This window comes from Cedecea davisae DSM 4568, from assembly GCF_000412335.2.
Classification (GTDB): Bacteria; Pseudomonadota; Gammaproteobacteria; order Enterobacterales; family Enterobacteriaceae; genus Cedecea; species Cedecea davisae.
Map to the genome: position 1 here is coordinate 4,052,795 of NZ_KE161030.1, position 185,700 is coordinate 4,238,494.

The following is a 185,700-nucleotide window of genomic DNA, read 5'->3' on the forward strand; positions in this document are numbered from 1 at the left end:
TTGTGACCATTAAATGGTCTACACCATAAAAAACCAGATAACATAAACACATTAATCATTTACCATCAATTAGTTAGCCATGTAAAAAGAAACGATAACTTAAGAACCCAAGACTTTTTTGCCAATTTAACTCTCATAACTATAAAGCTACGTTCTTCGTAGTATCCAGCCACTTTTATTTATTTTAAGTTAGATCACGAACTAAGAAATAACCGTTAAATAATTAAGTGGAGGGAGTTATGAATGAGAATTGGCATTCGGCAGATATTATTGCGGGTTTACGTAAAAAAGGAACGTCACTGGCAGCCGTTTCGCGAGCAGCCGGGCTGGCTTCTTCAACATTAGCGAACGCGCTTACACGCCCCTGGCCTAAAGGCGAGTTTTTAATTGCCGGTGCGCTTGGTGTGCATCCGAGTGAAATCTGGCCGGGTAGATACGCTGCCCAGGGCGATAACCGCCAGCCACGAGAAGCTTTGACACAAACATGCAGCCCCGGGATTAAAGATGGGGCGACGGAAAGCCATTAAAGATTCACCCTTTACGGCTGGTTTACCCTGACCAGCCATATCCATTCATCCTTTATAAGATCGCGAAGGAATGCCGTTTATGAAATCTAAATTGCTACGAACAATCGCTACATCAGGAACAACAAAAACGCCGAACCCGAAAAGCGCCAGCCGCTATTTACTGGCTGCCGGGAAAATTATCCTCAGCCTGGTAATCATCAGCTCTATTCCGGCCAGCTACGCCGCTGAACAAACTGCGGCCAAAGAAAGTGAATTGGTGGTGCTCACCCCCGGAAAAGTCGGAACTCCAAATAAAATCTACCCATCCGCAAAAGCACCAGAACTTACCGTTGCCACCTACAACATAGCGGCGGTACGAGTTGGCACAATCGACGCCGTAGCCAGGGCGATTAAAGCTTTAAATGCCGACATCATCGCCCTGAGCGAAGTGGATAAAAACACTCGACGCAGCGGCGACGTTAACCAGCTTGAGCAGTTAAAAAAGCTGACTGGCATGTACGGTGTGTTTGGGAAAACAATTGATTTTGAGGGCGGGGAATACGGCATAGCCGTGCTTTCACGTTACCCAATCACCCGCCACGAAGCGCTCCCGCTACCATCGCCAAAAGTAGAACAGCGCATAATGCTGGCAACCGAAGTACAAAAACCCGGTTTCAGCAGCCCGATAGTATTCATCGCCAGCCACCTCGACTGGCAGGAAGACCCGGCCATACGCATGCAGCAGATGTACGCTATCAACGACTTTGCAGCCGGGAATATCACTTCCAGCTTCCCCAACATAGAAACGTCGATAAAAATACTCGCTGGCGATTTCAACGATGTTTCCGGAAGCCCGGTAATGCAGGGATTCCAGCGCTACTGGCAAAGCCTGATGCCGTCTGAGTTTGACGCCAGAACCTGGCCTGCCATAAACCCGGCAGCAGCCATCGACCATATCCTGACATTTAAAGGCCAACGCTGGGAAACCACCGAGATCCTTCTGCCTACAGGCAAGCAGCAGCAATTAAAAGGCATTAACTGGCCTGCGGTCAGCGATCATTTGCCTTTGGTTATGCGTTTGAAATTGCTGGAGCAGTAATTTTTTCTGATGTTGATGTTCACCAAAGGGGCTTAGCGCCCCTTTTTGCTGTTGGGTGTAGGAAACTCTATGGCATGGCGGTGAAAGATTGAGTGCCTGGAGAGCTTGAGGTATATCCTTCTGAGATATGGCCAGAGCAGTATATTGGGAATAATGGGGAGATCGTTGATCGTGAACGATCTATTCGAAGTAATCGAGAGTCATCTGCCTAACCACTTCGTGGTGAATTACATTGGAACAGGCCGCTTATGTGCGGCTTGTTCTATTTGGAGGGTGCGAAGGCCGGACTCGCCAAATCAACCTAATGCACTGAATTACATAAATATAAACCCATACAATGTTGCTTTGTATACTCACTTGTATACTCAATCAATTTTAGTTAGCCACCATGTAAAATCAATGAGTTATAACAATGCATATACTCCCATTTTTAAGCCATTTTCTCCAGCAGGAACCAATTGAAACCCTCCGCTTCAACGGGGCTTAGCTAACATGTCCGGATAATGCTTGGCGATGATGTCGTTCATCCTCTCTATCAGCTCCAAACGCTTGAACGTCAAATGCGCTGTTCCCTTCTGAAAGTAACGAATAATGAAGAATTCATCCTCGTAAGCATCCTTCGCCGGATTATCGCGAATATGTTCCATCAATCGGGTAGAAATATCACCCCGGTTGCCGGGAATCGGTTTGCCATCCAGTAGAAACAACATTCGCTCTAAGTCTGCCAGCTGATCCCGCCGCCAGCCCCAGTTCAGGCTGAACCCCCACCGGTTATGCGTCACCAAATTGTTGATGATGATCTTCTTACCAAAGCTACATGGGCTATTGGTTTTGTAATCCCACGACAGGCCTTTGAAGACATTGATGACACCACGTTCAAAAACATCCATTTTGTTGAGATGTAACTGTTCAAAGGTGCTGAGAATATTCTCCTCACTAATAGCCGGTAGCTCGCCTTCCTCAAGATTTTTATGCCACTGGTCACGCGCCTGTGCATCCATCAAGGCCATCATGCCGGACTTCAACATCAAATCACGCCAGATACTGCGATCGATATTACGGGTGATGGCAGGCATTGCTTTATCCGTCTTTTCTGTCAGCCAACTATCGTAACAGTGCCCGGACTTCATGGCCCAGTCTTGCGCAGTTCCCCCGCCGATCTCGGCCGTTAGCCCTGATATAGCGTCAAGTTGCTGGATGAGTTGCTCAATTTGCACCAGCGCGGTATCGCGGCCAGTGACTACACGTTCAATATTTGTCGAAAGGATAAGGTCATTGTGATCCGTTAATACATCGGGTTCTGTTTGCATAGTTAATCGTCCATAAAAGCAAACACGCCTGCAGGAAGTGGCAGGCGCATTATGCGGTGAATAAAAAAGGAGAGAAGTCTGGAGGTATAAATCAGGAGTGAAGCTCGAAGAATTTAAGTATTTATTAATCCCGTCGCTCGCCTGGCTCTGAGAATATCGACAGCCGTCAGAAAGGGTGTTTGCTCCTGCCAGGTAAACCCTTTGCGGTCAGTGCGTACCAGTTCATAACGTTCAACCAGGAAGTTCACCGCGTCAGCAAGCGTTATTCCTGCCTCGATATGCTCCTGGATGACGGAATCCTCATGGAATGGCGTATCGTTGAGTGTAAGACCGTAATGGTGTTCCAGTAGATATGTTAACAGTTGCTGCCAGACCTGGACGGGTGGCAGGCGTGATGGAACCGGCACCGTGGCCGGTACAAATGAGATGTGCATAAGTTGAGTCCTGAGAGAAGAATAACTAAAACGATATTATTGGACGCCAGAAGGCCTCCTTTTAAAGCAAACCCAGCTCAGCAAAAGAAACCACATCATTCCCAACCACAAGGTGATCCAGCACCCGCACGTCTACCAGTGCCATCGCTTTCACTATCCGCTGAGTGATGTGTTTATCCTGCTGGCTGATTTCTGCCGAACCCGAGGGATGGTTATGGGCCAGGATGACCGCAGCAGCGTTATGCCTCAGGGCCGATTTAACCACTTCTCGGGGATGGACTTCGATATGGCTGAGCGTGCCGGTAAACAGTATTTCCCGCTCAAGCAAACGATGCTGGTTGTCGAGATACATCACGATAAAAACTTCACGCTCCTGATGAGCGAGCTGTAGCTGAAGCCAGGTTTTGGTGAAGCAGGTGGAGAGAAACTGTTCACCCGGTTGCCGTTGGTATTTCTCCAGTAATCGCAACGCACGCCGGATCACCCGCTGTTCGTTTGCGGGAAATACAGAGGGCAGATTTAATACAAACATAATTGTTCCTTAAGATAAAAAGTCCCTTTGGTTTCCTGACAAGGCCTGAAGGATGACAAAAAGAACCATAAAACAAGCTGTGGCATGTTCTAAGCCATTCCCCAAAGGACACGACTGAGCTTCACACTGCCATCGATACCTTTCACTGTGGTACATGGGCACATTTACCTTCAATCGTTGGGAAAACGCCTTATCGGACAGAAAAGAAAAAGGGCTGTTCCTCCCTCAGGAGGAACAGCCCTTTCAGTACAGTGAAATATGGCAGATAAATATGAGAATTTGCTTTTAGTTAAGATTTTAATGCACGTTTTATTCCAGCTAACTTTCGCAGATATATTCAGTCAGCCCACACACTTAAAATGCCCGATACACAAAAACAAGCATCATGATCCAGAGATCAGCGGAATAAATTATCAAAGGCTGTCTGACTCTTTAACCCCTTCCTCTGCAAGCGAATGACTAATATTGTTCGCCACCGTAGCAGGGTCCAATTTAATTTCGGCCAGAAGCTTGCCAGTCTCCGGTGTACCTTTATACACGTAGAGCGATGCCAGTGGCTCACCGGAGTCATTCGTTCCTGCCGAAATCTGGTAACTGGTATCACCATTTTTGACCGTAAAATCCTGAATACTTATCGCCTGATTGCTCTGATAGGCATATGAAGTATTTGCAACCGGCACGGTGATATCCATCTCTTTGCTTTTCGCACCCGTTTTTCCGAAGGAATATGAAACCGATGGAGCAATAATGCAAATTTCGACTTCTTTTTTATGGTTTGCTGTCTGAGCGTAAAATACAGGTTTTGCACAACGCTGGCGGAGTGCATCCGATGTGACCGCATGTGTAGCTGATGTAGTAATGCATAAAGCTACAGCACTCAATGCCAGGCTGCGGGTAATTGTATTAACTGTACTCATTTTTTTCACTCCCCTGTTTCCGGTAATACGACATAAATCTTTCTGCCCCTGACCTCAATGGTCACTGGCTCCTTAACACCCGTATTCATTAGCGCCTGTGCCTGCCAAAAACGCCCCTGAACCTCTTCTTTCATATCAGTGATTCGAATACAGCGTTCATCAATCCCCTCGTCCTGCATGATTTTGGTCACAACCGTACAGGCACTTTGAGCCAGATGTTCAGTCCCCGACTGCCGGTTGAACTGGTATATCACCACTAAAGACAGAACGGTACATAACAACCAGACCTGCATCAGTCGCCAGGGTTTATCCTGCATCTGATCGCGCTGGCGTAGATATACTGCCGGAAACCAGAACCAGAGAAATGAGGGCGGCACAATCCCCTGTTTCATCTGATTAACCCGGTCAAACAAAACCCAGACCAGAGCCAGAACCATATAAATAATAAGAGCCACATTCTGAGGGAAATTCAGGTACAACACGACCCAGAGCGCCGGAAGTACAATTGCCAGACACCACGCGAAAAGATCCTGGCGTAATAATGGATACGATTTCATTGATGAGTCTCCTGACGAAAGTAAATGTCAGGCAGCCAGAGTATAAAACGAAACATAGAATATTCCTTTATAAACAGTGAATAATTGAAGCTAACAACAGAGAAAAAACAGATATGCAGCGCAGATCGTACTGGCTAATCGGAGAGTGGGATAATTGTTAATTCAGATCGATACACGGAAATTGATCGCTCACATCTATCAATAAAATCGATCGATATTTAATTTTTGATAGTTACAGACTATTTAATGCTGTGATTTTGATCGTTAAAACAGATCAAACAGGCAGTAAAAAAAACACTTTAGAAGAAGAAATGCCAGACTGCGCGGATAGCTGACAGGACATGCCTGCGAAGCTGTCGCAGATGTCGTGCCAGTTTTCCTGGTATCTGCGCTACCGCCACAGCCTCATCAAACACCTCACCCGTGGCACGGACGAAGCTATCCCTTGCTGTCTCCCGAACACATTCTGTGCGTAACTCCGGGGCAAGATGTCGGGATACTGCACTACTGCTGTTCACCGGTAATGCATGAATCAGTGCTTCCACCCACAGTTCAAGATTGTAGTTTTCCATTGCTGATACGGCGATAACAGGATGGACTACCGCAAACAGAGTTTCAGCCAGCTCAACTTTGGCACAGAGATTGGCAACCTGGTGGGAAGAAGGGTGATGCTTTATACCGTCCCATTCGCGGCATGGCTCCATTTTATCTGCCTGGGTAAGGACAAACAGAAAGCGCTCGGGGGCGGCTCCTGAGTTAATTAATTCGCGATAACACCGCAAGTCATCTTTCCAGGCCCGCTCGTCTGCTTTAAGCGCCCATACAATCAGGTCGAGCTTCGGGGCCCACGTCTGGTAGAGACGCCGGTATACGCTGTCGAGTTCTGGAGTTTCAGAAATACCAGGAAAATCGGCAAGATGGAGGGTGTGTGAGCCACGACAAACCTGGTAGCGCTGGACATGTCGTGTTCCTCCTCCAACGGCACTAACAGGAGCTGGCGGTGGGCTGAACAGGGTATTACACAAGCTGGATTTACCTGCGCCTGATTTTCCTATAATGCCAACGAGGGGTTCGTAATGAACACAGCTGAGTATGCGCTCAATCATTACTTCCGAAAGAATACCTGGGAGACAGGAAAGGGAGTGTTTCAGGGCATCAGGAATTTGCCCGGTAAGAATACGGTTTGACACCTTTACCTCCGTGAGTTAAACAACAGTGCGGCAGTTATACTGGCTGCCGTGCTCACTCTGATGATGTCGGGTTGTCTTTTTTTGGAAGTGAAAGCGGCATTGTATTTTTGAATTTTATATCTCGGTCGTTCATATGAACTCTGCAATATATGGTTTTCGGTTCTTCTGCACTGCCTATTTTAAACATCTCATAGCCTTCATAAATTTCATCTATATTCCCCATCTTATTCCAGGCCAGTCCAGTAAAATACCCTCCCGACTTCGTTTCTGAAGCATTCTCGATAAAGACCATTTTTTCATATTTATTTTTATCCCAGCCTTTAACTGCCAGAGCTTTGAACTGTCGGAATCTGACCCCGGGAAAATCAAGTCTGCTATTCCTGACATCATTCAAAAAAAGAGGTAACACATGCAATATGGTCTGAATTTTGACATTACAGCATGAGTCATTATCCTCATAATATTTAACCATTGTTTTTTTGACGAACATATGAAGAAAATCAGGGATTCCACCAAGTTGACAGGTAATCACAGGTACCTTACTCAAAATATATTTTTTCAATGCCTTCCGCACTTCTTCTCTGGCTGCATCATTCATTATCCTTTTAGCGTTAGAGTGGAACTCGCTTTGACTGCTTATTTCAGGCATTGTGAATTCATAATCAGGAAGGCGACATCCAACAGCTTTCAGTACAATCTGCTCACAAGTATCGCCGTTATCCTTTTTCGGTACCACTATGGTTGTGCGATGTAAAATTTTCGCCTCATTTCCGTTAAAGCGCTCTTCACCTGAATTCCCTTCTTTTAAGTCATGACGTAACTCTTCCAAAAAGCGGGCTGATGAAGTATCAAACCTCAGGCATGCAATGACAATGTCCAGGATAAGTCTGGACATCGTCAACTCTCGCTTCTGTGCCAGTCCCTTCAGGGAACTGCAGAGCTCTCGGGTTGGCAGGTTGACAGTGATTCGATGATGGCTGGGCATTTTTGTCTCCATAAGTGTGGCACTTTATATAACAAAAAAGTGCAGCACTTTTTTTACTTAATTTTAATTTCAGTAAGATAACATACTCAGGTGCTTTGAATACATCAGGAGTAACCTTTTCCTTGGACAGGATAAAAATGCCTGCCCTACAGCATGCGACATATTTTTTTACACGACCTTCCAATCCTCTGAGGAAGGCTGCAACACAACCCGGAGCACAGTCATTCCTCCTTCACTTTTAACGTAAAGGAGATATCCCCATGAACACATCCCCCGCATTGCTGAACGACCAGCTTGTCGATATGGCATTCATCACCACCTATACCGAAATGACAGACAAGTGGTTTTATAAACTCATTAGTCAGGGGAAATTCCCAAAGCCAATTAAACTGGGACGAAGTTCCCGCTGGCTTAAGAGCGAAGTAGAAGCATGGATGCACCAGATTATTGCAGACTCACGTAATAGTTCAGAATGTATGTAAAAAAATCATATTCATCAGTGATAACCCTGGAGTAAAAAATACACACTCTAATAACGACAAGCCATGTCCCACAAGGTTTTTAATATGACGTTAATTAATTTTGGCACAGTATATATATTAAATGTACATGTACTAAGTACATTAACAAAGCAAGTCAATTTAATAAATAATCAGACTAAGCATACTGAGCACATTGAAAGAAACATAGTTGTTATAGGGTAACAGATTAGTAGGCAGTTAAATTCATAAAAGACAAAAATTATATCTAACCATCAGGATATTGTTATTACCAACAGACAAGTATGGTTCCAATAAGCTGTGCATTTACAGCTGAAACTAATATCAAAGATATACAATATTGCCATTTATTTTCATCACCTTAAAGCTGACTCATCGTTTCCATTTGTTCTTAGAAAAAATCATCCCACAACTGAAATATACCAACAGGAGAAATTCCCATGACCAGTAGTCATTTCGGAGAGCTTAATACTGATTATATGAAAAGTATTAGCAAAATCATTAGCAACGCGACCGGGGAACATAGCAGAATATCGGTTTTCACCTTCGTACTCAGACTTCCCAATTACTACGATAAAGGCGACAGTATTGCCTGTATCCCTGACCTGAAGACAGGGTTAATGGAACGTTTTCAGGGGGCTCTCAGAGCTCGTATAGCAGCCCATCAGCAAAGACGTAAGCGAAAGGAATTGCAAGTGTGTCCGACGAATATAAGACACGTCTGGGTGCGAGAGGTGGGGACCAGTGGTAAATCTCATTATCATGCTGCCATTTTTGTTAATAAAGACACCTTTAATAGCTTAGGGAACTATTCAAAAGAGGACCATAATTTAGGAAGTTACATTAGTGAGGCTTGGTTAAGTGCTTTAGGCCTACTCGATTTTCCTGAGTACAGAACGCTGGTTGCCTTCAACAACACGCCACACTATCTGGAGCGTCTACGATATGATCGCTATGCACAACAGCATTTGGGATTACGGAACCACCTGAGCTATTTCGCCAAAGAACACACCAAAGTTTACAGCAAAGAAGAGCGTTCATTCGGGTGTAGTGTCAAATAAGTCAAATGATTCAGGGGGAGTGACACCCCCTACTTTGCTAAATAAACACAAGGCAGCTTTTGGTTATACGTTTAGATTATAATTTCTCGACATTGAATATATTCAAGTCATCCCAGCTCACATAACTGCTTCAACGTTTGTGTTCAGTACATCTGTAGTGGTCACCTAAAACCGACCATTAATTTTCAACTACGCGCCTATCCTTAGCTGGTTACTGATATTACCGGCGCGTGTAGCACATATAGTGCAGTTAGACTGGCGCCATAGATCACCAGACACTTCGCCTCTCTTAAGATAAGAAATAGTCTTAGACCTATACTTTACACCCGTAAGAATAATAAGATGGTTGAAGTGTTATCAGGACCTGAGCGGCGTCACCGCCGTACACCGCAGGAAAAAATAGCCATTATTCAGCAGACTATGGAACCCGGTATGACCGTGTCTCATGTCGCGCACCTGCACAGTATCAATGCCAACCAGATTTTCAAATGGCGCAGGCAATATGAAGATGGCTCGCTAACTGCCGTGGCCTCGGGCGAAGAAGTTGTGCCTGCTTCTGAACTTGATGCCGCCAATAAGCAAATCCGTGAGCTACAGCGCCTTCTAGGCAAAAAGACGATGGAAGCTCAAATACTGAAAGAAGCTGTGGAGTACGGCCGGGCAAAAAAATGGATTGCGCATGCGCCCTTATTGTCCAGGGACGACGAATAGCCGACGTTTGCCGGAGCATTGGTGTGTCGCATGCGCACCTCAGTATCAGGATTCACCGACAGTCTGACTGGCAGAACCGCAGACGACAATCCAGTTTTAACGATACTACTGTGTTATCCCGGATAAATACCGCCGTGGCCGACCTGCCCACGTACGGTTATCGACGGATATGGGCGCTGTTGCGACGGGAGTCTGAGAAGGACGGACTGTCTGTTGTTAACGCAAAACGAGTGTACCGCATTATGCGCACCCACCATCTGCTTCTCGAGCATAAGTCTGCTGATAACCACCGGAAGCGGGCTCATAAAAGACGCGTGGCGGTGGCTGAGAGCAACCGTAAGAGAGAAAAAGCGTCTGGATATATAGGGTCAAATCCACCCTGTACACTAAAGATCCTTCCCCTCAAGAGGCAGTGCCAGCATACAGTATGTGCAAACGATTATTACCTTTGAAAACAATAGATCTAATTAAGTGACCACTCCTCCAAAAACAGACCCATGGGCAAATGACAGGAACAATCGTACTCATCAAATAGATGATCAATTACCAACCTAGAAACGCTAGGAAATCTTCCTGCTTATTGTTACTGTATAACAAATAGATGAGGCTGCCATGAAAACAACGTTATACAAAGATTTCACTTTTGAAGCCGCACACCGCCTTCCTAACGTACCGGAAGGTCATAAATGCGGTCGCTTACACGGACACTCTTTTGTTGTACGCCTTGAAATCACAGGGGAGGTAGATAAGCATACCGGTTGGATTATTGATTTCGCCGAACTAAAAGCGATTTTCAAACCGACGCTGGATCGTTTAGATCATAATTATCTCAACGACATCTTGGGTCTTGAGAACCCTACCAGCGAAGTCCTTGCAGCGTGGATTTGGGATCAAATTAAACCACAACTACCAATCCTAAGCGCAGTTGTCGTAAAAGAGACTTGCACTGCAGGATGTGTTTATCGGGGAGAATAACTTCTTACTGAGATAACTTTTTGTACCAGTTATCTCAGTAATTTCAATAACTGATTATTATACAACAAGTTATACGAAAACATTGGACATGTAACACTAACCTAATTTAACTTCATTCTTATATTGCAGGCTATTTGTACTAAAATTAGTAGTTGAACATAATAGTTCATTTATAAGATATTAATTCTGAGCAATGAACTAACTACTTCTCTTTATTATCTGTGAAATCACTTAAAACTTTAACTTTCTTCACTTGAAAATATAATATAACTCAGTAGTCTATTCATTATAGGCATCAATCTTGCCTCGCTGAGTTTAACGTTCATACTTGGAAAATATATCCCCCCGCCCATAATTGAGCGTTTTTTATACTAAAAATACATAAAAAAGCACATTTCAAGGATTGTGAGGATGAGTATATTACCCATAGGGTCGCTGGTTACTTCTGAAAGCTTTGACGGTATTGGCAAAATTATCAGCGTTAATTATGACTTAATGCATGCTACTGTTGCTTTTTTTGAGTCACCTGCACACCCCTATACACGTCAGGTTGCAATTAGCCTTGAGAACCTGACACCGACGATTCCCCATGAAGAAACTGTTGTCTACTGTCTTGAACCACAAAGTCAACGCTGGGCGCGCGCTCGATTTGGTGGATCGCGACCTAATGGTGATTTTTTGGTCATTTTTCGCGAAGATGACGCAGCGACGTTACCTATCGATAAGATCTTCATACTGAACAAAGCACCCGATAAACCTATCAATCCTGCACATTTTCTGGCTTACCAAGCCAATGACGCTCCCTTCTTCTTTCCTCGCAGACACTCCTTCATCAAGACCTACATCCAGCAACGCGCTTCCTGCAGGGGTCTAGCATCCATTTCCAGCAGCGCTGTTGAACTGGAACCGCATCAACTGGCCGTTGTACGCCGAGTATTACAAGATAAAACACCAAAATATATTCTGGCGGATGAAGTGGGCCTTGGGAAAACCATTGAGGCAGGTATGGTTATCCGTGAACATGCTCTGGAAGAAGCGGGGCATGTCAATATGCTTATCGCCGTGCCAAGCCAACTCGTCACCCAGTGGCGGGAAGAATTAGGCGAACGTTTTCAGCTAAAACAGTTGCTCGTGAGTGTCTCGACGATGCTCTCCTTGTTAAAGCAAGGTTCTGCTGCACAAGGGATTGTTATCTGTAGTTATTCTGAGGCCTGCCTTCTGCTGAGTAGAGGGTTCTCACCTTCCCTGATGACCATCGATGAAGTCCACCAAATTGCCCACTGGCCGTGGTCTACGGACGAAGACCAGCGTGATGATTTCAAACTAATGTCACAAGCATGCCAGAAAGCACATTACGCACTGCTTCTTACCGGTACGCCACTACATGGCCATGAGCGCAACTTCCTGTCGATGCTGCACTGTATCAACCCGGAAGCTTTCCAGATTGATGAAAACCACCTGCATGCATTCACTGAACTAGTGAAAAATCGTGAGAGCCTTGGCGGTGTTTTCTCCTCTCTAGTTCCATCTGTGTCTAATATTAGTCTTCGCCGTAACCTTGAAGAGGTTCTGGTGCAATTCCCCGACGACCATCAGTTGGCAACGCTATGCCAAGGACTGTTTCCACTGATCGGAAGATTTTCTCAGCCAACACCTGAACGTGAAGCGGGTATTAAAGCGATACGACTACATCTTGGCGAGCATTACCGCATCCACCACCGTCTGCTGAGAAATCGACGTCAGGTTGCACTGAGTCAGGATGAAAGCAAAAACCTGAATCTTGATCTTCTCTTCCCTGGTCTGAACGGCGTGAGGGAATCTCACTGGCAGACCGAAGGACTAACCCTGGATGAGTTGCTGGAAGAGTATCGCGCTATGGCCGTACTACCGCAAAACCAGCATTGGTCGTTAAAAGAAGCGAACTACATCGCCTGGATTGACGATCTCTTTTCCAGTCCGATTTGTGTTCTGCAGCGGGCAAAAGCCATTCTCACAGAGTCAACGGGACTGCCCAAGGATGAACAAGCCTTACTGGAACATATCGTCTCGACGGCTAAAAATGAGCAACAAGCTATCGACAATATGCTTGCCGCATCGCTTAATGATTGGCTAAATCAATTTCCAGATGGCAAAGCGATTGTCTTCTGCGATCGTCCTGAACTAGCGCAGCACCTGTCAGTCAAGATGAGCATTCTGCTGGACTACCCGATAGAACGCTATCAGTCAGGCCAACCACTACAGTTCACTCAGGCACAAACCCCCGTTCGGGTTCTATTGTGCGATAGAAGCGGCGAGGATGGACTGAATCTCCACGGAGGACGTCGTCTGGCCGTTCATTATGGTTTGCCGCGATCCTGCAGTCGGATTGAGCAACGTCTGGGCCGTCTCAACCGCTACAGCGCCAACCTGCGTGGTATCAAACCGGTTCAAAGCCTGATACTAAAAAACCATGTGACCGATAGCTTACGCAATCAGTGGGCCGACATTCTGGTGAACAGCATTGGCGTGTTTAACAACACCATCGCCAGCCTGCAGTTTGTGCTGGATGACTATATCGGTGATGCCTGGAATAGACTGTTCCTCGAAGGCCCACAAGTGCTGGAAAACCTTGCTGCAGAATTCCCCGGTGAAAATGGCGTCTTGGTCAGAGAGACTAACAAAATCAACATGCAGGAAAAATTGCTGGCGATGGATGAAGAAGTCTCGCAAGCGGCACTTTTCGCTCAGCAGCTTAGTAATGGCGATCTCATTGCAGTAGAACAGTGTAAAGCACTTACGCCATGGATCTCTCAAGGGTTGCGTTTCCGTTCATCAGGAAATGCTGAAGAAGGGATGCGCTTTAGTTTTGAACTAGCTGAACGCAGTTCTGGGACGCTGGTAGATTTCAAAACATTCCTGACAACCTGCATGCTCAGCTTCGACAAAGAGGGAGGCAATCCGCCTTCTACCCATCTGATGAGTGCAGAACGTATCCCTGCCATTGACGGGACAACGGTTTATCCTTTGCGTTACGGTCAACCTTTCGTCGATGCGATCTGGCAGTTACTTAATCAGGACGCACGGGGCAGTTCGGTGGCGATGCTACGTATGATTAACGCAGAACTGAATGAACCTCGCTATTTCTTCCAGATGAGTTGGCTCATTACTGGCTGCGATCCGCTAAGCCCTTACGCCACTCTTCGTCAATGCGATGAACAGGAGCCACCACGCATTGTTGAGGAGTGGGTAGCTGCAGACGGTTCTCAGGTGACAAATCCACAACTGCTTGGAATGCTGAACAGCGAGTACAGCAAGACCCCTTCTGCCGCAAAAAGTTATGTGGACCTCAATCTGCGAGCCACTAGATGGCAAGAAATTGAAGAGCTGATTTCCGCTGATGCGTGGAAAGAACAGGTTGAGCAGGTATATGATAAAGCTCTGATAAAACAGCGAGATTTGGCTCAAGCTAACGCTTATATCCAGTTGATGTCGGTTAAAGCGATCATTCTCTGCAGCAGCAATATTTTATCTGGAGTCGCCTGATGACTGAACAATGGTCACGTCTGCAGCTTGCGTTAACCACCTATTTTACCGATGACGTTACCTTCAAAGAGGGAATTGAAAACCCCTTCTACCTGCGGTTAATGAATATAATCATCGACCCTTCTGCGGGCCTGAATGATATTTTTGCAGGCTATGCCGATGCCCTTCGCACTGCACAGGTGAGCGGCATAGAAGATCCCTGGCTGCCTTCTCCACCGGCGCTGACGGAGACCCCAGACCCACTTTGGGGGCTGGAAAAATCCGTCGCGGGACAGACTCTGTCACTCTCTGTGGAAGCGGACCTGACGAGAAACCAAGCCACTTATCAACGCAGAACCCGACGTAACTTATTGCAGCCGGAAATGGATCCGGCGCTAAAAAACCTGCTGGTCGACACACCTCATACGCACTATCGTGGCTTCGGACAGCAGGCGGCAATCCGCACGCTGCTCACTTCCGACGTCAATAGCACCCTGGTGGTGAATCTCCCCACCAGTTGCGGTAAGAGTCTTATCACGCAAATCCAGGCTATCAGTGCACCATTCGGTTCGTTAACGCTGGTAATTGTCCCAACAGTCGCTCTCGCAATTGAACAAGCGGATTTTATGCGGGATATGTTGCGTCAGGCTGAGCAGGATCACGGAGGAGCCTACGCCTGGGTTGGCGGCCAGGATCAAACAACACGCCAGTCGCTGAAAGAACGGTTGAAAAACGGCTCACAGCGTGTCCTGTTTTGTTCGCCGGAGGCGGCAAAATCATCGCTGGTTCCGGTACTGTTTGACCTAGCGAAAAATAAACTGATTGGTGCCGTCGTTATCGACGAAGCACACCTTATTGACCAATGGGGTGCTGAATTCCGTCCTGATTTTCAGCTGATTGCGCCACTAATTCGTTCATTAAAAGCACAGCCAGGATGCCGTTTTCGCACCCTGCTGCTCTCCGCCACCTGGAGCCAGAACACCCGTGATGTGATTGTTGAGCAGTTCCGCTCAGATGACAGCGAACTGATTGAGATTACAGCGAACTTCCTGCGCCCCGAACCCGAATACTTCGTACATGCTGAGCCCACCCCTAGTGCACACCAGCAGCGCGTGGAACTGTTGCTAATGACGCTCCCACGCCCGCTCATCCTCTATTGCACCACGCAGGAAGAAGCGGAAAACTGGCATCTCCGACTTCAGCAACAGCATTACCAGCGTGTTGGCCTGTTCCATGGCGACACGGAAACCCTAGCTCGCAAAAAACTGATTTCACAATGGGCAAGCGACCAATTGGACATCATGGTTGCCACCTCGGCGTTTGGTGTAGGAATGAATAAAAGCAACGTCCGTTCGGTCATTCATGCCGCCATTCCGGAAAATATCGATCGCTATTATCAGGAATGTGGACGCGCCGGGCGTGATGGCAAAGCCTGCCAGGCTCATCTGGTCTGGCATAGTGCGCAAATGGAGACGGCAGAAAGCCTTTCGGTTGAAAAACTTATCAGCGTCGAAAAAGGCTACCAGCGTTGGATGGCCATGTTTAAGCGGTACCAGCCCAGCGACATCGCCAGTTACAGCATCTCGCTGGATACTAAACCCGATCATATCGACTATCAGGGCGATCGAAATCAAGCCTGGAACCGCAGAACCTTACTATTGATGCAGCGCACCGGGTTGATTGAGCTGGTGTTCGCAGCCCCTGAACTGCCAGAAAACCTTCGAAAAGATGAAGAAGGAAACGCTCAGGCAGTTCACGACTGGTTTGCCCAGTACTACAACAAAGTGCATATTCGCCACTGCAACGACTCGCACCACTCTGAAGAGTATTGGAACACCTTTGTTGATAAGGCCCGCCAAGAAGAACTAGCTAAGCGCCGCGCGGCATTTACCTTGTTGAAAGCGTGGATCCTCGACCCTCGACCGCCTCTGTGCCAGATACTGAGAAAATTTTATATTTATCAGCACCATGCGCCAGAAATCACTTGCGGCGGATGCCCGGGGTGTCGGGCTCAGGGTAAAGGCGCGTTCTCCCCAACAGTTGGGGCCGATGTGGAAATTATACGAGCGACGCCGAAGAAACGAGCGCGCTTCGCTGGTGCCGTCAGGAAAGTGTATTACACCGATGAACTGGAAATGAGGGCTCTTCTATCAGAACTCCGCGTACCGCTTCGTCAGTTGATCGGCTCTGGCGATTACGAGACCATCCGAGCAGATAAGGCCGATTTCAGGCATCTGGAACGCGCCCTGGATTCCATCTCTCGCTTCTGGTGCGTGCAAAAACTTGCTGCACCCACTTCGGACAGTGCGGAAATTGTGATTGTGTCTAACACTGCCACTGCGCTACCGGACCTACCGGCCTCGCGATATGAACGCATCATCATCGCCCCGCAGCACCTGGCCGATCCGCAGCATCCTTACAGAAAATGGTGGGAAAGCGCAGGCAACGCGCAACCCCTGGACACTTTTATCAGGCAACTACAGCATGTCAATCATCAATAACGCAAACCCAGGAAGCAGCCTGGTGCTGATCCCCTTGTTTGATCGCATTGTACAAAATGCCCAGGCACCGCTTTCCCCAGAAGCGGTTGTGGCTCGCTATCGGCCCAATAACCTGCCCGCTAACGATAACGCTTGGGGAAAAATCAGAGAGAACCTCGCCTTTTGGTGCCGTCTGGGACTCTGGCCGATGGAAGAAGAGAGGATCCTGCCGCAGCCCAATGAGACTCGTCCGCTCTATCAGCGCGTGCTGCAATGCACCATTGACGCCTGCAAAGAGAAAGACATTAGCGAAGGAAATGAATGCGAGCCGCTATGGCGGGTGCTGGCTTGCTTGTTGAGTTTGCAACAACATTGCTTAATGGGGACAGAGCCCCTTTCCATTTCTGACGTAGCTAAAAATGTACATAAATGGCTGCCAACAGGAACTGTCAACTCTAACAGTGAAAAATCCCCAATTGAGTATGGACGTTACTTGGGCTTTCTTGAACTGGCACCGGACCAGAACTATTACACCGACCCGACCCGGGCGATTCAATGCTTTTTACCATTGATTTTTGGCGAACAAAAAATCCTCCCCATAAAAACCTTTATGGCCAATATGGCCGAAGTAATGCCAATGATGGATGGTGGCGAGTTCAGAGTGAAAGTGCAGGAGATGATGGCTGAAAAGGGCTGGTCTGCCTCGGAAGGGTCAAACATCAGCACTAGCACATCGCTGGCACTGCGTCGTCTGGAAGTCAGTCAGCAAATCCAGTTGATCGTAGGAAGTGATGACGCTGCATCATTATCACTACAACTTCCTGGCGGTGAAACGCGCCCAATTAGCCATATAAAACTTAGGGAGGACGCGCAATGAGCATCATGAATTACTGGCCGACCTTCGAGAACATAGAGCAGTGCATCCGTAACGAAGCCGAGGAACTACAAGATGATGTGCTGCTGGCGGTGCATGAGTCGATGATCCTTACCCGTCGCGATGTTAATAATAATCGGACATTCCTTCGAGATGAGGATCTGTTTACCAAGTTGCTGAGCACCGAGCGCGCAATTCCACTGATTGGGCGTTCAGGGATGGGGAAATCTCACTTAGTGCGCTGGCTGGGCTGTCGTCTCAAAAGCCACCTGCAAGCTAAAGACGAGCTTAAACAGTGGGAAATTATTCGTATTCCGAAAAATGCCAGCCTGCGTCAGGTACTTCTGCTGATCCTGACCAACTTACACGGCGGCATTTTTGATGACGCGCGTAAACGCGTTGACGATGTGGCTCAAAAGCACTCAGCGAAAGATCTCGCCGATCTACTACTGACAATGATGTCACACCAGTTACAGAACATGTACGACGAGGCGATGGAGCAGGGAAAAGAATATGAATCACAAGGGAAAAAGATCCCTGAAGATATAGACAACCATATTTCTGCAGTCATCGAAGAAGTGGAAAACGGGATCGGCAACCTGATCACCGATCCTAACTTTAAGCAGAACCTGCTCAAACCAGAGCATTGTATCTATAAACGTGCAAGTCGTATGAGCGATGGGCTTAAAGGAGGTGACGAGGCACACGATCATTACGAATTGGTGCCTGCGGATCTCTTCTTCCAAGACAACATCGATGATCTGTCGTCGCTCGCGCGCGAGTACATTCGCCATTCTCGTATCGATGAACATGATAACGAAAAAGCCCGTATACAGGCAGTTCATGTCCTGAATGAAGCGATGCATGCAGCGTTAAAGTCGCTGTTTGCCAAACTCTTTACCTTCAACGGAGGTAACTTTCAGGAGTTGTTCCGGGAGATCCGCCGCGAACTACTCGCGCAGGATCGCCGACTGGTTATTTTAGTGGAAGATATGGCGGCTATTTCGGCAATTGAAGATGTGCTGATTGACAGCCTAATCGAGGAAGGTATTCGCGACGGGGTAAAAACGCTCTGCCCGGTGCATTCTATCATTGCTGTCACCGACAACTATCCGGGTTATAAGCGTCGTCAGGAAACGCTGATGACGCGCGCAGGCTATGAGTGGATCATAGAAAGCACCGGCCGAGAGAATAACGAAGAGCGCATTGTGTCGTTGTGTGGTCGCTACCTGAATGCGGCACGCCATGGCGCAGCGTCACTAAAGCAAACGCGGGCACAAGGTTTGAACGACTGGCCACCAATCTGGCAGGATGAGCCAACGCCAAACTGGCTGGAGGATTTTAGCAGTACAGCTAAGCTGGGCATTCCCCTATTCCCATTTAACCGTAACGCAATCCAAGCGCTGGCAAATAAAAACTGTCGCGACAGCAACGGTCAGCTTACTTTTAACCCACGAATTGTGATTAACCGTATCCTTCTGGATGTTCTGCGTGATTGTCGTGCCGAAGCGGAACGCGGCGCGTTCCCGCCACCAAATCTTGCAGGCATTACCACAGATGCGGAAATTCAATGGAATATCAGTCAGTCAACTACAAACAGAGCCGCCAGTGCGTCGTCACTTGCAGCGATCTGGGGCTACGGTAGCTACTCATGGGATGAAGTCTGCAAGCAACTGCCGCCGGGAATCGCGAGAGCTTTTGGCCTTAATGAATTAGCTGAAAGCCTTAGCGGTAAAGCTCCACACCCATCCAATGTTACTGGCACTGGCACTGGCACTGGCACTGGCACTGGCACTGGCACTGGCACTGGCACTGGCACTGGCACTGGCACTGGCACTGATATTGAACCACCAGAACAAGCGGTGACAAATCTGGCGCTACCTTTTGTCAAATATCTTAAAGCCTGGGTAGACGAAAAAACCGTTTTACCTCAGGAGGTTGCCCGTGATCTGCGTGCCGGGCTTAACCGCTGTTATGAGCTATATGCTCAGGTTGAGTTTTTCGGCATGGTAGACCGGCCTTCGCTTATCGAACGCAATCCATTGATTAGTATCCCATTATCAGTTTCTGATCCTTCAAACGCCATTGTGAAATTCTACGACCGCAAAGACCTTGACGATCCGTTACGCAGAATTGAGATCTACAACATATCTTTGGCAATACTACGCATTCAGCATTATGCCAGTCTTGAAAAAGGGCTCAGCTACCCGGAAGCGTTGGAAGACTACGCACACTATGAAAACTTTGTCAGTTGGTGGGTGCCGCAGACCGCGGAGATTGCAATCAACCATGCCCGAGCGCGGAAACTGAAGCCTGCGCTGCGTAATCATTATCAAAAAGCGCTGCTGCTAGGCCTGTTGACTGGCAAAGAAAATCCGGCGGGGCTCATTGATGCACTTTGCCTGACGCAGAAAGGCGTCGGTCGAACTGAGGGTAAGAATCAAGGACGAACAATCAAAACAAGCCCATCCGATCTCTGTTTCTACGGACTCGAGGCCAACCAGAAAACACATTCCAGCATAAAAGTGGCTGAAGCCCGGCAGGCAGCACTTCAGGGGTGGGACGACGCCCGCGACGCATGGCTTTCTCAGGTTGCCGTCCCTGAATTAAGTTCCGGGCTCACCTCAGCCCGAGCACTTGAAGCCGAAGTGGTAACCTCCGCGTTGCGAGAGATCCAGAAAGAACCGCTTGGAGCGGATGTGCAGCGTGCGGCAGAGACAGCCCGCAAAGAGATCGCATCAACTATCGAAAATGCACAACTCTTTGAAAATATAAAAAATCAGGATGACTTCATTGCCCTTCTCGATGAGTGGCAGATGTTTATCGAAGCGGTACGCACCCAATATTACCCTTCGGAATCCGAGCAGATCAGAAACTCATCATGGTTGCTGGGTGAAATTGAAGCATTAAGAGTAGACGCAGAGGCCAGCCTGAACACGCTGCTCACGCTTAATTCCCTCGTCAGACAGAAAGATGCCTTCATTCTGTGGCATGACATTTCCCATCTGGATGGTGATTACGTCAGCCGTATCGGTAACCTTCTTGCGCAATGGCAGAATATTCAATCGAAAATCAGCTTTACGCTACAGCAGGTAAACAGTAAGGGTGACGCGCCGAAACTCGAAAGTGCCCGCAGGCAGGTTGAAGATAGACTGAAAAATCTGGCAGCTGATATCAGTGCCTCTGGGGTGAATGAATGAGTACGTTAAGCCAACAGCTTGCAGAGATGCAGAAGCAACTGGACTTAAGCGTCCAGGCGAGTAAAGCCACGCAAATTATTGAGAAATGCGGCATCGTTATCTCAAAAACCGACACCGTCGCCGGGCATTATGGCCGCCTTAAATACCAATACCCGGCCCTGCAAATTCTGCCGTCTGACTTGAGGGTCAATTGGAGAGAAGATCAGCGAAATGAACTCAAAAATGCGGCTAACAGCGTCAATAACCTGCTGTCGCAGTGGAGCCGCTGGCTGAATAATCAGACCCAGGTAGCAGCCGCTGCCAATACGCAAGCCTCTGATGAACCGTTGGATGAAACGCTTACAATGCAGGAACCCACGGCCTATGACATTATTCAAAATGACTCCCTGACCAACTGCGTGAGCCAAGCACTCAGCCTGCACCGCACGCTGAGCGACCAGTTGAAAAATGCATGGGAAGAGTGGCAGCAGATCCTGTATCAGCAAATTCAGGTAGACAGCAAAACCCTCGATGCTCAGCAGAAACTCGAGAAACTGAAAGAGATTGCTGACGAATACCTAAGCCTGCGCGACCAGTTTGACACCTTGATCCAGCCTTTACCTGAGAACGGCGAGAGCGTGACAAAGATCCGGGCAATGGCGGAGCACCTGAACACCCTGCGCGGTATGATGAAAACTGACTGGCCAGAAGCGGTGCAGAACTTCCTTGATCGCATCAATGGCCCGCAGCGAAACAAACCAACGCTGAGCGCATTGACGACAGAAGTGTTTGAGTGGCTGCGGGATGAAGACATGCTGGAAGAATTTGTGATTACAAGGAAATAGTGACATGACTCCTGAGGATATAAGTCGTCTGCATGCGGCGCTGGATGTACTCGAAGGGCGCGAAGCTGAGTTGCTGGTCTGGGGAGACACGGAAGGCGCCTTTACGGATGTGGATATTCTGTCCCTGTTTGCCCACCATTTTCCTGATGATAATGGCAAAGTGCTGATGCAGGATCTTCAAGAAGCCGCGATGTTATTTAGCATCCCCAATACTCAGGGAATGAGGCTATATCGCACTCGTATGGCGGAATCTGTTCATCTCTTTCGCCATCAGCGCCAGTGGTTTCGCGGCCAGCAGTTGAATCGCACGCGGTCGCTGGTGGCTGACTATCGCTTTATCCGCCGCCCGCGCAGTTACCCGGCAAGGATATATCCGGCTGAAAAGGTGCTGAATCAATGGTCCGACGTGGAGTGGATGAACGACATTAAACGTCAGGCCCTGCTAACGCTTATCGGTGATTTCTCCATAGCCGGTTTTCAGTCTAAGGCTACGGCGCGCATCCTGAGGGCATGGGATTTTCACAGCAGCCACCCACACGCCAAAGAAGCAACCGCCACCATCGTATGTGCCGGCACCGGCAGCGGTAAAACCCTGGCGTTTTATCTGCCTGCTCTAACATCACTTATCAACGATCTACAACGCGATTGCTCGGCGCGGGTTCGCTCACTGGCTCTTTATCCTCGTAAAGAGTTGCTTAAAGATCAGTTTATGGAGACTTGGGGAAAATGCCGTGAAGTGGACACCCAGGCACAGAAACTTTCAGGGCGAAAAATCCGCATTGGCTCATTCTTTGGCGATACGCCGTACAGCATCCAGTACGTTGATAAAGACAAAGATCTTCCTTTTGATCTGCTACGCTGCAGCACTCCAAAATGCCAAGGCGAAATGCGCTGGAAAGCGGAAGATATCCGTCAGGGCAAAGAGATCTTGCGCTGTACGCACTGCACGCACAGCGTGGGTGAAGATGAAGTGGTGCTCACCCGCGTCTCATTGATGAATAGCCCACCGGATATTTTGTTTACCACCACTGAAATGCTCAACCAGCATCTAGGCAACAATAAGGCCAGCCACCTGTTCGGTGTCGGCATGAACGTAATTGCGCCGCCGGTAGTTTTGCTCGATGAGGTCCATACCTATTCAGGCAACAGCGGCGCGCAAACTGCCTATCTACTTCGTCGCTGGATGCAACTGGCGCGCTGCCGCCCGCATTTTGTGGGCCTCTCGGCAACGTTGAGCGATGCTGAGCGGTTCTTCGCAGACTTGGTAGGAGCCAACAAAAAACATGTCATGCTCATTGAGCCCGCTTTTCAGGAGATGGTAGACGAAGGGGCTGAATATCTGTTGGCACTGCGAGGCGACCCCGTTTCGCAAACGGCGCTGCTCTCAACCACCATCCAAACCAGTATGCTGGCACGCCGGATTATGGATACCCGAAAAGCCACGTCGCACGGCACCTGGGGTCGCAAAACCTTCGTCTTTACCGACGATCTTGATATCAATAACCGCCTCTACCACCAGCTTTGCGATGCCGAAGGGTGGCGTACGCGCGGACAACAACTTCTGCCTAACGAAACTCCGCTGGCAGCTCAGCGTAACGAAAACAATGGTGCTTCCGACGCATTGACCCTTGCCGGTCAAAATTGGCGAATGGTGATCGATATTGGGCATCCTCTTGATGGTCACGATCGTGCCATCGTGGCGCGGACATCCAGCCAGGACGCTGGAGTCAATCCTAAAGCCGACGTTGTCGTGGCAACCGCCTCGCTGGAAGTCGGCTTTAACGATCCTTCAGTCGGGGTAGTGATTCAGCATAAAGCACCGCGTAATGTCGCTTCTTATCTGCAACGCAAAGGCCGTGCCGGGCGCTCAAGAACCATGCGCCCCTGGATGGTGGTCGTGCTGTCAGAATTCGGTCGCGATCGCGTGGTGTACCAACGTTATGAGGAACTGGTGACACCGGAAATCAAGGGCCAGTCTCTCCCTCTAGGCAATATCCATATCCAGAAAATGCAGGCAGCAATGGCAACTCTGGACTGGCTAAGCATGAAGATCCCTGGCAGTAACATCTGGTCATTGCTGAACAATCCGCCCAAAAGCAAAGAGCAGCAAGGGCATCTGGAGCGCATGCTCACTTTGATTTCCGCCGGGCTGGAAAAGAATGTCTCTCAGCAGGAACTCGAACAATACTTATTCTACGCGCTGAAAATAACCGAGCTGCAACTTCAGCGCGTTATGTGGTCTCCGCCACGCTCTATAATGATGGAGTTGCTCCCGACCTTGAAGCGCCAATTGACCACCCGGTGGTCGCTGATGGGTACTCCCGGCGCAGACAGATCGACGGGGCGTTCACCACTGCCTTCGTTTATTCCAGCAGCCCTCTTCAGCGAGCTGAACTTGCCTGAACTGAGCATCCAGCTCGAACGCCGCTTTACGAAATATGAAAATCTGCCATTTATTCAGGGCCTGAAGGAGTTTGCACCGGGTCGTATCTCCAAGCGCTACGCCATTTATTCCGATCTGGAAGCCGATTGGCTGGTGCCAAACAATTTTGTGCCGCAACTGAACCAGGTTTCAGACATCGATTTCGAGATCAACGAGGCATTTGGTGATACCTGGCAGCCGGAGTGTCTGATAACCCTTGCGGATGCATCGCAGCTAAAAGTCATTCGTCCTCTGCAAATTATTACCCGATCTCTTGATTTCAAACAGAATCTGACTGAGAAGAGTAATTCTCAGCTAACCTGGCACACTTACTTTTCCACAGATGCCCATGCCGAAGCGATGGCGATCCCCGCTGGGCCATGGAGCACAGTGTTGCGGTCCGCCACGTTTTATACACATCAACATATGACACCCCTTGAGCTGACGCGTTATGCCACCGCCGCCAGCGCTTCGCTGCGCAGTAAAAGCAAACAGCAGGCCTGGGTGAATTTTAGATGGGTCGAAAACGGTCACCCAGTCGCAGTTGGTGCCCGCCAGTGGGTGGATGGCATGAAGCTGAGTTTTACGCTGCCTCCCGCACTGCATCAGCAGGTCATGAATGATACAAAGTTAGCCGGGTCTCTCAGAACGCTCTATTTCCGCCACTGTATTAGCAGTGAAGCTCGTTTTGAATATGACAGTTTCACCGCTGACTGGATCTACGAGTGCTATATGGCGGCGCTGACCAAAGAAGTTGTCAGCAGCACAGCCCTCACTGATGCAATTCACGCTCTACGCACGCCGGAGGGCAGAGAGTCGCTGGCGACAATTGCCGACTCGCTGTTCCAGGCCGAAAATATTTTTGAAAACAAAGAAGATGGAGATGGCTCAGCGGAGCGCCAGGAGCTACAGCAGCAGTTGAGGAGTCTGTTCAACGAGCCGGAACTGCTTGCAATGCTTGATACGCATAGCGCCGTGTTGACTGACGACCTCAGCCAGAATGCCTCTTTTTGCCAGTGGCTCCAGACGTTGTTGATCAGCACCTTCTCAGGTGCCGTAAAACAGACCAGCCATATGTTGCTGCCTGAGGTGGACGACAGAGGACTGCTCGTTGACGCCGTTCTTAATGGGGAGCAACTCGATATCTGGCTCACCGAATCAGAGCCTGGGGGCTGCGGGATTATCACCCGCCTCGAAGAAGCGTTCCACGGCGATCCGGTCGCCCTGCTGAATCTGTTTATTCGTAGCTTTGCCGCCAGCGACTACGAGCAGATCGATGACGATCTCTTCGAACTGCTCTCGCGACTCCCTTCAAACACCACATTGCAGCAGACGCTGAACGATTTACGCTTAGCGGGGAGTCATCATGATCGCCGGATTGCGAATGGAAACCTACGCACTGAGCTAAAAAAACAAGGATTTGCGCTTTCTCACAGCTTTATGTCTGTGTTGCATACCCGCATCCTTCGCCCTGGCAGCCAGCTTTCTCACGATCGGCGCTTGCTGGACTATCTGCGCGAATGGCGGGCGCTAGAGGCCAAAGCTGGTTATGAGATTAACCTGAATATTTTTGCCCATACTCAGGCAATTCAGGAACTTCCCGGAGCGAACGTCACAAAAATTTTCGACCGTTTTTGCCAGATTCAGGGCATGCTGTGGCAGCGTGGCAATACTATCCGCCAGTCGATACTCAGCTACTACAACCCCTTTGATAACGGGCCAAAACTCACGGAAAGGCTGCTGCTCAGCACCTTGTTCTGGCAACCTGCGACGCAGATTGATGTGACAGACAGCGACTGGCTTTCGCAGATCCACACGGCGATCTCTCGCGAAGGGTTTGCTGAATTACTGATCCCCCGGGAAGCCCGCCAACAGGTGGTACAGACCATATCCGCGTTACAACTGGTACCTATCGATTATTTCGGCCTGCACCTCTACCCGAGAATTGGGGCTGTCGACTATCGAGGCGGCAACATCGTGTTGCGAGTCGAACTGGCTGAAGCCCTGCAGTAAGGAGAACGATGAATGGAAGAGCAACGACAAATATTTCTCCATGGACCTCTCGGACAGCGACAACTGAGGGAAGTACTGAGTGCGCAGTTCAGTGGGCTTATCCTGTACCCTGAACTCATCTGGCTGATCTCGCCATGGATGAGCGATTTTGACGTCATTGATAATCGCGGGGGGCAATGGAGTTTTCTTGATCCGTCGTGGGGTGCCAGAATGGTCAGTTTCCAGGAACTTCTGGCGACGGCGGTGAATAACGGCTGTCCACTCAGGATAGTCACTCGCCCGGACACGCTTAACAAAGTGTTCGTTGAGCGACTGCAGGCAAGACTTTCGCCGAATCATGATATGCAATGCTCCTATTATGAGAACCTACATGCCAAAGGCATGTTAACAAAGCACTTCTTTCTGAAAGGTTCGATGAACTACACCTGGAGCGGTGCGAACCTTAACGATGAGCATTTGCTGTTCTCCAGCAACAAAACCCTCATTTCTGACGCACTGATTGAATTCGGTGGGCAATATACCTTCGGTGACAGTGATGAATAATATCCCCTCTTGGATTAGGGCCTTCTTTGGCGAAAGCAATTTGCTCAGCCTTGATAAACTGCTAAGCGACTCCCTCGGTGCTTACGCGCCTGAGCAGAAAAATGCGCTGTTGCCTCTTGTGGAGAGCGCGCTAGACGGTGAATGGCCCATTATTCTGCCTTGGTGCGACCGCCAACACTGGGTTTTCTTCGCGATGGCAGAAGATGAGCGCACCCTGCAGGAACTCACCAAAGTTATCAATGCCCGGCTTGGTTCAGCTGACGTAGAGCCCGACCGCCGAATTTACTTGAGCCCGACTTCTGGCCCGACTTTTACGGCAGAAACCGCATTGCTCGAACATAGCCCAGCAGGGTTTATTCGTATTGAGTTGCTGGAAGGTAAACGTGAGGATAAGCAGGCAAAAACGCGGGTTTTTGCCGCCCTGAAAGAGTTGATTGACCTGTTCCGACTGCGTCCACCTCTCGTTCGCACCCGCAAGCGCCCGTTTGGTCGTATCCTTAGCGATTTCATGCTGGCAACAAATCAAAAAGAGGTGGAGGCCAGCAATGACTTTCTGCAAGAACTGCGTGATAACGGTCTGCTCTCCAAACGCAATCTACTGCTACTTGAGCTTCAGCAGGCAGGGAAATGGCAAAATTGGGATGCCTTGCTAAACCACCAAGACCTGCCAGAGCTGATCAGAGGGCGCATTCCCTCGTCGCTGACCAGAATGCTGCTTGCCGCTTATCAGCACCGCTATCTGGGCCATGATGCCCTTAGCTACACTCAGGAGACGCCATCGGCTTTGCGCCCAGTCTTCCTTGCCCTCCAACCGCTTTTTACGCAGGTTCCACTGCTAGGAAGCGAGGAAGGGGAAATTAACTCTTGGAGAAGTTGGGCGATTGGCGTGGCGCTGGTGGGTGAACAAAACCTGCTCAGCATGATACCTGACACGCTGAAATCAGGATGGCTTCAGGAATTACAGCACTGGGCCGAACTCAAGAGCACCGCGTACGATACTCCAGCCTCTTCTCCTGTCTCGTTGTCGCTGCCGCCAACTACACTTGAATCTCTGGCCAGTTATCTACAAACGTCGTTGACAGCCACAGCCGAAACGCTGGGGAGCTATGCTGAGATGCTCAGCAAGATAGATCCACAGCTGCTTGAACAAGCTCAGAAAACCCCTCTTCTAAAAACGCTGATTGAGAGCATCCACCGGCTTACTGCCGCGAGCATCACCGGCTGGGACAACTGGTTCTCGTGCCTGCGCGAACCCGATGCCGATAGAAACGCTCTGATGCAAATTGTCGCGCTGGAGAGCGAACACTGGCCAGCCACCTCCTTCCAAGAATCGGCTTTTGTTCACCTGCTGGCGCAGGATTTTCCGCCGCATGCCTTTTCAACACTACGCAACGCCATGCCCGCCTTTATCGAGTGGCTGGGGAAAAACCAACTGCAATTGCAGAGTACAACATGGCTGAAATGGATGGATGTTCTGGCGATGGAACAAAGCGTCAGTCCGGCGGACATCAAACTGGCGACCCTAGCAACCGAATATTTCCTGCAAGGTCCTCTCACCCTGGCTGAATACCAGAATTTTGTTGCTACATTGCAACTCATTATTGAGCGCTGCAGTTCACTTAAAAATCTGACCTCGCTTGAAGAGATGGTCGAACTGTTTCTTGATGCACCGGAGCACGATAACGCCACACGAAACGCGCTATGGATGGATATTCAGACTTTTGCTGTTGGTGTATGGCCGCGCCTCGATCACTCAACCCGAGCCATCATGCGTAGTCTGGCCATCAACGTATTGGGCAATGGTGCTGATTCAGCGTTTCCTCCGGAACCGGCACGAAGCGATGATAGCGAGCCTGAAACACTTCCGGATCTCTCGGGCAAACGTGTCGCTATTTATACCCTGACAGAAGGAGCAGCCCGCCGGGCTAGGGGGATGATTGAAGTGTTGTTTCAGGGGATCAGAGTAGATGTGAATCATGACCATAACGCAACGGATAAGCTGGTCAATTTAGCAAAACAGGCTGATTACTTTATTTTTGCCGCCGCGAGCGCAAAACATCAGGCACTGTATGCGATAACGCCTCATCGTCGCGATCTCATTTATCCTGAAGGTAAAGGTGCTGGTTCGATTCTCAATGCCTTTGTTGCACGTCTTCAACAACCCATGAGTATTGACGTATAAAAAATAAGGGGCATTCGCCCCTTATTTTTTTTAGATGTTTGCGTTTGCCGTCTTTATATAGCTGGTTACAAGATAATCAGTAACCAAAGATATATCTTTTGAAAGATTTTGCAGTTCATTCCATTTACGAACAATAGGCTGACCATCAACATCTGTGCCGAAGTTCCACACGCCACTACTCCATGCACAAAGCGGCTTAATACGGTTTAACTCTTCGACAAAACGAGTATAGGAAGGGATATCAGTCCAGCCTGGTTCACCTTTATAGTCCTGATGAACCTGATCGATTTCATCCATCAAGCTGCCAAGCGCAAGAATACCAACGCCATGTAGCAAGCGGGAATAACGAGGCTTTTTATCCCAGTCATCAGTAAACACAGTTTCCACAGCCGACCAGAAGTTATTCAGCAGTTTCACCATCTTCCCTTCATCCCCCAACCCTGTCGCGGGGTCACGAAAGCGATACAATGCTCCCTCACGAAGACTGGCATCGATCATTTTGATCATCGAGTTGTCAGCAATAACCCCATCAGGGTTGGTCGCCGTTTTGATGCGCCCTGCAAGTGGACCTTCGCCGAAGTTCAGTCGTTGAGTTAGCAGTGAAGGAAACTTACGCATTTGCAGATCGGATGGCAAACGACCGTGGGTATGCGGTGCCAGTTCGTATAACAACGTTTTGGGCAACGGTTTTGTGGAGTTAACCAGCATGAACTGCTCACGCTGCTCTTCGGCATCATTGGCTATAAATGCCGAGACCGGCATCATAAATGAATCAATTTCTGCGTCTCGCAGAGCAGCCGTACGTTGCTGCCCGTCAACAATAAAGCCAGGTTTCTCAAAGTCCTGTTCTTCAGAAAATGGAATCACTAGATATCCCATATCCCCTTGACCTGACAGCGGCTCAAAGCGTACACGTTTATCAAAAGCGATAATCACCGGATTAGGGATCATCGGATTCGCACTCTCAATATAACGCTGAATTTCACGAATATGGTTACGTACTTCTGGGCGTTGATAGCCAATCAGATTCTCCTCGCCGCGACGGATACGAGAAATTGCGGCGATTTTACTGATCTGTTTACCTTCTATCGCGAGGCTGTAAAGTTGCCTCTCTTCCCCTTGTCTAATTCGCAAGGCAGGAACACGATATTCACTCATGACAATTCCTCTGAGCGTTGTGACAAAGTCCGCTGTAAGCGACTGTACAGCACCTGAATATTGTGGAAACCACGACGACGGTTACGTTCTGCGCCGCGGAAAATGATGACGTTGATGCCAATGGCCTTGCAGATATTGCACTTACATTGCTTCCATGGACGATCACCCAGCGTACGTTCGTAGTCAGCACGGATTTTTTCGGCTTCTTTCTCGCCCGAATGAAGACGTTCATATGCCAGTACTGTTTCCAGCGCCTTATCAAGGGACAAAGCCCCTTTATCGTATTCGAACAGGGCATTCATGGCATTCTTTTCAAGATGCCGTGCAATATCCTGATCAATCACGCCAGATTTAATTTTGCGACTCAAACTTGGATTCGCATCAAACTGAGGGACACGCACAGCGGTATAGGCCGGGCCATCAGGCGTATGATAGTTGTTTTTCCGATCTTTGAAGGCCTGCTGCAGAGGTGTAGTCGAGTCAATACTGGTCACACCAAACTTGATAAAGTCGGCGAAACTTTCTGGACGGGCAATGCCAAGCAAGTGGACACGCGTATCACTTTTCAGCAACGGCTTAATCTCTTCGAGAGTCTCAAGGATCTGCGTCGTTTTCAACGGCACCATCCCCCCCATGGTGATATTTTTATATCCCATGGCCAGCAGAGCCTCTACAGACTGACGGTAAGAGGTTTTGCTCCATCCATGTGCGACACCAAAGGGAGTGAAACAGGACTTTTGAGACTTGTTTAAAAACTCTTGAGCCAAGGTCAGCGTGATATCCTGGCGTCGGCGACACTCAGCCAATACTTCGCCACTGAATACCTCACCAGGTTTTTCATAGCCAAACACGATATGATCGAGAGAAACACCATGGTTGAATCGGGAAGTTTCGTAGAACTCAATCACCTCTTCCACACGGTATGGCGGGACATCTTGGTTAACATAGGTGAAGGCTCCGCAATCACCCATAGTTTCCATATTTTCCGGCAGGCGGAAAAAATGCTTCATTCCATTACGGAAGTAACGCAAACGCTGGGCACGGGTATATTTGCTCTCGCCACCGCCAAGACCATCGACTACAGCTTTAGAAACCAGCATACCATCGTAAGGATGAGGAAAAACCTCATGCGGATAATGATCGTCACGTTGGCGCACGCGATGTTCGTTACGTGTTTCGCGGAGGAAGTCGAAACTGGGATCGATAAAATCCTGACTATCAGGGAAAAAATACTTTAGCTTCAAAAACTTACTCTCCTGTGACGCCACTGCAAAGCCTCAAAAAGCTGGGGATTCTACCATGAAACCCAGGCAAGTAGCATTAAGGTTTAGCCTCTCTCAGGGCCTTAAACTCAGCCCGAAAACGTTTTTCCTCAAATGAATTTCCCGAGTCACGAAATTCACGCAATGCATGTGTTGCACTGATACCAGGATTTTGTTCCATAAGTTTTAAAATGAAAGACTTAACTTCCTCCGGGCTACGACGAATTCCTTTTTTCACTTCACGCTCAGGTAACGCCTTGAATTCTTCTATTAACTTCTGAGATAACTCATTTAAATCATTAAGTTGTTTTGACGTAAATTCTTTCACAATGTATTTTGCCACGCTGATATTAAGCATAAGCATATTACATCTCAACCACTGAGCTATATTTTGATTGGTTTTGAAAAGGTATGCATTCAGCCTACTATTGATTTTTTTGGAAGTTATAACAATCAGTTGTTTTTTTGCATCAACCAGATATTCAAGACCATTAATGATATCCAGTTCAATTGCATTAATATAATCTGGAGAACCACAAATGATATAATAGTCTTTTTTTCTTTTTTTCATTAACTCTACAATTGATGTAGGATGCTTAGATTTAAAAATAGATCTATTGGTTATTTCTTTCCACCATGTTCTATGAAAACTTTTCCCTACATATTCTTGAGAATACAATGGTATTGATTCGTCATATCCAACAGCAAAGGTCGCTTTATAAGGTACAACATTGTCTTTATGGTGAAGGAGACCTAAACCAGCAGAAAGAATCCATAAATCAATAGGATAATTATCTAAAATAGCTTTAGCCGTCGCCCAGTGCCCACCTTTATAAAGATCCTCTGTACATACAGTTACAGATGTAGAAATGGCTTCATTCAGAGCATTGCACCAAGAATTCACGAGCACATCTGAAGGGGTTCGGCCTGATGAAAATTGACTCAGACTCAATATATCCCTACTACCGTAGTGTTTGCCGTTTGTACATGTTGTTATTAAGTTGATATTGTTCACAATCGCCCCCCAGAATCGTGTTACACAAGCTACAGGAGAAAAAAGGGGATGACAAGAACGGAGTCATCAGTCCCTGAAAAAATTTTCAGGGACTGATGTTAGTGAGAAATATACTCGAAATACTCATCTTGAGAATGAGTACATCTGTGGCATCGTCTCAAAATGCCTTTTTCTTCAAGAGATAAACAAAAGCTTCGACATGACTCAAGAAGGATGTCAGGATTTTCATTTTTATTTTTAGAAATCAAGGCTCTAGCAAGAGTATCGTAACTAAAACCTCCAGTTGAGTGCGATACAATGCTCATCGCAAGTTGGGCATCGAAAGTTTTCATAGTTCACCTTAGAGTCGCTTGAATAATACAGTTATAAAAAAGTATTGATTATAGTTCAAGCCGGCTTACCAAATTTGAACATAGCAAGCATCAGGAACTAGACTACTTGCCAAAGTCATAAGGACTAACAGTCTTCTCCCGATTCACATCAAGAAAATCAGCCCACCACTGCAGCATCAGTCTGCGCTCATCCAGATGCTCGGCCTTATGAATATAAGCCGCACGTACAGAGTTACGCTCCATATGGCTCATCTGCCGTTCAACCGCATCCCTCGACCACAATCCAGATTCTATCAATGAACTACATGCCATCGTCCTGAAACCATGCCCACAAACCTCTACCTTGGTATCATAACCCATAACGCGCAGAGCCTTGTTCACCGTGTTCTCACTCATCGGTTTGCGATGGTCGTGATCGCCAATGAAAACAAAATCGCGATCGCCACTAAGTTTGTGTACCTGTTTAAGGATTGCTAACGCCTGACGAGATAACGGCACCAAATGGGGTGTACGCATTTTTGAGCCGCGCTGGGAGTGCTTTATCCCTTCAATAGCCTCGCGCTCTGCGGGTATGGTCCACATTGATGTTTCAAAATCGATCTCAGACCAACGAGCAAAACGCAGTTCACTGGAACGAATGAAGACCAAGAGGGTTAGCTCAACGGCAAGACGAGTCAAAGGCCTACCGGTATAACTGTCAATGCGCTGAAGGAGTTCAGGAGTACGCTTCAACTCTAATGCTGGTCGATGCTGCCGGTTACTTGAAGCAATGGCACCAACCATCTCCTGCGCGGGATTGTAATCGAGCAAACCGCTCTGTACGGCATAACGCATAATTGCTGTAGTTCGCTGTTGCAACCGTGAAGCCACCTCAAGACGTCCAGACATCTCTACGGCTTTGATTGGCGCTAACAGATCTCTCGTTTTAAGTTCAGCAATGTTACGTTTGCCAATGGCGGGAAAGAGGTTGTCCTCCAGACTTTTCAGCACCCGCCGACTATGTTCTTCCGACCACTTTTTATTTGTGGCATGCCACTCAACGGCGAGCTGTTCAAAAGTGCGCGCTTCTTCCAGCTCAACTTTGTCATTTTTCTTTTTGTCTCCCGGATCAATGCTGTTTGCCAAAAGCTTACGTGCTTCATCGCGACGAGCTCTGGCATCTGCAAGAGACACTTCAGGATAAACACCTAAAGCCAGCATCTTTTGCTTCCCGCCAAAGCGGTACTGCAGACGCCAGTATCTTGAACCATTTGGGTGGACGAGAAGATGCATACCGTTGCCATCGGTCAGCTTATATTGCTTATCCATTGGCTTGGCTGTTCTGACTTTGATATCTGTTAGAGCCATGCTTATCCCCTCCCTGTTGGTACAAGCATTATCGAACCGGAAATACCATCATCTGTACCAACATGTGTTGGTAGATGTACGTTGAAGTCGGTTGACCTTGAGAGAGTCAATATAGCGGGAATGATGGGTAAATACTGGATTTCAGGCATAAAAAAAGACCTCAGTTGAGGTCCATTTACATGCTTTTGGTGCCGAAGGCCGGACTCGAACCGGCACGTATCTCTACGGTTGATTTTGAATCAACTGCGTCTACCGATTTCGCCACTTCGGCACTGAAGGGGTATGCGGAAACGTTGTGGATTATACCTGTCGCTGGCCGCCATGCAAGCGGCGCGGCGCGTAACTGGCGTTAAGTGCTGCATTTTTCAGCGCTGCTGTGCGCCACAGCCTGCTCCGCCTGATTCGCGCTTCCTTCGCCTCACACATTCAGCAAATCTATCGTTCTGCGGTTTACATCGGCTTTCATTTGTTATGTGATCCTGTTACGTCTTCTCAAACCCACTCCCTTGCACCGCCAAACCGTAACAGGACACGTATGGATTTCATCCAGCACGATCGTGCGCTCGAAAACTACTGGCGCGGCGTTATCCTTTTTGGGAAGAACGTCGCATCTTACAAATTCGCCCTCGCGCACGCCCTGTATGAGATAGATAAATCCGGCAGCGACCTGGTTACTCTGGAGGCCCTGGCGCTCCCGTTCAGCCAGCACCTGTGCAGGCACCTGCTCAATGCCCCAAAGCAAATCACCTCCGCCAGCAGCAAGTATCTGGCCGTCTGCGAGCAATTTAACCGGGGCGAAGTCACTCTAAGCACGCTCCAGGAAGCCACAGTGCGAGACGGCTTCAATAACGTGATCGATGCCTTCCACAACGTGAATTTCGCGGGGCTGGATAAACGCTTCTTCCTGGACGAGCGCAAAACCCATAAAGGCATTCGGCTAACGGATAACTTCTACCGGCTTACCGAACGCCACCAGTACCAGAACCTGATTATCGAGACGGAAGCGCGCTGGCGTCTTGTTGAACACGCCTGGGCGGCGGGCATTTCCACCAACCTCGTTGCCGTCGAATACAGCGCAGAAGACAACCTGTTATTCAGCAAAGTGAACGAGCGCCGGGTCAATATCACCAGTTGCCGGGACAGTATCAACGGCTACCAGAAAGGCTCCTGTTTCTATTGCTACAGGCCGATAAGCATCAAACCGGGCGATAGCCAGCTCGCAGACGTGGACCACTTCATCCCGTGGGCGGGCCGGAATTACGTGCCGAATATCAACGGCGTGTGGAACCTGGTTCTGGCCTGCAAAAGCTGTAACAGCCACAAATCTTCGCGCCTGGCAGAAATAAATTATCTGGAGCGGCTGAACACCAGGAACGAATTTTTCATTCAGAGTAAGCTTCCGCTGCACCAGACCATTGTGCAGCAAACCGGTAAAAGCCCCGCACAGCGCCTCGCCTTCCTCAAAGTAAACTGGGAGACGGTTAAAAACGAGCGGGCGTTTCATACCTGGAAACCCGAAACGGAAGCAGAGGCAACATTCTGATGAGCCAAAACTACTACCAGACCCACGCTCAGACCTTCTTCGACGGCACGGTCAATGTCGATATGTCTCCCCTGCATAAAGCCTTTACCCGCCACCTGCCTGCCCGCGCAAAAGTGCTGGACGCCGGGTGCGGTTCAGGCCGGGATGCGCTGGCCTTTAAACAGTTGGGTTACCGGGTTGAAGCCTTCGACGCCTCTTCCGAGCTGGTCGCCCTGGCGCAGGAGCACAGCGGCCTGCCGGTAAAGCAGATGACCTTTGCCGGAGTAAACGAGCAGGAAGAGTTCGACGGCATCTGGTGCTGTGCCTCGCTGCTGCATGTGCCTTTTGCGGAGCTGCCCGGCGTAATGCATAAGCTGGCGGCGGCCTTAAAGCCGGGCGGTATCTGGTACTTCTCATTTAAATATGGCGAAGGCGAGCGTGAGCAGGAAGGCCGCACGTTTACGGACATCAACGAGACAAGGCTGGCTGCACTGCTGGCAGGCCAGCCCACCGTTGCCGTCATCGAACAATGGATAACCCAGGACGTTCGCCCCGGCAGGGATGAAAAGTGGCTGAATTGTCTGGTTATGAAGCAATAACCACCCCACAGCACTTCACGCCAACAGGTCCCACCCGCCAGATGTTCTAAACTGGTTGCAGTGCCAACACAGAGGATGAGCGAATGTCTGTTATCAAAAGTTATGCCGCGCCAAAGGCCGGTGCGGAGCTGGAGCTTCAGGATTTCGACGCAGGCGATCTGCTGCCGGAGGATGTAGAAGTTAAGGTCGATTATTGCGGCATCTGCCATTCGGACTTGTCGATGATCGACAACGAATGGGGCTTTTCGCAGTACCCGCTGGTCGCCGGGCATGAGGTGATTGGTCGCGTACACGCCCTGGGTTCAGCGGCGCAGAATAAAGGCCTGAAGGTTGGCCAACGCGTGGGCATCGGCTGGACGGCCCGCAGCTGCGGCCACTGCGACGCCTGTATCAGCGGCAGCCAGATCAACTGCCAGCAAGGCAGCACCGCCACCATTATGAACCGCGGCGGCTTCGCCGATAAAATTCGCGCAGACTGGCAATGGGTCATTCCGCTGCCGGACTCCATCGACATCGAATCCGCAGGGCCGCTGCTGTGCGGCGGCATCACGGTGTTCAAACCGCTGCTGATGCACCACATCACCGCCACCAGCCGAGTGGGCGTTATCGGCATCGGCGGCCTGGGGCACATCGCCATTAAGCTGCTGCACGCCATGGGCTGCGAGGTGACGGCGTTTAGTTCTAACCCGTCCAAAAAAGAAGAAGTGCTGGCGATGGGCGCGGATAAAGTCGTCAACAGCCGTGACCCGGAGGCGTTAACCGCTCTGGCAGGCCAGTTCGACCTGATTATCAACACCGTAAACGTCGATCTCGACTGGATGCCGTACTTCAAAGCGCTGGCCTACGGCGGCAACTTCCATACCGTTGGCGCGGTAATGAAGCCGTTCGAGGTCCCGGCCTTCACCCTGATTGCCGGAGACCGCAGCATCTCCGGGTCGGCAACCGGCTCCCCGCACGAACTGCGCTCCCTGATGAAGCTGGCAGGCCGGGCGAAGGTTCAGCCGCAAATCGAGCTGTACCCGATGTCAAAAATCAACGAAGCCATACAGCATGTGCGCGACGGCAAAGCCCGCTACCGCGTGGTACTCAAGTCAGATTTCTGATGTAAAAAAGGCTCCCGAGGGAGCCTTTTCAGTTATTTAACCAGGTCGGCAAATACCGCCGCTACGGCGACTGCTCCGGGGTCTTTCACCCCTTCGAGGTTGCCGCTGTTCACGTAGGACGAGCGCCCGGCGTTGGCTTTTTGCATCTTCGCCGTGTCGTCCGCGCCCTTCTCTGCTGCCTTCGCGGCGGCCTTCAGATCTTTGTCCCTCAGGGCTTCCAGCGCCGGTTGCAGGGCGTCTATCAGCGTTCTGTCACCCAGGTCCGCGCCGCCGTAGCGTTTCATCTGCTCCAGGCCAAACAGCAGCGACTCTGCCAGCGGTTTTTTCTCGCCCACTTTTTGCCCGGCTGCGGTGAAGAATATCGACATCAGCACGCCGCTGGAGCCGCCCATTACGGTTGCCAGCCGCTCGCCCACCAGCCCCAGCAGCGCGGCGGCGTCGTTAAGCGGCAGTTTGCCTTTTTCGTTCAGGTTCGCGATGTCGCGCGCGCCTTCGGCAAAGGTCGAGCCGGTATCGCCGTCGCCCACTTTGGCGTCCAGCGCGTTAAGGTGGCTTTCCTGGTCGATAAGCGTTCTGGTTACGCTCGCCACCAGAGCTTTGACTTCATCATTGGCAGAAGCTTTTACTTCGCTACCTTCGCGAATGGCGCTCTGCTTCTGCTCCGGCATCTTGTGGTATTTCACCATCGGCTGCCAGCCGGCGGTTTCAACATCGGACTCCAGCGCCTTAATAAATTCCGGGTTGAGTTTAATGGCGGAAAGCGAGAATCCTTTCATATCCAGGGCGCTGACCAACGGCGCGGGGCCAATCAGGTATTTAATTTGTGAGCCAAGGTCGGAGTGCATCAGCTCTTTGGTCAGGAGTGCCATCTCGAGGGAAGAAACACCGCCGAGGTTGTTGATCAGCACCGCAAGGTCGCTCTCCTGGCCGGTGGCTTTGCGCAGGTGCTTAGCCAGAGTGGCAATCACCTGTTTGCTGTTCTGCGTCTCCACGGTGCTGGCGCCCGGTTCCCCGTGAATGCCCAGCCCAAGTTCGACGTGGCCGCCTTTAATGCGTCCTTCTTCTTCGTCGCTGCCCGGCAGGTTACAGGTCTGCATCGCCACGCCCATGCTGGCAAGGCTGTCGCAGGCTTGTTGGGCGATGTCGCGCACGTCGCTCAGCGCTTTGCCCTGCTCGGCGGCAAAGCCCGCAATTTTGTGGACCAAGGCCGTTCCGGCAATGCCGCGCGGCTGCTTGTTGTCCGGCAGCGAGATGTCGTCCCCGACGATGACCATCTCCACCTTCAGGCCGTGTTTTTTGGCTTTCTCTGCGGCCAGGCCAAAGTTGAGCCTGTCTCCGGTGTAGTTTTTCACAATCAGCAGGCAGCCGCGGTCGCCGGTTACGCCCACAATCGCGTTCAGTACCGCGTCCACGCTCGGCGAGGCGAACAGGTCCCCGCACACTGCGGCGGTCAGCATTCCACGGCCAACAAAGCCAACGTGGGCCGGTTCATGGCCGGAGCCGCCGCCGGAGATAATCGCCACTTTGCTTTTATCCCAGTCGTTACGCGCCACTACGCGGATGGCCGGGTCAATGTCCAGCCGGGTCAGGTTGCGGTAGCGGGAACTGATAATCACGCCTTCGATGGCGTCGTTGACCAGCTGTTTGCGGTCGTCATAAAAGAATCTGGACATAGCACTCCCTGTATTTTTTAAGAGGTTTGCATAGCATAGCCCTTTGCCGGGCCGGTGAGGTAAACATGAGAAGATCCCGATGCTCTATTCGTGCGGAAGGCTATGCTTTAAGAAGAAATGTTGCCCCAGGGAAAAGCTCATGACTGAACCACTGTTGATTGCCAGAACCAAAGAAACAGAACTGCACATCCTGCCGAATATGGCCAACCGCCACGGGCTGATAACCGGCGCAACGGGCACCGGCAAAACCGTCACCTTACAGAAGCTTGCCGAGTCGTTCTCAGAGATAGGCGTGCCGGTGTTTATGGCCGACGTGAAGGGCGATTTAACCGGCGTAGCTAAAGAAGGCGCGGAGTCAGAAAAGCTGCTCGCAAGGCTTGCCAATATAGGCGCTACCGACTGGTCGCCGCACGGCAACCCGGTAGTGCTGTGGGACATTTTCGGGGAAAAAGGCCACCCGGTGCGCGCCACAATCTGCGACCTTGGCCCGCTGCTGCTGGCGCGCCTGCTTGATCTCAACGAGGTACAAAGCGGCGTGCTGCAAATCATCTTCCGCGTTGCGGACGACCAGGGTCTGCCGCTGCTGGACTTTAAAGATCTGCGGGCACTCACCCAGTACGTGGGCGACAACGCCAAAACCTTCCAGACGCAGTACGGCAACATCAACAGCGCGTCCGTCGGGGCCATCCAGCGCGGGCTGCTGTCGCTTGAGCAGCAAGGTGCGGAGTATTTCTTCGGCGAGCCGATGCTGGAGATTAAAGACTGGATGCGCACCGACGAAAACGGCAAAGGCGTCATCAATATTCTCTCAGCGGAAAAGCTCTACCAGATGCCGAAGCTCTACGCCGCCAGCCTGCTGTGGATGCTGTCGGAGCTTTACGAGCAGTTGCCGGAAGCGGGCGACCTGGATAAACCAAAACTGGTGTTCTTCTTCGACGAAGCGCACCTGCTGTTTAACGACGCCCCGCAGGTGCTGCTGGATAAAATCGAGCAAGTGATCCGCCTGATCCGCTCCAAAGGAGTGGGCGTTTACTTCGTGACGCAAAACCCGGCAGACATTCCCGACATGGTGCTCGGACAGCTCGGCAACCGCGTTCAGCACGCGCTGCGAGCATTTACCCCAAAAGACCAGAAGGCGGTGAAAGCGGCGGCGCAGACTATGCGAGCCAACCCGGCGTTCGACACGGAAAAAGCGATTCAGGAGCTGGGCACCGGCGAGGCGCTGATTTCGTTTCTGGATGCAAAAGGCACCCCGACGGTAGTTGAACGAGCGATGGTCATCGCTCCTTGCTCGCGAATGGGGCCGGTCACCGACGACGAACGCAACGGCCTGCTGAACCACTCCCCGCTCTACGGCAAATACGATGAAGTGATAGACAGAGATTCCGCCTACGAAATGCTGCTGAGAGGCGTGCAGGCCGCCGGAGACAAGCAAGGTGCGCCTCCGGTGCAGGGCCAGCCCGCAGAGGCGGACGGCGGCGTTTTTGGCGGGCTGAAAGATATTCTGTTCGGCACCACCGGCCCGCGCGGCGGCAAGCACGACGGCGTGGTGCAGACCATGGCGAAGAGCGCGGCGCGACAGGTGACTAACCAGATTATTCGCGGAGTGCTCGGGAGTATTATGGGCGGCCGCAAACGGTAGAGTTCGCAATTTCCCCCCTCACCCTGACCCTCTCCCTCAAGGGAGAGGGGATTTTCTCTTTCTACCCAATCCATTGAGCAGCCTCAGCTTTATTTCCCCCTCTCCCTTCCAGGGAGAGGGCCGGGGTGAGGGTAATAAACCCTGCAATAACAGCCACATGCCTCACAGGGGCAATTTTGTGCTAGATTACGCCCGTTTTTGGAAATCAGTCAGAAGAAATAATTAGATAATGCGTAAATTCTGGACAAAAGAAGAAACTTTGTGGAGTTTCGCCTTATATGGTACTGCCGTTGGCGCAGGCACCCTTTTCCTCCCCATTCAGCTCGGCTCTGCCGGGGCAATTGTTCTCCTGCTCACCGCGCTAATTGCCTACCCGCTGACCTATTGGCCACACCGGGCGCTATGCCAGTTTATCCTGTCGGCTAAAACCTCGGGCAGCGGAGGCATTACCAGCGCCGTCACCCATTATTACGGCAAAACCATCGGCAACCTGATAACCGGGCTGTATTTCCTGGCGTTCTTTGTCGTTATCCTGATTTATGCGGTGGCGATAACCAACTCCCTTACGGAGCAGTTGGCCAAGCATATGGCGATTACCACCGGCACAAGGGTGATGGTCAGTCTTGGCGTGGTCGCCGCGCTGAACCTTATCTTCCTGATGGGCCGCCAAATCACCATCAAGGTGATGGGCTTCCTGGTGTTCCCGCTGATTGCCTACTTCCTGTTTCTCTCGGTTTATCTCTCCGGCAGCTGGCATATGTCATTGCTCACCGAAGGGCTGACCCTCGACCGGCACGCGCTGGGTGAGATCTGGATGTCGATTCCGGTCATGGTGTTCGCCTTCAGCCATACGCCAATTATCTCCACCTTTGCCATCGCCCAGCGTGAAAGCCACGGCGAAGGCGCGATGCATAACAGCAAGAAGATCATGCGCGTGGCCTATTTTGTGATTTGTGCCAGCGTGCTGTTCTTTGTCTTCAGTTGCTTCCTGTCTATTCCTGCTCAGGAAATTGCGGCGGCCAAAGCTCAGGGCGTGACGATTTTGTCCGCGCTGTCGATGGTGCCGGGCACGCCTGCGTGGCTGGGTATTTCGGGCTTTGTGGTCGCCGTGGTGGCGATGTCCAAGTCTTTCCTTGGCACCTATTTTGGGGTTATTGAGGGTGCGGCTGCGATTGTTAAGTCAACGCTGGGGGCTGCGGGAGTAAGCAAAAGCCGGGCTTTCTGCCGGGCGCTTTCTATCGCGCTGATTTCTACCGTGACCTTCGTGGTGTGCTACATCAATCCGAACGCGCTGGCGATGATTTACGCCATCAGCGGGCCGCTTATCGCCCTGATCCTGTTTATTATGCCCACCCTTTCAACTTATCTGGTTCCCGCGCTTAAGCCGTGGCGTTCGCTGGCTAATCTGCTGACGCTTATTGTTGGGGTGCTGTGCGTGTCGGTGATGTTTATTCACTGATTCCCCTCACCCCGGCCCTCTCCCCAAAGGGGCGAGGGAGGAAAGAAAAACAGCGTGTTATCAGCAAGATCCCCTCTCCATTTTTAAGTGGAGGGGGAAAAGAAAGAACAGGTATTATCAGGAAGATCCCCTCTCCCTTTTAGGGAGAGGGTTAGAGTGAGGGTAAAAACTTAGCCCGAGCGCTTCATCAACATCCACAGGCTTATCAGCAGGAACGACACGCTAGGCAGCAATGCACCGATAATAGGCGGGATGTTGTACACCAGGCTCAGCGGGCCAAACACCTGATCCAGCACGTAGAAAATAAAGCCGAAGCTAATCCCCGTCACCACCCTCACGCCCATCGGCACGCTACGCAGCGGGCCAAAGATGAACGAAAGCGCCATCAGCATCATCACCGCCACCGATACGGGGGCAAAAATCTTGCTCCACATATTCAACTGGTAACGCCTTGAATCCTGGCCGCTGGTCTTCAGATATTTCATGTAATCATACAGGCCGCTTATCGACAGCGAGTCCGGGTCGAGCGCCACTACGCCAAGCTTGTCCGGCGTCAGGTTGGTCTTCCACTCGCCGCTCACGGTTTGCGAGCCGGTGATTTGTTTCGGGTCGGTCAGGTTTGATTCTTCAACCTGCGACAGCCGCCAGACTTTATGTTCGGCGTCGTACTTCGCGGCCGCAGCATTGCGCACGGAAAGCAGGCGGCGCTCGCCGTTGAAGTGGTAAATCATGATCCCCGCAATTTCTGTATCGCTGTTCACATGGTCGATATACACGAAGTCATGGCCGTCTTTCGCCCAAATCGCATTCGTGGTGGAGAGCAACGATCCGCCAAGCAGCATCTGTGCGCGGTAATTACGCGCCATCTGCTCGCCCTGAGGCGCAACCCATTCACCAATCGCCATGGTCAACAACACCAGCGGGATAGCAGTTTTCATCACCGAAGAGGCGATTTGCATGCGGGTAAAGCCCGAAGCCTGCATCACCACCAGCTCACTACGCTGAGCCAGCATCCCCAGCCCCAGCAGCGCGCCAAGCAGCGCCGCCATCGGGAAGAAGATTTGAATATCTTTCGGCACGCTGAGCAGGGTGTACATCCCCGCGCCAGCCGCAGAATAAGAGCCCTGCCCGGTTTTCTTTAACTGGTCAACGAACTTAATAATCCCCGACAGCGACACCAGCATAAACAGCGTCATCAGGATGGTGTTTAAGATGGTTTTACCGATATAACGGTCAAGTACGCCAAACATTTAAGCCGCTCCTTTGTTGCTAAAGCGGGCGCGCAGTTTACGCATCGCTACCGTATCCCAGAGGTTCAGCACGACGGCCAGCGCCAGGTAAACCACATTAACCGTCCAGAGCCAAATCATCGGATCAAGCTTCTCTTTTGCCCCACTGGAGCGCAGCGAGCTTTGCAGCAGGAAGAACACCAGGTAAAGCAGCATCGCCGGCAGCATAGACAACACGCGGCCCTGGCGCGGGTTTACCACGCTGAGCGGCACCACCATCAGCGCCATAATAAAGACCGACATGATAAGCGTCAGGCGCCAGTGCAGCTCCGCGCGGGCCGCGGGCTCCGGGCTCTTCCACAGATCCAGCGTGCTCATCTGGCTGGTGTCGGACGGGTCAAGCATCACCGCCTGGTGGCCCACCACGGCCTGGTAATCTTTAAAGTCGGTAATACGGAAATCGCGCAGCGCCGAAGTGCCTTCGAAGCGGGTCCCGCTGTTTAATTTAACTATTTGCGTGCCGTCCGGGCGCTGGAAGATTTGGCCGGAGTCCGCCACCACAACCGAAGGACGAGTGCTCCCTTTCGGGCGGGTCTGAGCCAGGAAGACGTCTTTGAACTCTTTGCCCTGAACGCTTTCGATAAACAGCACCGCGCCGCCGTTGGTCGCCGTCTGGAACTGGCCCTGTGCCAGCGCCGCCATACCCGGGTTAGCCCTGGCTTCGGCCAGCACTTCATCCTGGTGGCGTGCCGACCACGGGCTGAGCCACGCCACGTTGACCGTGGCCACAATGCCGGTAAAGAGTGCGAGTACCATCGCTGCTTTTACCAGTACTGCTTTACTCAGACCACAGGCATGCATTACCGTGATTTCGCTCTCGGTATACAAACGCCCAAGCGTCATGAGCAGGCCGAGGAACAGGCTCAGGGGAAGAATTAGCTGCGCCATCTCAGGCACGCCTAATCCAAGCAGAGAAAGTACGAGGTTTGTCGGAATTTCGCCGTCAGCCGCGGCGCCCAGGATCCTGACCAGCTTCTGAGCAAAGAAAATCAGCAGCAGGATAAAAAGGATCGCCAGTTGGCTCTTCAGCGTCTCCCGAACCAGATATCTTATGATAATCACATTAAATACGCCTGTGGAAACGAGTCTTTTTGCAGGAAAATCGCTTGTTTCATCGCTTATACGTCATTTATTCTCTTTAGTCGTCGAAAACATCGCTAAGATTAGATAGCCTGGCGAAGTCGCCTGACAGGGCGATGTTTAGACCTAATAGAAAACGTAAATCCATTCGTTAAGATTAACACGAAGTCATCGCAACAGCGGAGATGAGTTACGAAAGCTTGCAATTCTAGCCTGTAGCCCCCGCCGTTGTCTTTAAGATTCAGGAGCGTAGTGCATGGAGTTCAGTGTAAAAAGCGGTAGCCCCGAGAAACAGCGTAGTGCCTGCATCGTTGTGGGAGTCTTTGAACCGCGTCGCCTGTCCCCGATCGCAGAACAACTCGATAAAATCAGCGATGGCTACATCAGCGCGCTTCTTCGTCGTGGTGAGCTGGAAGGCAAACCGGGGCAAACCTTGTTGCTTCATCACGTACCTAACGTGCTGTCTGAACGTATTCTGCTGATCGGCTGCGGCAAAGAGCGCGAGCTCGACGAGCGCCAGTACAAGCAGGTGATTCAGAAAACAATCAACACGCTTAACGATACCGGTTCGATGGAAGCCGTCTGCTTCCTGACCGAACTGCACGTTAAAGGCCGCAACACTTACTGGAAAGTACGCCAGGCGGTTGAAACGGCTAAAGAGTCGCTGTACAGCTTCGACCAGCTGAAAACCAATAAAACCGAGCCACGCCGCCCGCTGCGTAAAATGGTGTTCAACGTGCCAACCCGCCGCGAACTGACCAGCGGCGAACGTGCGATTCAGCACGGCCTGGCGATTGCTTCCGGCATTAAGGCAGCGAAAGATCTCGGCAACATGCCGCCAAACATCTGTAACGCCGGTTACCTCGCCTCCCAGGCGCGCCAGCTGGCGGACTCGTTCAGCAAAAACGTGGTGACCCGCGTGATTGGTGAGCAGCAGATGAAAGAGCTGGGCATGCACTCTTACCTCGCGGTAGGGGCCGGTTCTCAGAACGAATCGCTGATGTCGGTTATCGAATATAAAGGCAATGCTTCTGAAGACGCTCGTCCGATTGTGCTGGTGGGTAAAGGCCTGACCTTCGACTCCGGCGGTATCTCCATCAAGCCTGCCGAAGGCATGGACGAAATGAAGTACGACATGTGCGGCGCGGCTTCGGTCTACGGCGTGATGCGTATGGTTGCCGAACTGAACCTGCCGATTAACGTGATTGGCGTGCTGGCGGGCTGTGAAAACATGCCTGGCGGCCGCGCTTATCGCCCGGGCGACGTACTGACCACCATGTCCGGCCAGACCGTTGAGGTGTTAAACACCGACGCCGAAGGCCGCCTGGTTCTGTGTGACGTACTGACCTACGTTGAGCGCTTCGAACCAGAAGTGGTTATCGACGTGGCTACGCTAACCGGCGCGTGTGTGATTGCTCTCGGCCACCATATCACCGGCCTGATGTCCAACCACAACCCGCTGGCTCACGAGCTGATTAGCGCCTCCGAGCAGGCTGGTGACCGCGCGTGGCGTCTGCCAATTGGCGACGAATACCAGGATCAGCTGGACTCTAACTTCGCAGACATGGCAAACATCGGTGGCCGCCCTGGCGGCGCGATTACCGCAGCTTGCTTCTTGTCCCGCTTTACCCGCAAGTACAACTGGGCGCACCTGGACATCGCCGGTACCGCATGGCGTTCCGGCAAGGCAAAAGGCGCAACTGGCCGCCCTGTCGCCCTGCTGTCTCAGTTCCTGCTGAACCGCTCCGGGTTTAACGGCGAAGAATAATTTGTAAGACTTACCCTCACCCCGGCCCTCTCCCTGGAAGGGAGAGGGTTAGGGTGAGGGGCAACAACATTCAACTTAAAAAGCTGGTCTCATGAAAAACGCGACGTTTTACCTGCTGGACAACGACACGCACGCCGAAGGGCTGAGCGCCGTTGAACAGCTGGTGTGCGAGCTGGCTGCAGATGGATTTCGGGCCGGTAAACGGGTGCTGATTGCCTGTGAGGACGAGCAACAGGCGATTCGCCTCGATGAAGCGCTCTGGCAGCGCGATGCGCATGCCTTCGTGCCGCATAACCTTGCCGGTGAAGGCCCGCGCTACGGCGCGCCGGTTGAACTGGCATGGCCCCAGCGCCGCGGCAGCGCCCCGAGGGATATTCTGATTAGCCTGCTGCCGCAGTTCGCAGATTTTGCCACCGCTTTCCTGGAAGTGATAGACTTCGTACCTTACGAAGACACTCAGAAACAACTGGCCCGTGAACGCTATAAAGCGTATCGCGTTGCTGGTTTCCACTTGACTACGGCGACTTACACCCCGCCGGGAACGACATAGCAGACAATGGAAAAGACATATAACCCGCAAGATATCGAACAGCCGCTTTACGAGCACTGGGAACAGCAGGGCTACTTCAAACCGAATGGCGACACCAGCCAGGAAAGCTTCTGCATCATGATCCCACCGCCGAACGTCACCGGCAGTTTGCATATGGGTCACGCCTTCCAGCAAACCATCATGGACACCATGATCCGTTACCAGCGCATGCAGGGCAAAAATACCCTGTGGCAGGCGGGCACCGACCACGCCGGTATCGCGACCCAGATGGTTGTTGAGCGTAAAATTGCCGCCGAAGAGGGGAAAACCCGTCACGATTACGGCCGCGATGCGTTCATCGAAAAAATCTGGCAGTGGAAGGCGGAGTCCGGCGGCACCATTACCCGTCAGATGCGTCGTCTCGGTAACTCCGTAGACTGGGAGCGTGAGCGCTTCACCATGGACGAAGGCCTGTCCAACGCGGTGAAAGAAGTGTTCGTTCGCCTGTACAAAGAAGACCTGATCTACCGCGGCAAACGCCTGGTAAACTGGGACCCGAAACTGCGCACCGCAATTTCCGACCTGGAAGTTGAAAACCGCGAGTCCAAAGGGTCCATGTGGCACCTGCGCTACCCGCTGGCCGACGGCGCAAAAACCGCCGACGGTAAAGATTACCTGGTTGTCGCCACCACCCGCCCGGAAACCGTACTCGGTGACACCGGCGTGGCCGTTAACCCGGAAGATCCGCGCTACAAAGACCTGATTGGCAAATTCATCGTCCTGCCGCTGGTTAACCGCCGCATCCCAATCGTTGGTGACGAACACGCCGACATGGAAAAAGGCACCGGCTGCGTGAAGATTACGCCTGCGCACGACTTCAACGACTACGAAGTTGGCCGCCGCCACCAGTTACCAATGATCAACGTTCTGACCTTCGACGGCGATATCCGCGAAGCGGCAGAAGTGTTTGATACCAACGGCGAAGAATCCGACGTTTACGCGTCCGACATCCCGGCAGAGTTCCAGAAGCTGGAACGTTTTGCCGCGCGTAAAGCCGTGGTGGCTAAGTTCGATGAACTGGGTCTGCTGGATGAAATCAAACCTCACGACCTGACCGTACCTTACGGCGACCGTGGCGGCGTGGTTATCGAACCTATGCTGACCGACCAGTGGTACGTGCGCACCGCTCCGCTGGCAAAAGTAGCTGTAGAAGCCGTTGAGCAGGGCGACATTCAGTTCGTGCCTAAGCAGTACGAAAACATGTACTTCTCCTGGATGCGCGACATTCAGGACTGGTGTATCTCCCGCCAGCTGTGGTGGGGCCACCGTATCCCGGCCTGGTACGACGCAGAAGGCAACGTTTACGTTGGCCGTAACGAAGCGGAAGTTCGCGCCGAGAACAACCTGGGCGACGACGTAGCGTTGAACCAGGACGAAGACGTGCTGGACACCTGGTTCTCCTCCGGACTGTGGACCTTCTCCACCCTGGGCTGGCCGGAAAACACCGAAGCGCTGCGCACCTTCCACCCGACAAGCGTGATGGTCAGCGGCTTCGACATTATCTTCTTCTGGATTGCCCGCATGATCATGCTGACCATGCACTTCATCAAAGATGAAGACGGCAAGCCGCAGGTTCCGTTTAAGACCGTCTACATGACCGGCCTTATCCGAGACGACGAAGGCCAGAAGATGTCCAAGTCCAAGGGCAACGTTATCGACCCGCTGGACATGGTTGACGGCATTTCGCTGGAAGACCTGCTGGAAAAACGTACCGGCAACATGATGCAGCCGCAGCTGGCGGAGAAAATCCGCAAGCGCACCGAGAAGCAATTCCCGAACGGCATCGAGCCGCACGGCACCGACGCCCTGCGCTTTACCCTGGCGGCGCTGGCCTCTACCGGCCGCGACATCAACTGGGATATGAAGCGCCTGGAAGGCTATCGTAACTTCTGTAACAAGCTCTGGAACGCCAGCCGCTTTGTGCTGATGAACACCGAAGAGCAGGACTGCGGCTTCAACGGCGGCGAGCTGGTGCTCTCCCTGGCGGACCGGTGGATCCTGGCCGAGTTCAACCGCACCGTTAAAGCGTACCGCGAAGCGCTGGACAGCTACCGCTTCGATATCGCCGCTAACATCCTGTATGAGTTCACCTGGAACCAGTTCTGCGACTGGTATCTGGAACTGACCAAGCCGGTCATGAACGGCGGTACTGAAGCCGAGCTGCGCGGCACCCGCAATACGCTGGTGAACGTGCTGGAAGGCCTGCTGCGTCTCGCGCACCCGATCATTCCATTCATCACGGAAACCATCTGGCAGCGCGTGAAAGTGCTGAAAGGCATCACCGCCGATACCATCATGCTGCAAGAGTTCCCGGCTTATGATGCTTCTCAGGTTGATGAAGCGGCATTTGCCGATACCGAATGGCTGAAGGATGTCATCACCGCCGTGCGTAACATTCGTGCCGAAATGAACATCGCGCCGAGTAAACGCCTGGAAGTGCTGCTGCGCGGCTGCAACGACGAAGCGATTCGTCGCGTAACCGACAACCGTACCTTCCTGCAGAACCTGGCTCGCCTGGAAAGCATCACTATTCTGCCTGTTGACGATAAAGGCCCGGTTTCCGTGACCAAAATTATCGACGGCGCAGAACTGCTGATCCCGATGGCAGGCCTGGTAGACAAAGCCGCTGAGATTGAGCGTCTGGCTAAAGAAGTGGCCAAAATCGAAATCGAAATTGGCAAAATCGAAGGCAAGCTCTCTAACGAAGGCTTTGTGGCCCGCGCCCCGGCTGACGTAGTAGCCAAAGAGCGCGAGCGTCTCGAAGGTTTTGCAGACGCCAAAGCTAAGCTGATTGAACAGCAGGCCGTTATCGCCGCGCTGTAATCGTTAAGCTGCTCTATCCGCCCCGCGTCTCCGTGCGGGGCGTTTTTTTTGCGCAACTTGCACCCTCCTTCATGAAGTGCTATTAACTCCCTTTATCCTTCCTAAGCTTATGAGTCACATGATGAACACCACTGCTCCGGTTGACGTGAAGCTCCAGCTGCGCCGGATTACCGCCGAAGATAATTCGGCCATCGCCCGGGTTATTCGTCAGGTTTCTGCCGAATACGGCCTGACCGCCGACAAAGGCTATACCGTTGCCGACCCTAACCTTGATGAGCTGTACCAGCTGTATAGCAAGCCTCAGCATGCTTATTGGGTCGTTGAGATTGATGGCGAAGTGGTGGGAGGCGGCGGCGTCGCCCCGCTGTCATGTAGCGAGCCGGATATCTGCGAGCTGCAAAAAATGTATTTCTTGCCGGTGGTTCGCGGTAAAGGGCTGGCGAAAAAGCTCGCGTTACAGGCGCTGGAGTTTGCCCGCGCCGAAGGGTTTACCCGCTGCTATCTGGAAACTACGGCATTTTTGAAAGAAGCCGTTGGCCTGTACGAGCATCTGGGGTTCGAGCATATTCCTGCTCCGCTCGGCTGTACCGGGCATGTGGACTGCGAAGTAACTATGCTCAAGGCGCTGTAATCACAGCGCTTTCAATAGAAAACAACGTTCTGCCGGGCTGCTGGCATCAATGCAGCCAGTGCACGCCGTCTTCCGGCTGGAAATAACCGTTATAGCGCATCTGGAAGGCGTTAATCTCCGGCCAGTCTGGCTCTATTTCGCGCAGAAACCCCAACGCAAGGCGCACCTGAGCATCGGTCACCGGGGCCGCCAGCCTGGCCTTTTGCAGCCTACGGTGCCACTGCTGTAAATTTTGATCGCTGCCGTCCACAATCACGATTTGCCAGATAAGCAGGACCTGAGCCGCATTTTGCAGATGAGACTCATCGGGGCGATGCAAATACTGCAAAAACGCGTCGCCTTGCGCTTTCCCCATCTGATCGATCATCGACTCAACCGGCACCACATCGATCCCCAGCCGCTCACTTAGCCGACGAATTGCCCGCCGGGAATGAGACGTAAGCACCCGAAACCCTACAACAAACACCACACACAGCGTAGCCAACATTAACCAAATCATGAAGTAAGATTCCCGACTGCCTAAGCTTATTTTGCCGTCAGCAACCGGCAATATTTTTTCATGGACTTCATGCAGTATACCGCAATCACTTTCCTCAGTAATACGCCAGACCTGCGCGCAATCTGGCGGGCAGCGGGCATAAAAAAGCCCGGCGTTATGCCGGGCAGTAAGTCACCAACAACACACTTAAGCGATTTTAAGCTGCTGGATCTTTTTCTCACGGCGAATTTTGCGCTCTTCAAATACCGCGACTATTGCCATCAGCACGATACAGCCGATCGCTGCCGCATCCAGAGCGGCAAAGGTACCAGCCCAGCCGGTGAGGCCGAAGACCGGCGTGCCGTCGGCAATCATGCCCAGGCCAAGCTTGGCGAAGCTGTCGCCAATCAGGTAGGCGAAGGTGCCTTTGATGCCGTCCGCCGCGCCGATAGCTTTCTTCGGCACGAAGCCAACCGCCGCCACGCCAATCAGCAGCTGCGGGCCAAAGACCAGGAAGCCAAGAGCAAACAGCGAAGCCAGGTAAACGTACTGGTTGCTGGCATGTTGGTACACGCCCAGGGTGGCGATAATCAGCGCCAGCGCAACGCAGGCAACCAGCGCACGGCGCCCGTTAGCCAGGTCCGACAGCCAGCCCCACAGCAGCGTGCCCACCAGCGCGCCTACTTCAAACAGGGTGAAGCCCTGAATCGCCACTTCTTTGGAGAGCTTCAGCTCCTGGAAAGCGTACACGGTGGACCACTGGTCGATGCCGATGCGCACCACGTAAAGGAAGATGTTGGAGAAGCACAGCAGCCAGATAACTTTGTTCTTCAGCACGTACTCAACGAAGATCTGCCATTTGGTCATGGAATTATCTTCGGCTTCTTTGTCTTCTTCGCTCACCTCTTCGCCAAACAGCTCTTCGGCGGTGCCGAGGCCATAAGACTCAGGGGAGTCGCTGCCGTAACGCAGGGCAACAAAGCCGACGACCAGGGCGATAATGGACGGGAAGATAAACATCCCGATAACGTGGCCGTCAAACAGGTAGTTAGCGCCAAACAGGGCTACACCAGCCGCGCCCGCGCCGCCGAGGTTGTGGGAGATGTTCCACATGCCCAGATAGCTGCCGCGTTTACGGCGAGGCGTCCATTTGGTAATGGTTGAATAGCTGCACGACCCGCCGGTGCTCTGGAAGAAACCGCTCAGCGCGTAGAAGGCAATCATCAGGAACAGGCTAACCGAGCCAGCGCCCATGCTGGCGCTGAAGCCGAGCATACAGATGGCGGAGAGGATCAGCATAAACGGCAGGAACTGCTTGGTGTTTTTGCCGTCCGCATAATAAGAAACCAGCGTTTTGCCCACGCCGTAGGTGATGGAGAATCCGAGGCCGATCATCCCCAGCTGCGTCATGCTCAGCCCGTAGGTTGAGATCATGTCGTTCTGCGCGATGTTGAAGTTTTTGCGGATCAGATACATCGTCAGGTAGCCGATGAAGACCACCAGGTACGACTGCATAAACGGTTTGAACCACATCTTGCGCCGCACTTCGAGCGGCAGATCCAGGGTTGGCTTACGCACCTGGTTTAAAAAGGCCAGCATGGATGACTCCTGATTTGAATACCTGCTTGATGGCAGGCATTGTAGAAATCAGCGCGTCAACTGGCCTGAGACAGCGTCCAGGCGCAACCAGGAATATTTCTTAGTTTTGCCCTGTTTGGCACAAAAAGGTGAGATGCATCACGCTTCACTGGCAGCACGCGGTGCCTGAGCGTTTAAGAACGGCAGCAGCAGCAGCGCCGAAATCCCGGCGGCGGTGGCGATAACCGCGAAAAACCCGCTCCAGTGCCAGATGTCGATAACCCTCGCCAGCGGCCAGCCGGAGAGCGATGCCCCAAGGTAAGCAAACAGCCCGACAAAGCCGGTTGCCGCGCCCGCAGCCTCTTTATGCGAACACTCCGCCGCCGCCATGCCGATAAGCATCTGCGGGCCAAACACGAAGAAGCCGGTGGTAAAGAAGCAGGCGGCCTGCATCACGTAGCTGGCAAAAGGCATCAGCCACAGCGAGCCAACCGAGAGCAGAATACCGGCGGCAAAAATAAGGTTCATCGGCCCGCGGTTACCGTTAAACAACTTGTCCGACCCCCAGCCCGCCACCAGCGCGCCGATAAACCCGCCAAGTTCGAACATCGTCACCGCCGAGTTAGCCTTGACCAGCCCCACGCCGAGCGTCTCCGACATATAGAGATTGCCCCAGTCGTTTATCGCCGCCCTCACCACGTACACCAGCACGTAGCACAGCGACAGCAGCCAGATGTACGGGTTCGCCAGCACATATTTATAGAGGATCTCTTTGCGCGTTAGCCCCGCGCCTTCCTGCTGCTGAGCCATTTCCAGCTCGTCGTGCTGCCAGTCGCCCACGGCGGGCAGGCCAACGGTTTGGGGCCGGTCGCGCAGCCGCCAGCAGAGAAACAGCCCGGCAATAATCGCCAGGCAGCCGGCAATCATCATCCCAACGCGCCAGCCATAATTCATCGCCGCCGCACCGATAATAATCGGAATAAGCGCCCCGCCCACGTTATGCGCCGTATTCCACACCGCCCACCAGCCGCCGCGCTCGCTGCGGGAGTACCAGGCCGTGAGCAATCTGGCGCAAACGGGCGAGCCCCAGCCCTGGAAGAACGCGTTAAGCGCCCACAGCAGGGCGAACGCCCATAGCGAAGTCGAGAAGCCGAACAGGATGTTGACGATGCCGGTGGCAATCAGCCCCAGCCCCATAAAGTAGCGTGCGTTGGAGAAGTCGCTGACTATCCCTGAAAGAAACTTCGACAGGCCATAGGTCACGTAAAACAGCGTCGCCAGCAGGCCGATGTCGGTGCGCTCCATTACGCCGGTGGCGAGGATCTCCGGCGCTGCGGCGTTAAAGCTTTTGCGGGTGAAGTAAAACAGCGCGTAACCCAGCCAGATGGTTATCAGGATATGCCGCCGCCAGTAGCGATAGCGGGCGTCGATTTCATTTTTATCGCCCAGCAAAGGCGCGCTGGCCGGTACTTTCAGGAAACTCAACATCATCGCCCCTCAGACGTATCGCAACGGCAGGCTGACGCTGACGCGCGTGCCGTGAGTGCAGGAAATAGCCAGGGTGCCGCCCAGCGCCGTCACGCGTTCGCGCATCCCGAGAAGCCCAAAGCCCTGCTGCCCCGAGCCGGGCGGCAGGCCGCTGCCGTCATCTTCAATCACCAGCATCAGCCACTCTTCCTGACGCCAGCCCTGGAGCGTGACCGCGCTGGCGCTGGCGTGTTTGACGATGTTGTTCAGCCCTTCCTGGCAAACCCGGAACAACGTAACGCGCTGCCCCTCGCTGAGCATCTGCTCGTCAATTTGCCAGTCGAGATGGCTGACTATGCCCCGGCTTTCCAGCTCCATTTCGCGCAGCAGGGAGCGCACCGCCTGTTCGAGGGAGAGATCGTCCAGCTGGCGCGGTCGCAGCCGCCCGAGCAGGCGGCGTACCGAGTCATAAACGCCCAGCGAGAGCTGTTCGATATGTGCCCCGCTGCGTTTCACGCCATCGTTTTCCGGGGCCTGGCGCTGCATTATTCCGGCCTGGGTGCGGATAGCCGTGATCGTCTGACCAATATCGTCGTGCAGCTCGCGAGCCACTTCCCGGCGCACGCTCTCTTCGGTTTCCAGCAGCCGCTCGGCAAGGCGGCGGTTGCGGGCAAGCTCGGTTTGCAGCGACTGGTTCAGCTCGCGCAGGCGCTGGATCCCCGCCCCCAGCAGCAGCCCGGTGAGGCTTTGCGCCAGCAGCGACAGCAGAAGATCGACCGGGTGATCGTGCCAGGTCTGGCTGGCGATTAAAGCAATGGCGTTCATCAGGGTGGCAATAAGCGCCCCCTGCCAGCCGTAGTGCCAGGCCAGGGCGATAATCGGCAGCGCAAGGCAGAACGGCGTAAAGCGAGAAAGCTCGGCTGGCAGCCCCAGCTGAAGCCAGAGGCTGACGGCGAATAACAGCAGATACCAAATCAGATGGCGACCGCGCCAGTTCACCGGCTGGGAAACCAGCGCCGGGCCAAGCGGCTGCCAGACGGTGCTGGTGAGGTAGTGCCAGATAACCAGGCAGGTCGGGGCCAGCGTCAGGCCGCCGGTCAGGGTTAACAGCAGGGCGTTCAGGGATTCATGCCCCCGCCCAATCCACGGCAAAGATTGCAGCAGCGCGGCGGCGATAAGCGCTCCGCCCTGGCGCAGCAAAGTCCGCCAGTCTCGCTGGTGGCGATAGCGGGAGATAAGCGCCACGGGCAGCAGGGTCAGCACGCCTCCGGCCATCAGCAGCGGCAGGTGCGCCAGCGCCACTTCCTGAGCCAGCCAGCCCAGCATCAGCCATTCCGCACCGAGCAGTACCGGCCAGTAGCCACGCGGGCATTGCAGCATCAGGCCCAGACGCAGGCCAAAGGGAAACAGCAGCACCGCCAGTTCGGGTCTTACCACTAAATGCAGGCTGATGCTCCACAGGCAGAACCACGCGGCGGAGAAGATAAAAAAGCTGGCGATAACGGCTATCAGCCGCGAGAAGAAAGACTGCATCACCAGCCGTCGAACAGGCGGCGAGCCAGCGCTACGTCGTTGCTGACGTCGAGTTTTTCCATCAGATTTGCGCGGTGAACGTGTACCGTTTTCGGCGACAGTCCGAGCTCGGTGGCTATTTCTTTCACCGCCATGCCCTGGGCCAGTTTTTCTGCCACCTGGCGTTCGCGCTTAGTCAGCGGGTCCTGCCGTCCGGCGGCCAGCTTCATGGCAATGTCCGGCGTCAGGTAGCAGCCGCCGGTCGCTACGGTGTGCACCGCCGCAATCAATTCGTCCGGGCTACAGCGTTTGGATAAAAAGCCGCGCGCCCCGGCGTTAAGCGCCTGTTCCACCAGCGCCGGGCTGTCGTGAACCGACAACATAATAGTCGCCATGCCCTTCGGCAGTTGGGCGAGAAGCTCAAGCCCGGAAACATCCGGCATCGAAATATCGCAGATGCAGACCTGAACGCCCTGCCCCGGCAGCCCGGCCAGCGCCTCGCGGCCCGAGCCAAACTCGGCCACAACCTGAAAATCCGCCTCCAGCCCAAGCAGTTGGGCAAAGCCGGAGCGGACGATAAGGTGATCGTCGATAAGGGCGATGGTAATCATGGCGCGTTCCAGGAAGGTAAAAAAACGCGCTTACCTTAGCGATAAGCGCGTTGCTGTTCAAGCCTTAAGCGATTTGTGCTGCGCCCGAAGGCTATTCCCCGGCTACGGACAGGCGAATAATGCCTGCCGCTCTGGCCGGTGGCAGTTGCAGAACGTTGCGCCACAGTTCCTGAACCTGATCGCAGACGATGCCCTCCTGGCCCACCGCTTTGTGCGGGTCAGACATCAGATGCAAATCGCCGCCGTAGCGCTTCATCAGCTGCTGGACTATCGGCTGGATATCCTGCCTGGCCTGCTGGCGCTCGGCGTCGGTTACAGTGTGTTTTTCAGGACCGTAGGCGGAGCGCATCATGGCGGCATCTACTTCCATACGGCGCATCGTGACCTCGCGCGGCAGAAGCCTCATCGAGTTGATACCGCCCTTCACATCCGGGAACAGGAAGCGGAAGCAGGCCTCGTTGCTGCTCTTTTGCACCATCGCCGTTTGCTGCATATTGATTTGCATAAACGCCACCACGTTTTCATCGGCGGCATTTTGCAGACGCTTCATCTCCACGGCGAGGATTTGCGGCTGGATAGTGTCAATCACCTGCTGCTCGGTTTTCCCCTGCTTATGCATCTCAATCGCCTGCTGGCGAATAGACATCCACAGCGCCGGTTCCTGCTCCTTCAGCACCTGGTAGACCGGCATCTGGTTCATCGCGGCATCAAGCCCGGCCAGCTCGCTCTGCGAAGATCCGGCCTTTTCACGCGGGATCAGGTATTTAACGTCGAAAATATTCCACGCCATAATAGCGACCAGCGCAATCGCGACGGCACCGGCCTTCCCCACCCAGCCTTTCTTGCGAAAAACGCCGACCACTACGGCAATTGTCGCGCCGACATAGCCTGCAATAATGACGTGGGTCCAGTTCATACAACATCCTTCTTAGTCTGCGGGCACCCCGCTGTGGAAGCGAAACTCTTCGTCGCGGCTCTGGATAAGCCGGGCTTCTACTTCGCCAAAAAAACCAATACGTTCGCTGATGTCGTTTCCGGCAATGTGCTCCGCCAGGCTTAAATAATCCTGATAGTGACGGGCCTCAGAACGCAGCAGCGACAGGTAAAAACGCTGTAGCTCATCGTCAAGGTGCGGCGCCAGGGCGGCAAATCGCTCGCACGATCGCGCTTCGATATAGGCTCCGCAGATAAGCTTGTCCACCAGCATCAGCGGTTCGTGGGTGCGGGTTTCGCTCAACAAACCTTTAGCATAGCGACTGGCGGTAATTTTCACGTACGGAATGTTACGGGCAATCATGATTTCCCGCACCTGCCAGAAATGGTGCAGCTCTTCTTTAATCAGCAGTACCATGCTGTCGATAAGCTGCTGCCCCCAGGGGCTTTGCGTTTTTGGCATCACGCTTTTGCCAATCCCTTTGTGGATAGACAGAAAGTCCGGCTCGTCGCCGTCGCGGAAGGTAAAGGCTTCGTAGGGCTGTAGCCAGGCCAGCAGCGCCTGCGAGCTTTCTTTATCGGCAACATATTTGCGGATCAGCAGCATCGCGGTTTGCGCGGCTTTGAGTTCGCAGACCATGTGGTCGGTCAGCAGCAGCGGCAAATTTTCGGGCTGGCGGGCTTTTTCAGTCCACGCATCGGGAGTCGGACAGTGCAGGAATTGCTTAACGGGGGAGAGGAGTTGCTGGTAGTTCATGGCGATATCCTGAAGCGCAGCGGCTGAATGCCGCTGCACCGCTTACTTTTAGTGGCGCACGCCGTCGTCGTCTTCGTCCAGAAGATCTTCGTCGTCGCCTTCTTCGCCGTCTTCACCGTTCGGATCTTCGAAGTAAGTGCCCCAGCCGTCGTAATCCACGCCGAATTTTTCCGCCAGGTTCATCAGTTGCTCAACCTGAGCATCAATCAGCTCGCGGTTCAGCGCACATTCGCTAAGGATATCGCAGCAGATGACGGTATCGCCCTCTTCCACTTCCAGCTCTTCAGGATCGGTGACTTCGTAGCCCAGCTTGAAAGCTTCAACGGCCGCTTTCTCCAGGGTTTCAAAATCATCTGCAGAAAGGTGATGCTCGATGGTGTACAGCGCGTCAGGATCGCTGCCGTCATCCAGCAGTTCTTCAATGATTAAGCGAGTTTCTTCGCGTTGTTCTTCCAGCTGTTCTGGATTTGCCATGGCCCTTTCCTCAAATAAGTCGGCAGATACTCTCATTTTCACACACGCCGGGGTTTGCCTCCACCTTTCATCGCAAAGTTTTAACGCCCGGGGTTGCAATTGAATATTCATACATATAAATTGAATTTTAATTCAATAAAGGCTTCTGCCATGCGAGGAAAAAATGAGTCACTTTTATCAGAAAAATTTTCTTAAGCTGCTCGATTTTACGCCTGCCCAGCTCCATGAACTGTTGGCCCTGGCCGCTAAGCTGAAAAACGACAAGAAAAAAGGAACTGAAACTCAGAAGCTTACTGGGAAAAACATCGCGCTCATCTTCGAAAAAGATTCGACCCGAACTCGCTGCTCTTTCGAAGTTGCCGCTTTTGACCAGGGCGCTCGCGTCACTTATCTCGGCCCAAGCGGCAGCCAAATTGGGCATAAAGAATCAATTAAGGATACCGCACGGGTGCTGGGGCGCATGTATGACGGCATTCAGTATCGCGGCTATGGTCAGGAAATAGTTGAAACCCTGGCGAGCTACGCCGGTGTACCGGTGTGGAACGGCCTGACCAATGAATATCATCCCACCCAGCTGCTGGCGGATTTATTGACCATGCAGGAGCATCTGCCGGGGAAAAGCTTTAACCAGATGACGCTGGTTTACGCCGGGGATGCACGTAACAACATGGGTAACTCGATGCTGGAAGCCGCCGCGTTGACAGGGCTGGACTTGCGCCTTGTGGCCCCTGAAGCCTGCTGGCCCGACGCAAATCTGGTGGCAGAGTGCAAAGCGCTGGCCGCCCAAACCGGCGGTAAAATCACCCTCACGGAAGATATTGCCGCAGGCGTAAAAGGTGCCGACTTTATCTATACCGACGTTTGGGTGTCGATGGGTGAAGCCAAAGAGAAGTGGGCCGAACGTATCGCCCTGCTTCGCCCTTACCAGGTCAACGGCGAAATGCTGGCGCTCACCGGCAACCCGCAGGTGAAGTTCCTGCACTGCCTGCCTGCCTTCCATGACGACCAGACCACGCTCGGCAAGCAAATGGCCCAGGAGTACGACCTGCACGGCGGTATGGAAGTTACCGACAAAGTATTCGAATCCTCCCACAGCGTGGTGTTTGACCAGGCAGAAAACCGCATGCACACCATCAAGGCGGTGATGGTCGCCACGCTGGCTGAATAATTTATTCGCTCTAAGGGTTATTCCCTGGCCCCTCCGACGTCACCTCGTCTGAGGGGCTTTTTTTCTTAGCGCATGTTTATTGCAAAAGATGTTGCATAACTGCTGCGCTGGCCGGATTTTTTATGCAGTAAAAAGACATAACCTCAATTGAACACGGCTGAGCCTCTTCGCTAATCCGTTGTTTCCCGTTAAGTAAAAAGAAAAAAACCTGCTCGCTCACAGTTTCCAAACCGGGTATCCACGAAAAATTCACAATAACTATTTCTTGTTTCCCCCATCTTTCAGGATTAAATAAACCACCACGTGCATAACCATGCACATAAAAATAAAAAACACAATAAAATCAGATACATACCCTTAAGTTAAATTGGTAATCAATTACAAACCATTAACAACAGAGATATTATCAGGCTGTTTATTGAGTAGTTATGCAGTAAGCAAAATAAATATAAAAGCTATTTCCTGACGCTCATCAAATAATAAAAAGAGAAATAAAACCCACCGTCATCGCGTGATGAAGATCACATTAAACGGCTTAATAAAATCTAATATACGCCCCGAAGACAACCAACCGAATTATTTAAGTTGCGACGCAATATTAATTGCGCCATGGGAAAACTCATCCTCAAATAATGTAAGGGAATAGTCATGGATAAGCATTATGTCGGTTCCGAAATAGGCCACCTGCGCAGCGTTATGCTGCATCGCCCAAACCTCAGTCTGAAAAGACTTACCCCTTCAAATTGTCAGGAATTACTTTTTGACGACGTTCTTTCGGTAGAGCGGGCGGGCGAAGAACATGATGTTTTCGCCAACACCTTGCGCCGCGAAGGCGTGGAGGTATTGCTGCTAACCGACCTGCTAACACAAACGCTGGACATCACAGAGGCCAGGGACTGGCTGCTGAATACTCAGGTTTCAGACTACCGTCTTGGGCCAGCCTTCGCCGCCGACGTGCGCGGCTGGCTGGCGGATATGCCGCACCGCGAGTTAGCCCGTCGCCTTTCCGGCGGGCTGACTTACGAAGAAATTCCAGCCCAGATTAAAAATATGGTGGTGGATACTCATGCGGCAACCGACTTTATTATGAAGCCGCTGCCAAATCATTTATTCACCCGCGATACATCGTGCTGGATTTATAACGGCGTTTCAATTAACCCAATGGCTAAAGCAGCTCGCCAACGCGAGACAAATAATTTAAGGGCAATTTATCGCTGGCACCCGGCATTTACCGACGGCAATTTCATTAAATATTACGGCGACGAAAACATTAATTACGACCACGCCACGCTGGAAGGCGGCGATGTATTAGTGATTGGCCGCGGCTCGGTATTAATTGGCATGTCTGAGCGCACCACGCCTCAGGGCGTTGAGTTCCTCGCTGCATCGTTATTCAAACATCAACAGGCGACCCGCGTGATTGCGGTTGAGCTGCCAAAACACCGCTCCTGCATGCACCTCGATACCGTCATGACCCATCTCGATGTCGACACCTTCTCCGTCTATCCGGAAGTGGTGCGCAAAGACGTGCAGTGCTGGACGCTCACCCCGGACGGCAAGGGCGGTATTAAACGCCATCAGGAAGTCAGCCTCGTACACGCCATCGAGCAGGCGCTGGGCATCAGCGAGGTCAAGCTTATCACCACCGGCGGAGACGCCTTCGAAGCCGAGCGCGAGCAGTGGAATGACGCCAACAACGTGCTGACCATCCGCCCGGGCGTGGTAATTGGCTACGAGCGCAACATCTGGACCAACGAAAAATACGACAAAGCCGGGATCACCGTGTTGCCAATTCCTGGCGACGAATTAGGCCGCGGGCGCGGCGGCGCACGCTGCATGAGCTGCCCGCTGGAACGTGACGGAATTTAAGTGGAGAGCCGTATATGACACTGAAACCGACCCTGGTGGTCGCCCTCGGCGGCAACGCTTTGCTAAAACGCGGCGAGCCGCTGGAAGCCGACCTGCAGCGTAAAAATATCGAGCGGGCCAGCAAAACCATCGCCCAACTGACCGAAAACTGGCGCGTGGTGCTGGTGCACGGCAACGGCCCGCAGGTTGGCCTCCTGGCCCTGCAAAACAGCGCTTATCAAAACGTTAGTCCTTATCCGCTGGATGTTCTCGGCGCGGAAAGTCAGGGAATGATTGGCTACATGCTTCAGCAATCGCTGAAAAATCATCTGCCGGACCGCGAAGTTAGCGTGCTGCTGACTCAGGTAGAGGTCGACCCGCAGGATCCGGCCTTCAGCAACCCGACCAAGTATATCGGCCCGGTCTACAGCAAAGAGCAGGCGGATGCCCTGGTGCGCGATAAGGGCTGGTCGGTTAAAGCCGATGGCCAGTATTTCCGCCGCGTAGTGCCTTCCCCGCGGCCGAAACGCATCGTGGAAAGCGATGCCATTACGGCGCTGATTCAGCGCGATCACCTGGTTATTTGTAACGGCGGCGGCGGCGTGCCTGTGGTGGAAAAACCCGACGGCTACCACGGCATCGAGGCGGTGATTGATAAAGATCTTTCCGCCGCGCTACTGGCTCGCCAGATAGAGGCCAACGCCCTGCTGATCCTGACCGACGCCGATGCGGTGTACCTGAACTGGGGTGCGCCTGACCAGCGCCCGCTGATGCAGGTAACGCCCGCCGAGTTGGACAAGATGACCTTCGACGCCGGTTCGATGGGGCCGAAGGTTGCCGCCTGTAGCGACTTTGTTACCCGCTGCCACGGTATTGCCGGCATTGGTTTGCTGGAGGACGGGGCGGCGATTCTGGCGGGCGAGAAAGGCACGCTGATTCGCGAATAGTGATTGCCCCTCACCCTGACCCTCTCCCCTGAGGGGAGAGGGAATAAAACAAGAGAACAAAACAGAGTCGCCCGCATTTCCCCCTCTCCCTTTTAGGGAGAGGGCCGGGGTGAGGGTCAACAAACTCTTTTTTCAAAGGATAACAAAAATGACTATCAACTTAAAAAATCGCAATTTCCTGAAATTACTCGACTTTAAACCTGCAGAAATTCAGTACCTCATCGATCTCGCCCGCGACCTTAAAGCCGCCAAAAAAGCGGGTACTGAGAAAAAAACGCTATGCGGTAAAAACATTGCGCTTATCTTCGAAAAAACCTCCACCCGCACCCGCTGCGCGTTTGAGGTAGGCGCTTTTGACCAGGGCGCGCTGGTGACTTATCTCGGCCCAAGCGGCTCGCAAATCGGCCATAAAGAGTCGATGAAAGACACCGCCCGCGTGCTGGGCCGGATGTATGACGGCATCGAGTATCGCGGCTACGGCCAGGATATCGTCGAAGAGCTGGGCGAGTACGCCGGTGTGCCGGTGTGGAACGGGCTGACCAACGAGTTCCACCCAACCCAGATCCTCGCCGACCTGATGACCATGCTGGAGCATGCGCCGGGCAAAAAACTCAATGAATTGTCCTTCGCCTATCTCGGCGACGCCCGCAACAACATGGGGAATTCACTGATGGTCGGCGCGGCCAAAATGGGGATGGATATTCGCCTCGTCGCGCCAAAAGCATTCTGGCCTGAGGCTGGCCTGGTAGAGCAATGCCGCGCCATCGCCAAAGAGACCGGCGGCCGCATCACGCTGACCGACAGCGTGGCGGAAGGCGTAGCGGGTACTGATTTCCTCTACACCGACGTCTGGGTCTCAATGGGCGAGCCAAAAGAAGCCTGGGCCGAGCGCGTCAGCCTGATGACGCCATACCAGATTAATCAAAGCGTCCTCGATGCAACCGGCAATCCCAATGTGAAGTTCATGCACTGCCTGCCTGCATTCCATAACGAACACACCAAAGTCGGGAAAGAGATCGAAGAAGCCTATGGCCTGAAAGGGCTGGAAGTGACCGAGGAAGTCTTCGAGTCCGGGCATTCCATCGTCTTCGACGAAGCGGAAAACCGCATGCACACCATCAAAGCCGTCATGGTCGCCACGCTCGGAGAGTAACGCCGTCGGGCGGTGGGAATCTTCTTGCCGCCCGCTGTACCCAGGTGCTGCCCAGCGCAGCGGGAGAATAGGAAAATGGCAGATGTTACCCATGCTGGCGCCACAGACGCGCCCGCAACTAGTGAGAAGAAGCTCGGACTCAGCGCGCTGGTAGCGCTGGTTATTGGCTCGATGATCGGCGGCGGGGTCTTTAGCCTGCCGCAAAACTTTGCCTCGGTTGCCTCACCCGGCGCACTGCTGATCGGCTGGGCAATCACCGGCGTAGGCATGCTCTGTCTCGCCTTTATTTATCAGAATCTCAGCGCCCGCTGCCCGGATCTCGACGGCGGGGTTTATAGCTACGCCAGAGCAGGATTTGGGGATTTTATCGGCTTCCAGTCAGCCTGGGGCTACTGGTTCTCGGCCTGGCTCGGCAACGTCTCCTACGCGGTGCTGCTGTTTAGCGCCCTGAGCTTCTTCATTCCGGTGTTCGGCGACGGTAACAACCTGCCGTCATTCATCGGGGCGTCAATTGTACTGTGGCTGGTTCACGCTCTGGTACTGCGCGGCGTGCGCGAAGCTGCCTATATCAATACCATCCTCACCGTGGTGAAAGTTGCCGTCCTGCTGCTGTTTATCGTCGCGGTGCTGATTGCCTTCCGCATCGGCGTGTTCACCGCCGATTTTTGGGGCCGCATGATGGTGATTGACGGCACACGGCCGGAAATTTTCCAGCAGGTTAAAAGCATTATGCTGGTCACGACCTGGGTGTTTATCGGTATTGAAGGAGCGACCGTGGTTTCCGCCCGCGCGGCAAAACGAGCCGATATCGGCAAGGCAACGGTGATTGGCCTGCTCGGCGTATTGGTGATTTATATTCTGGTTAGCGTGCTGTCGATGGGCGTGCTTGACCAGGCGGCGCTGGCCGGGTTGAAAAACCCATCAATGGCGGGCGTGCTGGAAAGCGTGGTCGGGGTCTGGGGCGCTAAATTCGTCGCTGGCGGCGTGATTTTATCCCTCGCCGGTGCATTACTGGCCTGGACGCTTTTCGCGGCAGAACTGCCCAGGGTTGCGGCAATTGACGGAATATTTCCGAAGATTTTCGCCAAAGAGAATGCTCGCCACTCGCCGTCATTTTCACTGTGGATAACCAACGGCCTGATCCAGCTGTTCCTGATCCTCACCTTGTTCTATGCCGCGGGCTACCAGGCGCTGTTTTCCATCGCTACGGCCGCCATTTTGCCGCCTTATCTGTTCAGCGCGGCCTACGGCCTGAAACTGGCCTGGACCGGCGAGCGCTACGGAAAGGGAGAGTCACGTACCGGCGGCATTATTCTCGGCGTGGTGGCTACACTCTATGGCTTCTGGCTTTGCTACGCAGCCGGCGACTCAATGCTGCTCAGCTCATTGCTGTTCACTCCGGGAATACTGGTGTTCTTGTGGCAGAAAAAAACCCAGGGTCAGGCTTTGCTGAAAAGTTACGAATTCGCAATAGCTATCGTTATCCTGGCCGTCGCCGCCTGGACGCTAAAACTGATACTGAGTGGCGCATTACAGATAGCCTGAACCGCTTAAACGCCACAAATGTGGCGTTTAACTCTGCATTTTCATTCGGCGCAGTCAGAAAACAAAGCTCTATCAAAAGGTTAAATCTATTTATGCGGTAAACATAACGCGCCTGTAATTAGAGAAATGGTGAATGAGATGAGGATCTCCCGCGTATCGTCAGAAAAGGAACAGCGGCAGCTTGAGCTGTGCCAGCAGTTAATCGTCCACAAAAGCTACCGCTCCCAGGAGCAGTTGCGCTGCGATTTAAAACAGCACGGCTTTGAAGCTATCAGCCAGTCAACGGTTTCCCGGCTACTCAAGCTGCTGGGCGTGATTAAAAGGAGTAATGCGAAGGGAGAAAAGATCTATGCCCTGAACCCCATGGCCCAGCCTCAGCCAAGCGCGGCGCGATCGGTGGCCGAGATGGTCATCAGCGTTGAGCATAATAGCGAGTTTATTATGATCCATACCGTCTCCGGCTACGGCAGAGCGGTGGCAAAAATACTCGATCATCACGCAATAACGGAGATCCTGGGCGTGGTGTCGGGCAGCAGCGTGGTGTGGATTGCGCCGCGGGATGTGCGCAAAACGCCGCTGGTTCATCGCCGTATTATGCAAACCCTCGGACTGAATTAACCCGGCAGCAACCGATTGCAATGCTGCGAAAAAGTGTGATTTTGCCTCTTGCAGAGTGCGCGGACGCGCGTATAATGCGCCACAATTTGCCGGGAGGAAGCATGGTCCACTGTGTACAAAAAAATGCCGCACCAGGTCGTCTGAAAGCAGACGCCGTTGGGCGTTTTTCTTCCCGTTGCAGCATCGAATTTCTACATTCCCAAATTGCTAAGGCCCCTCATTGAGGGGCTTTTTTTTGCCCGTCGCCCGAGAACAGGAGAGAAGCATGACTAACCCGTTATTTAAAAAACACATCATTTCCATCAATGATCTCAGTCGTGAAGAACTTGAACTGGTGCTGGCAACAGCCGCGAAGCTGAAAGCTAACCCGCAGCCGGAGCTGCTGAAGCATAAAGTTATCGCCAGCTGCTTCTTTGAAGCTTCCACCCGTACCCGTCTCTCCTTCGAAACCTCGATTCACCGTCTCGGCGCGTCGGTCGTCGGTTTTTCCGACAGCAGCAATACCTCCCTGGGTAAGAAAGGTGAAACGCTGGCCGACACGATTTCGGTCATCAGCACCTATGTGGACGCCATTGTTATGCGCCACCCGCAGGAAGGCGCGGCGCGCCTGGCAACCGAGTTCTCCGGCGATATCCCGGTGCTTAACGCGGGCGACGGCGCCAACCAGCACCCGACGCAAACCCTGCTCGACCTGTTTACCATTCAGGAAACTCAGGGCCGCCTGGAAAACCTGAACATCGCCATGGTTGGTGACCTGAAATACGGCCGCACCGTGCACTCTTTAGCCCAGGCGCTGGCGAAGTTCAACGGCAACCGCTTCTACTTTATCGCCCCTAACGCGCTGGCAATGCCGCAGTACATCCTGGATATGCTGGATGAAAAAGGGATCGCCTGGAGCCGCCACGAGTCAATTGATGACGTGGTTGGCGAGCTGGATATTCTCTATATGACCCGGGTGCAGAAAGAGCGTCTTGATCCGTCCGAATACGCCAACGTGAAAGCGCAGTTCATCCTGCGGGCCGCCGATCTGGAAGGCGCGCGCGCCAATATGAAGGTGCTGCACCCGCTGCCGCGCGTGGATGAGATAACCACCGACGTAGACGCCACGCCGCATGCCTGGTATTTCCAGCAGGCCGGTAACGGTATTTTTGCCCGCCAGGCTCTGCTGGCGCTGGTTTTGAATCGCGAACTGGTTTAAGTGAGAGGAGAATAAGATGACGCACGATAATAAATTACAGGTTGAAGCCATCAAGCGCGGCACCGTTATCGACCATATTCCGGCGCAGGTGGGCTTTAAGCTGCTGACGCTGTTCAAACTGACTGAAACCGACCAGCGTATCACCATCGGCCTGAACCTGCCGTCCCGCGAGCTGGGCCGTAAAGATTTGATCAAGATAGAGAATACCTTCCTGACCGACGAGCAGGTTAACCAGTTAGCGCTGTATGCGCCCCACGCGACGGTGAACCGCATCGACGAGTACGAAGTGGTTGGCAAAAGCAATCCGAGCCTGCCGGACCGCATTGAGAAAGTGCTGCTGTGCCCGAACAGTAATTGCATCAGCCATAACGAGCCGGTTGCCTCTTCGTTTGCGGTTAAACAACGTGCCGACGATATCAGTCTGAAGTGCAAATATTGCGAAAAAGAGTTCGCCCGTCACGTTGTGCTGGTTGATTGATGTTCGTCTGATGACAAGCTCGCGGCCATCCCTATAATGGTCGCGAGCTTTGTATCTAATACTGAGGAGAAAGAATGTCACGCACTCTTAGCACGGAAAACGCACCGGCCGCTATCGGCCCTTATGTCCAGGGCGTCGATCTTGGCAGCATGATTATCACTTCCGGTCAGATCCCGGTTGATCCAAAATCCGGCAACGTGCCGGAAGACGTAGCCGCTCAGGCGCGCCAGTCTCTGGAAAACGTAAAAGCGATCGTTGAGTCCGCAGGCCTGAAAGTGGGCGATATCGTGAAAACCACGGTGTTTGTTAAAGACCTGAACGACTTCGCTACCGTAAACGCCGCGTATGAAGCCTTCTTCACCGAGCATAAAGCCACTTTCCCGGCACGCTCATGTGTAGAAGTCGCTCGTCTGCCAAAAGACGTGAAAATCGAAATCGAAGCCATCGCCGTTCGCCGCTAATTCGCCGCAGCGCTTTTGCTTCTGGCCCCGCCTTTGCGGGGCTTTTTTTGCCCTTACTTCACGACGGCACGCAGCAGTTTTTCCAGCGGATAAACCGCCGCAATAACCACTTCATCACGCGTTTGCGCCGCACCGTCCAGCTGAGTCTGGATAGCCTTCAGTTCGTCATCGTTTAGCGACCCCTGCTTCGCCACCAGATCCGTCAGCCTTAAGCCTAACCCGGCCAGCTTATCTACGTCCTCGGCCACCGGTTTGAGCGGTTTTAGCACATAGTTGCCTTCAATAAGCGCCAGCACGTCCGGGGTATTGCTTTGCCAGCGGGTAAAGATATGGCGCAAGGCTTCGGCGCTGTTGCTGTCTTCCGGGTCGGCAATCAGCTTGTCTACCCAGCCGTTAATCGCCCGAACCTGCCCGCTTTCCGGCCCCAGCGTATCGGCAAAGCGGTTTAGCGGCTCGAAATGGTTGTAATTCCCGGCCTGGAATTTGAGGTGCTGGCGCGTGTAATACTGCGCGGGTTCAACTGCCTGAGCGAGAATTTGCAGCGGCATAATATCCGGCGTACCGGCCAGGCGAGTCATCTGAACCACCGACTCGGTATGCTGGCGTAGCCCGACGGAAACCGTGGACCAGGCGTCAATCGCCTGCATACGCTGGTACATGTTCTCTACGTCAGTAACGTCTTTAGCTGACCATAAGCGCTCGGCCACCGCAAAAGTGCGCGGCCAAAGTTTGATGTCCAGCAGCGGAGAAATAACGTTTTCCGCCCACAGCGCGGCTTCGCCGCCGAGAATGTTGCTCATCTGCGCGTCCGTTGGCACCGCCGGCTGTTTACCGTCCGGCACGCCCTCAAGCTTTTGCCCGGTTGCCGGATAACGCACATTGCCGACCAGGAAGTAGCCGCCAAGCTTATCGCCTTCAAGCGTGACGACCGGGCGCGTCTCACCCATCCAGGTATCAACCGTAAAGGTCGCCTGAGTCGGGGTGAGCCATTTTATTTCATGTACCTCGCGGCGAGACTTGCCTTTGAAGTCGATAAATCCGCGCCAGCCGCTGTCGCTTTTCACCAGCGTAAAGCTGCCTTCTACCGGGCTGCCTTTCAGGCGCGGCATGCTGAAGAACCAGCTCTGGGCGCTGTCGGATTCGCTTAACTTATCGACCCCGTTCAGCCCCTTCGGCAGAACTTCGTTGCGGTAGTGATACGCCGTAGACTGCGGCTGGTCGAGGTAGAAGCCGGTGGACAAAATGCCCTTGTAGCCGTTGGCCGCAATCGCGCCCAGGGAGTCCTGCCCCTGCCACGACTGGATCAAAATATTTTTCGGCAGATCGGGATGATAAATCTCATCCCAGCCCATCATCTGCCGTTTATGTTTTTCGAGGATCTTCTCCAGCCGCTGGTTGAAATAAGTCTGTAGCGCGTGGGAGTCCGCCAGCTGGTGCTGTTTCATAAACTGCTGAATAGAAGCGGAAGCTTTCCACTGGCTGTCGTCCACTTCATCCCCGCCGATATGCAAGTAAGCGTCGGGGAAAATGGCGGTAACTTCGCCTATCAGGGTATCAACGAACTTATAGGCAGCTTCGTTAGCCGGGTTAAGCAACGGCTTTAATACGCCCCAGTTGCGCTCCATCTGGTACGGCCCCGGAGCGCTCATCAGCTCCGGGTAAGCAACGGCCAGCGCCGAGCCGTGGCCCGGCAGGTCAATTTCCGGCACCACGCGGATCCCCAGCGAAGTTGCGTAGCGCACAACCTGCTTCATCTGCTCCTGGGTGTAAAACTGCCCGTCGCTCGCCAGCTGTTGTAGCTTCGGATAATGGCTGGAGGCGAAGCGCCAGCCCTGGTCGTCCGTCAGGTGCCAGTGGAAGACGTTGAGCTTAGCCGCGGCCATGCCGTCCAGCTGGCGCAAAATATCTTCCAGCGGCATAAAGTGGCGCGCCGAATCCAGCAGCAGCCCGCGCCACGGGAAGCGCGGCACGTCTTTTATCTCCACATAAGGGATCGAGGTATTTTGCGGGCCGTTTTGGATCAGCTGTAAAACGGTTTCCATCCCGCGCATTGCGCCGAAGCGAGTGTTCGCGGTGAGTTTCACTCCGTCCGCCGTCACGCTCAGCTCATAGCTTTCGTCGCTGTCCGCCTTTGGCAACGGGTCAACCACTTTTTGGATTTGAATAGCGATAGTCGGTTTTGCCGGGTGAGCTTCCGCGGGCTGAAGCTGCCAGCCGGTTTGCAGGCTAATACGCTGACGCCAGCGCTCAGCTGCGCCGGGCAGCTTATCGCCGCTGATATTGATTGAGAGAGCGTTGGTGAGCGCGAGGCTGCCCTGGGTTGCCGGAAGCTCGACCTGCTGCGGCCAGGGCATCAGCGGTAACTCTCCGGCAGGTGCGGCCTGAGCCTGACAGGCAACGGCGATACCTGCGGCCAGCAGGCTAAAACGGAGCGATTTAAACATGGACTTTCCTTTCACATGACGGGCCAGAAAACAGCAAAAACAATCTGTTACCATGTGAAGGATTTTTCAGCAACATTATGGCGAGACGTGGATCACATCTCGCCATTTTTTGAGATTATTGCCAGCCGTAGCGGCGGCTATAGAAGCCCTTAACGGCCTGGGTAAGCATCACATACCCCCCGAGGATCAGCACCAGCAGCGGGAAGTAGCTCAGCGGCAGCGCCTGCAAGTGGAGATACTCGGCCAGCGGTGAGAACGGCAGCGCGATACCCAGCGCCATCACCAGCAGCGTCATCACCATCAGCGGCCACGCCGGGCGGCTTTGCAGGAACGGAATGCGGCGGGTACGGATCATATGCACAATCAGGGTTTGTGACAGCAGGCCTTCAACAAACCAGCCGGACTGGAACAGGGTCTGAGCTTCCGGCGTATTGGCGTTGAAAATCCACCACATCACGCCAAAAGTTACGATATCGAAGATGGAGCTGAGCGGCCCGAAGAACACCATAAAGCGGCCAAGGTCGGACGGGTTCCAGCGCTGCGGCTGCTGAATTTGCTCATCGTCCACGTTGTCGAACGGGATAGCTACCTGAGAGACGTCGTACATCAGGTTCTGGATCAGCAGATGGATAGGCAACATAGGCAGGAACGGCAGGAAGGCGCTCGCCACCAGCACGCTGAACACGTTGCCGAAATTGGAGCTGGCAGTCATTTTGATGTACTTCAGCATGTTGGCAAAAGTACGACGCCCTTCGATAACGCCCTCTTCCAGCACCATCAGGCTTTTTTCCAGCAGGATGATATCGGCCGCCTCGCGGGCAATATCTACCGCACCGTCAACGGAAATGCCGATATCCGCCGCGCGCAGGGCCGGAGCATCGTTAATGCCGTCGCCCATAAAGCCAACCACGTGGCCTTCACCTCGCAGCAGACGGACGATGCGCTCTTTGTGCATCGGGGTCAGGCGGGCAAACAGCGTAGTTTGCAGCGCAACGCGCGCCAGCTCTTCGTCGCTCATCTCTTCGATGTCGCTGCCGATTATCAGGTCGCCCACTTCCAGACCCACTTCACGGCATACTTTCGCCGCCACCAGTTCGCTGTCGCCGGTGAGGATTTTTACCGCAATACCGCTGGCTTTCAGCGCCTTCAGCGCCGGAGCCGTGGTCTCTTTCGGCGGATCGAGGAAGGCAATATAGCCTTCGAGGATAAGGTCAGACTCATCCACGCGGCTGTAATCTTCGCTGCGTGCAGGCTGTAATTTAGTAGCAACAGCTACCACGCGCAGGCCCTGGCTGTTAAGGGAATCGGTCACGCTGCGAATACGTTTCAGCATCCCTTCGCTAAGCGGCACAATTTCGTCGCCGTGGCGGACGTGGGTACAAACGTTGAGAATTTCCTGGAGCGCGCCTTTGCAGATCAGCTGATGGACGTCCGGCTGCTCGCAAACCACTACCGACATACGGCGGCGGTCAAAATCAAACGGAATTTCGTCCACTTTGTGCCAGCGGGCAACGGCCGTGCGGGCGTGATCGGCGTCAACGCCTTCCAGCACAGCCACGTCCAGCAGGTTTTTCAGGCCGGTCTGATAATGGCTGTTCAGCCAGGCGGTGTGCAGAACGCGGTCGCTCTCCTCACCGAAGATATCGGTGTGGTTTTCCAGCACGATACGGTCCTGCGTGAGGGTGCCGGTTTTATCGGTGCAGAGAATGTCCATCGCGCCGAAGTTCTGGATAGCGTCGAGGTGCTTAACGATAACTTTCTGTTTAGACAGTTTTACCGCCCCGCGAGCGAGCGTGGAGGTGACTATCATCGGCAGCATTTCCGGCGTCAAACCAACCGCAACGGAGAGCGAAAACAGGGCCGCTTCCCACCAGTCGCCTTTGGTAAAGCCGTTAATCAGCAGCACGACAGGCACCATCACCAGCATAAAGCGGATCAGCAGCCAGCTAACCCGGCTGATACCGCGCTGGAAGGCGTTTGGCTCGCTTTCCTGCTGGGTGACGCGCCCGGCAAGCTGGCCGAACCAGGTATTGCCCCCGGTGGCGATAATCATAGCCAGCGCGGTGCCGCTGACCACGTTAGTGCCCATAAAGCAGAGGTTGTCGCACTCCAGCGGGTTATGCTGGTCGTGCTGACGGCTGACGGCCACTTTTTCTACCGGCAGAGATTCGCCGGTCAGCGAAGCCTGGGCAACGAACAGGTCACGAGCCTGGATCACACGCAGGTCGGCGGGGATCATATCTCCGGCGGCGAGTTTGACGATATCACCCGGCACCAGTTGATCCAGCGGCACTTCTACGTAGCCATACTCGCCCTGCTCATTGATGACCCGCAGCACGGTCGCCGTGTTGCTTACCATCGCCTTGAGCGCGTCCGCCGCACGGGTGGAGCGGGTTTCCTGAATGAAGTTCAGCAGCGTGGAGATAACCACCATCAGCGCGATAACGCTGGCGCCAAACAAGTCGTCTTCCGTCGCGTAGGAAAAAATTCCCAGCGCCGTCAGCAGCAGGTTGAACGGGTTGCGGTAGCAAATCCACAGATGAATGAACCACGGTGAAGGCTTCTGGGCCGGGATCTGGTTCATGCCAAACGTTTCGCGCGCCTTTTCGACTTCGCGTTCGTTAAGCCCTTCCGGGTGGCTGCCAAACTCAAGGTAAAGCTGCTCTTCGCTGGCCGCAGCGTATTTCAGGCAGGATTGGGTCAGCGTGGCCGGAATGTCAGCGGCTTTAGCCACAACGTTGCCGTCGGGCATCGGGTCACGCTGCACCAGGCGGCGAGGCAAATGGCGGCTCAACTGGGACATCAGCTGGCGAGTAAGATTTTTTAATTGCATAGAACGTCCTTAGCGCCGTCTGGAGCGGCACCCCTTCTTCTGCAAGCGCGGCAAGGCCTCACCCGGCAGGAGATTATCAAATAGCAGGGACGTCAAAAGAGAGAATGCGTCGCTGCCTTACAAAATCGGTAAGGCAGCGGCTGTTAACCTGGGGCTTACCGGAAAATTCCTGTTACTTCAGGGTGAGGACTGGGATCGGGTTCCATGTCGTCTCCGGTAGCGTTGAAAGAGAAATAGCATTATGCCTTCTGGCATAATCAGAATGCCGCTTATACTACGCCGGTAAAACTAAACCGTCTGTAAACCAGATTTTGCCCATGGCGGGTTCGGAATACTGGGTTAAAGTTTTACGCTTCCTAAGTATAATTCTGATTACAGCCCGAAGGCGAAAACGTGACAATATTTGCCCTCGTAAACCGGTTGTCACCCGGTTTGCTCCGTGACTACCAGGAAAAAGAGTAACAATGCAAAGCCGCCTGACCATTAAAGACATTGCCCGCTTAAGCGGAGTCGGGAAATCAACCGTCTCTCGCGTATTGAATAATGAAAGCGGCGTCAGCGCCCGCACGCGTGAGCGGGTGGAAGCGGTTATGCAGCAGCATGAGTTCTCTCCTTCCCGCTCCGCCCGTGCCATGCGCGGCCAGAGCGATAAAGTGGTGGCGATTATCGTCTCGCGCCTCGACTCCCTGTCGGAAAATCTCGCGGTTCAAACCATGCTGCCTTGCCTCTACGAGCAAGGTTACGACCCCATCATGATGGAAAGCCAGTTTTCGCCGGAGATGGTAGAAGAGCACCTGGGCATGCTGCGCCGCCGCAATATCGACGGCGTTATCCTGTTTGGCTTTACCGGCATTAGCGAAAAAATGTTGCAGCCGTGGCGCTCAACGCTGGTGCTGATGGCGAGGGATGCCAACGGCTTCGCTTCCGTCTGTTATGACGATGACGGCGCGATTCAGATTCTGATGTCCACTCTTTACCAACAGGGGCATCGCCACATCAGTTTTCTGGGCGTGCCGCATGCCGACGTTACCACAGGCTACCGCCGCCACCAGGCTTACCTCGATTTTTGTAGCCGACACGACATCACGCCGAATGCCGCCCTTCCGGGGCTGGCAATGAAGCAGGGCTATGAGCACGTTGTGGATGTGTTAACCCCACAAACTACCGCCCTGCTGTGCGCCACCGACACCCTGGCGCTGGGTGCCAGCAAATATCTTCAGCAGCAAAACCGCAGCAGCCTGCAGCTCGCGAGCGTGGGCAATACGCCGCTGATGAAATTCTTGCACCCGGAGATTATCACCGTCGATCCAGGTTACGCCGAAGCCGGGCGAGCCGCGGCGTTGCAGCTGATCGGCCAGATCTCACAGCAGCAACAACTGCGGCAAATCGTTATTCCCAGCCACCTTCAATAAGCCCTGAGGATCGGGATTATTGTGATCCCGGCCTGATTTCGGGAACGTTCCCATTTTCGCAAAATGGATTACTGGCTACCCTTATAGTCAGGTCATTACCTCCATACCCCAGGGTGTCAATATGAGTAAAGTCAAACAGCAGGACATAGATAAGCTGATTGAGTTGGTCGGCGGGCGCGAAAACATCGCCACCGTTAGCCACTGTATTACCCGGCTGCGTTTTGTTCTGAATAATCCCGAGAATGCCAGTCCTAAAGAGATCGAAAACCTGCCGATGGTGAAAGGCTGCTTTACCAATGCCGGACAGTTTCAGGTGGTTATCGGCACCGACGTTGACGACTATTACAAAGCGCTGATTGCCACCACCGGGCTAAGCTCCGCTGACAAAGAGCAGGCCAAAACGGCCGCCCGTCAAAATATGAAATGGCACGAGCAGCTGATCTCCCACTTCGCGGAGATCTTCTTCCCGCTGCTGCCCGCGCTGATAAGCGGCGGTTTGATCCTCGGCTTCCGCAACGTCATTGGCGATTTGCCGATGAGCAACGGCGAAACGCTTGCGCAGATGTACCCGGCGCTGAAAACCGTTTATGACTTCCTGTGGCTGATTGGCGAAGCCATCTTCTTCTACCTGCCGGTAGGGATTTGCTGGTCTGCGGTCCGCAAGATGGGCGGAACGCCCATCCTCGGGATCGTGCTGGGCGTCACGCTGGTATCACCTCAGCTGATGAACGCCTACGAGCTTGGCAGCAAAATTCCGGAAGTCTGGAACTTCGGCTGGTTCACGATTCAGAAAGTGGGCTATCAGGCTCAGGTTATCCCGGCATTGCTGGCGGGCCTGGCGCTGGGCTTCATTGAAACTCGCCTGAAACGCATCGTGCCGGACTACCTCTACCTGGTCATTGTGCCGGTTTGCTCGCTGATTCTGGCGGTCTTCCTTGCCCATACGGTGATTGGTCCGTTTGGCCGCATGATTGGCGACGGCGTGGCCTTCGCGGTTCGCCATCTGATGACGGGCAGCTTTGCCCCGGTCGGCGCGGCGCTGTTTGGCTTCCTGTACGCCCCGCTGGTTATTACCGGCGTGCACCAGACCACGCTCGCCATCGACATGCAGATGATTCAAAGCATGGGCGGGACGCCGGTCTGGCCGCTTATTGCGCTGTCTAACATTGCTCAGGCTTCCGCGGTTGTTGGCATCATCATTTGCAGCCGTAAGCAAAACGAGCGCGAAATTTCGGTTCCGGCGGCGATTTCCGCCTACCTCGGGGTAACCGAACCGGCTATGTACGGTATCAACCTGAAGTATCACTTCCCGATGCTGTGCGCGATGGTGGGTTCCGGCCTTGCTGGCCTGCTTTGCGGCCTTAACGGCGTGATGGCAAACGGCATCGGCGTGGGCGGCCTGCCGGGCATTCTTTCTATCCAGCCTAAGTTCTGGGGCATTTACGCGATTGCGATTGTGATTGCGGTCATCGTACCTATTGTTCTGACATCTGTGGTGTATAAGCGCAAATTGCGTCAGGGCACATTGTTGGTGGTTTAATTCGATTTACCGGTGGGCAGCAATGCCCACCCTTCAGCTAGCAGGAACCCGCTATGAATATCACTCCTCCGTGGTGGCAGCACGGCGTCATCTATCAGATTTACCCAAAGAGTTTTCAGGACACCACCGGCAGCGGCACCGGCGACCTGAAAGGCGTGATTAAACGCCTGGACTACCTTCAGAAGTTAGGCGTGGACGCCATCTGGCTGACGCCGTTTTACCTCTCCCCGCAGATCGATAACGGCTATGACGTAGCGGATTACTGCGCTATTGACCCCACCTACGGCACGCTGGACGACTTCGATTCACTGGTAGCCGAAGCCCACCAGCGCGGTATCCGCATCATTCTGGACATGGTGTTTAACCATACCTCCACGAAGCATGAATGGTTCCAGAAGTCGCTGGATAAAAGCAGCCCGTATCGCGAGTTTTATATCTGGCGCGACGGAACGCCGGATCTGCTGCCGAATAACTGGCGCTCAAAATTTGGCGGTAACGCCTGGCAATGGCACGCGGAGAGCGGCCAGTATTATCTGCATCTGTTCGCACCTGAGCAGGCCGACCTGAACTGGGAGAACCCGCAGGTACGCGCCGAGCTGAAAAAAGTGTGCGAATTCTGGTCCGACCGCGGCGTGGACGGCCTGCGCCTGGACGTGATTAACCTGGTCTCCAAAGATCAGCAGTTCCCGAACGACGTTGCCGGAGGCGATGGCCGCCGTTTCTATACCGACGGGCCGCGCGTTCACGAATTCTTGCAGGAAATGAGCCGTGATGTTTTCAAACCGCTCAGCATGATGACCGTCGGCGAGATGTCCTCGACCTCGCTGGATAACTGCCAGAAGTACGGCGCGCTTGACGGCAGCGAACTGTCGATGACCTTTAACTTCCATCACCTGAAGGTGGATTATCCCGGCGGCGAGAAATGGACGCTGGCAAAACCTGATTACGTGGAGCTGAAGTCCATCTTCAACCACTGGCAGCGGGGCATGCACAACGTTGCGTGGAACGCGCTGTTCTGGTGTAACCACGACCAGCCGCGCATCGTTTCTCGCTTCGGCGACGAAGGCGAACTGCGCGTTACCTCGGCCAAAATGCTGGCGATGGTGCTGCACGGCATGCAGGGCACGCCGTATATCTACCAGGGCGAAGAGCTGGGGATGACCAACCCTCATTTCAGCCGCATCGACGAATACCGCGATGTAGAAAGCCTGAATATGTACGCCGAACTGCGCAGCCAGGGCCGCGACAGCGACACGCTGATGGCTATCCTGGCCAGTAAATCCCGCGATAACAGCCGCACGCCAATGCAGTGGGATGCGGGCGCTAACGCTGGCTTCAGCGAAGGAACGCCGTGGATTGGGCTGTGCGATAACTACCAAACGGTGAATGCCGCTGCCGCGCTGGCGGACGATGAGTCGGTATTCTATGCCTATCAGCGGCTGATTAAGCTGCGTAAGGCCGAGCCGGTGCTGACCCTGGGTAACTATAAGGACTTGCTCCCGGAACACCCGCTGGTGTGGAGCTACAGCCGTGAATGGGAAGGGCAAACGCTGGTGGTTGCCGCGAACCTCAGCAATCAGCAGCAGTGGTTGCAGCTGGACGGCTTCAGCGGCGAATGGGAAGTGCTGATGAGCAACTACCCTGACGCAGCAGACAAACCGGGCGAGATGAGCCTGCGCCCGTTTGAGGCAGTCTACTGGATTAAGCGCTAGCGCTTTGTGCTCGCCCTTCCCCCTGCCGCTTTGCAAAGTGGCCGGGGTGAGGGGCAAGCCTTGTTAGCCTTTCAGCTCATTCACCCGGCTTAGCCAGTAGTTCACGCCTTCATCAATCAGTGGGTCGGTAATGTCGTTGGCGCCCTGCACCAGCGCAGGTTGCTGCCAGATCATGCCGGTTTTATTCGCCATGGCATGGAACGGCAGCAGCAGAGCTTCCACTGCATACTGATTATAACCTTCCGGGGTGTAGGCCTGAGCGGAGCCGCCGGTAGAGGTGGCAACCAGCAGTTTTTTACCGTGCAACGCCTTGCCATCGCTGCCGTAGGCAAACCCGTAGCTCAATACATGATCCTGCCATTCTTTCAGGATAGCCGGCGAGCTGTACCACCAGAACGGAAACAGCATCACGATAGCATCATGCTCACACAGCAATTTTTGCTCGCGCTCAACATCAATATTGAAATCCGGGTATGCCCGCATCAGCTCATGTACGGTGACATCTGCCAAACCGCTGAGCGCTTCGACCGCCGCATGGTTAATACGAGATTTTTCAGGGTAGCGGTGCGCCGCCAGAACCAGAACCTTTTTCATTTTCCTGCCCTTTATGCTTTGTGATGTCGCTATCTTTTCAGATAGCAGGACTTACCTGTAGTCTGTATCAGGGCATATCTGTTTCAACTAAAGGTTATAAACATGGCGCTTCCACCGGATGTTCATCGGCTCATTCCCGCGTTTCTGGCCGCGGCGGACTGCCAAAGCTTTTCTGCGGCGGCGCGCCAGCTGGGCATTACGCCGGCGGCGGTGAGTAAAAACGTGCGCCAGCTTGAGCAACGCCTGGGCATCGTGCTTTTTGGGCGCAATACGCACTTTGTGGTGCTAACCGAAGAAGGCATGGCGCTGCGGGAGCAGGTTGCCCCGCTATGGCAGGCGTTGAATCAGGCGCTGGTTAACCCGAAGTCGGAACCTGCGGGCCTGCTGAGAATTAGCGTTATCCCCGGCTTTGGCCGCCATCGCCTCATGCCCCTGATGAGCGAATTCCAGCGGCGCTATCCGCAGATACGCATCGAACTCTCCATGGAAGCCCGCAGCGTTAATCTGATTGGCGAGCGGATAGATATTGCCATTGGGCACCGAACCGTGCGCGATAGCCGCGTAGTGGCACGCGAACTTTATGAAAGCAAAACGATAGTGGCGGCAACGCCCTCCTACCTTGAACGCTACGGCACACCACAAAAGCCGGAAGAACTGTTGCATCACCGCTGCCTTGTGCACCGTAACCCCGGCACGGGCCGCCTGCAGCACTGGCTGGATGATGACTCGCTGATAGACGAAGCCTCTTCGTGGTTTATCACCACGTCACCGGATTCGCTGGTCGACGCGGCACTTTCAGGAATGGGCATTATTTGCCTGGCAGACTGGTATCTGGATAAGCTCGTGGAGGAAGGCAGGCTTAAGGCAATTCTGAAAGAGTATACGCCCGCGCCGCAGCAGCTTTGGATGAAGTATGCCGGCGGAAAACTCCCTCCCAGAACGGCCGTATTCGTTGAATATTTAAACGAAAAATTCCGCCGTTAATTTACTTTTTTTTGCGAACGCCCACCGTTTCTACCGCCTCCGATTTACCTTGTTCTGCATCAATAAAATGGTAAACATGTTTGATGCAAATCACTATATATAGAACTTAAAATGCATCCCGGCCCTACATGTTGTATCTATCGACTAATATAGCTACAGCACCTCAGGGATAAATCTGGGGATTATCTGTGGATAAACAGGGCCGCACTTCGGGAAGTCTATGGCAGGACAAATAGCTACGCGCTCCCGGAGCCTCCCATCCTTTGTGGATAACCTTTTATAAAAATGGAGAGACAATGACACCGCATGTGATGAAAAGAGACGGGTGCAAAGTACCTTTCACTTCAGAGCGCATCAGAGAAGCTATTCTGCGTGCAGCTAAAGCAGCGGGAGTCGATGACGCGGACTATTGCGCCACCGTCGCAGATGTCGTCAGCGCCCAAATGGCGGGCCGCAGCCAGGTAGACATCGGAGAAATTCAGACAGCGGTAGAAAACCAGCTGATGGCCGGTAACTACAAGCAGCTGGCGCGCGCCTATATCGAATATCGCCACGATCGCGATATCGAACGCGAAAAACGTGGCCGCCTGAATCAGGAAATTCGCGGTCTGGTTGAGCAAACAAACTCCGCCCTGCTTAACGAGAACGCCAACAAAGACAGCAAAGTTATCCCAACCCAGCGCGATCTGCTGGCCGGGATCGTGGCCAAGCATTATGCCAAACAGCACCTGCTGCCGCGCGATGTTGTCCTGGCGCACGAGCGCGGGGATATTCATTATCACGATCTCGATTACTCCCCGTTCTTCCCGATGTTCAACTGCATGTTGATCGATCTGAAAGGCATGCTGACCCACGGCTTTAAAATGGGTAATGCGGAAATCGAGCCGCCGAAGTCTATCTCCACCGCAACGGCGGTAACCGCCCAGATTATCGCCCAGGTAGCCAGCCACATTTACGGCGGCACCACGATTAACCGCATCGATGAAGTGCTGGCCCCGTTTGTGACCGAAAGCTTTAATAAGCACCGTAAAGTGGCCGAAGAGTGGCAGATCCCGGACGCGGAAGGTTACGCCCACTCCCGCACCGAGAAAGAGTGCTATGACGCCTTCCAGTCACTCGAGTATGAAGTGAATACGCTGCATACCGCCAACGGCCAGACGCCGTTTGTGACCTTTGGTTTTGGGCTTGGCACCAGCTGGGAGTCACGCCTGATCCAGACTTCTATCCTGCGTAACCGCATCGCGGGTCTCGGCAAAAACCGCAAGACGGCGGTGTTCCCGAAACTGGTGTTTGCTATTCGCGACGGCCTGAATCACAAGTTCGGCGATGCCAACTACGACATCAAACAGCTGGCGCTCGAGTGCGCATCCAAACGCATGTACCCGGATATTCTTAACTACGATCAGGTCGTTAAAGTGACCGGCTCGTTTAAAACGCCAATGGGCTGCCGCAGCTTCCTCGGCGTGTATGAGGAAAACGGCGAGCAAATTCACGACGGGCGTAATAACCTCGGCGTCATCAGCCTTAACCTGCCGCGCATTGCGCTGGAAGCTAAAGGCAGCGAAGAGGCATTCTGGAAGCTGCTGGATGACCGCCTGCAGCTGGCTCGTAAAGCGCTGATGACCCGCATTGCACGCCTTGAAGGCGTTAAAGCCCGCGTAGCGCCCATTCTGTATATGGAAGGGGCCTGCGGCGTGCGTCTGAAAGCCGACGACGATGTTTCCGAGATCTTCAAAAACGGCCGCGCTTCTATCTCTCTGGGCTATATCGGCATTCACGAAACGGTTAACGCGCTTTTTGGTAACCAGCACGTTTACGACAGCGAAGCGCTGCGCGAGAAAGCCGTTGCCATCGTCACGCGCCTGCGTGAAGCCACCGACAGCTGGAAAGAAGAAACGGGCTACGGCTTCAGCCTCTACAGCACCCCGAGCGAAAACCTGTGCGACCGTTTCTGCCGCCTTGATACCGCCGAGTTTGGCGTGGTGCCGGGCGTGACCGACAAAGGCTACTACACCAACAGCTTCCATCTCGACGTTGAGAAGAAAGTTAACCCGTACGATAAAATCGACTTTGAGGCACCGTACCCGCCTTTAGCCAACGGCGGCTTCATTTGCTACGGCGAGTATCCGAATATCCAGCACAACCTGCGGGCGCTGGAGGACGTATGGGATTACAGCTATAAGCACGTTCCTTATTACGGCACCAATACGCCAATCGACGAGTGCTACGAATGCGGCTTTACCGGCGAGTTCGAATGTACCAGCAAAGGCTTTACCTGCCCTAAATGCGGCAACCACGACGCGGCGCGCGTTTCGGTCACCCGTCGCGTTTGCGGCTACCTTGGCAGCCCGGACGCCAGGCCGTTTAACGCCGGTAAGCAGGAAGAAGTGAAGCGGCGCGTGAAACACCTGGGCAACGGGCAGATTGGTTAAATAGAACAATTCCCCTCACCCTGGCCCTCTCCCTTCAAGGGAGAGGGAACCGTTCGAGTATCAGGCCAATTCAATGAATTATCACCAGTATTATCCCGTCGACATCGTCAATGGACCCGGCACCCGCTGCACGCTGTTTGTTTCAGGCTGCGTGCACGAGTGCCCCGGCTGTTATAACAAGAGCACCTGGCGGCTGAATTCCGGTATGCCGTTCACCGCAGAGATGGCCGGCCGCATCATCGCCGACCTTAACGATACCCGCGTTAAGCGCCAGGGGCTGTCGCTTTCCGGCGGCGATCCGCTGCATCCGCAGAACGTACCGGAAATTCTCAGGCTGGTGCAGCGCGTGCGGGCCGAGTGCCCCGGGAAGGATATCTGGGTGTGGACAGGCTATAAAATCGATGAGCTGACGGCGGCTCAGCGCGAACTTGTTGATTTGATAAACGTGCTGGTAGACGGCAAGTTTGTACAGGATTTAAAAGATCCGGCGCTTATCTGGCGCGGCAGCAGTAACCAGGTCGTTCATCATTTACGTTAAAAAGCCCCTCGGGGCTTTTTTATTTCGCGCCAGCCCGCTCCCGCAGCTGCTTAGAATCAAGAATGGCAACGCCTTCATGGGAAGGATTAAGCGCTTCCTCCAGCATCGCTCGTGCGACGTCGCTCGCCTCAATCGCTTTTAACTTACCCGGCAGCAGCTTAAACAGCGGAGCCATTAACGATTCATTAAGGCGCTGAGATTCACGATGCCCCAGCAGCATTGAAGGACGGGCAATCGTCAACCTTGCCCAGTTCTGAGCTATCAGCGCGTCTTCCATCTCGCCTTTTACCCGATTGTAGAAAAACGGCGAGCGGCTATTCGCCCCCAGCGCGCTGACCACCAGCATATGCCTGGCCCCGAGCCGCAGCCCGGCTATAGCCGTGTCGACCACCAGCGTATAGTCCACGAGCACAAAGACCTCTTTGCTTCCTGCTTCGCGGATAGTGGTGCCGAGGCAGCAAAATACCGTGTCGACAGGCCCGGTGACCTGTAAAAGCGCGTCTGAAAGCTGAGGATCGTGCGGGTTAACAACCTTATCCATCGTGACCGCAAGCGGCCGCCGGGTAGGTGCGGCAACAGAAGTGATACGCGGGTCGTCATTAAGCAGGCGAAGTAAATGACCGCCGATAAGCCCGGTTGCGCCGGTTATTAAGATTCGACTCATAATGCCCCCCCGTTCGCGTTGAGCGCTTGCAATGTCAGCATGGTAGTCCAGGCTTAGTAGTGTGACAAACACAACGGAGGAAAGATGAGCAAGAAAATTGCAGTTCTGATTACCGACGAGTTTGAGGATTCTGAATTCACCTCACCGGCTGAGGAATTCAGGCAAGCTGGACATCAGGTTATTACTATTGAGAAGCGAGCCGGAAAAACGGTTACCGGCAAGAAAGGTGAAGCCAGGGTGAAAATAGACAAAGGCATTGATGAAGTTCGCCCTGCCGACTTCGATGCCCTTCTTCTACCCGGAGGACACTCCCCGGACGCCCTGCGCGGCGATGACCGATTTGTTACCTTCACCCGTGACTTTGTTCATTCCGGAAAACCAGTCTTTGCCATCTGCCATGGCCCACAATTGCTGATTAGCGCGGATGTGATACGCGGCAGAAAGCTTACTGCTGTAAAACCCATCGTCATCGACGTGAAAAATGCCGGGGCTGATTTTTACGACCAGGAAGTGGTCATCGACGGGCATCAGCTGGTCACCAGCAGAACGCCAGACGATCTTCCGGCCTTTAACCGCGAAGCCCTGATCCTGCTGGGTCGCTAGGCTTCGCGAAGCCAGTGTAGCTTCTTGCCAAAACCGAGCGTGTTGTCGGTCATTTTCAGCTCATCGAGGCGGATTTCCCACATCGGAGCCGACATCACGCGCGCAATCGGAAAGCGTTTAAGGTAGCGGCTGCGGTAGCTGGCAGACTCGTCTTCGCTCAACAGGCGAATTTCACCGCGAAATTGTAAGCCGCGAATTAGCGCTACGGTTTTTGGCTGGCCGTTGACCGTCCCCGCTACGGGCGACTGCTGGCCAATTAGCTCACCGTGGCGCGAGCTGGTTTCGCTGAGCAGATAGAATGCGACCCGCCCGGCGTCAAAAATATAAAAGGCGTTGGCGCACCAGAGCGATTCCCCACCGCCCACGCAATAGGTCAGAACGTGCTGTTTTGTCAGCCAGCGGCTGATGGCATTGAGTGATTCCATCGTAAACCTGAACAGTGATACTCTGCGGCAAATGTTAATTATGCGCCCGCCCTATGACTTCCTGGTATCTCTATTTAATTCGCTGTACCGATAACCGTCTGTATACCGGCATCACCACCGATGTGTCGCGCCGCTTCGCCGAACATCAGGCGGGGAAAGGCGCAAAGGCGCTGCGCGGCAAAGGGGAGTTAACGCTGGTGTTCCACCAGCCAATAGGCGACCGCTCGCAGGCGCTGCGGGCCGAATATCGCATTAAACAGCTCAGTAAAACCCAGAAAGAACGGCTGGTGGACGGGAAGGTAACCCTTGAAGACATGCTGGCAAGTCTTCAAGGGAAAACGGACTAAAAGCGATTGAAGTGGTCTGAATACTCCACCAGGCCTTCTACCCCGTTTAACGCATCGTCGGCCAGAGGATGGATCTGGAACGCCGTTTCCGTGCCCGGCCAGCCGCAGCGCAGGCCGAAGCGAGCAGCCGGCTGGAAGCCGAGTTTGCCGTACATTTCAGGGGAGCCAAGCGTGACGACAGCGGCATAGCCAAACTCATTGAGCGAGTCCAGCCCTTCGTAGACCAGCTGTTTAGCAATGCCCTGCCCGCGAACGGACTCGTCTACCGCCAGAGGAGCAAGCCCAACCCACTGCAACTCTTCGCCTTCCACCGCCACAGGGCTGAAAGCAACGTAGCCGATAACCTGGCCTTCGTCATCGGTTGCGACGAGCCCCAGGGTTAATAGCCCATCTTCCCGCAGCGCTCTGACCAGCCCGGCTTCACCTTCGCCTTCAAAAGAGCGACGCAGCAGCGCGTCGATGCCGGGGGCATCAATGGGGATCTCTACACGAATTAACATGGCTCACCTATCGAATTACTTTCAGCGGCGGCGTTATGTTTCAAACCCGCCTCAACAAAATCAGCCAGCTGAAGCAGCACGATGCGCAGCGGTTTAGGCATCGCATCCAGCTCAATGGCATCCATTAGATTCTTCACATATAACCCGAGTTCCGTATCGCCTTCAATAAGCAAACGACGCTGGAAGAACAAGGTATCCGGGTCTTGCTTACGCGCGGCTATCAGCAGCAGGTCATTAGCCTCGGCGCTAAAGCTTACGTCCGCTGGCGCATCGTCGCACACCAGCAGCTTATTGTCCTCAACGGAAGTAAACCACTTCAGCCCGAGATCGCGAACCTCAATACTTAGCCAGCGCCCTTCAAGAAAGTCCAGTTCGCCATCCTGGAGTGCCTGACGGAACTGCCAGCCGAGTACCTGCTCCAGTACCTGACGTTTGACGGCAAAGGGGGTCATCCTGACCGGTACCCGCAGCAGAGAAGGACCAACCTGAACCAGGTGAGAACGCAGTTTATCTAACACGGGCTTGACTCCTTTTAAAAATTTGCCGCTATTTTGCCATAACGACAATTCCCTATAGCGCGTCAAATCAACAATTCCGCAGGTTGCATAAGAGGCGAATTGGGGGCGCTCACTCTAAGCAATACGCCTTTCTCTGCCCCAAATCAAAAATTGTCGCCGACAGGTTAACTAAAATCCCGGTTCGTTAACAATTTTGCTGCCATCCCCGCGCAGCGAGGGCCAGCATACGCTGCGGCCCCCTAAGATTCAGGATAAATTATGGAGTTGCTTTGCCCAGCCGGAAACCTCCCGGCGCTGAAAGCGGCCATTGATAACGGCGCGGATGCGGTCTACATCGGCCTGAAAGATGACACAAATGCACGCCACTTTGCCGGACTTAACTTCACCGAGAAAAAGCTCCAGGAAGCCGTAAGCTATGTGCACCAGCGCCGCCGCAAGCTGCATATTGCTATCAATACTTTTGCACACCCGGACGGTTATGTGCGCTGGCAGCGTGCGGTCGATATGGCCGCCCAGCTTGGTGCCGATGCATTAATTCTTGCCGACCTGGCGATGCTGGAATATGCCGCTGAACGTTATCCGCATATTGAGCGCCATGTGTCGGTGCAGGCTTCGGCAACCAATGAAGAAGCGATCCGTTTTTATCATCGCAATTTTGATGTCGCCCGCGTGGTGCTCCCGCGCGTGCTTTCCATCCACCAGGTAAAACAGCTCGCCCGCGTAACCCCGGTTCCGCTTGAAGTGTTTGCCTTTGGCAGCCTGTGCATTATGGCCGAAGGCCGCTGCTATCTCTCCTCTTATCTGACGGGCGAGTCGCCTAACACCGTGGGCGCCTGCTCCCCCGCCCGGTTCGTGCGCTGGCAGCAAACGCCACAGGGCCTTGAGTCGCGCCTTAACGACGTATTAATTGACCGCTATGAGGAAGGCGAAAACGCCGGTTACCCGACGCTGTGTAAAGGGCGCTATCTGGTTGATGACCAGCGCTACCACGCGCTTGAAGAACCCACCAGCCTGAACACGCTAGAACTGCTGCCGGAGCTGCTGGCCGCGAATATCGCCTCGGTGAAAATTGAAGGTCGCCAGCGCAGCCCGGCCTATGTTACCCAGGTAGCGAAGGTCTGGCGGCAGGCTATCGACCGCTGTATGGCAGACTCGCAAAACTATCGGGCGCAGCCCGCCTGGATGGAAGCACTCGGTTCGATGGCCGAAGGAACACAAACGACTCTCGGTGCCTATCACCGTAAATGGCAGTAGGAAACAGCATGAAATATTCATTAGGGCCGGTGCTTTACTACTGGCCAAAAGAGACGCTGGAAAAGTTTTACCAGTCCGCAGCAAAAAGCAGCGCCGATGTCATTTATCTCGGGGAGGCGGTGTGCAGCAAACGTCGCGCCACCAAAGTCGGCGACTGGCTGGATATGGCAAAAATGCTGGCAAACGAGGGCAAGCAGGTGGTGCTTTCTACCCTCGCGCTGGTGCAGGCTCCTTCAGAGCTGAATGAGCTAAAACGCTATGTGGAAAACGGCGACTTCCTGATTGAGGCTAACGATATCGGCAGCGTGAATATGGCTGCCGAGCGCAAACTGCCGTTCGTTGCCGGGCACGCGCTCAACTGCTATAACGCCGTCACGCTGCGCCTGCTGCACAAGCAAGGAATGATGCGCTGGTGCATGCCGGTGGAGCTTTCCCGCGACTGGCTGGCTAATATGCTGGACCAGTGCGATGAACTGGGCATCCGCAACAAATTTGAAGTCGAGGTGCTCAGCTACGGCCATTTACCGCTGGCCTATTCGGCACGCTGCTTTACAGCTCGCTCCGAAGACCGCGCCAAAGATGAATGCGAAACCTGCTGCATTAAGTACCCGAACGGCCGGGATATGCGTTCTCAGGAGCAGCAGCAGGTCTTTGTGCTCAACGGCATTCAGACCATGAGCGGATATGTCTATAACCTCGGCAATGAGCTGGCTTCGATGCAGGGGCTGGTGGACATTGTGCGCCTCTCCCCAATGGGCATAGGCACGCTGGACGTGCTTGATGCCTTCCGCGCCAACGAAAACGGCAGTGCGCCGCTGCCGCTGGCGGCACGCAGCGACTGTAACGGCTACTGGCGGCGTCTTGCCGGGCTGGAGTTACAGGCATAATAAAAGCTCACTTTGTTAACAATAATCGTCATTTTCTAATGCACTATTAAAGATGCAGCTTTTCTGGCCGGTGCGGGATTCCTGCGCCAGGCTGGAAGAAGACCTTCAATCTGATGACTACGCTGTAACAAAAGTGAGCGGTTATGACTGACAAAAATATTGCTTTCTCGGTGCTGGATCTTGCGCCGATCCCTCAGGGCTCTTCCGCCCGCGAGGCCTTTTCCCACTCTCTGGATCTTGCCCGGCTGGCTGAAAAGCGCGGCTACCATCGCTACTGGCTGGCCGAGCACCACAATATGGTCGGCATCGCCAGCGCGGCAACGTCGGTGCTGATTGGCTACCTGGCGGCCAACACCACCACGCTGCATTTGGGTTCCGGCGGCGTGATGCTACCCAACCACTCTCCGCTGGTGATTGCCGAGCAGTTCGGGACGCTTAATACGCTGTACCCTGGCCGTATCGATCTCGGGCTTGGCCGCGCGCCGGGCAGCGACCAGCGCACTATGATGGCGCTGCGCCGCCATATGAGCGGCGATGTGGACAACTTCCCGCGCGATGTAGCGGAGCTGGTGGACTGGTTTGACGCCCGCGATCCTAATCCGCACGTACGCCCGGTTCCGGGCTATGGCGAGAAAGTGCCGGTGTGGCTACTTGGCTCCAGCCTGTATAGCGCTCAACTGGCGGCTCAACTGGGCCTGCCGTTTGCCTTCGCTTCGCATTTTGCGCCAGATATGCTGTTCCGCGCTCTACAGCTATACCGCGAGAACTTTAAGCCTTCCGAACGCCTGGCAAAACCTTATGCGATGGTGTGCATCAATATCATCGCCGCCGACAGCACCCGTGACGCAGAATTCCTGTTTACCTCGATGCAGCAGGCGTTTACTCGCTTGCGCCGGGGCGAAACCGGGCAACTGCCGCCGCCGGTGGAAAACATGCACCAGCTCTGGTCCGCGTCAGAACAATACGGCGTGCAGCAGGCGCTGAGTATGTCCCTGGTAGGAGATAAGGCAAAAATTCGCCACGGGCTTGAGTCCGTACTGCGTGAAACCGAAGCGGATGAAATTATGGTTAACGGGCAGATCTTCGATCACCAGGCTCGTTTGCATTCATTCGATCTGGCGATGCAGGTAAAAGAGGAATTGTTGGGCTAGTTTGTCATCCGGCCCTCCCGCAACGGGAGGGCCGCTATTCTGCTATTTGTAGACCGGCAGCAGATCGAAGGTCGAAAGAAGATGGATTGCCGCGTTGCCGACGCCGAACACCAGAATCAGCGCAATCATCGGCTTACCGCCCCAGACCCGGAACTTAGGGCTGCCAAAGCGTTTACGGGAAGCTCTGGCCAACAGCGCCGGAACAATCGCCGCCCAAATCGTTGCCGCCAGCCCGGCATAACCAATCGCATACAGGAAGCCGTTCGGCCACAGCAGGCCCCCCACAATCGGCGGCAGGAAAGTCAGCAGCGCCGTTTTCAGACGACCCAGAGCGGAATCATCAAAGCCAAACAGATCGGCCAGGTAGTCAAACAGCCCCAAAGTCACGCCGAGGAATGAACTTGCTACCGCAAAGTTAGAGAACACCACCAGCAGTAAATCCAGGCTACGGCTGTTCAGCACGCCGCTGAGCGCCTGTACCAGAACATCAATATTCCCGCCTTTTTCCGCAATGCCGATAAACTCCGGACGAGGAATGTTGCCCATCGTCCCCAGCAGCCAGATGGCGTACAGCACCAGCGCGAGCAGCGTGCCGTATACCAGGCAGCGGATGATGGTGCGCGGATCTTTGCCGTAGTATTTCATCAGGCTCGGCACGTTGCCGTGGTAGCCAAACGAGGCAAGGCAGAACGGCAGCGTCATCAGCAGATAAGGGGTGTAGGAAGCGTTGCTCTCGGCGACGTTAAACAGCGTAACCGGGGTAACGTGCCCAAGCAGGCTGCCAAAAGTCAGGAAGAAGGTGATGACCTTGGCGCCCAGCACAATAGCGGTCATCCGGCTTACCGCTTTAGTGCTCAGCCAGACAATAAACGCCACCGCCAGAGCAAACACCAGACCGGCAAGCCGCGCCGGTACGTTCAGAGACATTTCGCTAAAGGTGTGGTGCAAGATAGAGCCGCTGGCCGAGATGTAAGCGTAGGTCAGGATATAGAGGACAAACGCAATCGACAGGCCGTTTACCGCATTCCAGCGTCTGCCAAGCAGGTCTTTGGTGATGGTGTCGAAGCTGGAGCCGATGCGGTAGTTAAGGTTCGCTTCGAGGATCATCAGCCCGGAATGCAGCATGCAGAACCAGGTGAAAACCAGCGCCGCCAGCGACCAGAAGAACCAGGCACCCGACATAACCACGGGTAACGAAAACATCCCTGCGCCGATGATAGTCCCACCGATTATCATCACGCCGCCGATAAGCGAGGGCCTGGTGCCGGTGGTGGTTAAAGTTGTCATATCGGGTTCCCTGAAAAATGAGGTGAAGCGTAATGAAGTTGTCTGACGCGGCTCATTGTACCAGTACATGAGTACAAAAGGGATAAAAAAAAGCCCCGGTCGCAATAACCAGGGCTTTTTCACTGCCGCTCAGAAACAGAGCGGCAGATTATAGGTCAATTATGCATCACCGAAGCGACGACGTGCGGTTGCCGCACCGTCTTCACGACGTGGACCGCGACCGCCTTCACGACGTTCGCCGCTGAAGCTACGACCCGCGCCAGCACCGGCACCAGCGCCATCGCGACGTGGACCACGGCCACCTTCACGACGCTCACCGCCGAAGCTACGGCCGCCTTCACGAGCAGGACCGCCACGGCGTTCACCGCTGCGCTCAGGACGTGGCTGCGCGTCGCCCAGCAGCTGCATATTCATCGGTTTGTTGAGAATACGAGTGCGGGTAAAGTGCTGCAGAACTTCACCCGGCATGCCTTTCGGCAGCTCGATGGTGGAGTGGGTGCCGAACAGCTTGATGTTACCGATGTAGCGGCTGCTGATGTCGCCTTCGTTAGCGATAGCGCCAACGATGTGACGAACTTCAACGCCGTCATCACGGCCAACTTCGATGCGGTACAGTTCCATATCGCCAGCTTCACGACGTTCACGACGCGGACGGTCTTCACCACCACGCTCCGGACGGTCGCCGCGCGGGCCGCGATCGTTACGGTCGCCGCGACGTTCGAAACGATCGTCACGTTCTTTGAACTCGCGACGTGGGCGCATCGGTGCATCCGGTGGCAGGATAAGCGGACGCTCACCCTGAGCCATTTTCAGCAGAGCTGCGGCCAGCGTTTCGATGTCCAGTTCTTCTTCAGAAGAAGGCTGAATTTTTGCCAGCAGCGCGCGGTACTGATCCAGATCGCTGCTTTCCAGCTGCTGCTGAACTTTAGCGGCGAATTTAGCCAGGCGACGTTCGCTCAGCAGTTCTGCGTTTGGCAGTTCTACTTCAGGAATAGTCAGCTTCATGGTGCGCTCGATGTTGCGCAGCAGGCGGCGTTCACGGTTCTCAACGAACAGCAGCGCACGACCAGCACGACCAGCACGACCGGTACGACCGATACGGTGAACGTAAGACTCGGAGTCCATCGGGATGTCGTAGTTAACAACCAGGCTGATACGCTCAACGTCCAGGCCACGAGCCGCAACGTCGGTTGCGATCAGGATGTCCAGACGACCATCTTTCAGGCGCTCCAGAGTCTGCTCACGCAGGGCCTGGTTCATGTCGCCGTTCAGCGCGGCGCTGTTGTAACCGCTACGCTCCAGCGCTTCGGCCACTTCCAGAGTCGCGTTTTTGGTACGCACGAAGATAATCGCCGCATCAAAGTCTTCCGCTTCCAGGAAACGAACCAGCGCTTCATTTTTACGCATGCCGTAAACAGACCAGAAGCTCTGGCTGATGTCCGGACGAGTGGTTACGCTTGACTGAATGCGCACTTCCTGAGGATCTTTCATGAAGCGACGGGTAATACGACGGATAGCTTCCGGCATGGTTGCTGAGAACAGCGCGGTCTGATGTTCAGCCGGGATCTGCGCCATGATGGTTTCAACGTCTTCGATGAAGCCCATACGCAGCATTTCATCCGCTTCGTCCAGTACCAGACCTTTCAGGCCGGACAGGTTCAGGGTGCCGCGTTTCAGGTGGTCCAGCAGACGACCCGGAGTACCGACAACAATCTGTGGCCCCTGACGCAGAGCGCGCAGCTGCACGTCATAACGCTGGCCGCCGTACAGGGCCACGACGTTAACGCCATGCATATGTTTAGAGAAATCCGTCATGGCTTCTGCAACCTGAACCGCCAGTTCGCGGGTCGGCGCCAGCACCAGGATTTGCGGTGCTTTAAGCTCAGGATCGAGGTTGTTCAGCAGCGGTAAAGAGAACGCTGCGGTTTTACCGCTACCGGTCTGAGCCATGCCCAGAACGTCGCGGCCATTCAGCAGGTGTGGAATACACTCTGCCTGAATAGGTGATGGCTTTTCGTAGCCCAGATCGTTCAGGGCCTGAATGATGGAGGCGTGCAGCCCCAGATCAGAAAAAGTGGTTTCGATGATATCAGTCATGTAGTACATGTGCCTCATTGATGGCGGCCAGTCTACGTAACTCATCGTGAAATTGATCTGCAATTTTCATTGAAAAGTGTGAACCGGCTCAAATTTGATTGATTAACGAACAAAAACGCCCTCACCCGTTAAGGTGATGACTTTAGTTAAAAAGTTTATGGGACGATCGTTGTTCGTCAGCTATTGCTGGTCCGATTCTGCCAGGTCGTCTTGCTCCTGGCCCAAGAGCGCTAATTCCAACAATGCATAACGATGCTCAACGTAGTTGTGTACGTTGTTAGCAACCGCTAACTTGAACAGTGCCTTGGCGCTGTCCTTATCCCCCAGACTTAGGTAGTACTTACCTAAATAGAAGTTGGTTTCACTGAGATGCTCAGCGAGCGAGGTGTTATCCGTTGCGTCCGCCTTGAGGCGTTCCATTAGCTCTTTTTCGCTAATGTTGCCCAGGTAGAACTCGACAATGTTCCATCCCCATTGCTCTCTATCCGATTTCTCGAGACGCTGTTGTAGCGCCACTTTGGCCTGCTTTTCGTCCAGATTGCGTTCAGCAATATAGAGCCACAGGCTACGGAAAGGATCGTTGGGATCGTCTTGATAAAACGCCAGCAGATCATCTTGCGCTAAACGATAACGACCACCGTAATAGAGGGCGATACCGCGATTTAAATGCGCGTAGTTGTAAGTTGGATCAAGCTCAAGTACAGAATCAAACGCTTCATAGGCAGCATCAAAATTGCCTGCCTGCGTTAAATAAATGCCTAAGTAATTGAATACTTCAGGCATATCGGGACGGATGGCCAGCGCTTGTGAAAAATCATTCCGCGCCAAAGCCCTCAGACCGAGACTATCATACAACACTCCGCGCTCATATAAAAGCTGTGCGCGTTCGTCATCGGTTAAAGCCCGACTGGCAAGTATTTGTTCCATGCGTGCCAGAATCACTTCTTGCTGCAACGTAGGCTGCAGTGGCACCGCTAATACTTCGTTCTTACGCCAGGCAGAGTTGCTGCATCCGGCCAGCGTGATAGCTGTCGCAACGAAACACCAGCGCAAAAAAGGCTTCATTTCCTACTCCCGAAGACAACAAATGGATGAACGTCCTGTCCCCCGGCTGCAAACGAGACATCCGGTCCCGTAACAAACAGCTCTCCATGTTTCCATGGAGAGCTAAATTGGCAAACCTTACTCAGCTTCTGGAGCAGCCGGTGCTGCGCCTTCCGCCGGAGACTGCTCGGTTGCTTCTTTGATGCTTAAACGAACGCGGCCCTGACGGTCAACTTCCAGTACTTTCACCGGAACTTCCTGACCCATCTGCAGGTAGTCAGTCACTTTCTCAACGCGCTTGTCAGCGATTTGAGAGATGTGAACCAGACCTTCTTTACCGCCGCCGATAGCAACGAACGCGCCGAAGTCAACGATACGGGTTACTTTACCGTTGTAGATGCGGCCCACTTCGATTTCAGCAGTGATCTCTTCGATACGACGAATAGCGTGTTTCGCTTTGTCGCCGTCGGTAGCAGCGATTTTCACCGTGCCGTCGTCTTCGATTTCGATGGTAGTGCCGGTCTCTTCGGTCAGCGCACGAATCACAGAACCACCCTTACCGATCACGTCTTTGATCTTGTCCGGGTTGATTTTGATGGTGTGAATACGCGGTGCGAATTCAGAGATATCGCCACGCGGTGCGTTGATAGCCTGTTCCATTACGCCCAGGATATGCAGACGCGCACCCTTAGCCTGGTTCAGAGCAACCTGCATGATTTCGCGGGTGATGCCTTCAATTTTGATATCCATCTGCAGCGCAGAGATACCTTCGCGGCTACCGGCAACTTTGAAGTCCATGTCGCCCAGGTGATCTTCGTCACCCAGAATGTCGGATAGAACAACGAAGTTATCGCCTTCTTTCACCAGACCCATCGCGATGCCCGCAACGGCCGCTTTAATCGGCACGCCTGCGTCCATCAGTGCCAGAGAAGCACCACACACGGAAGCCATAGAAGAAGAACCGTTAGATTCGGTGATTTCAGAAACTACACGCACGGTATACGGGAAGTTGTCAGCTTCTGGCATAACAGCCAGCACGCCGCGCTTCGCCAGACGGCCGTGACCAATTTCACGACGCTTCGGAGAACCTACCATACCGGTCTCACCAACGGAGTACGGAGGGAAGTTGTAGTGGAACAGGAAGCTGTCGGTACGCTCGCCCATCAGCTCGTCCAGGTTCTGCGCGTCACGGGCAGTACCCAGAGTCGCGGTGACCAGCGCCTGAGTTTCACCGCGGGTGAACAGAGCGGAACCGTGGGTACGCGGCAGTACGCCGGTACGAACGTCCAGACCACGAATCATGTCTTTTTCACGGCCATCAATACGCAGCTCGCCAGCCAGAATACGGCTACGAACAACGTTTTTCTCGATAGCGTGCAGAATGTCAGACAGCTCGCCTGCGTCCAGAGACTCGTCTTCTGCGGTCAGGGTTGCGATAACGTCAGCTTTGATGACGTCAACCTGAGCATAACGCTCTTGTTTCTCAGTGATGCGGTAAGCATCGCTCAGACGGGATTCAGCCAGAGCGGCAACGCGCGCGTTCAGCGCTTCGTTAACGGCTTCAGGCTGCCAATCCCAACGTGGTTTGCCCGCTTCAGCAACCAGAGAGTTGATGTTCTCGATAACAATCTGCTGCTGCTCGTGGCCAAAGACCACCGCGCCCAGCATCTGGTCTTCGCTCAGCAGTTCTGCTTCGGACTCAACCATCAGCACAGCACCTTCGGTACCGGCAACAACCAGATCCAGCTTGCTGGTTTTCAGCTCGTCAGCGGTTGGGTTCAACACGTACTGGTCATTGATGTAACCAACACGAGCGGCACCGATTGGGCCGTTGAAAGGAATACCGGACAGGCTCAGCGCAGCGGATGCGCCAATCATTGCAACGATATCAGGGTGAACCTGTGGGTTAACGGAAACAACGGTCGCGATAACCTGAACTTCGTTCACGAAGCCTTCCGGGAACAGAGGGCGAACCGGGCGGTCAATCAGACGCGCGATCAGGGTTTCGCCTTCGCTTGGACGGCCTTCACGACGGAAGAAGCTACCCGGGATACGGCCAGCAGCGTAGGTACGCTCCTGATAGTTTACGGTCAGCGGGAAGAAGTCCTGACCTGCTTTCGCTTTTTTCTGGCCAACAACGGTAACGAATACCGCGGTGTCATCCATGCTTACCATCACAGCAGCGGTAGCCTGGCGAGCCATCATGCCGGTCTCAAGAGTGACCGTATGTTGACCATACTGGAATTTACGAACGATCGGATTTAGCAAGATAAGATCCTTTAAAATGACGGGCAGCACGTGGCTTCACGCGCCGCCGTTGATACCCGATCTTCATCACATCCTCGCGACTAATGACAACCCTAACCCACTCTCCTGCGGGTAAAGCCTCTCATTAGCCGCGCGAACCTCTGCAATAAAGATCACACTCAGCAACAATACATTAGTTTCCATAGAATTGCTGCCGTCTGGTTGAAAAAAGGGGCCCTTACAGGCCCCTTTTTCTGAAACTCGCAAGAATTAGCGACGCAGACCCAGACGCTCGATCAGGCTGGTGTAACGTGCTACATCTTTACGTTTCAGGTAGTCGAGCAGTTTACGACGCTGAGAAACCATACGCAGCAGACCACGACGGCTGTGGTGATCTTTTTTGTGCTCTGCAAAGTGACCCTGCAGGTGGTTGATCTGAGCAGTCAGCAGTGCAACCTGAACTTCGGTAGAACCGCTGTCGTTAGTACCACGACCAAACTCGGAAACGATTTTAGCTTTAGCTTCAACGCTTAGAGACATTTTCAACTCCAAAATTATAGATAAATAAACAGGGTGCCGATCTCTAATTCAGCAACCCCAGTGCATAGCCAGACGAGGTTAAAAACCTTGTCCGGATATTAAGCCGCGCTATTTTACCTGTAGCGCTCTTTTACCGCAAGGTAGCGGCAAAAGTCAGACTGGATATTCGACCACTAAACGACGCGGCGCAACGCGGCCATCATCGTCAATTTCGGCCATACCGATAAACTTGTGTTCTTCGCCTTCGGTTACCCGCACCAGCCCTTCGGCAGGCACGCCGTTAACCCGCACCGGCTGGCCGTTCTTAAAGTAGACGGCAACTTCGGAGAGCAGGTTAACGACCGGAAAATCTGAGGCCGGGCTGTCCATTGGCATCAGCAGCGGGTCAAGCAGCTCTGAAGGCGCAATCTCCTGCCGGTGGGCCTGCTCAATCAGCTCATTGAGCTGTTCCAGCGTCACCATGCGCTCAACCGGGTACTTACTCACCGCCAGGCGACGCAGGAAAGTAACATGCGCCCCACAGCCCAGCTTTTCACCGAGATCGTCAATGATGGTACGGATGTAAGTGCCTTTGGAACAGTGAACTTCAAGCTCCAGCTCATTGCCTTCATGGCGAATAAACAGCAGCTCATAAACCACGATAGCGCGCGACTCACGAGGGACTTCAATGCCCTGGCGAGCGTATTCGTAAAGCGGCTTGCCCTGGTATTTCAGCGCGGAATACATCGACGGGATCTGCTGAGTTTCACCGCGGAAACTTTCCAGCGCATCCGCCAGAGCCTGCTCGCTAAAGTTTACCGGACGCTCTTCAACTACCGTGCCGTCGGCATCGGACGTATCGGTACGCTGCCCGAGACGAGCAATCACCCGATAGCGTTTATCGGAGTCCAGCAGGTACTGAGAGAACTTTGTCGCCTCTCCCAGACAGATAGGCAACATGCCGGTAGCCAGCGGATCCAGCGCGCCGGTATGACCCGCGCGGTTAGCGTTATAGAGGCGCTTTACTTTTTGCAGCGCATCGTTAGAGGAAAGACCCTGAGGCTTATCCAGCAACAGCACGCCGTGTATATCACGACCGCGACGACGAGGACGACTCATCAATCCTCCTTGCTGTCGTCCGTATTCACGCGACGCTCGTCATCGTGACGGATGACATTGGAGACCAGGTTGGACATACGCATCCCTTCAACCAGCGAGTTATCGTAGAAGAAGGTCAGTTCAGGCACGATGCGCAGACGCATAGCTTTGCCAACCAGAGTGCGGATGTAGCCGGAAGCGTCCTGAAGAACTTTGATGCCTTCTTTGATGGCTTCTTCGTCTTTATCGTTCAGGAAAGTCACGAACACTTTGGCATAGGCCAGGTCACGGGAGACTTCAACACCGGAAACGGTGGTCATCATGCCCAGACGCGGATCTTTGATTTCACGCTGCAGGATAATGGCAATTTCTTTTTGCAGTTCCTGAGAAACGCGCTGTGGGCGACCAAATTCTTTCGCCATAATAATTTCTCCAGACAAAACGGGGGGCACTTGGCCCCCCTGAAATAGTAGATGCGGTACGGCTATCAGGAGATGGTACGCTTGATCTCGATAATTTCGAAGACTTCGATCATATCGCCCACGCGCACGTCGTTGTAGTTCTTAACGCCGATACCACATTCCATGCCGTTACGGACTTCGCTGGCGTCATCTTTGAAGCGGCGCAGAGATTCCAGCTCGCCTTCATAGATAACCACGTTGTCACGCAGTACGCGGATTGGGTTATGACGTTTAACCACACCTTCGGTAACCATACAGCCAGCGATCGCGCCAAATTTAGGTGATTTAAACACATCACGTACTTCGGCCAGACCGAGGATCTGCTGTTTCAGTTCTGGTGACAGCATGCCGCTCATCGCAGCTTTAACTTCGTCAATCAGGTTATAGATGACGGAGTAGTAACGCAGATCCAAGCTTTCAGCTTCGATTACGCGGCGAGCAGAAGCGTCGGCACGAACGTTGAAGCCAACCAGAATTGCGTTGGATGCCGCTGCCAGAGTCGCGTCGGTTTCAGTGATCCCGCCCACGCCAGAACCGATGATTTTAACTTTAACTTCATCAGTAGACAGTTTCAGCAGGGAGTCGCTGATAGCTTCCACAGAACCCTGAACGTCTGCTTTCAGCACGATGTTCACTTCGGACACTTCGCCTTCGGTCATGTTGGCGAACATGTTTTCCAGTTTGGATTTCTGCTGGCGAGCCAGTTTAACTTCGCGGAATTTACCCTGACGGTACAGAGCAACTTCACGGGCTTTCTTCTCGTCACGAACAACGGTAACTTCGTCACCCGCAGCCGGAACGCCGGACAGACCGAGGATCTCGACCGGAATAGATGGGCCCGCTTCGGTCACTTCACGACCCAGTTCGTCACGCATCGCACGCACGCGGCCGTATTCGAAGCCACACAGTACGATATCGCCTTTGTTCAGCGTACCTTCACGTACCAGAACGGTAGCAACCGGACCACGACCTTTATCCAGGAAGGATTCGATAACTACGCCGCTTGCCATACCTTTACGCACGGCTTTCAGTTCCAGAACTTCGGCCTGCAGCAGGATTGCGTCCAGCAGCTCGTCGATACCGGTACCGGCTTTTGCAGATACGTGGATGAACTGGCTCTCGCCGCCCCACTCTTCCGGCATGATGCCGTGCTGGGACAGTTCTTGCTTAACGCGATCTGGATCGGCTTCTGGCTTATCGATTTTGTTAACCGCAACAACAACCGGCACCTGCGCCGCTTTTGCGTGCTGGATAGCTTCGATAGTCTGCGGCATCACGCCATCGTCGGCAGCAACAACCAGAACAACGATATCCGTTGCCTGAGCACCACGAGCACGCATAGAGGTAAACGCTGCGTGTCCCGGGGTATCCAGGAAGGTAACCATGCCGTTGTCGGTTTCTACGTGGTAAGCACCGATATGCTGGGTAATACCACCCGCTTCGCCGGAGGCCACTTTAGTAGAACGAATATAGTCGAGCAGAGACGTTTTACCGTGGTCAACGTGACCCATGATGGTCACAACCGGGGCGCGAGTTTCGGTCGCTGCACCGGTATCACGGTCGCTCATTACCGCTTCTTCCAGCTCGTTTTCACGACGCAGGATAACTTTGTGGCCCATCTCTTCAGCAACCAGCTGAGCTGTTTCCTGATCGATAACCTGGTTGATGGTCGCCATTGCGCCCAGTTTCATCATCGCTTTGATGACCTGAGAGCCTTTAACAGCCATTTTGTTAGCCAGTTCGGCTACGGTTACGGTTTCGCCGATTACGACGTCACGGTTAACCGCCTGAACAGGCTTGGTGAAGCCCTGTTGCAGAGAGCTTGGCTTACGCTTGCCTTTGCCACCGCGAACGGCTGCACGAGCCTCTTCACGATCGGCTTTAGACTCGCCGTGCTTACCGCCGGCTTTTTTCTGACGAGGTGCTTTTGCAGCAGTACGACCACGGCCGCGGCCGCCTTCTACTTCACGGTCGTTTTCGTCTTCAGCCTGGCGAGCGTGCTGAGAAGTGGTTACGTGGTAATCGGACTTATCGTCTTCCACTTTCTCTTTTTCCTGCTCTTCCCAAACACCAGCGTTGGCTTCAGCCATTTTACGGGCCTCTTCTGCCACACGACGGGCGTCTTCTTCAAGTTTGCGACGGGCTTCTTCTTCAGCTTTACGCTTCAGTTCGGCAGCTTCCGCTTCACGGCGAGCTTTCTCGGCATGGGCGGCTTTCGTCATTTCGTCAGTTGGTTGATTGCTCACTTTGTCTTTTTCCGCAGCTTCACGTTTCGCTTTATCAGCGGCTTCGCGCTTAGCTTGTTCTTCAGCATCACGCTTAGCTTTTTCTTGTGCCTCACGTTTGGCAGCTTCCTCTGCCTCACGACGGGCTTGCTCTTCCGCTTCACGCTGCGCCTGTTCTTCCACTGCAAGGCGCTCGGCCTCTTGCGGATCACGTTTTACAAAGGTGCGCTTCTTGCGGACTTCGATTTGTACCGATTTACTTTTCCCACCGGTACCTGGAATGTTTAAAGTACTGCGCGTTTTGCGCTGTAAAGTCAACTTGTCTGGGCCTGAGCCATGTTCACGGTTCAGGTGGGCCAGCAGAGTTTGCTTCTCTTGCGCCGAAACAGAATCATCAGCAGACTTCGGGATCCCTGCATCAGCAAATTGCTGTACCAGGCGGTCCACGGAGGTCTGAATCTCTGCGGCCAGCGCTTTTACGGTTACATCTGTCATGCTGTTCCTTCCTGCTACAGTTTATTACGCTTCGCCGCCAAACCAGCAAATATTGCGCGCTGCCATAATCAGTTCGCCGGCTTTCTCGTCCGTTAAGCCTTCGATATCTGACAGGTCGTCAACACCTTGCTCAGCAAGGTCTTCCAGCGAGCTAACACCACGCGCGGCCAGTTTAAAGGCCATCTGGCGATCCAGACCTTCGAGACTCAGCAGATCCTCGGTAGGTTTCTTATCGCCGAGGCTCTCTTCCTGGGCCAGAGCCAGTGTGGTGAGCGCGTTTTTAGCGCGATCGCGTAATGCTTCCACGGTGTCTTCATCAAGGCCGTCGACTTCCAGCAGCTCTTTCATTGGCACATAGGCCAGTTCTTCGAGCGTGGAGAAGCCTTCTTCGACCAACACGGTGGCGAAATCCTCGTCAATATCGAGGTACTTGGTAAAGGTATCAATAGCCGCGTGCGCTTCAGCCTGATGTTTAGCCTGCAGGTCGTCAACGGTCATAACGTTGAGCTCCCAGCCGCTCAGCTGTGATGCCAGGCGAACGTTCTGACCGTTACGGCCGATGGCCTGCGCCAGATTGCCTGCCTCTACCGCGATATCCATCGTATGTTTGTCTTCATCGACAACGATGGATGCTACGTCGGCTGGTGCCATTGCGTTGATAACAAACTGCGCAGGATTATCGTCCCACAGCACGATATCAATACGCTCACCGCCTAACTCAGTAGAAACCGCCTGAACACGCGCACCACGCATACCTACGCAGGCGCCGACCGGATCGATGCGTTTGTCGTTGGTTTTAACGGCGATTTTGGCTCGGGAGCCAGGATCGCGTGCAGCGGCTTTAATTTCGATAACTTCTTCGCCGATTTCCGGCACTTCGATGCGGAACAGTTCGATCAGCATTTCCGGTTTGGAACGGCTAACAAACAGCTGCGCGCCGCGAGCTTCAGGACGCACGGCATAAAGAACGCCACGAATACGGTCGCCCGGACGGAAGTTCTCACGCGGAAGCATGTCTTCGCGCAGGATTACGGCTTCAGCATTGCTGCCGAGGTCGAGAGAGATATTGTCGCGGTTAACTTTCTTCACTACGCCGGTGATTATCTCACCTTCGTGCTCACGGAACTGATCGACAACCATCGCGCGCTCGGCTTCGCGCACTTTCTGCACGATAACCTGCTTAGCGGTCTGGGTAGTGATACGGTCAAAGGTGACAGATTCAATCTGGTCTTCAACATATTCACCGACGGTAAACGCCGGGTCTTCGAACTGGGCAGCTTCGAGCGTAATTTCACGCGTAGGCTGGGTCACTTCTTCGACAATAACCCAACGACGGAAAGTATCGAAATCACCGCTTTTACGGTCAATTTCTACGCGGACGTCAATCTCTTGCTCGTATTTTTTCTTAGTCGCCGTTGCCAGTGCACTTTCCAGCGCCTCGAAAATTTTCTCGCGCGGCAGCGATTTTTCGTTGGAAACTGCTTCGACAACAGCCAAAATTTCTTTGTTCATCCTGGGTTTTCACCTCAATCCAAACTATTAAAAGTGGGGTACCAGGTTCGCTTTCTGGATGTTGCTCAGCGCGAACACTTCGTCTTTTCCTTCGACCGTAACTGTGATCATCTCACCGTCTACAGCTTTAATAATACCCTGCCATTTGCGACGGTTTTGCACAGCCATACGCAATACAATGCTCACTTCTTCGCCGTTAAAGCGAACGTAGTGTTCTGCGGTGAACATTGGGCGATCGAGGCCAGGTGAGGACACTTCCAGGTTATACGCCACGGTGATAGGGTCTTCGACATCCAGGACTGCACTTACCTGGTGACTGACATCAGCACAATCATCAACATTAATGCCATCTTCACTATCAATATAGATGCGCAGCGTAGATTGGCGACCCCGAATGAATTCGATGCCGACAAGTTCATAGCCCAGTGCTTCGACCGGTGCTGAAATCATCTCTGTTAATTTTTGCTCTAATGTGGACAAGCCCACCCCCAAGACATAAAAAAAGGGCATATAGCCCAGTTATTCTGAAGTCAGATAACAAAAAACCCCGATAAATCGGGGCTTTATATAACTGAACCCTGTATGCCGCAACTGCGGCCCGGACACCGTCCAGGAGAATTTTTTTCTAAATTCTTCGCGAAGGCACCGACTGGTGTTCACAGTATATTTGAAAAACAACTCTCAGGGAAAGTGGTTGCGGGGGCCGGATTTGAACCGACGACCTTCGGGTTATGAGCCCGACGAGCTACCAGGCTGCTCCACCCCGCGTCCGAAAACGTGGCAAATATTACGCCAGTAATGCATTAAATGCAAGAATTGCTGGGATTTGGTACCGAGGACGGGACTTGAACCCGTAAGCCCAATCGGGCACTACCACCTCAAGGTAGCGTGTCTACCAATTCCACCACCTCGGCACTCTTAAAACACGGCAACTTGCATATTACCGTATTGAAGCTGACAAACTTACTGCGGGATATCGCTGCTCGGCTTGGTAGGTGCCGCTGGCGCAGTCTGCTCGGATTTAACCGGCTGACTTAAATTTTCCCACTCACTTCCTTTACTGGTTTTATTGGTGCTGAGGTTACCCAGAACCAGGCTCAGGATAAAGAACAACGTCGCCAGCACACCGGTCATACGGGTCATGAAGTTACCAGAACCACTTGAACCGAATAACGTAGCGGAAGCGCCTGCTCCGAAGGAGGCTCCCATATCAGCGCCTTTACCTTGTTGCAGCATGATGAGACCTACAAGGCCTAAGGCTACAATAAGGAAAACAACTAAAAGAGCTTCGTACATAATCAACCTGTTCCTTGCGGGGTTACCGCACGCCAATTGCTTCAAACCAGTTAAGCGGGCACGTTTGTCATTACCCACTGAAGCGGGTGAGAATACTAACCAAAGCCAGACTGGTGCGCAAGGGCAATTTATTAACATTGCACTGACTGCGGAAAAAAACAGCAAACAATCAGCATCTACGGGATTTAAAGGCGGTATTTGCCGCCTTTTCAATCAGTTTACGAAGAAAGAAGTCTTAAACAGCCTTCACCGCATCGGCAATACGGTTAGCAAATTCCGTTACCTGCGCTTCATCTTCACCTTCAACCATGACGCGAATAAGCGGTTCGGTGCCGGATTTACGCAGCAGGACACGGCCACGATTGCCTAACGCAGCCTCAACCTCAGCCGTGACTTTCTTAACGGTTTCATTTTCCAGCGGATCGCCGCTTCCCGCAGTGAAGCGCACATTAACCAGGATTTGAGGGAACAACTTCATGCCGCTGCACAGGTCATGCAGGCTCATATGGTTGCGAACCATCGCCGTGAGTACCTGCAGACCTGCGACAATACCGTCTCCGGTAGTCGTTTGATCCAGCAAAATAACGTGGCCGGAGTTTTCTGCGCCTATACGCCAGCCTTTTTCCTGCAATTTTTCCAGCACGTAGCGGTCGCCCACTTTAGCGCGAACAAAAGGAATCCCCAGCTGTTTAAGCGCAACTTCCAGCCCCATATTGCTCATCAGCGTGCCGACGGCACCACCGCGCAACTGGCCCTGGCGCAGCCCTTCGCGAGCAATGATATAGAGAATTTGGTCACCATCAACTTTATGACCGAGGTTATCGACCATGATGACGCGGTCACCGTCGCCATCAAAAGCGATACCAAGATCGGCTTTTTCCGCCAGAACGCGTTCCTGCAACATGCGTACATCTGTCGCACCGCATTTTTCGTTGATGTTTACGCCATCAGGTTCGCAGCCAATGGCGATCACTTTGGCGCCCAGTTCACGCAGCACGTTCGGCGCGATGTGGTAGGTCGCACCGTTGGCGCAATCCACAACGATTTTCAGGCCGTTGAGGCTTAATTCATTCGGGAAGGTTCCTTTGCAAAACTCGATATAGCGCCCTGCCGCATCAACAATACGGCTGGCCTTACCGAGCTGAGCGGAGTCCACGCAGGTGATTTCTTTTTCCATTTCCGCTTCAATGGCTTCTTCAACTTCATCCGGCAGCTTGGTACCGTCGATGGAGAAGAATTTGATGCCGTTATCGTAGAACGGGTTGTGGGATGCGGAAATAACGATCCCCGCCTCAGCGCGGAAAGTGCGGGTCAGATAGGCAACCGCAGGCGTTGGCATCGGCCCGGTGAAAGAGGCGGACAGCCCAGCGGCGGCAAGACCAGCCTCGAGCGCCGACTCCAGCATGTAGCCAGAAATGCGGGTATCTTTACCGATGATAATTTTACGCGAACCGTGGCGGGCGAGAACTTTACCGGCGGCCCAGCCCAGCTTTAAAACGAAATCAGGAGTAATAGGCGCATCGCCTACGCGGCCGCGAATGCCATCGGTGCCAAAATATTTACGGTTACTCATAGCGTTTGTTTTCCTTCGCTGAAAGCGTGGCTTCTACCACGCGCATGGCTTCTACGGTCTCTTTCACATCGTGCACGCGGAGAATATGTGCCCCCTGCATCGCGGCAATCACCGCGCAGGCCAGACTACCGCTTAGCCGCTGATCGGGGCCAACATTCAATAACTGCCCGACCATGGATTTACGAGACATCCCCACCAGCAGCGGCATACCGTAGCGGTGGAACTCAGCAAGTCGGGCGAGCAGCTGATAATTGTGGGTGAGATTTTTACCGAAACCAAAGCCCGGGTCGAGCAACAATTTATCTTTTGCGATACCGGCCGCTTCGCAGCGAGCAATATGTTCAATAAAGAAGCGATCCACATCGGCAAAAACATCCTCATACTGAGGAGCCTGCTGCATGGTTTTCGGCTCGCCCTGCATATGCATCAGGCAAACCGGCAGCCCCGTTTCGGCCGCTGCCGCCAGGGCGCCCGGCTCCTGCAAGGAACGAATATCATTAATCAGATGCGCGCCAACCCTTGCAGACTCACGGATAACCTCTGCTTTTGAGGTATCGACCGAAACCCAGACCTCGAAGCGCTGAGCCAGCGCCTCCACCACCGGGATAACCCGAGAAAGCTCTTCATCGGTACTCACCTCTGCGGCTCCGGGCCGCGTAGACTCACCGCCTACGTCGATAATCGTCGCCCCGGCATTAATCATCGCGTTAGCGTGCTTAAGCGCCTCAATCAATGAGTTGTGCTGCCCGCCGTCGGAAAAAGAGTCCGGCGTGACATTCAAAATGCCCATTACGTGAGGGTGGGAGAGATCGAGCGTGGTGCCCTGAGCGGTGAGTTTCATCGAGATTTCCCTGGTTTGTCTGAGGATCTACAAAAACAAAAACCCCGGGGCTGGCCCGGGGTTTATAGATTACTGCAAAAACATCTGGCGTGAGCGTCTTATTTGTCGCCCAACTGCTCTGACATGGTATTGCCCGGGTTTGGCGTACGCGGTTCATCAACCGGACGTGGCGCATTCGGGGTGCCGTTGTTGTCAGAATTATTGCTGCCTTTGCTCGCCTCTTCCCAACCTGCTGGCGGACGCACTTCGCGGCGAGCCATCAGATCGTCAATCTGCGGAGCATCGATGGTTTCATACTTCATCAACGCGTCTTTCATGGTGTGAAGAATATCCATGTTCTCATTCAGCAACTGGCGAGCACGGGCGTAGTTACGTTCAATCAGTAACTTCACTTCCTGGTCGATGATACGCGCGGTTTCATCGGACATGTGCTTCGCTTTTGCAACTGAACGGCCCAGGAATACTTCGCCCTCTTCTTCCGCATACAGCAGCGGACCAAGTTTGTCGGAGAAGCCCCACTGGGTCACCATGTTACGCGCCAGGTTAGTAGCGACTTTAATATCGTTCGACGCGCCGGTAGAAACATGCTCTGCGCCGTAGATAATTTCTTCTGCCAGACGGCCACCGTACAGCGTGGAGATCTGGCTTTCCAGTTTCTGACGGCTGGCGCTGATTGCGTCGCCTTCAGGCAGGAAGAAGGTCACACCCAGCGCACGACCGCGAGGGATAATGGTCACTTTATGTACGGGATCATGCTCCGGCACCAGGCGACCAATAATCGCGTGGCCCGCTTCGTGATAAGCGGTGGATTCTTTCTGCGCTTCCGTCATCACCATGGAGCGACGTTCCGCACCCATCATGATTTTGTCTTTCGCTTTCTCGAACTCAACCATCGAGACCACACGCTTGTTGCCACGAGCGGCAAACAGCGCGGCTTCGTTCACCAGGTTAGCCAAATCGGCGCCTGAGAAGCCAGGTGTACCACGAGCAATGATTGCAGCATCGATATCCGGCGCTAAAGGAACGCGACGCATATGAACTTTCAGGATCTGCTCACGACCGCGAACATCAGGCAGCCCAACCACGACCTGGCGGTCGAAACGGCCTGGACGCAGCAGTGCCGGGTCAAGTACGTCCGGACGGTTAGTCGCAGCAATAACGATGATACCTTCGTTGCCTTCAAAGCCATCCATCTCAACCAGCATCTGGTTCAGGGTTTGCTCACGTTCATCGTGACCACCGCCCAAACCGGCACCACGTTGACGGCCAACGGCATCGATTTCATCGATAAAGATAATACAAGGCGCAGCCTTCTTGGCCTGTTCGAACATGTCACGTACGCGGGATGCGCCTACGCCGACGAACATTTCCACGAAGTCAGAACCAGAGATAGTGAAGAACGGAACCTTAGCTTCACCGGCTATAGCCTTAGCCAGCAGCGTTTTACCGGTACCCGGAGGGCCAACCATCAGCACGCCTTTCGGGATTTTACCGCCAAGTTTCTGGAAACGGCTCGGCTCACGCAGGTATTCAACCAGCTCGGCCACCTCTTCTTTCGCTTCGTCGCAACCGGCAACGTCAGCAAAGGTGGTTTTGATTTGGTCTTCCGTTAGCATGCGCGCCTTGCTCTTACCGAACGACATGGCACCTTTGCCACCGCCGCCCTGCATTTGGCGCATAAAGAAGATCCAGACCCCAATCAGCAGCAGCATTGGGAACCAGGAAATGAAGATAGAAGCCAGCAGGCTCGGCTCTTCAGGCGGTTCACCCACAACTTTCACATTCTTGGTAATCAGACTATCAAGCAGCTTGGGATCATTAACGGGGATGTAAGTCGTGTATCGGTTACTATCTTTCTTGGTAACGTTGATTTCACGTCCGTTGATGCGCGCTTCGCGAACCTGGTCCTGATTAACTTCAGACAGGAAAGTGGAGTAGTCCACCCTACGGCCATTTGACTCGCTGGGCCCAAAGCTCTGGAATACTGACATCAGCACAACGGCAATGACCAGCCAGAGTATTAGGTTTTTCGCCATGTCACTCAAGGGATTAACCTCATATTACAACTGTGTTAACAAACAGCGTCAGGGTACTATAGTTTGCGCCCGGTCGCTACAATGTACACTTCACGTGAGCGGGCACGAGAAGAGTCCGGCTTACGAACTTTAACCGTCGTAAACAGGGAGCGAATTTCCCGCAGGTATTCATCGAAGCCTTCGCCCTGAAACACTTTCACTACAAAACTACCGCCCGGCGCCAGCACGTCCCGGCACATTTCAAGTGCCAGTTCCACCAGATACATAGCGCGCGGAATATCGACTGCCGGTGTCCCGCTCATGTTTGGTGCCATATCTGACATGACAACCTGAACTTTACTGTCACCAACACGTTCCAGCAGGGCCTTGACGACTAATTCATCACGAAAATCGCCCTGAAGGAAGTCCACACCAACGATAGGATCCATTGGTAAAAGATCGCAAGCGATGATTCGCCCCTGATTCCCGATTTGGGTCACGACATACTGTGACCACCCGCCGGGTGCAGCACCAAGATCAACAATAGTCATTCCTGGCTTAAAAAGTTTGTCACTTTGCTGTATTTCATCAAGTTTAAACCAGGCACGGGACCGCAACCCCTTTTTCTGTGCCTGTAGAACATATTTATCGCTAAAGTGTTCCTGCAGCCAGCGGCTGGAGCTGGCAGAACGCTTTTTACCTGTCATCTCAATTTCCAACTTTGTTCATCGTGAATAGCAGGCTAACTAACAATCAGCACAGCCGATTTGGCGATACACTGGAGATGGCGGTAGAATGAACCGTTTTCAATCCCAACGTAAGCAAAAAATACGATGAATCTGAGTACTAAACAAAAACAGCACCTGAAAGGTCTTGCTCATCCGCTCAAGCCGGTAGTTATGCTTGGCAACAATGGTTTGACCGAAGGGGTACTGGCCGAGATTGAACAAGCGCTTGAGCACCATGAGTTAATCAAGGTGAAGATCGCAACGGAAGATCGCGAAACCAAAACCTTAATTGTGGATGCCATCGTGCGGGAAACCGGCGCCTGTAACGTACAGGTCATCGGTAAAACGCTGGTGCTCTACCGCCCTTCTAAAGAGCGTAAGATCTCTCTGCCGAAGTAAGCAGTGGTGTGCAAAATGCCACGCCCTGTTCGTTGATAAAAGGCCGCTATGCGGCCTTTTTCTTTTCTTTACAATACGCCAACCCTTGAGTCAGCGTAGTAAAAATTACAAATATTCTACTTTCAGGATTTCGAATTCTACATCGCCGCCCGGCGTACGAATAACGACAACATCATCGCATTCTTTACCCACCAGACCGCGAGCAATTGGCGAATTCACAGAAATCAGATTTTGTTTAAAATCAGCCTCATCATCGCCAACAATGCGATAAGTAAGCTCTTCGTCGTTATCCAGGTTCAATACCGTTACGGTAGTACCAAAAATCACACGTCCGTTGTTAGGCATTTTTGTGACATCGATCACCTGCGCATTAGACAGCTTGGCTTCGATATCCTGAATGCGACCTTCACAAAAACCCTGCTGCTCACGCGCAGCATGGTATTCAGCATTTTCTTTAAGATCGCCATGTTCACGAGCATCGGCGATGGCGGCAATGATTTGTGGGCGGCGAACGGACTTCAGGAAATCCAGCTCTTCGCGTAATTTTTCAGCGCCACGTAAGGTCATCGGAATAGGTTGCATTTGTTATACCTCTTAAAATCAGTCCTGTGCAGCGCGGTAAATGGGCCACGCTGGCTTAAGAGCATAGCCGGAGCGACGCAATGCACCCCGGCAACAAATAAAAGAAAACCGACCCGGAATCATAGCCCCAGGTCAGTAACAGTTTTCAAATTGACCGACATTTTACCCTGGAGTTCCGTAAGGGTCATCGTTTACTTTGCACCGCGATGCACCGTAGTATGACGGTCACGTTTCCAGGCCGTTACCGCGAGATTATGCGATTTTTGAGATTTGTCATTGGGTTGACCGCTGCTGTAGCCATTAATGCTCAGGCTGCGAATGTAGAAGAGTATACCTCCCAGTTGCCTGACGGGGCGAACCTCGCGCTGATGGTGCAAAAAGTTGGGGCCAGCAGCCCATTTATTGATTACCACAGCCAGCAGATGGCTCTCCCGGCGAGTACCCAAAAGGTCATTACCGCCCTTGCAGCGCTGTTACAGCTGGGGCCGGACTTCCGTTTTACCACTACGCTGGAAAGCCGCGCGCAGGTTGATAACGGCGTGCTGGAAGGCGATCTTATTGCCCGATTTGGCGGCGATCCTACGCTTAAGCGTCAGGATATTCGTAATATGGTCGCCGAACTCAAGAAAGCTGGCGTACAGCAAATTAAAGGCAATGTGCTGGTCGACACCTCGGTCTTTGCCAGCCACGACAAAGCGCCAGGCTGGCCGTGGAACGACCTGACCCAGTGCTTCAGCGCCCCACCTGCCGCGGCTATCGTTGACCGTAACTGCTTCTCGATTTCGCTCTACAGCGCCCCGAAAGCCGACGATTTGGCCTTTATTCGTATCGCCTCTTACTATCCGGTTGTAATGTTCAGCCAGGTCAGAACGCTGGCAAAAGGTTCCCCTGATGCCCAATACTGCGAGCTGGATGTGGTTCCCGGCGATCTGAACCGCTATACCCTCACCGGCTGCCTGACTCAGCGAGCCGATCCGTTGCCGCTGGCCTTTGCCATTCAGGACGGGGCGAGCTATGCCGGAGCTATTATTAAAGATGAGTTGAAGCAGGCAGGAATTAGCTATAGCGGCACGCTTTTACGCCAGACCCAGCCCAACACGCCGGGAACGGTTATCGCCAGCAAACAGTCAGCCCCGCTGCACGACCTGCTAAAAATCATGCTTAAGAAATCCGATAACATGATTGCCGATACCGTGTTCCGTACCATCGGCCATAACCGGCTTGGCGTACCGGGCACCTGGCGAGCAGGCTCCGATGCCGTACGCCAGATCCTGCGTCAAAAGGCGGGCGTGGATTTGGGCAACAGCATTGTCGTGGATGGCTCAGGCCTCTCGCGCCACAACCTTATTTCTCCGGCAACCATGATGCAGGTCCTGCAATACATCGCCCAAAACGATAATCAGCTAAACTTTATCTCTATGCTGCCGCTCGCCGGATACGACGGATCGCTGCAATATCGTGCGGGCCTGCATCAGGCGGGCGTTGACGGAAAAGTTTCGGCGAAAACGGGTTCGCTGCAGGGCGTTTATAACCTGGCTGGCTTTATTACCACCGCCAGCGGGCAGCGTATGGCCTTCGTGCAATATCTGTCAGGCTACGCTGTTGAGCCAGCCGATCAGCGCAATCGCCGGATCCCATTGGTGCGTTTTGAAAGCCGCCTCTACAAGGACATCTACCAGAATAACTAACCATGAAACTGCTTATTGTTGAAGACGATTTACTGTTACAGGAAGGTCTGGCGCTGGCATTAGGCGGTGAAGGTTATGCTCTGGACTGCGCCGCTACGGCCGCGCAGGCGGATGCTCTGCTGCAAAGCGGCGAGTACAGCCTGATAATCCTCGATTTAGGCCTGCCGGATAAAGACGGGGCGACGCTATTAAGCCAGTGGCGTCGCCGTGGGGTTAAAAATCCGGTGCTGATCCTGACGGCTCGCGACGCGCTGGAAGACCGTGTTAACGGCCTGGACTCCGGTGCCGACGATTATCTTGTAAAACCCTTCGCTCTCGCCGAGCTTCAGGCACGCGCTCGCGCCCTGATCCGCCGTTATCAGGGCCATAGCGATAATCTGCTGCAACAAGATGACCTGACGCTCAACCTGCAAACTCAGCAGGTCCTGCTGGCCAGTACGCCGGTCGAAATCACGCCTAAAGAGTTTGCCCTGCTCACCAGATTAATGATGCGTATCGGCCAGACCGTCCACCGCGAAACGCTCCAGCAGGATATCTATAGCTGGCAGGACGATCCCGGCTCCAATACGCTCGAAGTACATATTCATAACCTGCGCCGCAAACTGGGCAAAGACCGGATAAAAACGGTGCGCGGCGTTGGCTACCGCCTGGAAAGCCGCTCATGAACAGCATGCGTCGGCGTTTGATGATCCTGCTGGCGCTGATCCTCTTATTCTTCCAGCTGGTTAGCGTGGTATGGCTGTGGCATGAAAGCCGCGAGCAGATTGGCTTTTTGGTTAACGAAACGCTGTCTGCCAGAGCCAGAAACCAGCATGTGGAAAAAGAGATCCGCGAGGCAATTGCTTCCCTGCTGGTCCCTTCGCTGGTGATGGTTGCCTTTACGCTGTTTTTCTCCTTCTGGGCCATCACCTGGATAACCCGCCCGCTCAGCCAGCTACGTTCAAGCCTGGCCAACCGCTCGGCGGACAATCTCTCCCCGCTGCCGATGTTTTCTGACATGGACGAGATGGTCGCAGTCACCAACTCGTTGAACCAGCTTCTTGGCCGCCTTGACCATACCATTCAGCAGGAACGCCTGTTCACCGCCGATGCCGCACACGAGCTGAGAACGCCGCTGGCGGGCCTCAGGCTGCATCTGGAATTAATGGCGAACAAGGGGGTGGAACAGGCGCCCATGCTGCTTGAGCGTATTGATTTGCTGATGCACACCATCGAGCAGCTTCTGATGCTGTCGCGAGCCGGGCAGGCGCTGGCAAGCGGGCACTACAACACGCTGGCCTGGACCCGCGATATCATCGCTCCGCTGAAGATGGAGATGGAAGAGCTGGCTGCCCCGCGCGGGCAAACATTCGTCTGGCCAGCGGACTCAAACCTGACGGTGGAGGGCGACGCAGTACTGCTACGTTTAATGCTGCGTAATCTGCTGGAAAACGCCTCACGCTATAGCCCGGAAGGCGGCACGATCGGCATTCTATTGGAACAAAGGGAGAGTGGAACGGCGCTGGCCGTTGCAGACTGTGGCCCCGGTATCGACGAAGAACATCGTCAGCGTATCACCGAACCTTTCCAGCGTATGGACAGACGCTATGGCGGAAGCGGTATGGGCCTTAACATCGTACTGCGTATTGTACAGCTGCACCATGGCCGCCTGGCGCTGGATAACCGACCTGAAGGCGGGCTGATAGCCAGTTGCTGGTTGCCCGCCAGCATCCAATAAAAAAGGGCCGGATATTCCGGCCCCTTAAGATTTTGATGCTTATTTCTGATAGATGATTTCCACGCCTTCGTCGTCTTCATCATCCCAGTCGTCATCCCAATCCTCTTCGGCTTCGGACTCCATTTCATCGAGCTGCTGACGATGGTAATCGTCCCACATAAACTCGACTTTCTCGGTCTGCTTAGCCACATCGCTGGCCGTGATCGGGTTCTCAACGATAAAGGTCATCACGTCCCAGCACAGATCCTTAACGCCCATCTGGCTGGCGGCGGAGATCAGATAATATTTATCTTCCCAGCCCAGCGCCTCGGCAATCGCCTTCGCCTTTTCTTCGGCCTGAGCTTTATCCATCAGGTCGATCTTGTTAAAGACCAGCCAGCGCGGCTTGGAGGCCAGGCTTTCGCTGTACTTCTCCAGTTCACCGACGATGATGCGGGCGTTCTCAACCGGATCGGAACCATCGATTGGCTCGATATCAATGAGATGCAGCAGTACGCGGCAGCGTTCAAGGTGCTTCAGGAAGCGAATACCCAGGCCTGCACCGTCGGCAGCGCCTTCAATCAGCCCCGGAATATCGGCAACGACGAAGCTCTTTTCGTTGTCCATGCGCACAACGCCCAGGCTCGGCACCAGGGTAGTAAACGGATAGTCCGCTACTTTTGGCTTCGCAGCAGAAACGGCACGAATGAAGGTAGATTTGCCTGCGTTAGGCATCCCCAGCATGCCGACGTCCGCCAGCAGCATCAGCTCCAGTTGCAGATCGCGCTTCTCACCCGGCGTACCCATGGTTTTCTGGCGTGGCGTACGGTTTACAGAAGATTTAAAACGGGTGTTGCCCAGGCCATGCCAGCCGCCCTTCGCGACCATCAGTCTCTGGCCGTGCTGGGTCATATCGCCCATGGTTTCGCCGGTACCTTGATCGATAACGCGAGTACCAACCGGAACCTTCACGGTGACGTCGTGGCCACGTTTACCGGTACAGTCACGGCTCTGGCCGTTCTGGCCGCGTTCAGCACGGAAGGCTTTTTCAAAGCGGTAATCGATAAGCGTGTTCAGGTTCTCGTCTGCTTCCAGCCATACGTCGCCGCCGTCACCGCCATCGCCACCATCCGGGCCGCCCCTCGGGATATATTTCTCACGACGGAAGCTAACGCAGCCGTTACCGCCATCACCCGCCACGACCAGGATCGTTGCTTCATCAACAAACTTCATCTTACTTCTCCGTAAATCATTCGCCCGAACGTTGCAATGGTTTGGCAGCTTCGGTTTTATGCCAGCGCCCCCAAAGACGGTGGCCTATAGCGGAATACATTGCTCCGGCCACTACGACTAACGCACCGATATAACCCACAAGGTTAAGCAACGGCATGGCGAAATAATCGGGCCAGGCTTGGGATAACAGGTCTGAGAACAGCAGCGTGAACAGCGGGGTTAACGTGATAATGGCGCTAACCTGAGCTGCCTGCCAGCGCGCCATCGCTTCGGCGAGCGCACCGTATCCCACAAGCGTATTCAGACCACAAAAAATTAAGCATGCCAGTTGCCAGCTACTGAGCTGGAAGATGACATTCACTTTCGCCAGCGGCAACAGCGCAAGCGTACATAAAGTGTACAGCAAAAAGAGGATCTGTTGCGAGGCCAGCCGGCGTAATAACACCTTCTGCGCGACGCCATAGCAGACCCAAACCGTCGCCGCCAAAACGCCGAAGATAACCCCAAGGGTGTAATCCGTCAGGCGGGTAAAAATTTCTATCAGGCTGGTATTGAAGAACATGACCAGCCCGCACAGCAGCATGCTGGCACCGATAATCTGGGTGCCACGCATTTTTTCCTTCAGCACGACCACGCTTGCCACCATCATCCCTACCGGGGAGAGCTGGCCGATAACCTGAGAAGCGGTCGGGCTTAAGTATTGCAGGGAGGAGCTGAAAAGCAGAAAGTTACCGAACAGGCCGCCGGTGGCAATCGCTAACAGACCAAGCCAGCGCGGCTTACGAAATAACTTCAGCGGCGGCAGCTTACCGCGAACGGCGAGGATCAACCCCAGGCCGATACCGGCCATCAGGAAGCGATAGAACACCACCGTTGGCGGCTCCATCACCGTGAGCACCTGCTTCATTGCTATCGGCAACGCGCCCCAGCACATCGCCGTAATCAGCGCCAAAAGAATGCCGATACCCGCCTGCTGCCCCATGCTCCGTGTCCCTGTATTCATTTACCAGGCGTACAATGTAAAAAGCCCCGCAACACGTTGCGGGGCTTTCATCCGTTACCGGACCGAAAAACTTACTCAGCAACGATGCTGATGTATTTACGATTGTTCGGGCCTTTAACTTCGAATTTCACTTTACCGTCTGCTTTAGCAAACAGGGTGTGGTCACGACCACAACCTACATTGTTACCCGCGTGGAATTTGGTGCCACGTTGACGAACAATGATGCTACCAGCCAGAACAGTTTCACCGCCGAAGCGTTTCACGCCCAGGCGTTTTGCTTCTGAATCGCGACCGTTACGAGTTGAGCCGCCAGCCTTTTTATGTGCCATTTAATCTACTCCTCAGGTCTTAGGCGCTGATGCCAGTAATTTTCACATCAGTGAACCACTGACGGTGGCCCGCTTGCTTACGGTAGTGCTTACGACGACGAAACTTAACGATTTTAACTTTCTCGCCACGACCGTGAGCAACAACTTCAGCCTTGATAACGCCGCCATCAACGAAAGGAACGCCGATTTTGACTTCTTCACCGTTAGCGATCATCAGAACTTCAGCGAACTCAACAGATTCGCCAGTTGCGATGTCCAGCTTTTCCAGGCGAACGGTCTGACCTTCGCTTACTCGGTGTTGTTTACCACCACTTTGGAAAACCGCGTACATATAAAACTCCGCTTTCCGCACATACCTTACGTTGGTTTCAGGTAGCGCTATAAATATTCACAATAGGGCGCGAATATTACGCAAATCGTGAGGCTTTGACAAGCCCGTTCGTCAATTAGCGTAGAAAAAAAACGCAACCGCACACACACCGTTTATCTGCCTCGTTTTTTCAGTACAATCTGTACTACAGTATCGAACCTCAACCCTCTCGTTATGCCATATGGATATGGAATAAACAGGACGAAAGCCAGACTTTTGCGATGAATTTAGAAAAAATTAATGAGTTAACCGCGCAAGATATGGCGGGTGTCAATGCGACAATCCTGGAACAACTGAATTCGGACGTCCAGCTTATCAACCAGCTGGGCTACTACATCGTCAGCGGTGGTGGTAAACGTATTCGTCCTATGATTGCCGTGCTCGCCGCACGCGCGCTTGCCTATGAAGGCCAGGCGCACGTCAGGATTGCAGCCCTTATAGAATTCATACATACCGCTACGCTGCTTCATGACGACGTAGTGGACGAATCGGACATGCGGCGCGGTAAGGCCACGGCAAATGCCGCCTTTGGCAACGCTGCCAGCGTGCTGGTCGGTGATTTTATTTATACCCGCGCCTTCCAGATGATGACCAGTCTCGGTTCGCTGAAGGTTCTGGAAGTGATGTCTGAGGCCGTTAACGTCATAGCTGAAGGCGAAGTGCTTCAGTTGATGAACTGTAACGATCCTGATATCACCGAAGAGAGCTACATGCGGGTCATCTACAGTAAAACCGCACGGCTGTTCGAAGCTGCCGCTCAGTGCTCAGGTATTCTTGCCGGTGCGACGGAAGCTCAGGAGAAAGCCCTACAGGATTACGGTCGTTATCTGGGCACGGCTTTCCAGTTAATTGACGACCTGCTGGATTACAGCGCGGACGGTGAGACGCTGGGTAAGAACGTAGGTGACGACCTGAATGAGGGTAAGCCTACTCTGCCGCTGCTGCACGCGATGCGTAACGGTACGCCGGAGCAGACCCTGATGATTCGCGGTGCAATTGAACAGGGGAACGGCCGTCATCTTCTGCAGCCGGTGCTGGAGGCAATGGCTTCCTGTGGCTCGCTGGAATGGACGCGTCAGCGGGCTGAAGAAGAAGCGGACAAGGCCATTAGCGCACTTTCCGTTCTTGCTGACAGCCCTTATCGCGAAGCGCTTATCTCTCTGGCTCACATGTCAGTTCAGCGCGATCGCTAGCCTTTCTGAGCGCGTCGGCAGGCGCGCCAAAAAACTCCAATAAATTATTTTTTCTTTCTAAAAAACGCCATCTATCGCTAAATATCTCATTAAAATCCCTCCCTTTTGTGTGATTAAACACATATTTAGTTATTTCCAATAGTTACTGGAACCATTTGGAAACTTTTATGATATAACCTTGCCTTGCCATCGTTCAGCTCAGAGCTGAACTTATAAGATCTACAGGGAGAGATTATGGAAAATAAATATGTGGACTGGCATCCGGCGGATATTATTGCCGGGCTACGAAAAAAGGGAACCTCGCTGGCCGCGCTGTCTCGTCAGGCAGGTTTAAGCTCATCAACGCTTGCCAATGCCCTGTCCCGTCCTTGGCCTAAAGGAGAGCTGATTATCGCTCAGGGACTTGGCGTTGAGCCGCAGGTAATCTGGCCTTCGCGTTATCACGATCCGTTTACCCATGAGTTTATCGATAGAGCCAGTAGAATTCGTCAGCCATAAAAAAACCGGGGCAAGCCCCGGTTTTCTACGCTTCAGGCAAAAGGAATTACTCGCTGCCCTTCACGCGCTCAATGTTGGCACCCAGAGCCTGAAGTTTGTCTTCAATGCGCTCGTAGCCGCGATCGATATGGTAAATACGGTCAACCAGCGTAGTCCCCTCGGCAATACAGCCGGCGAGCACCAGGCTTGCGGAAGCGCGTAAATCGGTGGCCATGACCTGCGCTCCGGAGAGCTTTTCAACGCCGTGACAGATAACGGTATTGCTTTCGATTTCCGCGTGCGCGCCCATACGAATCAGCTCAGGCACATGCATGAAGCGGTTTTCGAAGATGGTTTCGGTAATCACGCCGGTTCCTTCCGCTACCAGGTTAAGCAGGGTGAACTGCGCCTGCATATCCGTCGGGAAGCCCGGGTGTGGAGCCGTGCGAACGGTTACGCCTTTCGGGCGCTGGCCGTGCATATCGAGGCTTATCCAGTCTTCACCAGTTTCAATATCAGCCCCGGCTTCGCGCAGTTTTGCCAGCACCGCATCCAGCGTATCCGGCTGGGCATTACGGCAAATGATCTTACCGCCGGAAATAGCCGCAGCAACCAGGAAGGTCCCGGTTTCAATACGGTCAGGCAGTACGCGGTACACGCCGCCGCCGAGGCGAGCAACGCCTTCGATGGTAATACGGTCAGAACCTGCGCCGGTGATTTTAGCACCCAGCGTGTTGAGGAAGTTTGCTGTATCAACAATTTCCGGCTCACGTGCGGCATTTTCAATAACCGTGGTGCCTTCGGCAAGCGTCGCGGCGCTCATGATAGTAACGGTAGCGCCAACGCTCACCTTATCCATCACGATATGAGCCCCTTTAAGGCGGCCATTTACAGAAGCCTTAACGTAACCCTCTTCCAGCTTGATCTCGGCACCCAGCTGCTCCAGGCCGGTAATATGAAGGTCAACCGGACGTGCGCCGATAGCGCAGCCGCCCGGCAGAGAAACCTGACCCTGTCCAAAACGAGCAACCAGCGGCCCCAGCGCCCAGATAGAAGCACGCATGGTTTTCACCAGGTCATAGGGTGCGCAGAAGATATTGACGCCGCTGGCGTCGATATGCACCGAGCCATTACGTTCAACTTTGGTCCCCAGCTGGCTCAGCAGCTTCATGGTGGTATCAATGTCTTTCAGCTTTGGAACGTTCTGGATCTCAACCGGCTCTTCCGCCAACAGGGCTGCGAAGAGGATCGGCAGCGCGGCGTTTTTAGCCCCGGAAATTGTGACTTCACCGCTCAGGCGGGTCGGCCCCTGCACACGAAATTTATCCATTAAAACTGCTCTCTTTAAAATTCAAACCGTTACCATCAGCCCGGGCCGATGGCTCAAAAACCATTTAGCTTGCGATCGCGCGCCCACTCTTCCGGAGTGTAGGTCTTAATTGAAACAGCATGCATACGGTTATCGGCGATAAACTCCATCAGCGGCGCATAAACCGTTTGCTGTTTTTTGACGCGACTTAACTCGGCGAACAACTCACCCACCGCTATCACCTGAAAGTGGCTGCCATCGCCTGAGACGTGGACTTCCTGGAGAGGCAGTGCGTTCATCAGCACTGTCTGAATTTCATGATTTTCCATGGGCTTTTTATCTATTCGTCGGTTAATGAAATAAGCCACACATCTTAGAGGAAAGTGGCGCTCGCTGAAATAAGCAAAAAGCCCCGGAACTTAACAGTTCGAGGGCTTTAATAGTAACGTGCTGAAAACATTAGCCGGCCAGGTGCGGCAACAGTTTATCCGGCAGGTTATAGAGCTGGGCAAGAGTCCGTAAATTCTCGCTGGCTCCCTGCAATCGAACCTCCGCGCCTTTCCGCCCGGCGATATTAATCAGATGGATCAGCAGCGCAAGCCCTGCGGTATCAACGCGCGTTAAGCCGCTAAGCTCAAAGCTCGTTACGCCAGCTACCGCCTTCTCACGCACCTGCCAGAGCGACTGAACGGTTTCGCCATCCAGCTCGCCCGTCAGGTGCAGGGTCGCCCCTTCCTGTTTCCAGCTGAGTTCTTCTGCCATTACTTTTTACTGTCCAGCGTGATGGGCTGTTTAGAAATAGTCTGCAATTGAGCGGTAAGGCCGTCGATCCCTTTAGTACGCAGCAGATCGCTCCACTCGTTCTGTTTCGTGGTGATCATGCTGATCCCTTCGGCGATCATGTCGTAGGCCTGCCAGTTACCGGTCTGGGTGTTTTTACGCCACTGGAAGTCAAGACGTACCGGAGGGCGGCCGTTTGGATCGATAATCGTCACGCGGATAGGGATAATATCGGCATTGCCCAGCGGCTGCTCCGGAGCAATCTGATAAGTCTGCCCGTGGTACATCGCCAGCGCCTGGCCATAAGCCTGCTTCAGATACTCTTCAAAAGCTTTGAAATAAGCGTCACGCTGCGCGGGCGTTGCCTCTTTGTAGTAGCGCCCCAGCACCAGCGCACCGGCGTATTTCACCTGCACATAGGGCAGCAGCTCCTGGCCGACGATATCACGCAGATAGTCCGGGTTCTGGCGGATTTTAGGCTGCTCGGTTTTCAGGCGATCGAAGGTTTTCTGGGCCGCTTCGTTCATTAATTTGTAGGGATTACTCTGGTCTGCCGCCATAGCGAATGGCGCAATCACCAACATGGCAATCATCATAAGACGTTTAAACATTACTCGTTTCCTCTTAGATTAATTCGTGGTGCCAGACTGCGGCGTAGCATCAGTATGACCCGCCGCATGCGGGTCGGCATCGCCAGAATTCTTATTATCGCCGTTGCCGCTCTTATACAGGAACTGGCCAATCAGGTCTTCAAGCACCAGCGCGGACTTGGTATCCTGGATAGTACCGCCGTCTTTGAGCATAGATGATCCCAGTTCCGGGTCGTCAAAGCCAAGGTTCAGGGCGATGTACTGCTCACCCAGCAGGCCAGAAGTGCGAATAGCCAGCGAACTGGTATCGGGGATCTGGTTGTAGCGCTGCTCAATATCCAGCGTTACGCGCGGCAGATAAGTTTTCGGGTCGAGGGCGATATCATCAACCCGGCCAATGACTACGCCGCCGAGGCGAACCGGAGAGCTGACTTTCAGGCCACCGATATTGTCAAAGGTCGCATAGACGCGATAAGTCGGTTCGCTGCGCAGGGAAGTGACGTTAGCCACTTTCAGGCAGAGGAAAATAATCGCTACCAGCGCCACCAGCAGAAAAGCACCTACCCAAACTTCAAATTTCTTTGTTTGCATGAACTCAATTCCCAAACATCAGTGCTGTCAGCACAAAATCGAGGCCGAGGACGGCCAGAGAAGCGTGCACAACGGTGCGTGTGGTTGCCCGGCTGATCCCTGCGGACGTCGGAATCGCGTCGTACCCGTTGAATAACGCAATCCACGTTACGGTAATGGCGAAAACTACGCTCTTAATCACGCAGTTCACTAAATCAAGCCGCCAGGAAACCGCATTCTGCATTGCCGACCAGAAGAAACCAGCGTCAATACCTTTCCAGTTAACGCCAACCAGCGCGCCGCCCCAAACGCCAACGGCAACAAAGATAAGCGTTAACAGCGGCAGAGAAATGACACCGGCCCAAAAGCGCGGTGAAACCACGCGGCGCAGCGGATCGACCGCCATCATTTCCATACTGGAAAGCTGCTCGGTCGCCCGCATCAGGCCAATTTCGGCGGTTAATGCAGACCCGGCACGCCCGGCAAACAACAGCGCGGCAACCACTGGCCCCAGCTCGCGCAGCAAAGAGAGCGCAACCAGCATACCCAGGCTTGACTCCGCGCTATAAGTCGTCAGCACCAGATAGCCCTGCAGCCCCAGCACCATGCCGATGAACAGGCCGGAAACCATGATTATCAGCATCGACAACACGCCAACGTTGTAAAGCTGACGCATCAGCAGCGGCGCATGCTTGCGAAACTCCGGTTTCCCTACCAGCGCGTTGAATAACATCAATCCGGCACGCCCAAACGAAGCGCAGGTTTTTACCCCACGTCGCCCGAAAGATGCCAGTGCATTTAGCAGCATGAGCGCTTAGCTCCTCGTTCCAGATAACAAATCTTGTTGATAATCCCCGGCCGGATAACGGAACGGCACCGGTCCGTCAGCGATGCCGTCGAGGAATTGTCGAACGCGTGGGTCGTGATTTTCACGCAGCTCAGCCGCGCTACCGTGCGCCACAATGTGCTGGTCGGCAGCAATATAAGCGTAATCCGCGATACTTAATACTTCGGGAACGTCGTGGGATACCACAATGCAGGTTACCCCAAGCGAGCTATTCAGCTCAGAGATAAGCTTCACCAGTACGCCCATCGTTATTGGGTCCTGGCCAACAAAAGGCTCATCAAACATGATCAAGTCTGGCTCAAGGGCAATAGCACGAGCCAGCGCGGCACGCCGTGCCATCCCGCCGGACAACTCAGACGGCATCAGTTTAGCCGCACCACGCAGCCCGACCGCTTCCAGCTTCATCATCACCGTGCTGTGCAGCAGAGGCTCAGGCAGATTACGATGCTCGCGCAGCGGATAGGCAACGTTTTCAAACACGTCGAGATCGGTAAACAACGCGCCGGACTGGAACAACATGCTCATGCGCTTGCGGACGGTAAAAAGCCTCGAGCGTGACATTGCCGGAACGTTTTCGCCATCAAACAGGATCTCACCGCTATCGGGGGTTATCTGCCCGCCAATAAGTTTTAATAGCGTCGTCTTGCCGATCCCCGATGGCCCCATGATCGCGGTTATTTTGCCGCGAGGTACGGTCAGGGAAATATTATCGAAAATCTGGCGATCGCCACGGGAAAAACTCATCCCACGGATCTCAACCAGGTTCGCTTCAGTCTGACTCATCGCCCTTCCTTTTTTGTCTTAAGCGGCAAGCATGGCCTCAAAGAGAGGCTGAAACCCATCATTTTTACAGAATATTACCTGTCCGGGTTAGCGAAAGCTGGCATTTGTTTTACTTTTCTGCCGCATAAAGTCAGAATTAAGACTTATGGCTAAGTCCAGACGGCGCTTCGGCTCCGCCGGAACATTCAGGGCCCAGGACCGGCGATTATATCTTAATAAAGGATTTTTCATGCTGTTAGCTACGGCGCTATTAATTATCGGTTTACTTCTGGTGGTTTATGGTGCCGATCGTTTAGTTTTTGCCGCCGCGATCCTTTGTCGAAGTATCGGCGTCCCGCCGCTTATCATCGGCATGACCGTGGTCAGCATTGGCACCTCGCTTCCTGAAATCATTATTGCCAGCTCATCGGCGCTGCACGGGCAGTTGGACTTAGCCGTCGGAACGGCAATCGGCTCTAATATAACCAATATCATGCTGATTCTCGGCTTGGCCGCGCTGCTTCACCCATTTACCGTCAATTCCGATATTGTACGCCGCGAATTACCGCTAATGTTGATCGTTAGCGCCGCCGCTGGCCTGTTTCTGTATGACGGGGAGCTGAGCCAGTTCAAAGGCATAATACTGCTGGCAATGGCGGTGCTATATCTGCTGTTTATTATTAGAATAGGCCGCCTTGCCGAGCGTCAGGGCGAAGATAGCCTCACGCGCGAACAGCTAGCCGAGCTGCCGCAGGAAGGCAGCCTTTCGGTAGCGTTTTTATGGCTCGGCGTTGCGTTGGTTATTATGCCGATGGCCACCAGAATGGTTATCGATAATGCTTCTGTTCTCGCCCACTATTTCGGCGTGAGCGAGCTGGTTATCGGCCTGACGATCATTGCTATCGGCACCAGCCTGCCGGAACTGGCGACGGCGATTGCGGGCGCACGCAAAGGTGAAGATGACATCGCCATTGGCAATATCATTGGCTCAAATATTTTTAATATTGTTTTTGTTCTGGGGATCCCCGCACTGGTGGCTCCGGGCAGTATCGACCCGCTGGCCTTTGCGCGTGATTATTGGCTGATGTTAGCGGTAAGTGCTGTTTTTGCCGTGCTTTGCTGGCGTAAACCTCGCCAAATCGGCAAGCTCGCGGGCGCTCTGTTAACATGTGGGTTTATCGTATGGATTGTGGTGCTTTGGTTTGTTGCACCACCTGTCGTCGGATAAAACGGAAACGGGAATTATGTCTCATATAGATTTAGCGCCGGGTTTTGACTTTCAACAAGCGGGCAAAGACGTGCTCAATATTGAACGTGAAGGCCTGGCTCAGCTCGACCAGTATATTAACGACGACTTCTCGCAGGCCTGTGAGAAAATGTTTTACTGCGCGGGCAAGATAGTTGTGATGGGCATGGGCAAGTCGGGCCATATCGGTAAGAAGATGGCGGCGACGTTCGCCAGCACCGGCACCCCGGCATTTTTCGTCCATCCCGGTGAAGCCAGCCACGGCGATCTCGGCATGGTTACCGCGCAGGACATCGTGATAGCCATTTCCAACTCCGGCGAATCTAACGAAATTTTGGCGCTAATCCCGGTGTTAAAACGCCTCCAGGTGCCGTTAATTTGCATGACTGGCCGCCCGGAAAGCTCAATGGGCCGTGCGGCAGATATTCATCTGTGCATCGCGGTGCCACAGGAAGCCTGTCCTCTGGGCCTGGCACCGACCACCAGCACCACGGCAACGCTGGTGATGGGTGATGCGCTTGCTGTCGCGCTGCTGAAAGCCCGCGGCTTTACGCCCGAAGATTTTGCGCTTTCCCATCCGGGCGGCGCGCTGGGCCGTAAACTGCTGCTGCGAGTTAACGACATTATGCACTCCGGGGATGAAATTCCGCACGTCAGCAAAGAGGCCTCTCTGCGCGACGCGCTGCTGGAAATTACCCGTAAAAACATGGGGATGACGGTCATCTGCAATGACCTGATGAAAATTGAAGGCATCTTTACCGACGGCGACTTACGTCGCGTGTTCGATATGGGTGCTGATTTAAATACCCTACGCATTGCTGACGTGATGACCGCAGGCGGCATTCGCGTGCGTCCGGGAACATTGGCGGTTGACGCCCTGAACCTGATGCAGTCGCGCCATATCACCTCGGTTCTGGTCGCAGATGGCGACCAATTGCTGGGTGTGGTACATATGCATGACATGCTGCGCGCAGGCGTAGTTTAAACAAAGGATTAGCCTTAATGAGTAACCGTGATGCGTTGCTGAACACCTGTTATGGGCCGGTTAGCGCGCAGGTCATAGAGCGGGCGAAAGAAGTTCGCCTGCTGATTCTGGATGTCGATGGCGTTATGTCAGACGGCCTGATTTACATGGGCAATAGCGGCGAAGAGCTGAAGGCCTTCAACGTGCGCGATGGCTACGGCATTCGCTGCGCCCTGACCTCCGGGATTGAAGTCGCTATTATTACCGGAAGGAAAGCAAAACTGCTGGAAGACCGCTGTGAAACTCTGGGTATCACGCACCTCTATCAGGGGCAGTCAGATAAGCTCATCGCCTTTCGCGATCTGCTGGCAAAGCTGGCGCTCTCTCCAGAGCAGGCGGCTTATATCGGTGACGACCTGATCGACTGGCCGGTAATGGAACAAGTGGGCTTAAGCGTAGCCGTTGCAGACGCCCATCCGCTGCTCACGCCAAAGGCTGACTACGTTACCCGAATTAGCGGCGGGCGCGGCGCGGTGCGGGAAGTTTGCGATCTGTTATTGATGGCGCAAGGTAAGCTTGACGAGGCCAAAGGGCAATCCATATGAGTAAGACCAAACGTTGGCTTATTATCCTGCTCGCCATCGCGGCGCTGGTCCTGATCGGCCTGAATCTTACGGATCGTGACGAACCTGGCGTAACCGTCAATAATAATGATCCCACCTATCAGAGTGAGCTTTCCACAACGGTAGTGTACAACCCGCAGGGCGCGCTGAATTACAAACTGATAGCCCAGCATGTTGAATATTTTTCGGATACGGGGATTTCCTGGTTCACCAAACCGGTGATGACCCAGTACGATGAAAAGAAGGTCGCCACCTGGGAAATTCACGCCGATCGCGCCAAACTTACCGATGACAAAATGCTCTATTTGTACGGCAACGTGGTGGTAACGGCGCTGACCCCGGAGTCGCAGTTACGCAAAATCACGACAGACAATGCGCAGGTTAACCTCGTCACCCAGGACGTTGCGTCCGACGACCTGGTTACCCTGTACGGTACCAGCTTTAATTCCAGCGGCCTGAAAATGCGCGGCAACTTACGCAGCCAAACTGCACAGCTGATTGAAAAGGTTAAAACCTCTTATGAAATCCAGAATAAACAAACTCAGCCTTAAACTTGTTCTGCTTGGTACGCTCTTTGCCGCACCATGGTCCGCCTGGGCGCTGACCGGTGATACCGAACAGCCGATTCATATTGAATCGGACCAGCAGTCCCTCGATATGCAGGGTAACGTCGTCACCTTCACCGGTAACGTCGTGGTGACTCAGGGCAGTATCAAAATCAACGCCGACAAAGTTGTCGTCACCCGTCCCGGCGGCGAGCAGGGCAAAGAGGTGATCGACGGCTACGGCAACCCGGCAACCTTCTACCAAATGCAGGACAGCGGGAAGCCGGTAAAAGGCCACGCCTCCACCATGCATTATGAGCTGGCCAACGACTTCGTCGTGCTGACCGGTAAAGCTTACCTGGAACAGCTGGACAGCAATATCACCGGCGACAAGATAACTTACCTGGTGAAAGAGCAAAAAATGCAGGCGTTTAGCGATAAAGGCAAGCGAGTCACCACCGTGCTGGTGCCGTCTCAGTTGCAAAACAAAAACGGCCAGCAGCCGGCACAGAAAAAGAGTAACTAATTCGTCATGGCAACTTTAATTGCGAAAAACCTGGCTAAAGCCTACAAGGGCCGCCGCGTAGTCGAAGACGTCAGCCTGACCGTTAAATCAGGCGAAATCGTTGGGCTGCTCGGGCCAAACGGCGCCGGTAAAACCACGACGTTTTATATGGTTGTAGGTATCGTGCCTCGCGATGCGGGCAATATCATCATTGATGATGAAGACATCAGCCTGCTTCCGCTGCATGCCCGCGCACGCCGTGGTATCGGCTATCTGCCTCAGGAAGCCTCTATTTTCCGCCGCCTGAGCGTTTTCGATAATCTGATGGCGGTGTTGCAGATTCGCGATGACCTGACCTCAGAGCAGCGCGAAGACCGCGCCAACGAGCTGATGGAAGAGTTCCACATCTCTCATCTGCGCAATAGCCTCGGGCAGTCGCTGTCCGGCGGGGAGCGCCGCCGCGTTGAAATAGCCCGCGCGCTGGCAGCAAACCCAAAATTCATCCTGCTGGATGAACCTTTTGCCGGCGTAGACCCGATTTCCGTAATTGATATCAAACGCATCATCGAGCATCTGCGCGACAGCGGCCTCGGCGTGCTGATTACCGACCATAACGTCCGCGAAACGCTGGCCGTCTGCGAACGCGCCTATATCGTTAGCCAGGGCCACCTGATTGCCCACGGCACGCCGGAAGAAATCCTTGAAGACGAGCAAGTTAAGCGAGTCTATCTGGGCGAAGAGTTCAGACTCTGATAGGGTGGGAAGTCTTACACGACTTATTTGAGGACGTTTGCTCTGAACATGAAGCAAGGTTTGCAATTACGGCTTAGCCAACAACTTGCTATGACGCCCCAGCTACAGCAGGCAATTCGCCTGTTGCAGCTCTCGACGTTAGAGCTTCAGCAAGAACTCCAGCAGGCACTGGACAGCAATCCATTGCTTGAGCAAACCGACCTGCATGATGAAATCGATACTCAGGAAATGCCTGAGAGCGAAGCCATGGACACCCGCGAAGCCCTCGAACAGAAAGATATGCCCGAGGAGCTACCGCTGGACGCCAGTTGGGATGAGATTTATACCGCAGGAACCCCTTCGGGCACCGGCACCGACTATCTCGACGATGAGCTTCCCGTTTATCAGGGGGAAACGACCCAGTCGCTTCAGGACTACCTGATGTGGCAAGTTGACCTGACGCCCTTCTCCGACACGGACACCGCGATTGCAACTTCGATAGTCGACGCGGTAGACGAAACCGGGTATCTCACCGTCCCGCTGGAAGACATTCTGGAAAGCATGGGCAACGACGAGGTTACTCTCGATGAAGTCGAAGCGGTGCTTAAGCGCATTCAGCGCTTCGATCCGGTAGGCGTGGCGGCAAGAGATTTGCGCGACTGCCTGCTGATCCAACTTTCTCAATTCGCCAAAGAAACGCCCTGGCTGGCCGAAGCTCGCCTGATTGTTAGCGACCATTTAGATCTGCTGGCTAACCACGATTTCCGCGCCTTAATGCGCGTCACAAGAATCAAAGAAGACGTACTGAAAGAGGCCATGTGCCTGATTCAGTCGCTTGACCCACGCCCCGGCCAGTCCATTCAAACCGGCGAGCCTGAATACGTTATTCCGGACGTGCTGGTGCGTAAGCTACAGTCGCGCTGGACCGTAGAGCTTAACTCCGACAGCATTCCCCGCCTCAAAATCAACCAGCAATATGCCGCCATGGGCGGAAATACCCGCAATGACAGCGATTCGCAGTTTATTCGCAGTCACCTGCAGGAAGCGAAGTGGTTGATTAAAAGTCTCGAAAGCCGCAATGATACGCTGTTACGCGTTAGCCGCTGCATTGTGGAGCAGCAGCAGGGCTTTTTTGAGCATGGCGAAGAGCACATGAAGCCGATGGTGCTGGCGGATATTGCCCAGGCGGTAGAGATGCACGAATCGACCATCTCAAGGGTGACGACGCAGAAGTATTTGCACAGCCCGCGCGGCATTTTTGAATTAAAGTATTTCTTCTCCAGCCATGTCAGTACCGAAGGCGGCGGCGAAGCCTCCTCAACGGCAATTCGTGCGCTGGTGAAGAAGTTAATAGCTGCGGAAAACCCCGCCAAACCTCTGAGCGACAGTAAATTAACCTCAATGCTGTCGGATCAGGGTATTATGGTGGCACGCCGCACAGTTGCGAAGTACCGAGAATCTTTATCCATTCCACCGTCAAACCAGCGTAAACAGCTGGTGTGACTTCACCGATAAGGAAGACACTATGCAGCTCAACATTACAGGGCAAAACGTCGAGATAACCGATGCACTGCGTGATTTTTTGAACGCTAAGTTTGCCAAACTGGAGCAGTACTTCGAAAGAATCAACCAGGTCTATATTGTATTAAAGGTGGAAAAAGTGACTCATGCGGCGGATGCTACGCTGCATGTGAACGGTGGAGAACTGCATGCCAGCGCCGAAGGCCAGGACATGTATGCCGCGATTGACGGACTGATTGATAAACTGGCCCGACAGTTAACAAAACACAAAGATAAACTAAAACAACACTGATAATCCGGGCATCAGATGTGCATACGGTCGGCCCGCTGCCTGTGTAGCGGGCCGTTCGCACAAAAAATGCTTAGGTGAACTTATGATGAACAACGATTCGGCTCTACAACTGAGCAATGTCCTTAACCAGGAATGTACTCGCAGTGGCGTCCACTGCCAGAGTAAAAAACGTGCGCTGGAAATTATCAGCGAACTGGCAGCAAAACAGCTTGGCCTGCCGCCGCAGGTCGTTTTCGAAGCCGTATTAACCCGCGAACGTATGGGCAGTACCGGCATTGGCAACGGCATTGCAATTCCCCACGGCAAGCTTGAGGAAGATACGCTGCGCGCCGTTGGCGTCTTTATCCAGCTGGAAACGCCTATCGCTTTTGATGCTATCGACAACCAGCCGGTGGACTTGCTGTTCGCGCTGCTGGTGCCGGCGGATCAAACCAAGACCCACCTTCATACGCTGTCTCTGGTGGCGAAGCGTCTGGCGGATAAAACCATTTGCCGCCGCCTGCGTTCGGCCAGCAGCGATGAAGAGCTTTACCAGATAATTACTGAAACAGAAGTCGATAACGCCAGCGAAAACGAATAATCGGCACGTTTGATGTACCGGACAGATAAATCGGGGGAATGATTACATGGTGCTGATGATTGTCAGCGGCCGCTCAGGTTCAGGGAAGTCTGTAGCCTTGCGCGCACTGGAAGATATGGGATTCTACTGTGTGGATAACCTGCCGGTTGTTCTGCTGCCGGAGCTGGCAAAAACGCTTGCTGACCGGCAAATTTCCGCCGCGGTCAGTATTGACGTGCGCAACATGCCGGAATCACCGGAGATCTTCGAGCAGGCGATGGACAATCTGCCGGATGCTTTCTCGCCGCAGCTGCTGTTCCTGGACGCCGACCGCAACACCCTGATTCGCCGCTACAGCGATACTCGCCGCCTGCACCCGCTCTCCAGCAAGAATCTTTCGCTGGAAAGCGCTATCGACGAAGAGAGCGACCTGCTCGAACCGTTGAAATCCCGCGCGGACTTGATTATCGACACCTCGGAAATGTCGGTTCACGAGCTGGCTGAAATGCTGCGTACCCGCCTGCTGGGCAAACGCGAGCGCGAGCTGACGATGGTGTTTGAGTCCTTCGGCTTCAAGCACGGCATCCCGATTGATGCGGACTATGTGTTTGACGTTCGCTTCCTGCCTAACCCGCACTGGGACCCGAAGCTGCGCCCGATGACCGGCCTCGACAGACCGGTTGCCGCCTTCCTCGACAGGCACACAGAAGTACACAATTTTATCTACCAGACCCGCAGCTATCTTGAGTTATGGTTACCCATGCTGGAAACCAACAACCGTAGCTATCTGACCGTCGCTATCGGCTGTACCGGCGGTAAGCACCGTTCGGTTTATATTGCAGAGCAGCTGGCCGACTACTTCCGTTCGCGCGGCAAGAACGTCCAGTCCCGACACCGCACGCTGGAAAAACGTAAAACATGACCGTAAAGCATACCGTTGAAATCACCAATAAGCTGGGCATGCACGCCCGCCCGGCTATGAAGCTGTTTGAACTGGTGCAAAGCTTTGACGCCGAAGTAATGCTGAGAAATGAAGCAGGAACCGAAGCCGAAGCCAGCAGCGTGATTGCTCTGCTGATGCTGGACTCCGCCAAGGGGGGGCACATCGAGGTGGAAGTGACGGGTCCTGAGGAAGAACAGGCTCTGGCGGCGGTAATCGCGCTGTTCAATGCCGGTTTTGACGAAGACTAAGCGGGTATCGCGGCATTAGCCGCGCCCCATTTTCCACACCGCGGCTACGTTACGCGCCGTTATGCGTATATTTTCCTCCGCCTGTTCAAGCGCCTCCGGTAAGGTCTGGATCCGGTTAAGCACTGAAAATACGGCGTCTATTCCATATTGATGCACCACCCCGTAATCAGGCGCCATACCGCCCGCCAGCGCAATCACCGGCACATCAAATCGCTTAGCGACTCTTGCCACGCCTGCCGGGGTTTTACCGTGTATCGTCTGGCTATCAATCCGCCCTTCTCCGGTAATAACCAGGTCCGCGCCTTCAATAGCCTCTGCCAGCTTTAACGCTTCGGTGACTATTTCAACGCCCGGCCGCAGCCTGGCATTCAACAGCCCGAACAGCGAAGCCCCCATTCCTCCCGCAGCCCCCGCTCCGGCCACATCAATAACCGGCTTGCCGCCGAGCCGCTCAATCTGCTCGCCATAGTGCCTGAGAGCAGCATCCAGCTGGCTGACCATTTCCGGCGTCGCGCCTTTTTGCGGTCCAAATACCGCAGAAGCTCCCTTTTCACCGCACAGCGGGTTATCAACATCGCAGGCGACCAAGATTTCGGTTTGCAGCAATCTCGGGTCCAGCAGACTCAAGTCCAGCGAGCTCAGCTCCGCCAGCGCCGCGCCTCCGGCACTTAGCTGCTGCCCTTTGGCATCAAGGAGCTTTGCGCCCAGCGCCTGCATCATGCCAGCTCCACCGTCGTTCGTAGCGCTACCGCCAATGCCGATAATGATTTTGCTGACGCCGTACTCCAGCGCCGCAAGGATAAGCTCGCCGGTGCCGAAAGTACCGGTTAATAACGGGTTACGCTGCGCCACGGGAACCAGATGCAGACCGGAGGCAGCGGCCATTTCAATGATTGCCATGTCCTCTGCGCCCGTCAGGCCAAAAAAGGCTTCAACCGGCTGCCCGAGCGGGCCGGTCACCGTTACCGGAATGACTTTCCCATCGGTGGCGGCAACCATCGACTCGACGGTACCTTCCCCGCCGTCGGCCATCGGCAGCTTTACATAATTGGCATGCGGGTAAATTTCGCGAAAACCCTGCTCAATAGCCGCGGCAACCTGCATTGCGCTCAGGCTTTCTTTAAAAGAATCGGGGGCAATAACAATTTTCATGGCGACCTCATTCAACCGCGGCATAGCACAACCAGGCGGCGAACTGCGGAAGGAAGAACAACCGCCGGAGGGCGCTCGGGCGGTTATTTTAAATTATGCTGCTCGAGGAAGGACTCCCCGCCCAGCTGACGCATCTGGCGCATGATCCACTGCTGCCGCTGGCGAATATAGCCGGATGGCGCATTGGCTTTAAAACGAATCGGGTTGGGTAATACCGCGGCCAGCAGTGCCGCTTCTGCCGGAGTCAGGCGGCTGGCTGGCTTGTTAAAATAGCGCCGTGAGGCCTCTTCAACGCCAAAAACACCTTCACCGAACTCGGCGATATTCAGGTACACCGTCAAAATCCGCCGTTTACTCCACGCCGTTTCCAGCCCAACGGTCAGCCCGGCCTCCAGACCTTTACGCAGCCAGCTACGCCCGTCCCACAGAAACAGGTTTTTGGCCGTTTGCTGGGAGAGCGTTGAAGCGCCGCGAACGCGGTTCTCATTACGCTCATTGTGCGCGAGCGCTTTCTCGATAGCGGCGGTATCAAATCCCCAGTGCTCGGGGAATTTTTGGTCTTCAGAGGCAATAACCGCCAGCCCCATCCACGGCGAAATTTCGTCCATAGATACCCAGTCGGAGTGGGCGACATAGCCAAAATTGCCGCTCGCCCAGGCGCTGACCTGGCGCTCAACCATTACCGCGGAAAACGGCACGGGGACAAAACGAAACAGCAGCAGCCCGAAAAGCCACAGGCCGCCAACCGCGATCAAAGCCCTCAGAAGCCAGCGTTTCACCCACTGCAACGGTGCAAAACGCCCTTTCCTCACGCGCTCAGTTCCAGCACGCGTGCAACCAGCTTGTCGATACCGATGGCCGCTTCGTTAATGTTTTGTGCCAGCATATAAGCAGGCGTAGTCACGACCTTACGATCTTCATCAACAACGATATCCTCTACCGGGCAGGGAACATGCTCTGCGCCCATCGCTTCCAGCAATTCAGCGGTATCGATATCCGTCCCGATGGTTAGCCTCAGAGGCATATCCAGAATCTTTGGCAACATCGCCGGAGCAATGCACATAAAGCCCAGAGGCTTTCCCTGCTCGTGGCATTCGCGCGCAAGGCGGCGTAAATCAGCATCAACTTCACATTCAGCACCCTGGGCGGCAAACGTGCTCAGGTTTTTAGCCGCGCCAAATCCACCCGGCACGATCAGGCCGTCGAGCGCTTCGGACACCGCCTCGCGCAAAGGCAGAATATTGCCGCGCGTAATGCGGGCCGCTTCCTGCAGAACATTGCGGCCGCCGTTAGCGGTCTCGCCGGTAAGATGGTCGATAACGTCAGACTGAGGTTTATCGGGTGCAAAGCAAACCGCCTCGGCACCGGCACGGGACAGCGCCAGCAGCGTTAGCACCGCCTCGTGGATTTCGCTGCCGTCGTAAACGCCACAGCCACTTAGCACTACGCCGATTCTCTTCATTTGAACGCTCCTTTACTTAAAGCCTGCTTCAGTATCAGCCGAACCATTTGCTCGTTATGCTTCACATATTTTACTGATTCACGTAACAAATATTTCAAGCTTTGCTATCTTATATGGCTGACGGCCCGCGAATTGCTGGTTGTGCCATTAATTAATTCAACGCTTAAAAAAGGCGCAACCCTGTTTTCCCTGGTGTTGGCGCAGTATTCGCGCACCCCGGCCTGGCCGGGGTCATTTTTTTCCAGCTTCGGCTACCCACGCTTTTAATACGTTAACGTCGTGCTGCCACTCTTGTTTCAGCTCTTCGATCCATTCGCCAACGTTATCTGACCACGCAGGTAAATCCGGCGACTGAATCTGCTGGGCAACCTGCTGTAGATGGCGCAGACCGACCGAGCCAGCCGCACCTTTAATTTTATGCCCCTCTTCCACCACGCCTTTGTTATCCCGCGCGGTCATATTGGAATCGAGCACTTCTAAATAACCCGGCATCATTTTTTCGAACATCGCCAGGCCATCGGTTATTAATTTTGGCCCTACCAGCTCGATATATTGCTCAAGCATGGGAATATCGAGCAGCGCTTGCTGTTTTTCACTATCGACTTTTGTCACCACAGGCTCCTTGTCCGTTATCTGGTTATCCCAGAACTTTTGGATCATCGACATCAGTGCCGGCACGGCGAGCGGTTTACTCAACACGTCATCCATTCCGGCTTCCAGGTACTCGGTCTTGTTTTTCAGCACGTTAGCTGTAAGCGCGACCAGCGGCGGCAGCTCACTTTTGCTAAAGCGTTTATTCAGCTCGCGGGAGATATCCAGCCCGGTCATGTCCGGCAGTTGAATGTCCAGCAGTACGAGGTCATATTCCCCTGGAATAAACATCTCCAGCGCTTCTTTCCCGGTCATCGCCACATCAACGCTGTTCCCCAGCTTTTCGAGTACCGAGCGCGCCACGATGACATTCAGCTCGATATCTTCCACCAGCAGGACGTGCAGGGCCGGCAGCGGCATCTCGTCGTCGTCGAGCGTATCCTCAACCTCTTCGGCTACGCTTGGCGCCTGCACGGTCAAGGTAAACAGCGAGCCTTCACCCGGCTTGCTGGTCACGGTAATATCGCCCCCCATGCTCTTCGCCAGGCGGCGCGATACCGCAAGGCCAATACCGGTGCCGGTCGCCGGTTTACCACCGTGGCTGTCTTTCACCTGGTAGTACATGGCAAAAATTTTGTCCTGCTCATCCTGAGGGATGCCGATACCCGAATCCTGCACTTCAAAGCGCAGGCAGCTCTCCTCTTCATAACGAACCCGCACCGTCACCAGCCCGCCTTTCGGGGTAAACTTCACCGCATTACTGATAAGGTTCCACAGAATCTGGCGCAGGCGCGTGCCGTCCGTCACCACTTTATGCGGCAGCGGCAACGTCGGATCCATAACAAACGATAGCCCTTTTTGCTGAGCCTGCAGGCCGGAGAGGTTTTCGAGGTCGGCAAGGAAGCTGGTGAAATCCACCGGCTGATTATCAAGCTGCACTTTGCGGCGCTCAAGTTTATCCATATCGATAATATCGTTGAAGATATTGCCGAGAGTGATGGCCGAAACGTGAATGGTTTTCAGGTAATTGGTCTGTTCGGCGCTCAGGTCGGTATCCAGCAGAATACGGCTCAGGCCGACAATGCCGTTAAGCGGCGTGCGCAGCTCGTGGCTGATAGTAGAGATAAACGTGGTCTTATCCCGGCTGGCGCGTTCCAGGGCATCCTGGTAGCGTTTACGCTCGGTAATATCACGCCCAAAGCCCATCAGGCCATGGCGTTTCCCCACGCGGTCGTAATAAGGCACTTTACGAATTTCGAAGCAGGCTTTGCGCCCGTCCGGGTAATCAAGCCACTGCTCGTAGGTTAGCGACACGTTGTGGCGGAAGACTTTCTCGTCGGTCTCCAGCACTTTTTCGGCGGCCTCGGCAGAGTAAACGTCCTGCGGTTTGAGGTGGATTAGCTGCTTTTCGCTTTTCCCGGTCAACAGCTCCATCGCCCGGTTACAGCCGGAGAATTCTTTATCTTCGTTGCGGTAGAACACCAGGTCAGGGGAAGCATCAAGGAAGGAGCGCAGGAAAGAGGACTGCTGCTCAAGCCGGATTTGCGTCTCTTCACGCTCCTGCATCTCCACTTTAAGCTGCTCAAGCATAGTCTGGCGCTCGGCTTCCGCCTTCACACGGTCCGCAATTTCCTGGTTGAGCTGGGCGATATTATCTTTTAGCTGGACGTTGAGGATCAGGTCACGCTCGCGCATCTCCTCAAGTTTTTCCACCAGCTTCGACAGGCGCTGCCTGGACTCTTCAAGCTGCTCAACAACGACCGACAGGAAGTAGACCGCCCACGGCGTGATCAACAACCCAAAAAAGATGGAGCGAACAACATCGATGCTTTCGACCTGGCCGCGCAGCAGCATGGTGACGGCCATCTGCACCACCATCGCCAGCACGACCAGAGCCGAAGCCAGCAGCAGGGAGAAGCGCACTAACCCCAGCTTCACCATAAGATCGACGTAATACTGCGCTAATAACCGGATTTGCTTCATGGAACCCTTCCTTCGCCGTGGATGCGCTAAATATACCGCAAAAAGGGCTAACGCTCAGGTATTACGAAAGAAGTGAGAGATCCCACGGCGTACCGAGAGCCGATCCTTGCGTTCCATGTTCCAGCAGGTAGCGATCTATCTCCACCATCGCCGTCCAACGGTTTTCACACCATAAAGGCGCCAGCAGCGTAGGGCGGCGTGCGCTGGCGGAGATGCGGTGGAACACCACGTCGAGGGGCGTATGGCGAATCATCTCTGCGGCGGTTTGCACGTATTCCTCAAGCTCAATGCCGCCGAGGCGGCCCGCACGCCAGCTTTTCGCCATAATGCTGCCTTCAACAATGTGTAGCGGATGCAGCTTCAGGCCATCCACGCCGGTTTCCACCACCCGCTCCAGCGTTTCCATGCACTGCTGCTGCCCCTCGCCGGGCAAACCTACAATCAGGTGGCTACAGACTTTCAAACCACGGGCACGCGCCCGCCGCGTGGTTTCTTGATAGCAGGCAAAATCATGCCCCCGGTTGATACGGTGCAGGGTTTTATCGTTCGCCGTCTGTAGACCCAGCTCCAGCCAGACCTCGTACCCTTGTTCACGGTATTCGCTCAACAAATCGAGCACGCTGTCGGGCACGCAGTCCGGGCGGGTTCCTACACACAGGCCGACAATTCTGGCCTGGCTCACCGCCTGCTGATACATCGAACGCAATACCTGAACCTCTGCCCAGGTGCTGGTGTAGGCCTGAAAATAAGCCAGATAGCGCTGCGCGCGATCCACGCGGCTGGCCTGCCGCGCGAGCTGCACGGCAATAGAGTTGTGCTGCTGTTCTTCATCGGCAAAAGAGGCGACATTGCAAAAAGTGCAGCCCCCGCGCCCGATAGTACCGTCGCGATTCGGGCAGCTAAACCCGCCGTGAAGCGAAAGCTTGTGGACCTTTTGCCCGTAACGACGAGAGAGATCGCCGCCAAACATATTGACTAATTTCTGTAACTGCATAATCTGATGGGCCGTCCCGAAAAAGGGGCCTAGCCTGCCATTTTCTGTTCGCCCCGGCGATGACCTGGATCAATCGCTTCGGCGCAGCTTTAGCTATTGAATAATCATTCAAAATTAGTGCAATTTTATCCACCCTAAGCGTAATTACTTTTCCTTATGACGCATCCCTTTATTTAAAGAATATGACGCCCGGTGAAAAACAGTGTCATGCTGCACACCGCGAGGGTTAGGCAGCATATCGTGCTGGCAATATCATTCATGCCAGCATGGTCTGGAGTTTCACAGGCTTTCGGATAGTGAGGACGATCACATAAAGCCCGACGTTAGCAGACCTTTCTGAATGTGCAAAAAAGACAAAAAAATCTTCTTATTCATATCGTTAACCCACCCTTAGCACAATTATGTATAAATAAGAATGCCATTTGACCTGTGTGCTCTTTCCCGATAAGTTGGAAATCCGCTGGAAGCTTTCTGGATGGGTTCTGTGCCCATCATATTTATGCAGTAATTGAGATTCCCTCTAAAGCAAGTCCTCAACACTTGTGACACCGGATGCGTTGGACATTAAGAGGGCGACACGCGAGGCAAGCGTAAGATGCGCAAACCCCGTCGCCATGCCCTTGCTGCGTCCACGCGCAAACGGTTGGGGGTAACGTAGAGCCTGGGGAGGTTCACTGATATGTTGTACGATAAATCCCTCGAGAAGGATAACTGTGGTTTCGGCCTGATCGCCCACATAGAAGGCGAACCTAGCCACAAGGTAGTGCGTACCGCTATTCACGCACTGGCCCGTATGCAGCACCGCGGCGCGATTCTGGCCGACGGTAAAACCGGTGATGGTTGCGGCCTGTTGCTGCAAAAACCGGATCGTTTCTTCCGCATCGTTGCAGAAGAGCGCAATTGGCGTTTAGCTAAAAACTATGCCGTTGGCATGATTTTCTTAAGCCAGGATGACGCGCTTGCCCGCGCCAGCCGCCGCATTGTTGAAGAAGAGCTGCAAAACGAAACCCTGTCTATTGTTGGCTGGCGCGAAGTGCCGGTTAATAAAGATGTGCTCGGTGAAATCGCCCTCTCCTCTCTGCCACGTATTGAGCAAATTTTCGTTAATGCCCCGGCGGGCTGGCGTCCTCGCGATATGGAACGTCGCCTGTTCATCGCCCGTCGCCGTATCGAAAAACGCATCCAGGAAGACAAAGACTTCTATATCTGTAGTCTCTCTAACCTGGTGAACATCTATAAAGGTCTGTGTATGCCGGCGGATTTGCCGCGCTTCTACCTGGACCTGGCGGATCTGCGCCTGGAATCAGCCATTTGCCTGTTCCACCAGCGCTTCTCCACCAACACCGTACCTCGCTGGCCTCTGGCTCAGCCGTTCCGCTATCTGGCGCACAACGGCGAGATCAACACCATTACCGGTAACCGCCAGTGGGCACGCGCTCGTACCTATAAATTCCAGACGCCGTTGATTCCTGACCTGCACGACGCCGCGCCGTTCGTCAACGAAACCGGCTCTGACTCCAGCTCCATGGATAACATGCTTGAGCTGCTGCTGGCGGGCGGGATGGATATCGTTCGCGCTATGCGTCTGCTGGTTCCGCCTGCCTGGCAGAACAACCCGAATATGGACCCGGAGCTGCGCGCCTTCTTTGACTTTAACTCCATGCACATGGAGCCGTGGGACGGCCCGGCCGGTATCGTTATGTCCGACGGGCGTTTCGCCGCCTGTAACCTGGACCGTAACGGCCTGCGCCCAGCACGCTACGTTATTACCAAAGATAAGCTCATCACCTGCGCGTCCGAGGTTGGGATCTGGGATTACCAGCCGGACGAAGTGGTTGAAAAAGGCCGCGTTGGCCCCGGCGAGCTGATGGTTATCGATACCCGCGTTGGCCGTATTCTGCATTCCGCAGAGACCGACAACGATCTGAAAAGCCGCCACCCTTACAAAGAGTGGATGGAGAAAAACGTTCGCCGCCTGGTGCCTTTTGAAGAGCTGCCGGACGAACGCGTCGGCACTCGCGAAATGGACGACGACACGCTCGCCAGCTATCAGAAGCAATTTAACTACAGCAGCGAAGAGCTGGACTCGGTCATTCGCGTGCTGGGCGAGAACGGCCAGGAAGCCGTTGGCTCAATGGGCGATGATACCCCGTTTGCCGTGCTTTCCAGCCAGCCACGCATTATTTATGACTACTTCCGCCAGCAGTTTGCACAGGTGACTAACCCACCTATCGACCCGCTGCGTGAAGCCCACGTTATGTCGCTGGCCACCAGCATTGGCCGCGAAATGAACGTCTTCTGCGAAGCGGAAGGCCAGGCCCACCGCCTGAGCTTCAAATCGCCAATCCTGCTGTGGTCCGATTTCCAGCAGCTGACCACGCTGGAAGAAGAGCATTATCGCGCCGATACGCTCGACATCACTTACGACGTTACGGAAAAATCACTGCACGAAACCGTAGCGGCGCTGTGCGACGAAGCCGAACGTATGGTTCGCAACGGCACGGTATTGCTGGTGCTGTCCGACCGTAATATTGCCAAAAACCGCCTGCCGGTTCCGGCTCCAATGGCCGTTGGCGCAATCCAGACTCGCCTTGTGGACAAGAGCCTGCGCTGCGACGCTAACATCATCGTTGAAACCGCCAGCGCCCGCGACCCGCACCACTTTGCGGTTCTGCTCGGCTTTGGCGCCACCGCAATCTACCCATACCTCGCTTATGAAACTCTGGCGAAGCTGGTTGATAACGGCGCAATCGACAGAAACTACCGCACGGTGATGCAGAACTACCGCAACGGGATCAATAAAGGGCTGTACAAGATCATGTCCAAAATGGGCATCTCGACTATCGCCTCTTACCGCTGCTCCAAACTGTTTGAAGCCGTCGGCCTGCACAAAGAAGTGTCCGAGCTTTGCTTCCAGGGTGCAGTCAGCCGCATCGGCGGCGCGGGCTTCGCCGACTTCCAGCAGGATCTGCTGAACCTGTCCAAGCGTGCCTGGCTGGTGCGTAAGCCGCTGGATCAAGGCGGGCAGCTGAAGTTCGTCCACGGCGGTGAATACCACGCCTATAACCCGGACGTGGTTCAGACGCTGCAAAAAGCAGTGCAAAGCGGCGACTATGGCGATTACCAGCAGTACGCGAAGCTGGTCAACGAACGCCCGGTGGCAACGCTGCGCGACATGCTGACCCTGAACCCGCAGGATGAGTCCGTCAAAATTGAAGATGTTGAGCCAGCCAGCGAGCTGTTTAAACGCTTTGATACCGCGGCGATGTCCATTGGAGCATTAAGCCCGGAGGCACACGAGTCGCTGGCCGAAGCAATGAACAGCATCGGCGGTAATTCCAACTCCGGTGAAGGCGGCGAAGATCCTGCCCGCTACGGCACCAACAAAGTGTCACGCATCAAGCAGGTGGCTTCCGGCCGCTTCGGCGTAACACCGGCCTACCTGGTCAACGCCGACGTTATCCAGATTAAAGTTGCTCAGGGCGCTAAGCCGGGCGAAGGCGGCCAGCTGCCGGGTGATAAAGTGACGCCGTACATCGCGAAACTGCGCTACTCCGTGCCGGGCGTGACGTTGATTTCTCCGCCACCGCACCACGATATTTACTCTATCGAGGACCTGGCGCAGCTGATTTTCGACCTTAAACAGGTCAACCCGAAAGCGATGATCTCCGTGAAGCTGGTTTCTGAACCGGGCGTCGGCACCATCGCGACCGGCGTGGCGAAAGCCTATGCCGACCTGATTACCATCGCCGGTTATGACGGCGGCACGGGTGCCAGCCCGCTTTCTTCCGTGAAATACGCTGGCTGCCCGTGGGAGCTTGGCCTGGTAGAAACCCAGCAGGCGCTGGTAGCAAACGGTCTGCGTCACAAGATCCGCCTGCAGGTGGATGGCGGCCTGAAAACCGGCCTCGATATCATTAAAGCGGCTATTCTCGGCGCGGAAAGCTTCGGCTTCGGCACCGGGCCAATGGTCGCCCTGGGCTGTAAATACCTGCGTATTTGCCACCTGAACAACTGCGCGACCGGCGTAGCAACCCAGGATGACAAGCTGCGTAAGAACCACTATCACGGCCTGCCGTTCAAAGTGACCAATTACTTTGAATTTATCGCCCGCGAAACCCGCGAGCTGATGGCACTGCTGGGCGTGAAGCGTCTGGTGGACTTAATTGGCCGCACGGATCTGCTGAAAGAGCTGGAAGGCTTTACCGCCAAGCAGCAGAAGCTCGATCTCTCGGCGCTGCTGAAAACCGCAGAACCGATGCCGGGCAAAGCGGTGTACTGCACCGAGCACAACCCGCCGTTTGACAAAGGCGACCTGAACGCGCAGCTGTTAACCCAGGCGCAGCCGTATGTTGATGACAAGCAGAGCAAAACCTTCTGGTTTGACATCCGCAATACCGACCGCTCCGTGGGCGCTTCGCTTTCCGGCTACATCGCGCAGCATAACGGCGACCAGGGTCTGGCAGCAGACCCAATCAAGGCACATTTCAGCGGCACCGCGGGCCAGAGCTTCGGCGTGTGGAACGCTGGCGGCGTGGAATTGCACCTGACCGGCGATGCCAACGACTATGTAGGCAAAGGCATGGCAGGCGGTCTGATATCACTGCGTCCTCCGGTAGGCTCGGCCTTCCGCAGCCACGAAGCGACGATTATCGGCAACACCTGCCTGTACGGCGCAACGGGCGGCAAGCTGTACGCAGCAGGCCGCGCGGGTGAACGTTTTGCGGTGCGTAACTCCGGTGCTATCACCGTGGTTGAAGGTATCGGCGATAACGGCTGCGAATACATGACCGGCGGTATCGTCTGCATTCTTGGCAAAACCGGGGTTAACTTCGGCGCGGGCATGACCGGCGGCTTCGCCTACGTGCTTGACGAAGACGGCGAGTTCCGTAAACGCGTGAATCCGGAACTGGTTGAATTACTCGACGTGGAAGAACTGGCGATTCATGAAGAGCATCTGCGCGGCATGATAACCGAACACGTTCAGCTAACCGGCTCCCAGCGTGGCGAAGAGATCCTGGCGAACTGGCCATCCTTCGCGGCGAAATTCACCCTGGTTAAACCGAAGTCCAGTGATGTCAAAGCATTGTTGGGTCACCGCAGTCGTTCCGCAGCTGAGCTGCGGGTGCAGGCGCAGTAAGAGGTCACGATGAGTCAAAACGTTTATCAATTTATCGACTTGCAGCGCGTTGATCCGCCGAAAAAGCCGTTGAAGATCCGCAAGATCGAGTTCGTGGAAATTTACGAACCCTTCTCGGAAGGCCAGGCCAAGGCGCAGGCGGACCGCTGCCTGTCCTGCGGTAACCCGTACTGCGAGTGGAAATGCCCGGTTCACAACTACATTCCAAACTGGCTGAAGCTGGCCAATGAAGGGCGCATTATCGAGGCGGCCGAGCTGTCTCACCAGACCAACAGCCTGCCGGAAGTTTGCGGCCGCGTTTGCCCGCAGGATCGCCTTTGCGAAGGCTCCTGCACCCTGAACGACGAGTTTGGTGCGGTCACCATCGGCAACATCGAGCGCTATATCAACGATAAAGCCATTGAGATGGGCTGGAAACCGGATTTAACCGGCGTTAAGCAAACCGGCAAGCGCGTTGCGATTATCGGCGCTGGCCCTGCGGGGCTGGCCTGTGCCGACGTGCTGGCGCGTAATGGCGTAAAAGCCGTGGTTTACGACAGACACCCTGAAATCGGCGGCCTGCTGACCTTCGGCATTCCGGCCTTCAAGCTGGAAAAAGAAGTGATGACCAAGCGCCGCGAGATTTTCAGCGGCATGGGCATCGAGTTCAAGCTCAATACCGAAGTCGGTCGTGACGTACAGATGGACGAGCTGCTGAGCGAATTCGACTCTGTTTTCCTCGGCGTGGGCACTTACCAGTCTATGCGCGGCGGTTTAGAGAACGAAGATGCGCCTGGCGTTTACGACGCGCTGCCGTTCCTTATCGCTAATACCAAGCAAATGATGGGCTTCGGTGAAACTGCCGAAGAGCCGTATGTCAGCATGGAAGGCAAACGCGTTGTGGTGCTGGGCGGTGGCGACACCGCGATGGACTGCGTGCGTACTTCTATTCGCCAGGGCGCAACGCACGTTATCTGTGCCTACCGCCGTGACGAAGAGAACATGCCGGGCTCTAAGCGTGAAGTGAAAAACGCGCGTGAAGAAGGCGTGGAGTTCCAGTTCAACCTCCAGCCGCTGGGCGTTGAGATTAACGCTAATGGCCGGGTTTGCGGCGTGAAAGTTGCTCGCACCGAACTGGGCGCGCCGGATGCCAATGGCCGCCGTCGCCCTGAAATCGTCGCCGGTTCCGAGCACGTTCTGCCTGCCGATGCGGTAGTGATGGCGTTTGGTTTCCGCCCTCACAGCATGGAATGGCTGGGGCAGCACAGCGTCGAACTGGATAGCCAGGGCCGCATCATCGCCCCGGAAGGCAGCGAAAACGCGTTCCAGACCAGCAACCCCAAAATCTTCGCCGGCGGCGATGCGGTTCGCGGGTCTGACCTGGTGGTAACGGCGATTGCCGAAGGCCGCAAGGCGGCGGATGGGATCCTGAACTTCCTCGAAGTATAAAAGCAGGAGGCCTGATAGCTTCGGCTATCGGGTCTTGTTGCTCCGGTAGAGTTTGCCCCAATAAAAAAGCCAGTCTTTCGACTGGCTTTTTCTTATTTCACTACGCGCAACGCCGGACGGCCACCGCGCGGCGGCGGAGGCGGATCGTCGTCAGGGTTATTGTCGCGATCGGCGTTGTCCGGACGATCGCCGTCAATAACCTGCATTACCGTTTCTGACTCGCCTGCTGCAGGCTGGTCATCGTTATGGCTTTCTGCGTCTTCATCGTAGCCCGCTTCCGGCTCAAACATCGTCCCGGCCCCGTTTTCACGAGCATAAATTGCCAGCACCGCGGCCATCGGTACATTGACCTGCCGCGGTACGCCGCCGAAGCGCGCGTTAAAACGCACTTCGTCATTGGCTAATTCAAGGTTGCCCACGGCGCGAGGAGCAATGTTCAGCACAATTTGCCCGTCACGCGCGTACTCCATTGGAACCTGCACACCTTCCAGCGTGATATCCACGACCAGATGCGGCGTGAGCTGGTTGTCCAGCAACCACTCATAGAAGGCTCGCAGCAGGTAAGGACGGCGCGGAGACAGTTGCGACATATCCATCAATTAGCCTCGAGTCTGCAGACGCATTTCGCGCTCAGGTTCGGTCAAAGAGGCCAGGAAGGAATCGCGCTCGAAGACGCGGGTCATATAACCTTTCATCTCTTTAGAACCCGCACCGGTCAGCTCGATGCCCATCTGCGGCAGACGCCACAGCAGCGGAGCCAGGTAGCAGTCTACCAGGCTGAACTCGTCGCTCAGGAAGAAAGGCTTCTGAGTGAATACCGGAGCGATGCTCAGCAGCTCTTCACGCAGCTGCTTACGCGCCGCGTCCGCTTCCTGCGCGGAGCCGTTCATCACCACGTTCATCAGGGTGTACCAGTCTTTCTCAATGCGATGCATATACAGACGGCTTTCACCGCGCGCAACCGGATAAACCGGCATCAGCGGCGGGTGCGGGAAACGCTCATCAAGATATTCCATGATGATGCGGGATTCCCACAACGTCAGTTCGCGGTCAACCAGGGTCGGTACGCTGTGATTTGGGTTGAGGTCAATCAGATCCTGAGGCAGGTTATCCGTTTCCACATGCTCAATTTCAACGCTAACACCCTTCTCAGCCAGCACGATGCGTACCTGATGGCTGTAGATGTCAGTAGGACCGGAAAACAGCGTCATCACCGAACGTTTGTTGGCAGCGACAGCCATGAAAACCTCCAAGTTTATCCAGAAAATTACTGCTAATAGCCGCAAGCGGCGACTAACCTGACCGTTTATTACCCAACGCTTCGCCGTAACACCGTTAACGCCTGAAAAGAAAGCGAGAACAAACCTGATGCCGACATTTGGGCAGAAAATTGGATGATAGTTTACCAGATTTTACCGGTTTTGTGGTGGCTACGTGTTGAATTTGCCTAAAAGACAAACCATTTCAAAGCGTTAAAACCGATAATATAAATTACAGACATAAAAAAACCCGGTACAAAGACCGGGTTTTTGCCAATTGCCTTTCTGCGTAAGCAGAGAACAATTAACGTTTGGAGAACTGTGGACGACGACGTGCTTTACGCAGACCGACTTTCTTACGTTCAACCTGACGAGCATCACGAGTAACGAAGCCTGCTTTACGCAGTTCGGAACGCAGGGACTCATCGTACTCCATCAGAGCGCGGGTGATACCGTGACGGATCGCACCAGCCTGACCAGAGATACCACCACCTTTAACGGTGATGTACAGATCCAGTTTCTCAACCATGTCGACCAGTTCCAGCGGCTGACGAACTACCATGCGGGCAGTTTCACGACCGAAGTACTGTTCCAGAGAACGTTGGTTGATAACGATTTTGCCGTTGCCCGGTTTGATAAACACGCGAGCTGCGGAACTTTTGCGGCGACCAGTGCCGTAGTATTGATTTTCAGCCATTGCCTATAATCCCGATTAAATGTCCAGAACTTGCGGTTGCTGTGCCGCGTGGTTGTGCTCGGTGCCCGCGTAAACTTTCAGTTTACGGAACATAGCACGGCCCAGCGGACCCTTTGGCAGCATGCCTTTAACCGCGATTTCAATCACACGCTCAGGACGGCGGGCAATCATCTCTTCAAAGGTCGCTTGTTTGATACCACCGATGTGGCCGGTGTGATGGTAATACACTTTGTCAGTACGCTTGTTGCCGGTTACAGCAACTTTGTCAGCGTTCAGAACGATGATGTAATCACCAGTATCAACGTGCGGAGTGTATTCCGCTTTGTGCTTACCGCGCAGACGGCGAGCCAGTTCAGTAGCCAGACGACCTAAGGTCTTACCTTCAGCATCAACAACATACCAGTCGCGCTGTACAGTTTCTGGTTTAGCTGTAAAAGTTTTCATTAAAAGCTTACCCAATATATAGTTACACGTTGGTGAACACCCAAACGTTTAAAATCAGTTGAGGTTCACGCGACATTGTCCAGCAAACCTACCCCTTCGAATAGCCTATGCCGGCACGACAAAAGTTTTGGGAAAAAAACTTTGGTTGTAACGTGGGGTCGCAAGATTATAGAGAAGTCGCCCTCAAAAATCGACCACAATTTGTAGTTGATATCACATATTCATCGTCAGGGCAGATGAGAGAGCCGCAAATACTCTTCGCTTTGCATTTCCTGCAGGCGGGAGAGGCAGCGCTGGAACTCGAATCTTAACCTTTCCCCTTGATAAATATCAAATAGTTCAGCATTCGCCGACACCACCAATTTGACATGGCGTTCATAAAACTCATCCACCAGTGCAATGAAACGCCGCGCTTCATTTTCCATAAGCGTCGTCATCACCGGCACATTAAACAGCATCACGGTGTGGAACTGGCGGGAAAGTGCGATGTAATCGTGCTGGCTGCGGGCATCCACGCACAGCGTAGTAAAATCCACCGCCAGCGTTTGGTTGGCGGTGCCGAGCGTGGCCAGCGGGCGGTGGTTTATCTCCAGCACCGGGCCGCCTTCGCGCTTAGTTCCGGACAGCGCCGCATAAAGTTTCTCCATCTGCTGCGCGGACTCGCTATTAAGCGGCGACAGCCAAAGATGTGCCTGAGTGAGCGTACGCAGGCGGTAGTCAATCCCGGCATCTACGTTCATCACATCGCAATAGCGTTTCACGGCCTCGATAGCCGGTAAAAATCGCGCGCGCTGTAGCCCGTTACGGTATAAATCGTCCGGCGGGATATTCGACGTGGCCACTAAGGTGATGCCCCGGGCGAACAGCGCTTTCATTAATGTACCCAGCAGCATGGCATCGGTGATGTCAGAGACAAAAAACTCATCAAAGCACAAGACGTCGGTTTCGGCCTTAAAACCATCGGCAACGATTTCAAGCGGATCGCTGTGGCCCTGGTTTTGCGCCAGCTCTTCGTGAACCCGCAGCATAAAACGGTGGAAATGGAGGCGTAATTTGCGCTCCCCCGGCAGACTCTGGAAGAACATATCCATTAGCCAGGTTTTACCGCGCCCTACGCCCCCCCACATATACAGGCCACGAACCGGCTCCCGCGAGGTGGGCGCGTCACGTTTGCCCAGTAGCTTGCCGAAGCGGGCAAATAAGCCGGCTGTGTTTTCCGGCTGAGTTTCTGTCGTCAGCGCCTGCCAGATAGTATCTAAACGCATAACCGCTTCGCGCTGTACTTCGTCGGGTTGGTAGCTGCCCTCTGCCAGGGCCTGTTGATAGCGCGATGCGGGAGAGAGATTTTGCATGGTATTATGGTATTCCCTTTAGAATCGGATAGCCGTTCACTGTCGTTTTCGAATTCGGTTGTCGAAAAAAAGGCCGTTCTACCCTAAGCGATGCTGCGTCAGGATTCCACTTCTCTTAGGTTAACGGTTATAGTGGCTACATTACCCTACGGAATCACAAGATAACGGGAGAAGTTCATGACTTGGGAATATGCGCTTATTGGGTTAGTAGTGGGCCTTATTATCGGTGCCGTCGCCATGCGCTTTGGCAACCGCAAGCTGCGCCAACAACAAGCTATGCAGTATGAGCTGGAAAAAAATAAAGCGGAACTCGAAGAGTATCGTGAAGAGTTGGTCAGCCACTTTGCCCGCAGCGCCGAGCTGCTGGATAATATGGCGCACGATTATCGCCAGCTTTATCAGCATATGGCGAAAAGCTCCAGCAGCCTGCTGCCGGAAATGTCCGCCGAAGCGAACCCGTTCCGCAACCGCCTTGCGGAGTCAGAAGCCAGCAACGATCAGGCTCCGGTTCAGATGCCGCGCGACTATTCAGAAGGCGCTTCTGGCCTGCTGCGTACCGGCGCAAAACGCGATTAATCCCAGTTTCAGCTTTTTTTCAGGGGCACGGCCTGCGTGCCCCCCATCCTTTCCTGCCGCAGCTATCATTTAATAATCTATTGCTTTCTTATTACGCCATTGTTAGTCGATTGATATTTCAATAACATCGATTGAGTAAGTGGGCATTCCTTTTTCCAGGTGACGAGAGCCAGCATCCAATGAAGAAACAAATCCGGCTGTTGAGTGCAGTAGCGTTAAGCGTCGGTCTGACGCTCGGCGTATCCCCTCTGGCGAGGGCGTCACTGCCCTCCCAGGTTCCAGGCCAGCCCGCGCTGCCGAGCCTTGCCCCGATGCTGGAAAAAGTGCTGCCTGCGGTCGTCAGCGTACAGGTTGAAGGTACCGCATCGGTTTCAAGTCAAAAGGTGCCGGAAGAGTTTAAAAAATTCTACGGCGATGGGGCTCCGTCAGACGCGCCTCAGCAGTTTGAAGGCCTCGGCTCAGGCGTCATCATTAACGCCGCCAAAGGCTACGTGCTGACCAATAATCACGTTATTAATCAGGCACAAAAGATAAGCGTTCAGCTCAACGATGGACGCGAGTTTGATGCAAAACTCATCGGCGGAGACGACCAAAGCGATATCGCGCTTATCCAGCTACAAAACGCTACCGGGCTCACCGAAATTAAAGTTGCGGACTCAGACAAGCTGAAGGTCGGCGATTTTGCCGTCGCTGTGGGCAACCCGTTTGGCCTTGGGCAAACGGCAACTTCCGGTATAGTTTCCGCATTAGGCCGCAGCGGCCTTAATCTCGAAGGGCTGGAAAACTTCATCCAGACCGATGCCTCCATCAACCGCGGCAACTCCGGCGGCGCGCTGCTGAACCTTAATGGCGAGTTGATTGGGATAAACACCGCCATTCTGGCTCCGAGCGGCGGCAGCGTCGGTATTGGCTTCGCTATCCCAAGCAATATGGCGCAAACCCTGGCTAAACAGCTGATGGAGTTTGGCGAAATCAAACGCGGCCTGTTGGGGATTAAAGGCACCGAGATGAGCGCCGACATCGCCAAAGCGTTTAATTTGTCTACCCAGCGCGGCGCTTTCGTCAGCGAAGTGCTGCCGCAGTCCGGCTCGGCCAAAGCTGGCGTAAAAGCAGGAGACGTGATTACCAGTCTGAACGGTAACCCGCTTAACAGTTTCGCCGAACTGCGCGCCAAAATCGCCACCACCGAACCCGGTACGGTGGTAAAACTCGGCCTGCTGCGTGACGGTAAACCACTCGAGGTCAGCGTCACGCTGGACAAGAGCACGGCCTCCTCCGCCAGCGCAGATATGATACTTCCCGCGCTTCAGGGTGCCACGTTGAGCGACGGGCAGTTAAAAGACGGCGGGAAAGGCATTCGCCTGGATAACGTTGAAAAAAGCACGCCTGCCGCTCAGGTTGGCCTGCATAAAGATGATGTGATTGTCGGGATTAACCGCGAGCGTGTGCACAGCATCGCAGAAATGCGTAAGGTGCTCGAAACCAAGCCTGCGGTTATCGCGCTCCACATTGTTCGCGGTGAAGACAGCATTTATCTGCTGTTGCGTTAAAGGCAGCAGAGAAACGGACATCGTCTGTACGATGTCCGTTCAACTCATGCTATTCTGCGTTCGATTTTTCTCACTGATTAACTCAAATTCATGTTCCTAAAGATCTTACGTTCGGTGGTGATTGGGCTGATTGTCGCGGGGCTGCTGTTGATCGCGATGCCGTCATTGCGCAAGGCCGTTAGCCCGCTGGTACCATCGCAATATGACAGCGCCGACGAAACGCCGATGAGTTTTAACCCGGCGGTGCGCCGTGCTGCCCCGGCGGTGGTCAACGTTTATAACCGCAGCGTGGGCAATAACGGCCAGAATCAGCTGCAGATAAAAACCCTCGGCTCCGGCGTTATCATGGACGGCCGCGGCTACATCATTACCAATAAACACGTTATTAACGACGCGGAGCAAATCATCGTTGCGCTTCAGGATGGGCGAGTTTTCGAAGCGCTGCTGATTGGCTCCGACAGCCTGACCGACCTGGCCGTGCTGAAAATCAACGCCACCAGCCTGCCGATTATTCCGATTAACGGCAAACGCCAGCCGCACATCGGCGACGTTGTCATGGCGATAGGCAACCCGTACAACCTCGGGCAGACGGTAACTCAGGGCATTATCAGCGCCACCGGCCGCATCGGCCTTAGCCCGTCAGGCCGCCAGTCGTTCCTGCAAACGGACGCCTCCATCAACCGCGGGAATTCGGGCGGGGCGCTGGTTAACTCCTTAGGCGAGCTGATGGGCATCAATACCCTGTCGTTTGATAAGAGCAACGACGGCGAAACCCCGGAAGGGATCGGCTTTGCTATCCCAACTCAGCTGGCGACCAAAATAATGGATAAGCTGATTCGCGATGGCCGGGTGATCCGCGGCTATATCGGCATCGGCGGCAGAGAAATTACCCCGCTGCACGGCCCGTCTACCGGCATCGACCAGCTGCAGGGGATTATCGTGAACGAAGTTTCACCGGAAGGTCCGGCCGCTCAGGCAGGTATTCAGGTCAATGACGTGATTATCTCGGTCAACCACAAACCGGCCATCTCCGCGCTGGAGACCATGGACCAGGTTGCAGAAATTAGACCAGGCTCGGTTATCCCGGTTGAAGTGATGCGTGAAGATAAAAAGCTGACGCTTCAGGTCACTATCCAGGAATATCCCGCCGGAAGTAACTAAACTGCGGACATAAAAAAACCGGAACTGAGTTCCGGTTTTTTTATTCTGAGGTCGATTACTTAACGAAATCTTCGCCCAGCTGAATGTCTTTTTTCAGGGTATCCAGCATGCCTTCCATCGCCTGTTTCTCAAAGGCGCTCAGGGTGCCGATAGCTTTGCGCTCAACAATACCGTTTTTACCCAGCAGCAGCGGCTGAGAGAAGAAACGTGCGTGCTCGCCGTCACCTTCAACATACGCGCACTCAACAACATTGCTTTCGCCCTGCAGCGCACGAACCAGAGAAAGACCGAAACGAGCTGCGGCCTGGCCCATGGACAGCGTAGCCGATCCGCCACCGGCTTTAGCTTCAACCACTTCAGTACCCGCGTTCTGGATGCGTTTGGTCAGGTCAGCCACTTCCTGCTCGGTGAAGCTCACGCCCGGGATCTGGGACAGCAGAGGCAGAATAGTCACGCCTGAGTGGCCGCCGATGACCGGAACTTCGATATCCGTTGGCTTTTTGCCTTTCAGCTCGGCAACAAAGGTGTTGGAGCGGATAATATCCAGCGTGGTCACGCCGAACAGTTTGTTTTTATCGTAAACGCCCGCTTTCTTCAGCACTTCCGCCGCGATAGCAACGGTGGTGTTAACCGGGTTGGTGATAATACCGATGCAGGCTTTTGGTGCCGTTTTAGCAACCTGCTCAATCAGATTCTTCACGATGCCCGCGTTGACGTTAAACAGGTCGGAGCGGTCCATACCTGGTTTACGCGCCACGCCAGCAGAAATCAGCACTACGTCCGCGCCAACCAGCGCCGGAGTTGCGTCTTCGCCGGAGAAACCTTTGATTTTCACGTCTGTAGGGATATGGCTCAGGTCCACCGCAACCCCAGGGGTTACCGGAGCAATGTCATACAGTGAGAGTTCTGAGCCTGAAGGCAGTTGGGTCTTAAGTAGAAGGGCAAGCGCCTGGCCGATACCGCCGGCTGCGCCGAGGACTGCAACTTTCATCCTAAACTCCTTATTATGGTTAGCAAAATCGTGCCGTAACTCCATGCGGTGGCGACCATAATCCAGAGAAGAGATAATTACAATCTTCCCGCTGCCAGATTGCGATATTCCGCAATCATCGACCGCGTTGCTGCTGCATTTACTCGCCGGGAGGAACGACGCCATAGCGCCCGGTCACGACCTGATGTGGTTACATCAACGGCGGTTACATTACCCCTCAAGGCCAACCAAAACAACATCATTTTGATAACATTTAATTTACTTTGAGGCTTATTTGCGAGTCGTGACACAGGCATGTTCGCCGATAACGAAATTTGATAAAATCCCCCGCTTTCATAACATTATTTCAGGCTGACTCCCGCCGGATAATTGTCCCACAGCATTCAGGCTGGCGATCGCTCTCGCGCCTGAAGGAAGATGAACAATTTGCATAAAAATTCATTTAAATGCATAATAATGTTATCTCTTTTACCCAGGATAGGTTATTTATGCGTAACTCCTCGAAACAAGAAGAATTAGTAAAGGCTTTCAAAGCGTTACTTAAAGAAGAGAAATTCAGCTCACAGGGCGAGATAGTTCAGGCGTTACAAAACGAAGGTTTCGAAAACATCAACCAGTCCAAAGTTTCCCGCATGTTGACCAAGTTTGGCGCGGTCAGAACCCGCAATGCCAAGATGGAGATGGTTTACTGCCTGCCTGCAGAGCTTGGGGTTCCGACGACCTCCAGCCCGCTGAAAAACCTGGTGCTGGACATTGATTACAACGACGCCGTAGTGGTTATCCACACAAGCCCGGGTGCCGCACAGCTTATTGCGCGCCTTCTGGACTCACTGGGTAAAGCTGAAGGTATCCTCGGCACCATCGCCGGAGATGACACCATCTTTACCACCCCGGCCAATGACTTCACCGTGAAAGAGCTGTACGAAGCGATTCTGGTCCTGTTCGAACAAGAGCTGTAATCCTCCTCTTCTTTTCAGCCCGCCGTGTTATATGGCGGGCTTTATCCTCCCGCCCCGGTAATCTTCGGTAAAAAAACCTCAGCCCAGCGTATGGAATTGCTTCAATAGCATTCCACAGGCCATTGTTCTGTGCTTTACCGCACAAATAGTCAAATTGACCCATATATATGATTTTACTTATATTTAACAAAAATGGCGCGATAAAAACGTCTTTTTTATAACTATGGGTAATAAAAAATCATTTCATTAATTTAAAGTTGCATAGGCAACAATTAGCAAGGTATTAATTTTCCCCGAAACTAGTGTATACTTAATTTCGTGATGAGGGTCACAGAACGATGACCCAACCAAAAGAATACGACGAGGAAAAAATGATGAACATGAAAGCCACTTTAGTTACCGCCAGCCTGCTATCCGCACTGTCTTTCGGCGTTTTTGCCGCTGACTCTATCAACGCGCAGCAAGCGGAAAACCGCCAGTCTTTAGGCACCGTTTCCGTTGACGATATCGCCAGCTCGCCGATGGATATGCATGAAATGCTGAACCAGAAAGCCGAGCAAAACGGCGCTTCAGCCTACCGCGTAATCGAAGCCCGCACCGGTGGCCACTGGCACGCAACTGCCGAGCTGTATAAGTAACAGCCGTCAGCCATAAGTCAGTTGAATAGATAGAACTAAAAACGTTAAGCCTCGAGCGGCCCCAAGTAGAAAAATCGCTATCAAGCCCTTCCGGCCGCCGTGTAAACCTTCAGGAGTAAAGACTATGAAAACCAAATTAACTATCGCCGCACTGAGCCTGCTGTCGGTTATCTCTTTAGGCGCTAACGCCGCAGCTCACCAGATCAATAGCGAACAGGCTCAAGGCATGCAGTCCATGGGCTCAATCTCTGTAAGCCAGATTGGCAGCGCGCCAATGGATATGCGTCAGGAACTCTCGCAGAAAGCGACAGAACAAGGTGCATCCGCATACCGTATTACCGAAGCACGTAGCGGCGACACCTGGCACGCAACTGCTGAACTGTACAAATAAACCCTCGTCGTACTTGTCCTACGACCTTGCCCCCGCTCGCCGGGGGCTTTTTTATGCCCGAAATTCGCGTTTAGCTGCGAATGTTAAAGCGAAGCTGGCCTTCCAGCTCCTCTTCCGCCTCATCAAACAGCAGGATAAGCGCACCAAACCTGCGCCGTTTATTCTCCGGCAGATGCGTAAATTCAATTTCTGCCGGCAGGGAAAACGCGGCACCGGTGACCACCTCCCACAGGCTGTCTAAATCGTGTACCACGCCTTTGCTTAAGGAAAGCAGCTCTGAAAACCGTTGGTAAAACGCAGGGTTGTCTTCAATCTGGCTAAAATCAAACGTGTATTTTTTCATCGCTGCCGTCCTGACCGTTTATCGCAAGCGGGAGAGCTACAGCCCGCCGATGTGTAACGTTTTCACTTCCAGGAACTCCTCCAGCCCCAGCACGGAACCCTCTCGCCCCAGGCCGGACTCTTTTACCCCGCCAAACGGGCCAAGCTCGGTGGAAACTGCACATTCATTAACGCCCACCATGCCGCTTTCCAGCGCCTGCGAGACGCGAAATACGCGCTGTAGGTTCTGGGTATAGAAGTACGCCGCAAGGCCAAACGGCGTATTATTGGCGCGCTCGATAACCTCTTCTTCAGTCTTGAAACTAAAGCAGGCGGCCAGCGGACCAAATGTCTCTTCCTGAGCCAGCTTCATTTCGTCGCTGGCATCGATAATCACCGTGGGCTGCCAGAAGTTACCTCCCAGCGCATGAGGCTTCCCACCCACCAGGGCTTTGCCGCCTTTTGCCAGCGCGTCCTCTACATGCTCACGAACTTTATCTACCGCCGAGGATTCAATCAGAGGGCCAACCACAACGCCCTCTTCCAGGCCGTTTCCTACTTTCAGCTTTTTAACCGCTTCGGCAAGCTTATTCACAAACTGGTCGTAGACGCCCTGCTGAATAAAGAAGCGGTTAACGCTGACGCAAACCTGCCCGGCGTTGCGGAACTTATTGGCAATAGCGCCTTTAACGGCCTCATCGATGTCGGCATCGTCAAACACAATGTAGGGCGCATTGCCGCCAAGCTCCATCGAGACTTTCTTCATCGTCTGGGCCGCATTACGCATCAGCGTTTTGCCAACTGCGGTCGAGCCGGTGAAGGAAATTTTGCGCACCTGTTGGCTGGCCATTATCGCATCGCTGATCTCCGGCGTTTTCCCCGCGACGGCATTTAGTACACCGTCCGGTATACCGGCCTGGCGAGCAAGTTCCAGCAGCGCAAAAGCAGAAAGCGGCGTGTTATTGGCAGGTTTTATGACGCCTGTGCAGCCAGCGGCAAGAGCAGGGCCAAGCTTACGGGTGAGCATCGCCATCGGGAAATTCCACGGCGTAATAGCCGCAACCACGCCCACGGGTTCACGAGTGGCAAGGATCCGTGACCCGGTCTTAGCCGGAGGGATAATTTCGCCGTTAGCGCGCTTTGCCTGCTCGGCAAACCACTGAATAAAACTGGCGGCGTACTCAACTTCACCTTCCGCCTCTTTAAGCGGTTTACCCTGCTCAAGGGTCATCAGTCGCGCCAGCCAGCTTTTATGTTGCAGAATTAATTGATACCAGCCGTAGAGCAGGTCAGAACGTTGTTTGGCCGTTTTGGCGCGCCAGGCGGGGAAAGCTTTACTTGCTGCTTCGATAGCGGCTTCGGTCTCTTTTTTACCGGCCTTTGCCACTCTGGCAACCACTTCACCGGTGGCCGGGTTCAGTACCTCAAAGGTTTCACCGAGCGCGTGCCACTTACCGTCGACCAGATAGCCGGTTTTGAAGAGTTCACTTTGTTGGAGGGTCTGATTAGTCATATTTTCTCCTGTTCAGAAGTGTTCGTCCCGTTGACCGCTGTTAAGTATAGATAGAAAAAAGCCGACGCAGGCGTCGGCTCTTTTCCATTCGGATTAATCAGGCATTTATCAGAGTGTGCTGATATTTGTGCAATATATCGGCCAGCCGTTTCACCGGTTCGGTAACCTGGAGCGGCGCTTCCCACAGGCGAAGTTTCTCCTGATAAATTTCCAGCTCGCCCAGCAGTTGCTGATAGTAGCGCTCGCGTTTATCGTCGCTGCTGGCGGAGATAACTTTATCCGCCGTTTTACGCAACTGCCGGTGGAAGGCAGAAAGGTCATCATTCACCGGTATCGGCGCATCGCGCAGGCGCTGGTGCGCAATGATCAGCGTTAGCGCCAGGCGGTAGCGGTCGATATCGCCGGGGAACATATTCAGCAGCAGGAAGAGCTGCTGGTACAGAGCAGGTAAATGGTTCTGTTTGCGCCGTGCATTGTTGGTGGTCAGCGCCGAAACGGCGGCGGAGACAAACTGGTTCAGCAGCGTGCGCCCGGTGCGCTCTTTAGAATTATCGCGGATAAGCAGGATAACCATCATCGCCAGGAAACAGCCGACGATTTGCCCCAGCGCGCTATCCAGGAAGCTGCTGAAGTGGAACGTCATCGGATTATCCAGCACGATAATGTTGATAGTCCCGGCCAGCGCCCCCATCGATCCCAGCCGCCGTTTCTGGACCTCAATCCCCATAAAGAAGCCCAGCAACGCAAGGCTGATGCACAGCAGCAGCATACTTTGCTGGGTAGACGGCAGGATAACTAGGAAGTAAAGCGCCCCCAGCGGCAGCGCCACCAGCATGCCGTACAGAAAATCGAGCGAGACCATGCGCGGGTTAGGCAAACGCATCGCCAGGGCGGTAACCACGGCAATCATCACCATCGCCCCGCTGCCGGATGTCCAGCCGGTCCAGAGCCAGAACAGACTCCCCAGCACGCAAGAGATGGTGGTGCGCCAGAAGTTAATCATTGCGTGGTGGCGCTCCGCCGACTCCACTTTGATAACCGGCTCGCCGTTCAACACTTCCTCTTCCACGGCGCTCACCCGGCTGTTGCAGATAAAACCGCGTTTAAGCAGCAAAAATCGCGTGGAGGCGCCAACCCATGAGCCGATAGTCACCGGCGTGGCCTTTTCGCCCATGGCGGAAATAGCGCGACGCAGTACCTTCATGCGCTTATAGACATCCGCCGCGGTTTCAACCGGCGTGGCGAACAGCATGCGGAACTCCGGCGTGACGTATTCAGGGCGAGTATTTTGTATAAGGAAGGTTTCGCAGGCCTGGGTAATCAAAGTCAGAGAGAGCGTGTTGATGGCCTTGAGGCGGCTATTGGCCTTCGACCAGCGGGCGGACTCCATATTCAAATTGCCGCGCATGCCGTTGAGCGCCGTGACCTTGCGCACCAGCCCGCTCCACGCTTTATCAACCTCTTCCTTGTCACCGTGGGCGATACAGAGCCGCATCAGCCGGTATTGATCCACCAGCAGATTATCCAGCTCCCGGTCGATTTCCTGCTTAATCGAGCGCGGTGAAAACAGCAAATCGGCGACGATTGCGCAGACAATACCGATGACAATTTCGCTGCAACGTTCAACGGCAAATTGCGGAGTGGTAAGCGGCGCGGCCTGAATAGTGATGACGATAATCAGAGCCGTATAACCAGCAAGGCCCCAGGCGTAGGAGTTTTCAACGCGAACAAGGGAGGAGATCCAGGTACAAAAACCGGCCCAGATACAGCACACCAGCAGCATGACAACCGGCGCCCGAATCAGCGTGATGATGATAACCAGCGCGGCGGCACAGCCGATAAAAGTCCCGATAATACGCAGCATGCCGCGATAGCGAATGGCCCCGGAGTAAGGCTCGCCGCCTGCCGCAAAGGCAGGCCCTGCGGCGACGATTGCCGCCGTCAACACAGCCCAGCGCGGGGTTTCCAGCTGAAACTGGAAGCCAACAAACACCGCCAGCACAATGGCAAAGGCGAGTTTGATTGCAAAGCGGACGTGTAGCGTGGAGATGTTATACATAGGCGGCCAACTCAACCGAACTCACGCAGGCGGTGCAAGAGTTTGATAAACGCCGAATCGTTTTCCGCTTTCCGATCTTTCTCACCGGTGACAACGACGGTGGCGGTAGTCCCCGCCGGATACAGGTTGCCCTGCTGTTCATCAAGACGAATGCGTACCGGCACGCGCTGGGCCAGGCGAACCCACTCAAGGTTAGAGTCAACGGTCGCCATTCCTTTGGAATCGCTGGTGCTGCTGGCGTTGGTCACCCCGGCCGAGATGCTATCGACACTGCCGCGCAGCACACGATTGCTGCCCAGCGGGGTAATCTGCACCCGGTAGCCCGGGCGAATGCCGTCAAGTTTGGTCTCTTCCATATAGGCAAGAATGTAGAAAGAATTCTGCTTCACCAGCGCCACGGACGTCGCGCCGCGATTAATAAATTCACCGGTATGGACGTTAAGGTTTGTCACCCAGCCGTCCGCAGGGGCGCGGATCACCGTGCGCTGTAAATCAAGTTTTGCAAGGTCGCGGGTCGCCTGAGCTTTATCCAGCTGATGCAGCACGGTTTGCAGCACGTTGTTCGACTGGTCTATCTCTTCGCGCGACATAGCCTGAATGCCGAGCGTGTTACGCCGACCGGCCTCGCGGCGCTTCTCGGATGCCAGCGCCTGGTAATAGGCCACATCGGCATCCGCCTGCTCCAGCGCCTTCTGGTAGCGCGGCTGGTCGATGGTAAACAGCACCTGGTCTTTCTTCACCAGCTGATTGTCCTGCACGTCAACGGTGGTTATCAGGCCGGAGACATCTGGCGCAATCGCCACAACGTCGGCGGTAAAACGAGCGTCACGCGTCCACGGGGATTCGGTATAAAACACCCATGCGCGGAAGATAGCGATGAAGGCCAGCAGCACCAGCAAAAGCGTGATAGCGGTACGGGTTATGTTTCTTGTTAGTATTTTCACATCAACCTCAAACGAACAAACGCGAAATCAGATAAAAAAGGCAGCAATAGAGCGCTGTATTGAATAATGCCGGGTGCCAGACAAAATCATAGATGCCGGTTGGGGTCAGCAGCCGACGCGCCAGCCAGAAGGCAGCGAGCGACAAAATTAACTCGAAGAATATCGGCGGAAACGAAAGACCGAATATTACGATTACCGGAAATAGACTCATTTTAACCTTGATTAGATAATGCAGGCGGTACATAACTCGACGGTAAACCGCGACTAAGAGGCCAGAAAAGGCAAGCGAGCGCGCGGTATGAGTTAGGCTAATAATAATATATTAACGTAACTGTTACCCTGTTATCTATAATATGTGATCTAAATCACTTTTCACTCAGAGTTAACAATGGAACGACTTAAACGTATGTCGGTGTTTGCCAAAGTCGTCGAACTTGGCTCCTACACTGCCGCAGCCAGGCAGCTGCAAATGAGCGTCTCTTCCATCAGCCAGATTGTCTCAAAGCTGGAAGATGAGCTGCAGGTAAAACTTCTTAACCGCAGCACCCGCAGCATCGGTCTGACTGAAGCGGGAAAAATTTATTATCAGGGCTGTCGTAAAATGCTCCATGAGGCACAGGAGGTTCACGAGCAGCTCTACGCCTTTAATAACACGCCTATTGGCACGCTGCGCATCGGCAGTTCTTCAACTATGGCACAGAATGTCCTGGCCGACATGACCGCCGAAATGCTGCGTGAACACCCGGGGCTAACGGTAAACCTGGTTACCGGCATACCGGCACCGGACCTGATTGCAGACGGGCTGGATTTGGTTATCCGCGTGGGCGCATTGCAGGACTCCAGCCTGTTTTCACGCAGGCTGGGTTCGATGCCGATGGTAGTCTGTGCGGCGAAAAACTATCTACAGCAGCACGGCACCCCGGAAAAACCCGCAGACCTGGCAAACCATTCGTGGCTGGAATACAGCATTCGCCCGGACAACGAATTTGAGCTGATCGCACCGGAAGGGATCTCTACCCGGCTGCTGCCGCAGGGGCGCTTTGTGACCAACGATCCGATGACGCTCAGCCGCTGGCTAAAAGCCGGAGCGGGGATAGCTTATGCGCCGCTGATGTGGGTGATCGACGAGATCAATAGCGGGCAGCTTGAGATCCTGTTCCCGCGCTACCAGTCCGATCCTCGTCCGGTCTACGCGCTGTATACCGAGAAGGATAAACTGCCGCTGAAGGTTGAGGTTTGCATCAACTATCTGACGCAATATTTCGTGAAGGTGTCGGAGCTTTATCAGGGCGTGCAGGGAAGAAACGGGAAGGCAAAACAATCAGGCCGGGGCTAGCCCGGCCTGAAGTTAAATCAAGCTGTACCGCCAACGGTCAGGTTATCCACCTTCAGTGTCGGCTGGCCTACGCCAACCGGCAGGCTTTGCCCTTCTTTACCGCAAACGCCAACGCCGTTATCCAGCGCCAGATCGTTACCGACCATTGAGATTTGCTGCATGGTTTCAATCCCGGAACCGATAAGCGTCGCCCCTTTAACCGCCTTCGTTACCTTCCCTTTCTCAATCAGGTAGGCTTCTGAAGTGGAGAACACGAACTTGCCGGAGGTGATATCTACCTGGCCGCCACCAAAGTTAGGCGCGAAGATACCGTAATCTACGGACTCGATAATTTCCTGCTGGGTGGATTTTCCGGCCAGCATATAGGTGTTGGTCATGCGCGGCATCGGCAGGTGAGCGTAAGACTCGCGGCGGCCGTTACCGGTTGGCGCAACGCCCATCAGGCGAGCGTTCAGCTTATCCTGCATGTAACCTTTCAGAATGCCGTTTTCAATCAGTACATTGTACTGGCCCGGTACGCCTTCATCATCGATAGCAACGGAGCCGCGGCGGTTCATCATGGTGCCGTCGTCGACCACGGTGCAAAGCTCAGAGGCGACAAGCTGCCCCATCTGGCCGCTGAATACCGAGGTCCCACGGCGGTTGAAGTCGCCTTCCAGCCCGTGGCCTACCGCTTCGTGCAGCAGTACGCCAGGCCAGCCCGCGCCCAGCACAACCGGCAGCATACCCGCCGGTGCCGCAACGGCAGAAAGGTTTACCAGCGCCATGCGCACGGCTTCTTTCGCCCACGCATCGGCACGCACTTCACCATTAGCGGTTTCGAGGAAATATTCATAGCCAAAACGACCGCCGCCGCCGCTTGAACCGCGCTCGCGTTTACCGTCATCTTCAACCTGAACGCTAACGGACAGGCGAACCAGCGGGCGAACGTCGGCAGCCAGGGTGCCGTCGGTGGCGGCAACCAGAATCAGTTCGTATACGCCGGTCAGGCTGGCGCTAACTTCCTGAACGCGAGCATCTGCGGCTCGCGCCACGCTGTCTACGCGCCTCAGGATGTCGAGTTTCTCTTCACGGGTCATGCTGGTGAGAGGATCGGCGCTGGTGTAAAGCGCGCTGTGCGGCACGTTACCCAGAGTACGAGCGCGCCCGTCACCCTGTTCGCGAACGATACTACGGGCGGCTTGAGCGCTTTGCTCTAACGCCAGCAGCGTTATCTGGTCGGCATAGGCAAACCCGGTTTTCTCACCGCTAACCGCACGCACGCCAACGCCCTGGTCAATATTCCATGAGCCGTCTTTAATAATGCGGTCTTCCAGCACCCATGATTCATGGTAGCTCGACTGGAAGTAGAGGTCGCCGTAGTCGAGACGGCGCTCGGACAGCTGGCCGAGAATGGAAAACAGATCTTGATGGGTTAAGCCATTCGCGGACAGCAACTGCTCACTTACCAGGTTCAGACTCATCGTTTCGCTACTCTTATTGCTTATCGCCCGTACGGCGAAGAATGTTTATCTATGGAGCTTGCGGCAATTAAACGTCGACGTCAAATCACTTGGCTTCGCTCACGCGCGGCTGACGCAGCACTTCATTGATTTGAGGTTTGTCTACCGGGCCGGTGATGCTGTAGCGCAGAACCGATATTTTGTTCCACAGCGGGCCAAGCACTTTACTGGCGGCAAAGACCGCCGCGCCGACAATTGGGTTAACGGCGAACGCAGCCGCAACGCCGACGGTAGCGGAGATTTCCGGCGCCACCACCGCTTCCATATTCAGCTCGCGACGCACTAGATCCACCGAGCCTTTCATTGCGATATCGGCCTCAAGCCCGTCCACCAGCGTATCATCGGTATGCAGCACGCCGTCTTTTATCCACGCGGTGCTGCGAATCGAGTCATAGTAGAAGCCACTGCCGAAGGTATCGCTGAAGTCGAAGCGCAGCTTACGCAGCAGCGCGTCAAAGCTCACCAGGCGCAGCAGTTGCCCGGCGTGGCCGGTGCTGACATCGGTAATTTGCCCTTTACCAAATTTGGTATGCAGAATGCCGTTTAGCGAGGCTTCATCCGGCTTCCACGGCGCAGCCCGCCAGTGCAGGTCGTAATCCACGTCGAAAGAGGAGCCTTGCAGCGGCGTCTTCACGCCGAAGAAACCGGCCGCGGCGTCCAGCTTCTCGCCCTTGAGCCTGCCTTTCAGAGAGGTACGCTCGGCGCCGGGTTTGTTAACCCACTCTCCGTCGGCCGTCAGGCGGGCAAAGCCGGTATCCACCAGCCCGTTTGCCAGCTGGAGCGTGTCGCCATTGATTTTAACGTCACCGTCAATGCGGCCATATTTCTGCCCCCACAGCCAGCATTCGGCGCAGCGCAGCTGCACATCTGGCCAGCCACGGAAGCTGATAGCGTTATCGCTTTCAGGCTGTAAAGGCGCGGATGTCCCGCCGGACGTCGCAGGGGCGAGGGTCCAGGTTGGGTTGAAGTAGAGGTATTTGATACTGGCCTGCCACGGCGCGTTATTTTTCATGCTCAGCGAGGCGTTGATTTCGCGCCCCTGGGCCTCAACCTGAGTGCCGCCGATCGCCGGGCGGGAAACCAGGCTCAGGTTATGCCACTGCTGGCCGCCAAGCGTTAATGCCGGTGTCCGTAGCGTAATCGCCGAAGGGAAAGCGGCCGAACCGCCTACGCTGTCTGCGGCTCCGGCGCTAAACAGCGCCAGCCATTGGGCGCCATCCATCGCGGGCAAATCAAGTTCAATACCCTGCTGCCCGGGCAGCGGAGGCACAGTCTTACTATCGGTGGTCCAAATTGCCCGGTCGAGCGTGAGTTTTTTATTTAACAGCCAGCGGCTGGAGAAGTGGTTTAGCGACCCGGCATTGCCGGTTAAATCGAAGCTTTTTAAATCGCCCTTAACGGCGATATTGAGCGGCAGCGGAGTTCCGGCCTTCTTATCGACCGGCGCAGGTAAGTGACTGCTCACATTCTTCAGATCGCCCGCCAGATTAACTTTATAGCTGGCGCTTCCGCGGTAAGGCAGAGTAATACCCACATCGCCTTTCCACGCCAGGCTGCCGCCGATAGCGTCGTTGACCTGCTTAGGCAGGACGCCGGTTTTATTCGGCTGCCAGTCACCGTTCAGGTTAACGCCAATCTGGTAATCTTTGTCGCCGGTTTTGGTATTGAAGTCCAGGCTCACCGGCTGATTAAACCAGCTGGCGCTCAGCGTTTCGCTCTGCAAGTCGCCGTTGGTAAAGCTGAATTTGCCATTCAGGTTATGCAGCGTGCTGTTCAGCGGCTTGATAAGCAGCGTGTTGTTATTGAGCAGCACGTCGCCTTTGGCGATGGTCATTTCGCCGTTGAGCGGAATATCGAGATGTAAGCGAGCATTCACATCGCCGCCAACCTGTAGCTCATCAAGCGCCGCGGCCAGAGAATCGTCCAGCGGCGTATCCTTGAAATATGGCCCAACCGCGCTGCCCGGCCCGTTAATATCGGCATCGATCAGCAGTTTCTCTTTTGCATAATCGGGAATATTAGCCGTCAGCTTACTGGCCGTCACGCCGCCCAGTTTTACCGCATCGCTGTTCATCCACAGTCCGTTGTTGATGAAGTCGAGCGTGATGTCGAGATTCTCCAGCGCAGGCCAGTCCGGCTGGAAGGCAAATTTGGCGTTGCGTAGCGGAACATAAACCTCAAACTGGCCTTCGTTATGCTCATACGGGAAGAGATGCGGGTTGCCGCCGTAGACCAGCGTAGCGTTATCCGCCTGGCCGCCCTGAATGGCCGAGCTAAGATAATCTGTCAGCTCTTTGCCCATCAGATTTTCCGGGAAGTAGCGCCAGGCATCCGCGCCGTTATCAGTGCTGATACCGGCCAGGATACCGAGCCACGGGTCGCCGCCGCTCGGCTGGTAATAGCGGAAGTCGCCACGCGCCCAGACTGAACGCGCCTTCACATCAATGTTTTTACCGTCAAGCTGGAAGCCGTCGGCATTTTTCTGCCAGGCCAGCGTCGCCGAGCCTTTTTCAATTTCCAGCGGCGCGCGGAACACCGTCTCGTAAGGCATTTTTGCATCACTTACCACGGCATTAAGCTGGCCGTGAGGAATGCTGCCCGTCACCGAGCCTGAGAAGTTTTCCACGCCCGGCAACAGCTTCCACTGCTTCCAGCTGACGTTATCCCAGCGCGCCTGCATGCGGGTCTGCTCGGTTTGCTGAAGCGGGATATCAACCGCCAGCACATCGATATGCCCCTGCGGCTGCATCGCCGTCCAGATGTCGCCAAACTCGGGGGAGATTTTGGCGGCTATAGGCAGCAGCCCGTTGAATTTTTCCAGCTCCATATTGCTGGCGCGCACGCGTAGCTCATCGCCGCGCTGGCCTTCTTTGCCGCCTACATCCTGCGGAGCAATCCACGCGACTGAGAGCGAACCTTTCGGCCAGGCCTGGTCATCAAGCGTGATGTTGGTGGAAGGGATTGAAAGCTGCCAGCCGGACTTCTCGCGGCTGACCTGTGCCGTCAGGTTATCAACCGAAAGTCGGTGATCCGCGTTGTCGGTGCCCGGCCAGCTTGCGCCGCCCTTTTTTAGCCAGATGCTGCCGCCGCTGATATCGCCTTCTTTGACGTCCATCCAGGCTTCAAGGCTGAAACGGGCGCTTTGCAAATCCACGTTATCTTTCATCCAGCGGCCCAGCCAGGGCTTCACGTCCACGTCGTCCGCCTGAAGCCAGACTTTGCCGTTATTCAAAATGCCGTTTTCATCGCGCAGGTCCATACGCACGTTGGCGAGACCGTGCTGGCCGTTAAAGCTGGAAAGGCTGACCTGGCCCTCAGCGCGGTGGCGATTTTTGCCGTTGAGCCAGGTTAACTGAGGGATGGATAGCTCGGCGCGCTGGCCGGAAATCGTCAGGAAGCTAAGCGAGCTGTCCCGCAGATCGAAGTGATCGAACTGGCGCAGAAAGAGATCGCTAATTTTGTCGGCTTCGAGGGAGCCTTCGCCGCCGTTCTGGCTGAGCGGCGTGTTGGTACGCATCTGTAGCTGGTAAAAGGTGAGATCGCGAAACTGCCAGCGGGCATGCAGCAGGCTTTGCCAAACATCCAGCGCCAGGGTGACGCGTTTAATGCTAAGCGTGCCGCCGTCTTTCAGACCGGCGTGGATATCACGCACGTCGAGCGTTGGCCCGAAGTTCTCCCAGCTGGCCTGAAGATGACTGACTTCAACCGGCACGCCGGTAGCGGCTTCGATTTTATCCAGCAGAGCGGGACGCCAGGCATCCAGGTGCGGCAAAACGAGCCGCAGGCCGCTCACCAGCAGCGCGACGATAACAACCAGCGTTACGCCTGTGAGCAGCAGAATGCCGGGCAGTCGCCTCACCTTTCTCTCCTTGTCAGCCTTACGGGCAAAACGCGCATCCGCACGTTTACATCATTACGACGTCGAACTGCTCCTGATTGTAGAGCGGCTCTATTTGTACTTTGACCTGTTTACCAACAAAGATTTCTACTTCGGCCAGGGCGTGAGACTCTTCGCTTTTCAGCGCTTCCCCCACGGCAGGAGAAGCATAGACCAGGAAACGGTCGGAATCGTAGGCGTGATGCACGCGCACGATTTCACGCATGATTTCATAGCAGACCGTTTCGACCGTCTTTACCGTGCCGCGACCGTGGCAGGTCGGGCATTCATTGCAAAGTACGTGCTCCACGCTTTCGCGCGTGCGCTTGCGGGTCATCTCTACCAGGCCAAGCTGTGAGAAGCCGTTGATGCTGGTCTTAACGCGATCTTTACTCAGCGCCTGTTCCAGAGAATGCAGCACGCGGCGGCGGTGATCCTCATTGCTCATATCGATGAAGTCGATGATGATAATGCCGCCGAGATTGCGCAGGCGAAGCTGGCGGGCAATGGCCTGAGTCGCTTCGATATTAGTGTTAAAAATGGTGTCATCGAGATTGCGATGGCCGACAAATGCCCCGGTGTTAATATCCACCGTGGTCATGGCTTCGGTCTGATCGATAACCAGATAGCCGCCGGATTTCAGCTCGACCTTGCGTTCCAGCGCGCGCTGGATTTCGTTCTCGACATCATAGAGGTCGAAAATCGGCTGCCGGCCGCTGTAGTGTTCAATTTTGCTGGTCATTTCCGGCATGTATTCGGCGGTAAATTCCAGCAGCATTTCATAGGTCAGGCGGGAGTCCACGCGGATCCTGTCCAGCGCCGCGTCGGCAAAATCACGCAGCACGCGCTGGGCCAGCGCCAGCTCGCCGTACATCTGATAGCGGGTCTGATTGCGCTTCTTACGCTCGCTAACCTTGGTCCAGACGCGCTTCAGGTAGGCGGCATCGGAGGCCAGGTCTTCTTCGCAAACGCCTTCGGCGGCGGTACGAATGATAAACCCGCCGTGCTCGTCGCAATAATCATTAACGATGCGCTTCAGGCGGTCGCGCTCAGCTTCGCTCTCAATGCGCTGGGATACGCCAACGTGGGAGGCTCCGGGCATAAACACGAGGTAGCGTGAAGGCAGAGTAATGTCGGTGGTGAGGCGTGCGCCTTTGGTACCCAGCGGATCTTTCACCACCTGTACCATCAGGTCCTGCCCCTGGCGAACCAGCTCGGCGATATCACGCACGCTGAAGTTCTTTTGCTCCTCACCCGCCACGCATTCGGTATGCGGCATGATGTCTGAAGCATGGAGGAAAGCCGCCTTATCCAGGCCAATATCTACAAATGCCGCCTGCATTCCAGGCAGCACCCGGCTAACGCGACCTTTGTAGATATTCCCTACTATTCCGCGGCGCGCTTCGCGCTCAATATGGATCTCTTGCAGTATGCCGCCGTCAATATAGGCTACCCGTGTTTCTGAAGGGGTAACGTTGACTAATAATTCAGCCGTCATCTTTTCCTCGTCCGTCACGCAGCGCGTGAAAATTGCTCAGCAACTCACCAGTTTCCACCAGCGGTAATCCCACCACTGCGTGATAACTGCCATTAATCCTTTTAACGAAACAGCCGCCAAGCCCCTGAATACCATAGGCACCGGCTTTGTCCATAGGCTCACCGCTGGCAATATAGCCGGCAATATCCTGTTCGGATAAGCTGCGAAACGTTACGTCGGTAACCACTAAAGTTTCCAGCACCTGGTTAGCGTCGGCAATCGCCACCGCCGTCATCACCTGATGCTGGTTGCCGGAAAGCAGGCGCAGCATCTGCGCCGCGTGCCCGGCATCCTTTGGTTTCTCCAGCACTTCGCCGTTAAAAATAACTATCGTATCCGCACCCAGTACCGGCAAATCCTGAGTCACCATCGCGACGCCTGCCTGAGCTTTTTCACGCGCCAGGCGGCATACATACTGCTCGGCGCTTTCATGCGGCTGGCGCTGCTCTTCAATGCCGGGAACCACACGTTCGAAGGAGACGCCCAGCTGGGTCAGCAATTCCTGACGGCGAGGCGAACCGGATGCCAGATACAACGTAGTCATATTTACCTTTTACTGCACAGCAAATTGCTGGCGAACTTTGCGCATTAACAGGAAAATCCAGGGCCACAGGATACCGTTAACTACACTACTCCAGAACACTTCCGGTCTGAAAGAGACGTTGATCACTAAAAATTCCGACCAGAAAACAATGATGTCGGTGACCAGCGAGAGCAGCATAACGACCAGCGCCTGCTGCCAAAGGGCGAGATTACGGAAAAGCTGGTATTTCAGCGCCACCAGGTAAGCCACAATACTTAATGATAGAGCGCGAACGCCAAGTGTGGAGCCACTTATCAAATCAAGTATGGCTCCCACGACGAATCCCGTTCCGACATTCACGCGATGCGGCAGCGCTAAAATCCAGTAAAGCAGAATCAGCAATACCCAGTCAGGCCGGTAAAACTTGAGGTCGTCCGGCCAGGGCATCACCTGGAGCAGCAGGGCAATCAGAAATGAAAGCCAGACGACCCAGCGGCCCTGGCTACGATAACTTCCCACTACTGAGCTCCCGTAGCAGGCTGGGTAATGCCCGTCGCTGGTGCAGGCACCGGCGCTGGCGGCCCCATAGAGCCAGGCGGCGGCAGAACCTGCGGCATCATCTGCATCAGGCGTTCGTTCGCCACGCGGTGAACTTCTTCAGGCGGCATCGGCGAAACGCCGTTTTTATCCGAACCCCAGAGCAGCAGCAGATAGCGCAGGCGCTGCAAACCGGCGGTAGGGCGAGCCTGAATCACGGTATAGGCGCGCTGAGTATCCAGCTTGACGGAGGAGACGACGGCAACCGGGTAACCTTCCGGGAAACGCCCGCCGAGACCTGAGGTCACCAGCACGTCGCCCACGCGGATATCGGTATTTGCCGGCAGATGCTCCAGCTGCAAATCATCAGTACAGCCGTTACCGGCCGCAATGACACGAATGTCGTTACGCAGTACCTGAATGGGCAGCGCGTGTGTGGCATCGCATATCAGCAGCACGCGGCTGGTTAACTTAGCCACCGCAATAACCTGACCGACAACGCCTTTATCGCTGATAACCGGCTGGCCTTCGTAAACGCCGTTTACGCTGCCCTTGTCGATAACCACCTGATCGCTGTACGGATCGTTAACGGTAGAGATGACCTGAGTCACCATTTTTTGCTCATCCTGGCGCAGCGGAGAACCCAGCAGCTCGCGCAGACGCGCGTTCTCCTGCCGGTATTGACCCAGCATCAGTAATTCGCTGTTTTTCAGGATTAACTCCTGACGCAGAACCCGATTTTCAAGTTCCAGCTGGTCGCGTGACGCCAGCGTCTGAGAGACGCTATCGAGTAATTCACGGGGACCATTAGAGACAAAATAGAAAGGACTGACGGCAGTATCCATGTACGTTCTGATTTGGCTGAACGTACCGAGGCGGCTGTCGGCGATAATGACACCAAGCGCCACCAGCACCGCCAGGATAAGGCGAATCTGTAGCGACGGGCCACGGCTGAAAATTGGCTTCATAGGCTATGCGTATTCCCAAACCAGCAAGCAGGGGCAGCCGGAAGCTCCCCCTGACCTTGCGGCTGTTACTCTTCGCTAAACAAGTCGCCGCCGTGCATGTCGATCATTTCCAGTGCCTTGCCGCCGCCGCGGGCAACACAGGTCAGTGGATCTTCTGCAACTACTACCGGGATACCTGTCTCTTCCATCAGCAGGCGATCGAGGTTGCGCAGCAGTGCGCCACCGCCGGTCAGAACCATACCGCGCTCGGAGATATCGGACGCCAGCTCCGGCGGGCACTGCTCCAGAGCAACCATCACCGCGCTAACGATACCGGTCAGAGGCTCCTGAAGCGCTTCGAGGATTTCGTTGGAGTTCAGGGTAAAGCCGCGTGGAACGCCCTCGGCCAGGTTACGGCCGCGAACTTCAATTTCACGCACTTCGTCGCCCGGATAGGCAGAACCGATTTCGTGCTTGATGCGCTCGGCGGTTGCTTCACCAATCAGGGAACCATAGTTACGGCGCACATAATTAATGATGGCTTCGTCGAAGCGGTCACCGCCGATACGTACGGAGGAGGAGTAAACCACGCCGTTGAGGGAGATAACCGCAACTTCCGTCGTACCGCCACCGATATCCACAACCATTGAACCGGTTGCTTCAGAAACCGGCAGGCCTGCGCCGATTGCCGCAGCCATTGGCTCTTCAATCAGGAACACTTCACGCGCGCCGGCACCCTGAGCGGATTCACGGATTGCGCGGCGTTCAACCTGAGTTGCGCCAACCGGCACACACACCAGCACGCGCGGGCTTGGGCGCATGAAGCTGTTGCTGTGAACCTGTTTAATAAAGTGCTGCAGCATTTTTTCAGTCACGAAGAAGTCGGCAATAACGCCGTCTTTCATCGGACGAATAGCCGCGATGTTGCCTGGTGTACGGCCAAGCATTTGTTTAGCGTCGTGCCCTACGGCTGCAACGCTTTTAGGAGAGCCGGCACGGTCCTGGCGAATGGCCACGACGGAGGGCTCATTCAGTACGATGCCTTGTCCTTTCACATAAATCAGGGTATTCGCAGTACCCAGGTCAATGGACAGGTCATTGGAAAACATGCCACGAAATTTTTTCAACATACTAAGGGATAATCCTGAAAGCTGGGGCGGATACAAAATCCGCTTACTTTACCAACCACACGCTACAGCGACAAGGCGCAAAAATGTTCTGCAACGGTGAAAAATAGTGCAGTTCACTACGGCTGTTACACTTTTGAAACGTCTTCCTACATGGCGCTCAGAAATGCAGCAAACGCGGTAGAATAAACGAACAGCTAACAGCAGCAAACCGGTTCATAACGGCTGCGACAATCTGGCCGGCAGGCAGACTCGCCCCCTTGAGATGCAGCGCGCGTTATTCTACGTGAAATAATGCCAAACGGCAGGTTAAACCGAGTATCTTTGTGAATATTTTTTCACATTACTGTCAAGCGGCTGAGATGCGGCGATAAAATCACCTTGCGCCCCCGCCACCCCGTTATCAATCAGCGTCTGCCATTCGCCGCGAGTCCTCACACCTGTGGCAAAAACACGGGTTCGCGTACCTTTACAGGATTCCACCAGGCTGTTAACAAACAGCTGGTTTTCTGTACGCTTGCCGATGTTTCTCACCAGACCCGGATGCAGTTTTATCAGCCCCACATCCAGCTCTTTAATATAGGTTGTGCTCACCACGGTTAATCCAGCCTGGATAACAACAATTCTTGCCCCTAAAGCGGTTATCAACCTGACTACAGGTTGTAAACGGCTGATGTGTTGACAGACATCTGCCTCCGCAAGTTCAAAAATAATCCTTGAGCGTTTCGATTTTTCGCACTGCATCAGAGAATCACGCAGCCAGCGCTGGAAAGGTGCGCGGATAAGCGAGTCAACGGTGACCTGAATCGCCAGCGTCTCTTCGGGCCAGAAGCTGAGCAAAGGTAAAAGTCGGGAGACGACCTGGCGATCGTATTGCTCGGATAAGCCAAACTGCCTGACCATTGGCATATACTCCGCCGACAGCACCTCCTGCTCGCCGTCAAAAATACGGCACATGATTTCGCGATGGTGCACGATGCCCAGGCGGTCAACCGCCGGTTTTTGATAGAAGCGCGGGCCGCCCTGCTTCAGCACCTGCTCAAGCAGAGTACGCCATTTCACGCTCCCTCTACCCTGTTCCGGCAGCTTGTCGTCATAGACTGACCAGCTATTAGCCCCCTGGAAAGCGGCGTTGCGGGTGGCAATTTCGGCTTTCTCCATCACCTGCTCTTTGGTCTGCCCGCTGCGCCAGGCGCAGATGCCAATGTGCAGCATATCGCTGCGATCTACCATACGGGTCGGCGGCAGCGCATCCACGGCATTTAACAGCTGGCTGGCTATGCCATCGGCCTCTTTCAGGGTGCGATGCGGCAAAAGAACCGCAAAGTCGCTGCGAAAATAGCGGGCCAGCAGGGCTCCAGGGTAACGCATCACAAAAGTGGAGAGTAAATTCACCAAAGTGAATAGATATTCTTCTACCGGCGCATTACCCCACGTTTCCTTCAGCAGCTCGAAGTCCGGCAAACGAACTATCATCACTACGCCGTGGGCGCCCACCTGCTCCTGCCCGTCCAGCAGCGTGGCCAGTTGGTTATCGAAGAACAGACGGTTGTTTAGCCCGGTTTGAACGTCCTGGGCCGCAAACGCCCTGATCAGCGTATCAACCCGGTTGCGCTGTTCGTCGGCGCTCTGCAAATCTGAAAGCAAGGCGTCAATCGCGCTACTGACCAGCGGCGGCCATTCATGCACGGAGCCCCGCACGCCAACGCCACGCTCACCGCTGATGATTTTACCCGCACGCGCCTCCAGCAGCTCCTGCCCGGAAAGCTGCTTTTTCAGCCAGCGTCCGGCCAGCAGCAGCACCACCAGCATAAAAGCGATCGCCGCCGTTAACGGGGTGGTGGTAAACATCGCGTGATAATAGAGGGCAACGGGGTCCCGATAGGTCAGCGTCAGCGTCATCCCTGGATGCTTCATCAGATCTACGGTGAGAGTGCGGTAAAGATACTGGGTGCCGGTCGGGCGATAATCCTCAGGTAAGACGTGCTGAAATTCGTAGGTTTTATCCGCCTGCAGGCGGATCCCCGTGATATCAACCGGGGTCATTAATTCGGTAAAACGGCTGGCAAGCTGCTGCGGCGAGCTGGAAACCAGCTGATTATCAATAATGGTGGCGACCGCCATAATCCGCTGCTGCGTTTTATCATGCACCGAGCTGTAGAAACTTAGCAGGCAGCCCAACAGCGTTACGATTATCGCAAGGCCGGTTAAGAGGGTGATAAAAGCGGAAAGTTTCGTCGTTAATCGCATCCCTGTGTTAACTCCGGTTGGTGAAAATTACCCACACTCACATTGGTATCAAAGGATGAAGCATTAAATAGCAAAGCAAGAACCCTGGCAAACTCCACGGTCATTTCTGTGCATTTATTGCGGTAAGTCGGCTCTTAAGATCAGTATCGGAGTATAGTCTTCTGAGATTTTTTTCCCATTAATAGCCACCGAGGAGCGCCAATGCAGGCACTAATCCTGGAACAGTCCGAAGGCCAGACCCTGGCAGCGGTAAAAAATATCGAGCCAGCTACGCTGCCGGAAGGCAACGTTACCGTTGAGATTGACTACTCAAGCCTCAACTACAAAGACGCCCTCGCTATTACCGGCAAAGGCAAAATTATTCGCAACTTCCCGATGGTACCGGGCATCGACTTCGCCGGGAAAGTGCATAGCAGCGAAGACCCACGCTTCCACGTTGGCCAGGCCGTTCTGCTAACCGGCTGGGGCGTTGGGGAAAACCACTGGGGCGGGCTGGCGGAAGCCGCACGGGTGAATGGCGACTGGCTGGTCGCGATGCCGCAGGGGCTGGACGCACGCAAAGCAATGATTATTGGTACCGCAGGCTTCACCGCTATGCTCTGCGTAATGGCGCTGGAAGAAGCTGGCGTGACGCCACAGAGCGGTGAAATCGTCGTCACCGGCGCCAGCGGCGGAGTGGGCAGCACTGCGGTAGCGTTACTGCACAAGCTCGGTTATCAGGTAGCCGCCGTTTCAGGGCGAGAATCTACCCATGACTACCTTCGCAGCCTCGGCGCTAACCGCGTTCTTGGTCGCGATGAATTTGCCGAAACCCGGCCGCTGGAAAAACAGCTTTGGGCTGGCGCGGTGGATACCGTGGGCGACAAAGTGCTGGCGAAAGTGCTGGCGCAGATGAATTACGGCGGCTGCGTGGCGGCCTGTGGCCTGGCGGGCGGCTTTGCGCTGCCAACCACCGTGATGCCGTTTATTCTGCGTAACGTTCGCCTGCAGGGCGTGGACTCAGTCATGACGCCAACCGCGCGTCGCGCTGCGGCCTGGGAACGCCTGGTTCGTGATTTACCGGAGTCTTTCTATCAGCAGGCCACCACCGAAATTGGTCTTGAAGATGCGCCGAAGTTCGCTGACGCCATCATCAATAACGCCGCTCAGGGGCGTACGCTGGTAAAAGTTCGTTAATACCCGCCGGGGGCCGTGGCCGTACCTTGCGCCCCCGTAAATTTCAATTTTTCGTGACATATTCGCCGGAACGCTTTCTCTCAGTCATGCTTAGCCTATAGCAACGAGGAGAATGTCATGAAAAAGGTCACCCGGCTTAGCGAAGCCGACGTCACGCCAGAATCGGTATTTATGATGAAGCGTCGCCAGGTGCTGAAGGCTCTGGGGATTAGCGCCGCCGCATTGTCGCTACCGCACACCGCCAACGCCGATATTCTTTCCTGGTTTAAAGGCAATGACCGTCCTCCCGCCCCTTCGGGAAAGCCTCTGACCTTTAGCCAGCCCGGGCAGTGGCAGGCTAAACTCGCCATGACGCCGGAAGATAAAGTCACCGGCTACAACAACTTTTATGAGTTCGGGCTGGATAAAGCCGATCCGGCGGCAAATGCCGGCGCGCTGAAAACCGACCCGTGGCAGATAAAAATCAGCGGCGAAGTGGCCAAGCCGCTCACGCTGGATCACGACGATCTGTATAAACGTTTCCCGCTGGAAGAGCGCATCTACCGCATGCGCTGCGTTGAGGCCTGGTCAATGGTGGTTCCGTGGATTGGCTTCCCGCTAAGCAAATTGCTGGCGATGGTTGAACCCACCAGCAATGCCAAATATGTTGCCTTTGAAACGCTTTACGATCCCGAACAAATGCCCGGCCAGAAAGATCGTTTCATCGGCGGTGGCCTGCAATACCCTTATGTAGAGGGGCTGAGGCTTGATGAGGCGATGCATCCGCTGACGCTGCTGACCGTTGGCGTTTACGGCAAGGCGCTGCCGCCGCAAAACGGCGCGCCGATTCGCCTGACTGTGCCGTGGAAGTATGGCTTCAAGGGGATAAAGTCGATTGTCAGCATCAAGCTGGTACGCGAGCTGCCGCCTACGACCTGGAACCTTGCCGCGCCGAATGAATACGGTTTCTACGCCAACGTGAACCCGCATGTTGACCACCCTCGCTGGTCGCAGGCTTCAGAGCGGTTTATCGGCTCCGGCGGCGTGCTGGATGTGAAGCGCCAGCCCACGCTGCTGTTTAACGGCTACGCCGAACAGGTGGCATCGCTTTACCACGGCCTGAATCTCAAGGAGAATTTCTGAGTGCGCCTGACAGCAAAGCAAATTACCTGGCTTAAGGTGGCGCTGCATCTGGCCGCTTTCTTGCCTTTTGTCTGGCTGTTTTACGCCGCCAGCCAGGGGCTTTTTAGCGCCGATCCGGCAAAAGATATCCAGCATTTTACCGGCAGAATGGCGCTAAAGTTGCTGCTGGCAACGCTGCTTATCACTCCGCTGGCCCGCTACGCCAAACAGCCTTTATTGATTCGTACCCGCCGCCTGCTCGGCGTTTGGTGCTTTGTCTGGGCGTCTTTGCACCTGACCAGCTATTCGCTGCTTGAGCTCGGCATAAGCAATCTTGGCCTGCTGGGCCAGGAGCTAGTCACCCGTCCTTACCTCACGCTGGGCATTATTTGCTGGCTTATTTTGCTCGCCCTGGCCGTGACCTCCACCCAAAAAGCCCAACGAGCGCTTGGCTCCCGCTGGCAGAAATTGCATAACTTCGTCTATCTGGTCGCGATCCTCGCGCCAGTTCATTTCATCTGGTCGGTTAAGATTTTGTCCCCGCAGCCCTTGCTTTATGCCCTGGGTGCTATCATCCTTCTGGCACTGCGCTACAAGAAGTTTCGCCAGTGGTGGCGCTAGCCGCAGAGCATCTCGTTTTCCGCCGAATGAACGTCAACTGCCGCCCCTGATGGGGTAGCGGTTGATCATCTTCCCTGATAAGACCAGTATTTAGCTGCCAAATGCTACGAAATCGTTATAATGTGCGACTTCGGTTTTTTCTGGTGCCCATTTTCGACTCGAAAAGGTGACAACCGGAAAACTTAGGTATATTTTGTAAATTGCCTACTAATTGCAGGAGATGGCAGCACGATGTCGGGTGAATTTCACATTTTGCTTTTGAATGGCCCTAATCTGAACATGCTGGGCACCCGGGAGCCGGATAAGTACGGCCACCAGACGTTAGCAGAAATTGTTAACACCCTGGAGGCACAGGCGACCGACCTTGGCGTGAAGCTCAGCCACCTGCAATCAAACGCCGAATATGCGCTGATTGACCGTATTCATCAGGCCAAAGACAATGTGGACTTTATCCTGATTAATCCGGCCGCGTTCACGCATACCAGCGTCGCGCTGCGCGATGCTCTGCTGGCGGTAGATATCCCGTTTATCGAGATCCACCTCAGCAATGTTCACGCGCGTGAACCGTTTCGCCATCATTCATATCTTTCAGATAAAGCCGTCGGCGTCATCTGCGGATTAGGCGCTGACGGCTATTCATATGCACTACAGACGGCGGTAAAACGCCTGTCAAAATCCATCTAAACAAAGAGTACGGAACCCACTCATGGATATTCGTAAGATTAAAAAACTGATCGAGCTGGTTGAAGAATCAGGCATCGCTGAACTGGAAATTTCTGAAGGCGAAGAGTCTGTACGTATCAGCCGCTCACCGGCAAACGCGGGTTTCCCGATGATGCAACAGGCTTATGCTGCGCCTATGTACCAGCCTCAGCCACAGCCGGGTTTGGCCCAGGCCGTCGCGCCAGCCGCTACCCCGGCAATGGAAGCCCCTGCAGCTGCTGAAGTCAGTGGTCACATCGTACGTTCCCCAATGGTCGGTACCTTCTACCGTACCCCAAGCCCGGATGCAAAAGCGTTTGTTGAAGTTGGCCAGAAGGTTAACGTTGGCGACACCCTGTGCATCGTTGAAGCAATGAAAATGATGAACCAGATCGAAGCTGATAAAGCCGGTGTGGTGAAAGCAATTCTGGTCGAGAATGGTCAGCCGGTAGAATTTGACGAGCCGCTGGTCGTCATCGAGTAACGAGGCGAACATGCTGGATAAAATTGTCATCGCCAACCGCGGCGAGATTGCACTGCGTATTCTTCGTGCCTGTAAAGAACTGGGCATCAAGACCGTCGCCGTGCACTCAAGTGCGGATCGCGATTTGAAACACGTATTACTGGCGGATGAGACGGTCTGTATTGGCCCGGCTCCGTCCGTGAAAAGCTATCTGAATATCCCGGCAATCATCTCTGCGGCAGAAATTACTGGCGCAGTAGCGATTCACCCGGGCTATGGTTTCCTGTCAGAAAACGCCAACTTTGCCGAGCAGGTTGAGCGCTCCGGCTTTATCTTCATCGGACCGAAAGCCGAAACTATCCGCCTGATGGGCGATAAAGTTTCCGCTATCACCGCGATGAAGAAAGCGGGTGTACCAACCGTACCAGGCTCTGACGGCCCACTCGACGGCGACATGGATAAAAACCGTGCTCATGCTAAGCGCATCGGCTACCCGGTTATTATCAAAGCGTCCGGCGGCGGCGGCGGTCGCGGTATGCGCGTAGTTCGCGGCGATGCGGAACTTGAGCAGTCCATCAATATGACCCGTGCGGAAGCCAAAGCGGCTTTCAACAACGACATGGTCTATATGGAGAAGTACCTCGAGAACCCACGCCATATCGAGATTCAGGTTCTGGCCGATGGCCAGGGTAACGCTATCTATCTGGCCGAACGTGACTGCTCCATGCAGCGCCGCCACCAGAAAGTCGTTGAAGAAGCGCCAGCGCCGGGCATCACGCCGGAACTGCGTAAATTCATCGGCGATCGCTGCGCCAAAGCCTGCGTGGACATCAACTACCGCGGCGCGGGTACTTTCGAGTTCCTGTTCGAAAACGGCGAGTTCTATTTCATCGAAATGAACACCCGTATTCAGGTAGAGCACCCGGTTACCGAAATGATTACCGGCGTTGACCTGATCAAAGAGCAGCTGCGTATTGCTGCCGGTCAGCCGCTGTCCATCAAACAGGAAGACGTTCACGTTACCGGCCATGCGGTAGAATGCCGTATCAACGCCGAAGACCCGAATACCTTCCTGCCAAGCCCGGGCAAAATCACGCGCTTCCATGCGCCTGGTGGTTTTGGCGTGCGTTGGGAATCGCATATCTACGCCGGTTACACCGTACCGCCGTACTACGATTCAATGATTGGTAAGCTGATTTGCTACGGCGAAACTCGTGAAGTGGCGATTTCCCGCATGAAAAATGCTCTTGCAGAGCTGATCATCGACGGCATCAAAACCAACATCGAGCTGCAAACCAAAATCATGAATGACGAACACTTCCAGCAGGGTGGAACTAACATCCACTATCTGGAGAAGAAACTCGGTCTTCAACACTAAGTTTCCGTCAAACATGTCGACAAAAGGCCGGTTCTCCGGCCTTTTTCTTTTTTGATCCTGATGCAGGATTGATGCGTTACAATCGCCGCTTTCCGCGAACTCAAGGGATAAAAATGGACAAGCGTTTTGTTCAGGCCCATAAAGAAGCGCGCTGGGCGCTCTGGCTGACCCTGCTCTATCTTGCCGCCTGGTTAGTGGCCGCTTACTTACCCGATAATACTCAGGGATTCACCGGCCTGCCGCATTGGTTTGAAATGGCCTGCCTGCTGGTGCCACTGCTTTTCATCCTGCTCTGCTGGCTGATGGTCAGAACGGTCTTCCGCGATATTCCACTGGAGGACGAAAATGCAAAATGAAGTTATCGCCGTACTGGCCGTCTACCTGATTGTGGTATTTGGCCTGTCGGTTTATGCCATGCGCCAGCGCAGCTCCGGCACCTTCCTCAGTGAATATTTCCTCGGCAGCCGCTCCATGGGCGGCTTTGTGCTGGCGATGACGCTAACGGCTACCTATATCAGCGCCAGTTCGTTTATCGGCGGGCCGGGTGCCGCCTATAAATACGGACTGGGCTGGGTGCTACTGGCGATGATTCAGATCCCGACGATCTGGCTCTCGCTGGGTATTCTGGGCAAAAAGTTCGCTATTCTGGCGCGGCGCTATAACGCCATTACGCTCAACGATATGCTTCAGGCCCGCTACCAGAACCGCGCGGTCGTCTGGATAGCAAGCGTTAGCCTGCTGGTCGCCTTTGTCGGCGCAATCGCCGTGCAGTTTATCGGCGGGGCGCGCCTGCTGGAAACGGCGGCCGGGATCAAATACGAAACCGGCTTGCTTATCTTCGGGATAACCATTGCTTTATACACCGCCTTTGGCGGCTTCCGCGCCAGCGTGCTAAATGACACGATGCAGGGCATGGTCATGCTGATTGGCACCATCGTGCTGCTGGTCGGCGTGGTTCACGCTGCGGGCGGCCTGAGTAATGCGGTGCAGACCCTCGAGCATATCGATCCAAAGCTGGTCAGCCCGCACGGGGCCGACGATATCCTGACGCCAACCTTTATGACTTCGTTCTGGGTGCTGGTGTGCTTCGGCGTTATCGGTTTACCGCATACGGCGGTGCGCTGCATCTCTTATAAAGACAGCAAAGCGGTGCACAGGGGCATTATCATCGGCACCATCGTGGTGGCAATTTTGATGCTGGGCATGCATCTGGCAGGCGCGCTTGGCAGAGCCGTTCTGCCGGGCCTCACGGTGCCGGATTTGGTGATTCCTACCCTGATGATGCAGGTTCTGCCGCCGTGGGCCGCGGGCCTGTTTCTTGCCGCCCCGATGGCCGCCATCATGTCTAACGTTAACGCCCACCTGCTGCAGGCGTCCGCGACTATCGTGAAAGACCTGTGGCTAAGCGCAAGTCCGGCTAAAATTCGTCAGGAGAGCCGCCTGAAGCGCATTTCCACCACCACCACGCTGGTGCTGGGTATTCTGATGATGCTGGCCGCCTGGCGCCCGCCAGAGATGATAATCTGGCTAAATCTGCTCGCTTTCGGCGGCCTGGAAGCCGTTTTCCTGTGGCCGCTGGTGCTCGGTCTTTACTGGGACAAAGCCAATGCCGCTGGCGCCCTGAGCGGTATGATAGTCGGCGGCACGCTTTACGCGCTGCTGGCAAGCTTCAGCATTCAGCTGTTCGGCTTCCATCCAATTGTGCCGTCGCTGGTTTTAAGTTTGCTGGCGTTCCTGGTAGGCAACCGCTTTGGCCGTGCCGTACCGGAACCCCTTCTCGTTTCAACTACTGATAAATAAAGAGTTTCGCCATGCCATGGATCCAACTGAAAATTAATACTACCGGCGGCGACGCCGAAAGCTTAGGCGATGCGCTGATTGAAAGCGGTGCGGTTTCCGTCACCTTCCAGGATACCCACGACACGCCGGTCTTTGAGCCGCTGCCGGGGGAAACCCGCCTGTGGGGAGATACCGACGTCATCGGCCTGTACGACGCGGAAACCGACATGAAAGAAGTGATTGCTATCCTTGAGCAGTGCCCGCTGCTGGGCAACGGCTTCCACCACAAAGTGGAACAGCTCGAAGATAAAGACTGGGAGCGCGAATGGATGGATAACTTCCACCCGATGCGTTTCGGCAACCGCCTGTGGATTTGCCCAAGCTGGCGCGACGTGCCGGATGAGAACGCCGTTAACGTGATGCTCGACCCGGGCCTCGCTTTTGGCACCGGCACCCACCCAACAACCTCCCTGTGCCTTGAATGGCTCGATGGGCTGGATCTGGCGGGTAAAACCGTTATCGATTTTGGCTGCGGCTCCGGGATCCTGGCCATTGCCGCCCTGAAGCTTGGCGCGGCCAAAGCCATCGGGATTGATATCGACCCGCAGGCGATTCAGGCCAGCCGCGATAACGCCGAGCGTAATGGGGTTTCCGAGCGCCTGGAGCTTTATCTGCCAAAAGACCAGCCGGAAGCCATGAGCGCCGATGTGGTGGTAGCAAACATCCTGGCTGGCCCATTACGCGAGCTGGCGCCGTTAATCAGCGTCCTGCCCGTTGAGGGAGGTTTCCTTGGGCTTTCCGGGGTACTGGCAAGCCAGGCCGAGAGCGTTTGTGAAGCCTATGCGGATAAATTCACTCTCGACCCGGTAGCGGAAAAAGAAGAGTGGTGCCGCATCACCGGGCGCAAACACGGCTGATTAAAAGTGCAGCATGCGGCGGCGCTGCCGCATGCTTTTCCTGGCCAGTTTTAGTGACAATCTGCGGGCTAAAAATGAGAGCTTGCTCGCATAAAAAACCCAAAACTGACCACAAAAACAGCGGTTTATCTGGCAAAAAGCCCCTGTCATACAGCTTATTTCTGCTAACTTTCAGGAAAATTTAAAACAGCATGAAATAAAGGATAAATCCTAAGCTTATGATTATTAGCGTTAATTATTAAATAACCTTGAGCTGGTTAGCGCTTCATTGATCTGTGACAGAGGATTGTTCAAAGTTTGGCCTTTCATCTCGTGCAAAAAATGCGTAATATACGCCGCCTTGCAGGTACAGTATGGTCATTTCTTAACTCATGCGCATCGGACACCACCAGCTCAGAAATCGCCTGATTGCAGCACCTATGGCTGGCATTACTGACAGACCATTCAGGACGCTGTGTTACGAGATGGGAGCCGGGTTAACCGTTTCCGAGATGATGTCCTCCAACCCGGAAGTATGGGCGAGCGACAAGTCCCGTTTGCGGATGGTACATGTGGATGAACCGGGTATTCGCACCGTGCAAATTGCCGGCAGCGTACCTGAAGAGATGGCGGAAGCCGCGCGTATTAACGTGGCTAATGGCGCCCAGATTATTGATATCAATATGGGTTGTCCGGCAAAAAAGGTAAATCGTAAGCTGGCAGGTTCAGCCCTTCTGCAGTATCCGAGTCTGGTAAAGGACATCGTGACGACGGTAGTGAAGGCAGTGGATGTTCCTGTAACGCTGAAGATTCGTACCGGCTGGGAGCCCGCGCACCGTAACTGTGTAGAGATTGCCCAACTGGCTGAAGACTGTGGCATTCAGGCACTGACAATTCACGGACGCACACGCGCCTGTTTATTCCAGGGCGATGCTGAATACGACAGCATTCGGGCAGTTAAGCAGAAAGTTTCCATTCCGATTATCGCGAATGGTGACATTACTGACCCGCTTAAAGCCAGAGCTGTGCTTGACTATACGGGGGCTGATGCCCTGATGATAGGCCGTGCAGCTCAGGGAAGACCCTGGATCTTTCGGGAAATCCAGCACTATCTGGACACTGGAGAGCTGCTTCCGCCCTTGCCTCTGGCAGAGGTAAAGCGCTTACTTTGCTCGCACATTCGGGAACTGCATAGCTTTTATGGCGATGTGAAAGGTTACCGAATTGCACGTAAACACGTTTCCTGGTATCTCCAGGAACACGCTCCAGATGACCAGTTTCGGCGCACATTCAACGCTATTGAGGATTCCGGCGAACAGCTGGAGGCGTTGGAGGCATACTTCGAAAATTTTGCGTAAACAGAAATAAAGAGCTGACAGAACTATGTTCGAACAACGCGTAAATTCTGACGTACTGACCGTTTCTACCGTTAACTCTCAGGATCAGGTAACCCAAAAACCCCTGCGTGATTCCGTGAAACAGGCACTGAAGAACTATTTTGCTCAACTGAACGGTCAAGATGTGAATGACCTGTATGAGCTGGTACTGGCTGAAGTAGAACAGCCATTGTTGGACATGGTGATGCAATACACCCGCGGTAACCAGACCCGTGCTGCCCTGATGATGGGCATCAACCGTGGTACGCTGCGTAAGAAACTGAAAAAATACGGCATGAACTGATACTAATCAGCGAGTGTTGTGAAAAGGCGCAACCCGGCATGGGGAAGCGCCTTTTTTCTTTTCTAACACCCGACGCCTGACGATTTTCCTCATTTTTTACCGCCGCATCGCCGTTTTCTTCACTTTGTTTACACTCCACACGATTTGCAATTATTCCCCATTCTACGAGCGTAGATTCGGGGTGATAAAATAGCCGCATTCACGCCGTGGCAGCACCTGTGAAAACTCCGTACCTTTCAGGGTAACGATGAGAGTTCTCCCTGCCCCGGAGTTAGGTTCAACTGAGGTTTAAAATGACAAAATTAATCGCCGCCGCGTTACTCTCCACGCTTCTGGCTGGCTGCGCCACAAACTCCCCTTGCGTACCGGTATACGACGACCAGGGCCGTCTGGTGCATACCAATACCTGTATGAAAGGCACCACCCAGGATAACTGGGAAACCGCTGGCGCCATTGCCGCCGGGACTGCCGCCGTAGCCGGTGTGGCTCTGGGTATTGTTGCCTTAACCAAGTAACTCTTTATTCCGTTACAAGCGCGAGCCTGCTCGCGCTTTCCTTTACTCCGCCTTCTCACACCTTATCTGAATCATTTTGCTCTCAAATGCGCCGTTAGTTTCAGCATTGCACCTTTTCAGAGCAATGCCTGCACGCTTTACCGCTTCTTTTCCCGCCGCACTGTCCGTATCTGATTACTCATAAACCTGGCATCGCCTTTGCTTTAAAGAATATGACTCTGGCCATTACCACAGACAGGGATACGGCGCCTCCCGGACGCCACCATGCCAATAACGATAATTTCGCCACACAGGATGCATTATGAAGAAGATGATGATCGCCACTCTGGTCGCTACCGGCACGCTGTTTGCGATGGCTAATCAGGCACATGCGGGTACCACGCTCGATGCGGTAAAAAAGAAAGGCTTTGTACAATGCGGGATTAGCGACGGCCTGCCGGGCTTCTCTTACGCCGACGGCAGCGGCAAATTTACCGGTATTGATGTGGACGTATGTCGCGGCGTGGCAGCGGCCGTTTTCGGCGATGCGACGAAGGTGAAATACACTCCCCTGACGGCCAAAGAGCGCTTTACCGCACTCCAGTCTGGCGAAGTGGACATTCTTTCCCGTAACACCACATGGACCTCCTCGCGCGACGCAGGAATGGGCATGGTGTTTACCGGAGTAACCTATTACGACGGCATTGGTTTCCTCACCCATAACAAGGCTGGCCTGAAGAGCGCTAAAGAGTTGGACGGGGCAACCGTTTGTATTCAGGCCGGTACTGATACCGAGCTGAACGTGGCCGACTACTTCAAAGCCAATAACATGAAGTACACGCCGGTGACCTTTGACCGCTCCGACGAGTCGGCAAAAGCGCTGGAGTCAGGCCGCTGCGATACCCTGGCCTCGGACCAGTCACAGCTTTACGCTCTGCGCATTAAGTTGAGCAATCCGGCCGAGTGGCTGGTGCTGCCGGAGGTCATTTCAAAAGAGCCTCTCGGGCCGGTGGTGCGCCGCGGCGATGATGACTGGTTCTCCATTGTGCGCTGGACGCTGTTTGCGATGCTGAATGCTGAAGAGATGGGTATCAGCTCTAAAAACGTGGATCAAATGGCCGCGAACCCAACCACGCCGGATATGGCGCACCTGTTAGGTAAAGAAGGTGATTTTGGTAAAGACCTGAAGCTCGACAACAAATGGGCATACAACATCGTCAGACAGGTGGGGAACTACGCGGAGATTTTTGACAATAACGTCGGCTCCGCAAGCCCGCTGAAAATCAAGCGTGGCCAAAACAATCTGTGGAATAACGGCGGCATCCAGTACGCCCCGCCGGTTCGCTAAGCGGCATATAAGAACAGGGCACTGCTCGGGTGGTGCCCTGGGTTTAGCTTCTTGTTACTGAGGTTTGCTTATGCGTCATCGCCGCCCAACCGTGAAGACAGATTGGTCCTTTTCTAATCCCTCGGTTCGCGCCTGGCTTTATCAAATCGTCGCCGTGGCGATTGTTCTTGGTATTGCTATCTACCTTATTCACAACACGATAACCAACCTGGATAATCGTGGTATTACTTCCGGCTTCGCTTTCCTCGACCGTGCCGCAGGCTTCGGAATTGTTCAGCATCTTATCGATTACGAGCAGGGCGACACCTACGGAAAAGTCTTCGTTGTCGGGCTACTGAATACGCTGCTGGTTTCCGCACTCTGTATCGTGTTTGCCACGTTTATCGGCTTCTTCGTCGGCCTTGCCAGGCTGTCTGATAACTGGCTACTGCGCAAACTCTCTACTTTCTATATAGAGACATTTCGCAATATTCCTCCGCTGTTGCAGATCTTCTTTTGGTACTTTGCGGTGCTGCGTAACCTGCCGGGGCCGCGCCAGGCGTTAGATGCTTTCGGGCTGATGTATCTGAGCAACCGAGGCTTATCTCTACCGGCTCCGGTCATGGGCGAAGGCTTGCTGGCTTTTATTGCCGCCTTCCTGATAGCGCTGGCTATTTCAGCCGGTTTGTATCGCTATAACAAAATGCATCAGGTAAGAACCGGCGAAATTCGCCGCAGCTGGCCGGTAGCGATCCTGCTGATCGTGCTGATGCCGTTGATAGCGCATTGGATCTTCGGCGCGGCTCTGCACTGGAATATTCCCGCCCTGCATGGATTCAACTTCAGCGGCGGTATTGTGCTGATCCCTGAGCTTGCCGCATTAACCCTGGCGTTATCGGTCTATACCTCGGTGTTTATCGCCGAGATTATCCGTTCCGGCATTCAGTCCGTGCCTTATGGCCAGCATGAAGCAGCCCGTTCGCTCGGCCTGCCAAATCAGGTGACGCTGCGTCAGGTTATTGTGCCCCAGGCGCTGAGAGTCATCATCCCTCCGCTGACCAGCCAGTATCTGAATATCGTCAAAAACTCATCTCTTGCGGCCGCTATCGGCTACCCGGATATGGTGTCGCTGTTTGCCGGAAGCGTACTGAACCAGACCGGGCAGGCAATTGAAACCATCGCTATCACCATGTCGGTCTACTTGATTATCAGCCTCGTTATCTCCCTGCTGATGAACGTTTATAACCGCCGTATCGCCCTGGTTGAGCGTTAAGGAATCCCGATGATTAAAACATTAACGGCGCACCAGGTTAGTCCGGCTACCGCCCGACCTGCGCGAGTCTGGCAATGGATGCGTAAAAATCTGTTCTCCAGCTGGCTGAATACATTACTCACTTTAGCCTGCGCCTGGCTGATGTGGGAGCTAATCCCTCCGCTGCTTAACTGGGCGATTTTACAGGCCAACTGGGTAGGTGAAACGCGCACCGACTGCACCAAAGAAGGTGCCTGCTGGGTATTTATCCATGCACGTTTTGGCCAGTTTATGTACGGACTTTATCCGCACGATCAGCGCTGGCGTATAAACCTTGCGCTGGCTGTCGGCCTGCTCTCTATTGCCGCGATGTTCTGGAAGTCGCTTCCACAGCGTGGCCGCTATATCGCAGGCTGGGCGGTACTCTATCCTCTTGCGGTCTGGTGGCTGATGTACGGCGGTTTTCTCGGCCTGGAGAGGGTTGAAACCCGGCAGTGGGGCGGGTTAACGCTCACGCTAATCGTTGCTTCGGTAGGTATAGCAGGTGCATTGCCGCTGGGCATTTTGCTGGCGCTCGGCAGGCGTTCTGGCATGCCGGTGGTAAGAGTGCTCTCGATTATGTTTATCGAGTTCTGGCGCGGCGTGCCGCTGATCACGGTGCTGTTTATGTCTTCCGTGATGCTGCCGCTGTTTCTTCCGGAAGGAACCAGCATCGACAAGCTCATCCGCGCTCTGGTGGGCGTTATCTTATTTCAGTCAGCTTATGTCGCAGAAGTTGTTCGCGGCGGTCTTCAGGCGCTACCGAAAGGACAGTACGAAGCGGCGGAGTCATTAGCTTTGGGCTACTGGAAAATGCAGGGATTGGTGATTTTACCCCAGGCGCTGAAGCTGGTTATTCCGGGGCTGGTGAACACCATTATCGCCCTGTTTAAAGATACCAGCCTGGTCATCATCATCGGCCTGTTCGACTTGTTCAGCAGCGTTCAACAGGCAACGGTCGACCCGGCATGGCTCGGCATGTCGACCGAAGGCTATGTTTTTGCTGCCCTTATTTATTGGGTTTTCTGTTTCAGCATGTCGCGCTATAGCCAGCACCTGGAAAAGCGCTTCCACACCGGGCGTACGCCGCACTAAGGATGAATATGAGTAAAATAACGCTGCAGCCTGCCGACGCAATGATCACGCTTGAAAATGTGAATAAGTGGTACGGGCAGTTCCATGTTTTAAAAGATATTAATCTCAACGTGAAGCAGGGAGAGCGTATCGTCCTGTGTGGTCCATCCGGCTCTGGTAAATCGACCACGATCCGCTGCATCAATCACCTTGAAGAGCATCAGCAAGGGCGCATCGTGGTTGATGGAACAGAGTTAAACGACGATCTACGCAATATAGAGAAAGTACGCACCGAAGTCGGCATGGTATTCCAACATTTTAATCTGTTCCCACATTTAACCGTGCTGCAAAACTGTACCCTCGCGCCAATTTGGGTACGCAAGATGTCGAAGAAAGAGGCCGAGGCGTTGGCCATGCATTATCTGGAGCGAGTTAGGATTGCCGAGCATGCCCATAAATTCCCCGGGCAAATCTCCGGCGGCCAGCAGCAGCGCGTGGCGATCGCCCGCTCGCTGTGCATGAAGCCGAAGATCATGTTATTTGACGAACCCACCTCGGCGCTCGATCCGGAGATGGTGAAAGAGGTGCTGGATACCATGATAGGGCTGGCGGAATCGGGGATGACAATGCTCTGCGTGACCCACGAAATGGGCTTTGCACGAACCGTTGCCGACCGGGTTATCTTTATGGATCGCGGGGAGATCGTGGAGCAGGCACCACCTGAGGTGTTCTTTGCTCATCCTGAGTCAGAGCGCACTCGTGCCTTTCTTTCTCAGGTTATTCACTGACGTCATAAAGGCTGCTGACGCAGCCTTTATTTTTCGATTGTACAAAGCAAAAAGCCCCGCACTAATGTGCGGG

The 185,700-nt window shown here is 54.0% G+C and carries 166 protein-coding genes, 3 tRNA genes and 1 pseudogene; 85 read left to right on the forward strand and 85 right to left on the reverse strand.

All coding sequences use genetic code 11. From position 1 onward, the window contains the following. Positions 1–239: 239 nt before the first annotated feature. Positions 240–527: a helix-turn-helix domain-containing protein gene (locus HMPREF0201_RS18470; protein WP_016538279.1), complete on the forward strand. Its 288-nt coding sequence runs from the start codon at positions 240–242 to the stop codon at positions 525–527. Between the two features lie 79 nt (positions 528–606). Then, complete coding sequence (locus tag HMPREF0201_RS18475) at positions 607–1,605, forward strand: endonuclease/exonuclease/phosphatase family protein (RefSeq protein ID WP_160160639.1); 999 nt, start codon at positions 607–609, stop codon at positions 1,603–1,605. A gap of 473 nt (positions 1,606–2,078) precedes the next feature. On the opposite strand, the gene HMPREF0201_RS18480 is transcribed toward HMPREF0201_RS18475, so the two are convergent. The 7 genes from HMPREF0201_RS18480 to HMPREF0201_RS18510 all read right to left on the reverse strand — a co-directional run bounded on the left by HMPREF0201_RS18480 (position 2,079) and on the right by HMPREF0201_RS18510 (position 7,440). Beyond that, positions 2,079–2,915, reverse strand: a complete 837-nt coding sequence (locus HMPREF0201_RS18480) for a DUF4942 domain-containing protein (RefSeq protein ID WP_016538281.1) — start codon at positions 2,913–2,915, stop codon at positions 2,079–2,081. A 113-nt stretch (positions 2,916–3,028) separates the two neighbouring features. Next, entirely contained in the window at positions 3,029–3,349 is a 321-nt protein-coding gene (locus tag HMPREF0201_RS18485) for a TA system toxin CbtA family protein (RefSeq protein ID WP_016538282.1), read from the reverse strand. A gap of 61 nt (positions 3,350–3,410) precedes the next feature. Further along, positions 3,411–3,881: a RadC family protein gene (gene radC, locus HMPREF0201_RS18490; RefSeq protein WP_016538283.1), complete on the reverse strand. Its 471-nt coding sequence runs from the start codon at positions 3,879–3,881 to the stop codon at positions 3,411–3,413. 413 nt (positions 3,882–4,294) lie between these two features. Then, on the reverse strand, positions 4,295–4,798 hold the full coding sequence (locus tag HMPREF0201_RS23410) for a hypothetical protein (protein WP_244878520.1): 504 nt from the start codon (positions 4,796–4,798) through the stop codon (positions 4,295–4,297). Between the two features lie 5 nt (positions 4,799–4,803). Further along, positions 4,804–5,355 (reverse strand): hypothetical protein, encoded by a 552-nt coding sequence (locus HMPREF0201_RS18500; RefSeq protein ID WP_016538286.1) that lies wholly within the window; start codon positions 5,353–5,355, stop codon positions 4,804–4,806. 299 nt (positions 5,356–5,654) lie between these two features. After that, the gene (locus tag HMPREF0201_RS18505) at positions 5,655–6,545 is read right to left on the reverse strand and encodes a GTPase family protein (protein WP_244878521.1); all 891 of its coding nucleotides are present in this window, start codon (positions 6,543–6,545) and stop codon (positions 5,655–5,657) included. Positions 6,546–6,597: 52 nt separating this feature from the next. Continuing rightward, entirely contained in the window at positions 6,598–7,440 is an 843-nt protein-coding gene (locus tag HMPREF0201_RS18510) for a hypothetical protein (protein ID WP_147293943.1), read from the reverse strand. Between the two features lie 350 nt (positions 7,441–7,790). Here HMPREF0201_RS18510 and HMPREF0201_RS18515 point away from each other — a divergent pair, with 350 nt between their 5' ends. The 12 genes and pseudogenes from HMPREF0201_RS18515 (at position 7,791) to dpdD (ending at position 28,816) form a co-directional block, all read left to right on the forward strand. Beyond that, entirely contained in the window at positions 7,791–8,012 is a 222-nt protein-coding gene (locus HMPREF0201_RS18515; protein WP_016538289.1) for a helix-turn-helix transcriptional regulator, read from the forward strand. 458 nt (positions 8,013–8,470) lie between these two features. Next, on the forward strand, positions 8,471–9,091 hold the full coding sequence (locus tag HMPREF0201_RS18520; RefSeq protein ID WP_016538290.1) for an inovirus Gp2 family protein: 621 nt from the start codon (positions 8,471–8,473) through the stop codon (positions 9,089–9,091). Between the two features lie 342 nt (positions 9,092–9,433). Beyond that, positions 9,434–10,143 (forward strand): annotated as a pseudogene (locus HMPREF0201_RS23415) (transposase); the annotation flags it as partial. 271 nt (positions 10,144–10,414) lie between these two features. Continuing rightward, on the forward strand, positions 10,415–10,777 hold the full coding sequence (gene queD, locus HMPREF0201_RS18530; RefSeq protein ID WP_016538292.1) for a 6-carboxytetrahydropterin synthase QueD: 363 nt from the start codon (positions 10,415–10,417) through the stop codon (positions 10,775–10,777). Positions 10,778–11,188: 411 nt separating this feature from the next. Next, positions 11,189–14,299 carry a protein DpdE gene (dpdE, locus tag HMPREF0201_RS18535; protein ID WP_016538293.1) on the forward strand — a complete coding sequence of 1,037 codons (3,111 nt, stop codon included), beginning with the start codon at positions 11,189–11,191 and terminating at the stop codon, positions 14,297–14,299. After that, positions 14,299–16,779: a protein DpdF gene (gene dpdF, locus HMPREF0201_RS18540; RefSeq protein WP_016538294.1), complete on the forward strand. Its 2,481-nt coding sequence runs from the start codon at positions 14,299–14,301 to the stop codon at positions 16,777–16,779. The genes dpdE and dpdF overlap by 1 nt, the downstream gene beginning before the upstream one ends. Next, positions 16,763–17,635: a protein DpdG gene (gene dpdG, locus HMPREF0201_RS18545; protein ID WP_016538295.1), complete on the forward strand. Its 873-nt coding sequence runs from the start codon at positions 16,763–16,765 to the stop codon at positions 17,633–17,635. Before dpdF ends, dpdG begins: the two co-directional genes overlap by 17 nt. Then, positions 17,632–20,832, forward strand: coding sequence for a protein DpdH (gene dpdH, locus HMPREF0201_RS18550; RefSeq protein ID WP_016538296.1), 3,201 nt, complete (start codon positions 17,632–17,634; stop codon positions 20,830–20,832). The genes dpdG and dpdH overlap by 4 nt, the downstream gene beginning before the upstream one ends. Next, positions 20,829–21,656, forward strand: coding sequence for a hypothetical protein (locus HMPREF0201_RS18555; RefSeq protein ID WP_016538297.1), 828 nt, complete (start codon positions 20,829–20,831; stop codon positions 21,654–21,656). Before dpdH ends, HMPREF0201_RS18555 begins: the two co-directional genes overlap by 4 nt. A 4-nt stretch (positions 21,657–21,660) precedes the next feature. After that, complete coding sequence (gene dpdJ / locus HMPREF0201_RS18560; RefSeq protein ID WP_016538298.1) at positions 21,661–26,091, forward strand: protein DpdJ; 4,431 nt, start codon at positions 21,661–21,663, stop codon at positions 26,089–26,091. Positions 26,092–26,103: 12 nt separating this feature from the next. Then, positions 26,104–26,634, forward strand: coding sequence for a phospholipase D-like domain-containing protein DpdK (gene dpdK / locus HMPREF0201_RS18565; protein ID WP_016538299.1), 531 nt, complete (start codon positions 26,104–26,106; stop codon positions 26,632–26,634). Then, on the forward strand, positions 26,627–28,816 hold the full coding sequence (gene dpdD, locus HMPREF0201_RS18570; protein WP_016538300.1) for a protein DpdD: 2,190 nt from the start codon (positions 26,627–26,629) through the stop codon (positions 28,814–28,816). Before dpdK ends, dpdD begins: the two co-directional genes overlap by 8 nt. Positions 28,817–28,846: 30 nt before the next feature. Here the strand turns inward: dpdD and dbpB are convergent, their stop codons facing one another. From dbpB to HMPREF0201_RS18595, 6 genes are all read right to left on the reverse strand, one after another. Further along, complete coding sequence (gene dbpB, locus HMPREF0201_RS18575) at positions 28,847–29,974, reverse strand: DGQHR domain-containing protein DpdB (RefSeq protein WP_016538301.1); 1,128 nt, start codon at positions 29,972–29,974, stop codon at positions 28,847–28,849. Continuing rightward, positions 29,971–31,242, reverse strand: coding sequence for a tRNA-guanine transglycosylase DpdA (gene dpdA, locus HMPREF0201_RS18580; RefSeq protein ID WP_187371112.1), 1,272 nt, complete (start codon positions 31,240–31,242; stop codon positions 29,971–29,973). The genes dbpB and dpdA overlap by 4 nt, the downstream gene beginning before the upstream one ends. Before the next feature lie 52 nt (positions 31,243–31,294). Next, positions 31,295–32,146, reverse strand: coding sequence for a hypothetical protein (locus HMPREF0201_RS23230; protein ID WP_167344802.1), 852 nt, complete (start codon positions 32,144–32,146; stop codon positions 31,295–31,297). Positions 32,147–32,349: 203 nt separating this feature from the next. Then, positions 32,350–32,583 (reverse strand): hypothetical protein, encoded by a 234-nt coding sequence (locus HMPREF0201_RS22730; RefSeq protein WP_071704117.1) that lies wholly within the window; start codon positions 32,581–32,583, stop codon positions 32,350–32,352. Between the two features lie 102 nt (positions 32,584–32,685). Next, the gene (locus HMPREF0201_RS18590; protein WP_016538305.1) at positions 32,686–33,930 is read right to left on the reverse strand and encodes a tyrosine-type recombinase/integrase; all 1,245 of its coding nucleotides are present in this window, start codon (positions 33,928–33,930) and stop codon (positions 32,686–32,688) included. Between the two features lie 186 nt (positions 33,931–34,116). Continuing rightward, positions 34,117–34,201, reverse strand: a tRNA-Leu gene (locus tag HMPREF0201_RS18595). A 264-nt stretch (positions 34,202–34,465) separates the two neighbouring features. Between HMPREF0201_RS18595 and HMPREF0201_RS18600 the strand changes: the two genes are divergently transcribed. The 3 genes from HMPREF0201_RS18600 to ahr all read left to right on the forward strand — a co-directional run bounded on the left by HMPREF0201_RS18600 (position 34,466) and on the right by ahr (position 37,154). Further along, positions 34,466–35,473, forward strand: a complete 1,008-nt coding sequence (locus HMPREF0201_RS18600) for an HNH endonuclease domain-containing protein (protein ID WP_016538307.1) — start codon at positions 34,466–34,468, stop codon at positions 35,471–35,473. Further along, complete coding sequence (locus tag HMPREF0201_RS18605; RefSeq protein WP_016538308.1) at positions 35,473–36,051, forward strand: class I SAM-dependent methyltransferase; 579 nt, start codon at positions 35,473–35,475, stop codon at positions 36,049–36,051. Before HMPREF0201_RS18600 ends, HMPREF0201_RS18605 begins: the two co-directional genes overlap by 1 nt. Before the next feature lie 83 nt (positions 36,052–36,134). Next, positions 36,135–37,154, forward strand: a complete 1,020-nt coding sequence (gene ahr, locus HMPREF0201_RS18610; RefSeq protein ID WP_016538309.1) for an NADPH-dependent aldehyde reductase Ahr — start codon at positions 36,135–36,137, stop codon at positions 37,152–37,154. A 32-nt stretch (positions 37,155–37,186) separates the two neighbouring features. Here the strand turns inward: ahr and HMPREF0201_RS18615 are convergent, their stop codons facing one another. Continuing rightward, positions 37,187–38,827: a dihydroxyacetone kinase subunit DhaK gene (locus HMPREF0201_RS18615; RefSeq protein WP_016538310.1), complete on the reverse strand. Its 1,641-nt coding sequence runs from the start codon at positions 38,825–38,827 to the stop codon at positions 37,187–37,189. A gap of 139 nt (positions 38,828–38,966) precedes the next feature. Between HMPREF0201_RS18615 and HMPREF0201_RS18620 the strand changes: the two genes are divergently transcribed. Both HMPREF0201_RS18620 and HMPREF0201_RS18625 read left to right on the forward strand, forming a co-directional pair. After that, positions 38,967–40,469, forward strand: coding sequence for a helicase HerA-like C-terminal domain-containing protein (locus HMPREF0201_RS18620; protein ID WP_016538311.1), 1,503 nt, complete (start codon positions 38,967–38,969; stop codon positions 40,467–40,469). A gap of 229 nt (positions 40,470–40,698) precedes the next feature. Beyond that, a complete protein-coding gene (locus HMPREF0201_RS18625; RefSeq protein WP_016538312.1) occupies positions 40,699–41,928 on the forward strand; it encodes an amino acid permease in 1,230 nt (409 codons plus the stop codon). Between the two features lie 170 nt (positions 41,929–42,098). Here HMPREF0201_RS18625 and lptG read toward each other — a convergent pair whose 3' ends face one another. Both lptG and lptF read right to left on the reverse strand, forming a co-directional pair. Beyond that, the gene (gene lptG, locus HMPREF0201_RS18630) at positions 42,099–43,178 is read right to left on the reverse strand and encodes an LPS export ABC transporter permease LptG (protein WP_016538313.1); all 1,080 of its coding nucleotides are present in this window, start codon (positions 43,176–43,178) and stop codon (positions 42,099–42,101) included. Next, complete coding sequence (lptF, locus tag HMPREF0201_RS18635; RefSeq protein WP_016538314.1) at positions 43,179–44,279, reverse strand: LPS export ABC transporter permease LptF; 1,101 nt, start codon at positions 44,277–44,279, stop codon at positions 43,179–43,181. Between the two features lie 274 nt (positions 44,280–44,553). Between lptF and pepA the strand changes: the two genes are divergently transcribed. The 4 genes from pepA to HMPREF0201_RS18655 all read left to right on the forward strand — a co-directional run bounded on the left by pepA (position 44,554) and on the right by HMPREF0201_RS18655 (position 50,108). Then, positions 44,554–46,065, forward strand: coding sequence for a leucyl aminopeptidase (pepA, locus tag HMPREF0201_RS18640; protein ID WP_016538315.1), 1,512 nt, complete (start codon positions 44,554–44,556; stop codon positions 46,063–46,065). A 91-nt stretch (positions 46,066–46,156) separates the two neighbouring features. Then, the gene (locus tag HMPREF0201_RS18645) at positions 46,157–46,615 is read left to right on the forward strand and encodes a DNA polymerase III subunit chi (RefSeq protein WP_016538316.1); all 459 of its coding nucleotides are present in this window, start codon (positions 46,157–46,159) and stop codon (positions 46,613–46,615) included. Positions 46,616–46,621: 6 nt separating this feature from the next. Next, the gene (locus HMPREF0201_RS18650; RefSeq protein WP_016538317.1) at positions 46,622–49,477 is read left to right on the forward strand and encodes a valine--tRNA ligase; all 2,856 of its coding nucleotides are present in this window, start codon (positions 46,622–46,624) and stop codon (positions 49,475–49,477) included. Between the two features lie 118 nt (positions 49,478–49,595). Beyond that, a complete protein-coding gene (locus tag HMPREF0201_RS18655) occupies positions 49,596–50,108 on the forward strand; it encodes a GNAT family N-acetyltransferase (RefSeq protein ID WP_172568933.1) in 513 nt (170 codons plus the stop codon). Between the two features lie 46 nt (positions 50,109–50,154). Here HMPREF0201_RS18655 and HMPREF0201_RS18660 read toward each other — a convergent pair whose 3' ends face one another. The 8 genes from HMPREF0201_RS18660 to rraB all read right to left on the reverse strand — a co-directional run bounded on the left by HMPREF0201_RS18660 (position 50,155) and on the right by rraB (position 57,918). Next, positions 50,155–50,607: a DUF1198 domain-containing protein gene (locus HMPREF0201_RS18660; RefSeq protein ID WP_016538319.1), complete on the reverse strand. Its 453-nt coding sequence runs from the start codon at positions 50,605–50,607 to the stop codon at positions 50,155–50,157. Positions 50,608–50,793: 186 nt separating this feature from the next. After that, positions 50,794–52,185, reverse strand: coding sequence for a hexose-6-phosphate:phosphate antiporter (gene uhpT / locus HMPREF0201_RS18665; RefSeq protein ID WP_016538320.1), 1,392 nt, complete (start codon positions 52,183–52,185; stop codon positions 50,794–50,796). A gap of 138 nt (positions 52,186–52,323) precedes the next feature. Continuing rightward, a complete protein-coding gene (gene uhpC, locus HMPREF0201_RS18670) occupies positions 52,324–53,652 on the reverse strand; it encodes an MFS transporter (RefSeq protein ID WP_039898842.1) in 1,329 nt (442 codons plus the stop codon). 9 nt (positions 53,653–53,661) lie between these two features. Then, on the reverse strand, positions 53,662–55,164 hold the full coding sequence (uhpB, locus tag HMPREF0201_RS18675; protein ID WP_016538322.1) for a signal transduction histidine-protein kinase/phosphatase UhpB: 1,503 nt from the start codon (positions 55,162–55,164) through the stop codon (positions 53,662–53,664). After that, positions 55,164–55,754, reverse strand: a complete 591-nt coding sequence (gene uhpA / locus HMPREF0201_RS18680) for a response regulator transcription factor UhpA (RefSeq protein ID WP_016538323.1) — start codon at positions 55,752–55,754, stop codon at positions 55,164–55,166. The genes uhpB and uhpA overlap by 1 nt, the downstream gene beginning before the upstream one ends. Before the next feature lie 91 nt (positions 55,755–55,845). Next, positions 55,846–56,670, reverse strand: coding sequence for a hypothetical protein (locus tag HMPREF0201_RS18685; RefSeq protein WP_016538324.1), 825 nt, complete (start codon positions 56,668–56,670; stop codon positions 55,846–55,848). A 12-nt stretch (positions 56,671–56,682) separates the two neighbouring features. Continuing rightward, positions 56,683–57,444 (reverse strand): tRNA isopentenyl-2-thiomethyl-A-37 hydroxylase MiaE, encoded by a 762-nt coding sequence (miaE, locus tag HMPREF0201_RS18690; RefSeq protein ID WP_039898843.1) that lies wholly within the window; start codon positions 57,442–57,444, stop codon positions 56,683–56,685. Positions 57,445–57,492: 48 nt separating this feature from the next. Then, the gene (gene rraB / locus HMPREF0201_RS18695) at positions 57,493–57,918 is read right to left on the reverse strand and encodes a ribonuclease E inhibitor RraB (RefSeq protein WP_039898844.1); all 426 of its coding nucleotides are present in this window, start codon (positions 57,916–57,918) and stop codon (positions 57,493–57,495) included. Between the two features lie 163 nt (positions 57,919–58,081). On the opposite strand from rraB, the gene argF (HMPREF0201_RS18700) reads away from it, so the two are divergent. From argF (HMPREF0201_RS18700) to ridA, 9 genes are all read left to right on the forward strand, one after another. Next, a complete protein-coding gene (gene argF, locus HMPREF0201_RS18700; protein ID WP_016538327.1) occupies positions 58,082–59,086 on the forward strand; it encodes an ornithine carbamoyltransferase in 1,005 nt (334 codons plus the stop codon). A 648-nt stretch (positions 59,087–59,734) separates the two neighbouring features. Then, the gene (gene arcA / locus HMPREF0201_RS18705) at positions 59,735–60,955 is read left to right on the forward strand and encodes an arginine deiminase (protein ID WP_039898845.1); all 1,221 of its coding nucleotides are present in this window, start codon (positions 59,735–59,737) and stop codon (positions 60,953–60,955) included. Between the two features lie 14 nt (positions 60,956–60,969). Then, complete coding sequence (locus HMPREF0201_RS18710) at positions 60,970–61,881, forward strand: carbamate kinase (RefSeq protein WP_016538331.1); 912 nt, start codon at positions 60,970–60,972, stop codon at positions 61,879–61,881. 148 nt (positions 61,882–62,029) lie between these two features. Further along, positions 62,030–63,034, forward strand: a complete 1,005-nt coding sequence (gene argF, locus HMPREF0201_RS18715) for an ornithine carbamoyltransferase (protein WP_039898846.1) — start codon at positions 62,030–62,032, stop codon at positions 63,032–63,034. Positions 63,035–63,109: 75 nt separating this feature from the next. Next, entirely contained in the window at positions 63,110–64,579 is a 1,470-nt protein-coding gene (gene arcD / locus HMPREF0201_RS18720) for an arginine-ornithine antiporter (protein WP_016538333.1), read from the forward strand. Positions 64,580–64,717: 138 nt separating this feature from the next. Further along, positions 64,718–65,197 (forward strand): arginine repressor, encoded by a 480-nt coding sequence (locus HMPREF0201_RS18725; protein ID WP_039898848.1) that lies wholly within the window; start codon positions 64,718–64,720, stop codon positions 65,195–65,197. A gap of 265 nt (positions 65,198–65,462) precedes the next feature. After that, positions 65,463–66,395 (forward strand): aspartate carbamoyltransferase, encoded by a 933-nt coding sequence (gene pyrB / locus HMPREF0201_RS18730; protein WP_016538335.1) that lies wholly within the window; start codon positions 65,463–65,465, stop codon positions 66,393–66,395. A gap of 16 nt (positions 66,396–66,411) precedes the next feature. Further along, the gene (gene pyrI / locus HMPREF0201_RS18735; RefSeq protein WP_016538336.1) at positions 66,412–66,873 is read left to right on the forward strand and encodes an aspartate carbamoyltransferase regulatory subunit; all 462 of its coding nucleotides are present in this window, start codon (positions 66,412–66,414) and stop codon (positions 66,871–66,873) included. 74 nt (positions 66,874–66,947) lie between these two features. Then, positions 66,948–67,334 (forward strand): 2-iminobutanoate/2-iminopropanoate deaminase, encoded by a 387-nt coding sequence (ridA, locus tag HMPREF0201_RS18740; protein WP_016538337.1) that lies wholly within the window; start codon positions 66,948–66,950, stop codon positions 67,332–67,334. 53 nt (positions 67,335–67,387) lie between these two features. Here ridA and HMPREF0201_RS18745 read toward each other — a convergent pair whose 3' ends face one another. Beyond that, positions 67,388–69,778 carry a beta-N-acetylhexosaminidase gene (locus tag HMPREF0201_RS18745; protein ID WP_016538338.1) on the reverse strand — a complete coding sequence of 797 codons (2,391 nt, stop codon included), beginning with the start codon at positions 69,776–69,778 and terminating at the stop codon, positions 67,388–67,390. A gap of 115 nt (positions 69,779–69,893) precedes the next feature. Continuing rightward, a complete protein-coding gene (gene mgtA, locus HMPREF0201_RS18750) occupies positions 69,894–72,611 on the reverse strand; it encodes a magnesium-translocating P-type ATPase (RefSeq protein ID WP_016538339.1) in 2,718 nt (905 codons plus the stop codon). A gap of 464 nt (positions 72,612–73,075) precedes the next feature. Between mgtA and treR the strand changes: the two genes are divergently transcribed. The 3 genes from treR (at position 73,076) to treC (ending at position 77,275) form a co-directional block, all read left to right on the forward strand. Further along, complete coding sequence (treR, locus tag HMPREF0201_RS18755; RefSeq protein WP_016538341.1) at positions 73,076–74,023, forward strand: trehalose operon repressor TreR; 948 nt, start codon at positions 73,076–73,078, stop codon at positions 74,021–74,023. A 121-nt stretch (positions 74,024–74,144) separates the two neighbouring features. Beyond that, on the forward strand, positions 74,145–75,563 hold the full coding sequence (gene treB, locus HMPREF0201_RS18760) for a PTS trehalose transporter subunit IIBC (protein WP_016538342.1): 1,419 nt from the start codon (positions 74,145–74,147) through the stop codon (positions 75,561–75,563). Between the two features lie 53 nt (positions 75,564–75,616). Further along, positions 75,617–77,275, forward strand: a complete 1,659-nt coding sequence (treC, locus tag HMPREF0201_RS18765) for an alpha,alpha-phosphotrehalase (protein ID WP_016538343.1) — start codon at positions 75,617–75,619, stop codon at positions 77,273–77,275. 63 nt (positions 77,276–77,338) lie between these two features. Here the strand turns inward: treC and HMPREF0201_RS18770 are convergent, their stop codons facing one another. Beyond that, a complete protein-coding gene (locus HMPREF0201_RS18770; protein WP_016538344.1) occupies positions 77,339–77,869 on the reverse strand; it encodes an NAD(P)H-dependent oxidoreductase in 531 nt (176 codons plus the stop codon). 102 nt (positions 77,870–77,971) lie between these two features. Between HMPREF0201_RS18770 and HMPREF0201_RS18775 the strand changes: the two genes are divergently transcribed. From HMPREF0201_RS18775 to nrdG, 3 genes are all read left to right on the forward strand, one after another. After that, a complete protein-coding gene (locus HMPREF0201_RS18775) occupies positions 77,972–78,853 on the forward strand; it encodes a LysR family transcriptional regulator (RefSeq protein ID WP_016538345.1) in 882 nt (293 codons plus the stop codon). A 296-nt stretch (positions 78,854–79,149) separates the two neighbouring features. Further along, positions 79,150–81,285 (forward strand): anaerobic ribonucleoside-triphosphate reductase, encoded by a 2,136-nt coding sequence (gene nrdD, locus HMPREF0201_RS18780; RefSeq protein WP_039898850.1) that lies wholly within the window; start codon positions 79,150–79,152, stop codon positions 81,283–81,285. 73 nt (positions 81,286–81,358) lie between these two features. Then, complete coding sequence (gene nrdG / locus HMPREF0201_RS18785; RefSeq protein ID WP_039898851.1) at positions 81,359–81,823, forward strand: anaerobic ribonucleoside-triphosphate reductase-activating protein; 465 nt, start codon at positions 81,359–81,361, stop codon at positions 81,821–81,823. A 19-nt stretch (positions 81,824–81,842) separates the two neighbouring features. On the opposite strand, the gene HMPREF0201_RS18790 is transcribed toward nrdG, so the two are convergent. Further along, complete coding sequence (locus HMPREF0201_RS18790; protein ID WP_039898852.1) at positions 81,843–82,487, reverse strand: NAD(P)H-binding protein; 645 nt, start codon at positions 82,485–82,487, stop codon at positions 81,843–81,845. Positions 82,488–82,571: 84 nt separating this feature from the next. Here HMPREF0201_RS18790 and HMPREF0201_RS18795 point away from each other — a divergent pair, with 84 nt between their 5' ends. Next, positions 82,572–83,090, forward strand: coding sequence for a type 1 glutamine amidotransferase domain-containing protein (locus HMPREF0201_RS18795; protein ID WP_016538349.1), 519 nt, complete (start codon positions 82,572–82,574; stop codon positions 83,088–83,090). Here the strand turns inward: HMPREF0201_RS18795 and HMPREF0201_RS18800 are convergent. Further along, positions 83,087–83,515 (reverse strand): YhbP family protein, encoded by a 429-nt coding sequence (locus HMPREF0201_RS18800; RefSeq protein WP_016538350.1) that lies wholly within the window; start codon positions 83,513–83,515, stop codon positions 83,087–83,089. The two genes, HMPREF0201_RS18795 and HMPREF0201_RS18800, sit on opposite strands and share 4 nt — an antisense overlap. A gap of 53 nt (positions 83,516–83,568) precedes the next feature. Between HMPREF0201_RS18800 and HMPREF0201_RS18805 the strand changes: the two genes are divergently transcribed. Next, positions 83,569–83,862, forward strand: coding sequence for a GIY-YIG nuclease family protein (locus HMPREF0201_RS18805; protein WP_016538351.1), 294 nt, complete (start codon positions 83,569–83,571; stop codon positions 83,860–83,862). On the opposite strand, the gene HMPREF0201_RS18810 is transcribed toward HMPREF0201_RS18805, so the two are convergent. Both HMPREF0201_RS18810 and ubiT read right to left on the reverse strand, forming a co-directional pair. Further along, on the reverse strand, positions 83,859–84,362 hold the full coding sequence (locus tag HMPREF0201_RS18810; RefSeq protein WP_016538352.1) for a GNAT family N-acetyltransferase: 504 nt from the start codon (positions 84,360–84,362) through the stop codon (positions 83,859–83,861). The two genes, HMPREF0201_RS18805 and HMPREF0201_RS18810, sit on opposite strands and share 4 nt — an antisense overlap. After that, positions 84,356–84,880, reverse strand: coding sequence for a ubiquinone anaerobic biosynthesis accessory factor UbiT (gene ubiT, locus HMPREF0201_RS18815; RefSeq protein WP_039898854.1), 525 nt, complete (start codon positions 84,878–84,880; stop codon positions 84,356–84,358). Before ubiT ends, HMPREF0201_RS18810 begins: the two co-directional genes overlap by 7 nt. A gap of 258 nt (positions 84,881–85,138) precedes the next feature. Between ubiT and ubiU the strand changes: the two genes are divergently transcribed. The 3 genes from ubiU to HMPREF0201_RS18830 all read left to right on the forward strand — a co-directional run bounded on the left by ubiU (position 85,139) and on the right by HMPREF0201_RS18830 (position 88,172). Continuing rightward, on the forward strand, positions 85,139–86,134 hold the full coding sequence (gene ubiU / locus HMPREF0201_RS18820) for a ubiquinone anaerobic biosynthesis protein UbiU (protein ID WP_016538354.1): 996 nt from the start codon (positions 85,139–85,141) through the stop codon (positions 86,132–86,134). An 8-nt stretch (positions 86,135–86,142) separates the two neighbouring features. Further along, complete coding sequence (locus HMPREF0201_RS18825; protein WP_115586376.1) at positions 86,143–87,021, forward strand: U32 family peptidase; 879 nt, start codon at positions 86,143–86,145, stop codon at positions 87,019–87,021. A gap of 143 nt (positions 87,022–87,164) precedes the next feature. Continuing rightward, positions 87,165–88,172 (forward strand): luciferase-like monooxygenase, encoded by a 1,008-nt coding sequence (locus HMPREF0201_RS18830; protein WP_016538356.1) that lies wholly within the window; start codon positions 87,165–87,167, stop codon positions 88,170–88,172. Between the two features lie 42 nt (positions 88,173–88,214). Here HMPREF0201_RS18830 and mtr read toward each other — a convergent pair whose 3' ends face one another. From mtr to rlmE, 18 genes are all read right to left on the reverse strand, one after another. Further along, positions 88,215–89,459, reverse strand: a complete 1,245-nt coding sequence (gene mtr, locus HMPREF0201_RS18835; protein ID WP_039898856.1) for a tryptophan permease — start codon at positions 89,457–89,459, stop codon at positions 88,215–88,217. A gap of 159 nt (positions 89,460–89,618) precedes the next feature. Continuing rightward, a complete protein-coding gene (locus HMPREF0201_RS18840) occupies positions 89,619–91,556 on the reverse strand; it encodes a DEAD/DEAH family ATP-dependent RNA helicase (RefSeq protein ID WP_039898857.1) in 1,938 nt (645 codons plus the stop codon). Further along, a complete protein-coding gene (gene yrbN / locus HMPREF0201_RS23130; protein ID WP_099458804.1) occupies positions 91,549–91,626 on the reverse strand; it encodes a protein YrbN in 78 nt (25 codons plus the stop codon). Before yrbN ends, HMPREF0201_RS18840 begins: the two co-directional genes overlap by 8 nt. 110 nt (positions 91,627–91,736) lie before the next feature. Then, a complete protein-coding gene (gene nlpI / locus HMPREF0201_RS18845; protein WP_008454770.1) occupies positions 91,737–92,621 on the reverse strand; it encodes a lipoprotein NlpI in 885 nt (294 codons plus the stop codon). A 117-nt stretch (positions 92,622–92,738) separates the two neighbouring features. After that, positions 92,739–94,868 carry a polyribonucleotide nucleotidyltransferase gene (pnp, locus tag HMPREF0201_RS18850; RefSeq protein WP_039898858.1) on the reverse strand — a complete coding sequence of 710 codons (2,130 nt, stop codon included), beginning with the start codon at positions 94,866–94,868 and terminating at the stop codon, positions 92,739–92,741. 249 nt (positions 94,869–95,117) lie between these two features. Next, positions 95,118–95,387 (reverse strand): 30S ribosomal protein S15, encoded by a 270-nt coding sequence (gene rpsO, locus HMPREF0201_RS18855; protein ID WP_002434239.1) that lies wholly within the window; start codon positions 95,385–95,387, stop codon positions 95,118–95,120. A 153-nt stretch (positions 95,388–95,540) separates the two neighbouring features. After that, positions 95,541–96,485, reverse strand: a complete 945-nt coding sequence (gene truB, locus HMPREF0201_RS18860; protein WP_016538361.1) for a tRNA pseudouridine(55) synthase TruB — start codon at positions 96,483–96,485, stop codon at positions 95,541–95,543. Then, positions 96,485–96,886: a 30S ribosome-binding factor RbfA gene (gene rbfA / locus HMPREF0201_RS18865; RefSeq protein ID WP_016538362.1), complete on the reverse strand. Its 402-nt coding sequence runs from the start codon at positions 96,884–96,886 to the stop codon at positions 96,485–96,487. Before rbfA ends, truB begins: the two co-directional genes overlap by 1 nt. A gap of 65 nt (positions 96,887–96,951) precedes the next feature. Further along, positions 96,952–99,645, reverse strand: a complete 2,694-nt coding sequence (gene infB / locus HMPREF0201_RS18870; protein ID WP_016538363.1) for a translation initiation factor IF-2 — start codon at positions 99,643–99,645, stop codon at positions 96,952–96,954. Between the two features lie 24 nt (positions 99,646–99,669). Next, positions 99,670–101,157: a transcription termination factor NusA gene (gene nusA, locus HMPREF0201_RS18875; RefSeq protein WP_016538364.1), complete on the reverse strand. Its 1,488-nt coding sequence runs from the start codon at positions 101,155–101,157 to the stop codon at positions 99,670–99,672. Positions 101,158–101,184: 27 nt separating this feature from the next. Then, entirely contained in the window at positions 101,185–101,637 is a 453-nt protein-coding gene (rimP, locus tag HMPREF0201_RS18880) for a ribosome maturation factor RimP (RefSeq protein ID WP_071704146.1), read from the reverse strand. A 211-nt stretch (positions 101,638–101,848) separates the two neighbouring features. Beyond that, a tRNA-Met gene (locus HMPREF0201_RS18885) sits at positions 101,849–101,925 on the reverse strand. A gap of 59 nt (positions 101,926–101,984) precedes the next feature. After that, positions 101,985–102,071, reverse strand: a tRNA-Leu gene (locus tag HMPREF0201_RS18890). Positions 102,072–102,120: 49 nt separating this feature from the next. Next, positions 102,121–102,453: a preprotein translocase subunit SecG gene (gene secG, locus HMPREF0201_RS18895; protein ID WP_016538366.1), complete on the reverse strand. Its 333-nt coding sequence runs from the start codon at positions 102,451–102,453 to the stop codon at positions 102,121–102,123. 235 nt (positions 102,454–102,688) lie between these two features. Continuing rightward, on the reverse strand, positions 102,689–104,026 hold the full coding sequence (glmM, locus tag HMPREF0201_RS18900; protein WP_016538367.1) for a phosphoglucosamine mutase: 1,338 nt from the start codon (positions 104,024–104,026) through the stop codon (positions 102,689–102,691). Beyond that, positions 104,019–104,867 carry a dihydropteroate synthase gene (gene folP / locus HMPREF0201_RS18905; protein WP_016538368.1) on the reverse strand — a complete coding sequence of 283 codons (849 nt, stop codon included), beginning with the start codon at positions 104,865–104,867 and terminating at the stop codon, positions 104,019–104,021. Before folP ends, glmM begins: the two co-directional genes overlap by 8 nt. Before the next feature lie 98 nt (positions 104,868–104,965). Next, the gene (ftsH, locus tag HMPREF0201_RS18910; protein WP_016538369.1) at positions 104,966–106,903 is read right to left on the reverse strand and encodes an ATP-dependent zinc metalloprotease FtsH; all 1,938 of its coding nucleotides are present in this window, start codon (positions 106,901–106,903) and stop codon (positions 104,966–104,968) included. A gap of 56 nt (positions 106,904–106,959) precedes the next feature. Beyond that, positions 106,960–107,589, reverse strand: a complete 630-nt coding sequence (gene rlmE / locus HMPREF0201_RS18915) for a 23S rRNA (uridine(2552)-2'-O)-methyltransferase RlmE (RefSeq protein ID WP_016538370.1) — start codon at positions 107,587–107,589, stop codon at positions 106,960–106,962. A gap of 126 nt (positions 107,590–107,715) precedes the next feature. Here rlmE and yhbY point away from each other — a divergent pair, with 126 nt between their 5' ends. Further along, the gene (gene yhbY / locus HMPREF0201_RS18920) at positions 107,716–108,009 is read left to right on the forward strand and encodes a ribosome assembly RNA-binding protein YhbY (protein ID WP_008454796.1); all 294 of its coding nucleotides are present in this window, start codon (positions 107,716–107,718) and stop codon (positions 108,007–108,009) included. Between the two features lie 105 nt (positions 108,010–108,114). On the opposite strand, the gene greA is transcribed toward yhbY, so the two are convergent. Then, entirely contained in the window at positions 108,115–108,591 is a 477-nt protein-coding gene (greA, locus tag HMPREF0201_RS18925) for a transcription elongation factor GreA (RefSeq protein ID WP_016538371.1), read from the reverse strand. A 254-nt stretch (positions 108,592–108,845) separates the two neighbouring features. Here greA and dacB point away from each other — a divergent pair, with 254 nt between their 5' ends. The 3 genes from dacB to pmrB are packed head-to-tail and all read left to right on the forward strand — an operon-like array spanning position 108,846 to position 111,996. After that, positions 108,846–110,279 (forward strand): serine-type D-Ala-D-Ala carboxypeptidase, encoded by a 1,434-nt coding sequence (gene dacB, locus HMPREF0201_RS18930; RefSeq protein WP_039899445.1) that lies wholly within the window; start codon positions 108,846–108,848, stop codon positions 110,277–110,279. 2 nt (positions 110,280–110,281) lie between these two features. Continuing rightward, entirely contained in the window at positions 110,282–110,944 is a 663-nt protein-coding gene (gene pmrA, locus HMPREF0201_RS18935) for a two-component system response regulator PmrA (protein ID WP_016538373.1), read from the forward strand. Beyond that, positions 110,941–111,996 carry a two-component system sensor histidine kinase PmrB gene (pmrB, locus tag HMPREF0201_RS18940; RefSeq protein ID WP_016538374.1) on the forward strand — a complete coding sequence of 352 codons (1,056 nt, stop codon included), beginning with the start codon at positions 110,941–110,943 and terminating at the stop codon, positions 111,994–111,996. Before pmrA ends, pmrB begins: the two co-directional genes overlap by 4 nt. Positions 111,997–112,035: 39 nt before the next feature. Here the strand turns inward: pmrB and cgtA are convergent, their stop codons facing one another. The 4 genes from cgtA to rplU form a co-directional block, all read right to left on the reverse strand. Continuing rightward, a complete protein-coding gene (gene cgtA, locus HMPREF0201_RS18945; RefSeq protein WP_016538375.1) occupies positions 112,036–113,208 on the reverse strand; it encodes an Obg family GTPase CgtA in 1,173 nt (390 codons plus the stop codon). Positions 113,209–113,224: 16 nt separating this feature from the next. Beyond that, on the reverse strand, positions 113,225–114,190 hold the full coding sequence (locus HMPREF0201_RS18950; RefSeq protein ID WP_016538376.1) for a DMT family transporter: 966 nt from the start codon (positions 114,188–114,190) through the stop codon (positions 113,225–113,227). 92 nt (positions 114,191–114,282) lie between these two features. Then, on the reverse strand, positions 114,283–114,540 hold the full coding sequence (gene rpmA / locus HMPREF0201_RS18955; protein ID WP_007673187.1) for a 50S ribosomal protein L27: 258 nt from the start codon (positions 114,538–114,540) through the stop codon (positions 114,283–114,285). 19 nt (positions 114,541–114,559) lie between these two features. Next, on the reverse strand, positions 114,560–114,871 hold the full coding sequence (gene rplU / locus HMPREF0201_RS18960) for a 50S ribosomal protein L21 (RefSeq protein WP_016538377.1): 312 nt from the start codon (positions 114,869–114,871) through the stop codon (positions 114,560–114,562). A 260-nt stretch (positions 114,872–115,131) separates the two neighbouring features. On the opposite strand from rplU, the gene ispB reads away from it, so the two are divergent. Beyond that, on the forward strand, positions 115,132–116,103 hold the full coding sequence (gene ispB / locus HMPREF0201_RS18965) for an octaprenyl diphosphate synthase (protein ID WP_016538378.1): 972 nt from the start codon (positions 115,132–115,134) through the stop codon (positions 116,101–116,103). A gap of 234 nt (positions 116,104–116,337) precedes the next feature. Next, positions 116,338–116,601 carry a DNA-binding transcriptional regulator SfsB gene (gene sfsB, locus HMPREF0201_RS18970; protein WP_016538379.1) on the forward strand — a complete coding sequence of 88 codons (264 nt, stop codon included), beginning with the start codon at positions 116,338–116,340 and terminating at the stop codon, positions 116,599–116,601. Between the two features lie 46 nt (positions 116,602–116,647). Here sfsB and murA read toward each other — a convergent pair whose 3' ends face one another. From murA to mlaF, 7 genes are all read right to left on the reverse strand, one after another. Further along, the gene (gene murA / locus HMPREF0201_RS18975; RefSeq protein WP_016538380.1) at positions 116,648–117,910 is read right to left on the reverse strand and encodes a UDP-N-acetylglucosamine 1-carboxyvinyltransferase; all 1,263 of its coding nucleotides are present in this window, start codon (positions 117,908–117,910) and stop codon (positions 116,648–116,650) included. A 53-nt stretch (positions 117,911–117,963) separates the two neighbouring features. Next, a complete protein-coding gene (gene ibaG / locus HMPREF0201_RS18980) occupies positions 117,964–118,218 on the reverse strand; it encodes a BolA family iron metabolism protein IbaG (protein ID WP_008454819.1) in 255 nt (84 codons plus the stop codon). 130 nt (positions 118,219–118,348) lie between these two features. Beyond that, entirely contained in the window at positions 118,349–118,651 is a 303-nt protein-coding gene (gene mlaB / locus HMPREF0201_RS18985; RefSeq protein WP_016538381.1) for a lipid asymmetry maintenance protein MlaB, read from the reverse strand. Continuing rightward, positions 118,651–119,280, reverse strand: coding sequence for a phospholipid-binding protein MlaC (gene mlaC / locus HMPREF0201_RS18990; protein WP_016538382.1), 630 nt, complete (start codon positions 119,278–119,280; stop codon positions 118,651–118,653). Before mlaC ends, mlaB begins: the two co-directional genes overlap by 1 nt. Positions 119,281–119,298: 18 nt before the next feature. Next, on the reverse strand, positions 119,299–119,850 hold the full coding sequence (mlaD, locus tag HMPREF0201_RS18995; protein WP_016538383.1) for an outer membrane lipid asymmetry maintenance protein MlaD: 552 nt from the start codon (positions 119,848–119,850) through the stop codon (positions 119,299–119,301). A gap of 4 nt (positions 119,851–119,854) precedes the next feature. Beyond that, positions 119,855–120,637: a lipid asymmetry maintenance ABC transporter permease subunit MlaE gene (mlaE, locus tag HMPREF0201_RS19000; RefSeq protein ID WP_039898863.1), complete on the reverse strand. Its 783-nt coding sequence runs from the start codon at positions 120,635–120,637 to the stop codon at positions 119,855–119,857. 6 nt (positions 120,638–120,643) lie between these two features. Continuing rightward, positions 120,644–121,459, reverse strand: coding sequence for a phospholipid ABC transporter ATP-binding protein MlaF (gene mlaF / locus HMPREF0201_RS19005; protein ID WP_016538385.1), 816 nt, complete (start codon positions 121,457–121,459; stop codon positions 120,644–120,646). A 229-nt stretch (positions 121,460–121,688) separates the two neighbouring features. On the opposite strand from mlaF, the gene HMPREF0201_RS19010 reads away from it, so the two are divergent. The 11 genes from HMPREF0201_RS19010 to npr all read left to right on the forward strand — a co-directional run bounded on the left by HMPREF0201_RS19010 (position 121,689) and on the right by npr (position 129,616). Beyond that, entirely contained in the window at positions 121,689–122,666 is a 978-nt protein-coding gene (locus tag HMPREF0201_RS19010; RefSeq protein ID WP_039898865.1) for a calcium/sodium antiporter, read from the forward strand. Between the two features lie 16 nt (positions 122,667–122,682). Further along, a complete protein-coding gene (gene kdsD, locus HMPREF0201_RS19015) occupies positions 122,683–123,669 on the forward strand; it encodes an arabinose-5-phosphate isomerase KdsD (RefSeq protein ID WP_016538387.1) in 987 nt (328 codons plus the stop codon). A 17-nt stretch (positions 123,670–123,686) separates the two neighbouring features. Beyond that, entirely contained in the window at positions 123,687–124,253 is a 567-nt protein-coding gene (kdsC, locus tag HMPREF0201_RS19020) for a 3-deoxy-manno-octulosonate-8-phosphatase KdsC (protein WP_016538388.1), read from the forward strand. Next, complete coding sequence (lptC, locus tag HMPREF0201_RS19025; protein WP_016538389.1) at positions 124,250–124,822, forward strand: LPS export ABC transporter periplasmic protein LptC; 573 nt, start codon at positions 124,250–124,252, stop codon at positions 124,820–124,822. Before kdsC ends, lptC begins: the two co-directional genes overlap by 4 nt. Then, on the forward strand, positions 124,791–125,342 hold the full coding sequence (gene lptA / locus HMPREF0201_RS19030; RefSeq protein ID WP_016538390.1) for a lipopolysaccharide ABC transporter substrate-binding protein LptA: 552 nt from the start codon (positions 124,791–124,793) through the stop codon (positions 125,340–125,342). Before lptC ends, lptA begins: the two co-directional genes overlap by 32 nt. A gap of 6 nt (positions 125,343–125,348) precedes the next feature. Next, positions 125,349–126,074, forward strand: coding sequence for an LPS export ABC transporter ATP-binding protein (gene lptB / locus HMPREF0201_RS19035; RefSeq protein ID WP_016538391.1), 726 nt, complete (start codon positions 125,349–125,351; stop codon positions 126,072–126,074). Between the two features lie 48 nt (positions 126,075–126,122). Then, the gene (gene rpoN / locus HMPREF0201_RS19040) at positions 126,123–127,556 is read left to right on the forward strand and encodes an RNA polymerase factor sigma-54 (RefSeq protein WP_016538392.1); all 1,434 of its coding nucleotides are present in this window, start codon (positions 126,123–126,125) and stop codon (positions 127,554–127,556) included. Positions 127,557–127,578: 22 nt separating this feature from the next. After that, a complete protein-coding gene (gene hpf / locus HMPREF0201_RS19045) occupies positions 127,579–127,866 on the forward strand; it encodes a ribosome hibernation promoting factor (protein ID WP_016538393.1) in 288 nt (95 codons plus the stop codon). 82 nt (positions 127,867–127,948) lie between these two features. Beyond that, on the forward strand, positions 127,949–128,446 hold the full coding sequence (ptsN, locus tag HMPREF0201_RS19050) for a PTS IIA-like nitrogen regulatory protein PtsN (RefSeq protein ID WP_016538394.1): 498 nt from the start codon (positions 127,949–127,951) through the stop codon (positions 128,444–128,446). Positions 128,447–128,492: 46 nt separating this feature from the next. After that, complete coding sequence (gene rapZ / locus HMPREF0201_RS19055; protein WP_016538395.1) at positions 128,493–129,347, forward strand: RNase adapter RapZ; 855 nt, start codon at positions 128,493–128,495, stop codon at positions 129,345–129,347. Then, complete coding sequence (gene npr / locus HMPREF0201_RS19060; RefSeq protein WP_016538396.1) at positions 129,344–129,616, forward strand: PTS phosphocarrier protein NPr; 273 nt, start codon at positions 129,344–129,346, stop codon at positions 129,614–129,616. The genes rapZ and npr overlap by 4 nt, the downstream gene beginning before the upstream one ends. A gap of 15 nt (positions 129,617–129,631) precedes the next feature. Here the strand turns inward: npr and HMPREF0201_RS19065 are convergent, their stop codons facing one another. The 5 genes from HMPREF0201_RS19065 to mnmL form a co-directional block, all read right to left on the reverse strand. After that, complete coding sequence (locus HMPREF0201_RS19065) at positions 129,632–130,768, reverse strand: glycerate kinase (protein ID WP_039899446.1); 1,137 nt, start codon at positions 130,766–130,768, stop codon at positions 129,632–129,634. Between the two features lie 83 nt (positions 130,769–130,851). Beyond that, a complete protein-coding gene (gene mtgA / locus HMPREF0201_RS19070) occupies positions 130,852–131,580 on the reverse strand; it encodes a monofunctional biosynthetic peptidoglycan transglycosylase (protein ID WP_016538398.1) in 729 nt (242 codons plus the stop codon). Then, entirely contained in the window at positions 131,577–132,230 is a 654-nt protein-coding gene (gene elbB / locus HMPREF0201_RS19075; protein ID WP_016538399.1) for an isoprenoid biosynthesis glyoxalase ElbB, read from the reverse strand. Before elbB ends, mtgA begins: the two co-directional genes overlap by 4 nt. Before the next feature lie 231 nt (positions 132,231–132,461). After that, the gene (gene arcB, locus HMPREF0201_RS19085) at positions 132,462–134,804 is read right to left on the reverse strand and encodes an aerobic respiration two-component sensor histidine kinase ArcB (protein WP_016538400.1); all 2,343 of its coding nucleotides are present in this window, start codon (positions 134,802–134,804) and stop codon (positions 132,462–132,464) included. A 61-nt stretch (positions 134,805–134,865) separates the two neighbouring features. Beyond that, a complete protein-coding gene (gene mnmL / locus HMPREF0201_RS19090) occupies positions 134,866–135,798 on the reverse strand; it encodes a tRNA modification radical SAM protein MnmL/YtqA (RefSeq protein ID WP_016538401.1) in 933 nt (310 codons plus the stop codon). A 679-nt stretch (positions 135,799–136,477) separates the two neighbouring features. On the opposite strand from mnmL, the gene gltB reads away from it, so the two are divergent. Both gltB and HMPREF0201_RS19100 read left to right on the forward strand, forming a co-directional pair. Further along, positions 136,478–140,938 carry a glutamate synthase large subunit gene (gltB, locus tag HMPREF0201_RS19095; protein ID WP_016538402.1) on the forward strand — a complete coding sequence of 1,487 codons (4,461 nt, stop codon included), beginning with the start codon at positions 136,478–136,480 and terminating at the stop codon, positions 140,936–140,938. 9 nt (positions 140,939–140,947) lie between these two features. Continuing rightward, positions 140,948–142,366 carry a glutamate synthase small subunit gene (locus HMPREF0201_RS19100; RefSeq protein WP_016538403.1) on the forward strand — a complete coding sequence of 473 codons (1,419 nt, stop codon included), beginning with the start codon at positions 140,948–140,950 and terminating at the stop codon, positions 142,364–142,366. A 92-nt stretch (positions 142,367–142,458) separates the two neighbouring features. On the opposite strand, the gene sspB is transcribed toward HMPREF0201_RS19100, so the two are convergent. The 5 genes from sspB to zapE form a co-directional block, all read right to left on the reverse strand. Next, positions 142,459–142,962 (reverse strand): ClpXP protease specificity-enhancing factor, encoded by a 504-nt coding sequence (sspB, locus tag HMPREF0201_RS19105; protein ID WP_016538404.1) that lies wholly within the window; start codon positions 142,960–142,962, stop codon positions 142,459–142,461. 3 nt (positions 142,963–142,965) lie between these two features. Then, positions 142,966–143,607 (reverse strand): stringent starvation protein SspA, encoded by a 642-nt coding sequence (gene sspA, locus HMPREF0201_RS19110; protein WP_016538405.1) that lies wholly within the window; start codon positions 143,605–143,607, stop codon positions 142,966–142,968. Between the two features lie 322 nt (positions 143,608–143,929). After that, positions 143,930–144,322, reverse strand: coding sequence for a 30S ribosomal protein S9 (gene rpsI / locus HMPREF0201_RS19115; RefSeq protein WP_000829818.1), 393 nt, complete (start codon positions 144,320–144,322; stop codon positions 143,930–143,932). 15 nt (positions 144,323–144,337) lie between these two features. Next, entirely contained in the window at positions 144,338–144,766 is a 429-nt protein-coding gene (rplM, locus tag HMPREF0201_RS19120) for a 50S ribosomal protein L13 (protein WP_008454874.1), read from the reverse strand. Positions 144,767–144,993: 227 nt separating this feature from the next. Then, the gene (gene zapE, locus HMPREF0201_RS19125; RefSeq protein ID WP_016538406.1) at positions 144,994–146,118 is read right to left on the reverse strand and encodes a cell division protein ZapE; all 1,125 of its coding nucleotides are present in this window, start codon (positions 146,116–146,118) and stop codon (positions 144,994–144,996) included. 177 nt (positions 146,119–146,295) lie between these two features. Here zapE and zapG point away from each other — a divergent pair, with 177 nt between their 5' ends. From zapG to degS, 3 genes are all read left to right on the forward strand, one after another. Further along, the gene (gene zapG / locus HMPREF0201_RS19130; RefSeq protein WP_016538407.1) at positions 146,296–146,694 is read left to right on the forward strand and encodes a Z-ring associated protein ZapG; all 399 of its coding nucleotides are present in this window, start codon (positions 146,296–146,298) and stop codon (positions 146,692–146,694) included. Positions 146,695–146,873: 179 nt separating this feature from the next. Then, positions 146,874–148,244: a serine endoprotease DegQ gene (gene degQ, locus HMPREF0201_RS19135; protein WP_016538408.1), complete on the forward strand. Its 1,371-nt coding sequence runs from the start codon at positions 146,874–146,876 to the stop codon at positions 148,242–148,244. Positions 148,245–148,334: 90 nt separating this feature from the next. Then, on the forward strand, positions 148,335–149,405 hold the full coding sequence (degS, locus tag HMPREF0201_RS19140) for an outer membrane-stress sensor serine endopeptidase DegS (protein ID WP_016538409.1): 1,071 nt from the start codon (positions 148,335–148,337) through the stop codon (positions 149,403–149,405). Positions 149,406–149,460: 55 nt separating this feature from the next. Here degS and mdh read toward each other — a convergent pair whose 3' ends face one another. Next, positions 149,461–150,396, reverse strand: a complete 936-nt coding sequence (gene mdh, locus HMPREF0201_RS19145; protein ID WP_039898870.1) for a malate dehydrogenase — start codon at positions 150,394–150,396, stop codon at positions 149,461–149,463. 488 nt (positions 150,397–150,884) lie between these two features. On the opposite strand from mdh, the gene argR reads away from it, so the two are divergent. The 3 genes from argR to yhcN (HMPREF0201_RS19160) all read left to right on the forward strand — a co-directional run bounded on the left by argR (position 150,885) and on the right by yhcN (HMPREF0201_RS19160) (position 152,384). After that, positions 150,885–151,355, forward strand: coding sequence for a transcriptional regulator ArgR (gene argR, locus HMPREF0201_RS19150; RefSeq protein ID WP_039899447.1), 471 nt, complete (start codon positions 150,885–150,887; stop codon positions 151,353–151,355). Positions 151,356–151,729: 374 nt separating this feature from the next. Then, positions 151,730–151,993, forward strand: a complete 264-nt coding sequence (yhcN, locus tag HMPREF0201_RS19155; RefSeq protein ID WP_039899448.1) for a peroxide/acid stress response protein YhcN — start codon at positions 151,730–151,732, stop codon at positions 151,991–151,993. 124 nt (positions 151,994–152,117) lie between these two features. Next, positions 152,118–152,384 (forward strand): peroxide/acid stress response protein YhcN, encoded by a 267-nt coding sequence (yhcN, locus tag HMPREF0201_RS19160; protein ID WP_016538413.1) that lies wholly within the window; start codon positions 152,118–152,120, stop codon positions 152,382–152,384. 70 nt (positions 152,385–152,454) lie between these two features. Here the strand turns inward: yhcN (HMPREF0201_RS19160) and HMPREF0201_RS19165 are convergent, their stop codons facing one another. The 5 genes from HMPREF0201_RS19165 to aaeX all read right to left on the reverse strand — a co-directional run bounded on the left by HMPREF0201_RS19165 (position 152,455) and on the right by aaeX (position 157,432). Next, positions 152,455–152,727: a barstar family protein gene (locus HMPREF0201_RS19165; protein WP_016538414.1), complete on the reverse strand. Its 273-nt coding sequence runs from the start codon at positions 152,725–152,727 to the stop codon at positions 152,455–152,457. A 36-nt stretch (positions 152,728–152,763) separates the two neighbouring features. Continuing rightward, complete coding sequence (locus HMPREF0201_RS19170; protein ID WP_016538415.1) at positions 152,764–154,218, reverse strand: NAD-dependent succinate-semialdehyde dehydrogenase; 1,455 nt, start codon at positions 154,216–154,218, stop codon at positions 152,764–152,766. 97 nt (positions 154,219–154,315) lie between these two features. Then, complete coding sequence (gene aaeB, locus HMPREF0201_RS19175; protein ID WP_016538416.1) at positions 154,316–156,277, reverse strand: p-hydroxybenzoic acid efflux pump subunit AaeB; 1,962 nt, start codon at positions 156,275–156,277, stop codon at positions 154,316–154,318. Between the two features lie 11 nt (positions 156,278–156,288). Further along, positions 156,289–157,221, reverse strand: a complete 933-nt coding sequence (gene aaeA, locus HMPREF0201_RS19180) for a p-hydroxybenzoic acid efflux pump subunit AaeA (protein WP_016538417.1) — start codon at positions 157,219–157,221, stop codon at positions 156,289–156,291. A 7-nt stretch (positions 157,222–157,228) separates the two neighbouring features. Further along, entirely contained in the window at positions 157,229–157,432 is a 204-nt protein-coding gene (gene aaeX, locus HMPREF0201_RS19185; RefSeq protein WP_008454892.1) for a p-hydroxybenzoic acid efflux pump operon protein AaeX, read from the reverse strand. 177 nt (positions 157,433–157,609) lie between these two features. Here aaeX and aaeR point away from each other — a divergent pair, with 177 nt between their 5' ends. After that, entirely contained in the window at positions 157,610–158,557 is a 948-nt protein-coding gene (gene aaeR / locus HMPREF0201_RS19190; RefSeq protein WP_016538419.1) for an HTH-type transcriptional activator AaeR, read from the forward strand. A gap of 17 nt (positions 158,558–158,574) precedes the next feature. Here aaeR and tldD read toward each other — a convergent pair whose 3' ends face one another. The 8 genes from tldD to csrD all read right to left on the reverse strand — a co-directional run bounded on the left by tldD (position 158,575) and on the right by csrD (position 170,857). After that, a complete protein-coding gene (tldD, locus tag HMPREF0201_RS19195) occupies positions 158,575–160,020 on the reverse strand; it encodes a metalloprotease TldD (RefSeq protein ID WP_016538420.1) in 1,446 nt (481 codons plus the stop codon). A gap of 85 nt (positions 160,021–160,105) precedes the next feature. Beyond that, a complete protein-coding gene (gene yhdP, locus HMPREF0201_RS19200; RefSeq protein ID WP_016538421.1) occupies positions 160,106–163,918 on the reverse strand; it encodes an AsmA2 domain-containing protein YhdP in 3,813 nt (1,270 codons plus the stop codon). 46 nt (positions 163,919–163,964) lie between these two features. Continuing rightward, complete coding sequence (gene rng / locus HMPREF0201_RS19205) at positions 163,965–165,434, reverse strand: ribonuclease G (protein WP_016538422.1); 1,470 nt, start codon at positions 165,432–165,434, stop codon at positions 163,965–163,967. Next, positions 165,424–166,017: a Maf family protein gene (locus HMPREF0201_RS19210; protein WP_016538423.1), complete on the reverse strand. Its 594-nt coding sequence runs from the start codon at positions 166,015–166,017 to the stop codon at positions 165,424–165,426. The genes rng and HMPREF0201_RS19210 overlap by 11 nt, the downstream gene beginning before the upstream one ends. 9 nt (positions 166,018–166,026) lie before the next feature. Beyond that, positions 166,027–166,515, reverse strand: a complete 489-nt coding sequence (mreD, locus tag HMPREF0201_RS19215; protein WP_016538424.1) for a rod shape-determining protein MreD — start codon at positions 166,513–166,515, stop codon at positions 166,027–166,029. Beyond that, on the reverse strand, positions 166,515–167,501 hold the full coding sequence (gene mreC, locus HMPREF0201_RS19220) for a rod shape-determining protein MreC (RefSeq protein ID WP_016538425.1): 987 nt from the start codon (positions 167,499–167,501) through the stop codon (positions 166,515–166,517). Before mreC ends, mreD begins: the two co-directional genes overlap by 1 nt. Positions 167,502–167,566: 65 nt before the next feature. After that, on the reverse strand, positions 167,567–168,610 hold the full coding sequence (gene mreB, locus HMPREF0201_RS19225) for a rod shape-determining protein MreB (RefSeq protein WP_000913396.1): 1,044 nt from the start codon (positions 168,608–168,610) through the stop codon (positions 167,567–167,569). A gap of 306 nt (positions 168,611–168,916) precedes the next feature. After that, on the reverse strand, positions 168,917–170,857 hold the full coding sequence (gene csrD, locus HMPREF0201_RS19230) for an RNase E specificity factor CsrD (RefSeq protein ID WP_016538426.1): 1,941 nt from the start codon (positions 170,855–170,857) through the stop codon (positions 168,917–168,919). A 201-nt stretch (positions 170,858–171,058) separates the two neighbouring features. On the opposite strand from csrD, the gene acuI reads away from it, so the two are divergent. The 16 genes from acuI to HMPREF0201_RS19310 all read left to right on the forward strand — a co-directional run bounded on the left by acuI (position 171,059) and on the right by HMPREF0201_RS19310 (position 185,627). After that, on the forward strand, positions 171,059–172,033 hold the full coding sequence (gene acuI, locus HMPREF0201_RS19235) for an acrylyl-CoA reductase (NADPH) (RefSeq protein WP_016538427.1): 975 nt from the start codon (positions 171,059–171,061) through the stop codon (positions 172,031–172,033). Positions 172,034–172,150: 117 nt separating this feature from the next. Then, complete coding sequence (gene msrP, locus HMPREF0201_RS19240) at positions 172,151–173,155, forward strand: protein-methionine-sulfoxide reductase catalytic subunit MsrP (protein WP_016538428.1); 1,005 nt, start codon at positions 172,151–172,153, stop codon at positions 173,153–173,155. Next, the gene (gene msrQ, locus HMPREF0201_RS19245) at positions 173,156–173,755 is read left to right on the forward strand and encodes a protein-methionine-sulfoxide reductase heme-binding subunit MsrQ (RefSeq protein ID WP_016538429.1); all 600 of its coding nucleotides are present in this window, start codon (positions 173,156–173,158) and stop codon (positions 173,753–173,755) included. A 231-nt stretch (positions 173,756–173,986) separates the two neighbouring features. Further along, positions 173,987–174,439, forward strand: a complete 453-nt coding sequence (gene aroQ, locus HMPREF0201_RS19250) for a type II 3-dehydroquinate dehydratase (RefSeq protein ID WP_016538430.1) — start codon at positions 173,987–173,989, stop codon at positions 174,437–174,439. Between the two features lie 22 nt (positions 174,440–174,461). Then, positions 174,462–174,941 (forward strand): acetyl-CoA carboxylase biotin carboxyl carrier protein, encoded by a 480-nt coding sequence (accB, locus tag HMPREF0201_RS19255; RefSeq protein ID WP_016538431.1) that lies wholly within the window; start codon positions 174,462–174,464, stop codon positions 174,939–174,941. 10 nt (positions 174,942–174,951) lie between these two features. After that, positions 174,952–176,298 carry an acetyl-CoA carboxylase biotin carboxylase subunit gene (accC, locus tag HMPREF0201_RS19260; RefSeq protein ID WP_016538432.1) on the forward strand — a complete coding sequence of 449 codons (1,347 nt, stop codon included), beginning with the start codon at positions 174,952–174,954 and terminating at the stop codon, positions 176,296–176,298. A 113-nt stretch (positions 176,299–176,411) separates the two neighbouring features. Next, positions 176,412–176,654 carry a YhdT family protein gene (locus HMPREF0201_RS19265; RefSeq protein ID WP_016538434.1) on the forward strand — a complete coding sequence of 81 codons (243 nt, stop codon included), beginning with the start codon at positions 176,412–176,414 and terminating at the stop codon, positions 176,652–176,654. After that, complete coding sequence (gene panF / locus HMPREF0201_RS19270; RefSeq protein ID WP_016538435.1) at positions 176,644–178,098, forward strand: sodium/pantothenate symporter; 1,455 nt, start codon at positions 176,644–176,646, stop codon at positions 178,096–178,098. The genes HMPREF0201_RS19265 and panF overlap by 11 nt, the downstream gene beginning before the upstream one ends. An 11-nt stretch (positions 178,099–178,109) precedes the next feature. Then, positions 178,110–178,994 carry a 50S ribosomal protein L11 methyltransferase gene (gene prmA, locus HMPREF0201_RS19275; protein ID WP_016538436.1) on the forward strand — a complete coding sequence of 295 codons (885 nt, stop codon included), beginning with the start codon at positions 178,110–178,112 and terminating at the stop codon, positions 178,992–178,994. Between the two features lie 371 nt (positions 178,995–179,365). Further along, positions 179,366–180,331 (forward strand): tRNA dihydrouridine synthase DusB, encoded by a 966-nt coding sequence (dusB, locus tag HMPREF0201_RS19280; RefSeq protein ID WP_016538438.1) that lies wholly within the window; start codon positions 179,366–179,368, stop codon positions 180,329–180,331. A gap of 25 nt (positions 180,332–180,356) precedes the next feature. Further along, on the forward strand, positions 180,357–180,653 hold the full coding sequence (gene fis, locus HMPREF0201_RS19285) for a DNA-binding transcriptional regulator Fis (protein WP_000462905.1): 297 nt from the start codon (positions 180,357–180,359) through the stop codon (positions 180,651–180,653). A gap of 293 nt (positions 180,654–180,946) precedes the next feature. Then, on the forward strand, positions 180,947–181,168 hold the full coding sequence (locus HMPREF0201_RS19290) for a hypothetical protein (protein ID WP_016538439.1): 222 nt from the start codon (positions 180,947–180,949) through the stop codon (positions 181,166–181,168). 301 nt (positions 181,169–181,469) lie between these two features. Continuing rightward, positions 181,470–182,495, forward strand: a complete 1,026-nt coding sequence (locus HMPREF0201_RS19295) for an amino acid ABC transporter substrate-binding protein (RefSeq protein ID WP_016538440.1) — start codon at positions 181,470–181,472, stop codon at positions 182,493–182,495. A 70-nt stretch (positions 182,496–182,565) separates the two neighbouring features. Beyond that, the gene (locus HMPREF0201_RS19300) at positions 182,566–183,747 is read left to right on the forward strand and encodes an amino acid ABC transporter permease (RefSeq protein WP_016538441.1); all 1,182 of its coding nucleotides are present in this window, start codon (positions 182,566–182,568) and stop codon (positions 183,745–183,747) included. A 78-nt stretch (positions 183,748–183,825) separates the two neighbouring features. Then, entirely contained in the window at positions 183,826–184,860 is a 1,035-nt protein-coding gene (locus tag HMPREF0201_RS19305; protein WP_392397301.1) for an amino acid ABC transporter permease, read from the forward strand. 8 nt (positions 184,861–184,868) lie between these two features. After that, positions 184,869–185,627, forward strand: coding sequence for an amino acid ABC transporter ATP-binding protein (locus HMPREF0201_RS19310; protein ID WP_039898872.1), 759 nt, complete (start codon positions 184,869–184,871; stop codon positions 185,625–185,627). Positions 185,628–185,700 lie beyond the last annotated feature (73 nt).

Bases quoted from the DNA above. Each gene is read 5' to 3' on its own strand.
- rpsI (WP_000829818.1), bottom strand. From the start codon at position 144,322: ATGGCTGAAAATCAATACTACGGCACTGGTCGCCGCAAAAGTTCCGCA.
- argR (WP_039899447.1), top strand. From the start codon at position 150,885: ATGCGTAACTCCTCGAAACAAGAAGAATTAGTAAAGGCTTTCAAAGCG.
- yhcN (WP_039899448.1), top strand. From the start codon at position 151,730: ATGAACATGAAAGCCACTTTAGTTACCGCCAGCCTGCTATCCGCACTG.
- HMPREF0201_RS18500 (WP_016538286.1), bottom strand. From the start codon at position 5,355: ATGAAATCGTATCCATTATTACGCCAGGATCTTTTCGCGTGGTGTCTG.
- accB (WP_016538431.1), top strand. From the start codon at position 174,462: ATGGATATTCGTAAGATTAAAAAACTGATCGAGCTGGTTGAAGAATCA.
- fis (WP_000462905.1), top strand. From the start codon at position 180,357: ATGTTCGAACAACGCGTAAATTCTGACGTACTGACCGTTTCTACCGTT.
- dusB (WP_016538438.1), top strand. From the start codon at position 179,366: ATGCGCATCGGACACCACCAGCTCAGAAATCGCCTGATTGCAGCACCT.
- HMPREF0201_RS18810 (WP_016538352.1), bottom strand. From the start codon at position 84,362: ATGTTAATTCGTGTAGAGATCCCCATTGATGCCCCCGGCATCGACGCG.
- rpoN (WP_016538392.1), top strand. From the start codon at position 126,123: ATGAAGCAAGGTTTGCAATTACGGCTTAGCCAACAACTTGCTATGACG.
- yhbY (WP_008454796.1), top strand. From the start codon at position 107,716: ATGAATCTGAGTACTAAACAAAAACAGCACCTGAAAGGTCTTGCTCAT.
- HMPREF0201_RS18625 (WP_016538312.1), top strand. From the start codon at position 40,699: ATGCGTAAATTCTGGACAAAAGAAGAAACTTTGTGGAGTTTCGCCTTA.
- rplU (WP_016538377.1), bottom strand. From the start codon at position 114,871: ATGTACGCGGTTTTCCAAAGTGGTGGTAAACAACACCGAGTAAGCGAA.
- mlaF (WP_016538385.1), bottom strand. From the start codon at position 121,459: ATGAGTCAGACTGAAGCGAACCTGGTTGAGATCCGTGGGATGAGTTTT.
- dpdD (WP_016538300.1), top strand. From the start codon at position 26,627: ATGAATAATATCCCCTCTTGGATTAGGGCCTTCTTTGGCGAAAGCAAT.
- HMPREF0201_RS18480 (WP_016538281.1), bottom strand. From the start codon at position 2,915: ATGCAAACAGAACCCGATGTATTAACGGATCACAATGACCTTATCCTT.
- treB (WP_016538342.1), top strand. From the start codon at position 74,145: ATGAGTAAAGTCAAACAGCAGGACATAGATAAGCTGATTGAGTTGGTC.
- argF (WP_016538327.1), top strand. From the start codon at position 58,082: ATGAGTCACTTTTATCAGAAAAATTTTCTTAAGCTGCTCGATTTTACG.
- HMPREF0201_RS18840 (WP_039898857.1), bottom strand. From the start codon at position 91,556: ATGACTGATATCATCGAAACCACTTTTTCTGATCTGGGGCTGCACGCC.
- lptG (WP_016538313.1), bottom strand. From the start codon at position 43,178: ATGTTTGGCGTACTTGACCGTTATATCGGTAAAACCATCTTAAACACC.
- ridA (WP_016538337.1), top strand. From the start codon at position 66,948: ATGTCACGCACTCTTAGCACGGAAAACGCACCGGCCGCTATCGGCCCT.
- arcB (WP_016538400.1), bottom strand. From the start codon at position 134,804: ATGAAGCAAATCCGGTTATTAGCGCAGTATTACGTCGATCTTATGGTG.
- nrdG (WP_039898851.1), top strand. From the start codon at position 81,359: ATGAATTATCACCAGTATTATCCCGTCGACATCGTCAATGGACCCGGC.
- HMPREF0201_RS18745 (WP_016538338.1), bottom strand. From the start codon at position 69,778: ATGTTTAAATCGCTCCGTTTTAGCCTGCTGGCCGCAGGTATCGCCGTT.
- msrP (WP_016538428.1), top strand. From the start codon at position 172,151: ATGAAAAAGGTCACCCGGCTTAGCGAAGCCGACGTCACGCCAGAATCG.
- ftsH (WP_016538369.1), bottom strand. From the start codon at position 106,903: ATGGCGAAAAACCTAATACTCTGGCTGGTCATTGCCGTTGTGCTGATG.
- HMPREF0201_RS18800 (WP_016538350.1), bottom strand. From the start codon at position 83,515: ATGGAATCACTCAATGCCATCAGCCGCTGGCTGACAAAACAGCACGTT.
- sspB (WP_016538404.1), bottom strand. From the start codon at position 142,962: ATGGATATGTCGCAACTGTCTCCGCGCCGTCCTTACCTGCTGCGAGCC.
- dpdG (WP_016538295.1), top strand. From the start codon at position 16,763: ATGTCAATCATCAATAACGCAAACCCAGGAAGCAGCCTGGTGCTGATC.
- yrbN (WP_099458804.1), bottom strand. From the start codon at position 91,626: ATGAAAATTGCAGATCAATTTCACGATGAGTTACGTAGACTGGCCGCC.
- HMPREF0201_RS18590 (WP_016538305.1), bottom strand. From the start codon at position 33,930: ATGGCTCTAACAGATATCAAAGTCAGAACAGCCAAGCCAATGGATAAG.
- rng (WP_016538422.1), bottom strand. From the start codon at position 165,434: ATGACGGCTGAATTATTAGTCAACGTTACCCCTTCAGAAACACGGGTA.
- acuI (WP_016538427.1), top strand. From the start codon at position 171,059: ATGCAGGCACTAATCCTGGAACAGTCCGAAGGCCAGACCCTGGCAGCG.
- rraB (WP_039898844.1), bottom strand. From the start codon at position 57,918: ATGGCAAATCCAGAACAGCTGGAAGAACAACGCGAAGAAACTCGCTTA.
- HMPREF0201_RS19100 (WP_016538403.1), top strand. From the start codon at position 140,948: ATGAGTCAAAACGTTTATCAATTTATCGACTTGCAGCGCGTTGATCCG.
- rpmA (WP_007673187.1), bottom strand. From the start codon at position 114,540: ATGGCACATAAAAAGGCTGGCGGCTCAACTCGTAACGGTCGCGATTCA.
- folP (WP_016538368.1), bottom strand. From the start codon at position 104,867: ATGAAACTCACCGCTCAGGGCACCACGCTCGATCTCTCCCACCCTCAC.
- elbB (WP_016538399.1), bottom strand. From the start codon at position 132,230: ATGAAGAGAATCGGCGTAGTGCTAAGTGGCTGTGGCGTTTACGACGGC.
- dpdJ (WP_016538298.1), top strand. From the start codon at position 21,661: ATGACTCCTGAGGATATAAGTCGTCTGCATGCGGCGCTGGATGTACTC.
- HMPREF0201_RS18795 (WP_016538349.1), top strand. From the start codon at position 82,572: ATGAGCAAGAAAATTGCAGTTCTGATTACCGACGAGTTTGAGGATTCT.
- HMPREF0201_RS18770 (WP_016538344.1), bottom strand. From the start codon at position 77,869: ATGAAAAAGGTTCTGGTTCTGGCGGCGCACCGCTACCCTGAAAAATCT.
- HMPREF0201_RS18650 (WP_016538317.1), top strand. From the start codon at position 46,622: ATGGAAAAGACATATAACCCGCAAGATATCGAACAGCCGCTTTACGAG.
- ubiU (WP_016538354.1), top strand. From the start codon at position 85,139: ATGGAGTTGCTTTGCCCAGCCGGAAACCTCCCGGCGCTGAAAGCGGCC.
- HMPREF0201_RS18515 (WP_016538289.1), top strand. From the start codon at position 7,791: ATGAACACATCCCCCGCATTGCTGAACGACCAGCTTGTCGATATGGCA.
- HMPREF0201_RS19300 (WP_016538441.1), top strand. From the start codon at position 182,566: ATGCGTCATCGCCGCCCAACCGTGAAGACAGATTGGTCCTTTTCTAAT.
- zapG (WP_016538407.1), top strand. From the start codon at position 146,296: ATGACTTGGGAATATGCGCTTATTGGGTTAGTAGTGGGCCTTATTATC.
- aaeB (WP_016538416.1), bottom strand. From the start codon at position 156,277: ATGTATAACATCTCCACGCTACACGTCCGCTTTGCAATCAAACTCGCC.
- HMPREF0201_RS18805 (WP_016538351.1), top strand. From the start codon at position 83,569: ATGACTTCCTGGTATCTCTATTTAATTCGCTGTACCGATAACCGTCTG.
- dacB (WP_039899445.1), top strand. From the start codon at position 108,846: ATGCGATTTTTGAGATTTGTCATTGGGTTGACCGCTGCTGTAGCCATT.
- arcD (WP_016538333.1), top strand. From the start codon at position 63,110: ATGGCAGATGTTACCCATGCTGGCGCCACAGACGCGCCCGCAACTAGT.
- argF (WP_039898846.1), top strand. From the start codon at position 62,030: ATGACTATCAACTTAAAAAATCGCAATTTCCTGAAATTACTCGACTTT.
- ahr (WP_016538309.1), top strand. From the start codon at position 36,135: ATGTCTGTTATCAAAAGTTATGCCGCGCCAAAGGCCGGTGCGGAGCTG.
- secG (WP_016538366.1), bottom strand. From the start codon at position 102,453: ATGTACGAAGCTCTTTTAGTTGTTTTCCTTATTGTAGCCTTAGGCCTT.
- cgtA (WP_016538375.1), bottom strand. From the start codon at position 113,208: ATGAAGTTTGTTGATGAAGCAACGATCCTGGTCGTGGCGGGTGATGGC.
- dpdH (WP_016538296.1), top strand. From the start codon at position 17,632: ATGAGCATCATGAATTACTGGCCGACCTTCGAGAACATAGAGCAGTGC.
- HMPREF0201_RS22730 (WP_071704117.1), bottom strand. From the start codon at position 32,583: ATGAAAACTTTCGATGCCCAACTTGCGATGAGCATTGTATCGCACTCA.
- kdsD (WP_016538387.1), top strand. From the start codon at position 122,683: ATGTCTCATATAGATTTAGCGCCGGGTTTTGACTTTCAACAAGCGGGC.
- arcA (WP_039898845.1), top strand. From the start codon at position 59,735: ATGGATAAGCATTATGTCGGTTCCGAAATAGGCCACCTGCGCAGCGTT.
- pyrB (WP_016538335.1), top strand. From the start codon at position 65,463: ATGACTAACCCGTTATTTAAAAAACACATCATTTCCATCAATGATCTC.
- pmrA (WP_016538373.1), top strand. From the start codon at position 110,282: ATGAAACTGCTTATTGTTGAAGACGATTTACTGTTACAGGAAGGTCTG.
- radC (WP_016538283.1), bottom strand. From the start codon at position 3,881: ATGTTTGTATTAAATCTGCCCTCTGTATTTCCCGCAAACGAACAGCGG.
- sfsB (WP_016538379.1), top strand. From the start codon at position 116,338: ATGGAAAATAAATATGTGGACTGGCATCCGGCGGATATTATTGCCGGG.
- yhcN (WP_016538413.1), top strand. From the start codon at position 152,118: ATGAAAACCAAATTAACTATCGCCGCACTGAGCCTGCTGTCGGTTATC.
- uhpT (WP_016538320.1), bottom strand. From the start codon at position 52,185: ATGCTGGCCTTTTTAAACCAGGTGCGTAAGCCAACCCTGGATCTGCCG.
- HMPREF0201_RS19310 (WP_039898872.1), top strand. From the start codon at position 184,869: ATGAGTAAAATAACGCTGCAGCCTGCCGACGCAATGATCACGCTTGAA.
- HMPREF0201_RS18520 (WP_016538290.1), top strand. From the start codon at position 8,471: ATGACCAGTAGTCATTTCGGAGAGCTTAATACTGATTATATGAAAAGT.
- gltB (WP_016538402.1), top strand. From the start codon at position 136,478: ATGTTGTACGATAAATCCCTCGAGAAGGATAACTGTGGTTTCGGCCTG.
- pepA (WP_016538315.1), top strand. From the start codon at position 44,554: ATGGAGTTCAGTGTAAAAAGCGGTAGCCCCGAGAAACAGCGTAGTGCC.
- HMPREF0201_RS18655 (WP_172568933.1), top strand. From the start codon at position 49,596: ATGATGAACACCACTGCTCCGGTTGACGTGAAGCTCCAGCTGCGCCGG.
- HMPREF0201_RS18660 (WP_016538319.1), bottom strand. From the start codon at position 50,607: ATGATTTGGTTAATGTTGGCTACGCTGTGTGTGGTGTTTGTTGTAGGG.
- mlaE (WP_039898863.1), bottom strand. From the start codon at position 120,637: ATGCTGCTAAATGCACTGGCATCTTTCGGGCGACGTGGGGTAAAAACC.
- HMPREF0201_RS18600 (WP_016538307.1), top strand. From the start codon at position 34,466: ATGGATTTCATCCAGCACGATCGTGCGCTCGAAAACTACTGGCGCGGC.
- HMPREF0201_RS19265 (WP_016538434.1), top strand. From the start codon at position 176,412: ATGGACAAGCGTTTTGTTCAGGCCCATAAAGAAGCGCGCTGGGCGCTC.
- dpdF (WP_016538294.1), top strand. From the start codon at position 14,299: ATGACTGAACAATGGTCACGTCTGCAGCTTGCGTTAACCACCTATTTT.
- uhpC (WP_039898842.1), bottom strand. From the start codon at position 53,652: ATGTTGAGTTTCCTGAAAGTACCGGCCAGCGCGCCTTTGCTGGGCGAT.
- HMPREF0201_RS19170 (WP_016538415.1), bottom strand. From the start codon at position 154,218: ATGACTAATCAGACCCTCCAACAAAGTGAACTCTTCAAAACCGGCTAT.
- lptB (WP_016538391.1), top strand. From the start codon at position 125,349: ATGGCAACTTTAATTGCGAAAAACCTGGCTAAAGCCTACAAGGGCCGC.
- mreB (WP_000913396.1), bottom strand. From the start codon at position 168,610: ATGTTGAAAAAATTTCGTGGCATGTTTTCCAATGACCTGTCCATTGAC.
- degQ (WP_016538408.1), top strand. From the start codon at position 146,874: ATGAAGAAACAAATCCGGCTGTTGAGTGCAGTAGCGTTAAGCGTCGGT.
- prmA (WP_016538436.1), top strand. From the start codon at position 178,110: ATGCCATGGATCCAACTGAAAATTAATACTACCGGCGGCGACGCCGAA.
- HMPREF0201_RS18605 (WP_016538308.1), top strand. From the start codon at position 35,473: ATGAGCCAAAACTACTACCAGACCCACGCTCAGACCTTCTTCGACGGC.
- HMPREF0201_RS18725 (WP_039898848.1), top strand. From the start codon at position 64,718: ATGAGGATCTCCCGCGTATCGTCAGAAAAGGAACAGCGGCAGCTTGAG.
- accC (WP_016538432.1), top strand. From the start codon at position 174,952: ATGCTGGATAAAATTGTCATCGCCAACCGCGGCGAGATTGCACTGCGT.
- rpsO (WP_002434239.1), bottom strand. From the start codon at position 95,387: ATGTCTCTAAGCGTTGAAGCTAAAGCTAAAATCGTTTCCGAGTTTGGT.
- HMPREF0201_RS18510 (WP_147293943.1), bottom strand. From the start codon at position 7,440: ATGTCCAGACTTATCCTGGACATTGTCATTGCATGCCTGAGGTTTGAT.
- murA (WP_016538380.1), bottom strand. From the start codon at position 117,910: ATGGATAAATTTCGTGTGCAGGGGCCGACCCGCCTGAGCGGTGAAGTC.
- nrdD (WP_039898850.1), top strand. From the start codon at position 79,150: ATGACACCGCATGTGATGAAAAGAGACGGGTGCAAAGTACCTTTCACT.
- mlaC (WP_016538382.1), bottom strand. From the start codon at position 119,280: ATGTTTAAACGTCTTATGATGATTGCCATGTTGGTGATTGCGCCATTC.
- uhpB (WP_016538322.1), bottom strand. From the start codon at position 55,164: ATGCAGTCTTTCTTCTCGCGGCTGATAGCCGTTATCGCCAGCTTTTTT.
- lptA (WP_016538390.1), top strand. From the start codon at position 124,791: ATGAAATCCAGAATAAACAAACTCAGCCTTAAACTTGTTCTGCTTGGT.
- mreC (WP_016538425.1), bottom strand. From the start codon at position 167,501: ATGAAGCCAATTTTCAGCCGTGGCCCGTCGCTACAGATTCGCCTTATC.
- rapZ (WP_016538395.1), top strand. From the start codon at position 128,493: ATGGTGCTGATGATTGTCAGCGGCCGCTCAGGTTCAGGGAAGTCTGTA.
- HMPREF0201_RS18485 (WP_016538282.1), bottom strand. From the start codon at position 3,349: ATGCACATCTCATTTGTACCGGCCACGGTGCCGGTTCCATCACGCCTG.
- treC (WP_016538343.1), top strand. From the start codon at position 75,617: ATGAATATCACTCCTCCGTGGTGGCAGCACGGCGTCATCTATCAGATT.
- hpf (WP_016538393.1), top strand. From the start codon at position 127,579: ATGCAGCTCAACATTACAGGGCAAAACGTCGAGATAACCGATGCACTG.
- HMPREF0201_RS18775 (WP_016538345.1), top strand. From the start codon at position 77,972: ATGGCGCTTCCACCGGATGTTCATCGGCTCATTCCCGCGTTTCTGGCC.
- HMPREF0201_RS18555 (WP_016538297.1), top strand. From the start codon at position 20,829: ATGAGTACGTTAAGCCAACAGCTTGCAGAGATGCAGAAGCAACTGGAC.
- miaE (WP_039898843.1), bottom strand. From the start codon at position 57,444: ATGAACTACCAGCAACTCCTCTCCCCCGTTAAGCAATTCCTGCACTGT.
- zapE (WP_016538406.1), bottom strand. From the start codon at position 146,118: ATGCAAAATCTCTCTCCCGCATCGCGCTATCAACAGGCCCTGGCAGAG.
- aaeX (WP_008454892.1), bottom strand. From the start codon at position 157,432: ATGAGTCTATTTCCGGTAATCGTAATATTCGGTCTTTCGTTTCCGCCG.
- glmM (WP_016538367.1), bottom strand. From the start codon at position 104,026: ATGAGTAACCGTAAATATTTTGGCACCGATGGCATTCGCGGCCGCGTA.
- pmrB (WP_016538374.1), top strand. From the start codon at position 110,941: ATGAACAGCATGCGTCGGCGTTTGATGATCCTGCTGGCGCTGATCCTC.
- aaeR (WP_016538419.1), top strand. From the start codon at position 157,610: ATGGAACGACTTAAACGTATGTCGGTGTTTGCCAAAGTCGTCGAACTT.
- ibaG (WP_008454819.1), bottom strand. From the start codon at position 118,218: ATGGAAAATCATGAAATTCAGACAGTGCTGATGAACGCACTGCCTCTC.
- queD (WP_016538292.1), top strand. From the start codon at position 10,415: ATGAAAACAACGTTATACAAAGATTTCACTTTTGAAGCCGCACACCGC.
- HMPREF0201_RS19210 (WP_016538423.1), bottom strand. From the start codon at position 166,017: ATGACTACGTTGTATCTGGCATCCGGTTCGCCTCGCCGTCAGGAATTG.
- rlmE (WP_016538370.1), bottom strand. From the start codon at position 107,589: ATGACAGGTAAAAAGCGTTCTGCCAGCTCCAGCCGCTGGCTGCAGGAA.
- csrD (WP_016538426.1), bottom strand. From the start codon at position 170,857: ATGCGATTAACGACGAAACTTTCCGCTTTTATCACCCTCTTAACCGGC.
- rplM (WP_008454874.1), bottom strand. From the start codon at position 144,766: ATGAAAACTTTTACAGCTAAACCAGAAACTGTACAGCGCGACTGGTAT.
- HMPREF0201_RS23410 (WP_244878520.1), bottom strand. From the start codon at position 4,798: ATGAGTACAGTTAATACAATTACCCGCAGCCTGGCATTGAGTGCTGTA.
- nusA (WP_016538364.1), bottom strand. From the start codon at position 101,157: ATGAACAAAGAAATTTTGGCTGTTGTCGAAGCAGTTTCCAACGAAAAA.
- HMPREF0201_RS18790 (WP_039898852.1), bottom strand. From the start codon at position 82,487: ATGAGTCGAATCTTAATAACCGGCGCAACCGGGCTTATCGGCGGTCAT.
- truB (WP_016538361.1), bottom strand. From the start codon at position 96,485: ATGAGTCGTCCTCGTCGTCGCGGTCGTGATATACACGGCGTGCTGTTG.
- degS (WP_016538409.1), top strand. From the start codon at position 148,335: ATGTTCCTAAAGATCTTACGTTCGGTGGTGATTGGGCTGATTGTCGCG.
- HMPREF0201_RS19295 (WP_016538440.1), top strand. From the start codon at position 181,470: ATGAAGAAGATGATGATCGCCACTCTGGTCGCTACCGGCACGCTGTTT.
- mlaB (WP_016538381.1), bottom strand. From the start codon at position 118,651: ATGGCAGAAGAACTCAGCTGGAAACAGGAAGGGGCGACCCTGCACCTG.
- dpdK (WP_016538299.1), top strand. From the start codon at position 26,104: ATGGAAGAGCAACGACAAATATTTCTCCATGGACCTCTCGGACAGCGA.
- mdh (WP_039898870.1), bottom strand. From the start codon at position 150,396: ATGAAAGTTGCAGTCCTCGGCGCAGCCGGCGGTATCGGCCAGGCGCTT.
- HMPREF0201_RS19290 (WP_016538439.1), top strand. From the start codon at position 180,947: ATGACAAAATTAATCGCCGCCGCGTTACTCTCCACGCTTCTGGCTGGC.
- mtr (WP_039898856.1), bottom strand. From the start codon at position 89,459: ATGACAACTTTAACCACCACCGGCACCAGGCCCTCGCTTATCGGCGGC.
- HMPREF0201_RS18685 (WP_016538324.1), bottom strand. From the start codon at position 56,670: ATGAACTGGACCCACGTCATTATTGCAGGCTATGTCGGCGCGACAATT.
- ispB (WP_016538378.1), top strand. From the start codon at position 115,132: ATGAATTTAGAAAAAATTAATGAGTTAACCGCGCAAGATATGGCGGGT.
- mlaD (WP_016538383.1), bottom strand. From the start codon at position 119,850: ATGCAAACAAAGAAATTTGAAGTTTGGGTAGGTGCTTTTCTGCTGGTG.
- HMPREF0201_RS19010 (WP_039898865.1), top strand. From the start codon at position 121,689: ATGCTGTTAGCTACGGCGCTATTAATTATCGGTTTACTTCTGGTGGTT.
- HMPREF0201_RS19165 (WP_016538414.1), bottom strand. From the start codon at position 152,727: ATGAAAAAATACACGTTTGATTTTAGCCAGATTGAAGACAACCCTGCG.
- infB (WP_016538363.1), bottom strand. From the start codon at position 99,645: ATGACAGATGTAACCGTAAAAGCGCTGGCCGCAGAGATTCAGACCTCC.
- dbpB (WP_016538301.1), bottom strand. From the start codon at position 29,974: ATGAGTGAATATCGTGTTCCTGCCTTGCGAATTAGACAAGGGGAAGAG.
- aroQ (WP_016538430.1), top strand. From the start codon at position 173,987: ATGTCGGGTGAATTTCACATTTTGCTTTTGAATGGCCCTAATCTGAAC.
- mnmL (WP_016538401.1), bottom strand. From the start codon at position 135,798: ATGCAGTTACAGAAATTAGTCAATATGTTTGGCGGCGATCTCTCTCGT.
- kdsC (WP_016538388.1), top strand. From the start codon at position 123,687: ATGAGTAACCGTGATGCGTTGCTGAACACCTGTTATGGGCCGGTTAGC.
- dpdE (WP_016538293.1), top strand. From the start codon at position 11,189: ATGAGTATATTACCCATAGGGTCGCTGGTTACTTCTGAAAGCTTTGAC.
- tldD (WP_016538420.1), bottom strand. From the start codon at position 160,020: ATGAGTCTGAACCTGGTAAGTGAGCAGTTGCTGTCCGCGAATGGCTTA.
- treR (WP_016538341.1), top strand. From the start codon at position 73,076: ATGCAAAGCCGCCTGACCATTAAAGACATTGCCCGCTTAAGCGGAGTC.
- mgtA (WP_016538339.1), bottom strand. From the start codon at position 72,611: ATGCAATTAAAAAATCTTACTCGCCAGCTGATGTCCCAGTTGAGCCGC.
- HMPREF0201_RS18710 (WP_016538331.1), top strand. From the start codon at position 60,970: ATGACACTGAAACCGACCCTGGTGGTCGCCCTCGGCGGCAACGCTTTG.
- HMPREF0201_RS18615 (WP_016538310.1), bottom strand. From the start codon at position 38,827: ATGTCCAGATTCTTTTATGACGACCGCAAACAGCTGGTCAACGACGCC.
- nlpI (WP_008454770.1), bottom strand. From the start codon at position 92,621: ATGAAGCCTTTTTTGCGCTGGTGTTTCGTTGCGACAGCTATCACGCTG.
- pyrI (WP_016538336.1), top strand. From the start codon at position 66,412: ATGACGCACGATAATAAATTACAGGTTGAAGCCATCAAGCGCGGCACC.
- lptC (WP_016538389.1), top strand. From the start codon at position 124,250: ATGAGTAAGACCAAACGTTGGCTTATTATCCTGCTCGCCATCGCGGCG.
- HMPREF0201_RS18475 (WP_160160639.1), top strand. From the start codon at position 607: ATGAAATCTAAATTGCTACGAACAATCGCTACATCAGGAACAACAAAA.
- HMPREF0201_RS18825 (WP_115586376.1), top strand. From the start codon at position 86,143: ATGAAATATTCATTAGGGCCGGTGCTTTACTACTGGCCAAAAGAGACG.
- greA (WP_016538371.1), bottom strand. From the start codon at position 108,591: ATGCAACCTATTCCGATGACCTTACGTGGCGCTGAAAAATTACGCGAA.
- panF (WP_016538435.1), top strand. From the start codon at position 176,644: ATGCAAAATGAAGTTATCGCCGTACTGGCCGTCTACCTGATTGTGGTA.
- HMPREF0201_RS18470 (WP_016538279.1), top strand. From the start codon at position 240: ATGAATGAGAATTGGCATTCGGCAGATATTATTGCGGGTTTACGTAAA.
- HMPREF0201_RS19305 (WP_392397301.1), top strand. From the start codon at position 183,826: ATGCGTAAAAATCTGTTCTCCAGCTGGCTGAATACATTACTCACTTTA.
- rbfA (WP_016538362.1), bottom strand. From the start codon at position 96,886: ATGGCGAAAGAATTTGGTCGCCCACAGCGCGTTTCTCAGGAACTGCAA.
- npr (WP_016538396.1), top strand. From the start codon at position 129,344: ATGACCGTAAAGCATACCGTTGAAATCACCAATAAGCTGGGCATGCAC.
- HMPREF0201_RS18830 (WP_016538356.1), top strand. From the start codon at position 87,165: ATGACTGACAAAAATATTGCTTTCTCGGTGCTGGATCTTGCGCCGATC.
- HMPREF0201_RS18645 (WP_016538316.1), top strand. From the start codon at position 46,157: ATGAAAAACGCGACGTTTTACCTGCTGGACAACGACACGCACGCCGAA.
- uhpA (WP_016538323.1), bottom strand. From the start codon at position 55,754: ATGATTACCATCGCCCTTATCGACGATCACCTTATCGTCCGCTCCGGC.
- HMPREF0201_RS18950 (WP_016538376.1), bottom strand. From the start codon at position 114,190: ATGGGGCAGCAGGCGGGTATCGGCATTCTTTTGGCGCTGATTACGGCG.
- sspA (WP_016538405.1), bottom strand. From the start codon at position 143,607: ATGGCTGTCGCTGCCAACAAACGTTCGGTGATGACGCTGTTTTCCGGT.
- HMPREF0201_RS19065 (WP_039899446.1), bottom strand. From the start codon at position 130,768: ATGAAAATTGTTATTGCCCCCGATTCTTTTAAAGAAAGCCTGAGCGCA.
- ptsN (WP_016538394.1), top strand. From the start codon at position 127,949: ATGATGAACAACGATTCGGCTCTACAACTGAGCAATGTCCTTAACCAG.
- HMPREF0201_RS18620 (WP_016538311.1), top strand. From the start codon at position 38,967: ATGACTGAACCACTGTTGATTGCCAGAACCAAAGAAACAGAACTGCAC.